This window comes from Sphingobium sp. (genome assembly GCA_035196065.1).
GTDB classification, from domain to species: Bacteria; Pseudomonadota; Alphaproteobacteria; order Sphingomonadales; family Sphingomonadaceae; genus Sphingorhabdus_B; species Sphingorhabdus_B rara.
In genome coordinates, this window is sequence record CP136575.1 from 1,700,332 (window position 1) to 1,931,017 (window position 230,686).

The following is a 230,686-nucleotide window of genomic DNA, read 5'->3' on the forward strand; positions in this document are numbered from 1 at the left end:
AGACGAACTCTGGCCGGAACGCAGCCGCGATACGGTTGTGAAAACGCCGCAGCAAGCCATCGTCCTTGCCTCGATCGTTGAGAAGGAAACGTCGAAGAAATCCGAGCTGCGCATGGTCGCCGGCGTTTATTCAAATCGGCTGCGTACAGGAATGATGCTGCAGGCTGATCCGACGATCATCTATCCGATCACCAAAGGCAAGCCGCTGGGCCGGCGCATTCGCCAGTCGGAAATTTCCGCGGTCAATGATTACAACACCTATTCGATGGTTGGTCTGCCCAAGGGTCCGATTGCCAACCCGTCCCGTGCGGCGATCGAGGCGGTGCTGAACCCCGAAAAGACCGATTATCTGTTCTTCGTCGCCGATGGCAAAGGCGGGCATATCTTCGCCGAGACGCTCCAAGAGCATAATGCCAATGTCGAAAAATGGTATGCGATCCGCCGCGAACGGGGCGAGATGTAAACCTCCCTCCCGCTGAGGGGAGGGAGGCAACATTCGTTAGGGCTCGACGATGTTGAATGCGCCGGCAATGGGATCAAGCGATGCCTGCAACGCTTCGACTGCTGCCTTGTCGCCCTCCACCTTCAGTCCGGCCATTTCCAACTGGGCAATCGGCATTTTCAGGAAGAGCATAGCGAGGAAAAGCTGGCGGGGTCCTGTAACAGTTGCCTGCGGTTGATCGTGTAGCGCTCCCGTTTCGCTTATCATCACCGCATTGCCGACACTGACCTTCACCATTTCCTTGCGATCACTGATCGCGAAATTAATGGCCAGTTTGCGATCGCCGATTGTCGCAGGGTTCAGGCGCGTCGCGATTGATTCCATCAGGAGACCTGTCGGGATGGCTGCGATCATGTCCGGGCTTTGAATCGTTGCGCTCGCCTGCACACCCTGGCGCAGGTCACGCGCGGCGGACAGGAACTGGTTTCGCCAGATCGCGCTTTCCGCCTGATAGCCCTGCTGTTCATAGCTGTCGGCAAGCAGCGCGCGGCCTTCGGAATGTTTGGGGTCTGCGAAGATCAACTGGTTCAGAAGGTCTGATGACCAGCGATAATCGCCGGATGCCATTGCCCGTTTCGCAGCCGCCACCACTTTCTTGGCACCGCCCATGTCTGCGACAAAACGCTTCGCCCGCTCGGTTGGTGGGTGTGGGTGGAGATTTGCGGGAATGGCATCATACCAGCCCAGATAGCGCTGATAGACCGCCTTCGAATTATGGCTGTAAGTGCCGTAATAGCCCTTGTTGTACCATTGGTCGGAAATCGCTGGCGGGGCTTTGATCGCTTCGGCAATTTCCGCCTGCGTCATTCCTGTGTTCATCATCCGCACCGTCTGATCATGAAGATAGCGGTAATTGTCGCGATGCCCTTCAAGCCAACTGCGCACCTCGCCCGAACCGAAACGTGGCCAGCAATGGCTGGAAACCACCGCGTCACTTCGATCGGCATAAAGGTTGACCGCCTCGTTCAGATATTGCGTCCATTTGAGGGCATCGCGCACCTTGGCGCCGCGAGGCGTCAGGATATTATGCAAAGAGCAGGTTGCGAGCTCCGCAGAAACAAAGGTCTTAGCCGGCTGGATATAGACGTTCATTTCCGACGGCGCTTCGGTTTCGGGCACCATCTGGAATTCCAGCGTAACGCCATCGATCAGCCGTGTTTCGCCGGTTTTCCGAATGATATCGGTTGGCGCGATCAGCGTGATGGCTCCACCTGCAATTGCCCTGCCGATGCCGCTTCCCATCTGCCCTTGCGGACCCGGAACCAAGCTGCTGCCAAACTGGTATGCAGCACGGCGGCCCATGGCAGGTCCGGCAACGACGCTTTCCGATGTTGCCTCCTCGACCAGATGTTCGGGCGCTACTATGGCGACTTTGCCCGCCTTCACATCGGCCTCGTCAATCACACCGCGCACGCCGCCATAATGGTCACCATGGCTGTGGCTATAAATCACTGCGGATACCGGGCGTGCGCCCAGCTTCTCATTTGCCAGTTGCAATGCGGCGGTGGCAGCTTCCTTGGTCGTTAGCGGATCAATCAGGATCCAGCCGGTTGTTCCGGCGATGATTGTCATGTTCGAGATATCGAATCCGCGCACCTGCCATACGCCATCTGTAACCTTGTACAGCCCATGCTTGCGCAACAGCTTCGTGTGTCGCCACAGGCTAGGGTTGACTGTCGGGGGCGCTGCGCCCTGCATCCAGTCATAGGCGGCAAGATTCCAAATTGGTTTCCCATCCGTTGCACGGATCACCGGATCGGCCAAGGTGGCGATAAAGCCGCGATCGGCGAAATCGGCATCTCGGCCATCTTCGGCGGGCAATTGCGCTGCAATGGCCTTTTGCGCCTCGACGGTGGCATTGCTGGCAGGCTTGGGCTCCAACGCACCCGGCGCAGCAGCCGCGAGGGGGCTGGCGCTGGCAAGCAGGATAAGTGGCAATAACTTCATTTTCTCTCTCCCTTAATCGCTTAGTTAAACGAGAGGCGGTGGGAGAGGCAAGTGTCGAGCGATCATTTCGTTCAATCAACGGGCTCTGCCATTGCTGCTTTGTGCCCTGTCGGTTAGCGTTGGCTGATGAACGCTTCGGCTCCGGTAATAGTGACTGCGCTTATGGGCAAATCCGACCAAATATGGGCCGATGGGTTGCGCACCGCGCATTTCCCGCCCGAACGAAACCATCTGGCAGCACATATCACGCTGTTCCACCATTTGCCGCCGACGCATTTGCCTGAGATTAAGTCCCGGATTGCGGCTGTTGCCCGCGAATGGGCCGCGCCGCCTGCATGGCTAAGCGACGTAATGATGCTGGGGCGTGGCGTGGCCTTTCGCGTCGACAGCCCGGGCCTGTTGGCGATGCGCGATGAATTAGCCGATGGTTTTGCTGGCCTGTTGACGCCGCAGGATCAGGCACGACCACGGCTGCATATCACGGTCCAGAACAAGGTCGAGCCGCCGGTCGCAAAGGCGCTCCATGCCGAATTGTCTATCATGTTCCAGCCGCGCCCGCTTCGCATAACCGGGCTTTCCGCCCACTTCTATCGCGGCGGGCCTTGGGAGGCGATACAGTCTTGGACGTTCAGCGGGCGCCGCAAGGATTGATGAAGCGCCCGCTTGATAGTCAAATCAGGTGTGGGTCTGGAGTGCTTTATCACCGATAGTGCGGGACATGACAAAACGCAGCGCGATCAGCCCGGCAAACCAGAGCGCATCATTGATGGCAACGCCGGTGACGATTTCGGTCGAGAAATTCTCCGCGCCGCCGCCAAATTGCGCATAACCGCGCAGCATCAGTTGATAGACCACAAAGGCAGAGATGAGCGCCGTCACGCCGCCAAGAACAGCGTTATCGCCCATTTTTGCGGCAGTGAAACGCGCCGCGCCAAAGCTGGCAATTGTGGCAGCCAGAATCGCGATACCATGGCCCACCGCCTGCGCGTCCCATGGGAATGACAGGAGAAGAAAGCCGACCGCTTGGTTAGCCGCCCATACAGCGGCGACCAAGGCAAGGCCGTTGCGAGGGCGCATGGTCAGGGCGGCGAGCGTTGCGAAGGCCGCAAAGGGGAAGATGCACGCCAATGCAAGGCTGCCGAGCACGGTCGCGCCCGCGAGTGTTGCAGGCCATGCTGCGGTTGTGGGGTTCATGCTGCGTATCATCTTCATTCCCTTCCTTGATCCATTTAACGGTAACGGGCTTTGCCTGCCCGTCAATTCCCTAAAAGCCGGTCGTAATGCCGATAAACGCGGCGCGCCCGTAATTGCCATAGCCAGCCACGGTTTCGTAACGCACATCACCCGCATTTTCGACGCGGCCGTAAAGTGCAACCTTGTCTGACAATTGATAGGACGCGCGCAGGTTGAGCAGCGCATAGCCATCCATGCGCACCGCCCCGCCAAAACCATCGACGCTATCGCTGGCGAGCCTGATATCAGCGCCGAGTTTCAGTCTGTCGATCGGCCTCCAGTCTGCCATCAGGTTTAGGCTATGGGCCGGAATTCGGATGCGGCGGATGTAAGCACCACCATCATCCTGCCGTCCCTTGCTGTTGGTATAGCTGTAATTGACCATGATTGTCAGCCGGTCATCGGGATGCAGTTCGACAAAGGTCTCTACGCCGCTTGCCCGGCTGCCGAGGATGTTGCCGTAACGATAGAGCAGCAGATCAAAATCGATCATGTTGCGCGTGCGCCGCCGATAGGCCGTCGCGCCAAAGCGCAGCTTGTCGCCGATTAATGACTGCTCGATCCCCAGTTCGTGACTTTCCGCCTGTTCGGGTTGCAGCCCGGGATCGCCAAAGAAACTGAACAACTGGAACAGGGTAGGGGCCTTGAAACCCTCACCATATGCGGCGCGGATGATCGTGTCCGGGGCTGGACGCATAACGGCATTGGCGCTGAACGTCGCTTTGCTGCCATAATTTTTATGCCGGTCGATGCGCGCGCCTGCCGTCAGTGTCAGTGCGGGAACGAGATCTACAACCGCCTGCGCATATGCTCCGCTATAATGCGTCCGGGCCGGCGAAAAGCCGTCGGTGAAGCGGCTTCGTTCATGTTCAGCACCGAATATGGCGCGAAAGCTGCTGCTAACACGCCAGTCGCCTTGATATTCAATCCGCTCGCTACGTCCGCGGGCGAGAAAGTCTGCGGCAACGGCACCGGGGGCGGAGAAATTGGCGCGGTTGATATCGTTGAGTGTCAGCGACAGACGGCTGGCAAGCCTGCCGATGGCGGCATGAAGGCCGGCATAGCCTGTCGTCTGCCCGGTCGTTGAATATTCCGCTGTATCCGTCAGCATATAGGATGGAGCCGGGAAGCCATCGAGTTCGGCCCGGCTGTCGGCATGGTAGCCGCGCAGATCGAGGCGGATCGCTTCGGACAGGTCGACTTCAATGCGGCCATTCGCGCCATATTGACGGAAGCCGTCGCGCTCGTTGCCCGATGCCGCCGCTGAGATGCCATCATCGCGAAACCAGCCGCCGCCGAGACTATAGCGTATGGGGCCGCTGCGCCCGCTCAGATTACCCGCCAATGTGCCACGATCATTGCCGCCATATTCGGCGCGTAGATTGGCCGCGATGTTTTCGGTCGGACGCCGCGTAACGATGTTGACCACACCGCCTATCGCTTGGCTACCCCAAGGAACCGAATTGGGACCACGCAGCACTTCGACCTGTTCGATATTACCGATCAACAGATTGCCGAAATCAAATCCGCCGCCGGGCGATGCAGGGTCGTTGATCCGCACGCCGTCGACCAGCGCCAGCGTCTGCTCTCCCTCCGCTCCGCGAATGCGGACTGCGGAAAAGCCGCCAATAGGGCCGGTGTTGGAAATGGTGACGCCGGGGGTGCGTACTAACAGTTCGGCAATTGTTGCCGGCTGCAACCGGGCAATTGCATCACTATCGAACAGCGCGATGGCAAGGCCGCTTTCGTCAGATTGCTGGACGGCACCCGTTCCGGTTACGACAATGACGGGCTGGTCTTGATCATCGCTTGCGGCGCAATCGACGGGTGAGGGGCAAGGCTTGGCTTCGCCTTGCGCCCATGCCGGCACGGAAAGCAGCGCAAACGGCGCTGCCAATCGGTAAATATGTTGCATAACCTTTCCTTCAATCGCGACGTTCATCCAGATGCCGTCACGCGAAGGAAATCCCGAATGGGATCCTATCGTTCGCCCGTGTCTTCCCGCACGCGCAAAGGAACAGCCGCTACAGGCAGGTCTCCTGGCTCCCGGGTCATCGCCTTTGCCCGCCTTCCCGAAAAAAGGTTTATCCCCCTTTCAGTGGCATATGGAGCATTGGCTCACCGGTCACAGTTGCGGGAACAGCGCTGGATTTGAACCGGCTTCCCTTTTCACCCCGGCTTCCCGGGGCACCTGTAACGCTGCTTGGGTAGGAGCGAAGCTGCGAACGGTCAATCCCCGCCTGCATTCGCAAGGGCGTGCGCTTAACGCTCGACGCCTTTCACCTTCCCCCATTGGCGGGCAACCGTATATCCAAGATAACCGGTCCCGAAGAGGGCGTAGAGCGGTTCGGGTAGTCCGCCCAGATAGGCATTCATGCCCGCAGCGATATCAAGCGCAGCCTGCGGACGCACCGCCGCGATCAGCCCCATGGGAATTGCCCAGAGAATGATAACATACATCACGTAAAGGAAGGATGGCCTAGCGCGGCTCGTCCAAGGGTCGGATGACTGCGCTTCGGCGAGCACAGCCGATAACTGCGTACGCAACGTTTCCATTTCCTGGCTGCCCTGTAATTTGAGCAGTTCCAGCTTTGCCGCATCGCGGGCTTTCGGATCGGGGATTAATTTGTCGATTAGCGCCCCAATCGGGCCGACCAGGGTTTCGATAATAGCCATTATAAGGGTGCACTTTCAGATTGAGGGGGTGTGTGCATCGGGACGGTCAGTGCAGCGGGGATTTCCGATGCGGTTCGAAAGCCAGCCATAAAGAAAGGCCTCTTGTGAGGGGCGCGCTTCGGCCAATATGATATAGTGCGCGCCTTGCAGCGCTTCGATGGCCTTCAAAAGGACGGTTTCAGCGCCGCCGCCACGTTTCATAAGAAATGCATCCAGTGCCGCCAGCGTTGCCGGTCCTATGCGCCGGTCGACTGCCAGATCGGCATAATCGCGGGTTTCGCGGTTCAACGCATTGAGTGCGCGTTGCAGAAATGCGGTTGCCGTGCCCGTCCCCATATTGACGCCGGTGTCGAAAAGTTCGGCCGCCAGTGCCGGCGCACGCGCGGCAACGGCGTCAAACTTAGGGTTTTCCCAATATAGCTTTTTGTAGATTGCCGCGGCATCACTGCGCGGCAGGGTGCGCATATCATCCATATAGCCCTGCCGCCGGGCAACGGCTTCGGTAATGCCCCATCGCGTGGCTCCGCCGCGATCGGCCGGATGGTTTGAAAAGCCGCCTTCACGTGCGATCACTTCATCTATCAGTTGGTCGATGTTGGGCTTCATGCCGATTCCTCCATGTCTGGACGAATCAATTAACCTATGTGGTTATATGTAGGAAAGTTTTATATCCATTTTGTGTGTTGGCGAGCCCCAGCATTTGGTCATGCTGTCGAAGCTCAAAAGTTGGCAGCTATTGTTGCCAAATGAGAGTAATCAGAATGAGAGTAATCATATAGATATGCTATGAGATTCGTGCGCGGGCAGCAAGCGCCACGCGGGCCGCGTCACAATAGGCTTGAGCAGCGGTCAGGCATTCAGCGAGGTTCATGCCCTTTCAAACACGGCTGCGATACCTTGACCGCCTCCGATGCACATGGTTTCGAGACCATAGCGTATGTCGCGGCGTTGCATCTCGCGGGTGAGGTTGGCAAGAATGCGGCCGCCGGTTGCGCCGATGGGATGGCCGAGCGAGATGCCCGAGCCGTTGACGTTGAGCATGGCGTGCCGGCTGTCATCATCCGACCAACCCCAGCCCTTGAGGCAGGCAAGCACCTGCGGTGCAAAGGCTTCGTTCAATTCAACAAGACCGATATCGTTCCATGACAGGCCGTTGCGCGCAAACAGCCGCTCGGTGGCTGGAACAGGGCCATAGCCCATGCGGCTGGGATCACAGCCGGCGGCTGCCCAGCTGTGGAAAAAGGCGATGGGTTCAAGGCCCAGTTCTTCCAACTTGTCTTCCGCCACAACCAGACAGGCGGCAGCGGCATCATTCTGCTGGCTGGCATTGCCTGCGGTTACAACCCCGCCTTCGAGCGCCTTGAGCGCGCCGAGCGTATCCATGCTGGCATCGGCGCGATAACCTTCATCATGCGCGAAGACGACTGGATCACCTCTCTTCTGCGGGATCTCGACCGGCACCAGTTCATCATCGAACAGACCATTGGCCCAAGCGGCGGCCGCGCGCTGATGGCTGCGCGCAGCATAAGCGTCGCAGGCCTCACGGCTGATATTCCAGTCCTTGGCGAGATTCTCTGCCGTCTCGATCATGCCGCTGATCACACCATAGCGCTCCACAGGCTGGCTCATCACCCGGCCGCGGGTCAGGCGATCATGCAGCGTCAGATTGCCGGCGCGCACACCCTTGCGGATATCGGTGCTATAATGTTCAACGTTCGACATGCTCTCGCAGCCACCTGCGACCACCACATCCGATACCCCGGTCTGCACCATCATCGCGGCATTGACGATCGCCTGCAGGCCCGATCCGCAGCGCCGGTCAAGCTGATAGCCGGGAACCGCTTCGGGCAAGCCTGCCAGCAGCCATGACCAATGGGCAATACACGGTGCCTCGCCATTGCCATAGCCTTGGGCAAAGACCACATCGTCAACCCGCGTCGGATCGATTTTTGTGCGCTCCATCAGCGCCTTGAGGATCACAGCTCCCAACTGACCTGCGGTCATGCCGGAAAGGGAACCCCCGAATTTGCCGACAGCGGTGCGGATGGGCGCGACAATGGCGGCGCGTCTAAGTGTCATGATGCTGCTCCTATGGTTCCAGAATCGATAAGGCGCGCGATTGCGCCCGAAGAAAGGCCTAGACGTTCGGCCAATATCTGTTCGCTATGTTCGCCATTGCGCGGCGCGGCTTGTGGTGTGCCGCGCGGCTGCTGCGGGATCGTGCCAAAAGGGCCGGCTGCCGGATAAGCAAAGCCCGAAGGGTTGGCATCGAAGGGTGTGAACATCGGATTGTTGCCAACCAGCCTTGGATCATTGGCCGCATCGAGCATAGTACGATAGGCCGAATGCACGATCCCTGCTGCATCAAGTGCGGCGGCAAGGTCTGCATGGTCACGCGCGCCGATCGCTGCCTCGAACAATGGAAACAGCGCATCGCGATGCTCGAACCGCAGCCCGTCATCCTTGGCAAAGCTGACACCGCGCGCGGTCTCGATGGCCGCAACCGCAGCCTCTATGCCCAGCGCGGCCAAGAGTTGCGCCCATTGCCGGTGGGTCACCACCACGATCATCGTGCGCACGCCGTCGCGCGTCACAAAATCGCGGCCGAACAGTCCATATACGGCATTGCCCAAACGAGGGCGGTTCGCGCCGCTATGCAGCACCTCGGCAACGCCGCCCAGATTGGCGACCGTGCCGATAGCCACATCGGACAACGGAATGCGAACCTCGCACCCCTCGCCGCTGGTATCGCGCTGCCGGATCGCCGCCAGCATCGCAAAGGCGGCATAAGCTCCAGTCAGCAAATCCCAAGCAGGCAGCACATGGTTGACAGGCTCAGGTCCCGCCCCAGTCATCATCGGATAACCGACCGCATTGTTGACGGTATAGTCAAGCGCAGGCGAACCATCGGCCCAGCCCATCACCCGCACCGTGACAAGATCAGTCCGCCCCTCTGCCAGCTTTGCGTGGCTCAAAAAACCCTCTGCCGGGAAATTGGTAACAAACTGGCCTGTGACCCGCACCAGTTCAGCCAACAACTCGCGCCCTTCACCCGAACCAAGATCCAATGCGACCGACTTTTTGGCGCGGTTCAAGTTTTCCCAATAGAGCGAGTCATTCGCCTGCGTGACCGGCCAGCGGCGAAAATCCGGACCGCCCCCAATCTGGTCCACACGAATAACCTCCGCCCCCATCTGCGCCAGATACAGACCCGCAGAAGGAGACGCAACAAAGCTCGACGCTTCAATAACAGACAGGCCGGAAAGAAGGTTGTACATGGGTCAGGCCTGCGCTGCCCATTCACGCAACATGTGCTTGGCGATCTGGAGTTGCAAAATCTGGGTCGTGCCCTCGTAAATCCGATAGACACGCGCATCGCGGAAGAAGCGCTCTGCATCATATTCCGCAAGATAACCCGCGCCGCCATAAATCTGGACAACCCGGTCAACCACACGTCCACACATTTCTGTGGCGAACACTTTTGCGGCAGCAGCTTTGCGCAGGATGTTTTCGCCGGCATCGGCTCGGCGCGCGGCATCATCCAACATGCATTCAGCAGCGTAGATTTCGATCTCGCTGTCGGCCAGCATTTGCTGGATCAACTGGAAATTGGCGATTGGTTCACCAAAAGCCTTGCGTTCATTGGCATAACGCAGTGCGCTATCCAGCGCACGACGCGCATAACCCGCCGCTGCCGCCCCTACCGAAAGGCGGCCATTATCGAGGCTCTGCATCGCGAACGCAAATCCACGGCCTTCTTCACCGCCCAATATCGCGTAGGCCGGCAGCTTGACGTCTTCCATAATGATATCGGCAATATGGCTGCCCGCCTGGCCCATCTTCTTATCTGATTTGCCAACCGTCACGCCAGGCGTATCCATCGGAACAATGAATGCGGAAACATGCGCATTTTTCGGAAGCGCTTCCTTGCTCGTCCGGGCCATTATCAACGCCACCTTGGCGAAGGGCGCATTGGTGATGTAACGCTTGGATCCATTTAAAACCCAGCCATTGCCCGATTTGACTGCACTGGTCTGCATCGCTGCGCTGTCTGATCCGCTACCGGGTTCCGTAAGGCCGAAAGAAGCGACTTCGCCTGCCGCAAGCCTGGGCAACCATTCAGCCTTTTGCGCCTCGGTGCCGCCATTTTTGAATGCCGAGCAGATCATGCCAATGTTAATTGATGTGATCGAACGATAACAAGGCATCGCGTAGCTCAACTCACGGATCGTGCGAATATATTGCTGAATATTCATGTCGGCACCGCCAAATTCCTCTGGCATGGTAAGGCCGAACAGGCCCATATCCCGCATCTCTGCCATGATGGCATCGGGGATCACGTCGGTCTCCAGAATTTGCTTCTCGGCTGGAATCAACCGTTCACGAACATAACGCTGCAGTTGGTCAATGAACTGCTCGAAAATATCATTATCCATCATGTTTCCTCTCGCTCCGGTTCAGCAAATTTCCGCTTCAGAGGCGGCGTTTTGTGATCTGGATCATCGTTGAATTTCAAAAAATCCATTCGTCAAAATGGTAACTTGGCGCACAACATGCAGACGTTGTTTCGCTTAATAAAAGGCGGGTTTCATGACCCTGTCTGAAACTTTTCAGATGGGGTCATAAGGGAAAACATGTGCCGAAACTTCATCCGCGCAGGCGAAGCTGGGTTTGAAGGCGGGGATCAACTCGTCGGCGATGCTTTCCGGCGTCCAACCCTCCAATTTGGTCATCGAACGGATCGGCCGGGGCTTGTTGTAGAGCACAATTTCATTCTTGCGGACCGAGAAGATCTGGTTCGAAACTTCCTTGGACGCATCGCTTGCCAGATAGACAACCAGCGGCGCAATTTTGTCCGCGCTCATCGTCTTCAACCGTTCGACACGAGCCTTCTGTTCAGGCGTTTCAGAAGGGATTGATGCAGTCATGCGGCTCCACGCAAAGGGCGCAATGCAATTCGACCTCACGCCGGCGCGTGCCATGTCGAGAGCGATCGATTGTGAAAGACCGACAATGCCCAGCTTCGCCGCCGAGTAATTGGCCTGCCCGATATTACCGATAAGCCCGCTGGTAGAGGTGAAGTGGATGAAGCTACCCGATTGCTGCTCCCGGAAATAGGGTGTTGCCGCCTTCGAGACATTGAAGCTGCCATTTAGGTGCACGTCGATTACCGCACGCCAATCCTCATGGCTCATCTTGTGCCAGATGGTGTCGCGCAATATGCCCGCATTGTTGACGACAGCGTCAATCCGGCCAAAGCGCTGGACGGCATCCTCAATGATCGAGGCCGCGCCTGCCGGGTCAGCAACACTTGCCAAATTGGCGTGCGCGTTGCCGCCCGCTGCGATGATGTCATTTGCGGTTTCTTGTGCCGGGCCTTCATCCCCACCTTCACCGCCGCCGCCGACACCGGGATCGTTGACCACCACGGCGGCGCCATGCTTGGCACAAAGCAATGCAATCTCGCGTCCAACGCCACGTCCCGCGCCAGTTACCGCAACAACTTTCCCTTCAAGCATCCCCATTGCTTATCCCTTCAATACGCTCATCAAGTTTGTTCCCGGTTCGCTCGGGCTGGCAGCAACCCGGATTCCGGCGGCTTCCATCGCTGCGATCTTGGATTCAGCGTCGCCCTTGCCACCAGACACGATCGCGCCGGCATGGCCCATACGACGGCCCGGAGGCGCAGTCCGTCCGGCAATGAAGCCGGCCATCGGCCTTTTACGGCCGCGCTTGGCTTCGTCAATCAGGAACTGGACAGCCTGTTCTTCGGCATCGCAGCCGATTTCACCAACCATGATGATGCTCTCGGTGGCATCGTCCGCCAGGAAGAGTTCGAGGACGTCGATGAAGTTGGTGCCATTGACCGGATCGCCACCAATGCCGACAGCCGTGGTTTGGCCAAGGCCTTCATTGGTCGTCTGGAACACAGCTTCATAAGTCAGCGTGCCCGAACGCGATACGACGCCGACCGAACCTTTGGAAAAGATTTCCCCGGCATGATGCCGATCTTGCATTCACCCGGCGTCAGCACGCCCGGGCAGGTCGGGCCGATAAGGCGCGATTTCGAACCCGAAAGCGCGCGCTTCACGCGCACCGGAATGCCTTTGGTGATGCAGACAAACAATGGAACTTCGGCATCAATCGCTTATACAGCGCCCAAGAAAATTTCGATAAGCTATTGGGAAAATTGGTCGGGACGAGAGGATTCGAACCTCCGACCCCCACACCCCCAGTGTGATGCGCTACCAGGCTGCGCTACGTCCCGACCGCCAAAGCTTGCGCTGCAAGCGATGGAAGCGCGCCTATATGGGGCGGCTGGCGCAAAAGCAAGGGGCCTTGTGCGCTGCAATTACGCTTTGACGTTGCGCGCACTTAGCCTTGGTGGTAACCGCGCGCCTTGGATTTCCGGGGTGGGCTTCTTATCTGCCCAACCAGTTAAGTTTATCGGGGAAAAGCAATAATGACATCGTCCATGATTTTTGCGACAGCCGCCAGCGCAGGCACAGGCTCGACTGGGGCAGCCTTTTTTGTTCAGATTTTGCCGCTGCTGCTGATTTTCGTCGTCTTCTATTTTCTGCTTATTCGTCCGCAGCAAAAGCGCGCGAAAGAACATGCAGCTAAGATCGAAGCTGTTGGCAAGAACGACGAAGTGGTGACGGGCGGCGGCCTCATGGGCAAAGTGACCAAGGTCGCCGATGATCATGTTGAAATCGAAATCGCCCCCAATGTTCGCGTTAAGGCCGTAAAATCGACCATCGCTGACGTAAAAAGCCGCAATACGAAACCCGCCAACGACTGAGCCTGATCGGCCCGGGCTTTCCTCATAGGGGACGATAATGCTCGATTTTACGCCATGGCGGATCTGGATGCTGCGGGCGCTTATTGTGCTTAGCCTCTTGGCTGCGCTGCCCAGTTTTCTGCCCAAGGTCTGGTTCGACCAAATTCCGGAAGGCGTGCCGGCGCCCAAAATCAGCCTCGGCCTCGACCTTGCAGGTGGCAGCCATATCCTGCTTGAGGCGGATGTGGCCCAGTTGGAAAGGGATCGGCTGGAATCGCTGGAAGATAGCGTGCGTACCGCGATGCGCCGGGCTGAACCGCGCATCGCCATTGATAATGTTACGCGGACAGGCGGCAAATTGAGCTTTGCTGTCACCGATCCGGCCCAGATCGACGCCGCACGTGAAGCGCTTTTGCCGGTGACGGCGAACAATACGGGCGGGCGCGACTGGTCTATCGAAGTAACAGACGGAAACCGCATCACGCTTGCTCCCAACAGCGGGACGGAAAGCACTGTCCTTGATCAGGCGATGCAATCGGCAAAAGATGTCATCGATCGACGCATCAACGCGCTCGGTACGCTGGAGCCGACGATCATCCGCCAGGGACCTGACCGTATCGTTGTGCAGGTGCCCGGATTGCAGGACCCGCAGGCGCTCAAAGAATTGATCGGCAAGACAGCGAAGCTTGAATTCAAGTTGGTTGATGAAAATGCCGATCCCGAACAGACCGCCCAGGGCAAGGCCCGTGTCGGCAGTCAGGTTCTGCCTTATCCTAATAACCCGACGGGTGTTCCTTTTATCGCGGTGCGCCGTTTGGGCGGGATTGCGGGGGACCAGTTGACCGGCGCGCAGCAAAGCTTTGATCCGCAAGACAACCAGCCCGTCGTGAACATCCAGTTCAACGGCGAAGGTGGTCAACGTTTCGCCCGCATGACGCAGCAGAATACCGGAAAGCTGTTTGCCATCATCCTTGACGGTCAAGTGATCTCTGCCCCGCAGATTAACGAACCTATATTGGGCGGCGCTTCGCAGATTTCCGGCAGCTTCACCGTCGAATCCGCCAGCCAGCTTGCCATCTCGCTCAATTCGGGCGCGCTGCCAGTTGATCTGAAGGTGGTCGAGGAACGCTCTGTTGGCCCCGACCTTGGTGCCGACTCAATCCGCAGCGGCGTCCTCGCGGCGTTGATTGGTACGACAGGTGTGCTGATGTGGATGATCCTGTCTTACGGCCGCTTCGGCATCTATGCTAGCTATGCACTGGTCATCAACGTCGCCATGATCCTTGCGGTGATGGCTTTGTTCAACGCGACGCTGACCTTGCCAGGGATAGCGGGCTTCGTTCTCACCATTGGCGCTGCGGTTGATGCCAACGTGCTGATCAATGAACGTATCCGTGAAGAGCGGCGAAAGGGCAGGCGGGTCGTACAGGCGCTCGAAAATGGCTATAAGGAAGCCAGTCGTGCGATTTTTGACGCGAATATCACCAACGTTATCGCTGCCGTTCTGCTGTTCATTTTCGGTTCGGGCCCCATTCGCGGCTTTGCTGTGGTATTGATGATCGGCATCGTTACCTCGGTCTTCACCGCAGTCACGCTGACCCGGATGTGGGTGTCAGGCTGGGTGCGCAAGAACCGTCCGCAAGACATCAACATTTGAGACGAGGGAAAGACATGAAACTTCTGAAACTCGTTCCTGACGATACCAATATTGGCTTCCTCAAATGGCGGAATATCGCCTTTGCGATTTCAATTTTCTTCATGGTTGCGTCGATCATATTGGTTGCTACACGCGGGCTGAATTTTGGCGTTGACTTCATCGGCGGCCAGATGATCCGCACCACCTTTGTCGGCGAAACGACGGCACCGGTGGAAGAACTTCGCGAAAGCGTGGGCTCGCTAGGCTATGGCGATCCTACAATCCAGCGGTTCGGAGCTGAAAACCAGGTTTCGATCCGCATGAAGCTGCCTGATGGAGCAGATCAGAAGCCCGAACTCGCGAATGAGATGGCAGACAAGATTGTTGCCAAAATCAAAGAGCAGCATCCCAATGTTCGGATCGACGGCGTTGATTCGGTCTCGGGGAAAGTATCGAGCGAGCTATTCGAAAAGGGATTGTTTGCGCTGATTGCCGCGGCGCTGGGGGTTGCAACCTATATTTGGTTTCGGTTCGAATGGCAGTTCGGCGTAGGCGCGATCTGGGCCTTGGTGCATGATACCACGCTGACATTCGGGCTGTTCGCGCTCACACAGATGGAATTTGACCTCAATACCATCGCGGCATTGCTGACCATTATTGGCTATTCATTGAACGATACCATCGTGATCTATGATCGGATTCGCGAAAATCTGATGAAATTTCGTAAGATGGCGATGCCCGCGCTTCTCGACCTCTCAGTCAACGAGACGCTGTCGCGCACGGTAATGACCAGCTTGACCATCCTGACACCGCTGGTGATATTGGTTGTCTTTGGACCCGATGTGATATTCGGCTTCAGCGTCGCCATGGCCTTTGGCATCTTCGTTGGCAGCTACTCGTCAATCTATCAGGCTTCGCCATTCCTCGTGTGGTTTGGCGTTACGCCAGACAGCTTCGTGCCGGAAGAGAAAGTTGCCGATGCGAAGGTCGAACGGATCACCGAAGGGCCGCTGAGCTAATTCTGTTTAACGAGGTGCCGCTGCCGTTCAGGCGGCGGCGCCCATTTTTTGCCAATGCGCGACCAGCGCCGCCCCATTGGTTTCCCAGCTATATTCTGCAACGCAAGCCGCCACCGCTTTGCGGGCTGGCGGATCGGCGAGCAGCGCCTTTATGGCGCGCGCAATGGCATCGACGCTGCGGTCAACGATCTGGCCTGCTGCCGGATGGTTTAGCACTTCGCGCGCTCCGCCGCAGTCTGTAATGACCAATGGTGTTCCGCAGGCGAGAGCCTCGATCCACGCATTGGCAAGGCCTTCGCTCGACGAGGGCAGCACGGCAAGATCGGCGGCCTGTACGATGCGGGCGATATCGGCATGGGGCTGCGAACCAAAGAAATGGACACGATCTGCGACCCCCATTTGGCCCGCTCGCTCGCCGAGCATGGCGCGATCCTCGCCATCGCCGATCAACACCAGTCGCGCGGCCGGAATTTGGGCCAAGGCCTCAATCGCAAAGACCTGCCCCTTGCGCGGGATAAGTGCGCCGACAGAAACAAGCAGCGGTTCTTCCGTGCACAGCTCAGTCATTTGCCGAAGTTCCGTCCGGGATTGAGCCGGGACATGAAAAAGACTGCGATCAATTCCGGTCCGGTGCACGGTAATTTTGCCCGGATCTGCGCCGAGTTGGATTAGATCGTCGGCCATGGCTTGCGAAACTGCAAGCAAGCCAGCAGCAGCGCCGATTGTTGCCCGTAAATGCGGCGCACAGCCATCTATGGTGGACCAATGGTGGATATCTGCCCCACGCGCCTTGACCGAGAAGGGCAGGCCGAGTTCTGCCGCTATCGCCATCGCAGCGGGGCCATCGGGCCAGAAAAACTGGGCGTCGATAAGATCGAATGGCTTTTGCGCATGCAGGTGCCGGACGAGCGGTAACATGCTGCGCACGATGGAGGTAGGATTACGCGCAGGCAGAATGCCGGGAAAAAGGGTGAAGCGCGGACGCAATATCCTTTTGCCGCGCCATTCATCCTCGGTCGGCAAATTGCCTTTCTGGCGATAGCTGGGCAATATCTTGGCCATTGGCCAGGGCGGCAATCCGTTGGGGCTCATACGCACGATTTCCGCGCCACCAACTGCCTCTGCCGCATCAAGCGACAATTCTACAAAGCGACCGAAATTGGGTGAAGCAGCGCTTGGATAAAGGGTCGATAGGGAAAGAACGCGCAAGGCCATCGCGCGACCTACAGGCTTCTTATCAGCTTTGTGGCGCGGCCAATCCAGACAGGGTCGGTGATCACCTGCTGTCGCGCGCCTGCCGCTAGCGGGAGCAGATGCAGTTTACCGTCGTTGCGCCCGATAAGACGCCCGAAAAGAAAACGACCCGCCGGGCGCGGCAGCAGCACATCGCAATTCAGCGCCTCTGTAAAACGTTCGGGCGGCAGTTTTTCGCACCAGATTTCGTCACCACGCCGGTAATCCCCGATGCTGTCATTGACGCGCATGCCGACCATTTCGCCCAGAAGTCGTGGCGCAATCATCCCGTCTGGCTTTGAAGGGGCGTGCGTTCCGTCAATGCCCAAATGAGCGGCGACCGACAATTCTTGCTGATCCGGCAATTGCACAAGTTCGCTGCTGTCTACACCCAGCGCATCGGCAATGCGGTTCAACCAATCTAGCGACAGTGTACGCGTGCCGGTTTCAAGTCTGCCAATGGTCTGGGCCGTGGTTGGCGGATTGCAGCGTTCAGCGACGTCAAGCAATGTGAGGCCCTTGGCGCGACGGACATCACGGATACGGTGCAGCATAAGAAAGGCCTTGGATAACCAAATAGGTTTTCACTGTCCTACATTATTCTCCAAATGGCAAGAGGGCTTGTCAACGATTCGAAGGAGCTCTTATGCCGCGCCGTGCAAATGTCAGCGGGTCCACCGCTTTCCGTGATCCCCGTATTTTGGTCGAACGGGCACTTCCCGACCCGGCGGATGACGCATCGCGCCGCAAGCCGAGGCGGACGGTAACGATCAACCTGTCCGAGTCACCGCTCTCATGGCTGCATGCGCATGGCAACCTGTCCGACCGGCAATTGCTGGCAGGTGAAAAACTGCGCAGTGACTATGAAAATGCCAGTCTTGGACCGCGCACAACGATGGTTTGGGATTCCACTCCAGTATCGCGCGGTAAGCGGGGCGTGCCGTCGCCATTCACGCCCACCGAACGTTCGCTGCACGCAAAGCAGCGTTTCGATGGTGCCTTGTCGGCACTAGGTAGAGACCTTGCCGATATTGCATGGCGGGTTATCTGCGCGGGAGAGAGTGTTCCTGTCGCCGAGAGGGCTCTGGGTTGGCCATTGCGTTCGGGAAAACTTGTGCTGAGGATCGCACTCGACCGTCTAGCCGAATATTACCGGCTGCCGGGCTAAAGATCTTATCCTGCCAGCCCCTCAACCATTTCCGCCAGCATCAGCCATCGTTCTTCGGCGGCGTCCTTTTCGCCGCGCAATGCATCGATGTTAGACGTCAGTTCCGAAAAGCGGCTTGGATTGCGGGTGTAAAGGCTGGCGTCCGCCAATTCCGCCTCTGCCTTGGCGATGGCTGCATCGATTTCTTCTATCCGCTTGGGGAGCAAGTCATAATCGCGCTGGTCTTTGTAAGACAGCTTGGCGGATTTGGTGGGCGGCGGGGGAGGCGGTGCGGCCGTCGGCTTGTCAGCCTTTTTGCGGCTTTCGGGTTTGTCGCGGCGGTCGCGCTTTGCTTCCCAGTCGGCATAGCCGCCAGCAATGATGTCGACCTTGCCCGAACCGTCGAGGCCCAGCGTCAGTGTCACGGTGCGATCCAGAAAGTCGCGGTCATGGCTGACGATCAGGACGGTGCCATCATAGTCGGCGATTACTTCCTGCAGCAGGTCTAGCGTTTCGAGATCGAGATCGTTGGTCGGCTCGTCGAGTACGAGAAGGTTCGCCTCGCGAGCGAATTCGCGGGCCAGCAACAGGCGGCTGCGTTCACCGCCGGAAAGCGTGCCGATCCGCGCTTCGACAAGGCCGGGGTCGAACAAAAACTCTTTCAGATATCCCTGAATATGCTTTTTATGGCCGCGCACCGTGATCCAGTCGCTGCCATCGGCTAGCACGTCGCGCACCCGTTTTTCAGGAGATAGCAGCTTACGCTGCTGGTCGATAACAATGCCGCTCAGCGTCTTCGAAAGCGTGATCTTGCCTTCGTCAGGTTCCAATTCGCCGGTCAGCATGCGAATGAGCGTCGTCTTGCCGGCGCCATTTGCCCCGACAATACCGATGCGGTCGCCGCGCTGGATACGCAAGGTGAAGTCGCGGATGATCCGCCGGTCGCCAAAATTCTTGCCTACGCCTTCAGCCCCAATCACGGTCTTGGTCTTGGCCTCGTCGGTGGCTGCAGCAAGCTTGGCTGTCCCTTGCGGCCCAAGCATTGCCGCACGCTGCGCGCGCATTTCCCACAATTTGGCCAAGCGGCCCTGGTTGCGCTTGCGCCGCGCGGTCACACCCCGTTCCAGCCAATGCGCCTCGATTTTTAGCTTTGCATCCAGCTTCTCGGCCGCACGTGCCTCTTCCGCGTACACTGCCTCCATCCAGGCTTCATAGCCGCCAAAGCCGATTTCGTTACGGCGCAGATTGCCGCGATCAAGCCAGATGGTCTGTCGCGTCAGCCGGGTCAGGAAGGTTCGGTCGTGGCTGATCACGACAAAAGCGCCCTTATAACGGGTCAACCAGTCCTCAAGCCATTCGATTGCCCCAAGATCGAGGTGGTTGGTGGGCTCGTCGAGCAAAAGCAAATCGGGTTCGCTTGCCAGCGCCCGGCAGATGGCAGCGCGGCGGCGTTCACCGCCAGACGCGGTTTTTGCTTCGCGATCAAGATCGATGCCAAGCTGGTCGGCTATGGCGCGCACTTCATGCTCGGGCGGGGCACGATCGCCGGCCACGCAGAAATCGACCAGCCGTTCAAAGGCGCTGAAATCCGGATCCTGTTCCAGAACGACAATGTTTGTTCCAGGAACAACTGTCCGCTTGCCCTTATCAGCGTCAATCGACCCGGCGATTAGCCTCAACAATGTTGTCTTGCCGGCACCATTGCGGCCAATCAGCGCTAGCCGGTCGCGCGGACCGATATGGACGTCGATGTCGGTAAACAGCCAGCCTGCACCCTGTTGCAGTGAAAGGCCTTCATAAGAGAGGATGGGTGGGGCGGACATGCCCGGCGGCGGATAGGGGGAAGGGGACAGTGCGGCAACCCCATTTCGGCTATTCGGTCATTCGCGGCAGAGACATTCCGACGGGCAAGATGGTTGACGCGGTTTCCCCGCTGCAGCAAGGCCGGCGCATGCGCACTGTCTTTCTCAACGGCACCTATCTTCCCGAAAACGAAGCAAAGGTCTCGATTTTCGACCGCGGTTTTCTATTTGCCGATGCGGTTTATGAAGTGATTTCGGTGATCGACGGCAGGCTGATTGATTTTGATGGCCATGTCCAACGGCTGCACCGCTCAATGGCCGAACTCAATATGATGCAGCCGCCGACGTATCAGGCCTTGCTGGAAATGTGCCGTGAACTGGTGCTTCGCAACGGCCTCGTTGAAGGCATGGTCTATTTTGAGGTAACTCGGGGCAATCCGGGCGATCGGGACTTCCTGTTTCCTTCCGCAGATTTGGCCCCGACTGTCGTTGGCTTCACCCAAAATGCTGCGCTGGTCGATCGGGTGCAGGCCGAAAGCGGGATTTCGGTGCTGACCTTCCCTGATCGGCGTTGGCAGATGGCGCATGTGAAGACTACGCAGTTGCTCTTCGCTTCGCTGATGAAGGCAGAGGCGAAGGCGCAGGGAGCGGACGATGCCTGGCTGGTGCGCGATGGATTTATCAGCGAAGGCACCTCGCAAAACGCCCATATCGTGACCCGTGACGGCGTGCTCATCACCCGGCCGCTCGATAACAACATTCTTCATGGGATCACGCAGGCCTCGGTGCTGGAACTCGCCCGGCAGGGCCCCGTGCAAATAGAGACTCGCCTGTTCACGGTCCAAGAAGCCAAAATGGCAGCGGAGGCATTGGTAACCTCAGCTTCCTCCTTTGTGCTGCCGGTCACCCGTATAGACGGCGTTCAGATTGGGGATGGCAAATGTGGCCCGATCACACGGCGGTTGCGTGAAATTTACATCGAATTTGCCCGCAGCGCCGCGATCTGATCGCAGCAAAGGAGCAGATATGCGCAAATTGATCACCGCCGCCATTCTGGCAGGCAGCACGCTTGCCGCAGGACAAGCCATGGCAACCGAGGTCATGCTGACAGCGACAAGCCCTGTGATCGACCTTTCGGTCACCGAATATATCGATGCAGTTCCCGACGTGGCCAGTTTTTCAACTGGCGTGCAGACAATTGCACCTACTGCGAATGAGGCGGTCCGGCTGAATAATGTTCAGATGGCGGCAGTCATATCGCGGCTGAAGGCGCTCGGCATTGCCGACCGGGATATCCAGACGACACAGCTCTCGCTTAACCAGCAATTTGATTATGAGGAAGGGCGCCAGATGTTCCGTGGCTTTGTCGCCAGCAATATGGTCACCGCAAAGCTGCGTGAACTGAAGAAAATGCCGGCTTTTCTTGATGCATTGGCAAGCGATGGTGCAACCAACTTCAACGGTCCGATCTTCACGGTTGACGATGACAGCAAGCTCGAACAGGCCGCAAGCGACAAGGTATGGGATAGCGCCATGGCGTGGGCCAATGCGATTGCTCGAAAGGCAGGTTATGCCAGTGTACGTGTTTTGCGCGTGCAAGAGCAGTCTAACGATTTTGGCGGCACTCCCATGCCGATGGCGGAGATGCGTTCCGCCGATGCGTCGTCCAAATCCAGCCCGATATCGCCTGGTTTGGTGCGGATCGCTTCCACGATGAATTTCACCTTCGAAATGGTGAAGTGAGTGTCGAACGGTGCGTCAATGCTTACCAAAGCATTGACGCACCGTTCAGACTTGGTTCAATGCAAGCAGACTAACTGGATGCCATGCAAAAGATCGTTCTCTCTCTCATTGCTATCGCGTTCGTCACTTCTGGGGCGACGGCCCCTGCGCATGCCCGAAAAGGCGATGATCAGGGCAAGGCGCGCGAACAGATGCATTCGGGGAAGGTGCTTTCATTGCGTGAAATCGAAGGACGGATCGTCCCGCGGATGCGTGGGATGGAATATCTGGGCCCCGAATATGATGGCAATGCACAGGTCTACCGGCTGAAATTCATCGATGGCGGACGCGTCATCTTTGTGGATGTCGACGCGCGCTCCGGGAGCATATTGCGTCAGCGCTGACAGCGCTTATTCGCCTTTGCTTTGCGCCGCCGGTCCAATCTGTTATCTCGACAAAATCAATAACCGAACAAGGGAGCAAGGAAGCGATATGCGCATCCTGATCGTGGAAGATGAGCCGACTTTGGGCCAGCAGCTCAAATCAACGCTGGAAGGTGCAGGCTATGCCGTCGACCTTTCCAATGATGGCGAGGATGGCCATTTTTTGGGTTCGACCGAGAATTACGATGCTGTCGTGCTTGACCTTGGATTGCCAACAATCGACGGCTTGACGATTCTTGATCGCTGGCGTCGCGAAGGCAAGAAATTCCCGGTCCTTGTCCTCACCGCGCGCGATAGCTGGTCTGATAAGGTTGCAGGCCTTGATGCTGGCGCTGACGATTATCTGGCGAAGCCGTTCCAGACTGAGGAACTGATTGCGCGCTTGCGTGCGTTGATCCGTCGCGCTTCAGGCAATGCCTCGTCGGAACTGACCGCGGGCGAGGTGCGCCTCGATACCCGTTCGGGCCGGGTGACGCTGAACGGCGAACCGGTGAAGCTAACGGCGCAGGAATATAAGCTGCTATCCTATCTGATGCACCACAAGGGTAAGGTCGTCAGTCGCACCGAATTGATCGAGCATATTTACGATCAGGATTTCGACCGCGATTCCAACACTATCGAAGTGTTCGTCACGCGTATCCGCAAGAAACTGGGCCAGGATGTGATTTCGACCATTCGCGGTCTTGGTTACAGCCTGGAAGAACCGCGCGGATAAACGATGGCAGAGGGCGATCGCACATTGATATCGTCTTCGGGGTTAAACAAGCCGCGCATCGGCACCGGATCACTCAGCCGCCGCATGATCATCATAGCGGCGGCATGGATTTCGCTGCTTTTGCTCGCGGGAGGTATCGCGCTCGACAGGGTGCTCACCAACGCTGTTTCTGACAATTTCGATGACCAGATGGAATATGTGCTGACGGCGATGATCGCGTCGTCAGAAATAGGCCCTGATGGCGAGATACGTTTGAACCGCCCTTTGGGTGACCAGCGTTTTCTGGAACCCAATAGCGGACTGTATTATCAGATCAGTGGCCAAGGCAAAGAACCTTGGCCATCCCGTTCGCTATGGGATCGTACGCTGAAGGTCGATTACAGCCATGACGATACCGAGCCGCATTTTCGCAACAGCGATGAATTTCAGGGCGAACCGCTGCGTATCTTAGAGCGTGTGATCGTATTGCCCGACAGCGATACGCGCTGGATCTTCATGGTCGCGGCCAGCCGTGAAAGTCTGGACGCCCAAATCACTGAATTGCGCACTGTGCTGGCGACTGCCTTTGCCGTGCTGGCCTTTGGCCTTATCATCCTCGCCGCTTTGCAGACTTTTTACGGGCTATGGCCCTTGCGTGATGTGCGGCGCGAAATTGCCGCGATGCGCAGCGGCCGGCAGCATAGACTGCACGATGCCTTGCCGGATGAAGTTATGCCAATGGTCAATGAACTCAATGCATTGCTTGATCATAATGAGAAACAGGCTGAAGAAGCTCGGCGCCATGCGGGCAATCTGGCGCATGCGTTGAAGACTCCATTGACGGTGATCATGAACAGCGCGACCGCGCAGGCCCCCGATCTTGCGGAAACGGTGATCCGCGAAGCGACGACGATGCGTCGGCAGGTGGATCACCATCTTGCCCGTGCCCGGGCGGTGGGCCGGCGCGGGCACAGCCATAGCCGTGCTGAGGTCTGGCAAAGCCTGGAATCGGTCGAGCGTGCGGTGGGCCGGCTTTACCGTCATGTCCGGCTTGATATGGCGGGCAGCAAGGATCTGGCGGTGCGTGTCGAACGGCAGGATCTGGATGAAATGCTCGGCAACCTTGTCGAAAACGCAGCCAAATATGGCGGCGGCAGTGTGTTCGTGACGGTCGAGGATGCGGGTGATATGGCGCGCATCCTGATTGAGGATGATGGTCGCGGCATTCCCGAGGTTGAACGCGCGCGGATTTTCGATCGTGGTGTGCGGCTGGATACCAGCAAGCCGGGTACCGGGCTTGGTATGGCGATCGTACGAGATGTCGCCGAAATCTATAATGGTTCGATCGAGTTGGACGAAAGTGAAGATATGGGCGGGCTGCTGGTGCGGCTGGAATTGCCCAAGGCGGCCAGTTGAGCGGTTCAGTGAAAGTCCCGCGATTTGGGCAGAATACGGACATTGCGAGGATGACTGCGGGTCTGCACCGGTGTGCGCGGCTCTTGCTGGCGTGTGACTTCATCGGCGCGTGACAATTGCGGCCGGGCACGATGGCTTTCCGACAATCTGTCTAGCCAGCCGGTATAGTCGATGATCCGCGCGGCCATCAGGTGGACGACGCCTTCCTTGCTGCGCTGGATTTCACCGTCGATCCGCATCAGCCGCGATGCCATGACTGCGCGGCGTTGTTTCTCCATGTCGCGCGCCCAGAGGAGAGCGTTGACCACGCCGGTTTCATCTTCGATCGTGATGAACACGGCATTGCCCTTGCCGGGGCGTTGGCGGATCAGGACTATGCCGGCACAGGCCACCCGCCGTCCGTCAGGTGCTGCATTGGTGTCGGCACAGCTCAGCACCCCTTCGCGCGTAAAGGCATCGCGCAGGAACTGCATCGGATGGGCCTTCAGCGACAGGCGCAGCATCTGGTAATCGGCAACCATTTCCTCAGAAAGCGGCATGGCGGGAAGTTGTGCATCAGGCTCTGCTCCCAGTTCGGTAGTCTCGGCAAAGGCGAAAAGCGGCAGTTGGCCGGCCGGGGTGCGCCGCGCTTCCCACAGCGCATCGCGGCGCCCCTTGCCAAGCGAGCCCACGGCATCGGCATCGGCCAGTTTGCGCAGTGCGGCAGGCGGTAGCGCGGCACGACGGGCCAGATCCTCAATTGAGGTGAAGGGCCCCGCAGTACGCGCAGTTTCGATCGCTTCACCCCATGCCTGCCGGAAGCCGTCAATCTGGCGAAGACCAAGGCGTAGGGAGAGCCGGCCTGCCGGCATTGCCTCTACCCCATTGTCCCAGCCACTCGCATTCACATCGACCCCGCATATCTCGACACCATGTTCCTGCGCGTCGCGCACCAGCTGCGCGGGTGCGTAGAAGCCCATAGGCTGCGAATTTAACAACGCGCAGGTGAACACTGCCGGATGATGGCATTTGAGCCAGCTCGATACATAGGCAAGCCAGCCAAAGGCCTGGGCATGGCTTTCGGGAAAGCCATATTCGCCAAAGCCCCTGATCTGGCCAAAACAGCGTTCGGCAAAGTCGCGGCTATAACCACGCGTAACCATGCCATTGATCAGCATTTCTTCGTACCGGTGCATCGTGCCGACATTGCGAAAAGTTGCCATTGCCCGCCTGAGGCCATCGGCCTGCGCCGGGGTGAAATTGGCAGCGACAATGGCAAGCTTCATCGCCTGTTCCTGGAACAGCGGCACACCCAGTGTCTTTTCGAGCACGTCGCGCAGTTCATTCGGGTTATGCGGTGCCGCGGGGGACGGATATTCGACCGCTTCCTCACCATTGCGGCGGCGCAGATAGGGATGCACCATCCCGCCCTGGATCGGCCCCGGCCGCACGATCGCCACCTGAATCACCAGATCGTAAAGGCATTTGGGCTTCATCCGCGGCAGCATGTTGATCTGCGCGCGGCTTTCGACTTGGAATGTCCCGATGCTGTCGCCCCGGCGCAGCATGGCGTAAACCTTCGGACATTCGGTGGGAATGGTGGAAAGGCTGAGGAGATTGCCCTCCCGCTTACGGGCAGCCGAATGCGTGCCGGAGTCACAGCGGTTAGGGGAGGGTCTGTTCATCATTTTCAAGTCAGGCCTTCCCCCGGCCTCTCCCGCACGCGGGAGTGGAGGGCCTTCATTCAAAATATCAAAGGCCTTTCTGATGCAGGTCAGCATCCCGAGCGCAAGTATATCAACCTTCATCAGGCCGAGTGCATCGATATCGTCCTTGTCCCATTCGATGAAGGTACGGTCGGGCATTGCCGCATTGTGGATCGGGACCAGTTCATCAAGCCGCCGCTCGGTCAACACGAAACCACCGACATGCTGTGACAGATGACGCGGAAATTCGAGAAGCTGGTCAACAAGCGTCTTCAATCGCACCATTTCCGGATTGGTAGGGTCGAACCCGGCTTCGCTAACCCGCGCCTCGGGTACATCACCGCCCCAACTGCCCCAGATGGTACTGGAGAGGCGGGCGGTCACATCCTCGGTCAGCCCCAATGCCTTGCCAACCTCGCGGATCGTGCTGCGCGGGCGGTAATGGATCACCGTTGCGGCGATCCCCGCCCGGTCGCGGCCATAGCGGCGGTAGATATATTGCATCACCTCTTCGCGCCGCTCATGTTCGAAATCGACATCGATATCGGGAGGCTCATTGCGCTCTTCAGAGAGGAAGCGGCTGAATAGCAGCTTGTTTGCCACCGGATCGACCGGCGTGATACCAAGAAGATAACAGACCACCGAATTGGCCGCACTGCCGCGCCCTTGGCATAGGATCGGCGGATCAAGCCCGCGCGCAAAGCGCACAATGTCGTGTACGGTGAGGAAATAATAAGCGTAATTCTTGGCGCGGATCAGGCGGAACTCGTCTTCGATCGTTGTGCGCCAGATATCGGGCAGGCCTTGGGGGAAACGCTGACTGGCGGCCTCCATCACCATATGTTCCAGCCAGTCCTGTGGTTCCCAGCCCGACGGCACCGGCTCATGCGGATATTCATATTTAAGATCGTCTAGGGTGAAGCTGATGCGCGAGAGCACATCCTGCGTTGCCGCGATCGCATCCGGATAATGGCGGAACAGCCGCGCCATTTCGGCAGGCGGTTTCAAATGCCGTTCGGCATTGGCAAGAAGGCGCCGACCCGCGCTGTAGATCGTTGTGCCTTCGCGAATGCAGGTGACAATGTCGTGGAGCGCGCGCGCTTCGGGCCTTGCATAAAGCACATCATTGGTAGCGATAAGGGGGATCTGGGTAGCGTGGCTCAACCCAGAGAGTTGGGCAGTCTTGCGGGCATCTACGCCACCCCTGGGCATGGTCGCACCCAGCCAGAGGCGATCCGGGAAAGCCGCCTTGAGACGGCCAAGCCATTCCTGCTCCCCGCCTAGTGCGATCAGCAACAACTCTTCGCCATATTCCAGCAGATCCTCGAAATGGAGGATGCAGTCGCCCTTCACTGCGCGGCGGTTGCCCAAGGTGAGCAGCCGGGTCAGCCGTCCCCAGCCGTTTCGGGTCATGGGATAAGCGACGATATCCGGCGTATCATCTGCAAAGACCAGCCGCGCGCCGACCACCAGCCGGAAATCCGGAAACTGGGCGCGCACCTCCCGCCAGGCGATATGGGCGCGGACGACGCCCGCGACGCTGTTGCGATCGGCGATGCCGATGCCCTGCATCCCCAGCAGGGCTGCGCGCCACACCATGTCTGCCGGATGCGAGGCACCATGCAGAAAGCTGTAATTGGTTGCAGCGACCAATTCGGCAAAATCTGCGCTCATGCGAACAGGCCGTGCAGATACCATTTTGGCTGTGCCTTTTCTTCATACAGCCCGTGGCGGAAAATCCAGTAGCGCCGCCCGCGAACATCCTCGACGCGGTAATAGTCGCGGGTCAAATCCCCCTCCTGTTTGCGGGGGGGATTGGGGGAGGGCCTGTCTTTAGTTTCGGGCCCTCCGCCTGCCTCTCCCGCAAGCGGTAGGGAGGAGGCAGGTCGCTTCCACCATTCACTTGCGATCCGTTCCGGTCCTTCAAAAAGCCGAACCTCATGTAATTTGCGTTTCCAGCGAAAACGGTGCGGCGGGCCGTCTGGCACTTCGGCAATCACCTCCACCGCTTGTGGCGGATCGAAGAGAAAGAGCGGACGCAGCGGCGGCTCTCCCACAGACGGGGAAGGCCAGGGGGCAGGAGTGCGCGCCTCGACCGCAGGCAAAGCAAGCTGCGCCTGTTCGGGAATATGGCTGTCACGCGGAACAAGCCGACGCACCGCGCCGGGATCAAGCCGGGTGCTCAGCCGGTCTATCAGTTCGGAAAGCGCGCCTGTTGTCTGTTCCTCCCCGTCAAAACCTTGCTGTACCGGGGAAAGCGGGTCGCTTTGCACTACATGCAGTTCGATCCGGTCATAACCAAAGCCCGGATCAAGCGGATCGGACAGGGCGGCAATGCGTTCGTCAAACAGCCGGAGCAGCGGCGCGGGATCGCGTGTGGGTGCGCCTGTCGCAATTTCGAGTTTTCGTTTCTTGCCGTCACTGCGATCGAAAACCAGAACGAAACGGCGTCCGCCTAGGCCCCGCTTTTCCATGGCTGCTCCGGCCTCGGCGATCAATTCGGCGAAGGCCGCTGCGACCGCACGTTCATGCGCCACAGGCTCTGCAAAGCGCCGCTCGAAACGCAAGGGTCTTTCTTGCTGCAAAGGGGTGCCGGGCCGCTCTTCCTCGCCCAGAAGCCATTCGATCGCATGCACCGCCTCAATTCCGAAGCGCGCGGCGATCGTGGCCCGTGGTCTGCCGGCAACCTCACCCACGGTCTTGAGGCCCGCGCGCAGCAGTGCCAGCGTCGCTCCATCACCAAGCCCTAGCGCCACCACCGGCAGAGCACGGATCGCCTTGGCCTCGTCACTGACCGGCAAAGGTGCATGGCGGGCAAGCGCAAGCGCCGCCTCTGCCGTTGCCGCACAGGCCATGCGCAGGGTCATGCCGCGGGCGTCCATATGCGTTGCAACCGCGTCGCACAGCGCCGCTTCGCCGCCGAACAGATGCTCGCACCCCTTGATGTCGATGCAGATGGCGTCGGGTGCGTGCGGCACCACATGCGGGGAAAAGGCGATGCACGAATGGGCCAGCAGGTCGAGCCAGTCCCGATCCGCTGCATCGTCTGCCTCAACCGCAATCAGATCGGGAATGCGGGCCCGCGCATCGGCAAGCGCCATGCCGGGGGTAAGACCCAGATCCTGTCCGCGTGCATCTACTGCCGCCAGACGCAGCGCGTTCTTCGCCTTGGCGACAAAGACGACAGGCGGCGTTTGGGCGGAGTCAGGCTGCGCGTTGGCCGAAGCGAGCAGGGTTGGTTCCTGCTGCCGCAGACGGTCTGCGGACAGGTGCGGAAACCAGAGTGCCAGCTGTCGCCGCGTCGATGAAAATGCCCCGGTCACGGTCCCACTCCAATTGCCAGCGCATGCCCGAAGGGCCTGATCGCTGGCGCAATAATTCAAGGTCAAAAACAGGTGCGCCCGGGGCCTGTGCAGGCAGGGCGCGCGAAGGTGCTGCGGCCACCCGCCAGCGGGTTTCGGCCGCGCTGGGGTTTGCCCCTCCATCGCCGCGCAGCAAGAACAGCGCGATCCCGGATTTTTCGGCGGCCAGTGAAAGGCGGCGGCTGGCGGTCAGATCAAGTTCGGGCAGATTGCCGACGGTCTCGGCGATCAGCGCGCCTATGCTGCCGCTGCGCAGGGCATCGACGGTGGCGCGTAGCAACTGCTTTGCATCACGGGTGAGGACGAACAGGCAATTGTTGGGGGTGCCGCCCAGATCGCGCCAGCCTTCACCCTGGATCATTCCGGCGGCCCGTGCGGCCTTTGCCGTTCTCAGCCAGAGCAATGGCCGGGGCGAATCCTGTGCCTCTCCAATGGCCATTGCGCCTGCAACTATGGCGGCAAAGCCGGCTGCGCCTGCCAGATCATCTGCCTCAGCCGCATGGATTTCATGCACCTGGCCATAAGCAATCCCGCCCGCAAGCGCGGCATCAACCGACGGAACCCCAGTTGCATGGCGGCGCAAGGGGGAAGGGGGGCTTAGTCCGAGGGAATGGATTGCCAGCATGGGTTCGAATCACACAATTGTTCACTATATGTTCCATTATGTGCGAAATCGGGAACGGGTCAAGCATTGGCCGCTCGACCCGTGCGTCAAATGGGGATGGTGTTAGCTGCGCCGGATTTCTGGCAACAACAGGTGCAACCAAGCAAGCGCCAGCAGGTAGGAGACTGCGGCGAACAGGAACAAGGGGGTAAAGCCCAGTCCTGCAGCCAAAACGGCGCCCGTCACCAGTTGGATCAGCGCTCCGCCCATATTGCCCATGAATGCACCGAACGCCGTCACACGGCCGACCTTGGCCCGCGGCACGACATCGGTGATGGTTGAGAAAATCGAGAGCGAAAAGCCCTGATGCCCGGCCATGACGACGCCCATCATGATCGCAACTGGCCAGAAGGAATCGAGGCTGAGCACGAAGGGCAGCGGCGTCACGATCAGTGCGGATACCAGCATCACTGTCTTACGCACGCGGTTGACGCTCCAGCCTTTTTCCAGAAGGCGGGTGGATATCCAACCGGCAAAGAGCGCACCGCCGCCCGATCCCAGAAAAGCGATTGCGAGAGGGACAGCCAGCTCCTCGGTCGAAAGGCCGAAAGTTTTGCGATAGAAATCGGGCAACCAGAAACCCATCAACCACCAGGTTGCATCAGAAATCGCCTTGGCAATCACAATCGCCCAGGTACGTTTTTCCATCAGGATCGGGCCGTAAGGGGCGCTATCATCCGAAAAATCACGATTTGCGTCTTCTGCGCCGTCGTCAAAACGGATGCCGCGCGCAAACCAAAGCCAGAGCCCGAGTATGGCAAAGCCGGCCACCCCGCCAAAAACCAGCGCTCCGCGCCAGCCCATATAGGCGGCGAGAACGGGAATGAAAAACGGCATGGCGATCGTGCCAAGCCCGGCAATCGCCGTTCCCACACCAAAGGCAAAGCTGCGCTTGTCAGGAGGAAAGAGCGTCGCCACGGTCTTAATCGTCAGAGGGGTCTGCACTGCTTCGGTTGCGCCGAGGCCGATGCGTGCACCCACCACCTGCCAAGCGGCAATCGCCCAGCCATGTGCGATGGCTGCAAGACTCCAGGTCGACACGCCGGCGATCATTGACCGCCAGACACCCAGTTTATCAACCAGCCAACCGGTAAACAGAAAGGAGAAAGCCGCCGCCATTTGTGTGACGAACGCCAGATTGGCAAAGTCGCTATCGCTCCAGCCAAGGTCAGCCGACATATCGGGTTTGAGGATGGCGATAATCGGCCGGTCCATCGCGTTGAAGATGCCCGCGACGCAGAGCAATCCGAACAATGTCCAGCGCAATTGCGGTGTAATGACCTTCATGGCCCTGTCTCCTCCTCCCGGCAAAAAAATGGGGTCGGGAAGCATGCTCCCCGACCCCGCAGACTTATTCCGATTGCATCAGAAATTCACGCGGAACGATGCACCCATATAGCGGTCGGCATCGCGCGGAATGTGCAGGCGCTGACCGGCGCTGGTGTTCAGCAGAACATAGCTTTCATCCGAGATGTTGCGGATGAAGAATGTCGCACGGTAATTGTCGTCGGCATCCGAGAAGCCGATGCTTGCATTCCACATGCCATAGCTGTCGATCGGACCGCCCAAGCCGAGATCGGAGAACTGATCATCGGTGTAGCTGTAATTGGTCCGCAGATAGATTTTGGCATCAGCGCTGAACAGGTTGAAGCGGCCTTCATATTCCGCCCCGACATTCCAGCTCCACTCTGGCGCGAGCGGCAACTTTGTGCCGTTGCGCGCGTCGGGCGCGTTGGTCAGCGGGTTGGGGTTGAAGCGCTTCACCTTTGCGTCGGCATAAGCAAGGTTGCCGAAAAGGTTCAGGCCCTCTGCAGCATTGACGATCGCATCAAGTTCAAAGCCCTTGGTCCGCACCGTGCCTGCATTGGTCAGGTTGGTGATCGTCGTGCCGTTCAGGAGAACGAAGTTGTTCGCTTGGAAACCGTCATAGGTTGCCTGGAACAATGCTGCGTTCAGCTGGATACGCTTATCAGCAAACTGGCTCTTGAAACCCAGTTCGAAGGCGTCCGAGGTTTCTTCATCGATCGGTGTCGCGTTGGTTGGCGCTGTGTGGTTGAAGAAGATATTGAACGCCGGGCCCTTATAACCGCGTGTATAGCTGCCATAGAACATCAGGTCGTCGCTCGGCTTCACGGTGAGTACGCTCTTGCCCGAGAAGTTGTTGTTCGATGAACCGCCGGTCGACAGCACCGTGCCATTGCCCGGAGGGGTTGCGGTCAGCAGGCCGCCGGCCGGGTTGGCGTTGACGCCCGTACCGCCCAGCGCGCTTGCGGGAAGCGGAAGGCCGGTGGTGCGATTGATCGCAGGGAAGCGGCGATGCGCATAGTCGATCGAGTCATGCGTGTAACGCAGGCCGACGGTGAGGCCGACCCAGTCAGTGAAATCATAGGTTGCCTGGCCGAATACTGCATAGTTTTCGATATCGACAAGGCTGTTCGACGTCGCGCGCGGGAACAGGGTGTTAACGGTATCGTTGAGGTTGCAGGGCTGGGCGCCTGTGCGTGTATCGACCGGCAGGGTCGATGTGGTGCAACGGATCGACTGACGCGTGAAATCCTGGGTGTTTTCTGATTTCCAATAGAAACCGCCCACCTGATATTTGAATGCCTTGTCCTGGGGCGAGGCGAGGCGGATTTCCAGCGACTGCTGATCGGTCTCTACAAAGCCGGTGTCGTGCAGTTCAGGCGTGCCGACGATTGCGCGCGGCAGAAAGTCGCCTTCACGCAGTTCGGTGTTGTTCCAGCTGCGATAGCCATAAATCGCGCTCAGCGTATGGTCACTGAACACATCGAAATCACTGTTGACGGTGATGCCCCATTGACGGTCAAGCGACTGGGTGACGAGGTTGTGGTTTACATAACGCTGGTCCTCGCCAAGCGCGACGCCGTTGGGCAGATTCAGTTCGGCATCAAGTACGGCACCGCGTGACACGCCGGTGACTTCACCGCAGCAATCATCATCGGCTTCATAATAGTCGGCAATGATCTTGATGCGCGCAGGGCCATTGTCATAATCGAGAAGACCGCGGAAACCGACACGCTTGTAACCGTTGATTTTCTCATCGCGGGTCAGGTTCGGTAAAACATTGGTGATGTTGCCGGCATAGCTGCCGAAGAAGCCGTTGACGCGGAAATTCAGGTTTTCGGCAACAGGACCGGTCACGGTGCCGCGTACGCGTACTTCATTGCCTTCTGCAAATTCCACTGCGGCCGATCCGCCGAACGTATCTTCGCCGCCCTTCGACACGATGTTGATCAGGCCCGCCGACGCGTTTTTCCCGAACAATGTGCCCTGCGGACCGCGGAGAACTTCGAGGCGCTCGATCTCGACGAGGTCAGCAAAGGCCTGGCCCGACCGGCTCAGGACAACGCCGTCAACGACGGTCGATACGCTGGGCTCAGCTGCAATCGAGAAGGAGATGGTGCCGACGCCGCGCAGAACGACGGCGGAGTTTGCGTTGGTGGTGCCCTTGCGGAAGGTCACTGAGGGAACCAGCTGGCCCAGATCTTCAAGGCTGTTGGTGCCGCTGTCAGTCAGCGCGTCACCCGAAACTGCGGTGATCGCGATAGGAACGTCTTGGACGTTTTCTTCAACCTTTTGCGCGGTGACGACGATCTCTTCGACCTGCGCCATTGCGGGCGTTGCCACGCCGGCAAGTATAGCAGCACCGATGAAGGTGAGCGCACTCGTTGATTTCAAGTAAGATTTCATAACTTCCTCCTGAACAATTATCTTCTTTTAAGGGCTCAAAAACCCAATTCACTCATTTCAACCACACGCTTTTCGCGCGCACTTATCTCTGCGGCCATGCCAATGGCGACGGCGCGCAGTCCATCCTCTGCGGTGACTTCTACTTGTCCTTCACCACGCACGGCAGCCAAGAATTTCTGGTGCTCATAATAGGTGGAGCCATGGTGGCTACCTGCCTTGAGTGCGGTTTCGTCCACAGCGACATGGCTGCGCTCGACAGCCTTGGGCTGCATGAACCCGGTACGTGGGCTGAAAACAAGGCTGCCTTCGGGGATCAGGCAGTCGAGACGCGCCTTGTCGCCAACTGCGGTGATTTCTTCCTGATTTTCGGCGCCATCAGCAAACATCGACAGATCGAGCATTGCGCGAACACCATTGGCGAAATCGACGGTCGTATAGCTGTTGTCGATAATGTCAGGCGTGCGCCCACCATAATTTTCGTCGATATGGTTCACGTCCATCGCGCCTGAACAATAAACGCGCACCGGTTCGCTCTGCACGATCAGTCGCATCAGGTCGAAGAAATGGCAGCATTTCTCCACCATCGTGCCGCCAGTGTTTTCGGCAAAACGGTTCCAGTCGCCAACCTTGGGCAGGAAGGGGAAGCGATGTTCACGGATTGAGAGCATCCGCAAATTGCCAATGCGGCCGCCATGCACCTGCGCGATGAATTCCGCTGCGGGGGGCATGTAGCGATATTCCATCGCCGTCCAGAATATGCCGGAGCTTTGCGCCGCACGCTCGACGATCCAGCGCGCATCTTCAATCTTGGTGGCCAGAGGTTTTTCGCACAAAATGTGGAGGCCGGCATCGAAAAGCGGCTCCAGCACGGAGCGGTGGGTGTAATTGGGGCTGGCAACGATCACTGCGTCGCACAGGCCGGATGCCGCGAGTTCGGCCGCGCTGGAAAAGGCCTGAACGCCCTCTGCCGTTGCGCCAAGGGCGTTTTTTGCCCAGCCGAGAGAGTTTTCCGTGGGATCTGCCAGTGCCGTAACAACCGCGCCTGATGTAACGGCGAGGTTCCGGATATGCTCCACGCCCATCATGCCGGTTCCCACCAGTCCGTAACGAACCACCTCGGTCAAAATGCCTCCAACGTCTTCTGATAATTTTCTGACAGCCCTGTCACAAAATATGCAATGCTTGGCAAGAGGGGGAATAGAAGGCTTGCGGTTTTTGGTCTGACTGTTACCCAAATGCCATGCGCGTCACGATCAAGGATGTATCCCGCATGGCGGGCGTTTCGATCAAGACGGTCTCGCGCGTCCTGAATAAAGAGCGTTATGTCCGCGAAGATACGCGGCTCAAAGTTGAGGCAGCGGTGGCTGCGCTGAATTTCAGCCCCAGCCTTGCCGCGCGCACATTGGCCGGATTCCGATCGTTCCAGATTGCGCTAATCTACGACAATCACAGTCCTTATTATATTCATGCCGTGCAGGAAGGTGTCTGGGCGCGCTGCCGGGAACAGGGCGTGCGGATGCTGGCGCAACCGGTGGATGTCGATTCCCCTGGATTGGCACAGGAAATTGGCGGTCTGATCGATGAAACCCACGTCGATGGCGTCATTCTTTCATCGCCTGTTACCGATGCGGCTGCTGCGTTGGAAGAGCTGGAACGGCGCGGCATCAGTTTTGTTCGCATTTCGCCCGGGACCAACCATGCACTGACCAGTTCGGTCTTTATGGACGACGCGCAGGCGGCCGATGACATGACCACATTCCTGATCAATCAGGGGCACCGGCGGATCGGCTTTGTCATGGGTCACCCCAACCATATGGCAAGCGACCAGCGCCATTTCGGATATCGCCGCGCACTGGACAGGGCAGGGATTTCCTACGAGCCTTCAATTGTCCGTCCGGGCACATTCGATTTTGAAAGCGGTATGACGGCGGCAGAGATATTGCTCGGCCTGCCCAAGCGGCCGACTGCGATCTTTGCGAGTAATGACGATATGGCCGCCGGCGTGCTGTCCTTCGCGCATAGGATCGGCGTCGACGTGCCGGGTGAATTGTCGGTTGCCGGTTTTGACGATACGCCACTTGCCCAACTGGTCTGGCCGCCGCTTACGACCATAAGGCAGCCAGTGCGTGAGCTGGCCTATGCTGCGACCGAACGTCTTTTTTCTGTCGAAAAAGGCGTATTCCACCAGCGATTGCAGCATGATCTTGTGGAACGCGGATCAACCGCCCCCGTCGCCAAAAACTAACAATGCAGCCTTGACGCGACTCCGCTTTAACGTCCAATAAGACATCGTTGTCATAAGGGGAGCCCAGTTTACCGATGAACGCCAATCTGACATTGCCGAACCCGCCGCGCAGCCGGATGCTGGGCAAGAGCGGGATAGAGGTGTCCAGCCTCGCCTGGGGCATGTGGCGCTTCGCAGGCCGCGACATTGCCGAGGCCGAACAACTGGTCAACGCGGCGTTTGAAAGCGGCATCACCTTTTTCGATACGGCCGATATCTATGGTTTTGTGTCGCCCGGTGTCGGCTTTGGCGATGCTGAAGAATTGCTTGGTCAGGTTTTCGATCGCAATCCGGGAATGCGCGACCAGATGGTGCTGGCAACCAAGGGCGGGATCATGCCGCCGATACCCTACGATAGCAGCGCCACCTATCTCTCCTCGGCTATTGATGCGAGCCTGAAACGACTGAAGACTGATCGGGTCGATCTGTGGCAAATCCACCGTCCCGACGTGCTTACCCACCCGCAGGAAATTGCGCGCACAATCGAAAATGCCATGAAGTCGGGCAAGGTCCGCGCTTTTGGCGTTTCCAACTACACCCAGGCGCAGATTGCAGCATTGGCGCAGTTCGTTGATGCACCGATCGTATCGACCCAGCCTGAAATCTCCCCGGTGCGGATCGATTGCATTGAAAATGGTGAGCTTGATCAGGCAATTGCCATGGATATGGCGGTACTCGCCTGGTCGCCGCTTGGTGGCGGAAGGATTGCCGACCCGCAAAATGATCGCGAGCGTGCAGTTGCAGCTGCGCTGTCAGGCGTGGCGGCGGCGCATGGTGTTTCGCGCACCGCCGCTGCCTATAGCTGGATCATGGCGCATCCCGCGCGTCCGATCCCCATTGTAGGTTCGCAAAACCCCGCGCGCATCACCGAGGCGGCCGATGCCTACAAAATCCAATGGACCCGCGCCGATTGGTATGCGGTGCTGGTCGCTGCTCGGGGAGTGCCTCTGCCATGACCAACCAAAAGCCGGATGGGCAGCTTGAGATCAGCTGGTTTTCAGCGCTTTGTGATGATGATTACGAATTTCTGGGTCGCCCGGATCCGGCGCTTGCGTCCAGCTGGGAACATTGCCGCAATATCGTATTGCGCGCCGAAGAAGGCGGGTTCGACAATATCCTGCTGCCCTCCGGCTATGCGCTTGGCCTTGATACCACGGCGTTTGCCAGTGCGATCGCAACGCTGACCAAGCGTATCAAATTGCTGATGGCGGTGCGCATCGGCGAATGTTGGCCGCCGCAGCTTGCCCGCCAGATTGCAACTTTGGACCAGATCGCCGGTGGCCGTCTGAACATCAACATCATCTCGTCCGACATGCCCGGCGAGAAGATGGACAGCGAGCCGCGTTATCGCCGTACGGTTGAGGCGATGAAGATTCTGAAGACGCTGCTTAATGGCCAACATCTGTCGCATCAGGGCGAACATTATCAGTTCGATCTCGATCCGCCGCGGATGAAGACGGTTAGCGGCAAATGCCCTCCGCTCTATTTCGGGGGGCTTTCGCCGGCAGCTCGCGAAGCTGCGGCCGAGGGGTGCGATGTCTATCTAATGTGGCCGGAAACGCTGCAAAGTGCAAAGGAACTGATTGCAGACATGGATCAGCGCGCCGCGAAATTCGGTCGCACGCTGAAATATGGTTTTCGTGTCCATGTTGTGGTGCGTGAGACAGAGGCCGAGGCCCGGGCCGCGGCGGATCGGCTGCTGTCCAAGCTGGATGCTGACACCGGCAATGCGATCCGTAACAAGTCGCTCGATGCCCAGACTTTCGGTGTCGCTCGACAGGCAGAGTTGCGCGAACAGTCGGCCGCCAATGAAGGCTATATAGAAGATAATCTCTGGACCGGGATCGGACGCGCCCGTTCCGGCTGTGGTGCGGCGATTGTCGGCGATCCCGATCAGGTGCTTGCTAAGATCAAGGCCTATCAGGCGTTGGGGATTGAGGCTTTCATTCTTTCGGGCTATCCGCATATGACCGAATGCGATCTATTCGCGCGCTATGTATTACCGCAACTCAATCATGGTCCATTGACGCTGGACTGAGAAAAACCGCCCTTAAAGGCTGGTCGGACACCGGCTCGCCCAAATATCGAGTGATGGATGAACGACCCGAAAATCCCTGCCGATCAGGCCGTGCAGCAGCAGTTTCGTGCAGCGATGCGCCGGCTGGCTGCATCGGTGTCGATCGTCGTTGCGCAAGGCGATGATGGTCCGGTCGGCATGGCGGCGACGTCGATCACGTCGCTGACGGTTGATCCTCCCGCAATCCTTGTGTGCGTTAATCGCGCGACCAGCCTGCACGCGCTGCTGGAGCCAGCGGCGCCACTTGCCATCAGCCTGTTATCGCGGGATCAAAAGGACGTGTCGGCTGCATTTGGCGGCGCATTGCGGGGCACGGAACGATTTGGTGTTGGCATCTGGAACGCCGGTGCGAATGGCTTGCCGCAACTGGAAGGCGCCCAGGCCAATCTTGAATGCGTGATCGACGCGATGCTTGCTTATGCAACGCACAGCATAGTGATCGCACGGGTGTTGCAGGTGCGTACCAGCAAGGATGTTGACCCACTCATCTATCAGGATGGCGGTTACCTCTAAACGAATGCAATCCTTGCCCTGAAGTCAGTCGCAAAACCGTTGCAATATCGTCCGGCGCGCGCGCGGCCCGCTTCCGGTTTCACTTCTTCGCCATAAGCCGTTCTGCGATTGCTTGATAAGCAGGAAGCGAGATGTCGTCGAAGCGGAGATTTGACGCTTGCGGGTTCGACGCAAAGCGGGCGATGACCATCTCTGCCTTGGGATCAATATAGATCACCTGTCCATGGACGCCGCGTGCGGCGTAAGCACCATGTTCATTGTGCGACACCCACCATTGGCTCTTATAGCTCCACCCAGATAATGTCGTGTAGCCCGCCTTAGCGAAATCTTCCTTGCTCGCTCCTGCTCGCACTTTGGCGACAACCGATGACGGGATAATCTGCTGCCCGTTGAAACGACCCTTGAGGCGCATCGCCTCACCAAAGCGTGCCATGTCGCGCACCGTCAGGTTCAGGCCACCAGCCGTGAAAGGCGATCCCGCTGCGTCAACAGTGATTTGCGCATCATGCTCCATGCCCATTTTAGACCAGATACGTTCGCTGAGTACCTCTTGCGGACGCTTCCCGGTAACGCGGGCGATCATCCAGCCGAGCACTTCTGTGTTGACCGACTTATAGGTAAAGCCATCGCCATGTGCGCCCATTTTGGGAACGGTTGGCAGATAGTCATAAGCGGCACGGGGCCCGGCATAGCCTGGTGGTGCGGGTGCGAAGCCTACCGCAAGCGAGAATTTTGCAATGTCGGCATTGGGATCGGTATAATCTTCGGAATAGGCAAGGCCTGTGGTCATATCGAGCACTTGCCGCACCGTTGCATCGCCAAAACCGCTAGTGGCGAGTTCGGGAATGTACCGGGAGACCAGCGCATTTTCATCCAGCTTGCCCTCCGCGATCAACATTTCGGCAAGCGTTCCAAAATAGGATTTGGTCACCGAAAAGGCGATGTGTGGCTGGTCGGGCCCCATCGTGCCGTTATACCGCTCATATACAATCCAGCCCTTATGCAGGATGACGACTGCATCGCCGTAAACGGCCTCAAATGCCTGTGCCCAGGTCATCGCTTCACTGCGACCCAGCGGCATGAATGTCACAGTATCCAGATCGTCGCGTAAAGCTTTTGGTAGCGCAGAGACAGGCCCTTGCCCGCGCTTGATGGTGGCGGTTGGCATCAGTTCCTGAATATGCGCAAAGGACCAGCGGATCTGCGGGAATTGGTAATGGCTGCCATCGCGGAACAGTACCCGCTTTTCAGGTGGCGGCGGGCTCCCCTGCATCCAGCCCATTTTTACAGGATCGGTGTCGGCCGGGCTGGCGGGTGCCTGCTGCGCTATTGCACCGACGCTGGCCGAGAGCAGAAACAAACCAATTACAGACTTGAACATTGAGGTCCTCATTTTTTCGAGCCGGTTAGTGGCTCTATGGGGTAGGGGCATTATTGGATGTTGCCAATGCTTAGCCTTTCGACTGGTTTGCCATTAATGCACAGGTGCCTTGCGTAACCCAGAGGTCGTCCCGTGGCCAAGAAAGGTTCAATCACGAAAAGGCAGATGCAATTCGACACGAAGCCCGCCCAGCGGCGACGTTTCCAGCCCCACCGAGCCCCGATAATGCAGCAGCAGGTCCTTGACGATTGCAAGCCCCAGCCCGGTACCGAATTCAGACCGATCTAGTCTCTCTCCAACCTTGAACACAGCTTCGCGCTGAATTTCTGTTATGCCGGGTCCATCGTCATCGATCAGCAAAACAGCCGCACCTTTATCAAGGTGCCAGGTGACTTCGACCCTTGTTGTCGCCCATTTGCATGCATTGTCGATCAGGTTCGAAAGGATCTCGGCCAGATCCACTTCGTCCATCGACACGTCGATTTTGGGGCCATAAGTTACCATCAATTCAAGTCCGCGATCCCGATATAGTCGGCGCATCGCATTGATGATCGGTTCAAGAACCTTGTCCAGAGCAGAGCGATGGCCGGGAAGGTTTGCTTGCGCGGCCATGCGGGCACGGCTGGTGTAATAGTCGATATAGCGCTGCATCTGCTCGCAGCTCTGCAGGAGCACGGCGGCGCTTTCGTGTCCACCCTTATCGGCCAGCAGTTGCGCCTCGTCAGCGATGATGGCGAGCGGGGTTCGCAATCCATGTGCCAGATTTCCGGCTTGAACCCGCGCCGATTGCAACATGTCCCAATTGGAGGTCAGCAACTGGTTCAGGTCCGACACCAGCGGCATTATCTCGCTGGGATAGTTGCCCATCATGCGGCGCTCGCGCCCGTTGCGAATGGCGGAAATCGCTGCCTGCATCTTGTGCAGCGGCCGCATACTGTAATTGATCTGGATTGCACCGATCAGGATCATCACGATCGCGAAAGCGCCGAGCGAGTAAATGAGCGGCCAGTCGATTTCGGCAAGCACTTCGTCGATAAGCCGCTGGTCGGTGGCGACGTACAGCTTGAGCGGGGGGCCGCCGTCTGTCATCGGTTTGGTCATCGCATATTCGAGTGTGCTTCCTGTTGGACCAAGAATGAATTGCCATAGCGGCTGCGGGCCTTTGGCAAGGCCGACCGGAAGGTTATTTCCATCGAGCGATGGCGATCGGATCGTTGTATAACCGGCGCGTTCCACCTCCCAGTAAAAGCCGGAACCGGGCGGAATGAAGCGCTCGTCGGAGAGGCGGCGCAGCAGATAAGGCTGTCCCTTTGCATCCACCGCCGACAGATCCGCCAGTTCCTGAATATGGATTTCCATCTCTTCATGGAAACGATCAACCACATAGGACTGGATCACCCGCGCCACGACCAGACCGGTCAGAATTGTGCCGATGATGACCGACACCATCATCGCCATGATGAAGCGCGTGCGCAGGCTGCCGAAATCAGGCCTCATCGTTCAAACCGGTAACCCAGTCCGCGAATGGTGGCGATCGCCGTTTTGCCGACCTTCTTGCGCAGCCGCCCGATATGCACCTCGACCGTGTTGAGATCGCGTTCTTCGGCCATCGGATACAGATGATCGAGTATCTCTCCCTGCGACAATATGTGCCCCGGCTTCAGAAGGAAGAGGTGAAGCAAGCGATATTCGATCTGTGTCAGTTCGATTTGCGATTTGTTACGCCAGACCATCCGTGCGCCAGGATCCATCATAATCTCGCCAGCTTCCAGCTTGGCATGGGTTTGGCCCGCGGCTCGCCTGACCAGCGCATTGAGCCTGGCGAGCAATTCCTCTCCGCGTACGGGCTTGACGACATAATCGTCAGCACCCGCGTTGAGGCCCTCCACTTTTTCCTGCCAACTGCCCCGCGCCGAGAGAATGATGATCGGCGTGTCAAAACCCTTTTGCCGCCAGCGGCGTACAAGGTCAAAGCCATCCATCCCGGGCAGGCCTATATCTACCACAAGTGCCGACCAATTTTCAGGATCGGGAAGATCAAGCGCACTTTCCGCACTCGCTACACTTTCAGCCACAAACCCGCTCGTTTCCAGCCGGTCGCATAGCCTGCGGGCAAGTTCATCTTCGTCTTCAACAACCAAAATACGCATTCAATTCCCTCGCGGTATCGCGGTTTCTATGCGTCAAATACAACCAAAGCCATACGCATTTAGGTGCCGTTACGGTTTCAATTTCGGGGAACTTGTCAGGTTGGTGACAGCTTTCGCTTCTAACGGGTCCGCAGCATTTAGAGATGAATCGGCTGTCCGCTAAAACGGCACTCGACATCAAGCGCTAAGCGCCTTGATTTCCGCGCAACCTGACGCGAAGCTGACATGAAGATAAAATTAGGCTGAATATTATATTCATGGCCGACTTTTATTTCACTATATTACATTCAAATTGGCATAATACATTTAACCGTGAATCGATTGCGCTGATTCGCGGAATCATTATTCATTTTTGAAAAAAACTTATCCGCATTCGGATGCCGCTCCATCGCATATCATGGCCAGATTTCTGCGTACGCCCTGAAATGCTTCCGGCTGTTAACCATCTATATCTCTAGATATATGCAATAAATATATCCAAAAATTGGCTTTTTCACTTTCGTGGTTAACGAAGTTTACGGACCTGTGATCGCTTCACTAAAAAGTAATCGATTGGGATGGGTCTCGATAACGCATAATAAACGCGCTGAAACTCCCCCATCAGAATTATTTATTTGATCGCGGAAAGCCATGTGTTTCCCGCGGCGCTGTCTGGCGAGCATCTTCGGGCTTGGGTTGGCAATGCCGTGACTGGTGAAGCGCAAAAAATGAGGTAGAGAAAATGACAACCAATATTTGGGGTTCGGACGCCCAGTCACCGCTTATTATTGCTTCCGGGCTTCCCCCTGCTGGGCAAGCCTTGTTTGATGCGGCTGACAGTGGCGGCGCGGAAGTGGGTGTTATTTCCTATAAGAACGGGCAGGCATCCGTTTCGTTCTTTGACCATATGGGCGTGCCAACAGCAGCCCGTCCTTCCGCCGTTCTGGCAACGGGCGGCGCTGCGCTTTCCGAAGTCGCAATCACGGCCACGGGTATTCTCGGTTATGGTGCGGGCTGGATCGAAGCTGACACCAATGTGATCAAGGCGCAGTATTTTGGTGCCGTTGGCGCTTATGGTGCGCCGGTCACCTTGGGCACAGGCCATGGACTCGACATGGCCGGCTATTCGCGCAGGGACGCAGCGGGCAAGAAGCCTGCGGTGGACGGGTTCGTCGCATCTTGGATTGGCACCGACGGTAATGTCTATTTCCAGCGCGCAGGGGTCCATCTGAACAATGCTGCCGATTCGATTGGCAGTGTCAGTGCCGCCGGCCTCGATGGGATCCCCGGCAGTCGCCCGGTCGGGGCGACATCTAGCGCGAACACCGATAATGACGCTGCCATCAAGGTTACCACCAGCGGTCAAGCGTCCGAGGCGTCGGTTGCGGTTACCCATAGCGGCGAAGTCATCCTTGCCTGGACTGAACATGGCGCGACCGGTGACACCCTCAGCTTCAAGGTTTTGAACGCGGACGGGACCGAGAATTTCGCGGCGACGCTGCCGACAGCCCTGCCTGCTGGTGCCCATGTCGACACGGCGTGGCTCGCGGGTGGTGGTTTTGCCATTTCCTGGAATACGGCGGATGCGATTCAGAGCATCATTTTCAATACAGCTGGCGGAGTAGTCCCCGGCTTCGGCGCGGTGTTCACTTCGACAGGAACGAACACGCTGCACAGCTTCGCGCCCGGCAGCTTTACCGGCGATTTTTCATTGGGCACGATGCTCGACACAATCGGTGGCTTTACCCTGGCCTACACCGAAGGCAGCGTGTTGAAGGAGCAAAGCTTCAACAGCCTTGGCGGCGTGCTTGATCCGGCGCAGTCGCAGCCAATCACGATTGGTACCGTTGATCCTTTGACCTCGCTGGCCTCTGCCAGCCTGGTTGGAGAGCGGGTCATGGTGCTTTCCGAACGGATTGACGGCACTGTCACGGCAACCGTCGTTGATCCGCGTGCCCAACCAATTGGTACAGCAATTGTGCTGAACGGGGTTGGTTTGGTCATCAATGGTATCGACACGCCCACCAGAGCCATCCCCGACGTATTGGTCGGCACCATCGGCAATGATACCATCAATGGCGGCGCTGGCGATGACATCATGTCAGGCGCACTCGGACATGATCGGATTTTTGCTGGCGTTGGCAATGACACCATTGATGGCGGCGGCGGCGTCGATACGCTCGTCCTGTCTGGGCGGCAGTCTGACTATACCATCGTCAATCTCGGCGGAACATTGTTCCAGATTACCGACAATCGGACGATTGCGACCAACGACGGCGCTGATATCGTCCGCAATGTGGAGGTGTTCGAATTTGCCGGGCCGACCGTCTTTGATCCCAGGGTGACGGTGGCTGCCGCGACGCTTGGTTCGCTGACACGCAATGTCGATCCCACGGCATGGGGCCTGAGCAACGAAGATGTCGACTCGCTGCCGTCACCCGTCCGTACGCCGGATGTTGATGGTTTCATCGTCAATGACGGAGCGGGCCGGGCAGGGGTGCAATCCGCGCCGGTCGTATCGGACAGCATCGGCGAATTCGTCTCCATCCTGTGGGAAGACCATACGGGCGGTGGCTCGCGGATTCGTGGTAACTTTTACAGCGTCGAAGGCACTCCGGACATAGAAACCCCGCTGCCAGACACCTTTACCATCGGTGATGGCCAAGGTTACGAATTCAACGCCCGTGTTGCGTCTGGCGCGGCCAACTCCGGCTGGGGTGTAGTCTATTCGGAAAAGATCGATGCGACCACAGAAACGCTAAAGACCAACTTCTTCGGCCTGAACCTGACCGGGACAGAGCAGCTGGTTGATGCCAGCGGTCTGCACCAGCATTCTGCATCCATTTTCGGATCCTATCTCGACCATCGACTAAACCCTGTAACGGGCCAGATTGATGGGCCGGCGGTCATTCTGCCGGCTGGCATGAACGACGGTTATAACGTGATTTACGTTGAAGGTGGTCAAGTCGGCGATAGCTACGGCGCGATCCGTCTACAACGTTTTGAAGTCAATCTGGATGCCTTGGGCCAACCCGGTGCGCCGCGCGCGGCCGGTCTCGACGGTCTGGCAGGCGTCGGCAGCGATGCCGCGGTGACGCTGTCGGCGTCCGGGCGTGATCCTTCGATCACAGGTCTGCACACGTTTGAGACCATCGCAGTTTGGATCGAGAAGGATGCCAATGGCGTCGAGCATGTCGTCGGGACAGCGCTGGACGACCTTGCCCAACCGATCGGTATCGATCTGACCAACATTTCCGGCACCGATGTCATTGCGGCAGGATCCAAGGTGATTATCGCACAGGCTGAAGCCGTAAACGCGGCCATAGTTTGGGTTGCCGATGTCGGCACCAATGGCAATCATGTCTATGAACTGCATGCGACCATGCTGTCTTCGCCAGGTACAGGCATTGACGGTCAGGGTTTTGCACTGGTGCAGCCCGCCGCTCCGTTTAACCTGATGACCCTGCCTGCGGGCGTTGACCTTGCCTCGATCAAGGTTTCGGGCATCAGCGGCGAAGGCAGTGCGGACATCATCGTGCAATGGGATGGGGTGACTGCAGGGGACACCAATGTCTATGCGCGCCACTTTGGCACCATTTTGGATCCGGCGACCGGGGCCGCTTTGGCCATGACACCTGTTGGTAATACCATTCAGGTCAATGCGAACAGCCAGGGTGACCAATCGCACAATGGTGTGGCTGGCCTTTTGGGGGATCGCTTCATCTCGGTCTGGCAAGACAGCAATGCGGCCGTGACTGGCGGCAATGGTACAGACATTGTCGCCCAGATTTTCGACACCCGCGCCCCGGGTCAGCATATTGTCGGCGACTTTGTGACACCCACGGGCAGGGTTGCAGCGCGGCCTGACATTCTTGTCGGCACCAATGGCAATGACTTCATCCTGGGCGACATCAGTGATAGCGACGGTGCCGCTGACTGGATCTTTGCCGGCATGGGCGATGACATCATGCAGGGTGGACCCAGTGATCGAGCCGTCGCGGTTCGCAGCGAGATTCTCGACGGCGGCCTTGGGACAGATACGGCGGTCTATACCGGCAACTTTGCAGATTATGAGATCACTGCGATCTTCGACAATGATCGAGGTCCGGGTTTCCAGATTACCGACCTGCGGCCGACACAGGATGCCAACAACAACCCGTTGCAGAATGACGGGATCGACTTTGTTTACAGGGTTGAACGGCTGGCATTCGCGGATCAGGTAATCGATGTTGCTGCTGACATCTACAACCCGCCAATGCCCGCTCCTCTGGCAGGGTGGGATGGAACCCCCAATGCCTGGTCGCTGACCGACACCTCGCAATATAAGCTGCAGACGCTGGCGACCGGGGTTGCAGCGCAGAGCCAGGTTGCAGTGACCAACCTGCAGGACGATACGGCTTTGGTCTGGATTGAAGGTACTGCCGGTGCAGGCAGCCATTCAGTAATAGCCGAACGGCGTCTGGTGACTGGGGAGATCGATCCGCTCTGGCAGGGGCCGGGTGCAGCGGCAGCCGGTCCGATCGAAATGACCGATGGGACCTTCGCGGCCAACACTGTCGGCAATCCTGTAGTGGCCAGTGCCGGCCTGCTCGGCGTGCTGGCTGCTTGGGAATCGACCAACGTAGATGGCCAGTCGAGCATCCACATGCGCCTTGGCAGCACCGCCAGTGCCACGCCGTTCAATACGGGCGCTGGTTTCCCGGCTTATGGCTTTACCGGTGGCGAACTGGTCGTGCCCGGCTCCGCCGGTGGCCGCTCACCCTCTGTGATGGGCTATGAAATCGTCAATACGGCAAACGAAACCGTGGAACTGGGTTTCCACGTCGCCTTTGTCGATGACGCCGGCCAAGTGCGTTTGGCGCGCTATGAAATTCCGGTGTTCGAAGTAGATCCGCTGACCGGTGCCGTTGGCAACCCGGCACTTCCGGCCAATTTCGGCATTAGCGGCCAGACGCAGCCGATCCTGATTGGCGCAGATGGTCTTCGCAATCACGATCCGGTCACTGGCGCATTGATCGATGATCCGGATGGTGCGATTTCGCTTGGGGCGGGCGGAGCGCCCTCGCTGACCTCGTTGCACAATGGCGAACTGGTGGTGGGCTATACCGACGCCGCGGGTCACTATACCGTTACGCGTTTCGATGTGACGCATACGGCCGACAGCCGCGATGAGACGATGTTTGTCGCGGACAAGATCACTTACGCCGCAGCGCAGACCGATACTTTGGGAACAAATGTTCTCTCTGGTCAGGTTGTCAGCCAGTTGAATGGCAGCTTTGGTGCCTTCTGGACGGAAAACGACGGCATTGGCGGCGTAGTCCTTAAAGGCAATGTGTACAATGCAGGCGGGACGACATGGCACCAGAGCGGGACGCTTGACCTGCAAACGGGTCTGCCGGCTGGCGTTGACGTCACGGTCGTATCCTCCGGCATTAATCCGAACGGCGTCGAGGACGGCTTTGTCGCGCTTTGGCAGACGGGCGGTCATATCTCTGGCCAGCGCTTCGACATGGCCGGCGCGAAGGTTGGACTGGTCTTCCAGGTCGATGATCCGAACGGTGTGGCGCATGGCGGCCTTTCGGCTGCAGGTGTCGACAATGGTCTGATCATCATCGGTCATGAACTCGCGGCCAACAATGGCGATGTGGGATATAGCTATCTCGATACGCGCCAGCCTGGTGCAGAAGTCCTTGGGACGACGACCAGAGCCGGTGTTGCCGGGAGCATTGCGGTCGGCACCGTTGGTGACGACGCGATGGATGGCCGTGCCGCTGATGATCAGCTCTTCGGCGGGCTGGGCAATGACGTTATCACTCTGGGCGGCGGTTCCGACCTTGGTGACGGCGGCGAAGGCAACGACATCATTCTCGGCGGGGCTGGTCAGGACCAGATCTTGGGCGGTAGCGGTAACGACCTGTTGATGGTCGGCACCAGCGGTCCGGCTGATGTCCGCAAGGACGCAGCATTGGTGGCCGGCTTGACCGCCTCGCTGTCCGCAACCGCCCAGAATGTCGCGATTATTGCCAGCAATAATGGTGCAGATATCGTGTCGGGCGGCCTTGGTGTGGATACCCTATCGTTCCGCTCGGAAGCGAGCCCGGTGCGTGTGGATCTCAACACTGGTCTGGTTTACCGGGCCGGTACCGGTGCGAACACCGTCAACTTCACCGATAATGGCACCACGGCCAGCTACAATCTGACCGCTGCCATTGGTGAACTTGTGTTGGATGCGGCTGGCTTGCCGATCTTCCAGTTCACCCGTGACATCGAGCGGGTTGAAGGCGGGCGCGGGGCGGACGTTCTGCTCGGCGCTGCGAGCAATGACGTGATATACAGCGGCGGCGGCAACGACTTTATCGACGGTCGCGCTGGAACGCAGGACATCGGCGTGTTTGCCGGTGCTGCGTCTGGCTACACCGTGGCACGCACCCCGACCGGAATTTCGGTGACCCATACCATCCCGGCCACGGCGACCAGCCTGGCAAGGACCGAGACGGCAATCCTGAACAATGTCGAATTCGTGCAGTTCGGTGATCGCCGTATTGCCGCCGCCGATGTGCAACCGGGGGCAGCTGTCTCCGCTGCATCACTGACTAACCGCAACCCGGGGCCGGCGCTCACCAACGATACCGCGACCTTGGCCGAAGACACTTCGGTAAAGATCAACGTGACCGCAAACGATGTGGCCAACGAATTTGCGTCGCAGCCTGTCTTCATCACGGCGATCAATGGTCAAGCGGTCACCGCTGGCGGGCCGGCGATCACGGTGGCGAATGGCAGTGTGTCTCTGGGCCTTGACGGCCAGCTGAACTTCACGCCGGTTGAGAACTATTTCGGCACGACAAGCTTCACTTACACCGCACAGGATGGCGGCGGGATCGCCAAAACGGCTACGGTGCAGTTGAACATCACGCCGGTAGCCGATACGCCGACCGCCGTTGCTGATGCCTATGAAGTGGTTCTCGGTTCGACCACGCAGCTGAATGTGCTTGCCAACGACATCAACCCGGATGCTCCGCTGTCGGCACTCAGCATCGGCACGCTCAACACCACAGGCCTCGTTGGCACTGCGACCAGCACTGGCAATGCCATCACCTTTACGGGCAATACGGCGGGAACGACCACGCTGACCTATACCGCCAACAACGGTCTGGAGAGCACGCCTGTTACCGTGACAATCAAGGTCCTGGTTCAGAATAATACTCCGACGCTGACCGGTGATCTGAACGCAACGGTTGTCGAAGGCGCGCGTGTTGCTCTGACGGCTGCTGATATCGGCTATACCGATCTCGACGCCGCGGATGTCCTGACCTTCACGGCATCTGGTGCGGTCAATGGTGCGGTGCAAGTCAATGGCGTGGACGCGACCAGTTTCACCATGGCCGACGTGACGGCCGGTCGGGTGTCGTTCCTGCACAATGGTGCGGAAACGCCAACGGCCAGCTTCTCGATGGTCGTGACGGATGGAAAGATCGTGACCGCCCCTGTAACGGTTCAGCTTGCGGTGACTGCGGTCAACGACGCTCCGATCCTGACCGGTGCGGTTGCAAATGCAACCTATGTCGAAAATGCGGCTGCGCTTACCATTGCCCCGGCACTTACTTTGACGGATGCGGATAGCACCAGAATGACCGGCGCCACGGTGACGATCTCGGGTGGTCGTGCGGAAGATGTCCTGACCTTTACACCGCGTGCCGGCATCACCGGCAGCTACGCTGCAGGCACCCTGACGCTGAGCGGTTTGGCAACCGTTGCCGCTTATCAGGCTATCCTGCGCTCTGTCGCTTACAGCAACAGCTCGGATCTCCCCGATATAGCGCCTCGCACCGTAACGTTCACTGTCAATGACGGTGGCGCAGTCAATGCGACGGCCACGGCGTCGACTACAATCGCGGTTCAGTCGGTCAACGATCTGGCAACCGGAACGATTGCGATTGCCTCGGCTGCAGAGGCAGGGGCGGGCGTGATCCTGACCGCCGCCGGTAACTTGCTGGATGCCGACCTCGTCAATCCTGTGGTGGTGCCAACATACGCGTGGCAATCAAGCACGACCTTGACCGGTATCTACACCAACCTGGTCGCCAGTGGGACGTCTGTCCTGACGGCGAACACGGCGACTGTGACGCCCGCTGCGGTGACCTTCTATCAAGTCCGTGGAACCTATACCGATCCCTTTGGGGCCAATGTGGTTACCTCGACGGATCGTGCCGTGGTCGGTACTGCAGCTGCGAACGCGATGTCTACGGCAGGTGTAAAATTCCTCTCAGCATTGGGTGGCAATGATACAATCACCTATGCAGCGACATCGTTGCCCGATCTCATCATTGATGGCGGGGCAGGGACAGATACGGTGAGTATTGCCGCAGCTATCTCGAGTTTCGGACCTGTTTCGGACTCCGCTTTGGTAGGGGTTGAAACTGTAAGCGCCGCAGCACTGCTGACCGCGATTTCGATGGATCTGTCCGTCCAGACGGAAGCCCTCACGATCACTGGTGGCGCTGGTAACGATACGATCCGGGGTGGAACCGGAGCGGATGTGATCAATGGCGGTAACGGCAATGATCTGATCTTTGCTCTCATCGGCAACGATACCGTGAACGGCGGAGCTGGTACTGATACCCTCGACTATTCGGCCAGCACGGGAACGTTGACCGTCAATTTAGCAGCGGCGACAGCGCAGGTCACCGGTTCGCTGACCGGCACCGACACTGTCACTGCAGTTGAAAACATCATTGCGAATGCTGCGGACAACAGCATCACGGGCAGCGCTGCAGCCAACCTTCTGGATGGAAATGCAGGTAATGACACCATCCGTGGTGGAGCCGGAAATGATGCGATACTGGGTGGCCTTGGCAATGACACGCTATATGGCAATGCTGGGATCGACAGGCTTGCTGGTGGTGCCGGTGCGGATCGCTTTGTCTTCGATGCGGCGACGGCGGGTAGCGCGGACACCATCACCGATTTCGAAATCGGCGCGGTGGGTGGCCGGATCGACAAGATCGGGATCTCTGCGGCCGCTTTCGGTATCGGGGCTGCTGCTGCTGCAAGCGGAGGTTGGCTATCGCTGACGGGAGCCTTCACTACGACAACCCAGCGGATCGCCTACAACGCCAACACTGGATCGCTCGATTATGACAGCAATGGTAGCGCTGGCGGCGGCACCCGCTTCCAGATCGGCGTTATCGACATCAATAACGACGCTGCACTGCATCCGACACTGGCTCTTGATCACTTCATTCTGATGTAAGGGACAGGTCTCAATTAAGCGCCTGCGCGGGCAAATGCTCGCGCAGGCTCGCGCTCGATCCGCAACTTGCAGCGACAGTCGGTCACCAACCTTACATCCGTCCAAGGGGCGACGCCCGGCGTCGGGAACCCGTTTTCATATCAGGATGCACGGCAATATATGATGACGTCCCCGCGCCGCTTGACCTTGCAGCTTCGCAAGGACTTTTGAGCGGTGCATTGCGCGTTTCAACGGGGTTGATGCCAACCTTCGACGTCATTCATAGCAGCGTGAAACAAGCGCATGCGCATGTAACGCCAAAATGACAGATCAAGTTTTACCGAAGGTGCGTTAACGGACCATAGAGCCAGCGCCTAGGTCATTGTCGGTCAGTCCGTTACCAGAACATAGCCTTCATTCGGCAGGGCCTCAATCCGGCTCCCGACGACGAGTTTGCGTCGCAGCTTTGACATACTAACCCGCAGATTCATGACAGAGATCGGGTCTTCATCAATTCCAGCAACGCGTTGAAGCCGCTGAAAGGATACGCACCATCCTGGCCTGTCCAGCAAACATTCAATCAAGCGCCTTTCACGCCCGGTCAGTACGCTTGCATCGCAGACTTTGCTCAACATGTCGGCGCGCTGATACTGTTCACGCTCCGCACTAGTCCTAACGCAACGTTGCCGCCAAATTGCACGAAATCTGGCAATTCCCTCCAACGGATGAACCTTGCCGATATCAAGAACCTCATCGAAACCAGCCCGCAGCATTGCCGCCCGAGTTTGCGGTGTGGACCCGGTAACAATAGCCACAACGACCCGATTCCGAAGCAACGGCTCAAATTCCCTGTACAGCGCGGACATGCGCCGGCCATCGTGACCTCCCAATATCAGGAATTCGGAGTTGGCATCGAACAAGACTGAATTTGCAGCAATCGTGGAGCCATATTCTTGGATATCGACCGCTTCGAACACGTCGCTTAACCACGCATGCCGACGCTTAGCATCGCGCTTGCCAATGGAAACGAGGCGTGCCGGGATCTCACCGGCCCCAATAAACTGTCGATTGGCGACACTGGCTATCTCAACGGTCATTGTTTGATATACTCCCCAACATGCAACGGAGCTGCGGGCGAGGATATAAAGGTCGACTAAAATAAATGAATTAGTACAAAAGTTTGGCGGCATAGCCGAAAATGCTATGCCGGTCCGTAATCCGCTTACTGCATCCACGCGACGATCAGATTGATCATTTGCCGCACCGACCAGCGTCCGCGATCTATGCGCCTCAAATATTGATCAGTCTTTTCAAATGTTTGCGTCTGAAATACCATATACACTGCGCGCTCATGCATATGGGCTACATATATAAACCAATGATTTATATATTTATTCTGGAAATTTGACACTGTCATATGTGCGGTACGTTATTGTAGCCGCATCTGGGCTCGCACCGATGACATTGAATTTTGCAAAACAAGACAAAAGTTCAGAAAGTTCAGCCGGGTGCGCATCGCAGCCCAATCGGCTTCCGACCCAAACTTCCGGACTGCCCCTCCAGACTTGTCTTTCCGAGGCCGGGGTTCGGATTGTCGGCATCCGGGACAAAGAGTATGATTTGCGGGCGTCGTGGCTGCGCAGCTGGTTGCCGCACGCCCCCATGCATCAATTTGATCATAACGACAGTAAACCGCTTTCGCAGGCAATCAACTCTTTCGAGGTTCTCATCCTCCACGGCAAAGATGTTGAGCGGATGGGTCACATTATAAAGGACTGGCGCCGGCTCCTGCCAAGCAAGCTAATCGTCGCCGTACTAACTACGATGAATAGCGATAAGCAGAATGAGCTGCTTTACAGCGGCGCGGACGCAGTGCTCGATATAGATATGTCGGATTTTGTGGCTGTTGTTTGGCTGCAATCCTTACTCTCGCGCTTATCGGAGCGGCGAGAAGCCAATTTACGGCCATCTTTGGATGTTGACGTCGAACTATCGGACCTAAACGTTACGCCAATGGAGCGGATGATCCTGACATCGCTCTTGAACAAGGAAGGTACCGTCGTGGGTCATGCGGATATCTTGCATGCAATTGGCCGCGATAAATCCAAAAAAAGTCTGCACATTTTAAGCGCAGCTGTTTGTAATCTACGCAAGAAGCACTCGACCCAATTTAAAATATTTAACGTAAAAGGCTCGGGCTACGGAGCATTAAGAAGAAATTCTGATATAATGCGATATAGGCAATCATAGCGCTGTCGAATTATTCTATTTCAGTAACTCACGCACTTTCGCATGCAGCTCATTCGGTCGATAGGGCTTTTTAATGAAAGCCATGTCGTTCGGAAGCAGGGACATGTTGTCACTATAGCCGGAAGTGAGCAGCAGCGCGGTCAGCGGAAATTTTTCTTTTATCCAACGCGCAAGATCGACGCCGGTTTCTTCCGTACCCATGGCGATGTCGCAGATAACAAGCTTGTACCCTGCATCTTCAAGATACTCCTTCGCTTCGCTGATGCTTGCGGCACATATGACATGATGACCGTCGTCGACCAGCATCTCGCTGATTGATTCAGCGATCAAAGGTTCATCGTCGACGACAAGTATCGTTCCTGCATGAAGTATCGCTCCGGTCTGGCGCATAGCGCCCTTCTCCAACTCGGCGGAAAGCCCGGCGGGAAGCTCGGTAGGTGGAACGGTGTGCGGAAAGGTCATGCGGGCGATCAGTCCGCCACCAATTCGGTTAGAAAAGGACAAATCCCCGCCCGATTGCCTTACAAATCCCGCGGTAATGGCAAGGCCAAGGCCGCGGCCATTGGATTTCGTCGTAAAATAGGGGTCATTTGCGTGGCGTAGGACATGATCTGTCATACCCATTCCCGTATCCTCAATGCTGATCGACACACTACTATTGGGCGTGTCCGCCGTTTCAACGCCTGCCAACATGGGCAGGACGCGCGTTTTAATCATAATCTCACCGCCTTCATCCATGGCTTCCCGGCTGTTGGTGATGAGATTGATGATCGCCTGGCTCAGGCCAGACTTATCGACGTACAAAGGGCATGGCAGACTGGTGCAATCATAAATGACTTGGATATTTGGTCCAGCAAGAGTTGATATCAGCGGCCTCGTTTCGTTCAAAATTTCATTTAAATCTGCATAAACGGGATCTATTATCTTATTAGATGTCATCGCAAGTAAAGTATTAATGATATCCGACCCGCGATCAACTGCATAATGTATTGATTGAGTCTTTTTGATTACAAAATCATTATTATTATCACGCGCAATCCCATGTGCTGCTAGATCGATTATTGCTAACAGATTATTGAAATTATGCGCGAGATCTGCAGCAATCGCTCTGATATTTTCCGCGGCCTGCATGCGCGCCAGTTCAAAATCTCTGTTCTTACGTTCCGTAATTTCCTGCCCTACGCCGATATAGGCTATGAACTTTCCTTCCTCATCACGAAACGGATATCCCCGGTGGAAAATCCAAACGACGGTCTCATCTTCGAGCACGATACGATATTCCAATGCGAATGGAATTTCGGCCGCACGAGACTTGCGAAACTCCTCATACACTCGCGCCCGTTCATCCGGATGAATAATTTTTGTCCATTCCTCCACATTTCGAGGCATAACGGTTTTGAATTTACGAAAATATTCCACGCTGGCGGGACTAGTATAAGTAGTCTTACCGTCAGAAAGGCGGTTTACCCAAAAAAATGCATTGATAACGTTAAGAATTCTTTCAAACATTTCGAGGTTATGGGCCCTCAAAACGGGACGATTTTTGAGGTCGCCGATCTCAGTAAGGTTTATTTCATAACCACTTGATTTACTGTCATTCAAAACAGACAATTGGATATTGGCGCGCACCCATTTTGATCGGTCCGTCGCCTTTGCGATCTTAAAATCCAGCGTTAGCGGGTCCGTGGCAGTGGAGGCCTGATCGGACGACAAAGCGTCGCACCAGGTCGCCTCAGTCTCGGCGAATTCAAGGAAGGATCGGCCGATCAAATCCTCTTCAGCGCGACCCAGCAAACGGCAAAATGCCGGACTGACTGCTTCAATTTCGGATTGTGCACCAAGCCGGGCCACTGCAGCGACGCTGGAGTTTAAATAATCGTACACGACAACCGCATTCTGAAATTGAGATATTTCATCTTAAATCAACTGCAAAATTACATTTTTCATATTGCATCGGCATGATTAAGCAAATTTGCCAAACTGGCGGCAGAGTTTATCTTAAGTTTATTAAAAATCCGGCTTCTATGTATTTTTATAGTATTTTCGCTTCGTCCCATTTCACCGGCAATTAATTTCGTGGGATATCCCTTTGAAATTATCCGGGCGACGTAAAGCTCGGTAGGCGTCAGGCCTGCGATTGCCGCCTTCACCATTTTGGCGCTCTCGCTGTGGCAAAAATATTTGCGCGATTGGGCTATGCCGCGGTTTATCGCGCGTCGAAGCGCCATCTCCGAAATCGGCTTTTGCAGGAAGTCGATCGCACCTGCCTTCATCCCCTGCACGACGGTGCCAATGTCACTGGTTCCGGAAATGAAGATTACAGGCAGTTTGATGCTCGCGCTCGTCAGCCATTCCTGGATGGCCAAGCCGTCGAGCCCCGGCAATTTGATATCAAGAAGAATGCATCCACTCTGGAACCTCTGCGCCTTTTCCTGCAGTTCAGTTGCGGATCCACAGGCCAGAGCCTGATAGCCCAGCGATGCAACCAGATCGGTCAGATGTGTTCGCAAGTCCGGTTCATCATCCACAATCAGGACAGCTTCTGATGCCGTTGCGCAGATCGGCGTCATCGGAAATGCCGAGTCTGCCGTCTGGTTCAAATCCTCGGATTGGCATGGCCGCAAATAGCCACGCTGACCGCAGCGGGTCGTATCTAGTAACGACCAACGAATCGAATCCGGTATGCGTTCGATTTGCGGCCGGGGAGGCAGTTCATCGCGATTTTTTTTCAAAAGCGGCTCCCTTGCATCCAAATAATGTCAAAAATAAAACAAATATCTCAACATGAGTTCATTGTTTTTATTTTGAAAAAGAATGAACTGAAATTTTATTTACCTATTGAACAGAATATTTTTTCATTTTCCGCAGGGAGGGTAAACTTGGCGTTCTCCTATGTCTTTTTTTTGAAACATACCATAGATCGATAGTTTATAAAAATAGCCTTTTATTTTTCAAAATGGCTATAATTACTTTCGATTTGAATTTATTTGGGCTTCGGCGCCACTGCGCTATAGTGATGGCGCGCGGGTTGCCCGGGTGCCGGCCGGCCGATCGGCATGTGGGATAACCCCAAGCCGCACGGCTTCGTCGAAGCCTTAGCGCCGCCCATTGAATACCATAAACCGATAAGAAATATGGTGAGCCGTGCTGGATTCGAACCAGCGACCTACTGATTAAAAGTCAGTTGCTCTACCGACTGAGCTAACGGCCCATCACTGCGCGGATCGTTCCGCGCGGTTTGGAGCGCTCCCCCTAATGTGCTGCTTGACGGCGGTCAAGCGGCTTGGGACGGGTAAGGCGATGAAAAAGTTGCCGCAGTGTCAGCCCGGTCACTGGATCGCGCCAAGTGGGGGCAATTTCTGCCGCCGGTCCCAGTGCGAAGGTGCGATAGCGCAACGCGGGGTGCGGTATGGCAAGGGCAGGCGAATCCGATACCCACATGCCTTCGGACCATGCAAGGATATCGAGATCAAGGGTGCGCGCCCGCCAGCGTGCGCCGCGTCGGTCACGCCCGAAATGCTGTTCGACCGCATGCAGCCTGTCGAGCATGTCGGACGGAGAAAGCGGCGATGAGACGAGTATTGCGGCATTGGCGTAACGCCTTGCGGAAGGTCCCAAAGGTGCACTGGTGATGACGCGGGAGTCGGCAAATACGTCAATTTCAGGCATTTCCAGCGCCTCGATCGCGGCGGCAACGATGCGTCGGGGATCACCGGCAAGCGGGTAGCGCTGGTTGGATCCAATACCAATCAGATAGAGTGACGGTTTCAAATATCCTCCACCAGCCGCCCGTAAAGCTGCGGCCTGCGATCACGGAAAAAGCCCATAGAGGCACGGTGCAACCGGGCCTGGTCGAGATCAAAACTGGCGACCAACAGCCCGGTTTCGCTGTCATCAAGATCGCAGACAATATCGCCCCATTCATTGGCGATGAAGCTGGTGCCATAGAATTTCTGTGCAGAGCCGCCATGATCAGCCTCTGCGCCGACGCGGTTGGCGGCAATCACCGGCATGCAATTCGAAACTGCATGGCCAACCATTGCACGCCGCCACATATGCCTTGTATCCAGCGTAGCGTCTTGCGGCTCTGCTCCGATTGCGGTGGGATAAAGGAGCATTTCTGCACCCATCAGGGCCATTGAACGCGCACATTCGGGATACCATTGATCCCAGCAGATGCCGACACCGATGCGAGTGCCAAAAACGTCCCACACTTTGAACCCCTTGTTGCCGGGGCGGAAATAATATTTTTCCTGATAGCCTGGACCGTCGGGAATATGGCTTTTGCGATAGGTGCCCAGAATGTCGCCATTGGCGTCGATCATCGCGATGGTGTTGTAGAAATGCGAACCATCCCGTTCGAAAAAACTGGTGGGGATGGCGACACCCAACTTTTTCGCCAATTTCGCCATTGCCTGAACCGAAGGATGCTCAAGCGTTGGGCGAGCGAGCGCAAAATGGGCTTCTTCCTGTGTTTTGCAGAAATAAGGGCCAGAGAATAATTCGGGCGGCAGGATGATCTGCGCGCCTTCATGTGCCGCCTGTTCAACCAGGCCGGCGACAGCATCAATGTTTTCAGCCTCGCTGGCCATAAGGGGCAGCTGCAATGCCGCGACGGAGATAGAACGGGTCATGGCCTGCCTATAGCCGCACGTCCGAACGCGCGGCAATGCTGATTGTCAATAAAGGGGGCGGCAGAGCTGACAAGGCCAGCCCTGCCATTTTAGATCAAAGCCGCTTTTTGAACAGCAGGGTCATCCGGTCGGTTTCGCCAATCGCCTCATATTTTGCGCGATCGACATCCTTTTTGGCAAGCACCGGGGGCAAGGTCCACACGCCATCTGGCCAGTCGGCACTGTCCTTTGGGTTGGCGTTCACTTCGCTTTTGCCGACCAGTTCAAAGCCGTTGATTTCCATCATCTTGATGACATCGGCTTCGCGCATATAGCCTTTGCCGCCATCGGTGTAGCTATATGGTGCATCGGCCTTTGCGCGGTGCTGTTCGATGCCAACAAGGCCGTCGTCCCTCAGCAGTTCGCGCATCGCCTTCAGTTCGGAATCAGCAATGTTCCAGCGGTTGATATTGTGCATCATCCGCATGATCAGGATGCGGTCGAATGTGCCTTTCTGGCCTTCGGGAATATCACCCAGTGTGAAAGCGGAATAATCGGTCGCCGGGCGTCCGGTTACCTTCGCAACATCGGCGGCATAGCTGGCCGCGCCTGCCTTAATGCCTTCCTGCCGCTTGGGATCCGCAAAGCCTGCCGGATTGAAATAGAGGCCGACCAGCTTGCCGGGGCCATCGACATAACGACCGAGCAGGCGCGATACCCATTCGCCGCCAGGTGCATATTCGCCGATCTTGTGATCGGGATGAACACGGAAGAATTCGAGTGTTTCGGCAGGGTGGCGATATTTGTCACGCTTTGCGTCTTCGGCACGCGAAGGGTCTGCCAAGATCTGGCCGAGGCGTTGTTGGTGCGCCTTGTGCATTTGCGCATGGGCGGCGGAGTCCTTGCCTTTGGCATTGCCATGATCATGGGCGTAGACGCCGCTACCAAGCAATGTTGCCGCCGCAGCGGCAAGCCATATCGTCTTTTTCATCGGGAAGGTCCTCTCGTTTCAACAGGGAAGCCGCAATATGGGCTGCCTATGGCAGATTGCCAATAGGGTCAGGCTGGCAGTTGCTGGCTTGAACAGTGGAAACTGCCGCCGCCGGTCAACACGGCATCTGCACGCACGCCAACGATCTTTCGTCCGGGGAAAAGTGGTTCGAGTGCGGCCAACGCGTCTTCATCATGGCGGCTGCCATAAATTGGAACGACGACAGCACTGTTGCCGATGTAAAAGTTCATATAGCTGGCCGGGACCGCTTCGCCATCTTGCTCGAACCTGCCGACTGAGGGCAGGGGTGTCACGCGGCAGCCAAAGGCTTCGGCCCGCGCCCGCGCATCGACGAAGACTTCGGCGTTCGGATCATTACTATCGCGCGCCTCGGGGATCACCAGATGGTTGGGGCCGACGAAGCGGGCAAGATTATCGATATGGCCATCGGTGTGATCATTGGCGAGGCCATCACCGAGCCACAGCAAGCGTTCAATGCCGAGGTCGCGGGCAAGCCGTTCTTCGATAGCTTTTTGATCGAGCGCGGGGTTGCGATTGGGGTTCAACAGGCAATCCGCGGTGGTCACCGCAAGGCCTGCGCCATCGACGTCAATCGATCCGCCTTCCAATATCCAGTCGCAGGTGCTGATTGTCAGGCCAGCCGCGCGCGCCAGTTCGGCGCCGATGGTCTGATCGCCTTCATAACGGAAACGGTTGCCCCAGCCGTTGAAACCGAAATTGCGGGCGATCCGGTCTGCACCCGAGCCAACAATGATGCAGCCTGTATCGCGCAGCCAGACATCACCGATCAGTCTGTCTTCTATGACGACACCATCGTCGACCAGTGCGCGGGCGATGCCCGTTGCCGTCGCGCCCTTGGCAATCAGGTGCACGCGTTCCCCGCTGCCGCCATCATGCACCGCATTGGCAAAGGCCGCGATTTGCTTTTGGGCTGCTGCCAAAGGCTCGCCCCAGGCATCGGGATCAGACGGGAAGCCGATCCAGACGCCTTCGTGCGGAGCCCATTCAGCGAGCATGCGAATGGTCATGGAATACTACTTTCCTGCCCGGCTCTTGTCGCGAATGGCACGGAACTCGTCACCCTCAACCCAATTGGGCCAGGCGTCGGTCATCGCCAGCATCCGGCCGACGCGGTAATAAAGCCGTAAATCGGCCATTACGCCCGACCAGTCCCAATTTTCGTCAAACTCGTCGGCCGGGCCGTGGTAGCGATTGGCTTCATAATCCTTCGCTGCGGCTTCCCCTGCGGCGCGACCGCCCTTCACCAAATCGTCGCCGCCTTCGAAATAGACCATGGGTACGCCCAGCTTGGCGAAACTGAAATGGTCGGAGCGGTAATAGAAACCCTTTTCCGGCGTTGGTTCGCGATCTGGCGTGCGGCCTTCGATCTTGGCGGCGGCATTCAAATAATCGTCAAGTTGCGACTTGCCCATGCCGATGACCGTCAGGTTCTTTGCCGGCCCGGTCATCGAAAAGGCATCCATATTCACGCCGCCAACCGTCCGCGCGAGCGGGTAGATCGGGTTTTCGGCATAATATTTTGAACCCAACAGCCCTGATTCCTCGGCGGTTACGGCTAGGAAGATCACGCTGCGGTCGGGGGCGCCGCCTTTCTGGAAGGCCTCGGCCAGCGCGACCAGCGCGGCGGTGCCAGTGGCATTATCGACTGCACCGTTGCAGATTTCGTCGCCATCCTTGGGTGTACAGCGGCCCAGATGGTCCCAATGCGCGCTGTAGAGGACATATTCGTCAGGCCGCTTTGCGCCCTTCAATATGCCGACGATGTTGCGGCTGTTCTTTTTGGAGATGCTATTCTCAAAACTCATGCCAGCTTTCAGGCCCAACGGAACGGCTTTGAAGCCTTTTTGCTTGGCCGCTGCCATGGCTTTTTCCAGATCCTGTCCACCTGCGGCCATGATCTGCGCAGCGATATCCTTTTGAACCCAGCCATTGGCTTCGGTCTGGCTTGCGCCGCCATCCTTTGACTGGGCAAGGAATTGCGGGCCGGTCCAGCTGGAATTGACGACATTCCAACCATAAGCGGCAGGTGCGGTATCATGAACGATTAACGCCGCCGCTGCTCCCTGACGGGCGGCTTCCTCGAACTTGTAGGTCCACCGGCCATAATAGGTCATCGCCTTGCCGCCAAAGGGGCCTTCAAGGCCTGTGCTTTCGAAATCAGGGTCATTGACGAGGATGAGGACGGTTTTCCCCTTCACGTCGACACCGGCATAATCGTTCCAGCCTTTTTCAGGGGCGTTTATGCCATAGCCGACAAAGACGACATCGCTGTCCTTGATGTCAATGCGCGGCTGTTCGCGGTAGCTGCCGGCGACAAACTGATCGCCATAGGTAAAGCTCAGCGTCTTGCCATTCTTGCCGCTGACCGTCAGCGGAGAGAAGTTGGCGCCAGCAATCTCGACAAGCGGGACATCCTGCGTCCAGCCGCCATCCTTGCTGCTCGACGGGTTGCCCGGCGAAAGCCCCGCCGCCTTGAACTTCTCGATCATCAGCGCGACCGTCTTGTCTTCGCCGGCGGTTCCGGGAGCCCGACCTTCAAAGGCATCGGACGACAGCGTGCGGGTGATATCCTTCATTGTCGCTTCGGACATTTCGGGCACCGAAACTTGCGGAAGGCCGGCAGCGGATGGGCCATCGACTGGCTTGCAGCCCGAAAGGGCCAGGGCAGAAACCAGGGTAAGCGTCAACAGGCGCATCATCTTCTCCAATTCTTAGTTGCCGGGCTTCTGCCAGAGCGGGCAGGGAGGCTCAAATGAAATCTGTGGGTGGGGAGTCTCCCTCCGCGGTTGCGGTCCGGCAACGGTTCTTGGTCGCCTGTTACATATGGAAATCATTGTTGCTTGCCGCGCCGATTCCGTCAGTCTGAAGACAGTCATGAAGGGACGTCGAATGATGAAAATTTCTTTGGCAATCACACTGTGCCTATTGTCGTGTGGCGCGATGGCGCAAGCAGACGATATGGCAAAGGCATTTGGTAAGCGTGAGGGCATTGAAGACATTTCGCTTTCGCCCAATGGCAACAAAATAGCTTATATTGAACCCGCGAGTGGCCAAGGCAACCGGCTCTATACTGTGGATCTTTCCGGTGATGGTACGCCAGTTGCAGTCCTTGCGGCCAGCGGCGACCCCGAACGGCTTAACAATTGCGAATGGGTGTCCGACGTCAGGCTGGTTTGCTTGATTTATGCGGTTTCGGAAGTGGCAGGAGAGCGTTTTGGGGCAAGTCGGCTGATAGCCGTCAATGCCGATGGTTCGGAACTCAAGATGTTGAGCAAGCGACAAGGCCAGAATGCGGAACGATTCTCCTATTTTGGCGGAGCTCTGATCGACTTGCTTCCGGGCGACGATGGGGCGGTGTTGATGGGGCGCGAGTATGTTCCTGAATCGGCCACTGGAACCATGATTTCGAAGGACGAAGATGGTTATGGCGTTGACCGGATCGACACCTTGCGCCTGTCGAGCAAAAGAGTGGTCAAACCCAGCCGTTTGGCAATGGATTACATTAGCGACGGACTGGGAAACGTCCGCATCATGTCAACGATGATTCAAGATGGCGGCTATGACAGCGGTCGCCGCCGCTTTCAGTATCGTGCCGCAGACGGCAGCGATTGGCAGCCGCTTGGTGAATATGATTATAACGATGATAGCGGTTTCCTTCCGGTCGCTGTCGATCCTGCAGAGAATGTCGCATATGGTTTTGAAAAGACCGGTGGTCGGCAGGCACTTTACAAGATGAAATTGGACGCTGGTCTTGCAAAAACGCTGGTTAATGCGCGCGACGATGTGGATGTAGATGGCCTGATCATGCTCGGAAGGCGCAAGCAAATCGTGGGGTTCAGCTTTGCAACTGACCGCCGTATGGCCGTTTATTTCGATCCTGTGCTGACGAAGATTGGCAGGTCCTTGACGAAGGCATTGCCGGGGGCTGCACAGGTGAGCTTTGCTGGCGCGAGCGCCGATGGCAGCAAAATGGTCGTGGGCACCTGGAGCGACACCAACCCTGGCGTCTATTATCACTTCAACCGGACAACGAACGAAATCAGGCCGCTTGTGTCTGCAAGACCAGATCTGGAAAAATATGCGTTGGCCGATGTGAAGTCCGTGACGGTTACTGCCGCCGACGGGACGTTAATTCCCGCCTATCTGACGGTACCGGCAAACGCTCTCGGGAAAAAATTGCCTGCCATTGTCATGCCGCATGGCGGCCCCAGTTCCCGCGATGAATGGGGTTTTGACTGGCTTGCACAGTTTTTCGTGCAAAAGGGTTTTGCAGTGCTGCAGCCCAATTACCGCGGTTCGAGCGGTTATGGCGACCAATGGTATCAGGACAATGGATTTCAGAGTTGGCGGACAGCTATCGGTGACGTGAACGACAGCGGCCGATGGTTGGTGGAGCAGGGGATAGCGGATCCCAGCAAGCTGGCAATTGTCGGCTGGTCCTATGGGGGCTATGCCGCCTTGCAGTCCGCCGTGTTGGATCCCGACCTTTTCAAGGCCATAGTCGCAATCGCGCCCGTGACCGATTTGGGCAAGTTGAAGGACGAAAATCTGGGCTATTCCAACTACCGGGTTGTGCGTGACTTTATTGGCAGTGGTCCGCATATCTCGGAAGGCTCACCGGCGCGGAATGCGAACAAGTTCAAGGCTCCGGTGGTGCTCTTCCATGGCGACCTCGATCTGAATGTTGCGGTGTTTCAGTCGCGATACATGGCCGAGCAGTTGAAGGCCGAGGGAAAACCCGTCGAATTGACAATTTATCCAAAGCTCGACCATGGGTTGCATGACAGCGCGGCAAGGGCGGACATGCTGACGAAAAGTGCAGCCTTTTTGTCGGCCGCTTTAGGGCTGTAAGGAACCAACAAAAAAGGCGGCCAGTGGCCGCCTTTTCGTAACTTTGATCAAACCGATCAGCGCGAATAGAATTCGACGACCAGATTGGGTTCCATCTTTACCGGATAGGGCACTTCGTCGAGCGTCGGAACGCGCGTGAAGGTGATCTTGTCGTTGCCATCGGGGCTGACATAATCGGGAATGTCACGTTCGGCGAGGCCCTGGGCTTCGATAACGAGAGCCATTTCCTTCGCCTTGTTACCAAGACTGATCACATCGCCGGCATCGATCTGGCGGCTTGCAATGTTGCACTTCACGCCATTGACGCGGATGTGGCCGTGGCTCACGATCTGGCGCGCAGCGAAGATCGTCGGAGCAAATTTTGCACGATATACGATCATGTCGAGGCGGCGTTCCAGCAGACCGATTAGGTTCTGGCTGGTGTCACCCTTCATGCGGTTTGCTTCCTGATAGGCGCGCTTGAACTGCTTTTCAGTGATGTCGCCATAATAGCCCTTCAGCTTCTGCTTTGCGCGCAGCTGCAGGCCATAGTCGGAAATCTTGCCCTTGCGGCGCTGACCATGCTGGCCCGGGCCATATTCGCGGCGGTTCACCGGTGATTTAGGGCGGCCCCAGATATTTTCACCAAGGCGACGGTCGATTTTATACTTCGAATTCTGACGCTTCGACATGAGGGTCAAAGTCCTTTCAATTGCGTTACATTCATGTTCCCGGAACCGCGCGATACCCGGATATGGGCACCGGACACCTGCTTCACCGGAAGTGCAGGGTCAATTGCGAAGGTCGCGCCATTAACGGCGTTGCCCCGAAAGTCAAGCGATTGCTATCGCGGTGTAGCGGTCAGCCGTTGGCCGGTGCACGTGTGGTCCGCTGGATTTCGCCAACATCCTGCCGGGCCTGCGCCTCGGCAGCATCCCATTCTGCCTTAGTGCGGCAGATTTTCTTCGCACGGACCAAAGATCCGATCTGCTTTTCGCGTTTGCAGATCTTTTTGTCGGCATCGGCAGATGCAGCAGCGCCATCTACAGCTGCTGGGGCAGCCTGCATAAGCAACAAGGCGCTCGCCAAGGACAATATCATTTAAATCTCCGTCATTCTCAAATTTACTGGATCGGTATCCGATCGATGCCTCTTCTGATAGCCTGTTTCGACGAACAGCAACAGGATAGAGGCCTCCAAGGCTCGACAGTCAGCTGCTGAGGGCCTAAGGACGCGGCCCATGACAGCACAATCCGTCCCTGAAATGGCCAAAGATCCTGCCCACTGCATGACCATGGCGGAAGTACGCGCCGGCGTTGATCAACTTGATGCAGAAATCGTTGCGTTGCTTGCCCGTCGCTTCGCTTATATGAGTGCTGCAGCTCGTATAAAAGATGATCGCAACAGCGTGCGGGACGAGGTTCGCAAGGCCCAGGTGATTGCTAATGCGCGCCGCGCCGCGCTCGACCTTCGTATCCCGCAGGACGTTATTGCTGCAATGTGGGAAACGCTGGTCGAAGGTTCGATTGCGTATGAATATGATCGCTGGGATGCCCTGCGCGGTTGATTGAACCGCAGATCGGCCGGCCTCAGGGTTGGCCCATACCGCCTACATTTTCCATATCCGCGCGACTGGTTTGCGAACGCACACCGATTTCCTGACCGTCTTCCGGCGTGTTCCATTCTTCTTCGGTCTTACAGATGCGCTTGGAAATGCGCGTCCCGGTCCTCCGCGGGTCATTCTTGCAGATCTTTTTCGCTTTGGCTTTCGCTTGAGGCGCTGCCGCCATGGTGGGCGCTGCCTCTGCAGCATCGGCCGCAGGCGCAGCGGCAGGGGTCAGCAGCAACAGGGCGATAGTTTCAATCACGGGCATTCGGAATTCTCCAAGAGGAAAGAGGCGGGATAGGAGGAAATGGGATGCGAGCAAGTCTGAATCGTAAAGCGCTTACGGCCTACGGCGATCCTCTAGGCATGTCAGAACCCCGCGCAAGGTGCGAACTTCAAGGCTGTTCCAGGCGGGCTTTGTCAAAAGGTTGCGCAAAGTGCGCTGCGTTACCTGCGTGCGTTCAGGCGGGAAGAAAAACTCGCGTTCTTCCAGCAGACCAAAAAGGTGGCCGATCATTCCGTCAAGTTCGACCTGAGGGGCAGGGGGATCAAGATCGACCTTGGGCGGGCTCGCTAGATTCTGGTGTTTTGACCATTCATAGGCGCAAAGGATTACTGCCTGGGCGAGGTTGAGCGACCCGAATTCCGGATTGATTGGAACGGTTATGATCGAGCGGGCAACCGCAACATCGTCGGTTTCCAGCCCCGACCGTTCGGCCCCGAAAAGAATAGCGCTATGCCCCGGTGCGACAACGATCTCGTTGGCCGCTTCCTCCGGCGTCAAAACAGGCTTTGTTACCCCGCGCTTGCGCACCGTGGTTGCATAAATGTTCGCAACATCGGCGGTCGCATCGGCGAGTGTTTCAAAGACTTCAGCCTTTTCAAGCACGATATCCGCGCCTGCCGCCGCCGGACCGGAATCTGGGTTGGGCCACCCGTCGCGTGGTGCCACAAGGCGTAACTCGGTCAGCCCGAAATTGAGCATGGCGCGGGCAGCCTTGCCGATATTCTCGCCCAGTTGCGGGCGGACGAGAATGATAATGGGCGGCTGCGTCATTTCTTCGCGGCTTCGGCTACGGCACCTGCAAATTCCTCGAAATCCCGAGCTTCGGCGAATTCCTTATAGACGCTGGCAAAGCGGATATAGGCAACAGTATCAAGCGCCTTGAGACCTTCCATCACGAACTGCCCGATGCGCGCGGATTCGATTTCACTATCGCCCAACGTTTCCAACTGGCGCTGGATGCCTGATACCAGCTTGTCGATCCGGACGGTATCAACCGGACGTTTGCGACATGCGATCGACACCGACCGCTCAAGCTTTTCACGGTCGAACGGTTCGCGTCGACCTTCGCTTTTCAATACGGTCAACTCGCGAAGCTGGATGCGTTCAAACGTTGTGAACCTTGCTCCACAGCCCTCGCACTGGCGACGACGACGGATCGATGCCCCGTCTTCGGTTGGCCGGCTGTCTTTGACTTGGCTGTCGTCATGTCCGCAAAAAGGGCAGCGCATTATCTCTCTTTTTCTTGGTTCTTTTTCTTGTTCATATGCCGATATGCGACAATTCCGGCGCCGATTGCCGCGCCGGTGACGATCCCTATCGGGGCGATAAGCGCGGCGGCAGCACCCAAGGCAGCACCACCGGCAACCTTTTTCGCACTGTCTGCATCGGCAAGGTGCTTGCCCTTGTGATAGGCGTCTTTCGTCGCCCCCCACAATTCCTCTGCGGCTTCACCGACATAATGTTTGGCTTGGTTGGGGATGCTTTCCTCAGCCAACCTTTCCGGTGTTTTTGCACCGCACCCGGGACAAAATTTCATGCCGTCGCTAATCTCGGCGGCGCACTCGTTACAGGTTTGGGACATCATATCCTCCCTTCATCTGTGTATTAGATGAGTAAGTCACCAACCCGTTTCAAGTGCGATCTTAGCTTAGCCCGGATAAATCGGAAAGCGCGCGCAAAGCGCTTCGGCTTCTTCCTTGACGCGTGCTTCGATTTGGCCGTCGCCGGCTTCGCCATTTTTGCGCAGTCCTTCGACGACGTCGGCGATCATGCGGCCAACTTCGCGGAATTCGGCTGGGCCGAAACCGCGGGTCGTACCCGCAGGGGTGCCAAGCCGCAGACCCGACGTAACAAAGGGCTTTTCAGGATCATAGGGGATCGCATTTTTGTTGCAGGTGATCGACGCACGGTCGAGCGCATGTTCAGCATGCTTGCCCTTGGCTTCCTTTGGACGGAGATCGACGAGCATCGAGTGGTTGTCGGTGCCGCCCGAGACAATATCGAGTCCCTGTTCCTGAAGCGAAGCCGCGAGCGCGCGGGCGTTTTCGACGACGCTGGCGGCATAGCTTTTGAACTCCGGGCGCATCGCTTCTGCAAAGCAGACCGCCTTGGCTGCAATAACATGCATCATCGGGCCTCCTTGCAGGCCGGGGAAGATTGCCGAGTTGAACTTCTTCGCCAGCGCCTCGTCGTTCGACAGGATGATACCCGAACGAGGGCCGCGAAGTGATTTGTGCGTCGTTGATGTCACGACATGTGCATGCGGGATCGGCGATGCATGCGCGCCGCCTGCCACCAAGCCGGAAATATGGGACATGTCGACCAGCAGATAGGCGCCAATTTCATCGGCGATCTGGCGGAAGGCAGCCCAGTCCCAGGTGCGCGAGTAAGCAGTGCCGCCTGCGATGATCAGCTTCGGCTTGTGCTCACGCGCTGTTTTGGCGACTTCGTCAAGATCGATCTGATGGGTATCGCGCCGCACGCCATAGGCCACTGGATTGAACCACTTGCCGCTCATGTTCACGGGCGAACCGTGCGTAAGGTGCCCGCCTGCAGCAAGGTCAAGGCCCATGAAGGTGTCGCCCGGTTGCAGCAGCGCAAGGAACACTGCCTGATTCATCTGGCTTCCCGAATTGGGCTGCACATTGGCGAATTCGCACCCGAACAACTGCTTGGCCCGTTCGATCGCGATCGTCTCTATCTCATCGACATATTCGCAACCGCCATAATAGCGCTTGCCGGGATAGCCTTCGGCATATTTGTTGGTCAGGATTGATCCTGTCGCCTCCAGCACCGCTTTTGAGGTGATGTTCTCCGATGCGATCAGTTCAATCTTGTCTTGCTGACGCCCAAGCTCCTTTGCAATCCAACCGGCAATTTCCGGGTCACGCTGGCTAAGGCTCTCGGTGAAAAAACCGTTGGTCTGGACGTCATTGGCAGCAGCGCTGGTCATGCGGATTCCTTGGGCATGGGAGGGTTGGAAAGCTTTCCGACGCGGCGGGCATGGCGATCGCCGCCGAAATCGGTTGAAAGAAAGGCGTCAAGGCAGGCCTTGGCCATGTCTATGCCGGTAAGGCGGGCGCCCATAGCGATCACGTTCGCGTCATTGTGTTCGCGCGCCAATTTGGCCGAGAGCGGTTCGGAAACCAGCGCTGCGCGGCAGGCTGGATTGCGGTTTACCGCGATGGAAATGCCAATGCCTGATCCGCACAGAGCAACGCCGCGGTCAGCTGCGCCAATGGCAATCGCGTCTGCGAGTTTATAGCCATAATCGGGGTAATCGACCGAACTTTCATCGGCCGGGCCAAGGTCGGAGACGTCATGCCCTGACGCTTCAAGATACGCCACCAGCGCCGCTTTCAGTGCGACAGCCGCATGATCGGAAGCAATGGCAATGCGCATCTCGCCGGCCCTTATAATGTCTTGTGACTCGGAATGGCCGCGCTTTAGGATAGGTCGGCCCAAAAGGCCATTGCAAATCTGGGTGATTTCGCGGCTTGACCGCAGCCTTCCACAGCTTTTATCGCAAGTAGTATGACCAGTGCATTTCTATCTGTTGCAATGCTTGGGGGCTTCGCCCTGATCTGGGGTGCTTGGCGTCTTTGGCAGCGCGAAGGGCTGGGCCAGAAAGTATGGCTGATGATTGCGGCCGCGCTGGTCCTGTTTGCGAATGTCGCGATCTGGATCGTGCCTGACGAGGCCGGGCAAACACTTGTGAATAGCAAGAATGGTTAAGGGCTGTCCACATAGGGACAGCCGCTTTACAGGATCACTTGATGGGGCAGGCCGGATCAAGCCGCATATCGAGATAATTGTCCACCGACGCCATCAGCAGGTCCATTTCATTTTCGTAGAAATGGTTGGCACGCGGAATTTCATCATGGTGGATGGTGATGTGCTTTTGCGTGCGTAGCTTGTCGACCAACTTCTGGACCGAGTTGGGCGAAACCACCTCGTCTTGCGTGCCATGGATGATGATCCCGGACGAGGGGCAGGGTGCAAGGAAGCTGAAATCATACATATTGGCGGGCGGTGACACCGAGATGAAACCACGCACTTCCGGGCGGCGCATCAAAAGCTGCATGCCGATCCACGCACCAAAGCTGAAGCCTGCAATCCAGGTCGAGCTGGCTTCGGGATGGAAGGCCTGCACCCAATCCAGCGCAGCTGCAGCGTCAGACAATTCGCCAATGCCATTGTCAAATTCACCTTCGCTGCGGCCAACACCGCGGAAATTGAAGCGGATCGTTGCAAAGCCACGCGCGACAAATGTTTTATACATCGCCTGCGTAATCCGGTCGTTCATCGTGCCGCCGGCCTGCGGATGCGGATGCAAAATCATGGCCACTGGAGCCCGTGGGCGCGGCGGCGGAGAGAAACGGGCTTCGATACGGCCTTCTGGGCCGGGAATTGCAATGGCGGGCATAAGATGTTTCTAAACAGAGGAATCATAAGGCAGCCTCACCCTTCGGGCTAGGCAGCGGTCGACCTGCTATATAGAAGCGAATGCGATTTTCGCAACTGCCATGGGTGTCAACGCGCGTTATGGGGCCTGACCGTATCTATCTCGATCATGCAGCGACCACTCCGCTGGTCCCCGCAGCGCGTGATGCAATGGCTGGCGCGCTGGAGATGTGGGCCAACCCGTCGAGTCCGCATAGCGAAGGCCGGGCAGCGCGCGCGGCGCTTGAACAGGCGCGTGCGCGTGTCGCGACGGCACTGGATTGGGATGGCGAGATATTGTTCACCAGCGGCGCGAGCGAGGCGATCGCGCTTGCGCTCAAGGGATTTGATGCCGTTGCAAGCGCGGTCGAACATGATGCCGTGCTGGCCGCTGTCGGCGATGGGCCGCATATCGGGGTCGATGCCGATGGAATGGTGCAGTTAGATACCATCGCAAAGGGCCGACGCTACGCCATTCAACAGGTCAATAATGAAACCGGTATGATCCAGCCACTGGCCGAATTGGGTAAGATCATTCGCGAAGGCGGCGGGCTGTTGGTCGCCGATTGCTCGCAGGGTGCAGGGAAACTGCCGCTGCCCGATGCTGACCTGATCATCTTGTCGGCGCACAAGCTTGGCGGACCGCCGGGGCTGGGGGCGTTGCTGCTCCGTGATCTTTCCCTTCTGCATCCGAGTGGCGGCCAGGAAAAAGGTTATCGGCGCGGAACGGAAAATCTGCCTGCGATTCTAGGACTTGCGGCAGCGCTTGAGGCTGGCTTTGGCTGGATGGATGCAGTGCAACAATTGCGTGCGAAACTTGATGCGGCAATTCTGGCCGCAGGTGGGCAGGTTGTCGCTGCGACTGCGCCGCGGCTCGGCACGATCGGCAGCTACCGGATGCCGGGGATTTCGGCATCGAGCCAGCTCATCTCTTTTGATCTTGCCGGCATAGCTGTTTCGGCAGGCAGCGCCTGTTCGTCGGGAACGCTCAAGACGAGCCATGTGCTTGGCGCGATGGGCTGGGATGCAAAGGCGGCAAGTGAGGTGGTACGCGTCAGTTTCGGTCCGCAGACGTCGGAAGCTGATATTGATCGTTTTGTGGCCGCATGGGTCACAATCCGAAATCGGGCACTCACAGCATGATCTATCTCGACTATCAGGCGACCACACAAATGGCGCCAGAAGTTTTTGCGGCGATGGAACCCTGGCTGAAAGAGAATTTTTGGAACCCGCACAGCGCGCATGCCGGAGGGCGAAAGGCTGCTGCAGCGGTTGAGGCGGCGCGGACGCAAGTGGCGGCGTTACTTCCAAAAGGTGGCAAGCTAATCTTCACTAGCGGCGCGACCGAAGCGATTAATCTTGCGATCAAGGGCAGCGGGCTTCCTGTGTCGGCCTATGCAACCGAACATGCGGCAGTGCTCGACTGTGTTGCGCTGTCAGGGGGCGACATTGATCCCGTAAGAAATGATGGCATGTACATGGCTACGCCGGTGCACAATCGCGGTCTGGCGGTGGCGATGCTTGTCAACAATGAGATCGGCACCATCCAGCCCATCGCTGAAATCGCGTCAACAGTGCATGCGGATGGCGGCCTGCTATTATGTGATGCCGTGCAGGGCTTTGGCCGGATGCAAATTCCCGATGGGGCAGACATGATCGCGATTTCTGCCCACAAGATCCACGGTCCAAAAGGCATTGGCGCGCTTTGGGTGCGTGACGGGGTAAGGCTTGAACCACTGATCCATGGCGGCGGGCAAGAACAGGGGCTGAGATCGGGCACCTTGTCGCCTGCGCTCTGTATCGGCTTTGGTGCAGCGGCAATGCTCGCTAAAGAGCGGATGGATGAAGACTGGGCGCATGTCGAAGGACTTTGGGGCCGGGCGTGCGAACTGTTCGCCAAATGGACGGTCAATGGCTCAACTACGCAGCGCTATAAGGGCAATCTCAACATCCGCCGCGACGGTCTTGATGTCGGCCGGTTGATGAGTGAATGCCGCGAAGTGCTGTTTTCCGCCGGCAGCGCCTGCGCCAGCGGATCGGGCCGACCCAGTCATGTGCTCCGTGCGATCGGGTTGTCCGATGCACAGGCGAAATCCTCTATTCGGCTCGGCTGGGGTCGCTATACAAGCATCGAAGAGATTGAACGCGCGGCTGAAATGATCAACGTCGCAGCGGAAAGGCAATTGGCGTGAAAGTGCATTTCATCAGTCCGGATGGCGAGACGACCCAGACGGTCGACGCCAAGCCCGGCGACAATCTGCTCGAATTGGCACAAAATGCTGGCCAGCCTCTCGAAGGGACATGTGAGGGGCATATGGCTTGTTCAACCTGCCATGTGATCATCGATAAGGTGTGGTTCGACAAGCTGTCCCCCGCGAGCGACGATGAGGAGGATATGCTCGATCTTGCCAGTGGTGCGCGCCGGACAAGCCGGCTGTCCTGCCAGATCGACCTGAGCGAAGATTTGGACGGCCTTACGGTGCATATCCCGGCGGAGAGCCGGAATATGCAAGGCGTCTGATCCTGCCGGCAGGAGCAAGGACGAGGGAATATCTCGTACCTTCACTTCCCATTCAGCAAAAATCGCCTATATAGGATTTTGCCGGGTTCGCCCGGCTATGGCGATAAACTGCCTTGTGTAATAGATGCAGCGGACCCGGGGGCGGTACCCGGCGGCTCCACCACTTTCCTCGTGAAATCGGGGAAAATGACGGGGCCGAACTAGGATCGACGTGTGTTGAAAAACAATGTTTTCGCTCGGGCTGAGTAACCCGTTCAAGGCTCAAAACTCATAAGTGCCAACGATAACGAAGCACTTGCTCTCGCAGCATAATTTCGGGCCTCACGGTCTAGAATTATTCTAAAAGAACGCGGCCGAACCGGCCGGGCAACAGAAAGGTTACAGCGGCTTGGGGGGTGCCGGGCAACAGAAACCCCCTACCTTTCCGAACATTGTCACAGAATAGCTGAAACCGGTTTTCCGGTTGCCCAACGCGTCAGGCGACGGCTTTCCGGAAACGAGAATCGGGGGGCTATTCCTGCCCAAACATTTGCTGCAATTCGACAGCCTGCAACATCTTTGCAGAGGCGAGGAACACCGCGCCACAGGTCAGTGCCAAGAAAAGCCAGCCGATCTTTCCGGGATATTGCACCATATATTCCTGCCCCCGCTTTACCGCACCCAGTGCGAGCGGGTAGGTGATGAGGAAGACCTCCACTTTGGTCTTGATCTGGAAAAGGCGTGCGACTTTTTTCATAAGTTAACACGGGTATAGGCAAAGCCCATGCCAGTTCAGCAAAGCCGCGCACTTCGATGGTTAACGCCATCGCGGTTTGTAAAATCTTTCGACAGTCAGGCGAGTTCGGAAAGATCGCACGCGCTCAGCAAGGCCGTCCGGGCAGCCTGGACCTGTTCGACCATTTCCGGTCTGCCAAGATCAGAGGGCGCTATCGCCTCAGGCCAGTGGCTTGCTACCACATCTGCGATCCGGTCCAGCTTCGCTTCGTTGGCAATGAAGCGCGGGTCGACCGTCGCGGGATCGGCGACAACGCGCAGTCGCAGGCAGGCTGGCCCGCCGCCATTGGCCATTGACTGACGCACGTCTACCGGGATGAGCCGTCGTATCGGGCCATTGCCGGCGACATGCTCCTCCAGCCAACCCCAGACGCGGGGATTGGATTGCGCCTCGGTTGGCAGAATCAATGCCATTTCGCCAGACGGCAGCGTCACCAGTTGGGCGTTGAACAAATAGCTTTGCACAGCATCGGCAAGGCTGATTCTATCGGCCGGTACGATGACAATCTCTATCTCGGGCATTTTATCCCGAATGACCCTATAAGCGGCTTCTGGCTCTTCAAACGCCTGTTCATGGGTGAAGAGAATACGTTCATTCGCCACTGCAACGACATCATTGTGGAAGGCCCCGGCGGCAATCGCGATTTCGGATTGCTGGATGAAGAGGGTGCGCTCCGGATCAAGACGGTGCGCCCGCGCAACGGCTTTCGACGCCTCGAGATGCTGGCGCGCGGGGAAGGGGCCACCCGATTTCCCATAGACAAAGATTTCCAGCCCTGCCTCGCCATGCGACGGGCAGAGCCGCATAAAATTGGCAGCGCCTTCATCGCCATAAGGCGAAGGTACCGGCGCGTGCACGGCAAAATGCCGCTCATCGGCGAAGGCAAGCCGGAGTTGCGCCAGCGTCCCCGCCCATTCATGGCTGCGATGCGCCATGGTTAGGAGGTTTGCGGCTGACAGATGGCATTTGCCATCGGCGGTATCGGGTGCAGGTGAAACCGTCGCCGCATTGGCCGCCCACATTGCGGACGCTGAAAAGGCGGTGGCGCGGATATGCGGTTCGGCATTCGTCATATCGGTCGAAAGCCCCGACAGCCATTGACGGTTCGGTCGGTCGAGCGGCATGAAATAGCCCTGTGCGAGGCCAAGTCGCAGATTGGCCCGCATTTTCTCAATGCCTTGCAAGGCAGCGGCGCGCGGCTGCGAAATGGCGCCGGCATTACTGGCTGAGGCGATGTTGCCCGGGCTCAATCCCGCATAATTGTGGGACGGACCAATGATGCCATCGAAATTGATCTCGACAAGGCTCATGGCGTTACCAGCGCGGAACCTGGGTGATTGTGTCGCCGACCGACAGGCCGAGCACCGCTGCGCTCACCTCATCGATTGCGACGCCGCCGTCGCGCGCCTCGGTCCAGCTATAGGCAGCGCGAAACTTGGCAAGTTCGCCAACCGCTACCAGCATCTTGTCCCCATCAATATGCTCGCCCAGCTTCTCGCTGATCTCGGTTACCACCACATCCTTTGCTTCACGCACGCTTCGGATCTGGTCGGTGCGCACTGTCATGGTTGGGCCGCCATCGAAAATGTCGACATATTTTTCCCAAGAAAAGCCTTCCTCCTCCAGCATCCGCATGGCGGCACGGCCCGAAGGATGCGGGACGCCGATCACGGCTTTCGCGCTTTCGGGCAGCATCGCGATATAGACCGGGTGCTTGGGCATCAGGTCGGCGATGAACTGGTTGCCATGCTTGGCATTGAATTCATCGGCATCCTGAAAGTTCATCCCGAAGAAACGTCCGGCGACGCCGTCCCAGAAAGGGGAGCCACCAGCCTCGTCGATGACGCCGCGCAGTTCGGCGAGCGTGCGGTCGGCAAAACGGGCGCGGTGATTGCGGATGAACAGATAACGACTGCGCGCGATCAGCATGCCTAGTCCGCCGGAGCGCTCGCCTGGATGCAGGAAGAGGCCGCCCACTTCGGTTGCGCCTTCCAAATCGGTGGAAAGGTTCAGAATGTCGGCTCGAAACGTCCTTTCGAGTTCCACACTGTGCTGCGTCAACGCCCCGATGCGATAGCTGTAAAAGGGCCAAGTCTGTCCCACGGCAGAGAATATCTGGCAGGTGCCGCGCACTTCGCGCGTTTCCCGGTTTTCGAGAATGAACACGAAAAGGTCATCGCCAATCCCGTCTCCGGTGCGCGCAAAACCTTCGGCCGAACGTTCAAGCTTCGCCGTCAGCGCCTTGCGGTCGGGCGGCAGGTTGGTGAACCCCCCGCCGGTGCGCTTGGCCATTTCGTACATGGGTTGCAGATCCGACAATATTGCCGGACGGATAAGAAAACTCATAACCCCCCTTTTTCAGCGATCCGCAAAAAGGTCAGCGCGGAAAGTCGCGCCCGTTCGACCAGGCTTTCGGTAATCAAATATTCGTCGCTGCTGTGAATGCTGCCACCGCGCACGCCCATGGTGTCGACCACGGGGATACCACATGCGGCTATATTGTTGCCGTCGCACACTCCGCCGGTCGATTTCCAGCCTATGGTCAGCCCCAGATCCTCACCACATGCCTTGACCAGGCCGAAAAGCTGTTCGGCCTCGGGAGTCAATGGCTTGGGTGGGCGGTTGAAGCCGCCATGCAGGTGGATGGCGACGTCATGTTCGACTTCAATTGCGGTGATCAGCGCTCTGATTTCTGCCAATGCAAACTGTTCGAGTTCCGGGCTGTGTGGACGAAGATTGACACGCAGCACGGCGTTTTCGGGAACGACATTATTGGGGCTGCCGCCGTCGATCCGCGCCGGATTGACGGTCAGCCCTTCGCGGGTCAGCGCTTTCAGCCGCAGGGCGAGGTCCGCTGCGGCTAGCAAGGCATTACGCCCGTCATGCGGGTTGCGCCCGGCATGGGCGCTTCGGCCCTTTACGATGATTGAGAAATTGCCGCTGCCCGGCCGAGCCCCAGCCAATGTGCCATCAGGCAAGGCCGAGGGTTCATAAGTGAATGCCGCAAGCTTGCCCTTTGCCAGCCGACGGATCAAATCAGCAGACGAGGCAGATCCAGTTTCCTCATCGCTGTTGATTATGACCTGATAACCGACGGACGCGAATTCAGGCGCGGTTTCGGCTGCCGACAGTGCGGCCAGCATTACCGCAATACCACCCTTCATGTCGGCAACGCCGGGACCGTTGAGTACCCCTTCATCCAGCCAGCTAAGCTGTTGAAAGCTATGGTCCTCGGCAAAAACTGTGTCCATGTGACCGGTGAGCAATAGCTGTATCGGCGCTTCAGGGCGAACGGTTGCTACCAGATGCCGGCCATGTTCGACGTCGACGATGTGGCCATCGGGTAAGACGCGCTCGACAGGTGCCGGATCGAAAAGTTGTACATCGCCATGCAGCGAGGAAAAAGCGTCGGTCAGCAGGCTGGCTGTGGTCGCCAGTCCGCGCAAATTGCCGGTACCGCTGTTGATTTCCGACCAGATCTGTACCTGGGTCAGCATGCGATCAGGGTCGGGTCTTTCAAGCGCAGCCTGTTGCGATGCGGAAAGCGGTTTCATCTGATATCTTTAGCGAGATTTGGCTGGCAAAGCCACCCTCAACACTTGCCAATCGATCACCGCTGGGCGTCGTTCTCGTTTATCCTAGCGTTTTTGCGATGCTGATCCATTCATCAAGCGCAAGCGTTTCGGGGCGCCGGTCTTCGGCAATCCCGACGGTCCGCAGTGCATCAAGCGCGCCCGACACCCCTTTCAGGCTTTGGCGCAGCATCTTGCGGCGCTGGCCAAAGGCTGCAGCCGTCAATGCCTCAAGCGTTGCCATGCGCACGCCGTCTGCTTGCGCATCGGGAACAATATGGACAACGGCCGACATGACCTTGGGGGGAGGTGTAAAGGCGCTGCGATGAACGGGCATCGCGATCCTGGCGACGCTGCGCCACTGGGCGAGGATCGCAAGACGGCCATAGGCATCGCTGCCTGCGGTTGCGACAATGCGGTCGGCCACTTCGCGCTGAAACATGAGCGTCAGCGATTTCCACGCAGGTGGCCATTGTTCCTTGCCGAGCCAGCCAACCGCGAGCGCAGTGCCGACATTATAGGGCAGGTTAGATGCGATATGGAAAGGCGCACCGATTTCCTGCGCTGGGTCGATCTTCATCGCATCGCCCTCGATCACCCGCAACTGGCCGGGAAAAGCCGATGACAGTTCCTCAAGCGCCGGCAGGCACCGCCGGTCACGCTCGACCGCGGTAACGATCGCGCCAGCTCGGAGCAGAGCGCGTGTCAGTCCGCCGGGTCCCGGACCTACTTCGTAAACCTGCTCGCCTTTGAGTGATCCGGGAATGGCGGCAATCCGGTCGAGCAATTGTTCGTCGAACAGGAAATTCTGGCCCAATGCCTTGCTGGCCGAAAGCCCGTGTTTCGCGATAACCTCGCGCAGGGGCGGCAGTGCAGGGGCGCTCATGCCGGGCAGGTGGCGGCAAATGCCATGCGATGCGCGGCGGCCTCACCTGCCATACGGATCGCGGCGATCATTGAATCGGGGCGTGCCTGCCCCTTACCCGCAATGGCAAAGGCGGTGCCATGATCGGGTGATGTGCGGATGATGGGAAGGCCAAGCGTGATGTTGACGGCTTCGTGGAAATAGAGCGTCTTCAACGGGATCAATGCCTGATCATGATAGGCGCAAAGCGCGGCATCATATTGGCCGCGCGCCTCTGCATGGAACATGGTGTCAGCAGGCAGCGGGCCGACCACGTCAAAACCTTCTTCGGCGATGGAGGCAATGGCCGGCTCAAAGATATCAATTTCTTCGCGGCCCAGATTGCCCATTTCACCAGCATGCGGGTTGAACCCGGCAACGGCGAGGCGCGGATTGGCAATGCCGAAATCGCGTTTCAGGCCCTTGGCTGTGGCGCGGATACGGCGTCGGATTAGGCGCATGTCAAGCTGACCGGCCACATCGACCAGCGGTATATGTGTGGTCATGGGAACGACACGCAGGTCTGGCCCGGCAAGCATCATCACGGCGTTGCGCCGTTCGACACCGCAACGTTCGGCGACAAATTCGGTTTGTCCGGGATAATCAAAGCCGATCGCATAGAGCTGGGCCTTCGATACAGGCCCGGTGACTACAGCCGCAACGGTTCCCGAACGCGCAAAACCTGTTGCCGTTTCCAGTGCCTGCAACGCACAATGAGCACCGTCAAGATCAGGGGAACCAGGGGTGATTGTTGCACAGCTATGGACGTGGAACACGGGCAGCGCCGTGCCGAAATGCTCGATTGCCTGATCGGGATTGTCAATCCGCGCCAAGGGCACATCCCAATGGTGGGGTATGCTGGCCAGATCGCCAATCGCGAAAAACGGCGGGAGTTTTTCACGTTTCCGCGCTTCCCACGCCTTGGCAATGATTTCGGGTCCGATCCCCGCAGGATCACCGATCGAAATGGCCAGCGGAAGATCGGTCAGGTTCGATGCCATCAATTATATTCGATGATCGCATCACGGCGAAGATCGCGCAGGTAAAGGCGTGCACGCTTGTTGATGCGTTCGTCCTCAAGTCGCGACATGACCTCGTCGAACGATTCCTGGCTGGTAATCTCGGGCGCATCGCGGCCGCACAGAACGAACACGCGCACGCCGTCTTCAAGCGATCCATAAGGCGGGGTCGATTGGCCGATTTGCAGATCGAGCATGATCTGTTGCAGCGGCCCTGGCAGGTCGCGCACCTTGATGCCGTCGCGATTGACGACATCCGCGTTCAGCGTGCGGGCGATATCATCGGCAGTTCCGCAGCCACGGATTTTTTGGGTTTCCTCGTTGAAGCGCTTCACGATCGGGCCGGCTTGCGCCTCGCTCGTGCCTGCCGGGAAGTTGATCGCGATCTGCTTTAGACTGAGCGTCGCATCGCGCGGATCGCTGGTCGCGACTTGACGCTTGTCGATCATCAGCAAGAGCGAGATACCGCCGGGAGCAGGGACGGCAACAATTTCATTGCTCGACATTTGGCCCGCAGCGGTTGCCAGCGATGACGGCAGCTGTTCAAGCCGCACCCAGCCCAGATCGCCGCCGACGGCTGCCGTCGACGCTTCAGAGAATTGGCGTGCATAGGCCACGAAGGAGCCGCCCTTTTGGATTTCCTCAAGGATCTTGCGGGCGTTGGCAAACACCTGTTCCTGATTTTCAGGCGTGGACGAAAGATAGATTTCACCGAGACGATATTCGGTAGTGCCCTTGGTCGTGTTTATCCGCTCAATGATTGCATTCACTTCATCGTCGGAGACGTTGATGAATGGGCGAACATTGCGACCAAGCAGGCGGTTCCAAGCCAATTCTGCCTTGATCTGTCGTTTCAGCGTCGCGATCGACGAGCCGCGCGACGAAAGATATTTTTCGGTTTCCGCAACCGGGCGACGGAAATTCTGTTCGGCGACACGATTGAAATACTGATCAACCTCATTCTCGCTGACCTCGATTTCGTTCGCAGTCGCTTCCTGGATCTGCAGCGCTTCGTCGATCAGGTTGGAGAGGATCTGAACGCGGAAACGCGCGACTTCCTCGGGCGGTAACTCGCCGTCATTGGCCATCAGGATCAGCGCCAGTCGCTGATCGACATCGGTACCCGTAATGATTTCGCCATTCACAACGGCTGTCGCGCGGCGGACATTGGGATCATTCGGTTTTGCCAGCAATTGACCGCCGCCGGGAATGTCCAGCGACGCGGAGGGAAGTGATTCGTCTGCAACCGACTGGCTGCTTGCCGGCGATAGCGCCAGCACGGCTGAGGCCGAGGTAAGCAATGCGAGACGCGTAAATATGTTCATTTTCAACTTCCACGATGGCGTGCACAGGCCACGCCGATTAGGGGGGCGTGGCTGAACGCTAGCTGAAAAGCCGGTCGCCCCCTTCCGATCTTTCCTTAGACGCCCAGATTCCGAAATGCCAGTCGGAACAAGAAGGTATTGCCCCGCCGTGCGTCACCCGTTGGCTGGTAATCGCGCCGCCAAGTAACCGCCAGTGACAGGCAGTCATCGTCATAGGCAACGCCAAGCCGATGGCGGATTGGATCAAAGCCATCGGATAATGCCAGCACATCTTCTTTCTGGTCAGTAAGATCGATGATCGTCGAGCCGAAAAGCGACCAATAGCGGGCGAGACGCAGACGCCCTGCCAGCCTGACTTCCTCACGATCGGAAAGATCCTCCAACGCGGGGCCGATATTGCGGTTCAGCCTCAGATAGCCAACCTGCACATAGGTGCCGCGGGTGCCGATAGTCGCGTCCAGCTCATTGCGGCGGATCGCGAAATTATCTTTGTCCAACCGGAAGCGATGGGTCAGCTTGACGATGTCGCGGAACCGGATTTCGCTGCGCCCGACAATATCCGATATCTTGTCGGTCAGGCCGGTTCCGTCGGGAAAGATAGTCGGCTGATCAGACAGCCTGTAACTTTGTCCCATGGTGAAATCGAAAGCGACCGCCTTGCCGCGCACAGACCAGTCAAAACCATAGGTAATGCGGGCATTATCCTCGATCCGATCATAGCCGGGGAAGCGATTAAGCGCGAAGAGGTTGCTGTCTTCAAGATCGACTGCGCGCGCATCCTCATTCGGCATGTCGAGGTTCGAGGAGGTGTAAGCCGCGACCAACTGTACGCGTGGCGTCAAGATCTGCGTGCCGCCAAAGGCGTTGCCCGCGAAGGGCCAGCGCATGTCGACCGCCGCAGCCGCACTGCCGCGCGCCTGCCAACCTTTTTCGCCACGATAGATCGGCGTGATCGTGCTCAGATTTTCGTCGCTATGATAAACGTCGCCGCGGCTGAGCAGCGTGAAATTCACTTCCTGGCCCAGCCCGGTCAGACGCCGCAAATCCCAACGGGCTGCGCCAAAGGCGCGCTGCGTATCCTGACCTTCTGTGCGGCCGATGAGCAGGCTGTTCGCCTGCACCTGCACCCGCCCGCCCAGAACCGGGTCTGTCAATCGCAGCCGATAATCAATTTCGGGCAGGGCGATGGGCTGCAAGCCTTGCTGGTCGCCCGATCGCAGCGTCTGGACAGCCCAGCCGTTGAACGCGAAATAGCTGTTCGCGTCGATCCGTTCGAGGTTGATATTGCTGCGTAGCCGGTCATCGCGGCTGATGTCATAGCGGCGCAGGAAGGTGCGATCGCTTGCTAGGCGAATCGATGCCGATGTTGACCAAGCCGGATTGAGCTGGAACTTTCCGACACCATCGAAATAACCGCGGAAAACATCTTTTCCGACCGCCGGCCCGCCCGCCGTCGACACCCGGTTGCTGTAGGTTGCATATCCTGTCAGCTGAAAGACGCCCTTGTCTTCCAATGCCCGATATCGAACTTGGCCCATGGGCGCGACATCGCTGAACACATGCCCTGAAACCAGCAGATCGCGATTTTCGGACAGACGCCAGTAATAGCCCTGTTCAACCTCGATGCCGTTATTGCGCGAAAAACGCAGATTGGGGACAAGAAAGCCACTGCCCGCATCGGTTTCTGCAGGGTGCGAAAGACCGGGCAGCGGAATGACCGGCAGACCGAACAGTTCGATACGTGCGCCGACATAGCGGACCCGCTTTTTGGCGGGATCGTAAACGACTTTGACCGCCCGAACCTGCCAGCTCGGCTCCTTCGGGCAGCCTTCGGGCGTTTCGACCGCGCAGGGCGTATAGGCCGCACCTTCAAGCGTAAGCTTACCATCGGCGAGGCGACGACCGGTGTTTGCAGCCAGCCTGCTGCCATCATTCATCACAAGCAGCAGATTCTGGATGATGCCGTCACGCAGACTGTCGGTGACTTCTATCGAATCGCCATAGGCAACATCGCCCTTGGGGCCAACGGACCGGATATTCCCCGATGCCGTCACCTTGCCGCTGCGCCTGTCCCAGACGATCGTGTCGGCGCGTAAGGTGTAACCTTCGCGTCTTGCAACGACATTGCCGCTGGCGGTCACGGTGTCGGTTGCGGTTTCATACTCCAGCTTCTCGGCGGAAAATGCGATTTCTTCTGCCGATTTAACGGAGACGTCAGCGGCATTTTGCGCCCAGGCATTTCCGCCAGGAACGAGCGCAAGGGCCAGTGCTGCGCACAGGGTGAAAGCCGGCTTCGAAAGATGAGGGGGATGGAATGCCATGATTATGGCTCGCTCCTTTATCGCCCCGTTTCGCGGCGGTCCAGTGCTGCTGACCGTCCGGATTAGTCATTGGACGATAAGAGAGGTGAACCGCAACCATCTTTTGCTTTAATCACGCCCGAATGTTTGCTTATAGCGAGCACCAGAATTTATGCGGCCCAGTGTCGCGCTTCCATTTCCTATTTTCTTGCTGAAAGGCAGTTTCCATGCAGGTTCATTTTGCCGCAGAGCGCCCCGCCGATACCGATGTGCTCGCTTTCATCGTCCAAAAAAGCGCATGGGACGGTTTTGCCCTTCCGCTCGATAATCCGGCGGCCGCCCGCGAAACTGCCAAACTTGCGCGTTTCGAGGCCAATAGCGGGCAGAGCTTCCTTTTCTTCTCGCAAGAAGGCGGGCGGACCGTGCGCATCATTTTGGTCGCTGTCGCCGATGGTGATGCGGCAGACTATATCCGCGCCGGCGGCGAAATCCTTGCCAAGGTACAAACCTGCGGCGCAAAGACCATTGCGGTGCATGCCACCAATCTTGATGCAAAGGCAGCGGCGGAGGTTGCCTATGGTGCTGTGCTGCGCAACTGGCGCATGGACAAATACCGGACCAAGTTGCCCGAAACGGCAAAGCCGACAATCACCGATATCACTTTGTTTGGCGCCCCGGCCGGTGCGGAGGCGGCATGGCAAACGCATAGCGCGATCGCCAATGGTGTTGCCCTTACCAAGGAACTGGTGAGCGAGCCTGCCAATGTGATCTATCCTGAAAGCTTTGTGGAGCGCTGCCGGCATCTGGCCGAACTGGGCGTTGAGATAACCGTGCTTGACGACCAGGACATGGCAAAGCTGGGAATGGGCGCGCTGTTGGGCGTTGCGCAGGGTTCGGTCCGCCCCGCTCGCCTGATCGCGATGCGCTGGGATGGAACGGGCGGCGCGCAAGAAAAGCCGGTCGTTTTCGTCGGTAAGGGCGTGACGTTCGATACGGGCGGCATTTCGATCAAGCCTGCTGCGGGCATGGAAGACATGAAGTGGGATATGGGCGGTGCCGGTGCCGTCGCAGGGACGATGAAGGCGCTCGCCGGTCGCAAGGCCAAGGCGCATGTCGTCGGCATTTGCGGCCTTGTGGAAAATATGCCCGATGGCAATGCCCAGCGCCCAGGCGACGTCGTCACAACGATGGCCGGCCAGACGGTTGAAGTGATCAACACTGACGCTGAAGGGCGCCTTGTCCTGTGCGATGCGCTGCATTGGGCCCAGGAAACCTATAATCCCGATACGATCATCGACCTCGCAACTCTGACCGGCGCGATCATCATTTCGCTCGGCAAGGAACATGCCGGGCTGTTTTCGAACAGCGACGAACTTTCGGATAAACTCATCGCGGCGGGCAAGGCCAGTGGTGACAAATTGTGGCGGATGCCGGTCGGCCCCGCTTATGACAAGCTGATCGACAGCCCGATTGCCGATATCAAAAATGTCGGTCCACGCGATGCGGGTTCAATCACCGCTGCGCAATTCCTGCTGCGTTTCATCAAGGATGGCGTCAAATGGGCGCATCTCGACATTGCTGGCACTGTCTGGGGTGACAAGGACGGGCCGACCTGGGCGAAGGGCGCAACCGGCTATGGCGTGAAGCTGCTCGATCGCTTTGTCGCCGACAATTACGAGCAATAAGTTTGAATAGCCCCTCTCGCCTGCGGGAGGGGGTATAGGCCATGCAAGTCGACTTCTATCAATTGACCCGTGATCCTGCCGAGCAGGTCATCCCCGCCATTGCGCAGAAAATTGTTGGCGATGGCGGACGGTTGCTGGTGATCGTTGGAGACGAGGTGCAAGCTGGTCACTTGTCTGAAGCTTTGTGGGCGCTGAAACCGGAAACTTTCCTAGCGCACGGTTTTGCAGGGTCAGAAGGGGATGCGAACCAACCCATCCTCCTTTCGCTGGACACTGACCCTTCCAATGGCGCGCGCATGGTCGCGATCGCGGACGGTGAATGGCGCGATGCCGCGCTGCAATTCGATCGCGCATTCTATCTTTTTCCGCCGGGAAAGACCGATAACGCGCGGGCCGCATGGCGCGCATTGGCCGGTAATGCCGATGTCGAGTGCCGTTATTGGAAGCAGGATGGCGGCAAATGGCGGCAGGGTCCTTAGGCAGGCTGCCTTGATACTTGCCATTGTGACGAAGCGCCGCTAGACGCGCGCCCAATCATTTTCCCCAACAAATGGAGTTCTCCCATGGCGGTTACCCGCACCTTTTCGATCATCAAGCCCGACGCCACCCGTCGCAACCTGACCGGCGCAGTCACCAAGATGCTTGAAGAAGCCGGCCTGCGCGTCGTTGCTTCTAAGCGCATCCACATGAGCCGCGAACAGGCCGAAGGCTTTTACGGGGTCCATAAGGAACGCCCCTTCTTTGGCGAACTCTGCGATTTCATGATGAGCGAACCGGTTGTCGTTCAGGTGCTCGAAGGTGAAGACGCTGTCGCGCGCAACCGCGAAGTCATGGGTGCAACCAACCCTGCCGATGCCGCTGAGGGCACGATCCGCAAGACCCATGCCCTGTCTATCGGTGAAAACACCGTCCATGGTTCGGACAGCGACGAGAATGCCGCGATCGAAATCGCCTTCTTCTTCAAGCCTGAAGAAATCGTCGGCTGATCCGGCGATCAGGCCAATTCAAAGGGGCTGTCCGGGCGATCGGGCGGCCCTTTTTGTTGCACCCGCCGCGCCACGCGCTATGCCGACGGGGCAAAGGAGACACGCATGTTGGGAATGGGTGAGGGCGAAGACTGCCCCTTTCAGTTCAATTTCGATTCCGCGACCTTTAAGGTCGGCGATACCGTCAGCTATCGCGTTACAGGCAGCCTTGCCGACTTCCCCTTTGTTGGCACTCTGCTTGAAGTGCATGATGACCATGTGATCATCTCACCGGGTGAAAGCGAACCCAATGCGCGTTACAAAGGAACCCGGGAGAGCCGCCCGTTGGTTGATGAAAGCGAGATTTAGAGGCAGGCCGCTATATTTCTAAGCGGTGTAGGCGTCGTGTCGGCTTAGCGCGCGATGTAGGCTGCCAGCGTGCGGGAATAAAGCTGGTGCTCGGCAATCAACACGCGTGCTGCTAGTTTGTCTGCAGTATCACCTTGCAGGATCGCAACCTGTGTCTGGCCAAGTATTGGGCCATCATCAAGTTCGGCGGTGACGAGATGAACGCTGCAACCGCCATGGCTATCGCCTGCCTCAATGGCCCGTTCATGGGTGTGAAGGCCCTTATATTTGGGCAGCAGGCTGGGGTGAATGTTGAGCATCCGGCCTTCCCATTTGCTGACAAAGCTAGCTGAAAGGATGCGCATATATCCGGCGAGAGCAACATAGTCTGCTTTTGCCGCGACCAGCGCTTCGTGCATGATCGCGTCATGCTCCTCGCGCATCAGGCCTTTATGCGGATGGGCAAAGGTAGCGATCCCCTCTGCTTCAGCCAGCTTCAAACCGGCTGCATCAGGGTTGTTGCTGGCAACCAATATAATTTCATACGGGCAGTCTGCAGCTTTCGCGGCATAAAGCAGCGCCGCCATGTTGGTTCCGGTCCCCGAAATCAGCACGGCGATGCGGGCCTTAGCCATGATGTGTCGCGCTCCACTCTGCCTTGGCGCTCCAGGTTTCAACGGAACCTGTAACCGTGCAGCCCTTTTCGCCGCTAGCGATATGGCCAATGCGATAGACGGTCTCGCCAGCTGCTTCGAGTTCTGCGGTTGCAGACGTAACGTCGGCTTCGGCAACGACAATGGCCATGCCGATCCCGCAGTTGAAGGTGCGCGCCATTTCTTCTGGCTCGATATTGCCCTGCGCTTGAAGGAAGGCCATCAGCCGCGGCTGGACCCAAGCGTCGGCATCGACATGCGCGTGCAGCCCTGAAGGAAGAATGCGCGGGATGTTTTCCAAGAGGCCGCCGCCGGTGATATGCGCCATGGCGTGCACCTTGCCACTGCGGACAAGCGGGAGGAGCGATTTCACATAGATGCGCGTAGGTGCCATCAATGCGTCGATCAACAGTGTTTCGATGTCAAACAGGGCAGGGCGATCAAGCTTCCAGCCCTTGTCTGCCGCCAGCCTTCGCACAAGCGAAAATCCGTTGGAGTGCACACCGGATGAGGCGAGGCCAAGAATGACATCGCCCTCGGCAACCTTGTCGGCTGTCAGCACCTGATCACGTTCAACCGCGCCGACGCAGAAACCCGCAAGGTCATAGTCGCCGTCTGAATACATGCCCGGCATTTCCGCTGTCTCGCCGCCGATCAGGGCGCAGCCGGCCTGCTTGCACCCTTCGGCGATGCTGGCGACGACGGCAGTTGCGACATCGTTATCGAGCTTTCCGGTCGCATAATAATCCAGGAAGAATAGCGGCTCTGCCCCCTGTACGATCAGGTCATTGGCACACATGGCCACCAGATCGATTCCCACGCCATCATGCTTGCCGCTTTCGATCGCAAGTTTCAGCTTGGTACCGACACCGTCATTGGCGGCAACCAGCAGCGGATCGTTGAAACCGGCTGCCTTCAGGTCGAAAAAGCCGCCAAAGCCGCCAAGGTCGGCATCTGCTCCTGGACGGCGGGTGGCCTTGGCAAGCGGCGCGATTGCCCGCACCAGGGCGTTTCCGGTTTCGATCGAGACGCCCGCTTTGGCGTAAGTGTAAGACTCATTGTCGCTCATTTTACCGCCGCTAGCGACTTCCCCCTTGGATTTCCAATCATAAGTCGCCAAAAGGGCCCCCGATGAGGGTCCGCCTGTCCAAATCCTTTTGGAAATATGCGCTTGCACTGCCGCTGCTGGCAGGCGGAGGCGTGCTGGTACATGCCCAGATTGAAGGTCCAAAGCGCGGAATTCCGCCGATTGCGAGCAGCGGCGACTTTGAAGTCACTGGCGTGATTGTGAATGCAACCGGCAAAAATGCCGATGAGGCGCGTCGCGCCGGATGGGAAGAGGCGCAGCGCAAGGCATGGACCATGTTATGGGCCCAGACTCATGGCACCGCCGGCGCAACGCTTGCGGACACGACCCTCGACGGAATCGTATCGGCCATCATCGTTGAAGAAGAACAGATCGGTCCGAGACGTTATATCGCGCGGCTGGGGGTTTCGTTCGACCGCGCGCGTGCAGGCCAGTTGCTGGGCGTGCAGGGCGTCGGCCGCAAATCTGCGCCATTGCTCGTCATTCCGGTGATGATCAGCAACGGATCGCCCTATGTGTTTGAACGGCAAACGCCTTGGCAGGCCGCTTGGGCCAAGTTCCGTACTGTTGATAGCGCGATCGATTATGTCCGTCCCTTTGGCGGTGGTGCCGAATCGCTGCTGCTCAATGCCGGTCAGCTTGACCGCCGCAGCCGCAGCTGGTGGCGGGTCATCCTTGATCAATTTGGCGCAGCCGATGTAATCTACCCGATTGTCAGGCTGGAACGGCAATATCCGGGCGGGCCGATCATTGGTAAATTTGCCGCGCGCTATGGCCCTGAAAACCGGTTCCTTGGCAGCTTTACCTTGCGTGCCCAGAATGCGGCTGGCATTCCCGCGATGATGGCACAGGGCGTGCAGAAAATGGATGCCTTGCTGCAGGATAGTTTCCGCAGCGGCCGGTTGCGTACTGAAGCCTCGCTTCTGCTCGAAGACACGATCGACGAGGAAGATTTGGAGGAACTGGAACAAGCCACTGACGAAGCATCGCTAGAGGCGAGGGATCCTTTGGCAGCAGCCGTGGATTCGCTTTCGGATGAAGCGCGCACGGAACAGGCAAACCGCCCTGCTGCCGCGTCGACAGTGAACCAGCAAGTGACGGTGACGGTTCAAGTGAACACGCCTAACCCCGAGGCGGTTGATCGCGCCGAGGCCGCGCTGCGCGGCATTCCTGGGGTGCGGTCGGTGGTGACGACGAGCCTTGCCCTTGGCGGAACGTCGGTGCTCCGCGTGACATATCAGGGCGATCCTGAGGTGCTGAGCGCAGCGCTGCGCGCGCGTGGTTTCCGCTAGATCTGTGCCGGCGCCACAGGGCGGGTTATATTGATGCAGCAGATTGCCCTTCCATTTGATGAGCTTGATCCCGGCCGCACTGACGACTGCCTGATCATCACGGCGGCCAATGCCATCGCCTTTGCGGCCTTGGGCAATCATTCAGCTTGGCCCGGGCATTGCGCCATCCTTGTTGGCCCGAAACGATCGGGGAAAAGCCTGATGGGACGCTATTTCGCGGCGCAAGGCGGGCAGGCGATTGACGATGCTGAAACATTGGGTGAGGTGGATCTGTTCCACCGCTGGAATGCGGCGAAAAATGCGGGGCAGGGGCTGTTACTGCTTTCGGGTAAGCTGCCGGGGGACTGGCTTGTGGAACTACCCGATTTGCGTTCGCGCTTGGGGGCTGCGCAATTGCTCGAAATAGGAGAGCCGGATGACGAGTTGGCCGAACAGTTGCTCCTGAAATATCTTCGCGATCGCGGCACCTCAATCGGGCCAGAGGCGCTTGCCTTTGTCTTGCGGCGTATCGAGCGCAGCTATGCGGCGGTTGAGGATTTCGCGAAACGTGCAAACGCGCTGGCACTTGCCGAAGGTTCGGCAATCACCCTGCCGCTGGTGCGCCGTCTCGTCTGAACATCAACCGCAATTGATGCGGACGATTTTTCGCTGGCTGTCGTAGAAGATGTTCAGTCGCCCAGCATTATAATCCATCGTGATCGGCCCGCCTTCGGGTGCGGTGCGCAGAACTTCGGCCCCTGCTTCGCGGCGCATCGTTTCGCCGAGTGCGGCATCTAAGGTCTTGCCCAGATTGCGCTGCACCGGGCCGGCGTCACATGGTCCGGAAATAGGTGGGCCGGCTTCAATTTGAGGGGGCTGCGGCTCCCGTGATGCCGGGATACAGGCCGACAGCCCGGTTGCAAGCATTGCAACCGGCAGGGCACGCCATTTGTTCATGCTTATTCCTCCGCTGTACGCGTCATCTTCAGCTTGCCGTTGACTACGGCGAAGGCAAGTCTCCCCTCGACAAGGTCAAGCGCGTCGCGGCCGAATTGTTCAAAACGCCATCCGGACAGAAGTTCCAGACCTTCACGGTCGCCGGCGGCAAGCCGTTCCAATTCGTCGCTGCGCGTGATCAGACGCGATGCGACATTGATCTCGCGTGAACGGATCTTAAGCAGCAGCTTGAGAAGATCGGCGACAAGTGCACCTTCCTTGCCGCCGCCGGGGCCATTGCTGCCCCGGTCCGGCATCTCGGATTTCGGCAGCGGCGGCGCATCGGCAATTGTCGCCATTAACCGGGCGCCAATTTCATTGTCGCGCCATGCGGGCGAAAGTCCGCGTACCTTGGGCAGTTCGGCCTGCGCCTTTGGCGGGTGTGAGGCGATGTCGGCCATCGTCTCATCCTTCATGATCCGGCCCCGCGGGATGTTCTTGCGCTGCGCTTCGCGTTCCCGCCAGGCACCCAGCGCTTTCAAGCGGCCAAGCACGTCGGCCTTGCGCGACTGCAATTTGATCCGTCGCCATGCCGTTTCAGGATCGTTGCGATAGTTATCGGGATCGGCGAGTCGCTCCATTTCATCGTTTAGCCATTCGCCCCTGCCGGTTTTGACCAGTTTCTCCAGCATCATCGGGAAAAGCGTGGCAAGGTGCGTCACATCGCCAACGGCATAATCGATCTGTCTTTTGTCGAGCGGCCGGCGTGACCAATCTGTGAAGCGAGCGCCCTTGTCGAGTTGGATACCCAGCCATAAATCTACAAGGTTCGAATAACCGATCTGCTCCCCTTGGCCCAAAGCCATCGCTGCAATCTGGGTATCGAACAGCGGGTGGGGCGTCCGTCCGCTTAAATTAAAGAATATCTCGATGTCTTGACCGCCGGCATGAAAGACTTTCAGAACATCTTCATTGTTGGTGATCAGTTCCAGCATCGGGGTCAGATCGAGGCCTTCGGCCTTCGGGTCGATTGCGGCCGCCTCATTTTCGTCGGCTAGCTGAACGAGGCAAAGTTCGGGATAATAGGTATTTTCCCGCATGAACTCGGTGTCGACAGCGACGAACCGCGACCGAGAAAGACGGGCGCAAAATTCGGCAAGTCGTGCGCTGTCCGTGATGAGTGGAAGAATCTGCATGCCGCGCGCTCCTAGCACCGGTCATTCCGCTCCGCCAGACCCCTGCGTTACATTCCCATAAGGTGTGCATGCAAGGGCAGCATAAACTGAACCAAATACTCGCGTTTCAATGGAAAAGGCGGGGTAATCGCTCCCCTTTTTCTTGACAAACAGCCCCTTCGTCGCGCTTAGGCGGCTGCATGCATCCTTATCGTTCACATAACTGCGCCCAGTTGCGCGCTGCCGATGTCGGCACCACCATCCGCCTTTCTGGCTGGGTTCACCGCAAGCGCGACCATGGCGGCGTGCTGTTCGTCGACCTTCGCGACCATTATGGTATGACGCAGATCGTCGCTGACAGCGACAGTCCGGCGCTGGAAATCCTTGAAGGACTGCGCGTGGAAAGTGTTGTGACCATCGAAGGCGAGGTGAAGGCCCGCAGTGCTTCGACTGTCAATGCCAACCTTCCCACCGGTGAGATCGAGGTGTTTGCGCGTGGTGCAACCGTGCTTAGCCGCGCGGATGAACTGCCGCTTCCAGTGGCTGGAGAGCAGGAATATCCCGAGGAAATCCGCCTCAAATATCGCTTCCTCGATTTGCGCCGTGAAACGCTGCACGCCAACATTATGACGCGCACCGCGATCATCCGCGAAACGCGCCGTCGCATGGAAGATATTGGCTTCACCGAATTTTCGACCCCGATCCTGACGGCGTCGTCGCCCGAAGGTGCGCGCGACTTTCTGGTGCCAAGCCGCATTCACACCGGCAAATTCTTTGCGCTGCCGCAGGCACCTCAGCAGTATAAACAGCTGCTGATGGTCGCTGGCTTCGACCGTTATTTCCAGATCGCCCCCTGCTTCCGCGACGAAGATCCGCGCGCCGACCGTCTGCCGGGCGAATTTTATCAGCTCGACCTTGAAATGAGCTTCGTCACCCAGGAAGAGGTTTGGGAAACGATGGAACCGGTCATGGCCGGTATCTTCGAAACATTCGCGAATGGCAAAACGGTTACGCCCGCAGGTGAATTCCCGCGCATTCCTTATGCCAAGGCGATGCTCGATTATGGTACCGACAAGCCCGACTTGCGCAATCCGCTGATCATCCATGATGTCAGCGAACATTTCCGCAAATCCGGTTTTGGTTTGTTCGAACGCATTGTCGAAGGTGGCGGCGTGGTCCGCGCGATCCCGGCCCCGGCAACTGCCGAAAAGAGCCGCAAATTTTTCGACGACATGAATGACTGGGCGCGTAGCGAAGGGCATGCGGGTCTTGGCTATGTCACGCGGAAGGGCGGCGAGTTTGGCGGTCCGATCGCCAAAAATCATGGAGAGGAAGGCATGCAGGCGCTTTATGCGGCGCTTGGCCTTGGGCCCGACGATGGTTGCTTCTTCGCTGCCGGCAAGGAAGAACAGGCCGCAAAACTCGCTGGTGCCGCACGCACGCGCGTCGGCGACCAGCTCGACCTGATCGAAAAGGATGCCTTCCGTTTCTGCTGGATCATCGACTTTCCCTTCTACGAATGGGACGAGGACGAGAAGAAGGTCGACTTCGCGCACAACCCGTTTTCAATGCCGCAGGGCGGGCTTGATGCGCTCAACAATCAGGATCCGCTCACGATCAAAGCCTATCAATATGACATGGTCTGCAACGGCTATGAGCTCGCATCGGGTTCGATCCGGAACCAGCATCCCGATTTGATGGTCAAGGCGTTTGAACTGGTCGGCCTCTCAAAGGCCGATGTAGAAGAACGTTTCGGCGGCATGTACCGTGCCTTCCAATATGGCGCGCCGCCGCATGGCGGTATGGCGGCAGGTGTGGATCGCATGGTGATGTTGCTGTGCGGTGTGCAGAACCTTCGTGAAATCACGCTATTCCCGATGAACCAGCGTGCTGAAGACCTGCTGATGGGTGCGCCATCGCCGGCGACCATGAAGCAGCTTCGCGAACTTGATCTGCGCATTGTGGAGCAGCCAAAGGCTTGACCGGGCCGACCGAGCATCGCTTCGCTGCCGCGAACGGGGAATTATGCTGGTTCGAATGGGGCTATCCCGCTGACCACCGGCCAACCCTGTTGTTACTCCACGCAACGGGCTTCCATGCTCGCTGCTGGGGTGCAACCATTGCCGCGTTGCCGACCGATTGGCATATCATAGCGCTCGACCTGCGGGGCCATGGCCGCAGCTATCGCCCGGCCTCGCTGTCGGACTGGCTGGTAACAGCCGACGATGTTGTCGATTTTGTGCAAGCTAACTGCGCTTCGCCGGTTTTCGCAGTCGGTCACAGCATGGGTGGCTATGTCGCCGCCCGAACTGCGGCGCTTGTCCCAGAAAATATTGCCGGATTGCTGCTAGTCGATCCGGTAATGATGCCCCGCGAATTTTATGGTGACGTACCGCAAAATCTCGATGGAGAGCTTGCCGACCATCCCGTCGCGCGTCGCCGCGCCCGCTGGGAGAGCGCAGATCAGATGAACGCGCATTTTTTTGCACGCTCACCTTACGCACAGTGGCGCCCTGATGTGCTCTCCGATTATTGCCGTTTCGGTCTGGTTCCTGCGCACGATGGTGACGATTGGGAACTGGCCTGTCCGCCTGCGTTGGAAGCATCGGCCTATATGGGTTCATGGCGCAACAACCCCTATGACTGGATTGGCGGCATCGCCTGTCCGACCACTATCCTGCGTGCGCGCAATGCCGAACGCCAAGGTCCGATGGATTTTTCGATTAGCCCGACCGCGCCCGATCTTGCCGCAGCGATTGCCGGTGCAAACGATCTGCACTGGCCTGAAATTTCTCATTTCATCCCAATGGAAGTGCCTGACCGGTTGGCTGCGCTGATCGCCAGCCTCGCTCAGCCGGGATAGCGGATCTCGACGATTTCCCATTCCTTTGCCCCGGCAGGCAGCTGAACCGTGCGCAGATCGCCGACAGAGGCGCCGCGCAAAACGCGAGCAAGCGGCGAATTCCAGCCGATCAGGCCCTGACCAGCGTCCGCCTCATCATCACCCACCAGTGTCACGCTGCGCTGATTGTCATCTTCATCAGCGATGGTAACGGTTGCGCCGAAAAACACGCGATTACGGTCAGGCTGCTGGGTGGGGTCAATCACCTTGGCCGCTTTCATCTTGCGGGAAAGCCGGCCGAGTTCCCGGTCGATGGCGCGCAATTTCTGTCGACCGTAAATATAGTCGCCATTTTCGCTGCGGTCGCCATTGCCCGCGGCCCAGCTGACAATCTCGACCACCGCCGGACGTTCGACGGCGAACAGCCGCTCATATTCGGCATGCAGCGCGGCAAAGCCCGCGGGCGTGATGGGATTGGTGCGTTCGGTCATGCGCTGGCCGCGTATCAGGTTGCGGGGCGCCGTCCCAGATAATTACTAAGCGGGGTTGCCGTGCGATAGCGCGCCTTGTCCGGATTGAGATGTTCATACATTACCGCATTCTCCAAAACGCGCTGGACATAGTTGCGCGTTTCGAAAATCGGGATCTGCTCGATCCAGTCGAGGATGTCGATATTGCCGGTTCGCGGATCGCCATTGCGGGCCAGCCATTTGTTCACATTGCCCGGCCCAGCGTTATAGGCTGCGACGGCGAGCGGATAACTGCCCTCATAATAGCGCAGCATCCGCTGAAAGTAAGTCGAACCCAGCTGGATGTTATAGGTGATGTCGCTGTTTAGCGCTTCGGGCCGATAGGCTAGGGCAATTTTGCCCGACGTTTCACGTGCGGTGCCGGGCATCAACTGCATTAGGCCGCGCGCGCCGGCATGGCTGACCGCGTTGCGGTCAAACTGGCTTTCCTGCCGCGCGATGGCGTGGATGAAGGTCCAATTGTCTGAATGATCCGGTGGTACATCAACCATGGGATAGCCCAGGCGGATCAATCCGCTATGCCCCTCAATCCGCGCGCTGCGTGCTGCAATCACGGCAAGGTCCGGGCGACCGATCATATTGGACCAGGCAAAAAGCTGCTGGAAATCGCCTTCGCTGCGCGCAGAATTGGAAAGTGCGCGCATGAAACTGTTTGAATCGCGCCATCCGGGGAAAGATGAGGACATGCGAGCCGCGATATAGGTCGTTGGCACGGCATTGGCGGCAAGTTGTGGCAATGCGGGTGCGGCAGGAACTGGCGGCAGGGGTTTGTCCAATGCTTCCAGGGCGAGTTGCCCATGGAAGAAATCGTAAAAACGGGCAGCATCGTTCCAATATTGCTGCGCCATTGCCATGTTGCCGGCCTTTTTGGAGGCGCGGCCCGCCCAATACATGCCCTTTGCGCGGGTCTGCGGGCTGCGGGCGCCGGCGGTATAAGCCTTGAACATTGAAACCGCATCATTGGGGCGGTTCAGCTTGTAATAAGCCAGTTCGCCGGCCAGCCATGCGACGCTGGTATAAGTGTCGCGGGTTGCAAGATCGAGACGGGTGATATCCGTGCCTGCAGGAAAGACGTCGCTCAATTTCGACGCAATCCGATAGGCAAGTTCGGGCTGACCTTCGGCTTCTGCCGCCTCGGCATTGGTCAAAAGCATACGCAGCCAATCGCGCGCGACATGCGGTGGTGCCGACAGCGGCGGTCGGCTGGCGAGCAATTCGCGCGCTGCGAGCGGATTGCCGCCGGCCCGCAGCGCGGCAACGCGCTCCATCACTAGCCCGGCATCGGTCAGCGCGACATTGCCAGCGGCAGCAAATTTGTCTGCTGCGTCGGGCGCCTTGAGCTCAAAGGCAAGCTGTACCTCGAGCACCGAACGGCGCTCTGTCGATATATAAGGCATCCAGCGCTGTGCTGCGCGGATGGCATTCGACCAGAGCAACCGGCTCACCCTTGCATCATGATCAGCGGGCGTCAATCGGCCAGCCATAAGCTGAAAAATGCGGTTTTCATCTTCATCGGTCAGCGTGCCTTCGCGCCATGCACGGCGGCCCCAATTTTCTGCACGCGCCCGATCACCGGTGGCGGCTAGGGCGATCGCATATTTCGCACGCCCGCCATTGGTCACAGGTTCAAGCCGGTCGAAATAGGCGACGGCCTGGTTTGGGGAATAGCTTTGCAGGTTGATTGCCTGCTCGGCATTTTTGCGCATTTCGTCAGTGTTCGGCCAGTCGGGATAGGCCATCAGGAAGGATGCATAGTCAGAGAAGCTGTAATTGCCTGACTGACTGAGCATTCGCCAGCGCTGCAATGCCGCCGAAACGGTACCGCCACTCGGGTCGGCATTGGCCAAGGCGCTTTGTTCGCCCGCCTCTCCGGTGCCCGCGCGCCAGATTATCTCCTGTTTTTCAGGGGTGGTCGAAGAGGCAGTAGCTGGAATTGCCAACAACGAAGCGGAAATCAGGTGCTTTACCATGCGCGACATATTAAGGGCTCACTCCTTGTCGGTAGATGAACCAAACACCCCCGTTGGCTCTATCGACATATGTGTGACCATTTATTGAGGCGATTTCCATGTTTTCGGGCTCGATTCCGGCTCTGGTGACTCCTTTTTGCGACGGAGCGTTTTCCGAGTCGCATTTTCGCGCGTTGGTCGATTGGCAAATTGCCGAAGGATCAAGCGCGCTCGTGCCATGTGGCACGACCGGTGAAGCACCGACGCTGTCATATGACGAGCATTATCGCGTCATCGCGCTGTGCATCGAACAGGCTGCGGGCAGGGTGCCGGTGATCGCCGGATGCGGATCGAACGATACAGCAACGGCGGTTCGGCATATGGCGTTTGCCAAGGCAGAGGGTGCGGCCGCAGCCTTGGTGGTGGCACCCTATTACAACCGGCCAAGCCAGGAAGGCATCTACGCCCACTTTGCCCATTTGGCAGAGAAAAGCGACCTGCCGATCATCGTCTATAATGTTCCGGCGCGCACGGTGACCGACATTCAGCCGGCAACGCTGGCTAGGCTGTCGGAAATCCCTTCGATTGTGGGGGTGAAGGACGCTAGCGGGCAGGTTGCGCGGGTGGGCGAGCATCGCCTGGGCTGTGGTGCCGATTTCAACCAGTTGTGCGGAAATGATGATATGGCGCTGGCATTCAACGCGGCCGGCGGATCGGGATGTATTTCCGTGACTGCCAATGTGGCCCCCCGGTTGTGCGCCGAATTCCAGGCGGCAACATTGGCTGGGGATCTCGGCAAAGCGCGTGAATTGAACGAGCGGTTGCTCCCGTTGCACGGTGCGCTGTTTACCGATGCCTCGCCTGGACCTGTAAAATATGCAATGTCACGCGTCATTAACGGCTTCCCCGAGGAGGTTCGTTTGCCGCTGGTTCGTGCCTCGGCCGCCAGCCGAAGTGCGGTGGATGCCGCGCTGGAGATTGCAGGATTGATTTGATGGCCCGCCCGAAGCCGGAAGCATTCAACAAGGTCAAAACCGTCGCCGAGAACCGGCGCGCGCGCTATGATTATCATATTGAGGACAAGTATGAAGCGGGGATTGCGCTGACCGGAACCGAGGTCAAATCCTTGCGCTTTGGCGAAGGGTCGATTGCCGAAAGCTATGCCGAGGTAAAGGACGGGATGGAAATATGGCTGATCAATGCCAATATCCCCGAGTTCAGCCATGGAAACCGTTTCAACCACGAACCCAAGCGCCCACGTAAATTGCTCCTTAATGCTCGCGAGATATCAAAGCTGCATGGAGCGGTGGCGCGTCAAGGGATGACGCTTGTGCCGCTGTCGATTTATTTCAATGCGCGCGGCCGGGCGAAGGTCGAGCTTGCCCTCGCAAAAGGCAAGAAAGCCCCCGATAAGCGGGCAACCGAGAAGGAACGCGATTGGAAGCGCGAGCAGGGACGATTGATGAGGGAACGCGGATGAGCAAGTTCGCGCGTTGGGTTCATGAACAGGCCCCCACTCGAGACAGTTTCGAGCGGAGCCGTTTCCTGCGTCCCTTTGCCCATCGGGTTTTCCATCCGGCGCTATGGCGCTTTACCCGCCGTTCGGTGCCGCGTGGCGTTGCCTTGGGACTACTCGTCGGCATTTTTCTCCTGATTCCGGGGGTACAAATCGCCGGCGTCGCATTGCTGGCACTGCCGTGCCGGGCGAATATCCCCATCGGTGCGGCGATGACTTTCCTGTCAATGCCTGCGACGACGCCATTCATTCTGGCAGCGTCGGTTTATGTTGGTGAATCGGTGCTCCGCCTCAGTGGTGGATCAGAACGGATCTACGAATTGATCCAAACGGGTGCATCGCTTTCCCAATGGCTCGATTTCATCTGGACCGAGGCGCCCATGGCGATGGTGCAGGGGCTTGCGGGGCTGGCGATTATCTCAATCATTGCCGCAGCGATCGGCTATGTGATTGCCGCTGGGGTGTGGCGCTTGCGGATTACCCGCAAATGGCGTCGCCGGTCGAAATCACATGCAATTGGTGGATAAGGGCTGATCCGCCGCAGCGGAGGCACTACAATCTCCCCATCAGGGATTCGCGCGCTTTGCGATCCATATTCTGGGGAGAATATTCATGACGTTCCGTAAATTGGCGCTGGCAGTTGCAGGCGTTTCGCTGGCTGCGCTGGCCGCAGCCGCGCCCGCATGGGCTGAAGACAAGCCTGCAGCAGAGCAGAAGGCCGGGCCGCAGCTCGGCTCGTTCGGTTTTGACGCCGCCGGAATGGACAAAACGGTCGAACCGGGCGACGATTTTTATGCCTTTGCCAATGGCGAATGGGCAAAGCGCACCGAAATCCCTGCCGACAAATCCAATTATGGCATGTTCACCGCGCTTGACGACCTGTCAAAGGATCGCGTGGCCGAACTGCTCAAGGCCGAGTCCGCTAAAACCGGCAACAAGGCCGGCGATGTTTATGCGAGCTATATGGACGAGGCTCGCGTCGAAAAATTGGGGCTGAAACCGATCACGCCATGGTTAAAGCGTGTGCGCGCGGTGAAGAGTCATGCCGATTTTGCGAAACTGATGCCGGTTGCTGCACGCAATGGCGTGGGGGCGCTGTTTGGTGGCTATGTCGGGCAGGACGACAAAAATCCTGACGTTTACATCTTCCAGATTTTTCAAGGTGGCACCGGGCTGCCGGATCGCGATATGTATCTGGTCGGCAACGCGAAATTTGAAGCGATCCGCACTGCCTATCGCAAATTCCTTGCCGATATGCTGACCCATGCCGGTGAAAAGGATGCTGCTGCGCGCGCAGACGCGATTTTCACAATGGAGAAAAAAATCGCGGAAGTTCAATGGACTCGCGAAGATAGTTCCGACGCGACCAAAACCTATAACAAGATGAGCATTGCGCAGTTGGACGCGATCACACCCGGCCTGAAAATGTCGCCGATCCTGAAGGCATTGAGCCCGAAGATTGACGAGGTGATCGTCGGCCAACCGAGCGCGATCACTGCGACCGCAAAGATTTTCAGCAGCACCGATGTCGGCGTCTTCAAGGATCAGATGATTGTCGGCAGCCTTGCCGGCTATGCCGATGTTCTGCCCAATGCAGTGGCCGACACCGCTTTTGCCTTTTACGGCACCACTCTTTCGGGGACCCCCAAGCGTCAGGAACGCTGGAAACGCGCTGTCGATTTCACGCAAGGTGCGGTTGGTGAGGAAGTCGGCCGTTTATACGCCGCCCGCTTTTTTCCGCCTGAAACCAAAGCCGCGATGAACCAGTTGGTTGAAAATGTGAAAGCGGCACTGGGGCGACGAATCGAAAAGCTGGAATGGATGCAGCCCGAAACGAAAATGCGGGCAAAAGCCAAGCTTGCCAATTTCACCACGAAAATTGGCTATCCTGACAAGTGGAAGGATTATTCCGACCTGAAAATTGTTCGCGGTGACCTGTTCGGAAACCAGTTGCGCGCGAACAACTGGTCGTTTGCTGACAATATTAGCCGCCTCGGCGGTCCAATCCGTCGCTGGGAATGGGGCATGCTGCCGCAGACGGTGAATGCCTATGCCAATTTCGGCATGAACGAGATCGTATTTCCAGCCGCAATCCTGCAGCCGCCCTTTTTCGATCCCAAGGCCGACGCCGCCGTCAATTATGGCGGTATCGGCGCGGTGATCGGGCATGAGATCAGTCATCATTTTGACGATCAGGGGGCAAAGTATGACGAAAACGGACGCCTGGCGGACTGGTGGACAGAAAGCGACGTCGCCGCGTTCAAAAAGGCGAGTGAGGCGCTGGTTAAACAATATGACGGCTATGAAGTATTGCCCGGCGCCTTTGTGAAAGGTGAATTCACGCTTGGCGAAAATATTGGCGATCTGGCTGGCCTGACCATCGCCTATGATGCCTATCACGCATCGCTGGGTGGCAATGAGGCGCCGGTGATCGACGGTTTTACCGGTGACCAGCGCTTTTTCCTTGGCTGGGCACAGGTTTGGAGGCGTAATTATCGCGAAGCAAATTTGCGTAACCGTCTGATTACCGATCCGCACAGCCCCTCGATTCAGCGTGCTTGGGTGATGCGCAACCTTGACAAATGGTATGAGGCGTTCCAGCCCAAAGAGGACGACAAGATGTACCTCAAGCCTGAGGATCGCGTCTGCATCTGGTAATATTTAGGGACAAGCTTTGGCTGGCAGCCTTTCATCCTCGATCACCGCAATTTTCGGCCAAGAGGATGGCAAGGTTGCTGGTGAAAAGCGGCTGGCCGCGCTTGGCATAGGCGCGGCACTGGCCGTGTCATTGCTGCTTGTCCGGTTGGCGAGCAACGATTGGCAGGTCGTCGGTATTGCCGCGGCAACGTTCACCCTTTTGGGCGCCATCCTTTTTCTGACGCGCACACGTGGCGAAGGCACGCCGATTGCAGGCGATCGCTTGCCGCCCGACTGGTCGGTAACATTCGCGGCGATTGAATATGACAAGGCAGCCGTCGCGATTTGCGACCGGGCAGGGCGGTTACTGTGCGCCAACAGTCGGTTTGAGCTGTGGTTTGAAGGGCTTCGTGCGCCCCCCGATCTCGGACTTAATTCCGCTGCTCAGGCGCAGTTGATGGATGCCGGGCGCTGCGCATGGCGCGATGGTTCCGCTTCGATCGGCAGCCTTTTTAAACGCGATTCCGAATACCATGTCGAAGTACGCAGGGCGGGCGCGGGCGATGAATATCTTGTCTGGCGATTTAGCCCGGCCGAAGCGGTGACTGCCGAATCGCAAGCGAGCAGTTTTGTCGGCGGGCGCGTTGGCCGCGCATTGGCGCAGGCTGGAATCATGGCCGTGCTGGTTGGTCCCGAGGGCCGCATTCGTGCCTGTAATCCCGCCTTTGCCATGCGCGCTGGGGGTAGCGAAACGGCCAATATTGCGAACCGGGAATGTGCGGCCTTCCTGACGGTGGATGAAAAGGGATCCGTGCATTTCAGCCGTGAAGGCAAATTTGCACCACCTGTTCGGTTGTTGCATGTACCTTTGTCCGAAAATGCGAGCGATGGCCCCGCACTGCTGCTGGTCCTCGATGGCGATGTGCATCCGGGTGGTACGAACAGCCAGCCGCATGTCCAGCAGCTCCTGTCCAACTTGCCCCTGGGCCTTGCGCTAGTCGATAGGGACGGGCGTTTCCTTTTTGCCAATGATGCCTTTGCCCGTGTTGCTGGAATAGAGCCTGATCGATTGCCGCCTTATCCCGGCGATTTGGTGATTGCCGAGGACAAATCGGCGGTTGCCGATACGATCCGGCGTTATACCCGCGGGCAATCCATGTCTGGTGACATCGCCGTCAGGCTGAAAGGCGATCCCGACGAGGCGGTTGCGTTGTCGATTGCGGGCGTCCGCGGGCTGGGCGATGCGGCGGTTCTGCTGGGCCTGAAGGACAATAGCGAGGAAACGAAGCTTAAAAGGCAGGTCGCCCAAGCTACCAAAATGCAGGCGATCGGTCAGCTTGCCGGCGGCGTGGCGCATGATTTCAACAATATCCTGACCGCGATCCTCGGATATTGCGATCTGATGCTGCTGCGCCATCCTCCCGGCGACAGCGATTATGATGATATCCAGCAGATCAAGAACAACTCGAACCGTGCGGCGAGCCTGACACGGCAATTGCTCGCCTTTTCACGGCAGCAAACATTGCGCCCGCAAGTGCTGCAACTGCCCGATGTAGTCGCCGAGGTATCCCATCTATTGAAGCGCCTATTGGGCGAAGGCATCAAGTTGGAGGTCGAGCACGGACGGGGCATTGGGCCTGTCCGTGCGGACCCAGGCCAGCTTGAACAGGTGATCATCAACCTTGGCGTCAACGCCCGCGATGCCATGCAGGCTGCGGGCAAAGGGGGCAGTGTGCTGCGCATCGAAACGCGCGCGGTTCTGCCCGCAGAGGTGCGCGCGATGCGCAGTGAGATATTGCCGATCGGCGAATATGCTCTGCTGTCGGTGCAAGACAGCGGCGTGGGCATCCCTCGTGAAAATCTGGCGAAGATATTCGAACCCTTCTTCACGACCAAGGAAGTGGGCAAGGGCACCGGGTTGGGCCTTTCAACCGTTTACGGCATCGTCAAACAATCTGGCGGCTTTATCTTTGCCGATTCCGAAGTGGGAACGGGAACCCGCTTCGACGTCTATCTGCCCACAACTGCTGCAGCGGCGCCCGCGCCCGCCCCGGCTGCCAATCGCGATGATGGGGCAGGCGAGGAGTTGTGGGGCAATGCATCGCTGTTGCTCGTCGAGGATGAGGATATGGTGCGCGCAGTGGCTGAACGTGCGCTGGTACGGCACGGCTATAGTGTTGAAACGGCGCGTGACGGGGAAGAGGCGCTCGAACTGTTTGCGGCCGGTAAACGCTATGACCTTGTAGTGTCTGACGTTGTCATGCCCAACATGGATGGGCCCAGCATGGCGCGGCAATTGCGCGCGGAATATGGGGTGATGAAGATCCTCTTCATGTCGGGCTATGCGGAGGAACAGCTGCGCCAGTCGATCAATCTCGACAATGTGCATTTCCTGCCCAAGCCATTTTCGGTACAGCAGATCGCTGCCGCAGTGCGCGATGCGCTGATAAAATGAAGTCACTGTAATTAAAGGTTTAAATTTTATTGTTCCACTCTTGTTCTAAAAGAACAAAGGCGATACATATGATCATGTTCTGATAATGTTCTGGTGGTGGACAATCGGAAACATGGCACGCTGACTAAGGAGTGGAACAATGGCGGCAAGTCTCAAGGTCATTAATGGGGATCAGGCAAAGAATATGAACAACGCAGAACGTGAACGCGCGCTCGAAGCAGCGCTGGCGCAGATTGACCGTGCATTTGGCAAGGGGTCGGCGATGAAGCTGGGCAGCCGAGAGGCGGTTCAGATGGAAGCAATTTCGACGGGGTCGTTGGGTCTTGATATCGCGCTTGGTATTGGCGGCCTTCCCAAGGGACGTGTTGTCGAAATTTTTGGCCCGGAAAGCTCGGGCAAGACGACATTGACGCTGCATGCCATTGCCGAAGCGCAAAAGGCAGGCGGTACGGCGGCCTTTATCGATGCCGAACATGCGCTCGATCCGGTTTATGCTAAGAAGCTGGGTGTCGACATCGATAATCTGATCGTCTCACAGCCTGATACAGGCGAACAAGCGCTGGAGATCGCTGACACACTGGTGCGTTCTAACGCGGTCGACATTCTTGTGATCGACTCGGTCGCTGCACTGGTGCCGCGCGCGGAAATCGAAGGCGAAATGGGCGACAGCCATGTCGGCCTGCAAGCCCGCCTGATGAGCCAGGCGTTGCGCAAGATTACCGGATCGATCAGCCGTTCGAATTGCCTTGTTATCTTCATCAACCAGATCCGCATGAAGATCGGCGTGATGTACGGTTCGCCTGAAACCACGACCGGTGGCAATGCGCTCAAATTCTATGCCTCGGTACGTCTCGACATTCGCCGCACCGGCCAGATCAAGGATCGTGAGGATATTGTCGGCAATGCAACCCGCGTGAAGGTGGTGAAGAACAAGGTCGCACCGCCGTTCAAGCAGGTCGAATTCGATATCATGTATGGCGAGGGCATTTCGAAGACCGGCGAGCTTCTTGATATCGGCGTCAAGGCAGGCCTTGTCGAAAAATCCGGCGCTTGGTTCAGCTATGACTCGATTCGGATTGGTCAGGGCCGTGAGAATGCCAAGACCTGGCTGCGCGAAAACCCCGATCATGCTGCCCGGTTGGAAGCCGCAATCCGCGGTAAAACTGCCGAGGTGGCCGAAGAAATGATGGTGGGATCGGATGCAGGCGACGATGCCGACGACGCCGAAGGTTAAATACCCCTAGGCTCTCTCCCAAGGAGCCGCTTGCGCGCCGCGCCTGATCGGCGCGCCGGCCCGCCCTGGACCACCCCGGGGCGGGCCATTTTATTGCGCCTCTGCACTTACCCAGCGTCGGCACGTGACTGTGATTGACATTGGCGGAGGCTTTCGCCCTAGTGGCTCAATGCGCCCTGCAATCCACCTTATCGGCCTTCCCACTGACGTTAACAGTTCGTTCGAGCGCGGAGCCGCTAAGGGTCCGGACGCAATCCGCGCGGCTTTAGCGAGCGACAGAGGTAATAGCGCGAGTGAGAGCGGGCTTGAACTTGGCACCGATATAGACCTTGTCGATTGTGGTGATCTGCCGCTGACTGACCATGATGTCGAAATTGACGATCGTACAATTGCCGCGGCAGTTGCGCACGCGCCGCTACCTATCCTGTTGGGCGGCGATCATGCGATAACCTATCCGGTCGTGGCGGCGCTAGCGGCCCGCCATGGCCCGCTCAATATCCTGCATTTTGATGCCCATCCGGATCTTTATGCTGATTTTGAGGGCAATCCGCGCAGCCACGCCTCACCTTTCGCCCGCATTTTCGAAGGTGGGTATGCGAAACGACTTGTGCAGGTCGGCATTCGCACGCTCAACCGCCATTGTCGCGAACAAGCTGACAAATATGGTGTCGAAATCCTGCCAATGGCTGATTTTCACGCGTCACACGTACCGGTACTTGATGGCCCACTCTATATCAGCGTCGACCTTGACGGGATCGACCCCTCCGAGGCCCCTGGTGTCGCGCATCCCGAACCCGGCGGGCTGCGGCTGCGCGAAGTGCTGACGGCGATCCACCGGCAGACCGCGCCGATCGTCGGCGCAGACATTGTCGAACTCAATCCCGCCCGCGACATTGGCGATATCACCGCCATCCTAGCGGCAAAACTTGTCCGCGAACTTGCGGCCCGCATCACGCTCAATCACGAAGGAGAGTCCCGTTGACCTTGAAAGTTCATCATCTCAATAACAGCCGGTCGCAACGCATCCTCTGGTTGCTCGAGGAACTGGCTGTTCCTTATGAAATCGTCCACCATCAACGTGATGCTGTCACCAACCTTGCTCCGCCCGGCCTGCAGGCAATCCATCCGCTGGGTAAATCGCCGCTGATTGAGGACGATGGCAACATCATCTACGAATCGGGGGCGATCGTAGAATATTTGTGCGAACGGCATGGCGGGGGCCATTTCGTGCCGGCGCGTGGCAGCGACGACCATATCCGTTATCTGGAATATCTGCACTTTGCCGAAGGGTCTGTGATGACGCCGATCCTGCTTAACCTCTATGTCGGCCGGCTGGGTGAGGCGGGCGCGCCGCTGCATCCGCGCATCGACGAACAGCTTGAAAGCCATTTTGGCTTCATGGAAGACCGGCTGCTGCCGTCAGGCTGGTTTGTCGGGGAAACGCTGACCGGCGCGGATTTCATGATGAGTTTTCCGGCCGAAGCCGCCGTCAAAAGCGGCCGCGCAGCCGATAAGCCGAAACTGACCGCTTATGTCGAGCGCATCCACGCCCGCCCGCAATGGCAGGCGGCACTTGCGAAGGGCGGGCCATATGCTTTTGCCTGACCGAAGTGGCTGCGATCGTTCAGTCTAAACAATATATCCCGCTTGCAGCCCGCTTTGCCGTGTCCTAAGTCGCGCGGGCTATGAGTTCGACCAATGATATCCGCCGCTCGTTCCTCGATTATTTCGCAGGACAAGACCATGATGTGGTGCCTTCGGCGCCGCTGGTGCCCTATAACGACCCGACATTGATGTTCACCAATGCCGGGATGGTGCCGTTCAAGAATGTCTTCACAGGCCTTGAAAGCCGCGCCAAGCCGCGTGCCGCTTCAAGCCAGAAATGCGTGCGCGCAGGCGGTAAGCATAATGATCTCGACAATGTGGGCTACACGGCGCGGCATCACACTTTCTTTGAAATGCTCGGGAATTTTTCCTTCGGCGATTATTTCAAGGAAGCGGCGATCACCCATGCCTGGACGCTGCTGACGAAGGAATGGGGCCTTGATCCCGATCGGTTGACGACGACCGTTTATCATACCGACGACGAAGCCTTCGCCTTGTGGAAGAAGATTGCCGGGCTGCCCGATCATCGCATCATCCGCATCCCGACATCCGATAACTTCTGGTCGATGGGCGATACCGGGCCGTGCGGGCCTTGCAGCGAGATTTTCTACGACCATGGCGATCATATCGCCGGCGGCCCTCCGGGCAGCCCTGATGAGGATGGCGACCGTTTTGTCGAGGTGTGGAACCTCGTCTTTATGCAGTTCGAACGGCAGGATGATGGCACTGACGTGCCGCTTCCAAAACCGAGCATCGATACCGGCATGGGGCTCGAGCGTATCTCTGCAGTGATGCAGGGTGTGCCTGACAATTATGATACCGATACCTTCAAAGCCTTGATCGCGGCGTCGGAAGAATTGACGTCGACCAAGGCGCAAGGCGCGCAAATGGCCAGCCATCGCGTGATTGCCGACCATCTGCGTTCAACCAGCTTCTTGCTTGCCGATGGTGTGATGCCGTCGAACGAAGGCCGCGGCTACGTGCTGCGCCGGATTATGCGCCGTGCGATGCGTCATGCGCATCTTCTGGGCGCGAAAGAGCCGTTGATGCACCGTCTGGTCGGCAGCCTTGCGGCCGAGATGGGCGCTGCCTATCCCGAATTGCTGCGCGCGCAGCCGTTGATCGAAGCGACGCTGAAACAGGAAGAAACGCAGTTCCGCCGGACGCTCGACAAGGGGTTGAAGCTGCTCGACGAGGCGACCGGCGGAATGAAGCCGGGCGATGTGCTGCCCGGCGAAACCGCGTTCAAGCTGTATGACACTTATGGCTTCCCTTATGACCTGACCGAGGACGCTTTGCGCGCGCAGGGTTTCGGGATCGACCGCAGCGGTTTCGATGCCGAAATGGACCAGCAAAAGGAACGCGCCCGCGCCGCCTGGAAGGGCAGCGGTGCGAAGGCTTCGGATGAAGTGTGGTTCGACATTGCCGAACGCGTCGGTTCAACCGAGTTTACCGGCTACACCGCCAGTGAGGGCGAAGGCCAGGTTGTGGCATTGGTTAAGGACGGCGGAGAAGTTGACTCGGCGAAGGCCGGCGACAGCGTGACCTTGATCACCAACCAGACGCCTTTTTACGGCGAAAGCGGCGGCCAGATGGGCGATGCCGGCAGCATTACCAGCCTTGCCGGGTTCAAGGCAGTGGTTGCCGATACGTCCAAACCGCTTGGCAGGCTGCACGCGCATCAATTGATGGTCGAGACCGGCGAGGTGAAGGTGGGCGACGTCGTCCAACTGAAGATTGATACGGTCCGCCGTGATCAACTTCGGTCCAACCATAGCGCAACGCATTTGCTGCACGCTGCGCTGCGCAACCGCCTTGGTGGCCATGTGACGCAGAAGGGCAGTCTTGTCGCACCCGATCGCCTGCGCTTCGACTTTTCGCACAATCAGGCGGTAACCCCGCAGGACATCTCGGCTATCGAAGCCGAGGTCAACGCCCAGATTCGTGTCAACAAGGCGGTCAGCACCCGTTTGATGGCTCCGGATGAAGCCGTTGCAGCTGGCGCATTGGCACTGTTTGGCGAAAAATATGGCGATGAAGTCCGCGTCCTCAGTATGGGAGACGCCGATGGCAGCAATTATTCGGTTGAGCTTTGCGGTGGCACCCATGTCAATGCATTGGGCGATATTGCGATCTTTTCTATCGTGTCCGAAGGCGCTGTCGCCAGCGGTATTCGCCGTATCGAGGCACTGACCGGAGAGGCAGCGCGGCTGCATCTTGCGGCGCGCGAAGGCCAGATCAAGGAACTGGCATCGCTGTTCAAGGTTGCACCCGAAGAAGTCGGTGCCCGTGTCGAAACATTGATCGCCGAAAGGCGTGCACTCGAAAAAGAACTGTCAGAGACCAAGACCAAGCTTGCCCTTTCCGGCGGCGGTGGTCCCAAGGCAGAGGCTGAGACGATCGGTGACGCGCGCTTCATGGGGCAGGTGATCGCTGGAATCGAGCCCAAGGCGCTGCGCGGTCTTGCCGATGACCAGATGAAGGCGTTGGGTGGCGGCGTGGTTGCCATCATTGCCGCCAATGAAAATGCCAACACCGTGGTGGTTGCTGTTTCCCCTGAACTGCATGGCCGTTTCGACGCGCCCGCGCTGGTTCGTGCTGCGACGGCTGCAATGGGCGGGCAGGGTGGCGGAGGCCGGCCTGAAATGGCGCAGGGCGGAGGCCCTGCCGGATCGGATCAGGCGCAGGCGGCGATTGATGCAATCAAGGCTGTGCTTGCGGGTTAACCCGGGAGCGCAGCTTTAACCGCGGCGCTTCATCTAATTCCCCAGCTTCCTTGATGGCACGGCGAAATTCGTCGCGCTTTTCATGGATTGATTTGATTACTGGCCCCATCGCAATGCCGAGGTCAACCAGCACGGCTTCCGATAGCTGCAATGAGCTTTCCAAGGTTTCTGGCACGGCATCGCTTACCCCCGCCAGATACAATTCGGCGGCATGATCTGCGTCACGCGCGCGCGCGATAATGGTCAAGTCGGGATAGTCTGCCCGGGCGCGTTTCACCGTCTTGGCGGCCAGCACCGGATCGTTCATCGTTAGCACCAGCGCCTTGGCGCTATCCAGATTCAGCCGGTGGAGCGTTTGCGGTTTGCCAACGTCGCCAAAAGCCGTCCGATAGCCATCCCGGCGTGCCGCAAGGACCGAATCGACGTTATTCTCCACCGCCAGATAAGGCTCGCCATGCACTTTCAGCATGTCTGCCACCAATTGGCCGACGCGGCCGAAACCGATGATCACGGTGCGCTGCTCGTTTGAATCGTCGATCACATCATCCAGCACAATGCCTGATGTGCGGATTTCGATCCGGCGGGAGATATCATTTCCGATGCGCGCCAGAATCGGCGTGATCAGAAGACCGATCGCGGTTGCCACTTGCCAGAATTTGGCGGTTTCGGGATCAATGATCGCGGCAGCGCTGGCGGCGCCCAGAACAATCAAGGTTGTTTCCGAAGGGCTCGACATCAACAGCCCCGTTTCCGCCGCGACGCCGGCCCGTGCACCTGCGAGCTTTAACAATCCACCGACGACAATGGCGTTGATCGCGATGGCCATGATGATCGCGGCTGCCAGTTCGTGCCAATATTCGACGATAAATCCGATATCGATCTGCATCCCGATGCTGATCAGGAATACGCCGAGGGCAAGGCCCTTGAACGGCTGCACAACGGTTTCAACTTCACCTCGATAATCGGTTTCAGCAATCAGCAGGCCCGCAATCAAGGCGCCTACAATCGGCGACAGGCCGACTGCGGCTGTGGCGAGACTGGAAACGAGCACGACGAGCAGCGTCGCTGCAATAAACAGTTCCGGGCTTTTTGTTCGTGCAGCCTGCCCGAAGAGTGGCGGCAGTAGGAAGCGACCTGCAACGAGCATCGCGATGATGACGGCAAGACCCTGCCAGACCAGCGTGAACAGCCCGTCCCAACCTCCACCGCTGGCCGCCTGCGGGCCAAGGACGCCGAGGACGAATATAATGGGGACGATCGCTAGGTCTTCGAACAACAGCATCGCGAAAGCCGGTTTGCCAACGGAGGAAGTCGTTCCGGCAATGGGGAGAACAAGCGCGGTTGAAGAAAGCGAGAGTGCAAGGCCAAGGCCTGCAGCCTCAGTCGGGCTATAGCCAAAAGCAAACAATGCACCGCCGATAAGAAGCGCGCCGCCAAACAATTCGGCTGCACCCAGCCCGAAGACCTGCTTGCGCATACGCCACAGACGGCGAAAGGAAAGTTCGAGCCCGATACCGAAGAGAAGCAGGATAATCCCGAACTCACCTACTCGGTCGACACCTTCCGTATCGTAGATGGTGATCCATTTTAGCCAAGGGTAATCGCCGGTAAGGAAGCCAAGCCCCATGGGGCCGACGAGCACGCCCACAAGCAGAAAGCCGATGATGGGCGTGATGCGCAACCGGGCAAAGGCGGGGATGACGATCCCCGCTGCGCCGAGGATGATCAGCGCATTTTGCAGCCCGTCTGTGTTGAGTTCGGCGGCCATGCCCTCTTATTAGAGAGAAGGGGCCGCCGATGTCAGCAGCTTATTTCCAGCTACCCATTTTTTGTTCGAGGTTGACGCGAACCTGTTCGAAGAACTGCTCGGTGGTCATCCACGCCTGATCGGGGCCGATCAGGATGGCAAGGTCCTTGGTCATCGCGCCGCTTTCAACGGTCTCGATGCAGACCTGCTCCAGCGTTTCGGCGAAGCGGGTTACATCGGGGGTTTCGTCGAACTTGCCGCGATATTTCAGGCCACCGGTCCAAGCGAAGATTGACGCGATCGGATTAGTCGAGGTTGCCTTGCCCTGCTGATGCTGGCGGTAATGGCGGGTTACCGTGCCATGCGCGGCTTCGGCTTCCACTGTCTTGCCGTCGGGCGTCATCAGGATGGAGGTCATCAGGCCGAGCGAGCCAAAGCCTTGTGCGACCTGATCCGACTGGACGTCGCCGTCATAATTCTTGCAAGCCCAGACGAACTTGCCGCTCCATTTCAGGGCCGATGCCACCATGTCATCGATCAGGCGGTGTTCGTAAACAATGCCGGCCGCACCGAACTTTTCCTTAAAGCCTTCGGTCTCGAATACCTCTTGGAACAGATCCTTGAAGCGGCCGTCATAGGCCTTGAGGATGGTGTTCTTGGTCGACAAATATACCGGCCAACCAAGGCCAAGGCCGTAGTTGAACGAGGCGCGCGCGAAATCGCGGATCGAATCGTCAAGATTATACATCGCCATGGCGACGCCCGAGCTGGGGAATTTGAAGACTTCGAGGTCGATATTCTTGCCATCGTCACCATCAAAGACGAGGCGCAGCGTGCCGGGGCCGGGGATCAGCGTATCGGTTGCGCGATACTGGTCACCAAAGGCATGGCGGCCGACAACAATGGGGTCGGTCCAACCCGGGATCAGCCGGGGCACATTTTCGATCACGATGGGCTCGCGGAACACAACGCCACCCAGAATGTTGCGAATCGTCCCATTGGGCGATTTCCACATCTTTTTCAGGTTGAATTCTTTGACGCGGTCTTCATCGGGGGTGATTGTCGCGCACTTTACGCCAACGCCATATTCCCGGATCGCATTGGCACTATCGACGGTGATCTTGTCGTCGGTCGCATCGCGCGCTTCGATGCCAAGATCGTAATATTTCAGGTCAATATCGAGATAGGGCAAAATCAGGCGTTCGCGGATCCATTGCCAGATGATCCGGGTCATTTCGTCGCCATCAAGTTCGACGACGGGGTTCTTCACCTTGATTTTTGCCATGATGCTGCTGCTTTCCTTGGGGATGTCGTTTTTGTTTACGGCTGCGCCATAGCAAAGTTTGAACGGCAATCAACTGCCTGACCGGCCAGACAGGTATAGCAGCAAACGGTTGTATAGTGCGGTCGCACCGCCTAAATGCAACTCAATGTCAAAACAAGAACTCACCAACCGGGGTGCCGGGGTCGCAAAATGGTCCTTCCCGCCAGTCCATCCGGAAGGCCGGAAATTCGGCCTAATCGCAGCGGCAATCACCGCAATCTTTGCCTTCATGGCTTGGGAAACGCTGGCCTGGCCGATGGCAGGTGTCACGATCTGGACGCTTGCCTTTTTCCGTGATCCCGCACGCGCAACACCGATTGATGATCGATTCATCGTGTCACCAGCGGATGGCCTTGTCACTCTGATCGAGAAAGTCCCGCCACCGCCCGAATTGTCGGGGCCTGCTGGTTTGGGTGATGAGCCCATGATCCGCGTGTCGATTTTCATGAGCGTCTTTGACGTGCACATCAACCGTGCGCCGATCCGTGGCACGATCAAGCGGGTGGCCTATATTGCGGGTAAGTTCCTCAACGCCGATCTGGACAAGGCCAGCGAAGAGAATGAACGCCAGCATTTTCTTGTCGAACGCCCTGACGGCGTCCGTATCGGCTTTACCCAGATTGCAGGGCTTGTGGCCCGTCGAATCGTCGCTTTCGTAAAAGAAGGCGATATTGTTGCCGCAGGGCAACGCGTCGGCCTGATCCGCTTTGGCAGCCGCGTCGATGTCTATCTGCCGCATGGCACCGCGCCGCGCATCATCAAGGGGCAACGTTGCGTTGCAGGCGAAACGATCCTTGCCGATATCGGTGTCGATCAGGATCTGCGTGCGATCGCCCATTGATGTGCGACCATTGACAAGCGCGGTCCTGCGGCCGAAACCGCACCTATGAGTGATATTCAGAACCGGCCCGGCATTTCGTTGCGCGCGCTTGCTCCTAACGCCGTCACGGCCATGGCATTATGCACTGGCCTGTCGGGTGTCTGGTTTGCCTTGCAGCAAAGGTGGGATGCCGCGCTGCTGGCGATTGTGGTTGCCGGCGTGCTTGATGCTATGGACGGCCGAATTGCGCGGATGCTCAAAGGCGAAAGCCGTTTTGGCGCTGAGCTGGATTCGCTTTCTGACGTGATTGCCTTTGGCGCTACCCCTGCGCTGATCGTCTACAGCTGGGCGTTGCAGCATATGCCGCGTTTCGGCTGGACTATCTGCGTTTTCTTTGTCCTTTGCGCCGCGTTGCGGCTGGCACGGTTCAACGCGCACATCGACGCAGATGAACAGCCGCATAAATCCGCCGGGTTCAACACGGGCGTGCCGTCACCTGCCGGCGCCGGCCTGATGTTATTGCCGTTGACAATATGGCTCGAAACCGGGGCGGACTGGGCACGCGACTATCGCCTGATCGGCCCTTGGGTGCTGTTGATTTCGTTCCTGATGATTTCCAACGTGGCTACCTTCAGCTGGTCCTCGATCCGTATTCGCCGTGCCTTCCGCTTCATGGCACTGGCCGGGGTCGGATTATACGCTGCCGCGCTGATTGCAGCACCCTGGGTTGCGCTGATTGTGGCCAGCCTTGTCTATGCATTGCTGATCCCGTTGAGCATCGTCAGCTATGCAAAGGTCAAACGGGCGAGGCGCGCGCAAAGCGCTTGACGCTCTGGCCACTTTGGCTAAGTTCCATTTTTGTTCTTGCAGCTGGAGCTTGAATTGGACCCGTTGATTATCGTTTTCGTTGTTATCCTTGCGCTGCTGGCAGGGCTCGGTCTGGGTTGGCTGATGGGCGGGAAGGCCGCGCGCGCGGGCGGCGAAACGACGCTGCAACTGCGCGCCATGCTTGATGAAGTCGTGGCGGAACGCGATCGCGCGAAAGACCGTCTGGCACGGATCGAAACCTCTTTGGAAGAGCGTGAGCGCAGTTTCGATGAGCAGCTGCGCGCATTGGGTGAAGCGAAGGATCTGCTCGCTGCGCAATTTGGCGAGATTGGCCAGAAATTGCTCGGCGAGGCGCAGCAGGCCTTTTTGCAGCGCGCAGATGAGCGGTTTCACCAGGCGGGTGAAAAAAATGAAGAACGGCTGAAACAATTGCTGGCCCCGGTGGGGGAGCGGTTGAAAGCCTATGAGGATCAGGTCGGCCGGATCGAAAAGGACCGGACCGAAGCCTATGGTGCGTTGACCGGTCTGATCGATCAGATGCGCGCCGGGCAGGAAAGGGTGCAGAGCGAGGCAGCGCGCCTCGTCAATTCGCTGCGCAATGCGCCCAAGGCACGCGGCCGTTGGGGCGAACAACAGTTGAAAAATGTTCTGGAAAGCTGCGGGCTTGCCGAACATGTAGATTATGTCACTGAAGCCAGCGTCACAGTTGAGGATGGACGGCTGCGCCCCGATGCGATCATCCGCATCCCCGGCGGGCGGAGCCTCGTCATTGATGCCAAGGTCTCGCTGAACGATTATCAGGACGGGTTTAACGCCGATGATGACGATGCCCGTCAGATCGCGATGACGCGCCATACCGCATCGATGAAGGCGCATATCGATGGCCTTTCGCGAAAGGCCTATTGGGATCAGTTCGACGATGCGCCGGACTATGTAATCATGTTCGTGCCGGGCGAGCATTTCCTGGCTGCCGCACTGGAACATGAACCGGCCCTATGGGACGTCGCCTTTGAAAAGCGGGTGCTGCTGGCGACGCCGACCAACCTTGTGGCGATTGCCCGCACGGTCGCCAGTGTCTGGCGGCAGGAAGGGCTGGCGCGCGAGGCGAAACAGATCGGCGCGCTGGGCAAGGAAATGTATGATCGCATCGCGGTGGCGGCGGGGCACTTGAAATCGGTGGGGTCGGGGCTTTCCTCTGCGGTGAACAATTACAACAAGTTCGTAGGCAGTTTCGAACGCAATGTGATGTCGACAGGGCGCAAATTTGCCGAGTTGAATATCGAGACCGGCAAACGCGACCTTGAGGATGTGCCCTTGGTAGAGGCGTTGCCCCGCTATGGAAGCGCTGGCGAAGCAGCGGTGGGCGAGGAGATGCCCCAGCTGCCGAACGAGGCAGCCAGCGCCTGATTAGCGCAGACGGAACTGGTTCAGAACTTCATAAGCCATCACCGCTGTCGCCACTGCGGCGTTCAAACTGTCCGCCTTGCCGCGCATCGGCATTTTCACCAGTAGGTCGCATTCGGCTTCATAGGTTTCGGGCAATCCTTGCGCCTCATTGCCGGTGAGGATGAAGCAGGGACGCTGATAATCGGGGGCTTGATAATCGACGTCTGTTTGCAGGCTAGTGCCGACAAGCTGTCCGGGCCCAGTGCGTAGCCATGTGATAAATTCATCCCAGCGGCACTGCACGATTTTCTGCGTGAAAATTGCGCCCATGCTTGCCCGCACAGCCTCGACTGAAAAGGGATCGGTACAGTCGTCGATCAGGATCAGCCCACCTGCGCCCACGGCATCGCCTGTACGCAGCATCGTGCCCAAATTCCCGGGATCGCGCATCGCCTGCGCAACCAGCCAGATGTCGGCACTTTTTCGGTCGAGCGTTTCGAGCGTGGTCGAAAATTCCTTATAGACCCCCAAGATTGTCTGCGGATTTTCTTTGCCCGAAAGCTTGCCCAATATGTCGGCCGAAGTTTCGATTACATCGCCGCCCGCAGCGAGCACTTCGCCTTCCAACGCAATTTCAAGTGCATGGGCATCACGCCCGGCAGCGCGGAATAGCATATCCGGCAGAAATCCTGCTTCGCGCGCCTCTGTCAGGATGCGTAGCCCCTCTGCCAGAAAAAGGCCCTCGCGCCTGCGATGCTTTTTGTCACGCAGCGAACGTATCCGCTTGACCAGCGGATTGGAAAAGCCGGTAATTTCCTTACGCATCAGTCTTCGCCGAAACCATCGGTCACAAGGCCGGCCAGTTTTTCGAGCGCCATTTCCGCCTCTTCGCCTTCGACATGGATGGTGATGGTGCTGCCCTTGGCCGCACCGAGCATCATCAATCCCATGATCGACGTACCGGCGACAGATTGCCCGTCTTTTTCAACATCGACCTTAAGTCCATCGGGCAAGCGGCTGACGAAAGTGACAAATTTGGCGCTGGCGCGCGCGTGTAGCCCCTTTTGATTGACGATGGTCAGGCTCCGGCTGACCCCGCTCACCGTGATGCCTCCAGCACTTCGGATGCGACGCTGATATATTTGCGCCCAGCATCGCGTGCGGCCAAAACCGCTTCGGATACGGCCATATTCTTGCGCGCGCTTTCCAGCCGGATCAGCATCGGCAAATTCACCCCTGCGATCACCTCAACCTTGCCAACATCCAGCAGCGAGATTGCCAGATTGGACGGGGTGCCACCGAACAGGTCGGAGAGGATGATCACGCCATCACCGCTGTCGACGTCGCGTATCGCCTGCGAAATTTCCTTGCGACGTGTTTCCATATCGTCGCGCGGACCAATGCAGATCGTTGCAATCTGCTTTTGCGGGCCCACGACATGCTCCATAGCGACAACAAATTCGCTCGCCAGAGTGCCGTGGGTAACCAAAACGAGTCCGATCATGGGATATCCGGTTCCAATCCTGTCGCTGCCTGCTTGCAGCTTCAGTCGTTATACATGGGGCGCGCCTGATTACCTTGCCATTCGAGCGCGTCAACCGGCCTTGTGTGCAGGTTGCGATGATTTACGCTTGGCGCATAGCCTTCTTCACGCAGCAATGCCGAAAATTTCTCGGTTACAAAGACCGACCGGTGGCGGCCGCCGGTGCAGCCAAAGCCTATGGTGACATAAGCCTTGCCCTGCGCTTCATAGAGCGGGAGGAGATAGAGCAGTAAATTGGAAATCCGCTCGATCGCCCCGTCGAAGGCGGGGTCGGCTGCAACATATTCCCCCACGGCGGTGTCCAGCCCCGTTAGCGGGCGCAGATCGGCGATCCAGTGCGGATTTTGCAAGAAGCGCAGGTCGAAGATCAGGTCGGCGTTGGGCGGCACGCCGCGCGAAAAACCAAAGCTGACAAGCGAGATGGTCATCCGGCCATCGGGCAGGCGAAAACGGTTGCGGATTTCGGCTTGCAGGTCACTGGCCGACATGCGGCTGGTATCAATCACAAGATCCGACCAGTCGCGCAGAGGAAGCATCAGCGTGCGTTCTTGTGCGATGCCGTCAATTGCCGGGCGATCCTGTGCCAACGGGTGACGTCGGCGCGTTTCAGCATAGCGGCGCTCGATTTCGGCACCGGCGCAATCCACGAACAGCGTCATAATTTCAAGATCGGGACGTTTTTGCAGTTCCTTGATTTCTGCAATCAGTTTGGCTGGTTCAAAACCGCGCGTCCTGCTGTCAAATCCAAGCGCCAATGGCATGTCGGCTTCGGATTGCGCATCGGCAGGCGGCAGGTCGAGCAGCGGCCGGGCGAGGCGGACAGGGAAATTGTCCACCGCTTCCCAGCCAAGATCCTCTAATGTCTTGAGCACCGTCGACTTGCCGGCCCCGGACAGTCCCGTGACCAGCAAAATGCGCTTTGTTCCGCCTTGCATTATTTTACACCTTGTTGCGAACCAGTTTGATTCCATCGCACCGGTTGTCGTCCCGCGTCAACCACATGCCGCAACAGATACTCCGCCTTGATAGGTGCAGAGGCCTCAAATGGACTGAGGGAAAATGCCGGAACGGTCCATTCGCCGATGTGCATCACGCCATTTTCCTCGGGCAGCCTTTCGGGCGCTGCGCCGAGCAGCAATGCCAGACGAAGCGGTGCTGAGGCGATATGGGCTTGCGTGACAATGCCGATACCGCGCACTTCGATCTTGCCTGCAATTGCGGTTGCAACGTGAATATGCGGCGCGCCATCAACCTCTTCGACATGGCAATAATCATCGCTGATCAAAATGGCCCCGCGATCAATTAAGCGGAGTGCAAGATCGGATTTGCCGCTGCCTGACGCACCTAATAACAGAACGGCCTGACCATTTATCGCAATTGCGGTGGCGTGGATCGCGGGTGCGGTCGCCACCACCGTTATTCCTGCTGTGCCGGCCGGCCGGCGACGGGCAGGCTGATGTGGAAACATGCACCCTGCAGGCCGTCGTCGCGATCATCGACCGAGATGCTGCCATGATGGCCTTCGATAATTGTGCGGGCGATGGCAAGGCCAAGGCCGCTATGCTGCCCGAATCCTTCGCTTTCGGGTCGTGCGCTGTGAAAACGGCGGAACACAGTTTCGCGTTCGTGCCGGGGAATACCCGGCCCCAGATCGCTGATTCGCACGATGACTTCTTCGTCGCTGCGGGTCGCAGAAATTTCTACAATCCCGTCCGGCGGCGAGAAGGATACGGCATTATCGAGAAGGTTGGTCAAAACCCGTTCGATCCGAATGTCTTCGCCCAAAAAGACGGCGACACCCTTGCGCGGCCGGGCAAATGCGATGCGGACGCCGCCATCGGTGCCGCGGCTTTCGCGGGCAACCAAAAGCTGTTCGATCATGTCGCCCAGATCGATTTCCTCAAATTTGGCTTTGGCAAGCTGTGCATCGATGCGGCTCGCATCAGAAATGTCGCTGATCAGCCGGTCCATACGCTGCACATCGGCGTGGGCGACTTTCATCAATTGCGCCCGCAGATCAGGGCGATCGACATTGTCGATGCCATCAAGCGCCGAACGCAGCGAGGCGAGGGGGTTCTTAATCTCATGCGCAACATCGGCGGCAAAGGCCTCGGTTGCATCGATCCTCTGGCGCAGCGCGCTACTCATGTCGGAAAGCGCCCTTGCCAGCATGCCGATCTCGTCGCGCCGTGTCGGCATGCGCGGAATGGTTACATCGGGCGATCGGCCGAGGCGGACGCGAACGGCAGCCCGTGCCAGATATTGCAGCGGCTTTACAATTGTGCGCGCCAGAAACAGCGACAACAGCACCGAAATCGCCAGAACCGCGAGCATGAACATGCCTATTGAAAACCGTTCAGCGCGGATTAGCGAGCGGATGTCCCGCGGATTGGCCGTGGTCATGATTATCTGGCCGGTTGCCGGAAGGGGCGCTGCGGCGGTGATGACATGGCTCAGGTCGGTGGCGAAGCGCACCTGTGATACCGAAGGACGACCGCTAATTGCCGCCAGCTCAGGCCATTTTCCTGCTATATCGCGTGCAGGTTCGCGATAATATTGCAAGTCGGGCGCGCCAACAACGAAATCGAACGCTCGGTCTATCCATCGCGCCGCCGTCTTGCGCCAGGGCTCCTTTGCCGGATCGTTCAGCCGATAAGTCGGACCTATGGATGCAAAGCTGTCATAGCTTTTTCCACCGTCGGCGTTGTAAATCCGTATGCGCATTTTGCCGGTGCGCGCGCTTTGTGCGATCAACGCTTGGGCCTCGCTGCCGTCGACCAACGGGAGGCTGGCAGCAAGCAAACGTACTTGCGCCTCGGCCGCAAGCTGCCGTTCGGCGACCAGCCTGGTCCGATAGCTGTCCAGAAAGAACAGTCCGGTCGCCATCAAAACCAGTGCGAACAGGTTGACTGCCAAGATGCGGGCGGTGAGGGTCAGGCCCCGGCTCCAGCCCAGATTGAAACGATCGACGTCAGCTTTCGGCAAAGCGGTACCCAGCGCCATAGAGAGTGTCGATTGCGGAAAATTCGGGGTCGACCTCACGGAACTTGCGCCGCAGGCGTTTGATGTGGCTGTCGATTGTACGGTCATCGACATAGACATCATCTTGATAGGCGATGTCCATCAACTGGCTGCGCGTGCGGACTACCCCCGGCCGGGTCGCTAGAGCCTCAAGTATCAGGAATTCAGTAACGGTCAGCGTGATGGCGCGACCCTTCCAGTTCACATGGTGACGGGCAGGGTCCATCTGCAGTGCGCCGCGCACCATGGGTTCAGGTTCATCCTGCGCTTCTTCCTCGCTTGGTCCGGCGCGAACCGCTGTCCGGCGCAATATCGCCTTTACCCGCGCGATCAGCAAGCGCTGCGAAAATGGCTTGGTGATGTAATCGTCCGCGCCCATGGCCAGGCCCAGCGCTTCATCCAGTTCTTCATCCTTTGATGTCAGGAAGATCACCGGCATGTCGGATTTTTCACGCAGACGGCGGAGCAATTCCAGCCCGTCCATACGCGGCATCTTGATGTCAAAAATGCCAAGATCGGCGGGGTTTTCAATCAGCGCCTTCAACGCCGCCTCGCCATCGGGGTAGAGCCGTGTGACAAAGCCTTCGCCCTGCATCGCGATCGATACAGAGGTCAGGATGTTGCGGTCATCATCGACCAAGGCAATATTGGCGGCCATGTGCAGTCTTATAGGTTCGCATCGCGGCGGCATCAATCGAAAGGGGAAGCGCAGGCACATCGCGTTACATTTTTTCTTTACTCCATATGGCTTGCAGCGATTTGACGCGTGGGGCAGGGTAAGTTACGGGGCCTATAACAGTTAGGCATACCTATGCACAAACAGCATGAAGGAATAAGAACGTGTCCGTAACGCCCAAATTTACACTTGAAAATCAAGGTATTAAAACGAGCGCCAGCATCGACTGGAATCTCGGCACGGCACATCTTGTCGAATCGGCCCTTGCCAATGGCGAAGGCATGCTGGCGAAAGACGGCCCGCTGGTGGTTGCGACGGGCAAGCATACTGGTCGTTCGGCGAAGGACAAATATATCGTTCGCGACGCTGAAACCGAACAGACCATCCATTGGGGCAAGACCAATGTTGCGATGGACCCGGCGCATTTTGCTGCGCTGAAGGAAGATTTCTTGGCCGCACTGGCCGAAAAGAAGCAGCTTTATGTTGCCGATCTGTTTGGCGGTTCTCAGCCGGAATATCGCGTCAATGTGCGTGTGATCAACGAGTTTGCCTGGCACAATCTGTTTATCCGCACGCTGCTGGTGCGTCCCGACCAGTCGGAACTGGCCGATTTGGTTCCCGAATATACCATTATCGACCTGCCCAGCTTCCGCGCTGATCCGGCGCGCCATGGCTGCCGCAGCGAAACGGTGATCGCCGTCAACTTCAGCGAGAAGCTGATCCTGATCGGCGGCACCGCATATGCGGGTGAAATGAAGAAGTCGGTGTTCGGCATCCTCAACTATCTGCTTCCCGAAAAGGGTGTGATGCCGATGCACTGTTCGGCCAATATTGGCGCCAATGGCGACACCGCGATCTTCTTCGGTCTTTCGGGTACCGGTAAAACGACGCTGTCTGCAGATGCCAGCCGTACGCTGATTGGCGATGACGAACATGGCTGGTCGGACACGGCGGTCTTTAACTTTGAAGGCGGCTGCTATGCAAAGATGATCCGCCTTTCGCCCGAAGCAGAGCCTGAAATCTACGCAACGACAAAGCGTTTCGGCACTGTCCTTGAAAATGTGGTGATCGATGCCGAAACCCGCGAACTGGATTTTGATGACAATAGCCTCGCTGAAAACAGCCGCGGTTCTTATCCCATCGATTTCATCCCCAACGCTTCGAAAGACAATCTGGGGCCGGTTCCCAAGAACCTAATCTTCCTGACCGCGGATGCCTATGGCGTGCTACCCCCGATCGCGCGGTTGTCGCCTGATCAGGCGATGTACCACTTCCTGTCGGGCTATACTGCACGCGTTGCCGGCACCGAAATCGGCGTGACCGAACCTGAAGCGACCTTCAGCACTTGTTTCGGCGCACCTTTCATGCCGCGCCACCCCTCGGTCTATGGYAACCTCTTGAAGGAGCGCATTGCCARGGGCGGCGTGAAATGCTGGTTGGTCAACACCGGCTGGACGGGCGGTATGGCGACACARCCGGGAATCAGCCGCATGCCGATTAAGGCGACYCGCGCGCTGCTCAACGCTGCGCTCGATGGAAGCCTGAATGATGCCGAGTTCCGCAAGGATCCGAATTTCGGCTTTGAATTCCCAGTCGCYGTTGCTGGYGTSGATTCAAAKATTCTCGACCCGCGTGAGGCTTGGGAAGACAAGGCACTTTATGATGCGACCGCCCAAAAGCTGGTCCAGCAGTTCATCGACAATTTCGCCCAGTTCGAACAGCATGTCGATGCCGGCGTGATCGAGGCCGCCCCCAAGGCAGCCTGATCAAAGCAGAAATTGTGAAAAAGGGGTGCCAGCGATGGCGCCCCTTTTTTGTTTTGGTTGGGCAGGCTGGCGCGCTTGGCGGCTGTCGATCAGGTTAGCACTTCAACCAGAAGCACGGCACCTTCGGCACCGGTAACGCGGACATGCGCCCCCACGGGGGCATCATCGCCGCGCGCGTTCCATTCGCTATCACCAACACGCACGCGGCCCCGGCCATTTTCGATCGCCTGCACGACGGTGACGATCTCTCCTGCCAATCGTGCGCCGCGATCGTTCAACTTGGGATCGTCGGAAACGATCGGATTATCTTTCAGAAAGCGTTTGCCGGCGTAGACGGCGAAGATCGAAGCGATTGCGAACAGGCCTACCTGCATCGGGATTGAAACCGGAAGCAGGAAAGCAAGTGTACCCACGCCGGCCGCAGCCAGCGCGAGCCAGATCAGAAAAAATCCGGGGGCGAGCATTTCTGCCGCGCCAAGTATGGCTGCCAGCGTCAGCCAAAACCAGTGTGCGGAAATCGAACCCAGCGATTCAGGCATGTCACTTGTCCTTCTTTTCGAGCGCGTCTTTCGCAAGCTCGCTGATACCGCCCAGCGTGCCGACCAATTGCGTCACTTCGACAGGGAAGAGGATCGTCTTGCTATTGGGCGAAGTGGCAAACAGGCTGATGGCGTCGGTATATTTCTGCGCGATGAAGTAATTCAGCGCCTGCGTACCCGAACTGGCAATCGCCTCGGACACCATTGTGGTCGCTTTGGCTTCGGCTTCGGCCTCGCGCTCACGGGCTTCTGCATCGCGGAAAGCGGCTTCGCGTCGGCCTTCTGCCTGCAAGATCTGGCCTTGCTTTTCGCCTTCTGCACGCAGGATTTCTGCGGCGCGCAGGCCTTCGGCTTCAAGAATTTGGGCGCGCTTTTCGCGTTCCGCCTTCATCTGGCGGGCCATGGCGTTGGAAATATCGGCGGGCGGGCGGATATCCTTGATTTCAACACGGGTGATTTTGACCCCCCAAGGCGAGGTCGCATGATCAACGACCGACAATAGCCGCCCGTTAATCTCGTCACGCTTGGAGAGGGTTTCGTCAAGATCCATGCTGCCCATCACCGTGCGCAGGTTGGTTGTCGTGATCTGCATGATCGCGACATACAGATCGGAGACTTCATAAGCCGCCTTTGCTGCATCGAGGCACTGGAAAAACACCACGGCGTCGACGCCCACCATGGCGTTATCCTTGGTGATGATTTCCTGACCCGGAATGTCGAGCACCTGCTCCATCATGTTCACTTTGCGACCGACGCGGTCGAAAAAGGGAATGATGATCGTCAGGCCTGGCTGGGCTGCGTGGGTGAAACGGCCAAAGCGTTCGATGGTGTAGACAAAACCTTGGCGCACCACGGTTACACCCATCATCAGGAAGATGATCACCAATAGCGGCAGCGCAAATAGAAAAAATTCCATGCTATCCTCCTGTTTTTCCTCTGGACCGGATTGTGGGAAATTCGCATGGCAGGCACAAGTAAATTCGGACGGAGCGACGCCAGCGATGAACCTTGTAGAACGGCTGAAACGAGTGCGAACGGCGCTGTATGTGCCTGCAATCAATTCACGTGCATTGGAAAAGGCACGCGCATTGCCCGTCGACATGCTGATCATCGACCTTGAAGATGCCGTTCCTGCGGACCGCAAGGCAGAAGCGCGCTCAGCCGCACTGGCAGAGGTTGCAGCGGGATTTCCGGGAAAACTTGTTGCAATCCGGCTGAACGGCATTGGCAGTTTGGATCTTGAGGCTGATCTTGACGCATGTGTGCGTTCGCAGGCCGACGCATTTGTGCTGCCCAAGGTTGAAGGCACAGGCGGCCTTGATCCCATCCTTGCGCGGCTGCCCAGTCCGCTGTTGGCGATGATCGAAGGGCCCCTCGGGCTTTACAATGCCCGTGAGATTGCGGCGCATCACGGTGTTGTCGGGCTGATCGCCGGCGTGAACGACATTTGTGCGGACATCGGCATCAAGCCAGGGTCGCAGCGGCAGGGGCTTGAACTTGTGCTGCAAACCATCGTGATGGCAGCGGCCTCGGCCGGGAAACCCGCTTTTGACGGCGTGTGCAATCGGCTGGACGATATGGACGGTTATGAAGCCGAATGCGCACAGGGGCGTTGCTATGGCTTTGTCGGAAAGACCCTGATCCACCCGAACCAGATTGCCCTAGCCAATGCGGTTTTTGGCCCCAGTGCGCAGGAACTCGCCGAAGCTGAAGCGTTGATCGCGGCCGCAACCGGCGGGGCTCACCGCCACGAGGGTAAGATGATCGAATCCATGCATGTCGAAGAAGCGCGCCGGACGATAGAACGTGCTCGACATGGGACGGGCAGTTAGGGTAACCGCGGGCATGCGCGTTTTACATGCCCTTTTCGTCACCCTGGCCGTTCCGGCCGCCCTTTCCACCGCAGCAGCACGCCCCGTCACCGAGAGCGATCTGCGCAAGCATATCGAAATCCTCGCGTCTGACGATTTCGAAGGGCGTGCGCCTGGTACCGAAGGTGAACGCAAGACGCTGGATTATCTGCGTAACGCTTGGTCAAAAGCAGGGGTCAAACCAGGCGCTGCCGATGGCAGCTGGCTGCAACCGATTGAATTTGTGAAACGCGGACCCAAGACCGCCGACGTCCAGTTTTATTCCCGTGGCGAAAAGATCCGCGTTGTTGGTGACGAACTGCTGCTGATCGGACGCGAAAGTGAATATCAGCGGGAAAAGCTGCCGGCTGTGTTTGTCGGTCATGGCGTGAACGCCGCCGGAGAGGTGAATGCCGATGTCTCCGGCAAGTTGGTTTTCGTTCTTTCGGATAGTGCAGAATTCCTTCCCCGCGAATTGCGCCAGATGCGGGCGCGCCGTGAAAAACTGCTCAAAGCTGGTGCAGAAGGCGTGATCGCAATTTCGGGCGAGCAGTTCAACTATCCCGCTTATCGCCGCGCGCTGATGTCACGCCCCATTGTCTGGGCCGAAAAGGATCTTGCATCTGGCGTTGAGGGTGTTGCCAGCCCGCAATATATGGTCGCGCTGGTAACGGCTGCCGGTGGTGATTGGGACAAGATGCGCGCAGCCGCGCAGGCCGCCGACTATGGCGGACAGACGCTGCAATTGTCTGCTGACCTCAGCGTGACGAGTGATGTGCGCCGCTTTACCAGTTCGAATATCATCGGAAAACTGCCGGGGCGCAAACCGTCGACCGGTGCGATCGTGTTCATGGGCCATTGGGATCATCTCGGAATTTGCCGTCCGGAAGGCGAACCTGACCGCATCTGCAACGGTGCGGTGGATAATGCGAGTGGCATGGCCGTGATCACGGAAGTGGCGCGCCGGCTGGCGCGGCAGCGGCATGACCGGGACATTTACTTYATCGGCACTACCGCAGAGGAGAGCGGCCTATGGGGCGCCTATGCCTTTGCTGCAAATCCGGTGGTGCCGCTTGACCAGATCAAGGCGGTTTTCAACATYGATACCATTGCGATTGCGCCTCGCGGGTCCAAGGTAGCCATCATCGGCCGGGGTAAGACGTCGTTCGATCCTGACATCGAACGTGTAGCCCAAAAGCTTGGCCGGAAAATCGAACCATCGACCGATGCCAACTCCTTCCTGCAGCGGCAGGACGGTTGGGCATTGATGCAAAAGGGCGTGGCYTCCTTCATGGTCGGCGGTTCTTTTGCCGATCTSGGGAAACTCGATGCCTTTYTGAAAGGCCCCTATCACGGSCCTGAAGATGAGGTGACGGCAGACCTGCAATTGGGYGGAGCGGCCGAGGATTCAGACCTTCACGTTGCACTCGGCCAATATTTTGCAAATGCCCGCAAATTCCCTCCGAAAAAGCCCGAGAAGGGGACTGGCGGATAATCGCCTCACTGTTTACATGGGCCGCCACGACTCGACCCATAGACTAAAGCGAAGTGGCGCCATGAAATCCGATAAAATCCGCCTTGGACTGACCTTTGACGACGTGCTGCTGCAGCCGTGCGAATCGGATATTCTGCCAAGTCAGGCGAACACGCAGACGCGGATCACCAGCGGYATCACGCTCAATATYCCGATTATGTCGTCGGCTATGGACACYGTTACCGAAGCGCGCATGGCGATCGTCATGGCSCAGCTAGGCGGTATTGGCGTGCTCCACCGCAACCTTTCGATCGAAGAACAGGTGGCCGCTGTCCGTCAGGTGAAGCGCTATGAATCGGGCATGGTCGTCAATCCGATCACGATTGCGCCCACAGCAACGCTTGCCGAGGCRCAGGCGTTGATGACCGAAAATCGCATTTCGGGAATTCCCGTAGTRGAGGCGAGTGGCAAGCTTGTCGGCATCYTGACCAATCGCGATGTGCGCTTTGCYGAAAACCCGCTGCAGCCGGTCGCCGAACTGATGACGCACGATAATCTTGCGACYGTAAAAGCCGGCGTCAGTCAGGAAGAGGCGCAGCGCCATTTGCACCAGCGCCGGATTGAAAAGCTRCTGGTCGTCGACGACTCYTATCATTGCGTCGGCCTGATTACCGTGAAGGACATTGAAAAGGCGGTTACCTATCCGTCGGCGACAAAGGATGGTTCAGGCCGTCTGCGSGTGGCGGCGGCTTCGACTGTTGGCGAAAAAGGAATTGAGCGCACCCGCGCGCTGGTCGATGCGGAATGCGACCTGATTGTCGTTGATACAGCGCACGGCCATAGCAAGATGGTGTCAGCGGCAGTGGCCGAAATCAAGCGCATGTCGAGCAAGGTGCAGGTCATCGCGGGTAATGTCGCGACCGCAGAAGCGACCCGCGCGCTGATTGACGCAGGCGCTGATGGCGTCAAGGTTGGCATCGGCCCGGGGTCAATTTGCACAACGCGGGTTGTCGCCGGTGTCGGCGTTCCGCAATTGACGGCGATCATGGATGCTGCCGAGGAAGCCGCAAARTCCGGSATTCCRGTGATTGCCGATGGCGGTCTGCGTACATCGGGCGATGTTGCCAAGGCACTTGCGGCAGGGGCCGCCGGCGTGATGGTAGGATCGCTTTTGGCCGGCACCGAAGAAGCRCCTGGTGAAACSTTYCTYTATCAAGGCCGCGCCTATAAAAGCTATCGCGGCATGGGTTCGGTTGGCGCAATGGCGCGCGGATCKGCCGACCGCTATTTCCAGCARGATATCAAGGACCAGCTGAAGYTGGTGCCCGAAGGCATTGAAGGCCAGGTTCCCTTCAAGGGTGCAGCGGCGGACGTGATTCACCAGCTCGTCGGCGGCGTTAAGGCTGCYATGGGCTATACCGGTTCGGCGACGATTGCCGATCTGCAGGAACGCGCCCGTTTTGTGCAGATCACCAATGCCGGCTTGCGCGAAAGCCATGTCCATGATGTCACCATCACGCGTGAAGCGCCCAATTATCCAACCCGCTGATATTCCGGTTTTTGCCTGCAGARGCAGAATAARGCCATGATCCCTTCGGCACGTGTGCAATCGGCAATCGATTTGCTCGATGCAATCATCGTGGCRACACGCGACAAGGGSGCATCGGCTGACCGTGTCGCAGCTGCCTTTTTTGCYGCGCGYCGYTATGCGGGATCGAAAGACAGGCGCGCTATTCGCGACCTTGCCTGGCGTGCAATCCGTACCTTTGGGGAGCGGCCCGAAAGCGGGCGCGCCGCCATGGTTGCACTGGCTGCGCGTGATGAAGACCTTGCCGTCCTTTTCGATGGCAGCAGCTATGGCCCCGCGCTGCTAAACCCMGATGAAGCGCGCGCAGTGGAAGGCGTACTGCCCGGCTGGCTGACGCCGCTATTCTCGCCGTTACTGGCTGAAGCCGAATGGCCCGCKTTGCTTGAACGCGCCCCACTGGATTTGCGCGTTAACAGCCTTGCGGCAAAACGCGCTGATGTTGCAGCGCAATGGCCTGWAGCCGAAATCCTCGKGCAAAGCCGTGATGGGCTCCGCCTGCCGACGGGCTTTGCGATCGAAACCAGTGCCGCCTATGGAGACGGCCATGTCGAAGTGCAGGATCTGGGCAGCCAGTTGATTGCCGAAGCCTGCGGTGCGCGCCCTGGTWTSACKGTGGTCGATCTATGCGCAGGGGCAGGTGGCAAGACGTTGGCGCTGGCTGCACATATGACAGGGCAGGGGCGCTTGATCGCAGCYGACACCAGCCGCGATCGGTTGGCGCAACTTCCRCCGCGTGCTGCGCGGGCRGGCGCGGGCTTTATCGAGACCCGCCTTTTGAACCCGCATCGCGAAATGGCTGCGCTGGAYGACCTTTCTTCCGCCTGTGATGTTGTGCTGGTCGATGCGCCTTGCTCTGGCACCGGTACATGGAGACGCAATCCCGAAACCCGCTGGCGGCTTGATCAGCGCGATTTGCAGCGGTTGGTATCCGAACAGGCGCGGCTGATGGATCTGGCCGCCGATCTGGTCGCGCCTGGCGGCTGCCTTGTTTATGCGGTCTGTTCGCTGCTGGCCTGTGAGGGCACGGCGCAGGCGGCAGCCTTTCTTGAACGCAATGGCGGGTTCAAGGCTGAACGGCCGTCGTTTGACGCAGGACGCGTTGATGGTGCSGGCCTCTTGCTAAGCCCGGCGCATGACGGTAGCGATGGCTTCTACATGGTGTGTTTGCGCAGGCTGTGATAGCGGGGCCYTAAGTGAATAATTTCTGGAACATTGTCATGCGCTTTTCGCCGCCAGTCATTGCCCTTTCCGCTGTCTTTCTSGTCGTTTCAAGCGCGAGCWTAGGTAAGCGCGCCGATCAGGATATMGACCCGCARTCGGCGGCRTTGGTGGCTGAGGGAATGGTSGCGAAAAAAGCRGGGCAATTTGATGAGGCGCAAGGCTGGTTCGAAACGGCGCTCGCKGTCGATCCGCGYAACCGGGCTGCCTTTGTTGGCCTTGCCGAAGTATCGGCGGAACGCGGCMTGAAAGGCAAGGCCATCGGCTTTTACAAAAGCGCGCTCGATATCGAACCCAATGATTTRTCCGTTCTGGCTGCCCAAGGTGAGTTGATGGCGGAAAAAGGTGCGGTCGATGCCGCGAAGAAGAACCTCGCCCGGCTGAACATATTGTGCCGYTCAAAATGCAGCGAAACCGAGCAACTCTCGGACGCGATCGMAAGGGCCGGGCAGAAACAGGCTTTGCAGGCCAGCGCGGTTGAAATCAAACCTGTTGTTGAAAAAGCGAACTGATCGCGMTTTAGATCAGCGGTCCGAATTCGCTGACCAGTCCTTCATAGATCCGCCGTTTAAACGGCACAATCAGCCTTGGTAGTTCGGCAGGCTCCGCCCATTTCCATTGCGAAAATTCGSGATGATGYCCATCGATGCGGACATCGGCRTCGTCGCCTTTGAAGCGCATGAGAAACCACCATTGCCTTTGYCCGCGCCAGCGTCCGCCCCAGATATTGCCCTGAAGTTCGGGCGGCAGATCGTAGAAATATTCTTCCTTGCTGCGCGCGATCAGATCGACATGGTCGGGCAATAGGCCSGTTTCCTCGCCCAGTTCGCGAAAGGCGGCGACCTCTGGATCTTCGCCCGGGTCGATCCCGCCTTGCGGCATTTGCCAGGCRTCGCCCGGATTGTCGATGCGCTGGCCRACAAACACCAGCCCGTCACGGTTGGCGAGCATGATGCCCGCACAGGGRCGATAGGGRAGGGTATCGCTTTCGCTCATGCTTCTGCCATTGCYTCTGCGATCATGGCCTTCAGTGCGGCCAGATTTCCGGCGACATCGGCCTGCGACGARGGGATGGCTTTGCGCAGCGTGATATGGCCGTGAATGTTGCCRTCTGCRCTGCGATACTCGGCCCGCACGCCGGCGGCCTTTAGCGCTTCATAATAGGCAATACCCTGATCGCTTAACGGATCGAGACTGGCTGTCGTGACGAGGCTGGGGGGCATGCCATGCTGCGAGAATTTGATTGGCGCGCCCCGATAGTCGTCGGCGTCGGCCTGATAGGCTGCGTGGAAATAGGCCATGGAATCGGCGGTCAAAAGGAAACCTTCGGCAAAATCGCGCATGCTCTGCCAATCGTCGCTGTCGCTGACAACGGGATAGATCGGGTGTTGCGCAATCACCGGAACAGCCGCTGGATTGTCGCGCAGCGCCATGGTGGTGACGATGGTAAGGTTGCCGCCGGCACTGTCGCCTGAYGTGACCAATCCGGTGACCTGAAGGCCSAGTTCGGCGGGGCTGCCTGCAATCCARCGCGTTGCTGCCTCGCAATCGATCGCTGCTGCCGGAAARCGATGTTCGGGTGCGAGGCGATAATCGATCGAAATGACCGGCATGTCGAGTTGGCGCGCGGCTTCTGCGCAATAAGGGCCGTAAACATCGAGATCGCCGATCACAAAGCCGCCGCCATGATAGAAGACCATGACTGGGCCTGCACTGCGGTTTTCCTGCGCATCATATAGCCGTGCCGGGATCATGCCTTCAGGGCCGGGGATGGATAGGTCGCGCACGACCGCGATTTCGCCCAAGGGTTCTTCGGCAAGCGAGCCCATGGCCGTCATCATCATCCGCGCATCCTGCGCAGAAAGTTCATGCATTTTCGGGCCGGTTTGGGCGTTCAGAAAATCGAGAAAGGCCCGCACATCGGGCCGCACAAAATGTCCGCTCATTGTCACTCTCCCATCATCYMTTTTGCYAMAGGCATAACGGGAAGSCAGCGGGGCGTCCATGGCAAAGCCAGCCTGTTGTGATGCACAGATTTCCTATTTGGATTTGGCCCAATTGCGCGCATAAGGGCAGCTTAACAGACCAATTAAACCTGCGGGACTAGATTAATGGCCACTGCCGCGCGCAGCATCGACAATGATACCCAAGCCGAAGCCATCCATAACGAAGCCGTGGTCGTGCGATTCGCCGGCGACAGCGGTGACGGGATGCAGTTGACCGGCGGGCAATTCACCCTCTCGTCGGCGCTTGCCGGCAATGATTTTGCGACTTTCCCGGATTTTCCAGCTGAAATTCGTGCGCCACAGGGCACGCTTTTCGGTGTCTCGGCCTTCCAGATCAATTTCGGTTCGACAGAGATTACCACGGCGGGCGATGCGCCCGATGTGCTGGTGGCGATGAACCCGGCTGCGCTGAAGACCAATGTGAAGGATCTGAAGCCCGGCGGCCTGATCATCGCCGACAGCGGCGAATTCAACGCGCGCAACCTTGCCAAGGCGCAATATGAGGTCAACCCGCTGGAGGATGACAGTCTCGGCAAATGGCARCTGGTCCATTTCAATATCAGCCAGTTGACCATGGATGCCGTGAAGCCGTTTGGGCTTGGCAACAAGGAAGCGCTGCGCTGCAAGAACATGTGGACGCTCGGCCTCGCGCTATGGATGTTTGACCGCGACCGCGCGCCGATCGAACAATGGCTGCGCGATAAATTTGCCAAAAACCCGATCCTTGCRGATGCCAATATCGCCGCGCTTAATGCGGGCCATGCCTATGGCGAAACCGCAGAGATTGGACAGCCKGGCACGGTCGCCATTCCGCGACAGCATGTTGATGCAGCCCCCGCCGAAGCYGGCCTTTACCGAACAATCAATGGCGCCGACGCCGCCGCGCTTGGCCTGATTGCCGGTTGTCAGCTTGCCGGTGTGAAGATGTTCTTCGGYGGCTATCCGATCACGCCCGCCAGTTCGATCTTGCATGCGCTTGCTCGCTACAAGGAATATGGCGTCACGACCTTTCAGGCGGAAGAYGAGATTGCYGCCATCGCATCGGCAATCGGTGCAAGCTATGCGGGCCAATTGGGCGTGACCAGCTCGTCGGGCCCCGGCATCGCGCTCAAGACCGAGGCCATCGGCCTTGCGGTGATGACCGAGCTTCCGCTCATCATCATCAATTCACAGCGTGGCGGACCTTCGACCGGCYTGCCKACCAAGACGGAGCAGTCGGACCTGTATCAGGCGGTCTATGGCCGTAACGGCGATGCCCCGCTGCCGGTGATCGCGGCGCGCAGCCCYGGCGATGTGTTTGATTGTGCKATTGAGGCGGTGCGCATCGCGACCCAATTCATGACGCCGGTAATGCTTTTGACTGACGGCTATATTGCCAATGCGGCGGAGCCTTGGAAAGTGCCCGATATKGCGGATTATAAGCCGTTCCCGGTGACCTTCCGYACTGAGGCGCAGGAMGGCGGTTTYAAACCCTATGGYCGCGATGAAAAGCTGGCGCGCCCTTGGGTCAAGCCCGGTACGCCCGGTCTGATGCACCGCATCGGCGGGATCGAAAAAGAAGTCGATACCGGCCACCTCAATTATTCGCCTGCCAACCACCAAGCGATGACCGACATCCGCAAGGGCAAGGTCGACGGCATTGCTGCGCACATTCCCGATCAGGATGTCTGYCTTGGTACCGAAGGCGGCAAGTTGGCGGTTGTCGGCTGGGGTTCGACTTTCGGTCCGATCCACCAGGCCGTCCGCAAGGCCCGCGCCAAGGGACTGGATGTCAGCCACATCCATGTTCGCAATATCTGGCCGATGCCCAGCAATTTGGGCSATCTGCTTCGCAAATATGATCGTGTGCTGGTGCCAGAAATGAATACCGGCCAGTTCAAAACAGTGCTGCGCGATCAATATCTGATCGATGCCAAGCCGTTGAACAAGGTGAGCGGACAACCCTTCCGCATTGCCGAAATTGAAGCYGCCATTGAAGAGACACTCGCATGAACGACATGACCCCCATCCAGAAATCGAGCCCCAAGGATTGGGAGACCGATCAGGAAGTCCGCTGGTGCCCGGGATGCGGTGACTATGCGATCCTGAAGGCGGTGCAACGCACCATGCCCGAAATYGGTGCYACACCGGAAAACACGGTKTTCATCTCGGGTATCGGCTGCTCCAGCCGCTTTCCTTATTATATGGAAACCTATGGCTTCCACACCATCCACGGCCGTGCGCCGGCGGTGGCAACGGGCGTAAAGCTCGCCAATCCCGAACTGGATGTGTGGATCATCACCGGTGATGGCGACGCACTGTCGATTGGCGGCAACCACACGATGCACCTGCTGCGCCGCAATCTCGATTGCCAGATYCTGTTGTTCAACAACGAGATTTACGGTCTGACCAAGGGGCAATATTCGCCYACCAGCCGTGAAGGCACGACCAGCCCGTCGACGCCCTTTGGTTCGGTGGACCGKCCGGCRACGCCCTGCGCCTTTGCGCTGGGATCWGGCGCCCGCTTCGTGGCGCGCGGCTTTGATGTATCAAAGCATCTGCCCGACGTGCTGAAGGCYGCCCATGCGCATCGCGGYGCCGCCTTTGTCGAAATTTTCCAGAATTGCATCGTTTACAATAAGGATGTGTTTGAAGATTTCGCCNGCGCCCAAAGGGGCCGAGGCGCGTCAGCTCTGGCTCGAAGATGGAAAGCCGATGCTGTTTGCCGGCGGTACCAAGGGCATYGCGCTCGATCATGCAACACTCAGCCTCAAGGTTGTCGATGTTGCCGATGGCGACTGGCAGGCGGTCGGCGTGATCGTGCACAATGTGAAGAACCGGGCAGTTGCCCATATGCTGGTCGAAATGCCTTTTGGCGAATTTCCGATGGCGCTTGGTGTACTTTATGACGATCCGCGTCCGACTTTCGATGCTGCCGTGACAGAGCAGAACGCCAAATTGTCTGAGGGCAAAACYCCGAATCTGCAAAAGCTGATCAGCAAGGGGCAGACCTGGACGGTCGAGTGATATTGGCTCGCACGAAGACATGATGGCACCAAGTGCGAGCCTAAACATTGGATAATCTTACGCACAGCCTGGCAGGCGCAGTGCTTGGGCAAATGGGGYTCAAGCGYAAGACSGGTCTTGCCATGCCGACCCTCATCATCGCCGCCAACATCCCCGATATCGATGCGGTGGCGACTTTGCTGGGCGGCGTCCAGCATCTGGGCATCCGCCGCGGGATCACGCATGGGCCGATCGCGCTGCTGCTGCTACCTATTYTGCTATGGKYGATCATGYTGGGCTATGATCGTTGGCGGCCCAAGACCGATCGACCACCGGTGCACAAAGGCTGGCTTCTCGCGCTCGCCTTCATTGGCACGGCCAGCCATCCTGCGCTCGACTGGCTCAACAATTACGGTATCCGTCTGCTCGAACCCTTTTCGGGACGTTGGGCTTATGGTGATACCATCTTCATCATCGAYGTCTGGATCTGGGCTGCGCTGATCGGAAGCGTCTGGCTTTCGCGGCGGCGCGAGAAGCGYGGGCAGGGCGATTGGCAGCGACCGGCCTGGATCGGCTTTGYMGCRATCTGCGSCTATATCTTCACCAATGGYCTGATCACCGGCCGCGCCGARGCGCTCACCGGGCAGCATGTAGAGTCCGAACTGCAGGTCACGCCCGATCTTGTCGTCGCCAATCCGGTGCCGCTGCAATTCTGGAAGCGCGAGATGCAGTGGCGCAATGCACAGATCTATGGCGAAGGGGAGTTCAGCTTGCCGGGCCATATTCGYCTTATYGGACCTCCGCGCAAGCATGGCATGGATGATCCCCATGTGGCTGAGGCGGCGCGGCAAAGCGCCGATGGACGCGCTTTCCTTGTCTGGTCACGCATGCCAGTGGCGGCGCAAGCGGGCSAGGGTTCCAAAGCCCGCACTATATTATTCGATCAGCGCTTTGCCCATCCGATGGCCCGTGACCGTTTCATGGTCGAACTGCCGGGTCCGTCTTTGCATTCGAACAATACTGGAAAGCCGTAACGGGTTACGCCCGTATCCCATTTTTCAGATGATCGGGGTAGTGCGCCCCCATGACAACAATCATTTGGTTCCGGAGAGACCTGCGGCTGGAAGATCAAGCCGCAGTGCTCGCAGCGGTGCGCCGTGGGCGTCCTGTGGTTCCGGTCTATATCCTTGACGATGATACGCCCCGGCATCGCCGGATGGGCGSCGCTTCCCGCTGGTGGCTGCATMATAGCCTTGTCTCGCTCGACCAGTCGCTACGAAAGCTGGGATCACAGCTGATTCTGCGTCGCGGCCCTGCCGCACAAGTTCTTGCTAGGCTGGCACGCGAATGCAAGGCKTCGGCGATCCACTGCCTTCGCCACCACGAACCTTGGTGGCGCAATGCCGAACGGAGCCTGCAGGAATTRCTGCCGGTCGGTACCTCGCTAATCCGCCATGACGGGCTGTATCTTCTTCCCCCCGGCAGTGTTACCACAGGTAGCGGGACACCATTTCGCATCTACACGCCTTTTTGGCGCGCGATGGCACAGGCAATGCCGCCCGCATCGCCGCGTGCAGCGCCCCACCATTTGCCTGCACCAGAAAGCTGGCCSGAAAGCGAGAATCTGGAAGATTGGGGCCTGCTGCCACATTCGCCAGATTGGTCGACCGGAATGGCAGGTTTCTGGACGCCGGGCGAAGATGGCGCGCACGACCGGCTTGATGAATTCCTGCACAGAGCGCGCGGCTATGGCGATACGCGAAACTTGCCRGCGCAGCCGGGNTACCAGTTTCCTGTCACCGCATCTGCATTTCGGCGAAATATCGCCCGCGATGGTTTGGCACGCGACCATGAATGCGGGTGGCAGYGTCGAAACCTTCCTTAAGGAACTGGTKTGGCGCGATTATGCTGCCAATGTCATCCTGCAATTCCCCGATTATGGATCKGCAAATGCGCGCGAAGCCTTTGATCGTTTCCCGTGGCGTGATCCCGTTGAGCGCGACGTCAATCAGGACCTGATGGCTTGGGGCAAGGGTCTCACYGGTTATCCGATTGTCGATGCCGGCATGCGTGAGCTTTGGGCAACGGGCTGGATGCACAATCGGGTGCGGATGATCGCTGCGTCTTTCCTGGTGAAGCATCTGCTGATCGACTGGCGCGTGGGTGAACAGTGGTTCTGGGACACGCTGGTCGATGCCGATTATGCCTCCAACGCGGTCAACTGGCAGTGGACGGCGGGGACCGGCGTCGACAGCAATATGTTCGTGCGCATCATGGCACCGNTAACCCAGTCGGAAAAGTTCGATTCGGCTGACTATATTCGCAAATGGNTGCCTGAACTGGCGCATCTTTCAAAGATGCACATTCACGATCCCGAAGAATAKRGCATGCGTCCCGCCGCTNATCCKTCGAAGATCATNCGGCCACCGTGAAGCGCGTGAACGGGCTCTGGCSGCCTATGCAACGATCAAGAGCGCAGGTTCAATCGATGAYGAGGCGATGGCCCGTTTCGAAGCCGCTGCGTAGCAGTTCGGCGATTTGGTCTGCGACAACCGACGGTAACTTCAACGTTGCCGGATCTTCGCCGGGATAGGCYTTTGCCCGCATCGCGNGNTGCGTGTGCGGCCGGGGTCGACAATGGCAATGCGCAGCGAAGACAGGTTGCGAACCTCTTCGGCATAGCTGAGCGCCAAATTCTNCCAGCGCSGCTTTTGACGCGCCATAGGCACCCCAATAGSSACGGGGGCGTGCCCCGACACTGCTGGTYAGCACGATCATCCGCCCAATCTCGCTGGCGNCKCAGCAGATCATCAAAAGATGAGATCAACGCCTGTTGCGCAAGCACGTTCAGCGTCAGCACCCGATTGAATTCGGCGGNNCATCRATCATCGGCACCGGCGTCAGCGTACCTAGCMTCGCTGCGTTCATYACGAGGGYGTCAAGCCGACCCCAACGTTCGCGCACGGCTGCAGCCAGCCGGTCAATGCTGCCCGCCTCTGCAAGATCGAGCGGCGCAATYGTCGCATTGCCGCCCGCTTCGAATATMCGCTGTTCGACCGTTTCGAGATCTTTAGCCGTGCGCGCAGTCAGRATGACATGTGCGCCGTCGGCCGCCNAGCCGTTCGGCAATTGCGGCACCGATACCCCGACTTGCGCCKGTRACCAGCGCAATCCTGCCCTGCATTTCACTCATGATATCAGCCTACCGCCTGCAATTTAAGCTGGTCGCGCGCCGACGCTTCATCATGGTCGGTCAAGCGCGTGGGATATTCGCCGGTAAAACAGGCGTCACAATAGCTCGGGCAAGCCGGATCGCGGCTAGCCTCGCCCAGCGCCMGATACAGGCCCTCGATCGTCAGGAATGCAAGGCTGTCGGCATGGATATAGTCGCGCATTTCGGCAACGCTCATCCGGCTGGCGATCAGTTTTTCGCGTTCCGGCGTGTCGACGCCGTAGAAACAGCTGTTGGTGGTCGGCGGGCTTGCGATGCGCATATGCACTTCGCGCGCACCRGCTTCACGCATCATCTGCACGATCTTCAGGCTGGTGGTGCCGCGCACGATTGAATCGTCGATCAGGACGATCCGCTTGCCCGCGACGAGATTGCGATTGGCATTATGCTTCAATTTGACGCCCAGATGGCGCACGCCGTCACCCGGCTGGATGAAGGTGCGACCAACATAATGCGAACGGATGATGCCCAATTCAAAGGGGATGCCMGATGCTTCGGCATAGCCGATCGCCGCCGGTGTTCCGCTGTCGGGAACGGGTATGACATAATCGGCATCGATGCCGTTTTCACGCGCCAGTTCGGCACCGATTGCCTTGCGCACGGCATAGACGCTGTTGCCGTCGACGATCGAATCCGGNTCGTGAAAAATAGACATGTTCAAAGATGCAGGGGCGNSCRCCGACYGAYTGGAAYGGTTTGTGCGATCCAATGCCGCCATCGCGTACAACCACGATTTCACCCGGCTCGACACTGCGGATGAATTCCGCGCCAACAATATCGAGCGCGACGGTTTCCGACGCGAAAATGATCGATTCGCCAAGGCGGCCCATAACCAGCGGCNGAATGCCGAGCGGATCACGGCAGGCGATAAGGCCTTCGGTGGTCAGGCAGATGAGCGAANTAGGCGCCTTCGACCTGCTTCANGCGCRTCGATCAAGCGATCGAGCANCCCGCGCNTGGGKGGATGTSKCGACCAAATGGATGATAACTTCGGTATCCGATGTGGACTGGAAGATCGAACCACGCCGYACCAGTTCACGTCGCAGGTTCGTCGCGTTCGAGATATTGCCATTATGCGCCACGGCAAAACCACCCGTGGCGAGATCTGCATAAAGTGNCTGGACATTGCGCAGCGTTGTCTCGCCCGTGGTCGAATAGCGSACGTGGCCTGCGGCGATATTTCCGGGCAAACTGCGAATKACATCTTCGCGGTCAAAATTGCCGGCAACATGGCCCATCGCACGGTGCGTATGGAAATCGCGACCATCGAAGCTGGTGATACCCGCAGCTTCCTGCCCGCGATGCTGGAGTGCATGGAGGCCAAGCGCGACCATGGCAGCCGCGCCGNTCGGCGTCGTGCACACCGAAAATGCCGCATTCCTCGCGCAGTTTATCGTCATCAAATGGATTAGTGGTGAGCATGTCCGAACGAATCCGTTCCGCCAAAAGTTGGGCAGCCTATAAGCCTGCCTTCCACCAATGTCTTCCCCTTGTAACACCGATGTTTNGAATTTCTGCACAGATTGCCAGCCGTGCGGTGCTCGGCTAGATATTGCGCTATGACGGATCCTCGCGAAAACGGGNCTGCAGCTCGACCCGAAATTTGATGCAAACGGACTGCTGACCGCAGTGGTGGTAGATGSSCAGGATGGTGCTGTGCTGATGSTCGGGCATATGAACCGCGAGGCGTTGGCCCTCACCCAACAGAACGGAAANGGTTACCTTTTTCNTCGCGCAGCCGCCNAGCGNTCTCTGGACCAAGGNCGAAAGTAGCGGCCATTTCCTGCACTTGGTCGAAATGCGTATCGATTNGCGATCAGGATGCGCTGTTGGTGATCGCAAGGNNCCGGATGGCCCGACTTGCCATACGGGTGTTCNGCAGTTGTTTTTNACCGCCGCGTCGAGGGTGACCAGCTGGTGCGTCTATGAAGCGCCACTGGGCGTTCGCTGCGCTGCTGCTGGCCGGATGTGGGNCAGGGTGAAAATGNNCGTCGAACGGCGAAGGCGGTGGTGCGGGCGCWGCGCTTGACCAACTGGCGATCAGCAAGGGATTGCTWCCCGATCCGCGCAACCGGTCTCTTGCCGGACGTTTTGAAACGTCGAGCGAACTGGGTACTGACAAATTTTGCGCGGTCGCCGAGAATGATGATGGCTACCGCATGGGTTTCCTTGCGGTGTTCGGCCCTGAAAGCAAATGCGAAGGGCAGGGCAGTGCTAAACTTGAGGGCGACAGTGTCGTTATCAACCTGACCGGCAAGGAAAGTTGCAGCTTTACTGCCAGTTATGACGGCATCGTGTTGCGCTTTCCCGGATCGGTGCCGGAAGGCTGCACCGCCTATTGCTCCCGTAACGCAAGCATGAGCGGTACGCGCTATTATTTTGTCGACCCGGGCGATGAAGCGGCCAAGCGCACGCTCGGCCGCGACATCGAAAAGCTATGCGATTGAGGCAGCAGGTCTTGGCTTAGTTCGCAATGACCAGGCAGGCTTGCCCGGCGGCAGCGGCCTTTACTTTGGCGCACATATCGGCAGCCGAACTGCGGCTGGCAAAGGGGCCGGCCTGCAGGCGTGTCACGGCACCCGCGCTATTCAGATAGGGTGTCAGCGCAGATAGTCCGCCAACACGGCCCTCCAGCCTATCCCAAAGGCGCGTGGCGTTGGCTTCATTGCCGAACGCGCCAAGCTGGATACGCCAGCCACCTTTGACAGGCGCAGTGGCCGCAATTTTTGTCGGCTTTGAAGGCGCGGCGGGTTTGACTACCGGCGCGGCGCGGGCCGGCTCAGGCGCGCCGTCGATCGGCGGGATCGCCCCCGGAAAGCCCGGCGCGGCAGCGGCCGTCGCCGGCGCTGCTTGTGATGGAGGAACCGGCACGGGCTTCACCGCGGCCGGCGGAGCTTTGGTATCAATGGGAAAGCCTGCAACCTGAGCGGAGCGGGCCTGCGCCGATGACTGTTCCAGCACGCCTGCAAGCGCTACGCCTTGCTGGCGCTGTTCCAGCGGGATATATTTGTCCATCTCGGCCAGACTGCGCGATGCAGGTGCAAGGCCAGCGGACGAAGCGCGGGTCATCAGCGCATAGGCCCGGACCCAGTCTTTCTGGATTTGCGTTCCGTTGAACAATTCGGTTGCCAGCAAATATTGTCCGCGCGGTTCACCCCGTTCGGCCGAGGCTTGCAGATAAGGCAGCGCTTCGGGGACCTTGCCCTGATAATGCAGCAAATGCCCGATATTGTCTGCGGCCTGCAAATGGCCCTGTTGTGCCGCCTTGCGATACCATTCGAGCGCCATGTTCAGATCCTGTTTGACGCCGCGCCCCAGCTTATAGGCCTGACCCATGTTGAACTGCGCGTCGGGGTCGCCCTTGATTGCGGGATCATTCCATTGCTGGACTGCGCCGGCAAAATCCCCATTGGTCCAGGCGTCGACGCCTGCTTTGACGTCTGCAAACGCAGGCTGGCCGGTAAGGGCGATCGCTGCTGCGATGGGAAGGGCAGTAAAGGCATAGCGGCGCATCATGGTCTCCAATTCGATTGGACAGAGCGATAAAGCGCCAAAACTGAGATTTGGTAAACGCCCGGAACCGCTCGTTTAACTATCGCTGCCAATCTGAACATAATTTGCCGTGATGCGCAATGCTGCGGTCGCAAACGCATAAACGGCAAAAGAGGCCCCCACGTTAACCGATTTTTAGCCCTGTTCTGCCAGATCATCTCCAAACAGCTTGCAAAAGGGGAATAATGTGAGGGTTCTCGCATTGGCATCACAAAAAGGCGGATCAGGCAAAACCACATTGTCTGGCCATCTTGCCGTCCAGGCTCAGCTTGCAGGGGCGGGTCCGGTCGTCCTGATCGACATTGACCCGCAGGGCTCGCTTGCCGATTGGTGGAACGAACGTGAAGCTGACCTTCCGGCTTTTGCTCAGACAACTGTAGCGCGCCTTGCATCCGACCTCGCCGTGCTGCGCCAACAGGGCTTCAAGCTTGCGGTCATCGATACGCCGCCTGCCATCACCATGGCGATCCAGAGTGTTATCTCGGTTGCCGAACTGATCGTCGTGCCGACACGCCCCAGCCCGCATGATCTGCGCGCCGTCGGCGCTACGGTCGACCTTTGCGAACGGGCCGGCAAGCCGCTGATCTTTGTCGTCAATGCAGCTACACCGAAGGCCAAAATTACGTCAGAGGCCGCAGTCGCGCTTTCCCAGCATGGCACTGTTGCCCCGATAACCTTGCATCACCGCACGGATTTTGCCGCCTCAATGATCGATGGCCGCACGGTGATGGAAGTTGACCCTCAAGGGCGTTCGGCTGAGGAAGTCCGTCAGCTCTGGTCTTATATTTCCGACCGTCTTGAAAAGAATTTCCGTCGCACGGTGTTCAGCGCACCTGCGGCCGTAAATTCGCAAATGCCCCAGGCACGACCCATGGGCGGTTTCGGTCGCCGGGTCATCGGTTGAGCGGGGGATGATCATGAGCGAACCCAAACCGATAGCATCACTTTCATCCGGCCTGCTTGCCCGCAAGGGTGCAGCACGCCCGGCCATGCGCCGCCAGCTGGTGCAAGGTGCAACTGCCGCAGTGGCTGTTGTCCATGATGACCTTGGCTGGAATGACATGGGCTATGATGTCGATCCCGATCCCTCGGCGCCGATGGATTATGACCATGACGCAGGATATAATCCGCTTGCCAATGCTGTTCCGGAGGTAAAGCCCGAGGTAAAGCAACAGCAGGATCGCATCGCCGAACAGTTACAGGTGCAGGCTGATGAAATGGCTGCGTCCGAACTTTACGAAACATCGGCCGAGGTGGTTTCGATCGTTCCGCCGCATGCAGCAGGGCCGGTTGTTGAAACACAACGTCCGCGCGCCGCACCGGGCAGCAAGGGCAAATCGGCATTTACCTTGCGACTTGACGCTGATCGCCATCTGAAATTGCGGCTCGCATGCGCAATCAGTAACCGGTCGGCGCAGCAGCTTGTCACAGCAGCGCTGGACGCATTCATTGAGGGCGTCCCTGAAATCAGCAATCTTGCCGCGCAAGTTCCGTCGAAAAAACAGGCCTGATCGCCTGACCGTCACCTTTGGGGTAAAGTCATGAAGAACAAGACAATCGTAAAACTGGCATTGTCGACCGCGATGGTCGGTTTCACTGCCTTGGGCGGTGCTAGCGTCGTGGCTTCGAATACGACCACTGAAATTGCCGCGCCGGCGCAATCGAAAAAAGCGCATGGCTGGGCAAAGAAGGCTGAAAGGCTGTTTGCCAAGGGTCGGACCGACAAGGCTTTGGGCTATGCCGAGGCTGCGGTTGGCGCCGATCTGACCAATGTCGAATATCGCAACCTGCTGGCCCGCATCTATATGGCGCAAGGCCGCTTTAATTCAGCCGAGCGCACCTTTGCAGATGTGATGGAATTGGGCCAGGTCGACGCGCGCACCGTTGTCGGTGTTGCTTTGTCGCGTATCGCGCAGGGCAAAGCCGATTCGGCGATTGCGCTTGTGGATGCCCATCGTTCGCTGCTTCCGGCTAGCGATTATGGCCTTGCACTTGCTCTTGCTGGCGACAGCAAACGATCGGTTGATGTCCTTGTTGAAGCTATTCGCGGTGACAATGCCTCGGCACGCACACGGCAGAATCTGGCGCTCGCTTATGCGCTTGACGGCCGTTGGCGCGAAGCCCGCATCATGGCGGTGCAGGATATGCCGCAGGATCGCGTCGATACGCGCATTGCCGAATGGGCCCAATATGCCCGGCCGGGTGCCTATCAGACACGCATTGCTGGCCTTTTGAAAGTCACGCCACGTGAAGACGCCGGCCAGCCTGTGCGCCTTGCATTGGGCGGCGCTATATCAGCACCCGCAATGGCCTCGGTCGAGGAAGCCGCGCCTGTCGCCATTGCAATGGAAGCAGCTGCACCTGTCGGCGAACTGCCGGCAATCGGCGCTGCGCCGGACGTGGAGGGCTATGCCGAAACCAATGTCCGCGTTGCCGAAGTGGCACCGGTCGCTGCGGTTGAAGCGCCGTTGATCCGCGCGCCGGAAGCGCCCGTCAAATCGGCAGAAGCCGCACCTGCTGCCAAGCCGGTGAAGCTCGCTCTGGCCGATGTTCCGGCCCCGCAAGCGAGGTCATCAAGCAAATTTCTGGTCCAGCTTGGGGCATTTTCCTCAACGGCCAACGCAACCCGTGCCTGGAGCCAGCTTAATCGCAAGCATCGCATCCTGAACGGTTTCGACTCTGCAAGTTCAACGGTGACGATCAAGGGCAGGACGCTGACGCGGCTCGCCGCATCCGGGTTTGGCAATTATGAAACCGCCGCTGCTGCGTGCCGCCAGATCAAGATGTCGGGCGGCGAATGTATCGTGCGTTCGACTGATGGCTCCTCGCCGGTGCGGATGGCCGCAAAAAAGCCGGTTCGCAAAGCGGTGCGTATCGCGGCCCGCTGATTTTCAACAAATAGCAATTCCTTGAAGGGCGGCGGATCAGATGATCTTGCCGCCCTTCATGATTTTGCGCACCCGGCCTTGAACGGGCAGCTTGTCGAACGGTGTGTTGCCGGCAAGCGCGGTCATCCGGTTGCTATCCACCTGCCATGGGGCGTCTGGGTCGATGAATATCAGGTCTGCCTCACGCCCCGTTTCAACCGAACCGGCATTCACTTTCAGGATGCGCGCGGGGTTTGTCGATAGCAGTTCAAACAGGCGGCCAAGCGATACATGCCCGTCGCGCACAAGGTTCAGTGTTAGCGCCAGCAATGTCTCCGCACCCGCCATGCCGGGGGCCGCATCGGCAAAGGGCAGTCGTTTGTCTTCGGGACCACGTGGGTCGTGTCCAGACGCGATCACGTCGATCGTTCCGTCCGCCACGGCTGCAATGCAGGCAAGGCGATCATCCTCACACCGCAGTGGTGGCGAAAGCCGGGCAAAGGTGCGGAAACCGGATAGCGCTGTGTCGGACAGAAAAAGATGGGCAGGGGTTATCCCGCAACTGATCCGAAGGCCCTTGTCCTTGGCTCGGCGGATGAGGTCGAGGCCGGCAGCTGTCGTCACCTGACGGAAATGGACATGCGCCCCGCTTTCGGCTGCGAGCGAAAGATCGCGCTGGATGGACAGCGCTTCGGCGACTGGCGGCGCACTCGGCAGGCCAAGCAGCGTCGCGTTTAGCCCGGTGGTCGCAACGGCGTGCCCGGTAACGCCGCCATCCTCGCTATGCACGAACAGCGGCAGATCGAGCATCTCGCAGTAGCGCAGCAGCCGCAACATGACGCCTGAATCGGCGATCCAGCGCCTTCCGGTGGCAACGCCCAGTGCGCCTGCTTCCTTCATCAACGCGATTTCGGCGATGTGCTGGCCGTCCATTTCCTTGGTGGCCGCTGCCAGAGGGTGAACCCAGAAATCGGGTTTGCCCTTGCGCCCTGCAAAGCGGATCGTTGCTGGATCGTCATGCGCAGGGGATTGGTCAGGCATCAACGCGGCGCGGGTAATTCCGCCAAAGCGGAACGCCGGCTTGTCGGTGGCGAATACGCCAAGGTCGATAATGCCGGGGGCAACAATCAATCCATCTGCATCGACCCGCTCGCCCAGTGGGTCGGCCTTGCCGACATAGGCGATGCGTTCACCGCTGACATGCAAATGCGTGATTTCGCCCTCGCTTTTGCCGGGAAGGATAACCCGCCCGCCGAGGATGTTGATGCCGCTCATGCGCCTGTCTCCTTGGCCCAGCCCTCAACGCCGCGTGCGCGCCGCGTTAAAATGTCGAGGCAGGCCATGCGCACCGCGACGCCCATTTCCACCTGCTCGGTAATGGCTGATCGTTCCAGATCGTCGGCGATATGGCTGGCGATTTCGACGCCGCGGTTCATCGGGCCGGGGTGCATCACCAGTGCATCGGGTTTCGCGAGCGCCAGTCGGCGCGAATCGAGCCCGTAAAGATGGAAATATTCCCGCGGCGAAGGGATGAAATCGCCCTGCATCCGTTCATTCTGCAGCCGCAACATCATCACCACGTCGCTGTCGGGAAGGGCGTCGTCGAAACGGTTGAATGCCTCTACGCCGAAACTCGCAATGCCCTCTGGCATCAAGGCTGGTGGAGCGACGACGCGCACCCGGGCGCCGAGGGTTGTCAGGCTGATCATGTTCGAACGCGCGACGCGGCTGTGCAATATGTCACCGCAAATGGTCACCGTCATGCCATCAATCCGCCCTTTGCGGCGGCGGATGGTGAGCGCATCGAGCAGCGCCTGTGTGGGATGTTCATGCGTGCCATCACCTGCATTGAGCACCGGGCAATCGACCTTTTGCGATATCAGATCGACCGCACCGGAACTGCCATGGCGGATTACGATCGCATCTGCGCGCATCGCATTCAGCGTCATGGCCGTATCGATCAGCGTCTCGCCCTTTTTCGTGCTCGATTGCGCCGCGTGCATGTTGACGACGTCTGCACCCAGCCTTTTTCCTGCGATCTCGAACGAAAGAAGGGTGCGTGTGCTATTCTCGAAAAAGGCGTTGATGATCGTCAATCCGCGCAGCCGGTCATCGCGCTTGGCGGCACCGGAACGGTTGAGGGCGACCCACTGTTCGGCCTCTGCGAGGACGAATTCGATCTCCCACGGCTGGAGCCCGGCAATGCCGAGCAGGTGCCGGTGCGGGAAGGCGGCGGAACCGGCTGGAAAGCGGCCCGATGAAGCGTTGGATGGCGATGTCATTAAAGCCAGTGCCTTAGGCGCGTTGGTTCGCATACTCAAGCGTTACGATTCACATTGTCACCCCCGACGAGATAGGGGGGCACGGTCTGATCATTCAATTTAAACTTAACATCGATCCATGGATTACCGCTTTCGCGGGAATGACATGACCGCTCAGCTGGAGGTAAGTGCGTCGATTGCACCTTGCAGGATATGCGCAGCTGCCGCGCTGTCGATACGCTCGGCCCGCTTGGCTCGGCTCAGATCTGCTTCGATCATCGCCCGCTCGGCCGCTGCGGTGGACCAGCGTTCGTCCCACAGGAGGATAGGCAGGCCCAGATCGATGATGTTGCGGGCAAAAGCGCGGCTTGATTGGCTACGCGGGCTTTCGCTGCCGTCCATGTTCAGCGGCAGGCCGATGATGATGCCGGCGGTCGCGCGTTTCGCAATCGCCGCCTGCAAGGCGGTTTTGTCCTTGGCAAATTTGCTGCGCAGGATCAGGTCGGCGGGCGAAGCAAAGCTCCACCCGGCATCGCAAAAAGCGGTGCCAATCGTCTTGCTGCCAACATCCAGTCCGATCAACACGCCGCCATCTGGCAGGGCGTCACGAAATTCCGGGGCGCTGGTGGTAATCACCGCGCCAAGAATTTTTCGATCCTCCACAAGGCATCGGCGCGGATATTGGCCCAGAATAAGGGGATGTCATAAACATGGTAATTATTGCCCGGCAGCACATAGGGGCCAAGTTCGGGCGGATCGCCGATCAGCAGAAAGCCGCGTTGATCACAGCGTGCAGGAACTGCGCCGGGGATCAGTTCGCCTGCCTTCATTTCGGCATCAGGTTTGAGCGTACCTAGATTGGCCACCATTTCGGCCGCCGGAGCTGCCCCGCCGTTAAGGGGGTTGGTGCACAGCATCGCGCTGTTCGCGCGGGAATTGCCGTCAAAGCCGGTGGTTCCATCATAAACCTGCAGGATGCGCTCATATTCGGCCGGTTCGGCAAAGCTCTGCCAGCTCATGATGCAGCCGGTCTGGTCGGGGGATGTGCACGCGGGAAGACCCATGGCCGCAAGGTCGGTGTCGATCGATATCGGCCAGCCAACCGCATAAACGGCAACAATACGCTTTGCGATCGGCTTGCCCGCAACCCTGTCTTTCAGCAAATGGGTCAAGTGCAGGGCGCCCTGGCTATGGCCGGCAAGGATGATCGGCCGATCTTTCTGTACCTTGGCGACAAAATCGTCAAAGGCGAGCAGCACATCGCGATAGGCCGCATTCAGCGCCATCTGGCCTTCGGGCTTGTCGGTCAAAAATGCGCCGATTGCCGCCTGACGGTAACGCGGTGCCCAGATTTCGCCAGCCGCTGCAAAGGGCGAGGCAAGACCCTGAAGGAAAAGCCGCGCCCGATCCTGCGATGTCTTATCATCCAGCGGGGCGTTCCAATGCGTCTTTTCCATATAGGAGGTCGGGTGGATGAAGAATATCGCTGCCGGGCCGGGAATGTCGATAGCGGGGCTGCCCTTTGGCTGCCAGCGCGTCACATTTTGGGCATCACTGCGTCCGCGCGCGAACCACATGGCTGGATCGTCGTAAATGGTCGTCGCCAGCGCCTTTTGTTCCTCAAACTTTGTCGTTGGTACAAAGGCGAGCTGGGTCAATTCCCGTTCATAAATGCGAATGACAAAGCCGCCGGCAATGACCAGCATGATGATCGCAGCGACGAGATAGAGGAATTTGCGGGCCACTTTGTTCGTTCCAAAAATAGTGTTTGATCCTTGCAGAGAGAAGGTCGCTGCGCCGATCAACCGTTCAAATAGTCTTCCTGACGAAAATAGCACCGCAAATTTGAACCTTGGCTGAAAACCCGCTGCTTTGGCGGTTGATGCTGCGCATGCACAATGCTAGCGGCCAAGCCATGTCAGTCGATAAAGATACAGTGAACAAGATCGCGCGGCTCAGCCGTATCGCGATCAGCGATGAAGAGGCCGACAAGATGGTCGGGGAGCTGAATGGCATCCTCGCCTGGGTCGAGCAATTGGGTGAGGTCGACGTCACCGGCGTCGAGCCGATGACGGCGGTGATTGCCAACCATTTGAGGTTGCGTGACGATGTCGTCACCGATGGCGATGTGCGCGAAAAGGTGCTCGCCAATGCGCCCGCGCGTGAGGGCATTTTCTTTGGCGTGCCGAAGGTGATCGAATAATGACCGACCTTACAAAACTCGGCGTTGCCGCCATCCGTTCTGGCGTTGCCAGCGGTGACTTTACTGCCGTTGAAGTCGCGGAAGCTTTTAACGCCAATGTCGCGGCTGCCAAAGTGCTCAACGCATTCATCGTCGAAACCCCTGAAAAGGCGGTTGAAGCTGCAAAGACCGTAGATGCCGACCGCGCTGCCGGAAAGCCACTGGGCAAGATGGCCGGTGTGCCGATTGGCATGAAGGATTTGTTCGCGACCGAAGGCGTGCAAACGACTGCGGCGAGCCATATTCTTGAGGGCTTTGTGCCCACCTATGAATCGACCGTTTCGGCCAATTTGTGGAAGGCCGGCGCCGGGATGCTCGGCAAGCTGAACCTTGATCAGTTCGCCATGGGTTCATCGAACGAGACCAGCTATTTCGGCAATGTGATTTCGCCCTGGCGGCGCAATGACGGCAGCAATGCCGCGCTCGCCCCGGGTGGGTCGTCGGGCGGATCTTCGACGGCAATTGCAGCGCGGCTTTGCCCTGCGGCAACCGGAACCGATACTGGCGGTTCCATCCGCCAGCCTGCAGCCTTTGTGGGTATTTCGGGCATCAAGCCGACCTATGGCCGTTGCAGCCGCTGGGGCATTGTCGCCTTTGCCAGCTCGCTCGATCAGGCAGGGCCGATGGCGCGGGACGTGCGCGACTGCGCGATCATGCTGGAGGCGATGGCCGGGTTTGATCCGAAGGATTCGACCTCGCTTGATCTGGCTGTTCCTGAATGGGAAGCTGGCCTATCCGGCGACCTGCGCGGCAAGAAGGTCGGCATTCCCAAGGAATATCGCCTTGATGGTATTGACGAAGATATCGCCAACATGTGGGACAATGGCATTGCCTGGCTGAAGGATGCCGGCGCAGAGATTGTCGAAATCAGCCTGCCACACACCAAATATGCGCTGCCGGCCTATTATATCATCGCGCCAGCAGAGGCATCATCAAACCTCGCCCGTTATGATGGCGTCCGCTATGGCTTGCGCGATCTGCCCGATGGCGCTGGCCTGCAAGACATGTATGCCGCGACCCGTGCCGCCGGTTTTGGTGCAGAGGTGCGCCGCCGCATCATGATCGGCACTTATGTACTCTCGGCCGGCTTCTACGATGCCTATTACACACAGGCGCAGAAGGTGCGGGCGTTGATTGCCCGCGATTTCGATAATGCCTGGAAGCAGTGCGACCTGATCCTCGCTCCGACTGCGCCGAGCGCGGCTTTCGGTCTGGGCGAAAAGACCAGCGATCCGCTGTCCATGTACCTGAATGACGTCTTCGCTGTGCCGGCCTCTTTGGCTGGATTGCCCGCCATGTCTGTCCCCGGTGGCATCGACAAGCAGGGTCTGCCGCTGGGCCTACAGATCGTGGGCAAGGCGTTGGACGAGCAGGGCGTGTTGAACGCGGGTCTGGCAATTGAGGAACGTGCCGGCTTCACGGCGGAAGCGGAGAAGTGGTGGTAATATGAGCGAATACCGCATCCAGGGTGTAACCGGTGAGTGGGAGGTCGTGATCGGCCTCGAGGTCCATGCGCAGGTCACGTCGAAAGCCAAGCTCTTTTCGGGCGCGTCTGCCGCTTATGGCGGGGAACCGAACAGCCATGTGAGCCTCGTCGATGCCGCAATGCCGGGCATGTTGCCCGTGCCGAACCGCGAGTGCATCCGCCAAGCGGTGCGCACCGGCATGGCGATCAATGCTCAGATTAACCGCTATTCCCGTTTCGACCGGAAGAATTATTTTTACGCCGATCTGCCGCAGGGTTACCAGATTTCGCAGCTGTACCACCCGATCGTGGGCGAGGGCGAAATCGAGGTGACGCTGGACGAGAAAGATCCGGATAGCCCGCGCAAGATCATCGGTATAGAGCGCATCCATGTCGAGCAGGATGCAGGAAAGCTGATGCACGATCAGCATCCGACCATGTCTTATGTCGATCTCAATCGTTCAGGCGTAGCGCTGATGGAAATCGTCTCGCGCCCTGACATGCGTTCTCCTGCAGAAGCAGGGGCTTATGTAAAAAAGCTAAGATCAATCCTCCGCTATGTCGGCTCTTGTGACGGCAATATGGAGGAAGGCTCAATGCGCGCCGACGTCAATGTGTCGGTTCGCAAGCCGGGTGCCGAATATGGCACGCGCACCGAGACCAAGAATGTGAACTCGATCCGTTTCGTGATGCAGGCGATTGAGGTTGAAGCGCGGCGTCAGGTCGATCTGATCGAAGATGGCGGCACGGTGGTGCAGGAAACCCGGCTGTTCGATCCCAATAAGATGGAAACGCGGTCGATGCGCAGCAAGGAAGATGCGCATGATTATCGCTATTTCCCCGATCCGGACCTGCTGCCGCTTGAACTGGATGATGCGTTCCTTGACGAATGCAAGGCTTCGCTCCCCGAATTGCCCGACGCCAAGCGCGCGCGTTACGAGAATGCGCTTGGCTTGACAGCCTATAACGCGGCCGTGCTGACTGCGGAGGCAGAGACCGCTTTCTGGTTCGAGGAACTTTTGGCCCATGGCGTCGATCCCAAACAAGGGTCGAACTGGCTGCTTTCCGAACTGTTCGGCGCGCTGAACAAATTGGGCAAGACGCTGGACGAAAGCCCTGTTAGCCCGGCACAGGCCGCAGAACTGCTGAAACTGGTCGCTGATGGCACGATTTCGGGCAGCATCGCCAAACAGGTGTTCGAGATCATGCTCGAAACCGGGCAGGGTGCTGCGGTGATCGTCGAGGAAAAGGGCCTGAAGCAGACGAGCGACACCGGCGCGATTGAGGCGGTGATCGCCGAAATCCTTGCGAACAATCCCGGTCAACTTGAACAATATCGTGGCGGCAAGGAGGCCCTTTTTGGCTTTTTCGTCGGCCAGACGATGAAGGCGATGCAGGGCAAGGCGAACCCGCAGGTGGTGAATGACCTGCTGAAAAAGGCGCTGGCCGGTTAACGCCGGTCATAGCGCTGCGAACAGAGCGGTTTTACACAATAGCCCCTTGCCTTGGCGCAGCATTGCGGCAAGATAATCGTTAGAGCGGCCTTCTGCCGACCGGAGTATCTATGCTGTCACTGCGAGCCTTGTGCGCAAGCCTGTTGGCTGTTGCCCTTGCGCCTTCGGTTGCCGCGCAGACTCCGCCTGTCACCGAAAAGCATGTCGTTAGAGAAGGCTTTCGCTTTCCCGCCGATCGCGCGCCGCGCGTCTTGCTTTTCCGGCCGGAAATCCGGGTAGGGGAGCAGACCACGGCCGGTCTGTTCCAGCCAAATGCCGAATGGAATGAAAGCGCGCGGGCGGCACTGTCCGATGCGTTGCAAAAGGCCGCCGTGCAACGCGGGATAGATCTGGTGATCATGGCCGAGCCGCAGGCCGAACAGGCCGCGCTCTATTCTGAATATCGCGCATTGTTCCGCTCGGTCGTCAGTGCGGCAGTGCGTCACAAGATGTTCGGCCAGGATCCCTTGCCGACGAAGGCAGACCGTTTTGACTGGAGCCTTGGCACAGGATTGGCGCAGTTTTCGCCTGATGCCCGGCCCGAATATGGCCTGTTCCTGTTCAGCCATGATGGTTTTGAATCGCCAGGGCGAAAGGCGGCGCAACTTGTCGCTTCATTGATGGGCGCAAAGGATCCGCCGGGCTCCCATTTGGGTTATGCTGCGCTGGTCGACCTTGCGACCGGCGATTTCCTTTGGCTCAACGTCGATCTGAAGGCGACCGGCGATGTCCGTACCCCTGAAGGTGCCGTAGCGCGCATGGAGCAGTTGTTGGTCGGGCTGCCGGTGCGCGCCGGCGAAGAGGTGCGCCCATGATCCGCCGCCTTGCCGTCATTTCGGCAGCTTTGCTGGCCGCGGCTACGCCCGCTGCCGCTTACACCAATACGGATGCAGCGCTGCTGCCTTCCTCTGTCGGTTACCAGCCCAAAGACGCCCTTGAAAAAGGGCTGTGGCTGGAAATGAACGAACAGGAACGGCTGATGCGCGGGTCAAAGTTCCTGATCACCGAACCCGGGATCAATGCCTATTTGCGGTCCGTATTATGCCGCGCTGTCGGCAAGGACAAATGTGGGTCAGTGCGGATCTACCTGTTGCGCACGCCGCAATTCAATGCGGCGATGGCACCCAATGGTATGCTGATCGTTTGGAGCGGTCTGTTGCTGCGCGTTCGTAACGAGGCGGAACTGGCGACCGTGCTGGCGCATGAATTCGCTCATTTTGAAAAACAGCACTCGCTGCAATCCTTTCGCGACATCAGGGCAAAAACCGATGCGATGACCTGGCTGGGCTTTGTTCCCGGCGGAACGCTGGCCCAGATAGGGCTGATCGGGTCGGTGTTCCGGTTCAACCGTGAGATGGAGAAGCAGGCGGATATGGCCGCGCTCGATTATCTGGGCGCGAGTGGATATGACGCCATGGCGGCGGCGCAGATCTGGGAACAGCTGCGCGGCGAAAGCGAAGCAGCAGCAAAGCCTTCCAAGTCGGGCGCGGTGAAAGAGGAGGATAATGATTTCTTCTCGTCGCACCCAAATACTAAAGAGCGGATGGAATATCTGCAGGCGGCGGCCGCCAAAAAACCGTCCAATGGTGAAAGCGGTGCTGAACGGTTTCATGCTATGATCAGCCCGTGGTGGCCCAGCCTGATCGAGGATCAGGTGAAGCTGAGCGAGTTTGCCGCGACAGAATATCTCCTCGGCAGTCTCGCGCGCGATGGCTGGACGGCAGGCCTGCTCTATGCGCGTGGTGAGCTTTATCGCGCACGCGGCAAAAAGGGCGATTTTGAAAGCGCCGAATCCTATTATCGTGAAGCCATCGACAAGGATGAAGCCCTATCTGAAAGCTGGCGCGGTCTTGGTCTTGCATTGCTCCGTCAAGGCAAGGCGGAGGAGGGGCGCAAGGCGTTGCGCAAATATCTGGCGCATACACACGGCGCAGGCGACAGGGCGATGATCGGCATGATGGCGCAGGAGCCTTTGAAATGAATCTGGCGCGACTGGGCATATTGATGATTGCGCTGACGACGGCGGCCATCCCGATACGCGCCGAATGGAAGGCGCTGCCTGCCAATGAGGACGTCCAGATCGCCAATAAGCTCATGGTGGCGACACCGGCCGATGGCTGGAACCGTTCAACCGCCCGGCCATCTGCGCGCAGCGAAAGATGGACACGGGACGGGTTGGCCCTGAATGAGCTTACCTTCTTTGCGGGTGTGATGGATGGCGAAACCCTGTATTTCTCGCCCTTTGGAACGGCCAAGGAACTGCCCAAATTCCGTTCCGCGATGCTGCCCACCGACATTGTGGAATTATTCGAATCATCGAACCGCATCGTTCTGGATTCCTCGGTGTTCAACATCACCAACGTCGAACCGGCAAAACTGGGCAAATATCCCGCCGTGCGCTTCAGCTATAGCTATGCCGCGCAGGATGAAGGTTTGACGCGCAAGGGCGAGGGCGTGGCTGCAACCATCAATGGCAGGCTGTATCTCGTCAATTTCATCGCGCCGGCCATCCATTATTTTGATCGCGACATTGGCGAGGTGCGCCAGCTTGTCGCCGCGATGGAGCTTCGCCCTCCGAAACTTCCCTCGGCCAGATAAGGGCCCGTCGATCATGGCGTGAACCCCGCCATTTTCCGCACTTGCCCTTGGCCCTCTTTGCCGTTAGAGGCACCCGACCGCACGGCCGGTAAGGGTGTGACGGAGCGGGCGTGGCGGAATTGGTAGACGCGCTGGTTTTAGGTACCAGTATCGAAAGATGTGGGGGTTCGAGTCCCTTCGCCCGCACCACTTCCGCGAAATGCCCGGCCCCATACCGAGGTCGTCCAAAGATTTTTTGCAGCGCCAGCCGGCGCAGATTTTGAGGATTAGAGTTTCTACCATGCAAGCCCAGGAAACACAGAATGAAGGCCTGAAGCGGGCCTATCGCATGACGGTTACCGTTGCCGATATCGAAGCGCGGATCGACGCCGAAGTGAAGAAGATCGCACCGCAGGTGCGCATGCCCGGCTTCCGTCCCGGCAAGGTGCCGGCGAACCTGGTCAAGAAGATGCACAAGGATTCGCTGCTTCAGGAAGCGCTGAACAGCTCTATCCAGGAAGGCGTTCAGAAAACCATCACCGATAACAAGCTGCGCCCTGCAACCCAGCCGCATGTGCATCTCGACAATGATTATGCACCGGGCAAGGATGCGGTCGTGGACTTTCATTTCGAAGTGCTGCCCGCCATTCCCGAAGTTGCGATTGACGGACTTGAACTGGAACGCCTGACGGTTGAGGCCGAAGGTGCCGAAGTCGATGCGGCGATTGCCCGCCTTGCAGAAGGCCACAAGAATTTCGAAACCGCCGCCAAAACCTACAAGGCTGCGAAGGGCGACGTTGTTGTCATCGATTTCGAAGGTAAGGTTGATGGCGTGCCGTTCGAAGGCGGCAAGGGTGAAGGCATGTCGGTCGAGCTTGGCTCGGGTCAGCTCATCCCCGGTTTTGAAGACCAGCTGGAAGGCGTCAAGGCCAATGACAGCAAGGTCATCAACGTCACTTTCCCCGAAGATTATGGCGCCAAGGAACTTGCCGGCAAGGCAGCGACCTTTGACATCGTCGTCGGCGAAGTGAAAAAGCCGACTGAGAGCAAGGCTGATGACAGCCTGGCCCAGGCATTCGGCCTTGACGGCATCGACAAGCTCAAGGAGCTTATGAAGGCGCAGGTCGAGCAGGAACTGAACGGCCTGACCCGCACCTATATGAAGCGCCAGCTGCTCGACCAGCTTGCCGCTGCTCATGATTTCGAAGTTCCGCCCTCAATGGTCGAGGCTGAATTCGACCAGATCTGGGCTCAGCTTGAGCAGGAAGCTACACGTGAGGAAGATCCTGAAGCGGCCCGCAAGGAAATGGAAGCCGAACGCGAGGATTATCGCGACATCGCGGTCCGCCGCGTGCGTTTGGGGCTTCTGCTCTCCGAAATCGGCCAAGCCAATGGCGTCGAAGTCAGCGGTCAGGAAATGAACATGCTGGTGACCCAGGCTGCCCAGCAATACCGCCAAGAAGACCGTCAGCGTTTCGTGCAATATTTGCAGGAAAACCCGATGGCCGCAGCCCAGCTGCGCGCGCCTTTGTTCGAGGACAAGGTTGTCGACTTCCTGTTCGATAAAGCGAAGGTCAGCGAAAAGACCGTGACCCGCGCCGATCTGGAAGCAGCGATCGAAGCAGAGCCCGATGCCAAGCCGGCAAAGAAGGCCCCTGCGAAGAAGGCTGCCGCCAAGAAGGAAGCTGCTGAAGAAAAGCCCGCTAAAAAGGCGAAGGAAGCTGCCAAGGACGAAGACGAAAAGCCTGCGAAAAAGGCTCCTGCCAAGAAGGCCGCTGCCAAGAAATAATCCGCCGCTAACGGTGAATCAAAAAAGGGCCCGGTGAAAACCGGGCCCTTTTTCTTTGCCTTGCGTCGGTTCAGACCTTTTCCTTTGGAGCCATAATCAACCCTTTCGGGCTGACCGGAAAATGTCTGTTGGCGCAGGCTGAAAATTTTCCGGCCGCGCCCGGTTAAAGGGGCGCGGCCGGCGATATTTGCTTAGAAACGGTCGGCGTGCATCACCTTTGCCCATGCAGCGGTGAAGGCGTCGACAAAGGCCTTGCCGGCATCGGCAGTGGCATAGGCTTCTGCCAGAGCGCGCAGCTGCGAGTTCGAACCGAAGATCAGGTCGACGCGGGTACCGCTCAAGGTTTCCGCGCCGGTCTTGCGATCGCGCGCGGTGAAGCTGCCGTCGGCATTTTCGGTCCACTGCGCCTCGTAGCTCGACTTCAGCAGGTTGACGAAGAAGTCGTTGCTGAGCACGCCGACACGGTCGGTGAACACGCCATGCTTCGATCCGCCATGGTTTGCACCCAAGACGCGCAGGCCGCCGACCAAGACGGTCATTTCCGGTGCGGTGAGGCCAAGCAGCTGGGCCTTGTCGACCAGCAGCTCTTCAAGCGACTGGCGGGTGGTTCCGCTTGCATAGTTGCGGAAACCGTCGATCTTCGGCTCCAGAACGGCAAAGCTGTGCGCATCGGTCATCTCTTCCGAAGCATCGCCACGGCCCGAGGTGAACGGAACGGTTACTTCAAAGCCTGCATTTTTGGCAGCCTGTTCAATTGCGGCATTACCGCCCAGAACGATCAGGTCGGCCATGCTGACGGGCTTTCCGAAAGCAACGCGGACGGCTTCGAGCGCGCTCAGCACCTTGCCGAGCTCTTCAGGCTCGTTCACTGCCCAATCCTTTTGCGGCGCAAGGCGGATGCGGGCGCCATTGGCACCGCCGCGCTTGTCCGAACCGCGGAAGGTCGAGGCCGAGGCCCAAGCCGTCTTCACCAGCTGGCTGATCGAAAGACCGCTTGCCAGAACCTTTGCCTTCAGATCAGCAATATCTGCATCGCTGAGCGTCGGGCCCGCCGGAACCGGATCCATCCAGATGCGCGGTTCAGCCGGAGCGTCCTTGCCGACATAACGGGCAATCGGGCCCATGTCGCGGTGGGTCAGCTTCAGCCACGCTTCGGCAAATGCCTTTTCCAGCTGATCCGGGTTTTCATAGAAGCGGCGCGAAATCGGACCGTAGATCGGGTCGAAACGCAATGCGAGGTCAGCCGTGGTCATCATTGGCGCATGGCGCTTGTTCGGATCCTGAGCATCGGGAACAGTGCCCTGGGCTTCAGGGTTCTTCGGTGTCCACTGCTTCGCACCGGCGGGGCTTTCCGTCAGTTCCCACTCATATTCGAACAGGTTCTTCAGATAGTTGTTGTCCCACTGGGTCGGGGTTTCGGTCCATGCACCCTCGATGCCGCTGGTGATGGTTTCATTACCCTTGCCCGAGCCGAACGTGCTGAGCCAGCCTTGGCCCTGCGCCGTGATGTCCGCACCTTCGGGTTCACGACCGACGTGCGAATCGGGACCAGCGCCATGCGCCTTGCCGAAGGCGTGACCGCCAGCGACCAGAGCGACGGTTTCTTCGTCATTCATCGCCATGCGGGCAAATGTTTCACGAATGTCGCGGCCCGATGCCACCGGATCGGGGTCGCCATTGGGGCCCTGCGGGTTGACATAGATCAGACCCATCTGGACTGCGCCCAGCGGATCGGCCAGTTCACGGTCGCCGCTATAACGCTGGTCGCCAAGCCATTCGGCTTCCGGACCCCAGTCGATATCCTGTTCGGGTTCCCAAACATCGTCGCGGCCGCCGCCGAAGCCGGCAGTCTTGAAGCCCATCGATTCCAGTGCGCAGTTGCCTGCAAGGATCATGAGGTCGGCCCAGCTGAGCGAACGGCCATATTTCTGCTTGATCGGCCATAGGAGGAGGCGGGCCTTGTCGAGGTTGCCGTTATCGGGCCAACTGTTGAGCGGGGCAAAGCGCTGCGTGCCGCTGCCTGCGCCGCCACGGCCGTCATAAATGCGATAAGTGCCGGCGCTGTGCCATGCCATACGGATGAACAGCGGGCCATAATGGCCATAATCCGCGGGCCACCAATCCTGCGACTCGGTCATCAGGGCATAGATGTCAGACTTCACGGCATCGAGGTCGAGTTTTGCAAAGGCTTCCGCATAGTTGAAATCTTCGCCGATCGGATTTCCTGCCGGGGGGTTCTGATGCAAAACCGCGAGGTTGAGCATGTTGGGCCACCAAAGCTGGTTGTTCATACCCCATACGATCGCGTCACGGCTCACTTTCGTGTGCACGGGACATTTGCTTTCTGCGTTCATAAAACCTCCGTTTTTCATTCAATGGGAATAACTGATGGTGCCGCTATCGGACAAAAGCCTCAATCGGTCCAATCAATGATTATCTACACACTGATCGATTTTATCGCTGGTCAGTGTGTTGTTAATGACGTTTGGGTTAGTCGCATTGACGACGCTCATCCATCCTTACCGCAAGGAGATAGGGGCCTTTGCCCTTTCATCAAGACCGAGAAAATACTGTGTCAGCGGCAAAGTCGGCGTTCAGCTTTGGTCCACTGCACGAATGCTTAACCCTTTTGCGCTTGAAAATGGGTGCGTCCGCGCCGATGTAGGGTGCAGCACGTTTTTTGCTTTTTGTTTTTGAGGATTTCATGCGCGATAATTTTTACGATCCCGTTCAGGCTCTTGTCCCCGTCGTCATCGAACAGTCGAACCGGGGTGAGCGCAGCTGGGACATTTTTTCGCGCCTTTTGCGGGAGCGGATCATCTTCGTAACCGGCGAAGTCGAAGATGGCATGGCCTCAATCATCACCGCCCAGTTGCTCTTCCTTGAATCGGACAATCCGAAAAAGGATATTTGGATGTACATCAACTCGCCCGGCGGCGTTGTGACCGCGGGCATGGCTATCCATGACACGATGCAATATATCCGGCCGCGCGTTGGCACGGTCTGCATCGGTCAGGCGGCGTCGATGGGCAGCTTCCTTCTGGCAGCAGGCGAACCGGGCATGCGCATCGCGCTTACCAACAGCCGGATCATGGTGCACCAGCCTTCGGGCGGCGCGCGCGGGATGGCATCGGATATCCAGATTCAGGCTAATGAGATCCTTCGTATCCGCAAGCGGATGAATGATCTTTATGCAAAATACACGGGCAAGTCTTTGAAAGAAATTGAAAAGGCGATGGATCGCGACACATTCCTCGAGGCAGAAGAGGCGAGGGCCTTCGGCCTGGTGGATGAAGTGTATCACAAGCGTCCGGCTGCCAATGAAGGCAGCGAAAGCTGAGTATCGAAGCAAAAATAAACCGAAAATCCACCGCATATTGCAAGCGGAATGACGGATGTTTCGGCTATTGCGAAATTGTGACGTGGCGGTAGGATGGCCGATACAGGTGCATCCCTGATCTTCTGCGCACGGGAAACAGGTAGGTTATGACGAAATTGAGCGGCTCCGACACCAAGAGCACCCTTTACTGCTCCTTCTGCGGCAAGTCACAGCATGAAGTGCGCAAACTGATCGCGGGACCGACCGTGTTCATTTGCGACGAATGCGTCGATCTGTGCAACGACATCATCCGTGAGGAAACCAAGGGTGCGTTGACCGGCAGGAAGGATGGCGAAGTCCCGACACCGCAGGAAATCTGCGAAGTCTTGGACGATTATGTCATCGGTCAGCCGCGCGCCAAGCGCGTGTTGTCGGTTGCGGTGCATAACCATTACAAGCGCCTGAACCATGCCCAGAAAAGCAATGATGTCGAACTTGCAAAGTCGAACATCCTGCTCATCGGCCCCACGGGTTGCGGCAAGACGCTGCTCGCCCAGACACTGGCGAAAACCTTCGATGTTCCCTTCACCATGGCCGATGCAACGACATTGACCGAGGCCGGCTATGTCGGTGAAGATGTCGAGAATATCATTCTCAAGCTGCTCCAGGCGTCCGACTATAATGTTGAGCGCGCACAGCGCGGCATCGTCTATATCGACGAAATCGACAAGATCAGCCGTAAGGCAGAAAACCCCTCGATTACGCGCGACGTATCGGGTGAGGGCGTCCAGCAGGCGCTGCTGAAACTGATGGAAGGCACCACTGCCAGCGTGCCGCCGCAGGGCGGGCGCAAACATCCGCAGCAGGAATTTCTGCAGGTCGATACGACCAACATATTGTTCATCTGTGGCGGCGCTTTCGCCGGCCTCGAAAAGATCATTTCCAACCGGCTTGAAGGCAAGTCGATCGGTTTTGGCGCGCATGTTGCCGATCCCGATGAACGCCGCACTGGCGAAGTTTTGAAACAGATCGAGCCCGAGGATCTGCTGAAATACGGCCTGATCCCGGAATTTGTCGGTCGTCTGCCGGTCACGGCGACGCTGGAAGACCTTGATGTGCCTGCGCTGGTCAAGATCCTTGCCGAGCCGAAGAATGCCCTCGTCAAACAATATCGCAAGCTGTTCGAAATGGAGAGTGTCGGCCTGACCTTCACCGACGACGCGCTTGAGGCTGTCGCGAAGAAGGCGATTGAGCGTAAGACGGGCGCGCGCGGCCTGCGTTCTATCCTTGAAGCGATCCTGCTCGATACGATGTTCGAACTGCCGTCGATGCACGGCGTTAGCGAGATTGTCGTTGACAAGGATGTCGTGGAAGGTCGCAAGGAACCTGTGCGGGTGTTTTCCGAGCAGGCGAAGGAAGACGCGGCGTAATTTTTTCGTCGCCTGTTGCAAGGATGCAACAGCAGCTTTTGTTGGTTAACAAATAGATGAAAAACAAGCGCTTACTGAGCGCTATGTTGACCCCTGCGTCGCCATTTCGGCATGTTTCATGCTGCATGGCAGCAATTGTCACCAAGCTGACTTAATCAGCGGCCAATGCAGCCATAAGCCTGGCTTTGCCGAATCGGCATTTCAAGCTAACGGCGCGTCATTGGGGCGGCTGCCCCATGAAACATAGGGGTTTTCCAATGCAGATTCGTGGTTTTCTGGTCGCCAGCGTTTCGCTCGCTGCGCTTGCTATCCCGGCTTCCGCTTTCGCCCAGTCAACGGGTTCGATCGAAGTCGAAGAAGAAGAAATTGTCGTAACCGCCGCGCGTTCGACGCAGGGCGTCGATGGCGTTGTCGTTCCTGACGCTACCAAGCCGCGCGCGGTTCTCACTGAAGAGTTCATCGCGAAGCAGGCTTCGGGCCAGTCGATCCTGAACACCATCAACCAGGTGCCGGGCGTCAACTTCACCAACTCGGACGCTTATGGCTCGTCGGGCGGTAACCTTCGTATCCGTGGTTTTGACGGCAACCGTATCAGCCTTACCTTTGACGGTTTCCCGCTGAACGACACCGGCAACTATGCGATCTTCTCGAACCAGCAGCTTGATCCCGAGCTGATCTCGACCGTTAACGTCAACCTCGGCACCACCGACGTTGACTCACCGACTGCTTCGGCCGCTGGTGGTACCGTGAACTATCTGACGCGTATTCCTTCGAGCGAATTTGGCGGCCTTGGCGTTGTGACGCTGGGCGGTGCAAATTTCTCGCGCATTTTCGCCAAGGTCGAAACGGGTGAATTCACCAGCTTCGGCACCAAGGCGTTCCTCGCTGCATCGCGCACCCGTTATGACAAGTTCCGCGGTCCGGGCGAAATCTACAAGCGTCAGATCAATGCCGGTATCTACCAACCGATCGGTGACAATGGTGACTTCATCTATCTGAAGGGTCACTTCAACAAGAACCGCAACAACTTCTACCGCAACGTTTCGCTGGCCGACCTTCGCTCGATCACCGGCCGTTCGTTGATGGCAAGCGTCGGCGCCTTCACCAAGGCGCAGGAAGAAACCATCACCAACTTCGAAAACCTCGACGTCTGCACCCGCGCGCCCGCGGGCGCTGGTACTGCGCAGAATGATGGCGGCACCGTTGCCGGCGCCGGCGCGATCTTCGGATCGACCAACAACAACCCGCTGAACCCGGGATCGTGCACCAACTTCTATGGCCTGCGCATCAACCCGTCGGATACCGGTAACGTGCGCATCAACTCCAAGTTCACGATCAGCGATGCGCTGACCCTGACGATGGACGGTTCGTACCAATATGTCCTCGCCAATGGCGGTGGCACCAGCACGATCGCTGAAAACGCAGCCAGCGTGCGCGGCGCTTCTGGTCTAGCTGGCAAGGATCTGAACGGCGACGGCGATATCCTTGATACGCTTCGTTTCTACACGCCGAACACGACCAACACCAACCGCTTCACGCTGATGACCTCGCTGATCTGGCAGGTTGCCGAAGACCATCGTCTGCGCGTTGCCTACACCTTTGACCGCGGTCGTCACCGCCAGACCGGTGAGTGGGGCTATCTCGACGGTCGTGGTTTCCCCGAAAACGTTTTCGGTGGCCGCAATGGTCGTCCGGTGCTTTCGGCTGACAATGTTCCGCTGCGTCAGCGCGACCGCCTGTCGATCGCTCTGCTCAACCAGCTCTCGGCTCAATATGTCGGTAACTTCCTTGACGACGCACTGCGCGTTGAATTGGGCCTTCGTATGCCGTTCTTCCAGCGTGACCTGAACAACTATTGCTACACCCAGACGGGCGGCAGCGGCTTTGCCACCTGCACCTCGCAGGTTGTCGGCAATGTTGCGGTTCCCAATACCAATGGCGCGATCTTCACCGTCGCTCCGACCGCCGTTGGACCTTACGCGTCGAATGCTGTTTGGGCACCGTTTGAAGAGACCTATAAATTCTCGCCGGTTCTGCCGAGCGCGGGTTTTGTCTATAAGTTCAACCCTGATCTCGCGCTGTTCGGCAGCTACGCCAAGGGCTTCTCGGCTCCGCGTACTGACAACCTGTACCGCTCGCCGATCGTGAACGTCGATCCTGAAACGACCGACACCTTCGATATCGGTCTGCGTTACACCACCAACCGCGTGCAGGCCCAGGCTACTGTCTGGAACACCAACTTCAAGAACCGCATCGTGACCTCGTTCGACCAGGCCCAGGGCATTTCGGTTGACCGTAACATCGGTAAGGTTCGTGGCCGCGGTGTTGACGTAGGCGTTGCAGTCCGTCCGCTCGACTTCTTCACCTTCCAGGGCAATGTGTCGTACAATGACTCGACCCTGCGTGATGATATCGCCGTGTCGAGCACCGTCACGCTGCCGACAAAGGGCAAGCGCATCGTCGAAACGCCGAAGTGGACCGTGGGCTATCGCGCACAGGTTGAATTCGAGCCCGTTTCGGTTGGTCTGCAGGTTAAATATGTCAGCGATCGTTTCGCGACCGACCTGAACGACATCAAGTCGCAGGGTTATACCACGGCTGATCTGGATGCCCGTTTCGACCTTGAGCGTTTCGGCATCGAAAACAGCTGGTTCCAGATCAACGTGTCGAACATCTTCGACCGTTTCTACCTTGCCAACATCGGCACCCAGATTGCAGGTACGAACAACAACGGTCTGGTGCTCGTCCCCGGTCTGGCTGCCAATGCCTCGATCCCGGGTGGTTCGTCGCCGAACTGGAGCATCGGCGCGCCGCGTACCTTCTCAGCAACGCTGCGCTTCGGCTTCTAAGCCGGACACCGTCCAAAAAGTTCAGGCGCGGGAGGGAAACCTTCCGCGCCTTTTCTTTTGCCCCGATGCCGTGATCTTATTTGTAGATGCAGCTGTCTAGGCCGTCGCGCTTTACGATATTGATCCGTGCGGCGATCCGGTTGCCATAGCGTTTGGTAAAGCCGCTCGCGCCGTTGACCGCGCGCTTTTTGGGGAGGGGCAGGGCGGCAGCAATCCGTGCGGCCTCGATACGGGTAAGGTTCTTGGCGCTTTTGCGGAAATAACGCTGTGCGCCGGATTCTGCGCCATAAGTGCCAATCCCCGTCTCTGCGACGTTAAGATAGACTTCCATAATCCGCCGCTTGCCCCAGATGGTTTCGATCAGGAAGGTGAAATAGACTTCCGGAACCTTGCGGACATAGCGGGTCCAGCCGCTACCCTGCCAAAGGAAAACATTCTTCGCGGTCTGCTGGCTGATCGTTGATCCGCCGCGCAGGCGGCCGCCGCGTTGGTTGCGTTGCAGCGCCTTTTCAATCGCTTCGGTATCAAAGCCGCTATGCGTGCAGAATTTCCCGTCTTCGGCCGCGATCACTGCGCGCACCAGATTAGGCGAGATATTGTCGAGCGGTTCCCAATCACGCGTTGCGCCCTCGCTGTCGAACAACATCGTCGCTGTCGTCGGCACCGGCACGAAACGGTAGATCAGGACAAGCGCGAAAGTGATCGCGAGATACCAGAGCAGGCATCGCCAGATAAAGTGGAAGAAACGGGCGGCGGACGAACGCTGAACTTTGGCCATGCGCCGGAAGCTAGCGTGCGCTTAGCCGCCCGTCATCAATTTTTACAATCACTTCAGGCGGTAGCGAGCAAGCGCTTTTCGCCGGCAATGCGCAGCATTGCCTTTTGCAGCTTTTCAAAGGCGCGCACCTCGATCTGGCGCACACGTTCGCGGCTGACATTATATTCCTGGCTCAATTCCTCAAGCGTTCGCGGTTCGTCGATCAAACGGCGTTCGGTCAGGATATGGCGCTCACGCTCATTCAGGCTACCCATGGCTTCCATCAGCAGGCGGTGGCGAACATCGCTTTCCTGCGCGTCAGCAACCCGTTCATCCTGCAACGGTTCATGATCGACCAGCCAATCCTGCCATTGGCCATCACCATCTTCGCGCATCGAAACATTGAGCGAGGTGTCCCCGCCCATCGCCATGCGGCGGTTCATTTCGATCACTTCGGTTTCAGACACGCCAAGGTCGGTCGAAATCTTCGCGACATCTTCGGGCTTCAGATCGCCATCCTCAAACGCCTGCATGTTGTTTTTCATACGGCGGAGGTTGAAGAACAGTTTCTTCTGGGCGGCGGTGGTGCCGATCTTGACCAAGCTCCAGCTGCGCAGGATGAATTCCTGCATCGACGCCTTGATCCACCACATGGCGTAGGTAGCGAGGCGGAAGCCGCGATCGGGATCGAATTTCTTGACACCCTGCATCAGGCCGACATTGCCTTCGGAAATCAGTTCCGAAACCGGCAGGCCATAGCCGCGATAACCCATCGCAATCTTCGCCACGAGGCGCAGGTGCGATGATACCAGCTGCGCTGCAGCGGCAGGGTCTTCATGCTGTTGGTAGCGCTTGGCGAGCATATATTCCTGCTCGGGGCTAAGCACCGGATATTTCTTTATTTCCGCCAAATAGCGATTGAGGCTGACGTCTCCCCCCAAGGCAGGGATTGTTGCCGGAACATTTTTTGTCTCTGACATTTTTTCCTCTTTTCTGTCCGACCCGGGCCTCATCAAGCACCCGGATCCAAACTCTACGGTGAATTCATAGACTCAATGACATTAGCAGTTCCTGAATATCGCCAGGCAAACTGCTTTCGAAATCCAGCTTTTCACCGGTAATGGGATGAATAAAGCCCAAGGATACCGCGTGCAAGGCCTGTCTGACGAAATAAGACTGATTTGGTCCGAATTTAAAGGCTTTTTGTCGATTGTTATAAGTGGCGTCGCCGATCAGCGGATGGCCGATATGCGCCATATGGACGCGGACCTGGTGGGTGCGCCCGGTTTCAAGGCGGCATTCCACCAATGCGCAATTTTTGAATTGCTCCAATGTCCTGAAATGGGTGACGGCATGCTTTCCACGTCCATCGGGGAGCACTGCCATTTTCTTACGATCATGCTGGGATCGCCCGATCTGTGTCGCAATCTTGCCGGCGGGCGGCGCGGGCTTTCCCTGTACAACCGCGAGGTAGCGCCTTTCGATATCATGCGCGGCAAACAGCTTGGCGAGGCCTTCATGCGCCTTGTCGGTTTTGGCAACCACCAACAGCCCCGATGTATCACGATCGATCCGGTGGACAATCCCGGGGCGTTCGACGCCGCCAATGCCCGATAGCCGGCCCTTGCAATGATGCAGCAGCGCGTTGACCAATGTGCCGTCGGCATGGCCAGCAGCGGGGTGGACGACCAAGCCTGCGGGTTTGTTGACGATGATCAGATGCGCGTCTTCAAAGACGATATCCAGTGCAATATCTTGCGCCTGCGCCTTGTCAGGCCGCGGCGCGGGAACATTGAGGCGAAAGGCGCGCCCTTCGAATTTTTTGCTGGCGGCATCATGCACCGGCTGTCCGTCGATCAACAGGGCGTTGTCGACAAGCAGTGCCTGAATGCGGGCGCGCGACAGATCGGGCAGGGCTTCTGACAGGGCGCGATCAAGTCTGCCCGGCCCCAAAATGCCTTCATGCACGATTGTCTGCCCCTCCATATCCGGCAAATGGGGCGTAGAACCCCGCTTATCAAGGCAGACTTTATGTTCGGATGACCCATTTCGGCGAAAAGGATCGTAACGAGGGTTGAACAGCCGCTTTTCTCAGTCCATTGCGGCGATCGTTGATAGCGAAAGGGAATTGGGCTTACATGTCCGACAATGATATCGATTTGGCCGCGTTGCTTTGCTCCAGGCTGTGCCATGATCTGTTGAGCCCGGTCGGCGCAATGAATAACGGGCTGGAACTGCTCGCCGACGAACATGATCCCCAGATGCGCCAGCGCTGCATGGATCTGCTCGCCGAAAGCGCGAAGTCGGCTGCCGACAAGCTGAAATTCTTCCGGCTGGCCTTTGGCGCTGCGGGTGGCTTTGGCAGCGAAGTTGACCCGGCAGAGGCGCTTGCAGTCATTGAGCCGCTGGTGACCAGCGATGGCCGTACCCGGCTGGAATGGTCGGTTCCGTCGGCGATGATGCCGAAACGCGCGGTCAAGATTTTGCTCAACCTGGTGCTGATCGCAAAGGACGCACTGGTACGTGGCGGGGTTCTGCATGTTGGCGCCGAAGGCAATGGCGGCCAGCATGAAATCGTTATCCGCGCCGAAGGCCCCAAGATCATCATGGACGAATCGGTGCGCGATGCACTGACGGGCAAACTTGTCGCCAGCCAGATTGATTCGCGCACCGCTGCGGCATGGATGGTCTATGGCCTGTGCAGCCCCAATGGCGGTCTGGTGCAAATAGCCGGCCCTGAAGCCGAACAGATGATTGTTGGTGCATTGGTGCGTTGACGCCGCGCACTGGTTGCGCTGCTGCCTTTGTCCCGGATCATCGCCGACAGGCAATCTGTCGATTTAAGGTGGGCAACATCTTCACTTACCCCCAGAATTTCACCTGCAATCGGGAAATTTTGTTGCGCAGCACGGATTAGCGTCTAGTTTCTCCCCAGCCATAAATATGGGGAGAATCTTATGATATTCGGGCGCGTAAAGCCGCTTGACGCGATTTTGGCGACAGCCGAGAAGAAATCGCTCACGCGCACGCTCGGGGCGTTGCAGCTTACGATGCTGGGCATCGGGGCGATCATCGGCACCGGCATTTTCGTTTTGACTGCAGAGGCTGCCAACAAGGCCGGCCCTGCGATGATGATCAGCTTTGTGATTGCAGCAGTTGTCTGTGCGCTTGCTGCCCTCTGCTATTCTGAACTGGCGTCGATGGTGCCGGTTTCGGGATCTGCCTACACCTACAGCTATGCGACATTCGGGGAGATTATCGCCTGGATTGTCGGCTGGGCGCTTGTGCTGGAATATGCCATCGCCGCAGCGGCAGTGTCTGTCGGCTGGTCTGGCTATATGGTCGGGCTGGGGAAGGAATTGTTCGGGATAGCGGTTCCCAACGCGCTCGTCGCCGGGCCTTTTGATCCCAACCCCGGCATTATCAACGTCCCGGCGTTGCTGATTGCGCTGGTGTGTATGGCGCTTTTGATCATCGGAACCAAGGAAAGCGCACGGTTTAATGCGGTGCTTGTTGCGATTAAGGTGTCGGCGCTTCTGCTTTTCATCGCGCTCGCTATCCCGGCAATCAATTCTGCCAATTTCGAGCCCTTTAGTCCCAACGGCTTTTTTGCACGGGAAATCGTGAATCCGATGTCCAATGAGATGATGACCGTCGGCGTTTCGGCGGCAGCGGCCTCGATTTTCTTTGCCTATGTCGGCTTTGATGCTGTCTCGACAGCTGCTGAGGAAACGATCAACCCGCAACGCAACATCCCGATCGGCCTTATTGGTTCGCTCGCGGTTTGCACGATTATCTATCTGTTGGTTGCAGCAGGGGCGATCGGCGCTGTTGGCGCCCAGCCTTTTGGCGAATTGTCGCAATCGAAAGAGGCTCTGGCCTTTGTTCTGCGTGAAATTGGCCATGGTTGGGCCGGTGATCTGGTGGCGGTTGCTGCTGCGGTTGCACTGCCGTCGGTTATCCTGATGATGATGTTCGGTCAGACCCGCATCTTCTTCGTGATGGCCCGCGACGGTCTGCTGCCGGAAGTGTTCTCGAAGCTGCACCCGAAATATGGCACGCCGCATGTCGTGACAATGTGCACGGGTGTGTTCGTGGCTCTGTTCGCTGCACTGTTCCCAGTGGGCAAGCTGGCCGACATCTCTAATTCGGGTACGCTGTTCGCCTTCTTTACCGTTGCGGTTGGCGTGATGATCCTCCGTCGTACCGATCCTGACCGCCATCGTCCGTTCCGCACGCCGCTTTTCTGGCTGGTATGCCCTCTGGCGGCAGCAGGGTGTGTCTTCCTGTTCTTCCAGCTCTCCGGCTATACCGAACTGATGTTCCTTGGTTGGACGTTGATCGGGTTGGTGGTGTACTTCCTCTACAGCCGTTCGCGCAGCCATCTTGGCCGTGGCAGCGTCGAGGTGCATGAACTGGACAGCGATGTCCCGCCGACCTCGGTGCCGCCGATCAACTGATCGGACGGATAGAGTTAAAGGGAAGGGGGGCTTTGGCCCCCCTTTTTGTTTTTAAGGCAGCGGCAGATGTTTCGTCGTACCCGGGCGGGTGAATAATTGTCCGCGTTCCCCAAAGGCGACCAGTGCCAGCGCGGCCAAGCCGCAAAGCAGAAAGCCTGACGCCATCGGTACGACGCTTCCGGTGAATTGCTGACCGATCCATGCGCCGATCAACGCTGACATTATCGTGCGCACAAAGCTTTGAAACGAGGATGCAGAGCCCGCCACCGCGCCAAAGGGCTGCATTGCGATCGACGAGAAATTCGATCCGACAAATCCGATCATCGCCATGTTCAGCGTGATCAGGATGAGGAAGAGTGGCAGTGACTGCGGGGCAAGCCAAGCGGCGAGCAGTTGCAGCAGGCCGAGCAGAATGAAGCCCACCAGTGCGCTTTGCGATAGGCGGCGTGCGCCAAAACGTTCGACAATGCGGGCATTGGTGAAATTGGCGCAAGCAATGCCGATGGCGACAATGGCAAAGCCGAAGGGGAAGAATTCGGGAACGCCAAAGCCTTTGTCGAAAATCTGTTGTGAACTATTGAGATAGCCGAACAGCGCGCCATGCGCGATGCCGCCGGCGATCAGATAGCTGTTGGCAGTGCGGTGGGTGACGACCATGCGCCAGGCACGGGTCAGCGCGCCGAACTGAATGGGCGTCGCCGCGTCAGGGTGCAGCGTTTCGGGCAGGCGCAGTCCGACCCAGATGAGCATCGCGATTGCAAGGAAGGCCATCATGTCGAAAATCGAACGCCAGCCTGCAAAAACCAATATGGCAGAGCCGACCAGCGGTGCGATGATCGGTACCGCCATGAAGATAAGGAAGATTGTCGACATCCGCTTGGCCATCGCATCACCTTCAAACTGGTCGCGGATGATCGATGTGACAAGGACACTAAGCGCAGCACCGCAAAGCCCTTGCGCAATTCGGGTAGCCATTAGCATGTCGAAACTGGTCGCAAATCTGCACGCAAAGGCGGAGAGGATATAGCCGACAATCGCCCCGATCAGGATTGGTCGTCGTCCGAAACGGTCAGAAAGAGGGCCATGAAACAACGAGCCGATGCCATTGGCCAGTAGATAGATGCCGATGACATATTGCACGTCATTGGGGTCTGAAAGGCCAAGGCCGTTCACCATGCGCGGAAATGCAGGGAGCATGGCGTCGATGGCGAGCGCGTTGAGCGCAATGATTGCCGCCATCATGACGGTAAGCTCGCTATTTCCGATTTTGGGTTTTTGCTTGGGAGAGTGCATGGTCCGCCTTATGCGGCGCAGGTCCGCCTTATGCCAGCGCGAAATCCCTTATCGACCGGCCTCGGCAATGTTAGGGCGGGTGCCAAGGCCCATGAACGAAGCTGACCATCCCGCGCCGCGAAAGATCATCCATGTCGACATGGATGCCTTTTACGCGTCGGTTGAACAGCGCGACAATCCCGATCTGCGCGGCAAACCGGTTGCCGTGGGCGGGTCCTCAGGCCGCGGTGTTGTAGCAGCAGCCAGTTATGAAGCCCGTACCTATGGCGTGCGGTCGGCTATGCCTTCCGTCAGCGCGCTGCGCAGGTGCCCTGACCTCATTTTCGCAAAGCCCCGTTTCGATGTCTATCGCGCCATTTCGCGCCAGATTCGGGATATTTTTGCCCGCCATACAGATTTGATCGAGCCGCTGTCGTTGGATGAGGTCTATTTGGATGTCACGCAAGACAAGCAAGGCATTGGTTCGGCGGTGAAGATTGCCCGCATGATAAGGGCGACCATATTTGAGGAAACCGGTCTGACCGCCAGCGCCGGAGTGAGCTATAACAAGTTCATCGCCAAGCTGGCGAGCGACCAGAACAAGCCGGACGGGATGTGCGTGATCCTGCCTGATGAAGGGGCAGCCTTTGTTGGCGCCCTGCCGGTACGCCGCTTCCATGGGGTTGGACCGCGGACAGCCGAGAAGATGGAGCGGCTCGGCATTCGCACCGGTGCTGACCTTGCCGCGATGAGCGAGGAATGGCTGGCGCGCAATTTCGGCAGTTCGGCGGGCTATCTCTACAAGGCCGCACGCGGGATTGACGACCGGCCTGTTAACCCGTCGCGGTTGCGCAAATCGGTCGGCGGTGAGCTGACCTATGCGCAGGACAAGCAAAGCAATGCTGAACTGCGATCCGCATTGGATGACATTATCGATATCGTCTGGCGCCGGGTCGAGGCAGCACAGGTTTCAGGGCGAACAGTGGTGTTGAAAGCCCGCTATGCCGATTTCCGCACACTGACCCGCAGCAGGAGCCTGACGCGCAATATTGCCGACCGTCAGGAATTTGCATCGCTCGGCCACGCCTTGCTTGATCAGATCCTTCCCGTGCCGATGGGAGTAAGGCTGCTAGGCCTGACATTGTCCGGCATTGATCGTTCCCCGCTTAATGCTCATTCGGGCGCACATGCAGCACCTTTCGTCGGCGTTCAGCAAACGCTGCCGCTGGGGTTTGTTGAATAGTGAACAAATGGGCCATATATTCACAAAAATGCTTTAACCGGGCAACACAGGGAAGGTGTCATGGCTCGTCCGCATACGGATATTGAGGCTGGCCGGCAGCAATTGCTGGATGTTGTAGAGGATATTGTTCGCCAAAGAGGCGGCGTAGATCTGTCGATGACCGATCTGGCCGTTGCGGCCGGTATGTCACCGGCCAATCTGTACCGATTCTTTGAAAGCAAGGAAGCCTTGCTGGAGGCAGCGGCAGGGCGTTGGTTCGCACCGAATATTGCAATCATGGAAGAGGTTGTCGCGTCTGATCTGCCGGTGCGCGACAAGATGTACCAATTTTTTGCCCGCCGTTTTGTTCAGATGCGCGATCAGTATCGCGAAGATCCCGATTATTTCCAAAGCAATCTCGAACTGGGCAATCGCTATTTCGAAGTTGTGCGCGGTTATGTCGATCTGGGTGATCATTATCTGGCGCAACTTGTGGCAGAGGCAATGGCCGAGGGTTATTTCCCGGACCTGTCGATCGACCATACGGTGTCGCTGATCAATCAGATGGTGCATTGTTATTGCAATCCCGACGCGCTGCTCCATCTCGAACCGAGACTGTCGGAGCACAAATTGGCGCGGATCGTTGATACAATCTTCATCGGTCTGGGCCGATCCTTTGAAGCCAGCAGCGGCCCAGGCACGCCCCATATCAAGATTGTTTCCTGAAGCCCCAGCAAACAGGGTTGCGCTTGCGCGCAAGCTCTGGCAGAGGCGCGCACCTGAAATGGACGGCGGGCGATTAGCTCAGCGGTAGAGCACACCCTTCACACGGGTGGGGTCACAAGTTCAATCCTTGTATCGCCCACCATTTCAGCAGCCTCTCCAACATTTCGGCTCGCATCCCGCATCCGTCGCGCTAAACAGGGCGCATTCGGTGGAGGATGTGATTCATGAAAAAACTGGCGTTTCTTTTGGTCGGCACGGCGATGGCTGTATCGGCTGCGCAGGCTGAGGATGTGGTTGCGATCGAGGCTGGCCAGTTGCTCGACAAGCCGGGCAATGCGCCGCGCGGGGCATCGACGATCATCGTGCGCGATGGCAAGGTTTCAGAAATCCGCGCAGGCCATGGCAATGCACCTGCAGGTGCGCGGCTGGTCGACTTGCGCGACAAATTTGTTCTGCCGGGGCTGATCGACAGCCATGTTCATCTTGATAGCGATGCCGGCGGCAATGCGGCGCTGGTAGAAGCGGTGACGAGCAGCGATGCCGCGACCGCTTACCGTGCAGCGGGCAATGCCAGAAAGACGCTGATGGCGGGCTTCACCACGGTGCGTAATCTGGGCGATGGCACCGGCGCGACGCTGGCGCTGCGCGATGCCATTGCAGCAGGCGATCTGCCCGGGCCGCGTATCATCGACGCCGGGCGCTCAATTTCCACCACCAGCGGCCATATGGATGGCACGCTGAGCATGAGCGAGGATCTGCACGCCAGCATCGATCAGGATAATCTGTGCGACGGCGTCGAAAGCTGCCGTCAGGCCATCCGCAAGCAGATCCGCCGCGGAGTAGATGTGATCAAGATTGCGACGACCGGCGGGGTCAACAGCCGGATCGGCGCGGGGCTGGGCCGCCAGATTTTTGACGATGAGGTCAAGGCGCTCGTTGATACCGCGCATCTATATGGCAAGAAGGTTGCCGTGCATGCCCATGGCACCGATGGCGTCAACGCTGCGCTTGCAGCAGGGGCCAATTCGATCGAACATGGAACGACGCTGGATGATGCCAGCCTGAAGCTGTTCAAGCAGGCCGGGGCCTATTATGTGCCGACGCTCTCGACGGTGAACGGTTATCTTGAACGGCTTGCGGCCAACCCCAATGCCTATCCGCCCGATGTTCTTGCCAAGGTCAAATGGCGGATCGAAGTGACGGGCAAAAGCCTTGAAAAGGCCTATCCTGCAGGCGTGAAGATCGCCTTTGGCACTGATGCCGGCGTGTCAAAGCATGGCCGCAATGCCGACGAGTTTGAACTGATGGTTAAGCATGGCATGTCGCCCGCCGCTGCCATTGAAGCGGCCACGGTGAATGCGTCACAGTTGCTGGGTGTTGATGCCGAAGTCGGCACGCTGGAGCCCGGCAAGGCCGCCGATATCATTGCCGTTGCAGGTGATCCGACCCGCGATGTGACCGTGCTGAAATCGGTGCGTTTCGTGATGAAAAATGGCGTCATCCATAAGGATGAACGCTAGACCGGGGCGTCAGCCGACGCCGCAGGAGGTGCAGTCGGTATCCTTTGGCAGGCTGATCGTCCGCATGGCGGGCTTCAGCCCGTCAAAGATATGCAGCTTGCCCTTGGCATCATCGCCAAAGCCGGTGAGCAGGCGGATCGCCTCCATTGCGGCAAAACTGCCCATCAGGCCGCACATCGCGCCGAGCACGCCTTGCGTCGCGCAATCGTCGCAATCATCGGGATCATGCGCGTCGCCGACAAAACAGCGATAGCAGGGCGCATCGGCTTCCCATCCGCTGAAGGTGCCAATTTGCCCGTGAAAGCGGCCTATTGCTGCGCTAACTAGCGGAACACGTGCAGCCAGGCACAGGTCATTGACGATCAACCGCGTGCCAAAGGTGTCGCTGCCATCGATCACAATATCGACCCCGTTCAGGAAATCGGATGAAGTATCGGCACTAATACGCTGATTAAGAGCATGGAATTTTATATCGGGGTTCAATCGTGCAACAGCGGCCTGTGCCGCATCAACCTTTGCCATGCCGATTTGGGCGTCGTCATATAATATCTGGCGTTGGAGGTTGGATAGAGAGACAACATCGTCATCCACGACGCTGATTGTGCCAACGCCCGCCGCCGCGAGATATTGGATGGCAGGGCAACCGATGCCGCCCGCGCCGACAAGCAGCACATGGCTGCCCAGCAGCCTTGCCTGGCCCGCGCCGCCAATATCATGGAGCACGATATGGCGGGCGTAGCGATCCAGTTGGTCGTCGCTGAGCGTCATACCCCTGTTGAGCCAAAACCGCCCGCGCCGCGCGCCGTATCGTCGAGTGCGTCAACCTCGACAATCGCTGCCTGCGGGGCTGCGGCTACGACCAACTGGGCGATGCGGTCTCCCCGTTCGAACTGGACATCTTCATCGCCCAAATTCGCAAGAATCACCTTCACTTCGCCGCGATAATCGCAATCGATCGTTCCGGGCGTGTTGAGGCAGGTAATGCCATGCTTCAGCGCAAGGCCGGAACGCGGACGAACCTGTATTTCAAAGCCATGCGGTATCCCGAAGGCAAAGCCTGTAGGCACTGCGGCGCGCTTACCGGGTTTCAAGGTAACAGCCTCGGCTGCGCAAATGTCCATACCGGCCGCACCTTCGCTGGCGTACACAGGCAGGGGCAGGCCAGCACCATTGTTCAGCCGCTTGATCCTGATTTCAACCTTGTCCGAGGGCATGGGCGATCTTCTCCATCAATTTGCGGGCAATGGCGTCCTTGGGGGCATCGCCCCAACTTTCGACGCCGTCGCGGGTCACGATATGCACGGCATTGTTGGCGCCGCCCATGACATCGCCCGACACATCATTGGCAACGATCCAGTCGCAGCCTTTTTTGCCAAGCTTTGCCTGCGCATGCTCGACGACCTTTTCGGTCTCTGCGGCGAAACCGATAAGCAAACCGGGCCGCTGCGCATGTTGGCCCAATGTAGCAAGAATGTCGGGATTTTCGGTAAGGGCGAGGGGAGGGACGCCCTGACCGTCTTTCTTGATCTTTTGATCAGGCACATCGGCGGCCCGCCAATCGGCGACTGCCGCAACCATGATCGCAACATCGGCGGGAAGTGAATTTTCTACCGCGGCCAGCATTTCGCGCGCGCTTTCCACATCAATGCGTATCACGCCCGGGGGCGTTTCAAGCTGCACCGGCCCTGCAACCAGCGTCACTGTCGCGCCCAGTTCGGCGGCGGCCTGTGCAATCGCAAAACCCTGTTTGCCAGAGGAGCGGTTGGCGATGTAGCGCACCGGATCGATCGCCTCATGCGTCGGCCCTGCCGTCACGAGCACATGCCGGCCATAAAGCGGGCGGTGGCTGATGTCGGCAAAATCGGGCTGTGCAGAAAGCGAGGCTGAAGCAGATTTGGTTGTCGGCGCCCGGCCTGCCGTCAGCGTTGAGTCAAAGTCATGGCGGAGCATCGCGCAAATATGCTCTGCAATGGCAGGCGGTTCTGGAAGCCGTCCGGGACCATATTCCCCGCAGGCCATGGCGCCTTCATCAGGGGGCATGATCGTCACGCCATCCTTTTGCAATTGCGCCAGATTGCGCTGCGTGGCCGGGTGGTTCCACATGCGAACATTCATCGCCGGAACTGCCAGAACCGGCTTGTCGGTTGCCAGCAAGACGGTCGTCGCCAGATCATCGGCAATGCCCGATGCCATCTTGGCCAAGATATTTGCGGTGGCGGGACAGATAACGACCAGATCGGCCTGACGGCTGAGCTGGATATGGCCGATTTCGCGTTCGTCTTTCAGGTCGAACATATCGCCATAGACCTGATCTTCGGTCATCACGCCCATGGACAGCGGCGTCACAAATTCGTTCGCGCTTTTCGTCATAACCGCGCGCACGGCAAGACCTTGCCGTTTGAGCAGGCGGACAAGTTCCAGCGACTTGTAAGCGGCTATCCCGCCCGCGACGATAAGAAGGATGCGCTTCTGGGCCATCCCTTTATCCTAGCGCCCACATGGCCGCTGCGCCAGCGGCCGCTGCAATCAGGGCGGTCAACGCAAGGCGCCAGCCATTGGCGTCGCTTCGCCGTCTGTCCCAGATCAGTTCAATTTCGGGCAGCGGCGGCGGCGGCGGAGCACCGCCCTTACGGGGCAATTGATCGTCGAGGCGCTTGATAAGGTCAGGGATAAGCGCGAGCGTTTTAAATCGATCGCGCAGGCCATCGGCAATCGCAGCTTCGGGGCCAAGTTCGCCGCGGATCCAATCGCCGACATAGGGTGCGGCCACATCCCACATGTTGATCGCCGGGTTCAGGCTGGTTGCGACGCCTTCGACCATCACCATGGTCTTTTGCAGCAGCAAGAGGTGCGGCTGGGTCTGCATGTCGAAATCGCGGGTGATCGCAAACAGGCTGTCGAGCATCTGCCCGACCGAAAGCTCGCTGACGGGCTTGCCGCGCGTTGGTTCACCCACGGCGCGCAGTGCGGTCGCGAATTCGTCGACATTGTGATAGTCGGGCACATAGCGTGCCTCGAAATGGATTTCGGCGACACGGCGATAATTGCCGGTTGTCAGGCCATAGAGGATTTCGGCAAGCCACAGCCGCGCCTGCCGGTCGATCCGTCCCATGATACCGAAATCGATCGCGACGATACTGCCGTCAGGGCGGACGAACAAATTCCCCTGATGCATGTCGGCATGGAAAAAGCCTTCGGAAATCGCCTGACGCAGGAAGGTGAGCACAAGCCGCTCGGCTATTTTGGCCCGATCATGCCCTGCGGCCTCGATCGCGGCGACATCGGAAATCTTGATCCCGTCAACCCATTCGAGTGTCATCACCCGGCCGGAGGAGCGGTCCCAGTCGATTGCGGGGATATAATAGCCCTCGACTGCCGTCATCGCCTCCTTGAGTTCGGACGCGGAGGCGGCCTCACGCCGCAGGTCCAACTCGCGCAAGGACCAGCGCTTGAAATTGGCGATCACCAGTTGCGGTCGCAGCCGGGCCGCTTCACCGCCCATGGCTTCAAGATGGGCCGCCGCCCATTCATAGGTTTCAATGTCGCGGGCAAACTGTTCGCGAATGCCGGGGCGCAAGACTTTTACGGCGACTTCGCGGCCGTCGCTGGTGCGCGCACGATGCACCTGGGCAATCGATGCGGCACCGACCGGATCCGGATCGATATGCTCGAACAGTTCGGCAGCCGGCCTGTTCAGGCTCTGGTCGATTTCCTCGTAAATACGGTCATATTTTTCGGGCGGCAGCGAATCCTGCAGCGTCAGCAGATTACGTACAGCATCCTCGCCGACAAGATCGGGGCGGGTGGCCAATGTCTGCCCCAGTTTAATCGCAGCAGGCCCGATTTCGCGAAAGGCACCCGCATAATCCGGAACGCGCGGTTGGATCGTGCCGATGCGGGCAATGCGGCACAGACGCTTGACCTGGGGTGGGGTGTTGCGATCATTCTCTATGCCGCGCAGCGCGCCATGGCGTGCGAGAATGCGGCCCCATTTTAACAGGCGAAGGATGTGCGTGGTCGGGCGGGTCATGTGCGGTGGATCACACCTTCCATCCGCTATGGATGGCAACCAGCCCGCCGAGGATCGGTTCGACCTTGGTCTGCACGAAACCGGCCTCTCCGATCATGCGCTGGAAAGTCGGCATGTCGGGGAATTTGCGGATCGATTCGGCCAGGTAACGATAGCTTTCTTCGTCACCGGCGATCATCTTGCCCATCTTGGGAAGCAAGTGGTGCGAATAGACGTCATAGACCTTTGACAGCCCAGGCCATTCGACGGTCGAAAATTCCAGGCAGAAAAAACGTCCGCCAAAACGCAGCACGCGGTGCGCTTCGCGCAGGGCGGCAGGAATGTCGGTGACGTTCCGGATCCCGAACGCAATTGTATAGGCATCAAAATGGCGATCGGGAAAGGTCAGTGTCTCGGCATTTTGTTCGCTCCAGACGAGCGTATCAATGCCGCGTTCAACTGCGCGTTCCATGCCGACAGAGAGCATGTCCGGGTTGATGTCAGACACGGTGACATTTGCGCCGGCCGCTTCAAGGCGAAAGGCAATGTCGCCGGTGCCGCCCGCCATGTCGAGAATGTCCTCGCCCGGCCGGGGTTTGACGCGGCGGACAAATTGGTCCTTCCACAGCCGGTGCATCCCGCCCGACATGGCATCGTTCATAATGTCATATTTGCTGGCGACGCTTGAAAATACACCACGTACCCGGCGGGTCTTTTCCTCGCGCGTGACCTGTTCGTAACCGAAAGAGACAGTTTCATCCATATCTGAGGCCTCTAGCCAAGTGTCGATGCCCCCGCTAGCGGATTCGCCATGCCAGAGCTTCCCGAAGTCGAAACCACTGTTGCCGGACTGCGTGCCGTGCTCGACGGCGAAATCATTGTCCGTGCCGAAGCGCGTCGGCCGGACTTGCGCTGGCCGATTCCGGTTGATCTGCGTCAGCGACTGACCGGGGCCCGGGTGACCGGGCTGGGGCGGCGCGCGAAATATGGGCTGGTGCATACCGATCGCGATGATGTGCTGATCTTTCACCTCGGCATGTCCGGGCGCTGGCGGATCGACCCGGCCGAAATAGAAAAGCATGACCATTTCATCCTGGAAACCGGATCGGGCAGGGTGCTTGCCTTAAACGATCACCGCCGTTTCGGTTCGCTCGACATTGTTCGCGCAGATGAACTTGCCGGTTTCCGGCATTTCAAGGCGATGGGGCCAGAGCCGCTCGCCAAGGATTTTGATGCCAAAGTGCTGCATGCGGCGTTGAATGGACGCAACGCGCCTATCAAGGCGATGCTGCTCAACCAGTCGATCGTCGCGGGGCTTGGCAATATCTATGTGTGCGAGGCACTGCACATGGCGGGCATATTGCCCACAATGCCTGCCGGGAAGATCAGCCGCCCCCGTCTCGAAAAGCTGGTTATTGCAATCAAGAATGTCCTTGCTGCCGCCATCGAGGCTGGCGGATCGACTTTGCGCGATTTTGCTGCGCCCGATGGCGAGCTTGGTTATTTTGCCAAGGATTGGCTGGTTTATGGTCGCGAAGGGCAAACATGCCATTGCGGCACCACCATCGAACGGCGTGTGGATTCCGGGCGTTCGACCTTTTTCTGCCGCAAATGCCAGCGTTAGGGCCAGTATTCGCGGTTGACGAATCTGGAAAGCCTAGTTAAGGGCGGCGCTTCACCGGACAAGGTACTTATTCCTCTGCCCGTAACTATCTGATTTTTCGAGGACTGAAATGGCAAATACGCCGCAAGCACGTAAGCGTATCCGTCGCAATGCGCGTCGCAACGAAATCAACGGCAACCGCGTTGGTCGTATCCGTACCTTTGTAAAGAAGGTCGAAGCCGCGCTCGCCGCTGGCGACAAGAGCGCAGCTGCTGATGCTTTGAAGGCCGCCCAGCCTGAACTGGCGCGCGGTGTTGCCAAGGGCGTGCTGCACAAGAATATGGCGTCGCGCAAGTTCAGCCGCCTCACCAAGCGCGTAGCCGCGCTCGCCTGATTCGCCGAATCGGCCGGTGTTGTCCGGCCGTTCGAACGCTGATTTTGATTAAGGCCTGCCACTTGTGTGGCGGGCCTTTTTCTTATGCGTTTTCGGTGCACTGCAGCGAAGCCAGCTTTCTCCGCGATTCGGCGGAGGCGACTTGTAAAATCGTCAAAAAAATCGATATAAAACAATAGCATAAAAAATAGTCACGGAATTTCAGCGTATGGCCGGAGTCAATGCGAAATATTTCACTTTTTTTGCAGCAGGCCTCTTGAACGATTCGGTCTGGCATGGTTGAAAGAACCTTCCAGCAGCGTGCGACCACCATCGCGCCTGTCTCACTCAGTGATAGCACAATGGTCGCTTCTGCTTTGCGTCGCAGAAGGCAATAATCTTGTGCGCTCTGAAGGGGCAAGGTGCGGCAAATATAAAAGGCGTGCGCAGTTGGTTGGGGTGAAAGGGGTGGCCAGTGACGCTGAATGTTGTGCGCTCGGAGCAAGTAGGTACAGGGGGCTCCGTGTTTGAATCCGATTGGCAAAATGTTGCTTCGCGCTTGCGTCGCGATCTTGGTGCCCAAGTCTATGGACAGTGGATCCGGTCGATTGCGCTCGGCGATTTTTGCGAGCTGACGGGTACGCTTGAACTTCTTACGCCTTCCGATTTTTCGGCAAGCTGGGTGTCGGATCATTATGCCGATCGCATTCGCCTTGCCTGGACCAGCGTGAACCCGCAGGTTCGCCAGCTGAAAATCCGCACCAAGCCGGGCGCTGCCCGTGTTGAAATGCTGCAACCGGCCAATATTGTCGAACGCCCCGCCGCCGCCCCAATGGGCGAGGGGCTGCCAGCGCGCAGCCAGCTTGATCCGCGGATGACGTTTGCGAATTTCGTGAAAGGCCAGACCAACGCCCTCGCATTGAGCGCGGCGGAACGTGTTGCTGCGGCGGAACGCCCGCTGTTCAACCCGCTTTATCTGCAGGCGGCAACCGGGCAGGGCAAGACCCACCTGATGCACGCGATCGGCCACGCTTATGCCGAAATCAACCCCGCCGCGCAGGTAATCTACATGTCGGCGGAAAAGTTCATGATGGAGTTTGTCTCCGCCATGCGCCGCAAGGAAGTGATGGAGTTCAAGGCTCGTCTGCGCGCGGTCGATGTTCTCCTGATCGATGATATCCAGTTCATCATCGGCAAGGTTTCGACGCAGGAGGAATTCCTCCACACCGTCGATGCGATCATCGGTGCGGGCAAGCGCCTTGTCGTTGCCGCCGATCGGGCACCGCAGGCGTTGGACGGCGTTGATCAGCGTATCCTTTCACGCCTTTCGATGGGCCTGGTTGCCGATATCCAGCCGGCAGACCTCGAACTGCGTCGCTTGATTCTGAACCAGCGACTGGCAGCCATGCCCGACACGCAGGTGGGCGAGGATGTGATCGAATTCCTTGCGCGCACGATCAGCCGCAATGTCCGCGAACTGGAAGGTGGCTTGAACAAGCTGATCGCCTATTCGCAGCTGACCGGCAAACCGATCACGCGCACCTTGGCGGAAGAGCAGCTCAAGGATATTTTGAGCGCTTGCCGCCGCCGCATCACGATTGACGAGATCCAGCGTGCCGTGTGCGAATATTATCGCATCGACCGTAGCGAAATGTCGTCGAAACGCCGCGCCCGTGCCGTTGTACGCCCGCGTCAGGTTGCGATGTATCTGGCGAAGGTGATGACACCGCGCAGCTATCCTGAAATCGGGCGTAAATTTGGCGGTCGTGACCATTCGACGGTGATCCATGCCGTGCGTCTGGTCGAAGATCTCCGCCGGATGGACAATGACATGGACAATGACGTCCGGGCATTGCTCCGCCAACTGGAAGCCTGATTAGTCAAGACCTTTAGCCGGTTGCCGCTTTTCTTGCGCACCGGCTGACGGTATTCCTTCCGGTAACGAGAATCGGGAGTCGGCAACCCTTGGCACAATATTGCATCCAGTGCGGAGAGACGCTCGGCGCGCAGGCTCGCTTTTGCGGGGCTTGCGGTGCGTCTGCTGATAATGGGGCCAACGATATGGCGGACGGTACTGCCAAGCACAAATCGCGCCCCAACAAGGTGCTGATCGCTAGTGCTGTTGTGATAGTTGCGCTGGCAATCATCTATTATGCACTCTTCCTGCACGATGATCTGTCTCGAGGCAGCCTGGAAGACCGGGTGAGCGGAGGGCAGCCTGCAGTCGAGCAGGCCGCGCCGCAAATCTATTATACGACAGCTGATGCCAATATCCGCGACCGGGCGACAACGCAGGGCAGCAGCATCCTCGGCAAATTGCCGCGAGGTAGCACCGCCGGTGGTAAGGTGATTGCGGGTGAAGATGGCACCAGCCAGTGGCTCGAACTGGAAGATGGAAAGGGTTTTGTCGCCTTCGCAAATTTGAGCGAGTTTGAGCCGCCACAGATCGTCAAGCCGCTCGATGACAAGGTCTGGATATCCGACCGCGCAATTGAGATCTGGGCACAGCCCGATATCACATCGACATTGCTCGATCGGGTTGGTCCCGGCACGCCGCTGACGCTTGCTGGCATCACACCTGGAGACTTTATCGAGGTGAAGTTGGCACAAGGCGGCGTCGGCTATATTGCCGATGGCGAACGGATAGCGCGTTTGGCCAATGGCAAACCCATCAGCATTGCCTTCAACCCCAATAGTTGCAGCTTTGGCAGGGAAATTGATGCCATGTTTGAATCGATCGGCGCCCGGTTGCAGGCCCAGTATAAGGCGATCGAAAACAAAGATTATCCCGATGAAGCGGCGCGCGAAAAGGCATTAAGCGCGATTGACGGGCGTAGCGCCTATCAACGCGTTAAGCTCAGCTTTGAAGGGCTGACGATTACGGCAATCGCCCAGCATTATGAATCGCAGTCAATCTATTTTGCCGAACCTGCCGCCCAAGTGATTTCGGTGTTCCGGTCCAAGGGCCTTAGCATTGATCGCAGCGGTGCGTTCAAAAGCCAGGATCTCTACGCTGGCATTGGTGCAGCGTCAGGAGAAGGTGCCCGTTACGGCAAGTCAGACCTCAGCTGCGGCGTTTAACTGATCCTCTGCCATGGGTGGCAGGCGGGGCAGATTTGTCGATCAAGCCGCGATAATGTTATTTGCGGGTGCGCGGGGCTTCTTCGGGGGCAACCGAGATGCGCACGGTTTCGCCGCTATTACCCGGGAAACCGGTGAACATCGCTGTCACCAGATTTGGAACCAGATAAGGCAGCCGGTTTGAGCGTGATTTGGCCTCTGCCTTGCCTTCGAACAGCCGCTCTCCGCTTTCGCTCTTCTCAATCTTCAGATCGATGCCGCTCGAATAGACGGTGTAGCTGCGCACATCATAGCCACGCCCAAAGCCTGAGCCGTAAAGGAACGGATCGTTCCAGCCATAGACATATTGGAAGCCGCGGCGGGTGCGCACGATATAGGGCCGGTAATAGCCGGGGCCAAAGCCATAGCGGCCATGGCCCCAAAAAGGATCGTAAAAGGGATCGTCATAGACGACGGTCCGTTTCTTGCCCTCATCCACGCCATAATCAAGCGTGACGGTCAGGTCCGATGTCGCCCCTGGCGCTGCCGGAGCATAGCCAATCCGCGCCATTTCTGCTGAAACAAGTGCGGCATATTGGCCAAATTCAATGCCGCCCTGCTTTTCGGGATCGGCGGCCTTGACGGTAAAGGTCTGGCCCTGGGGAACGGGAAGCTTTTGGAAACGCGATACGTCAGCCTTGAACGGCGTGGCGCAGCCGGCAAGCGCAAAAAGCGTAATGGGCGCCAATGCCTGTGCGGCCTTGCGGAAAGAAATGTCCGAAATCTTCATCGTCTTTATCCCATGCAGGGCATAGCCAGAATATTCACTGTCGCTTAGCCCGACTTCGCTGAACAGAGTTTGAATATCGCGGGCATTACCGGCTTTGGCAAGCGCGGCTTAATGGGGTCAGCGCAATAGGCCGAGAGCGCGATAAGCAGCGTCGAGCGTCGGGGCAGCCAGAGCACGCGCTTTTTCCGCGCCGCCACGAAGTGCTGCGTCGATTGCGACATGGTCGTGGCGAAGCGCGTTGAACCGTTCGGCAATGGGGCTAAGCTTTGCCACCAGTAATTCCCCCAGCGCGGGTTTGAACGCGCCAAAGCCCTGGCCGCCATATTGGGCGAGCACGGTGTCGATACTGCTGCCTTCCAGCGCTGCAAAAATGCCGACAAGATTTTCGGCTTCGGGGCGGCCGGCAAGGCCCGCTTTTTCGCTGGGCAAGGGCTCTGGATCGGTCTTTGCCTTGCGCACTTTCTGCATGATCGTGTCGGCATCGTCGGCAAGGTTGATGCGGCTCATGTCTGACGGGTCAGATTTGCTCATTTTCGCGCTGCCATCCCGCAGGCCCATAATGCGGGCGGCCTCGGGCGGAATGATCGGCTCGGGCAGGGCAAAAATTTCTTCCCCATTGCCGAAATCATTGTTGAATTTCTGGGCAATGTCGCGGGCCAGCTCCAGATGCTGCTTCTGGTCTTCGCCAACGGGGACATGTGTTGCCTGATAGAGCAGCACGTCCGCGGCCTGCAGCACCGGGTAGGTAAACAGCGCGACCGACGACCCCTCGCGATTCTTGCCGGCCTTGTCTTTCCACTGCGTCATGCGGTTCAGCCAGCCCATGCGAGCGGTTCCGTTCAGCAGCCATTGCAACTGGGCATGTTCAGGAACCTGCGTCTGGTTGAACAGAATCGCCTTGTCGCTGTCGATGCCGCAGGCGATCAGCGCGGCGGCCATTTCGCGGGTGTTGGCAGTCAGTTCAGCCGGATCGTGCGGCAAGGAAATGGCATGCAAATCGGCCAGGAAGAACAGACACTGGCCGCCCTCACTCGCCATGGCATCCTGCATCTTCACCCAGTTACGGATGGCACCGAGATAATTGCCGAGGTGAAGATTGCCGGTGGGCTGGATGCCGGAGACGACACGCATGTCTGTTCGATTCATTCGGTTGGGGCTGGATCGCCGTCAGCAGCAGGGCGACGACGGACCAGCGATTTGAGTTCGGCTGGCCGATACGCGCCGAACAGGAATATGGCTAGAGCATAAACGCCCCCACCAGCCGCGCACAGCGCGCTTAGAACGGCCACGCGCCGCCACAGGCCATCGCCCAGCAATCCTTCGGTCAGCTCGTTGCCAAACCATAAAGCGACGCCCATCGCTGCTGCCGCAGCGACAATCCGCCATGCCTTCGCCCGAAGGCGGGTGTCAGCCGCGATATGACCGCGTCGGCGCAGCACGATCCAGAGCAGCAGCACATTGACCCAGGCGGACAGTGCGGTCGCGATTCCGACGCCGACATGTTGCAGCGGCCAGATCAGCACGAGATTGCCGACAAGATTGACCAGCATCGACCAGAGCGCAAGCCGCAACGGCGTTTTCGTGTCATTGCGCGCATAGAAGCCGGGCGTCAGCACCTTGATCAACACATAGGCCGGAACGCCTAGCGAAAAGGCCGCCAGCACGGCTGCTGTGCCTGCCGTATCGCGGCGGGTGAATTCGCCATGTTCGAAGACGCCATGGATGATCGGACCGGCCGCAACGATCAGTGCGACGGCAGCGGGCAGGGCAAACAACAACGCCAGTTCGATCGCCCGGTTCTGTGTGTCAGAGGCTGCCTGACGGTCGCTGCCTGCAATCTGGCGTGAAAGCGCGGGAAGAATTGCTGTGCCGATTGCAATGCCAATCAGGCCCAGCGGCAACTGGTTCAACCGGTCTGCATAATAGATCCACGACACCGATCCTTCGGGCAGGAAGCGCGCGGCCAGTGAGGTCGAAACGAGCAGGTTGAACTGTATCGCGCCTTGGCCAATCGCGGCAGGTGCGATTAGCGCGAGCATCATCTTTACGTCGGGTGACAGGCGCGGGAAGGAGAGTTTAAGGCTGACACCCGCCTTGCGGCAGGCCCAGATCAGCCAGAGTAATTGCAATACGCCGGATATGGTAACCGCGATCGCCTGCGTGACCGCGGTGTCCAATGCAGTGTCGCCGCGGAAAAACAGCAAGGCGACGATCATGCAGATATTGAGCAAGATGGGTGCTGCAGCATTGACCCAAAAACGGTTGAGCGAGTTCAATATGCCGCCCAGCAAGGACACGAGCGAGATCAGCCCCAGATAGGGAAAGGTGATGATTGTCAAATGGCGGGCGAGCTCGAACTTTTCCTGCCCGCCATCAGGAAAGCCGCCGGTCATCGCCCAGACGACGGGGCCTGCAGCCAGCATCATCACGACCGTGAAGACAATAAGAAACGGGAAGAGGACCGACAGTACCTGGCTGGCAAATGCGCGCGCGAGCATCAGGCCGCGCCCTTCACTTTGGGCATCGCCCTCGGCAAGTTTGCGGTTGAACATTGGCACAAAGACTGCCGCGAAGGCGCCTTCGGCAAATAATGCCCTGAACAGGTTTGGAAGCCGCCATGCGATCAGGAAGGCGTCCGATGCAAGACCCGCGCCTACATAACGCGCCATCAGCATGTCGCGCACAAGGCCCAAGACGCGGCTGACCAGCGTCAGCCCGCCAATCGTCATCGTGTTGCGGACGAGCCCCATCTCGTTCCGCCCGGCGGCCTTACCGTCAGGCTTCGCCGGCGGGCTGCGCCTCGGCGGTTGCCTGCGCCTGGGCGAGCTGCTGCATATAGAGGCCGTTAAAGTCGATCGGCTCGAGAACCAGCGGCGGATAGCCGGCATCGCGAACGGCATCGGCGACAACGCGGCGCGCGAACGGGAACATCAGGCGCGGCGCTTCGCCGAAGAGGAACTGGTGCGCATGCTGCGGTTCGACATTTCGCAGCCCGAAAAGTGTCGCATATTCCAGCTCTACGTTGAAATGCACGCCCTGTTCGGCTTCTGCCTTGACGCCCAGCTTCAGCAGGACTTCGTTGACTTCATCGCTGACCGAATGGACTTCGATATTGACCTGCACATCGATCTGCGGGCTGCCTTCCCAGCTATAGCTGTGTGGCGCATTCGGATTTTCGACCGAAAGATCCTTGATATACTGGCTCAACATGCCGACCGCGGGCGCGGTATCCTCGCCATTCGCCTTCAGATTATCCGAAACGATATTGCCCTGTAGTTCGGCCATTTTTGTGTGCTTTCCCTCAAATTGCCCGGCCGCAAATGTCGCCGGAAGTTGGCAGCGCGCCTAGCAGTGGGCAGGCCAAAGGGCAATGCTTTAGTCTCTTGTTCCAAGGGAAACGAAGCCACCATTCGTTCAGTATTGCAAAATTGCAGAGGCGCCCTTTGAAACTGTCCGTGCAAATACCTATCTTGACGCCGTTGGGGCGGGGTTTCATGCCCTTTAACCAGAGAGTCCGGATATCGGTGATTTTGACGCTGATATTTTCGGGCAGTTTGTGATAAGGCACGGATTATGGTGACTGTTGAAATCGTATTGCTTGCCATGGTTGCCGCTTTTCTCGGCCTCCGGCTCTATTCCGTGCTTGGTAAACGCACCGGGCATGAGCAGGAGCCTCTGGCACGTCCGGCAGGTGAGGAGCGCCAGCCGGCTGCCATCCGCACGTCCTCCACACCGGGTGAAAAGCCCGCGGCTTCGGTCACGTTTGACAGTCCGATGTTTGAACCTGCCGCACAAAGCGGCCTGCGTGCCATCGCCAATGCCGATCGCACCTTTGATGCGGGTCTTTTCGTTGAAGGCGCCAAATCTGCTTATGGGATGATTTTGGAAGCCTATTGGAAGGGCGAAAAAGATCAGCTGCGCTATCTGTGCGACGACGATGTCTATGAAAGTTTTGCCGAAGCCATTGATGGCCGCGTCGCCCGGGGCGAAGTGCTGGAAAACCGGCTTGTCCGCATTGACGAAGCGCGCATCGTGGATGCGAGCTATGATCATCCGATGGCGCGGATCAGCGTCCGTTTCGACGCTGACATTGCGGCGCTCGTAAAGGATGCCGATGGCAACGTCATTGGCGGATCGTTGACCGATGCGGTTGAAACGCATGACGTCTGGACTTTCTATCGCGACGTCAAATCTGGCGATCGCAACTGGAAACTTGACGAAACCGACGAGGTCTGATTCACGCGGGGTATGAAGAAACCCGCTTTCGCCTTCGCACTTTCATCTTTGCTCCTCTCCGCCTGTGCTGGCGGGATCATTCCCAATGGCGGCGCCGCCACTGCGGCGAGCAAGCCTGTTCCACAGCGCGTTGGAGATGTCGCAGCCCGTCCAATCCCGGCAACACCGGTTCCACCGATGGCTGCTGCTGCTGTGAGCGGAGAGGTGCTCTCTGCCGCGAGCGCGGGTGTGCTGCGCGGTCCTGCGATCGGCAGCCTGCCCGTCGATGCACGCAAGGCCGATCTTGCGCTCGCTTCGTTCCGTACATCCTGCCCCGGCCTTTTGCGCCGTAACGATGCATCGGGCCTGACCCAGCCTGCGGATTGGCAAGCCGCCTGCGATGCGGCGAAAAGTTGGGACGGCGATGCCATCTCCTTCTTCGCAACGCATATGGAGGCAGTGCAGGTGGGCGAAGGCAAAGCCTTTGTCACCGGCTATTTCGAGCCCGAAATCGCCGGATCGCGGACGCGCCAGCCCGGTTTTGATGTGCCTGTTTACCGCCGGCCACCCGATTTGATTGATGTCGACCTCGGTCAGTTTTCCGACGACCTGAAGGGTAAGTCGGTGCGCGGCAAGGTAGAGGGCGCAAAGCTCATCCCTTATGACGAGCGTGCTGCAATCGTCGATGGATCGCTTGCCGGGCGGGGACTCGAAATCGCCTTTGCGGCCGATCCGGTCGAATTCTTCTTCCTTCAAATTCAAGGTTCGGGTCGATTGCGGCTGCCCGACGGCAATGTGATGCGCATCGGTTATGAAAGCCAGAATGGCCGGGGTTATACCGGGATCGGCAAGCTGATGAAGGATCGCGGCCTGATCACCGATGGCTCAATGCAGGGCATTGTCCGCTACCTGCGCGAAAACCCCGAAGAGGGGAAGAAGATCATGAACGAGAATAAAAGCTTCATCTTCTTCCGCGAATTGACCGGTGCCGGGCCGCTTGGCGCGATGGGTTTCCCAGTGGTTGGTGAGGCAAGTGTTGCCGTCGACCCGCGCTTTGTGCCGTTGGGCGCACCAGTTTGGCTCTCGCTCGACCGCGCCGAACCCAATGGCGTCTGGGTCGCGCAGGACACCGGCGGCGCGATTAAGGGCGCGAACCGTTTCGACAGCTTCTGGGGTGCAGGTGATCGCGCGCGCGCCATTGCCGGCGGCATGGCCGCACGCGGCAGCGCATTGATCTTCCTGCCCAAGCCATCGGTCGCCCGGCTGATTCCGGGGACATGAGCCAGCGTCGCCTCCATCCGGAGGAACGCGTTTTGTGGCAAAGGGTGATTGACACCGTAAAGCCGCTCCATCCGTTGAAGGTGGCTTTGCACGCAACGCCGGTTGTTGAGCCTGCTGCCCCGGCAAAGACGGCGGCAGCAAAAAGCCCGGCTCCATCGCTTGGAGCGGCGGGTCAACGCAGGGCCGAGGCGAAAAAAACGCCACTACCGCCGCCGATTGTGGAAGGCAGCCTGGATTCGCATTGGGACCGCCGTTTCCAAAAAGGCGCAATCATTCCCGATATCAGCATCGACCTTCATGGTCATGGCCTGGCAGGCGCACATGCCCGGCTTGATCATATGCTCGACCAGGCGATCCGCCAGAATCTGCGCGTCCTGCTGCTGGTGACCGGCAAGCCACGCGGCCATGATCGCGCCAGCGGGCAGGGCAGGGGCGCGATCGCATCCGTGGTGCGCGATTGGCTCGCCTCTTCGCGTCATGCCGCGCATATTGCGTCGGTGCGTCAGGCACATCCGCGCCATGGGGGCGAGGGCGCCTTATATATTGTGCTGAAGCGCTAAGCCCCCTGCCGCAGGCGGGAGGGATTTTACGCCGCCAATAATCGCAGCGTTACCCGGCGGTAAATCTCTGCCAGCGCATCAAGGTCGGCAATCGCCACGGCTTCGTCCAGCTTGTGCATCGTTGCATTGCACAGCCCGAATTCGACCACGGGGCAAAGCTTTGAAAGAAAGCGCGCATCCGATGTGCCGCCGGTGGTCGATGCCTCGGGCGCAATGCCGGTGACCTCCTCGACAATGGCCGCCATCGCCGCGCTCAGTTCGCCCGGCGGCGTCAGAAATGCTTCCCCCGAAATCATTGCGGTCAAAGTGCCGCTGCCCGGTTCGACAATCGCGCGGATCATCTCCACCAGGCTTTCGCCGCTATGCAGATCATTGAAGCGGATAGATAGCCGCGCCAATGCTTTGGCAGGGATCACATTGGTCGCCGGGTTGCCCGTGTGCAATTCGGTAATCTCGATATTGCTTGGCTGAAAAAACTCTGTGCCTTGGTCGAGTTCGATTGCTTTGATCTGCGAAAGGATCGCGATCAGTCTGGGGATCGGATTGTCGGCAAGATGCGGATAGGCCACATGGCCCTGCGTCCCTTCAACGGTGATCCACATATTCACCGACCCGCGCCGGCCGACCTTCATCATGTCACCCAAGCGGTTGACGCTGGTCGGCTCCCCTACAAGGCACAGCTCGGGAAGGGTGCCGCGTGCCTTCATATGATCTATCAATGCGCGGGTGCCATGGATGGCCGGGCCTTCCTCATCACCGGTAATGATCAGGCTGATCGTCCCAGCATTTTCGGGAATTTTTTCGACTGCAGCGACAAATGCCGCGATGCTGCCCTTCATATCCACCGCGCCGCGCCCATAGAGCAGATCGCCCCGGATTTCAGGCGCAAAGGGTTCGCTCGTCCAGCCGGCGCCAGGCGGAACGACGTCGACATGGCCGGCAAAGGCAAAATGCCGCCCACCTTTTCCACGGATTGCAAACAGGTTTTCCACAGGCCCGCCATGGGCCGGATCGGCATCATCCGCGCCTGAAACAAAGCGCTCGACGGCAAAGCCCATGGGAGCGAGCATCGCCTCCAGCGTATCGAATACCGCGCCGTGGGCGGGCGTGACGCTTTCGCATGCAATCAGGCGTTGGGCGTAAGTGAGAGCCAAACTCTCGGTCATAATTTCTGTTATCCCCACTTGATCGACAAGCCATGGTCAAGCGCCGATGTTCAAACCAGCAGTTAAGCCCATGGATTCCCGCTTTCGCGGGAATGACAAGCTGGGTAGGATTTGTCCAACATTAAGGAAGCCAAGCCATGCCCAAGATCGATATCGAAACGATCCCCCAATCAAACGCCACAGGTTATCCGCCGCCCTTTGACGATGCGGTCAAGGGGCGGTGGTGGCGTCGGCTTGCGCCTGTTGCAGGGTTGACGGCGATGGGTGCCAGCCATGTCGTGCTGAAGCCCGGCGGCTGGTCGTCACAGCGTCACTGGCATGAAGGCGAGGACGAACTGCTGGTGATGTTGTCGGGAGAGGCTGTGCTGATCGAGGATAGTGGTGAGACCATCCTACACCCGGGCGACGTAGCCGCGTGGCCGATGGGCGTCGCCAATGGCCACCATCTCGTCAACCGCAGCGATGCCGATTGCAGCTTCATTGCGATCGCCGCGGGTGATCGCAGCCTAGGCGGCGCCTATTCGGATATCGACATGACCTTTGCCGGAGAAGGCTATTACCACAAGGATGGCACGCCTTATGAAGCTAAGCGGCTGAAATAGGGTTTCCCCTCCGGTAAGCGGGAGGGAGATATTCACTTGGCTGGTGCTGCCTCAAATCTTTCTATCACCCACTGCTCGTCCCGCGCGGCGGCGTACCATTGCTGCGTCCAAGGGTGGGCGAGTATTGCCTCGACATAAGCGGCGGCAAAGCCGGGCAGAGTGAAGCCATAGGTGACAAAGCGGGTTACGACCGGGGCGTACATGATATCTGCAGCGCTATAGGTTCCAAACAGATAGGGCCCGTCATCGCCAAAACGTGCGCGTGCCTCTGCCCAAAGGCTGAGGATACGCAGCGCATCGTTGCGCGTTTCCTCGCTGATTTTCACATCTTCATAGGTCTTGCGCAGGTTCATCGAACATTCGCGACGCAGCGGCAGAAAGCCTGAATGCATTTCCGACGACATTGCCCGGGCCATGCCGCGCGCGACGTCATCCTTGGGCCAGAAACGGTCGCGGCCGACCTTATCAGCAAGATATTCCAGGATCGCCATACTGTCCCAAATCACGGCATCGCCATCCCACAGGATCGGTACCTTCCCGGATGAAGGCGCCAGATCTTCCTCGCGCTTCCGTTCGTCCCAGCTTTCATCGTAAAGCGGAACGGTGAGTTCTTCGAAATGGAGGCCGGACTGCTTGCAGGCAAGCCAGCCGCGCATCGACCAGCTGGAATAGGCCTTGTTGCCGATGATTAGTTTGAGGGTCATGCCGCTTTAATGGCGGGTGAAGCGGTCGGTGTCGAGAGCAGACGTCGGCCCTGATCAAGTCGGGGACGACATGATTGGCAAACTGTCTAACTGACAACTGCCTCGAGCACTGCATCGCGAAGCGCTTCGATCCCGCCCTTTTTCTCGGCCGATGTTGCGTTGATCAGCGGAAAAGCGGCGCTGTGCTTGCGCAATTCGGCAAGCGTTGCCTCTTCGACGGCGGCAAGTTCGCTGGCCTTGATCTTGTCGGTCTTGGTAAGGACAACGCGATAGCTGACGGCCGCGCCATCGAGCATTTTCATGATTTCGCGATCGACTTCCTTTACGCCATGGCGGCTGTCGATGAGGAGAAAGGTGCGTTTCAGCACCTGCCTTCCGCGCAGATAGTCATTCACCAGATAGCGCCATTTCTGCACGGTCTTGATCGGTGCCTTGGCATAGCCATAGCCGGGCATATCGCAGATGCGGAACAGCGGCGGCTCGCCTACATCGAAAAAATTCAGTTCCTGTGTGCGCCCCGGCGTGTTCGATGCGCGGGCTAGGCCGTTGCGGTTGACCAACGCGTTGATCAAGCTCGACTTGCCAACATTCGACCGGCCGGCAAAGGCGATTTCCGGCACATCTGCATCGGGCAGGAATTCAAGACCCGGGGCCGATTTCAGGAAGTTGACCGGGCCTGAGAAGATTTTCGTATCCATAATGATCTCCGTCACGCCGGTGAATGCCGCTGCCGCCCCGGTCTTGACCGGGGCGACGCGGCGCTCAGGCTTTCGCCTTTTTCTTTTCGGCTTCTTCCTTCGCCATCTGTTCCTTCAGGATCGGGTGGCGCGAATAGAGCCATTTCTGCTGGGCGATCGAAATGAGGTTCGAAACGACCCAGTAGAGTTGCAGGCCCGCTGCGAAGGGTGCCATGATGAACATCAGGAACCAGGGCATGATCGCAAAGACCTGTTTTTGGACTTCGTCCATCGGCTGCGGGTTCAGGCGCTGCATCAGCCACATGGTGATGCCCAGCAGGATCGGCAGCACGCCGATTGCGATGAAGGCCGGTGGCGTGAAGGGCAAAAGGCCGAACAGGTTGATTGGGGTCAACGGGTCGGGTGCCGAAAGGTCCTTCAGCCAAAGGATGAACGGCTGGTGGCGCATTTCCACCGACAACATCAGGATTTTGTACAGCGCGAAAAAGATCGGAATCTGCAACAAGATGGGCAGACAGCCGGCAAGCGGATTGATCTTTTCTTCCTGATACAGCTTCATCAACTCCTGCTGCATCTTCGGCTTGTCGTCCTTATAGCGCTCCTGAAGCTCTTTCATCTTCGGCTGCACGGCGCGCATGCCTGCCATTGAGGCAAATTGCTTTTGCGCAACGGGGTACATGAACAGGCGGACGATAATCGTCAGGCCGATGATCGCGACGCCGAAATTGCCGACCAGATCGAAAAGCCAGATCAGCAGTTTTTGGAAGGGAATGGCGATGAACCAGAACCAGCCCCAATCGATCGAATAATCCAGATAGGGAATGCCGAGCGTGTCGGTGTAATTGCGCAGTTCTTCAAATTCCTTCGCACCGGCAAAGAGACGCGATGTCTGGCTGACGGTCTGGCCGGCATCGACTGCGGTCAGTTGCGCGTTGCGCACATTGGCCCAGTTGAAGCCGCCTTCCGACCGAAACTCGGCCTTTACCGGCACCTTCTGGTCAGGGATCAGCGCGGCGAGCCAATATTTGTCAGTCAGGCCGTTCCAGCCGCCGGTGGTCGCAAAATCCACCTTGCCGCCGGGCGCTTCGGCAACCTGGTCATAACCCCATTCATAATTGGGCTGGCCGTTGAACACGCCCATCGGGCCGATATGGATCTGGGTGAAGATCGAACCGCCCTTGGTCGCATCGGCGGGGGCACCTTTGCGGGTGATCAGGCCGAACGGTGCGACATTGGCGGTCGGCAGGCCAGCGGCGTTGGTAAAGCTCTGCTCGGCGCTGATCAGATAATGTTCGTCGATCGACAATTTGATGTCGAACCGCTGCCCTTCGGGATTGGTCCATGTCAAGGTGACGGGCGTTTCCGGCGTCAGCGTCTTAGCGCTGGGCGTCCAGACTGTCTTGTCAGTTGGCAGAGTCGCGCCGGTGCCGGTCCAACCAAAACGGGCGAAATAGGCACTGGCCGTGCCCGAGGGAGCGAAAAGACGAACGGCCGGCGAATTTTTCGACAGTTCCTGACGGTGCGCGGTGAGAACGATATCGTCAATCCGCGCGCCTTCAAGGTTGATCGAACCTTTCAGCTTCGGTGTTTCGACCAGAACGCGCGGGTTAGCCGCCAGAGCTGATGCGAGTGTTACGGTTTTTGCAGGTGCGGCCGGGGTTGCAATATCGGCGCTTGGAGTCGTGGGCGTGCCATCGGCGGCAGGCGTTGCTGCGCTGGTGGTGCCGCTTGCGCTCGCCGTTGCGGTTTTCTCCGCAGGCGGGGTCGGGAAGAAATAGCCTGCGATATAGGGCCAGCCGAAAAGGATAAGTCCTGTCAGCACTACCGCCAGGATGATGTTACGCCGGTCTTCCACTCAAAAATTCCCCGTCAATTCAAGTCTTGGAAATAGGTCAAGGTACTGGATCATATCCGTGCCCGCCCCAAGGATGGCAGCGCAATAGCCGTTTCATCGCCAGCCAGCCACCCTTAATCGCGCCATGTTTCTGCAACGCCTCGATCGCGTAGGCCGAACAGCTTGGCGCATAGCGGCAAGTGGGCGGCAGGATACGCGAAGGCCCGATTTGCCACCCTCGAGCAACCAGAATCAGCAGGCGGGCGATCATTGCGCCACCTTTTTCAGCGCCTTTGTCATCTCTTCGCGCAATTGACCGAAATCCCGCTCAATCCCGCCATCGCGGCCGATCAGGATATGGTCGGCGCCGGATTTGCCAAGTTCGGGGAGCAATTCGCGCGCCAGCTCGCGAAAGCGCCGGCGCATCCGGTTGCGGATCACCGCATTTCCGACCTTCTTGGTAATGGTGATGCCCAGCCGCTTTGCCGGGTCGGCATCGCCCCTGTCGTGGACCAGCAAAACAAAACCGGGAGTTGCATAGCGCTTCCCCCGGTTGGCGGCCAGAAAGTCCGGCCTTTTCTTGATGACCAGATAGCCGCGCATGGTGCGGCAACCGGGATCGTGTCGAATCAGGCCGACAGCTTTTTGCGGCCGCGGGCGCGGCGCGCATTCAGGATCGCACGGCCGCTTGCCGTCGACATACGCAGACGGAAACCGTGGCGACGGGCGCGGACGAGATTGCTCGGTTGAAAGGTGCGCTTCATGTGCGTGATCCTTGGAATTTTCGTTGTTCAAAATGAAAACAGCCGCCGAATCTTGCGGCGACCGCCTTTGTTGAGCGCGCCTTTATGGACAGGGCTGTCAAAAGTCAACATCGACTAGAGCAGTCGAAGGCGCTTTTTCATGCGCCCGAACCAGATTGCAAGGTCGCGCTTCACCGGCGGAAAGGGCGGCCTTTTGCGAAACCGCTTGCGCCGCAAAAGCCAGTTCAACCATTCGCCATATTCGGGGTGGCGTTTGCCGTGCCGTGCATATTGCTTCTTCGCCCATAGCGAATTTTTGAGGATCAGCACCGATCCCAGAAAGAAACAGGCAAAGCCTGCAGGCCCGGGCAGCGGGCTGACGATTGGGGCGAGCAAGAGCAGCATCCAGCCGAGCACGATCATCACCCACTGGAATGGGCGCATTTCGCTCAGCTTTTTAGGCGTCTGCCTGAATTTGCCGTTCATGTTTGCCCATGTGGGCAATGATTGTGGCGAAACAAGGAATATGCGCGCGGCAGCAATATAAACAGGTGCGGACGCGCCTGCTCGACCTTTAGGGTCAACCTTAAGACACCATGTCGAGGACGGGCGTAAATCCGCCAAAGATCATCCGCTTGCCATCGAACGGGACGGGATTTTTTTCCGGGTCCATGCGCGGGTCGGCATTGGTCGGGTCCATCATTTGCGCATAGGCCTTGTCCCGCGTCGCCTTGTCGGGCCATTCGATCCAGCTAAAGATAACATCCTCATCCGGTTCGGCCTTTACGGCCATGCGGAAATCGGTGAGCTTGCCTTCGGGGACGTCATCGGCCCAGCATTCGATCACCCGCAACGCTCCCATTTCGATGAACATTCCATCGGACCGGCTGGCATGGTCGATGAAATCCTGTTTTTTGGCCTTGGGGCAGGCGATCACGAAACCGTCGATATATGTCATGTCAGTCCTCCTTCGCCCCGTGCAGCGAAGGATATCAAACTTTGTCCTGCCGCCCAAAGGTCTTTGTGGCGAAAATTTCGATTAGTTCAGTGGCACAAAGCGGGCCAGATCGTGCGGGCCGAGATAGAGTGCATCGTCATGCGCGGCGCTGTTGGTCAGCGCGTAAAAGGCGCGGGCTTTGGCATCGCTCATCCCTATTTCGCGGTAGAAAGCGATATATTCGAGATGCACGGGATCATCGGCGGCAAAGTCTTCGGCCTCATAGCCATCCTCGTCGCGCCAGCTATGCACGGCAAATTCGGCGCTGGGCGCGGCGCTGCGCCGAACGCCGGCAAGGAACAACTCCACACCGCCAGAACGCACCGATCCGCCGGCAGGGACGTGCATGGTGACGCCCTGACGCCGTACCATCCGCGCCAGCGCAAGATTGGCGCTATCGTCACCCGTGCCCGGGCATTCGACCATGTCGATCTGGCGCAATGTGGGAAAGGCACGAAGCAAGGCCGAAAATTGGGCCGGCGTATCGCTTTCGATGCTGCCGATCAGTTCCGCCCGGTCGGCGGAGATCATATGGAACGGGCCGAAACTTGCCAGTGGACTGCGGCTCGGCGCTATTTCGCCAACGACGGGTGCAATTGACCGCTCAGCCACCGAAGCGTCGGCATCTTCTGACGTGATTGCGACATCATAAATCTCAACCGCTGTTTCCAGCGTTGCAGCATGGCAGGGCACCACTGAAAGGATCAGGGCAAGCAAGCCGGCAAGGCCGATTGGAAAGGGCTGTTGATACGCCATGGCCGGATGATCATGGCCGCAGGCAGGTTGCAAAACCCTCTGCACCAACGGTTAAGGCGGGCTTAGCGATGATTTGCCATCAAGCGCTTTCATGCTATCAAGCGCCCAGCGCGTGGTGGCCAAAATGGCGCAAGTTCAAACCCTTTGTCCGGGATTGCTTGGCCATGGTCGCAACCGTTTCCACCGTCGCTTATCTGGGCCTTGATGCCCGCGCCGTAGAGGTTCAGTGTCAGGTGGCGCCCGGCATGGTGGCCTTTACCGTTGTTGGCCTGCCCGACAAGGCCGTCGCAGAAAGCCGCGAACGGGTGCGTTCGGCCATTGCCGCGTTGGGCCTGTCGCTGCCGCCCAAACGGATCACCGTAAACTTGTCGCCGGCTGACTTGCCCAAGGAAGGATCGCATTACGATCTGCCAATCGCGCTGGCGTTGCTTTCGGCCATGGGGCTGATCGATGGGGAGGCTTTATCGCATTATGTCGTGGTTGGCGAACTTGGCCTTGATGGGCGGGTTGCCGCATCGCCCGGTGTGCTGCTCGCCGCGCTCAATGCGTCATCGCGGCAGATGGGTTTGATCTGCCCCGCCGTGCAGGGTGCCGAGGCCGCCTGGGCAGGGCAGATAGAGGTGGTCGCCGCGCCCGATCTCCTGTCTCTGCTCAACCATCTGAAAGGGCAGGGGCTGTTGCGTCCGCCCGAACCGGGCCATGCTCAAGCGCCTTTACGTGGCCCCGATCTGAAGCAGGTAAAAGGGCAGGAAACGGCGAAGCGTGCGCTCGAAATCGCAGCGGCAGGGGGGCATAATCTGCTCATGATCGGCCCGCCCGGTGCCGGGAAATCGTTGCTTGCTTCTTGCTTGCCGGGAATATTGCCCGAATTGACCCCGGCAGAGGCGCTGGAGGTTTCGATGATTGCGTCGGTCGCGGGCATGCTTGAAGGCGGGCGCATTTCCCGTAATCGGCCTTTTCGCGCTCCGCATCACAGTGCATCCATGCCAGCGCTGGTCGGCGGCGGGCTGAAGGTGCGGCCGGGTGAAGTCAGCCTTGCCCATCTGGGTATATTATTCTTGGATGAATTACCCGAATTTCAGAGAGTTGTACTCGATAGTTTACGCCAACCCTTGGAGACGGGTGAGGTTAGTGTGGCCCGCGCGAACAGCCATGTGACCTTTCCAGCCCGGGTGCAGCTGGTGGCGGCGATGAACCCTTGTCGCTGCGGCCATCTGGGCGATGCCGCGCTTGCTTGCAGCCGGGCACCACGCTGCGCCGCCGATTACCAATCCAAGGTTTCAGGCCCACTGCTCGACCGGATTGACCTGCATGTTGAGGTAGAGGCTGTCAGTGCGGCTGATCTGGTTCTGCCATCCCCCGCCGAAGGATCCGACCAGGTTTCTGCCCGCGTGCTCACCGCGCGGCAAGTGCAGACCGAAAGACTGGCCGGTTCTGGCTGTCGCACCAATGCCGAACTGAACGGAGAGTTGCTGGATGCCCATGCCACGCCTGATGAACCGGGGCAGCGATTATTGGCACAGGCGAGCGAGGCGATGCGGCTGTCTGCCCGAGGCTATACCCGCATTTTGCGCGTCGCGCGCACCATCGCCGACCTTGCCGGCTGCGCGACAACCGGACGGATCCACATCGCCGAGGCGCTATCCTATCGCAGGCAACCGCCGAGGAACTAACCAGATAATCCCCCTCCCGCGTGCGGGAGGGGTTAGGGGAGGGCCAATCGTTATGAAACGCCCTGAATTTCGGAAGCGCGACATAGATCGGTCACGGGAATTGCGGCTCGGCGCATCGCCAGCCGAACGAAAACTCTGGCGCGCAGTTTCCGGAGCTAAGCTATCAGGTCATCGCTTTACCCGGCAGTTTCAGATTGGACCCTATTTCTGCGATCTCGTTAGCCGTTCAGCTAGGTTGGTTGTCGAGATTGATGGTTTTTCTCACGATATCCGGCACAATTACGATGCGAAACGGGATCAGTTTTTGAAAACACAAGGCTATCGCGTTTTGCGATTTACAAATGACGATGTGACGCAAAATCTAGAGGGCGTAGTTGAGACCATCATGCTCGCTCTCGGGCCCTCCCCTAGCCCCTCCCGCAAGCGGGAGGGGGACTGAATACGTTACTTAAACATCAACGTCCCGCAAGCGGGAGGGGGACTGAATACGCTTCTTAAATATCCCCCTCCCGCGTGCGGGAGGGGTTAGGGGAGGGCTGGTTTACACTATGGCGTTAGCATCCGCCGGGCCGTAAGCACTTTAACCGGTTTCGCAATCATCTGTCCGCGCATCGCGCCTTCGCCAAGCGTTGGGGAGATGGGGGAATCAAAAATCTGCTTTACGATATCCATGCCTGCGGTAACCCTGCCGAACGCCGTATAGCCGGCCCGGGCTTCGGGATCGGTCGATTTCGGATCGGCATCAAGGCTGGGCATGTCCGACAAGAGGATCGAGAAATCGCCACGCGCGGTCCCGGGTGCCCAGCGCGCCATCGAAATGCTGCCGGCCCTATGCAATATCCCGGTTTGATCGGTTGTCTCATGCGCGATTGGCGGCAGATCCCGCCTCGGATCGCCGCGCGTTCCCGCCTGGATCAGCCCATTGGGCTGTTCGCCCCATGCCAATTTCATCGCACGGTAGAATGTGATGCCATCGAAGCGGCGCTGGTCGACATAACGCACGAAATTGCGCGTCGCGATCGGGGCCCGCTTCGCGTCGAGTTCAAGCTCTATCGGGCCCAATTCGGTCGCCAGCACGATCTTCACCAGATCAGGCAAAGGCGCAGGCGGTACGGCTGGCTTTTTCGGCGGAGTAGCGGCGGTGAGCAAGAAGATCAGCGGCAGCGCCGCAAGGACGAATCGGCGGTTCATGGCTTCAATCTGCCTCCAAAACTGTGCCTGGCAAAGCGGTGACATATTTGCGTGCAATTTCGAAATCATGGCCCGCACGCAGGAAGGCCGCGAATTGTTTGCGTTTCAGTTCGTCCGTTGCAGCTTCGGTCGCATAAGGGCCAATGCGCTTGCGTTCGGCAAAACGGTCTGCCGATTGCCATTTTTGCGCATCGGTTTCGCTGCGGGCGTCTTCGGCGTCGTTTTCGGCTATCCCCTTGGCGCGCAGATCTTCATGCACCCGGCGTGCGCCAAGGCCGCGGGCCGCCATGGTGCGGGCGCGGGCGGCGGCAAAAGCGGCGTCGTCGATATAGCCAAGTCTTGCAAAATCGTCGATCAGCGCATCGATATTGACTGCCTCTTCGCTGTCCCAGCCGCGCTCGTGCAGCTTGCGGCCAAGATAATCGGACAGCTTCTTGCGACTGGTTGCATATCGGCCAACATAGCGCAGCGCGAGATCGCGCAGCTTCAGCGGATTCAGGGGCTTGCGCACCTTATTGGGTCTGCGTTCTTCGGCCACGCCGCATTGTTGCCACAGTCGGGTCGAATTTTGAACTCCAAAGAGCGGGTAAAAGAAGGTCAAATCGGGGTCGCAATAATAAGGGAACGCTCATGACCGGTCTAACACCTACGCCCTCCTGCGATACGCTGGAGCGCCGGTTTTCAGACTTTGAGACATTGGGAGATGCGCTGGACTATGCAGCGCAGGGCCAAAGAGGCCTGAACTTTCATGACATGCGCGGTCAACTTGCGCGTTCCTATCCGTTCAGCGAGATGCGCAAGGATGCGCTTGATGCAGCTTACCGGCTGATCAGCCATGGTGTTAAAAAGGAAGACCGGATCGCGGTGATCGCCGAAACCGGGCCTGAATTTGCCGCACTTTTCTTCGGTTGCGTCTATGCTGGGGCCTGGCCGGTGCCGCTGCCTTTGCCAACCAGTTTTGGCGGCAAGGAAAGCTATATCGACCAGATCATGGTGCAGTTGAAAAGCTGCGATCCGTCGATCCTCTTTTTCCCGCCCGAACTGGCCGAAATGGCTGGCGAAGCAGCCAAGCGCTGCAACGTCGAAGGGATTGATTGGGCGGAATTCAATGATCGTATTGCGTTGAAGACCGATTTGCCGCCCGCGAAGACTGACGAAATTTGCTATCTGCAATATTCCAGCGGTTCGACGCGTTTCCCGCACGGTGTTGCCGTGTCGCACCATGCGCTGCTCAACAATCTTTCGGCGCATAGCCATGGCATGCAATTGCAGGCGATGGATCGCTGCGTATCCTGGTTGCCCTGGTATCATGACATGGGGCTGGTGGGGTGCTTCCTCTCAGTCGTCGCCAATCAGGTGTCGACCGATTATATGAAGACCGAAGATTTCGCCCGCCGTCCGCTCGCATGGCTCGATATGGTCAGCCGCGCCGATGGCACGGTAATCAGCTATTCGCCGACTTTCGGTTATGACATTTGCGCGCGCCGCATTTCCAGCCAGAGCCAGGTTTCAGAACGCTTCAAGCTCGACCATTGGCGGCTTGCGGGCAATGGGGCGGACATGATCCGTCCCGATGTGATGCAGGCCTTTGTCGATGCATTTGGCGATGCTGGCTTCAAGGCCAGTTCCTTCCTGCCCAGCTATGGCCTTGCCGAGGCGACACTTGCTGTCTCGATCATGCCGCCGGGTGAAGGGATACAGGTCGAACTGGTCGAGGAAAGCGAATTGACCGGCGTTCCCGGGTCCAATGATCGCCCGACGCGCTATCGTGCGATCGTCAATTGCGGCAAGGCTGCAAAGGATATGAAGATCGAGGTGCGTGATGCCGACGGCAATATTCTGCCCGACCGCGTGATCGGAAAGGTGTGGTGCACAGGGCCGTCCTTGATGGTTGGTTATTTCCGTGATCCGGAATCGACCGAGGCATGCATGCAGGATGGCTGGCTCGATACTGGTGATATGGGTTATCTTTCAAACGGTTATATCTATATTGTTGGCCGTGCCAAGGATATGATCATCATCAATGGCAAGAATTATTGGCCGCAGGATATCGAATGGGCGGTCGAACAATTGCCGGGTTTCAAGGCCGGAGATATCGCGGCTTTCGCTGTCACCAATGGTGGTGAGGAAACCCCGGCTGTGCTCGTGCAGTGCCGTACGTCCGATGAGAGTGAGCGCGCGAAGTTGCGCGAGCAGATCAAGGACAAGGTCCGTTCGGTGACGGGGATGAATTGCTTGGTTGAATTGGTGCCGCCTCGCACCTTGCCGCGGACCAGTTCGGGCAAGTTGAGCCGCGCAAAAGCTCGCAATCTGTATCTGTCGGGCGAGATTCAGCCTTATGCGATTGCTGCCTGAATAGATCTTAAGTTGGTTTCTGAACGGGGCGCTTACGATTAAGTAAGTTTCGGCAGTTATGCCGCACCTGTGAGCAAGCAAGAATCATCGGGCGACCTGCCAAGGGACATTTCGGCAAAGGCATTGCTGGGCTTTGACGCGCCCAGCGGTATCGAAACCGCGCAACTTTTCGAAATCCAGGCGCGCAGCCTGCGCGACCGCAGCGGTGCGCAGCTTGCAGCGACGGTGATATCCGGCGCGCTGATCGTGGCGATTGCGTTCGACACAGCCCCCTATTGGGCCTTGGCAGCGTGGGTCGCGGCACTCATCGGCTGCAGCATCCTCATTCTCTCGCGCCGTTCGCCATTGGGTTATTTTGAATCCGGACAGGCGCGTCAGCGCGATTTCCTGCTGATCGGCCGCCATTCGGCAATTGGCGGCGCGGTGTGGGGCGCGGCACTTCCTTTCCTTGGTAGTTTTGGCGCCATGCCCCAATGGCTGGGGATATGGTCAGTCAACCTCGCCATGATGGTGTTCGCCTCGCTTTTACTTCCCAGCCTTCCCATTGCCGGGACGGCCTTTGTCGCCGCCGCAACCATGGGCGGTGTGGCTGGCTGGCTGGTCAATGGTGAAATCTACCTCGCGCTGGCCAGCGCTGCGCTCGGCGGCTTGATGGCTGTGGGCGTTTTGCGCAGCGCAAAGGCGCAGGTGCTTTACGAATTGGCGAGCAATGTGCTCCACGAAAAATCCGAAACTGTCAGCCTGTTGCTGCGCGAATTTGAAGATAGCGGCGCAGACTGGTTGTGGCAGACCGATACCAGCCGCTGCGTCAGCCATGCCAGCCCGCGCTTCGCCTTTGCGCTGGAGGCAGAGCCCAAGGCGATTGAAGGCCAGCCCTTGCTGAAACTGATCGCCGGTGACGCTTGGGATACCGGCCGCTATCCCGAAGCACTGCATGATTTGGCTGATCGGTTGAAGCGCCGTGAGGCCTTTTCCAACCTGATCGTCCCTGTCACCATCAATGGCGTGCGCCGCTGGTGGGAATTGTCCGCATCTCCCCGCCATGCCGAAAATGGCAGTTTTCTAGGCTTTCGCGGTGTCGGATCGGACGTGACGGAACAGCGCGAATCGGCAGAGAAAATCTCGCACCTTGCGCGTTTCGATACGCTGACGGGGTTGCCCAATCGTCTGCAACTTACCGAGGCATTGGGACAGGTGCTTGCCGACGCGGATCAATGGCGCCGTCGCTGCGGCTTCATGATGATCGACCTCGACCGGTTTAAGGCGGTCAATGATACGCTTGGCCATCCGGTCGGCGACCGGCTGCTCGCACAGGTGGCAAAGCGGCTGAAGATGATCATGTCGGCGAACGAATTGTGCGGCCGTCTGGGCGGAGACGAGTTTGCGGTTGTGCTGAAGGATGCATCGGACTCAACTTATGTCGCAAGAGTCGCCAAAAAGATCATCGAAACGCTGTCCAAACCCTATGAGGTCGATCAAAACACGCTGTATATCGGTGCGAGTGTCGGCAGTGCGGTAGGCCCGGTAGACGGGCGCACAGTTGAATTGCTGATGCGCAGCGCCGACCTTGCCCTTTACCGTTCAAAGGATGATGGCGGTAACACGCATCATAGTTATCAGCACAAACTGCATGCCAGCGCGGAAGAGCGCCGCGTGCTGGAATTTGAACTGCGCAATGCGCTGGAACGCAACCAGTTCCACCTTGAATATCAGCCGGTGGTTGAGGCTGACGACGGCCATGGCATTACCGGTTTTGAAGCTTTGTTGCGTTGGAATAACCCCAAATTCGGCAATGTTTCGCCGGCGAAATTTGTTCCTGTTGCAGAAGAAGCCCGGCTGATCGTGCCGATTGGCGCATGGGTGCTGCGCCAGGCCTGTTCGGATGCGATGCAATGGCCTGAAACGATCAAGGTCGCGGTAAACGTATCGGTCGACCAGCTAACCAGCCCGGCCTTCGTCGAAACAGTGGTCCAAGTGTTGCACGATACCGGCCTTCCTGCGTGGCGGCTGGAAATCGAAGTCACCGAGAGCATTTTTGTTCGCGACGGCGGGCTCGCGGTGCAGGTTCTGGATCGTCTTCGCAAACTGGGTATCAAATTGTCGCTCGACGATTTCGGCACCGGCTATTCCTCGCTCGGCTATCTCAGCAATATCCGTTTTGACACGATCAAGGTCGACCGCAGCTTTGTGACAGGTGCGGCCAAGGCCAAGCCGGAATGTATCGCGATCATCCGTGCTGTGGTCGCCATGGCCGACGCGCTGGACATTGCGACGACTGCAGAGGGCGTCGAGAATGAACAGGAATTGCAGATGATCCAGCAATTTGGCTGCGACAAAATCCAAGGCTATTATTTCGGCCGGCCGATGGTGTTTTTGGATGCTTGCGCGCTGTTCGGATTACCAACCCGCCGTGAGGTCGGTTAATCGCGAATGCCACGATCGCATGAGTAGCGTTTCGGGTTCATGGCTGCATGACGAATATCGCTTTGCCGCACACCGCGCGCGTCTGGACCGCATGATGAATGCGTTTCGCGCAACTATTCATCGGGCAGACAGGTTTTGATCAACAGGCTCTTGGTGACACCCCGTCAGCAGGAGAATATATATGCGTTGCAGCACAAACGGAACGGGATTGCTGGCAATGGCTGCGGTCGCAACCGCGCTTGCCTTTCCCGTCAGCCTTTCAGCCCAGTCGCAAAATCCCGACCCCATCATCGTCGATGGTGCCGTCCAGTCCCAGCCTGCAGCGCTGGTGAAGGGACCGGAAATCAAGGGCGTGATTACTGCGCGTAGCAATGATCGGTTGCAGATCACGACGGCCGATGGCCAAAGCACAATTGTCACTTTTGATGCCAATACGCGCATTCGCACCAGCGGCGGCCTTTTCGGTGGCCGAGGCAAGCTGGCGCAGGATTCGCTGCTCAACGGTTTGCCGGTTACGGTGAAGACCTGGCAGTCGGGCAACGGGCTGATCGCCAACCAGATCAGTTTCCGCAATGGCGACCTGAAAACCGCAACGATGATCCGCAACGGCACTGCGCAGCAATTTGCCGAACAGACAGCGGCGACCGAGGCGCTGCGCGGACGCATGGGCGATATCGACAAATATAATATCAAAGGCACGACCAACGTCTATTTCGATACCGGCCAAGCGGTGCTCTCATCCCAAGCCAAGGCAGAGCTATGCTCTGCGGCAAGCCAGGCCGAGGCAACCGACAATGCGCTGTTGCTGGTGGTCGGCTATACGGACTCGGTCGGCAGCGAGGAATATAACCAGACACTCAGCGAGAAACGAGCGGCCCGTGTTATCAATCATCTGCAGCAGCAGTGTCGCTGGAAGCCCTATCGGATGCTGACCCCGACAGGCATGGCCGAATCCGATCCATTGGCGAGCAATGACACCGAAGAAGGCAAGGCGCAGAACCGCCGGGTTTCCGTCAATGTGCTGGTCAGCAAAAGCGTCGACGGAATCTGATATGCATGCGGGGTGAGGGGGGCGCCCCTGTCACCCCGCCGCAGAATTTGCGGAAAGCCAGGCGCGAACGTCCGAAGCACTTTGTTCGGCGGTCTCTTCCATCGGAAGGTGGCCAATCCCTTTATAGATGTGCGTTTGATTGTTCGGGTAAATGCGCCCGAACCATTGGGCGGCACTCACCGGAATCAGCTTGTCTTCGTCACCCCACAGGATGAGCGCCGGAATGGCCCTTGTGGCCGCACCGATATCCTTTTCGGCAATCGGCGTACGCGGGGTGCCGAAACGTTTCAGCGTGGCTTCACGATTGCCCGGATGGCGGAGCAATTCCCAATATTCATCAATCTCTGCGGGCGTAACCACCGCCTTGTTGCTGACGCTGCCATCAAGGCTGCGCTCGATCAGGCTGCGCGGAGTGAGGATTGTGGCCAATTGGTTGACGCCGGGCATCGCCGCAAGGCGGAAGCCGATGGGAAGTTGGCGCGGCTTGGCATCGGGTGCGCCCGATGGATCAACCAGGATCAGGCCGGCAAGCTTTTCGGGATGGGCCACCGCATAGGCATGGCTGATTCCGCCACCCATGCTGTTACCGCCCAAGTAGAAACGGGTCAGGCCGCGATTGCGCGCGACACGGTCTACGGCATCGACATAGGCGGCCACGCTATAGTCGCCCTTGGGGTGCGGACCGGTAAGGCCATGCCCCCATTGATCGAAACGGATGATCCGATAATCCTTGCCCAGCCGGTCGACCCATTGCTGCCATGTATGGAGCGAGGCGTTGGAGCCGTGCAAAAGGATGATCGCGGGCGCATCTTTTGGCCCTTCGTCGCGTAGGTGAACGGTGAGGCCGTCGCCCAGATCGACAAATTCGGATTCGGCATTTGCATATTTTGTGCGCAGATCCTTTACGGGAACATCAGCGGCATAGCCCCAGAATATGATCCCCCCGATTGCGACGATCAGGAAAAAGGCGAGGCCTTTCAAGAATCTGCGCATAATGTTTTTCCCCCTTTTGCGGCCAGCCGTAAAGCGATGCCTTTGTTGCGGCCGATGGTAATGCAGAACGGACGTCAACGCCATGTTCTGTGTCGGCAGTTACAAAATCTCATGCACCTTGTCTTGAGGGCGGCAGAGGCGGACACCTTTGTCGGTTTCGACAAAGGGGCGCTCGACAAGGATGGGCTGCTTCGCCATTTCATCAAGGATGCGCTCGCCATCAGCGCCGTCGATCAGGCCCAACTCCTCAGCAGGCGAGCCCCGGGTGCGCAGCGCCTCACGCGGGGATAAGCCGGCATCGCGGAACAACTGCTCCAGCTTTTCCCGAGTGAACGGTGTCTTCTTATATTCGATAACGGTCAGGTTGATGTCCGGCGTTTCCTGAAGAATGGCCATCGTCTTGCGCGATGTACCGCAATCGGGATTGTGCCAGATGGTTGCTTTCACGACGAATTCCTTTTTACTTTCCCTTTCCCCCGCGCAAGCAAGAGGGGGCATGTGCGTCGTTGATATTGGCATTTCAAAAAAGTTCAACCAGATGTCCTTTTTGCATTTGCAACTGATAACGATTCTCAATAGGGAGGCTTTGGGGATTTGAGAATCTTTCTCAATAAGGGCTGTAGAAGAGACGATGACGATGTTGCGAGTTTCGGGCATTTCCGCCCTTGCGCTTTGCGCCGCATTGGCGGTCCCGGCCCAGGCCTATGAATATGGTGGTGAGTTGGGCGACCAGTGTGAAGACTGTCGCGCGATCATCGTTACTGGTGCATCTACGGGCTATGTCGCGCAGGATATCGTCACCGCCACCAAGACCGACACCCCGTTGATCGACGTGCCGCAGACGATTCATGTCGTCACCCGCGAACAGTTGGACGATCAGGCGCATTACAGTCTTGGAGAAGTGCTCCGCTATGTCCCGGGAACCACGGTGGGGCAGGGTGAAGGCAATCGCGACCAGATCACGCTGCGCGGCCAGAATACCACCGCTGATTTCTTCCTCGATGGCGTGCGCGACGATGTGCAATATTATCGAGGGCTATATAATGTCGAGCGTGTCGAGATATTGAAAGGCCCTTATGCGCTGATCTTCGGGCGCGGTGGCGGTGGCGGCATTATCAATCGCGTGCAGAAAACGCCGGTTGCCGATGAAAGCTTTGGCAGCGCGCGCAGCAGCCTCAACAGCTTTGGCGGCTGGGATGTGTCCGCCGATATCAATGCCCCATTGGGCAGCCGGGCGGCCATAAGGTTGAACGCGACCTATGAGGCGATGGAAAGCGACCGCCGCTTTGTCGATGGGCGCCGCTATGCCTGGAACCCCTATCTTGCCGTGGATCTTGGCAATGATTGGAAGTTGGGGCTGTCCTACGAATATGTGAATGATGAGCGCGTGCCCGACCGCGGCGTGCCATCAGTCGCAGTCTCAGGCAAGGCAAACGCCCCGTTGCGCGGCTATGACCGGCTGTTTTTCGGTGTCCCCGGCATCAACCGTTCCACTCTGGAGGCGCATGTCGCCAAGGCACGGCTCGACGGGAAATTGGCCGATAATCTCAGCTTCACCGGCACATTGCTCTATGGCGATTATGACAAATTCTATGTCAATGTTTACGCCAATGGCCCCGTTAACTTGGCCAATAACAGCGTGCAGCTTGATGCCTATTCGGACCCGACCAAGCGCGAAAATCTGATCGGTCAGGCAAATCTGATCTGGGAGGTCGCGACCGGCGCGGTTGAACATAAGCTGTTGTTCGGCATTGAATATGGTGATCAGCAGACGCGCAACAATCGCCGCCTGCCGGCCTTCATTCCGGGCCGGACGTTCAGCCTTGCTAACCCGGTTTACCCCGCGGTTGCGATGACTACACTGTCGCGCGATACCGTGTCGCAGGTGCAATTTGTCTCGGCTTACATGCAGGACCAGATCAGCATCGGCGATCATTTCGATGTGGTGGCGGGCTTGCGCTTTGACCATTTCGAAATTGATGGCGTCGATTTCATTCCTGCGGTCGACCGGCCCTTTGCGCGCAGCGATGACAAGATCAGTCCGCGCCTTGGCTTGATCTGGAAACCGCAGGAAAATGCGTCCGTTTATGCCAGCTTTAGCCGGTCTTTCCTGCCACGGTCTGGCGACCAGTTCATCTCGCTATCGACGACGACGCAAAATCTAGCGCCCGAAAAATTCACCAATTATGAAATCGGCGCCAAATGGGATATCCGCCCCGATCTTAATGTCACGGCGGCGCTGTTTCAGTTGGATCGCAGCAATGCGACCACGCCCGATCCGGCCAACCCGCTGACGACGATCAATATCGGCGAAACGCGGATAAAGGGGCTGGAACTGGCTGTTACCGGTAAGCTGTTGCCCGGCTGGCAGATGAGCGCCGGCTACACCCTGCAAGACGCCAAATTGCGCGGAAATGATTTCGTCGCGCTTGGCCAGGTGCCAAAGCACCAGCTATCGCTGTGGAACCGTTATGACGTCAATGATGCCGTCGGTATCGGCCTTGGCATTATCCACCAGTCGAGCCAGTTCGCCGCAATCCGCACCAGCGCGACGACAACCCGGCTTCCCGCCTTCACTCGCGTCGATGCGGCCTTGTTTTATGACATTAGCGAGAATGTGCAGTTGCAGGCCAATGTCGAAAATCTTTTCGACACGGACTATTTCGCCGATGCGCATAATAACAATAACATCACACCGGGCGCACCGATCAATGGCCGGGTAACGGTAAGGGTCAAGTTCTGATTTCGGCGCTCTCCCTCGCGCTTGAGGGAGGGGAGCGACTATTCCAAACCCGCCACCGCCTCGTCATGGGCCTTGCCGTTCTGGACATAATGGGCGACGCCCATGCGCATGCCGACCAACGCAGGTTCGGGCAATTCGCGCACCAACTTCGCCGGGCGACCGACCCATAATTCTTTGGGCCCGATCGTCTTGCCTTCGGGCAGCAGCGCGCCCGCGCCCAGCATGCCGTCTTCTTCCACCGTGCAGCCGTTCATGACAATCGCGCCAAGGCCGATGAAACCGCGATTGCCGATCGTGCAGCCATGGATCATTGCCATATGGCCGATCAGCACATCGTCGCCGATGATCGTGGGATAGCCATCAGGTGCCCCGGGCATCGGGCTGTCACAATGGACGATGCTGCCGTCCTGAATATTGGTACGGGCGCCGATGACGATGCGGTTGGAATCGCCGCGCAGCACGCAATTATACCAGATGCTCGCCTCCGGTCCGATGGTGACATCGCCGATGATCCGGCATCCCGGCGCGATGAAGGCGCTGTCGTCAATCTCCGGGGTTTTGCCCTTGAACGGTATGATGGTGACGTCAGGGCGGTGTTTCGGGGTGGTGTGGTTCATCGCAATATCTTCCAGAATGACAGATAGGGCAGGACAGAGGCATAATCATCGGTCCAGCGATTGTCCGACCGTGGCGGTTCAAGCCTGATCCAGCGATCGGGATAATAATAGGCAGGGCGTTTGTCATAAACCCGACCGGTCAATTGCGCGAGACGGGCAGGGTCGGGGCTCATCGCGACCCATTGTGACGCGCGCATCCCCTTGTTGGTCAGCATTTCGGGTGGGCTGTCAAACCGCAGCGCCGCCGTCCATCCGCCTGCCTTGGCTTCTGCCGCGATCACCGGATCCAGATCGAAATAACGGTTCGAGATGTGGACGAGCAATATGCCATCGGGCTTCAGTGCGCGGCGATAGACGGCAAACGCCTCTTTGGTCAGCAGATGCAGCGGGATCGAATCCGATGAAAAGGCATCGATTGCCAGCAGGTCGAACTTGCCCTTCGGCTGTTCTGCCAAAGTGAGACGGGCATCGCCTATATGCATGCCCGCATCGGGAGCGCATTTTTCAAGGAAACTGAAAATCCGCCGCTCGCGTGCAATTTCAACAACCAGCGGGTCAATTTCGAAGAAATCCCAAACCTGTCCGGGTTTTTTGTAGCAGGCGAGCGTGCCGGTACCGAGGCCGACCATGCCCACCTTTGCACCGGGGCCGAACAGTTCCTCAGCGCGGCGCGATGCAATGCCTATGCCCGAATTGGCGCCATAATAGCTGATCGGCAAGGTCGGTTCATTCAGCAACTGCATGCCATGCATCGTGGTGCCATGGCTGAGCCAGCGGACCTGGGCCGTATTATCCTGGCTGATGGTATAGGTGCCGAAATAGCTGCGCATCCGTGCGCCGCTGGCGCTCAGCTCGATATTGCTCCAGCCGCCATTGGCGATCATCCCGGCTGCAACAACGACCATCAGCGCCAGCCTGCGCCCGGTGACAAAGGTGCCGATGATGAGGATTATCGCGACCAATGCGGTTTTCATCCGGCTGCCTTCGCTGCCAAATGTCATGCCGACATAGGCGGCAAGCCCAAGGGCGCCCAATGCGAGGATCATCGCCGCAAATGTCCAGCCGCGCTTTCCGAATGTATCTTCCTCGCCAAGGTCGAACAGCCGGAATTGCGGCAGCAGCGCGGCGGCAGCGACCAGCAATATCGGATGTTCCCAAGTCCAGTTGAACAGCAATGGCGCGACGATCGCGCAGAAAAAGCCGCCAATCACCCCGCCCACCGACATCATCAGGTAAAATTCGGTCAATTGGGCCGGATCGGGGCGGGTGCGATACATTTCCGAATGAAGCGCAACGGCGATCACGAAAAGCAGCGCGATGCTGACCCCGGCGCCAACATAGGCGGCCTTGCCCCATATCACGAAGATCATTGCCCCGCCGATCAGCAGCACGGTCGGCGCAATGCGGGAAATGATATCGGCAAGTAGTCGGTTGTCGGCAAAGGCGACCGAAAAGCTCAACAGATAGAGGCCAAGCGGGATCACCCAGATCAGCGGCATCGCCATCAGGTCGGTCGTCATGTGCGACGTGGTGGAGAGCATCAGGCCCGAAGGCACGGCGGCGAGGGCGATCCAGTAAAGCCGCTGCCGCCATGCAATCGGGGGCAGGGCGGCGATTGCGCCTTGGGCATCGGTCGAAGATTTTACGTCGGCGCCATGATCGCCGCTGCGCCAGATTGCCCGCGCGCAAACCAGAACGAGCAGGAACAGCAACAGGTAAAGACCGCTCCACAGCCAGGTCTGGCCGGCAATGGGCATCGCTGGTTCGACTAATATCGGATAGGCGATCAGCCCGCCGAAACTGCCAAGGTTCGATGCTGCGTAAAGGGCATAAGGTTCTCCTTTATTGCCCGCGAGGCCGAACCAGCGCTGCATCAGCGGTGCTTGAGCCGCCACGGCAAAGAAGAGCGGCCCAATGGAGGCGAAAAGCAGCCATGGTACCCAGAATATCGGCGAGCCATCTGCGGGAATGGCAAAGCTTGCCAGTCCGATGGGCAGCCAGAGCGCCGCCACCAACAACACGCCAATATGCACCATCGCCTGGCGCTGCGGCGTTGTGCGGGACAACCGGTGGGCATAGGCATAGCCTGCGAGCAGCAGGGCCTGATAAACCAGCATCGCGCTGTTCCAAACTGCCGGTGCCCCGCCCAGCTTGGGCAGCGCCATGCGCGCGATCATCGGTTGCACCAGGAAGAGCAGGAAACTGCCCGTCAAAATCGTGATGACGAACAGTGCGCGACCGCCGATGCGATCCTTCGCCTGTGTTACCCCTGTTGTCGATTCTGCATCCATGCTGTGCGATCAATGCGATAGGTGACATGCCTTAGCAATGGGCTATCTGCCGGAACGTCGGGATGATCGAAATCGAGACGCGGGTCATGCGCCATGCCGACCCGTTCCATCACCGCGCGACTGCGGTGGTTGTCGGTGTTGGTGATCGCCCAAACCGCGTCATCCGCCAGATGCTCGAACGCCCATTGCACCGATGCCAGCGCCGCCTCTGTCACATAGCCCTTGCCCCAGGCCGCAGGCGTCATCCGCCAGCCTGCCTCTGGCATTTCATGGATCGAGGTGCCGGGCCGGCCCCGGATGATCCCGCACCAACCGATCAATTGCGCGTCCTCTTTGCGCTCCATCGCCCAGAAACAATGGCCCTGATCCGCCTGCATCCGATGCATCCGCCGTACCAAATCGGCGACCTCATCACGGCGCATCAACGGGCCAAGCGTTTCCATAACCACCGGATCGGAACAGATGGCGTGAAAGGGATCAATATCCTCCTCGCGCCAGTCGCGAAGGATGATGCGAGGGGTTTCAATGCGGAATAAGGTCATGCGCGCGCTCGTGGCCTATTTTTTTCTATGCGGATAGGCCTTCGTTTCGTCAAAGTTTGTCATTTTGATAAATGCCGAAATGAGCTTGCGTTTGCACTCAATATCCTTCATTTCGACTTTTAACGAAATGAAGGGGGCGAAATGCAGGCCTATAATGCTGTCGAAGCGCTGGGCGCGCTTGCGCAGGAACATCGGCTGGCGCTGTTCCGGTTGCTGGTGCAGGCCGGAGAAGGCGGAATGGCGGCAGGCGCGATTGCCGATGCATTGGCAATTCCCAATTCATCACTGTCTTTCCATCTAGCCCAGCTGAATCGTGCTGGTTTAATCCTGCAGGAACGCCAGCACCGATCACTGATATATCGCGCCAATTATCCGGCAATGAATGCGTTGGTCGCCTATCTTTTGGAAAATTGTTGTGAAGGCGCAGACTGTTCGATCGCGATCCCGTGCGCGCCCCTGCAAAGCGAGGGGAAAGCAGCATGAAGCGGCTGCATAGCCCGCCGCGCCCTGAATGGTGGATAATTGCACAGAAAGGGAATGGGTGATGATCAACATCTTGGTATTGTGCACAGGCAATTCGGCGCGAAGCATTTTGGGTGAGGCCATGATCAACCAATTGGGTGCGCCGCAAATCCGTGCGTTCAGCGCGGGGAGCAAACCCAAAGGCGAACCGCATCCCGGTGCGTTACGGCTCTTGGCCGCCAAATCTATCGATACCGCTGATTTCCGATCCAAAAGCTGGGATGAATTCGCCATTCCCGGTTCTCCGATGATCGACATTGCATTGACGGTGTGCGGAAACGCTGCCGGAGAAATCTGCCCGCTTTTCACTGGAGCCCCCATTCGTGCGCATTGGGGTTTGCCTGATCCTGCCGATGTAGGCGGCAGTGTCGCCGAAGTTGACGCGGCCTTTGCCGAAACCTGGCGCTTTCTGGAAATGCGTGTGAAAGCCATGATTGGATTGCCACTCGAGCAAATGGAGCCGCGCGATATTCAAATGAAATTGAACGCAATCGGGAAAATGGAAGGAGCGGCATGATCAACCGGGCTGTATGCGCCGAGGCGGTCGGCAGTTTCTTTTTGTTCGCGACTGTGATCGGTTCCGGAATCATGGCAGCCAATCTGTCGCAGGGGAATTTGGCCATTGCCCTGTTGGGAAACACTATGGCGACCGCCGCCATACTTTTCGTGTTGATTGCGATTCTCGGCCCGGTGTCAGGCGCGCATTTCAATCCGGCGGTCAGTCTGGTTGCTGCTTGGCGGGGTGAACTGTCTGTCCGACTGCTATTTGCCTATATCGGCGCGCAGCTGCTATTTGGCATCATGGGGGTTTGGGCCGCGCATCTTATGTTCGAAATGCCGGTGCTGCAGCTTTCGACCACAGCGCGAACCGGTCTGGGGCAGTGGCTGGCAGAGGCGATTGCGACGTTCGGCCTGATATTGACAATATTGGGTACGGTTCGTCACCGGGCCGAATGGGTGCCGGCCAGTGTGGCCTTATACATTACCGCTGCCTATTGGTTCACCTCCTCCACCAGTTTTGCCAACCCGGCGATTACCATCGCGCGCAGCTTGACCGATAGTTTTTCAGGAATTGCGCCTTTTGACGTACCGATGTTCCTATTGGCACAGCTGGTCGGTGCCGCCTGCGCAGCGGCTGTAGCGCGTTTCCTGTTCGACAAGGTGTAACGGACCGGCGCGCGAAACGCGCACCCTTCGCTTGGTAAACCTACCCGTTCAACAAACGTGCCGCATGGGCCGCATGATAGGTGAGGATGCCGGAACAGCCCGCGCGCTTAAAGGCGGTGAGGGTTTCCAGCACGAGCGCGTCGCGATCGCCAGCACCGGCCGCAGCAGCAGCTTCAATCATCGCATATTCGCCCGACACCTGATAGGCGAAGACCGGCACCTCGAAGCTGCTTTTGACGCGGGCAATGATGTCGAGATAGGGCATGCCCGGCTTCACCATCACGCTGTCCGCACCCTCGGCGATGTCCATGGCAACCTCGCGTAGCGCTTCGTCGCTGTTGGCCGGGTCCATCTGATAGCCCTTTTTGTCGCCTTTCAGCAGACCGCGTGATCCGACCGCGTCACGGAACGGCCCGTAAAAGGCGCTCGCATATTTGGCGGCATAGCTCATGATCTGGACGTTCACATGCCCGTCCATCTCCAGCGCGCGGCGGATTGCGCCGATGCGCCCGTCCATCATGTCGCTCGGCGCGATGATATCTGCGCCGGCACGCGCCTGATTGACTGCCTGGTCGACCAGTACAGCGACAGTATCGTCATTAAGGACGTAACCGGCTTCGTCGACCAGTCCGTCCTGCCCATGGGCGGTATAGGGGTCGAGCGCGACATCGGTGAGGATGCCGATGGCATCGCCATGCGCCTGTTTGATCGCACGGATCGCGCGGCACATCAGATTGTCGGGGTTGAGCGCCTCTGCGCCATCGTCGCTGCGCCGCTCTGCCTGCGTATTGGGGAAGAGCGCGATGCAGGGAATGCCCAGATCGATGGCTTCGCGCGCGCGCACGACGATCTGGTCCACCGACCAGCGTGATACGCCGGGCAGGGCAGCAATCGGTTCCTCCACCGCACTGCCTTCGGTGATGAACAGCGGCCAGATCAGATCGGCAGGGGTCAGCACGGTTTCGCGCACCAGCGCGCGGCTCCAGGCGGTGGCGCGGCTGCGGCGCAGGCGGGTGTTGGGATAGCTGGGCGTTGTCATGATCGCGGGCTTAGCGGACGATGCCGCGCTTCTCAACCATCCATGCCCTAGGCCAGCGGCTAAAGCGGTTTGTTGCCGACCTTGATCTTCGCGGCTGAAATACGGTCAATCTCGCGCTTCGGTTCTTCAACGGCGCGTGCAGCAACCGGCATGGGGGCAAGCGCGGCGCCAGGGCGGACCGCCTTCAACCGGGCAAGTTCGCGACGGAACCGCGCAAGATCGGCACCAGAAAGCTGGGCGCGCTGGGTGAAGGTGATCGACAGCGGGTTGATCGCCCGGCCATTGCGATAAAGTTCATAATGCAGGTGCGGGCCGGTCGACAGGCCGGTGGAGCCGACATAGCCGATGATCTGCCCCTGGCGCACGCGTTGGCCCGGCCGGGCGACAATGCGGCTCATATGGCCATAGCCGGTGGCGATGCCGCCGCCATGATTGAGTTGCACGAAATTGCCATAGCCGCCCTTGCGCCCGGCATAGGCGACCATGCCGTCGGTCGCGGCAAAGATTGGCGCGCCATGCGGGGCCTTGAAATCGAGGCCGGCATGCATCCGCTTATAGCCCAAAATCGGGTGGCGCCGCATGCCAAAGCCCGAACTGACCGGGCCGTTGACCGGCCGGCTCAATTGGCCACGCGATTCACCGACGCCCGATGCTTCGAACCATTGGCGGCTGTTGCCCATCTGCCAGCGCAGCATCTGGATCCGCGGCTTTCCGCCCCGTTCGATCCCGGCATAGAGAAGGTCGCCCACCCGCGTTTCTCCGGTCGCCGCGCGCTTGAAATCGACGACAAGGTCATATTCGTCGCTGGCACCGATGTTCGACAGCGCGGTGCGCCCAGATATCACCTTCAGAAATTCCTGCACCGCCTCTGCCGGGGCACCTGCAGCACGGGCTGATCGGTACAGGCTGGGGCCAACCGTGCCGCGCACGCGCAGCGGCGTGGTGTCGACCGCAATCGCTTGCCGCTCGATCCGCAATGGCCCACCCTCGGCGCGCGCCAAGGAAAGGCTCAGGTCAAAGCGCGCCCGGAATTCCAGGCTTTCCAGCGGCCGTGCCGCATTATTCGATGCCCGCCGGCCCAGCACGATCGAAATCGGCGTTCCGGGTTCTATCTGCGAAAGGTCGGTCGCCCCGCTGACCAGCGCCAGCGCGCGTGATGCATCTTCGCTGCCCACGCCGGCGCGTTGCAGCACACGGGCGAAACTATCCCCCCGGCCCAGCGTCGCGGTCAATTCTATCCGCGGCCGTTCGGGGCTGGCGGCAAGTGCGCGCACGGCATCGGTTGCCGCCATGCGCCGCCCGGTATCGCTGCCATAAGCGAGCGGCGTGATCATCTGCGCGCGCGCTTCTTCCATCTGGGCAGATGTCGGCATTGCCGGTTGCGCGCCATAAATCGGGCCAAAGTCGGGCAGCAGCGACAGCGTGCCAATCGTCATCAGCGTCAGCGTCGCCAGCCCGCGAAACCAGCGGGGGGAACCGATATCCTCACCCAGATCGGGCACCCAATCCATTTTGGAAAGCCGGTCGCGCCACTGCGCCACTTGCGCATCGGCGCTGGGCAGGCCGGCGGCAGACATGGCCTGACGTTCGACAAACAGTTCCTCACTGCCGACGCCCGCCATCACATAAGCGCTGTCTTTTTTGCCGAACACTACGACCCTGTATCCCCCGTTTACGGCCGGGCTTTTTGACCTTTGTCGATTGTAATCAGAAATGGTTAAAGTCAAATTGAGAAAGACTCATCACGGCTCCATCTGCGCCGCACCGTGCAAATATGCCGATGGCGGGCGATGCACGGCCCGGCCAGGCGCATCTGGGCCGCCAATAATCACTGTCCTACATCCCCGCCGATGCGATATCTGGCCTGCCTTTTCACCCGCCAAGGAGAAGGCGCATGGCCCAAGACATTATCGCTGCAGGCGCGGATCCGGCCCCACGGCAAGACCCGCTGGATCTTGATGGCATCCTTCCGCCCGAATTGTCCTTCACCCCCGTCACCACCAAAAGCGGACGGCAGAAATTCCTGCCTGAATTGCAGCGCAAATTCATCCAGGCGCTGTCGATCACTGGCAGCGTCACCCTTTCGGCGCGCGCGGTCGGCATGTCGATCGGTCAAGTCTATGGCGTTAAAAATGGCCCGCGCGCCGAAAGCTTTGGCACGGCATGGGAAAAGGCGATCCAGATTGGCGGCTATCGCGCCCGCGATACGATTGTCGATCATGCGATCAACGGCACGCCCGAATATTTTTACAAGGATGGGCAACTGGTTGGCGAACGCCGCCATTTCAATCTGCGCGCGATGCAATGGGTCGTCACCCATGTCTTGCCGCATTTGGGGGAGGGGGCAGGCGGCCTTTCCGCGCAAGGCGTTATGCCCGCCAGCCTTAAGAAATTGAAAGAGGCATGGCGCGCCGAATGCCGAAAGGAGTGGGAGGAAGAGGCCGCCGCACAAGAGGCGGAACTGCTCGCCCGATATCAGGCCGAACAGGAAAGCGTATCGGCAACACAGGCCCGTTTCCTGAAGAAATATCAGGGCAAGGTGCGTGAGGAATATTATTTCCGCGCCGAAGGAAACAGCATCGCCGCCGATTTCGCACTGCGCCAGCTCGCCTTGTTAGAGGTGGTGATGGATGTCGGCGGGATCAGCCATGATCTGATCCGCGATCATTTCCACAACGCCCCTTATGGCGGCCCATGGAGCACAAGGATCAGCCGTGCGCTGGAAGATGCCCGGCATGAAGCATGGGCCAAGGCGGTGGAGGAAGAGGCGCGCCACCGTGCGCGCGATGCGCAAGACGCGCTGCCCGCACGCCCCGCGCCGGATGCACAGCACGACCCCGGCAGCGCAGCGCCTGTGCCAGCAGATTCCTATGCCCGCCCGCGCATGCCCTTTTATTTGAATGAAGAGGATATGGTGAAAGACGAAGTCGCCCGCACGCGGCTGAACTGGCTATCCGGCGATCACAGACAACGCGCCGCCGCAGAGGCGGAGTGGCGAGCAAACCGGCGGATCGAGAGTGAGGAGCCGGGGGAAGGGGATACGTTTTTGCCTTAGGGGTGAACCCGCCCCCCTCCCGCTTGCGGGAGGGGATGGGGGAGGGCAACTACCTAAGCTTCGCCAAAACAATCCCATCCGCCTTGGCGCGATCTTTGACCGACTCCTCGCTGCGGGTCAGCGCCTTGGCGATGGCCTTGAGCGCCATGCCTTTTTTCGCCAGCGTGTGGAGCTTGTCGATCTCCGCTGCGGTCCATGGTTGCTTGTGCCGCTCGAAGATCGTCTTGCCCATTACTCTTCACCCATCCGCAGCGCAGCGATGAAGGCTTCTTGTGGGATGGAGACGGAACCATATTCGCGCATCCGGGCCTTGCCCTTTTTCTGCTTTTCCAGCAGCTTTTTCTTGCGGCTGATGTCGCCGCCATAGCATTTTGCGGTCACATCCTTGCGCAGTGCGGCGATGGTTTCGCGCGCGATGATCTTGCCGCCAATCGCGGCCTGGATCGGGATTTTAAACAAATGGCGGGGGATCAGGTCTTTCAACCGTTCGCACATGCCGCGGCCGCGCGCTTCGGCGGTGCTGCGGTGCACGATCATGCTCAGCGCGTCGACAGGATCGCCATTCACCATGACGCTCATCTTCACCAAATCGCCCTCGCGATGGCCGATCTGATGATAGTCGAACGACGCGTAACCCCTTGAAATACTTTTCAAACGATCATAAAAATCGAAGACGACTTCGTTCAATGGCAATTCATAGCGGAGCATTGCGCGACCGCCAACATAGCTCAGATCCTTCTGGATGCCGCGGCGATCCTGGCACAATTTCAATATGCCTCCCAGATATTCATCAGGGCAGTAAATTGTCGCATCAATCCAGGGTTCCTGAATCTCCTCAATCCGGTTCACATCCGGCATATCCGCCGGATTGTGCAGTTCCATTTCGCGCGCATCTTCGGTTTTCGAACGGCCGAGTTTCAACTTATAAACCACCGATGGCGCAGTGGTGATCAGATCAAGATCATATTCGCGGCTAAGCCGTTCCTGAATGATTTCAAGGTGGAGCAGGCCCAGAAAACCGCAGCGAAAGCCAAAGCCCAAGGCCGCGCTGGTTTCCATTTCGAAACTGAACGATGCGTCATTCAACCGCAATTTGCTGATGCTTTCGCGCAGCTTTTCAAAGTCCGCAGCATCGGTGGGAAACAGTCCGCAAAACACGACTGGCTGCACTTCCTTAAAGCCCGGCAATGCTTCGGCTGCCGGCCGCTTGGCATCGGTGATGGTATCGCCGACACGGGTCTGCGCGACTTCCTTGATCTGCGCGGTGATGAAGCCGACTTCGCCCGGCCCGAGTTCGGGAAGCGTATCGATTTTCGGCCGGAATGCGCCAACGCGATCGATCAGGTGGAGCGTGCCCGCCTGCATGAACTTTATCTGCTGGCCCTTTTTGATCACGCCATCAATCACGCGGATCAGGATGACGACGCCCAGATAAGGATCATACCAGCTGTCGACCAGCATCGCCTTTAACGGGGCGTCGCGATTGCCCTTGGGCGGCGGAATGCGGGTGACGATCGCTTCCAGGATTTCGTCAATGCCGATCCCCGATTTGGCGGATGCCAGCACGGCATCGTCAGCAGGAAGGCCGATGATTTCCTCAATCTCTGCCTTTACCTTTTCGGGTTCGGCCGCGGGCAGATCGATCTTGTTGATGACGGGCACGATCTCATGATCATGTTCAATCGACTGGTAGACATTGGCGAGGGTCTGCGCCTCTACGCCTTGCGCTGCATCAACGACGAGCAATGCGCCTTCACAAGCGGCAAGGCTGCGCGAAACTTCATAGGCAAAATCGACATGGCCCGGCGTGTCCATCAAGTTGAGGATATAGGGCTTGCCGTCTTTTGCGGTATAATCAAGCCGCACCGTCTGCGCTTTGATGGTGATCCCGCGTTCTTTCTCGATCTCCATATTATCGAGGACCTGCGCGGACATTTCGCGATCGGACAGGCCACCTGTGCGTTGAATCAAACGGTCGGCCAGCGTCGACTTTCCATGGTCGATATGCGCGATAATTGAGAAATTGCGGATCTGCGAAAGTTCGGTCATGCGCGGCCCCTAGCAGTGGGCGGCAATTGCTTCAAGCGCGGCCCGAAACCGCATGTCTCCTTCGCCTTGGATGAGCGCAAATGCGACCTTGCGATCGATTAGCTCGGCTTTGCATAGCTCGAAAAAGTGACGCCTTTCCTCGCGCTTTGCATAAACGCGCAGACCATCATCGACAAAGGGCAAGTCGATGTCGAGCAGCAGGTAAAGATCGGCATAGCCTTCAAACGTCTCGAACCATGGATCGCTCCGCCCGAACATCATTTGCGCCCAGACCTCGGTAATAAGCGGATCGGTGTCGAACAGAACAAGGGGTGCCCCCAATTCGCTCGCCCGAATGGCCGCTCCCCGGTTCATCGCATGTTGCGCCTCTGCAATATGGACAAGTTCGGCCATGCCGATGTCGGTGCCGTGCGCCTCGCAATAGGCGCGGCCATATTCGGGGACCACCTCGCAGCCGAAATGCGCGGCTAGGCGGGTGCCAAGGGTCGACTTGCCCGTGCTTTCCGGACCGTGCAGGCAGATGCGTTTCATGCCGTCGCTTTCCGGGCGCGCTGCCATTCGACTAGCCCGGCAATCGCGAGCGCGAGGAAAATCACATAAAGTCCGGCAGTCAGATAAATGCCTTTGGCAATGTAGAGCGGGATCGACACCAGATTTACCGCTATCCACCACCACCAATTTTCAAGATAGCGGCGTGTCATCAATATCTGCCCCGCGACCGAAAGCATCGCGACCGATGCATCCCAATAGGGCACGGTGGCATCGGTCATCCGGGACATGAATGTGCCCCATAGTGCGATCGCCATGGCGGAACCACATAGCCATGCATAAAGGCCGACTTTGCCAAGGCGTTCGACGACGACTTCGCCGGCGTTTGCACGGTTGCGGTTCCATGCCCACCAGCCATAGATATTGACGGCAAAGAAGAAGATTTGCAGTCCGGCATCGCTGTAGAGTTTCAAATCGCGAAAAATGAAAAAATAGAGGGTCACCATCGCCAGCGCGAAGGGATAGTTCCACACAGACCGGCGGATGATCAGCACGATGTTCGCAATGCCCAGCAGCACCGCAGCGATTTCAACTAGGGTCATTTCTGCAGCCAGTCGGTCATGATCCGGTTCACCTTGTCGGGCGCGTCCTGCTGCACCCAATGCGAAATTCCTGGCAATCTGTGTAGTGTGAGATGGGGTATCCACTGTTCCATGCCGTCCAGAAGGTGGATATCGAGCGCAAGATCATTCTCCCCCCAGATGACCAGCGTCGGCACCCAAACCGAAGCATCGCCCAGATCTCTATCGTCAGCATAGCGCATCAACGCGCGGTAATAGTTGAGCATGGCCTGCATTGCGCCCGGCAGTTGTGCGGCCTTTGCATAGACATCGAGATCGGATTTGGCGAAGCAATCCTTGTGCGCGGCACTTTCGAAAAAGGCGCGTCTCACGGCCTTGGCATCATTGGCCAGGAGCATTTTTTCGGGAACGAAAGGCAACTGGAAAAAGAAGATGTACCAGCTTTTCCGCAATTGCCGCCAACGCTTCAATTCGCGCTCTGCACATTTAGGGTGCGGCACATTCATGATGACGAGGCGGTCGATCGGGCGAATCTGACGGATTGCAAACATCCATGCAATCACTGCACCCCAATCATGGGCAACGATCATGATCTCTTCCGCCGGATACTCGGCCTTGGCTGCATCGATTAGTGTGCCGACATCTTCCAGCAGATTATGCAATCGATAAGCGGCAATGCCATCCGGCCTGTCGCTCATGCCATAGCCCCGTAAATTGGGTGCCCAGACGCGCCAGCCCTGTTCTGCCAGCAGCGGCATCTGGTGTCGCCACGAAAAATTCAGTTCCGGAAATCCATGCAGCAGGATGGCGAGTTTTGGAGATCGGGCCGTGCCCGCCTCTGCCAGTTCGAAGCGGAGGCCATTGGCCTCTATAAAGCGCTGTTGGATGCCTGACGCAGGATCTGGCGACCAAGAAAAAGACTTGTCTCGAGAAGGAACTGGCATGGATGCGGTTTATCGGGCGGATTGCGCAGCGTCCAGAGCAAGTGGTGCCATTGCCGATTCCTGCAAATCACGATGATTGACGTGCCTTGCCCTGCTGTGCATTCTGCTGAGGAGAGGTAGAGGAGAGGCGCTCATGACTGAAAAGAAAAGCAAAGAGAAATCTGCGGGTAAGCGCAAATCAGGCGCCACCTCATTTCCTGCATCCGCTTTCGATGCTGCCAATGATGCGACCATGGCGCTGGGTCCGCTAGCAGGTTTAGCGCGGGAGGATTTCGCCGGCGCCGTCGGCGTCATGCTGCGTCAGACAGCCGCTAATCCAAGCAGTGCGTTCAAGGCGGTTACCGGATTTACCGACGACGCCGTGAAGATAATGACCGGAAAATCGGATCTGGCACCCGATCCGAAAGACAAGCGTTTCATGGATCCGGCATGGACCTTCAATCCCTTTTTCAAAGCGGGCGCGCAATATTATCTAGCAGTGCAAAAGGGGATCAAAGGTTGGATTGATGAGCTTGACCTTGATGCGCTGGAGCGGGATCGCGCCAATTTTGTCAGCCAGATGGTGATCGATGCACTGTCGCCAACCAACACGTTAATCGGAAATCCGACGGCCCAAAAACGGCTGGTAGATTCGGGTGGCCTAAGCCTCATCAAAGGTTTGCAGAACGCCTATAATGATCTGGTCCATAACGATGGCATGGTCAGCCAGGTCAACAAGAAACCATTCAAGCTGGGCGAAAACATCGCCACGACGCCGGGCAAGGTGGTTTATCGCGATGAGCGGTTCGAGCTGATCCAATATGCTCCCGCAACCGACGAAGTATATGCCATTCCGCAACTCACCATCCCGCCGCAGATCAACAAGATGTACATCAACGATCTGTCGCCCGAAAAGTCGATTATCAAATGGCAAATTGCCCACGGCTTTCAGACGTTCGTGATCAGTTGGCGCAACCCGCAGGAAGAACAGGGCATCTGGGGCATGGCGGAATATGTCGATTCCTGCCGCAAGGCTATTGACGTTGTATGCGAAATCACGGGCAGCAAAAAGATCAACGTATCCGGCGGCTGTTCGGGTGGCCAGACAATGTCGGTGTTGTGTTCGAAACTGGCGGCCGAAGGCGATGATCGGATCAATGCGATTACGATGATGGTCTGTGTACTGGAACCAAAGCCCGGCGATACAGAGGCAAGTTCGATGGTCAGCCAGAATGGCATTACGCTGGCGAAGCAACGCGCCGCAAAGAAAGGCGTGATTGAGGGTAACAGTTTAGCGCGCGGCTTTGCATGGCTGCGCCCGAATGACCTGATCTGGAACTATGTGATCAACAATTATCTGCTCGGTGATGACCCGCCAGCCTTCGACATCCTCTTCTGGAATGCGGATGCGACCAATTTGTCGTCAAGCCTGCTTGGAGATTTCCTAGAACTGTTCGAAGCCAACGCTTATGCACAGCCGGGCACATTCGAAATTGCCGAACACACGCTTGATCTTACAAAAGTGAAGGGTGACCTTTTCGTTCTTGGCGGAACCACCGATCACATCACGCCTTGGCAGGCCTGCTATCGTTCGACACAATTATTTGGATCGAAAAATGTCGAGTTTGTTCTGAGCCAGGCAGGCCATATGCAGGCAATTTTGAACCCCCCGGGAAATCCCAAGGCCAAATATTGGCGCAACAGTAAGGGCAGGCCGCCTGCCGATGTAAAGGCTTGGATGAAGGGGGCAGAGGAAAATGCAGGCAGTTGGTGGCCATTCTGGACCGAATGGCTGGGCGAACGGTCAGGCAAGAAACTGAAAGCACCCGAAAGCTGCGGCAGTAAGGCGCATCCTCCCATGGAACCAGCCCCTGGTCTTTACGTTCTGGATTGACGCTTGCGTAACGCTTGCTGCTTGCTATGCTGCAGCGCAACAAAATCGGCGGACGGCCTGATGTCCGGACGAGCAGGGGAACTTAGATGAGCAAGCGAGGCGCGCCGCGTTTCAGCATGGAACAGGTTGATGGTCGCAGTTTGCGTGTCGCACACTGGCAGGCAGAGGATAAAGGCGACAAGCTGCCTTTGCTGTTTTTCAACGGCATCGGCGCCAATATCGAAGCGATGGCGCCGCTCGCCGAAATGTTGCCCGATCGGGATTTTCTGACCTTTGACATGCCGGGCGTCGGCGGTTCACCAGAGCCGTTCATTCCTTACAATGCCTGGATGATGGGACGGATTTCGGAACAGCTTCTCGACCGTTATGACATGAATCAGGTCGATGTCATGGGAGTCAGCTGGGGTGGCGCGATGGCGCAGCAATTCACCCTGCAGAACGGACCTAGGGTACGCCGGCTTATCCTTGCCGCGACCACAGCCGGGATGCTGATGGTACCCGGCAACCCTAAGGCGCTGGCGAAAATGGCTGACCCTCGGCGCTATATGGATCCCGACTTCATGCGAAAGCATTTCAATACCTTGTACGGTGGAAGTGATGATGGTTCCGAAGGCCATATCGGGCGGATCAAACCACCGTCAAAGACAGGGTATTTTTATCAGTTGATGGCGATGATGGGCTGGACCAGTGCACCCTTTCTTCCCTTCATGAAGCATGAAACGCTGATCATGATGGGCGGTGACGACCAGATTGTACCTTTGGCCAATGGCCGTTTCCTGCAGATGCTCATCCCGAACAGCGAATTGTTCGTGATTGAGGATGGCGGTCACCTGTTCATGCTCAGCCATGTCGAGGAGAGCATCGCTGCGATCCGTGCTTTTCTCGACAAACCCAAATATGAACGCAAGGCCGCTTAAAGCGGGTTAGACCCGTGCGGCGGTTTCTTTGCAGGTTTTGATTTCTGCGGGCGTAGGGGCGGCGCTATCACGCTCGAACCGGGCAAAATAGGCGCCGACTTCGGGCCGCTCTTCAAATTCCATTAGTCGGTAACCCACTGCGGCAAATTCGCAGAAAAGCAGCTTTGGCGGCATGCCATGCTGGCTGGTCGGCCTGTTGCGATCGACGACAATAATCTGCCCCCGGGGTTTTAACGCATCACGCATCCGCCAGGTGAACGCATAGGGCTCGGTCACTTCATGGTACATATGGACAAGGAAGATGCGGTCAAAACTGCCCTTGGGCAGGCGCGGATCATCGATCCCACCTTCCTTGATTGCGACGTTGTCCAGCCGGTCTCTGGCGATGCGTTCGCCTAGACGCTCCAGCGCGCCACGGTTGATGTCCTGTGCAAGGACACGCCCCTTCGCGCCAACCCGGCTGGCGAGACGTACCGTGTAATAGCCTTCACCCGCCCCGATGTCCGCCACCGTCATACCAGGCGAAATTGCTGCCCAGTCCATCAGCTTGGTGGCTTCGCCTGCTTCATCGCGTGCTGCCTCGGTTGAAAACTGTGTATCGCCTGACGCTGCAACTGCACGATCGGGACGGGGAAATGCCTGAGCGGTTTCGGGCCGGTCGCTGGTGGATCCGGTCGGCTTGCACCCTGTGCCCAACAGGATCAATGCAGCGAGTATCGCAAGGGAAAGGACATTTTTGCACTCGGCCGCCGTCATGGTTCTTGCATTAGGCGTTATTTGCAGCAGCGAAAAGTGCTTTCGACCTGAAATCAGCCAATTGCATTTGCGTCTACCCCGCTTATGCTTCGTATCTGGAGAGTGCCGGTTACTGGCCGGAGCAAGTCGAGGAGGTAGCGCTTGCGTCATATAGCGATTATCGGTTCGGGTCCGGCAGGATATTACACTGCCGAAGCAGCGCAGAAACAATTTGGCGACGAGGTCAGGATCGACGTGATCGATCGGCTACCGGTGCCCTATGGCCTGATCCGCTTTGGCGTTGCTCCGGATCATCAATCGATCAAGGCTGTTTCCAAGCGCTATGAAGGCGTTGCCCTGTCTGACAATGTCCGTTTTGTCGGTAATGTCATGGTCGGTCAGGATATTGCAGTTGATGAATTGCTGGGGATATATGACGCAGTAATCCTTGCCACTGGTGCGCCGGACGACAGGCAGCTTGGCATAGCAGGGCAGGATTTACCGGGTGTTTTCGGCAGCGCGGCCTTTGTCGGCTGGTATAATGGCCATCCCGACTTTGCCGATTTGGAGCCGCCGCTGGATGGCCGGCATGTCGTGATCATCGGCAACGGTAATGTTGCGTTGGATGTTGCACGAATTCTTTCCAAAACACGCAGCGAACTTGGGGGTTCAGATATTGTCAGCCACGCGCTCGACATGCTCGAAACAGCCAAGACCGAAACGGTGACGATATTGGGCCGTCGCGGGCCGCACCAGATAGCCATGACGCCAAAAGAATTGGGCGAACTTGGCCACCTAAGCCGGGCCGCGCCTTTCGTCGATCCGACCGACCTGCCCGATATCGGTGCCGACATCCTTCTTGAGCCTGGCATGCGTAAATCAGTGACGCATCTGCGTGAGTTTGCCGCCATCCCGCCACGATTTCTGGACGAAAAGCCGATATCAATTGAATTTGATTTTTTCGCGGCTCCGGTCGCGATCGAAGGTGAAGGCAAGGTCGAACGGATTATCATCGAACGAACCGCGCTCGACAATGATTTACGAAGCATAGGCACGGGTGAGACCTATGAAGTAGACTGCTCAATGGTGATAGCATGTATCGGCTATCAGACGCCCTCTATTGACGGCGTTCCTTATGAACATGGCCGTGGTCGCTTCGCCAATGTCGACGGGCGCATCCTGCCGGGGTTATATTGTGTGGGCTGGGCCCGACGAGGCCCTTCAGGCACAATCGGCACTAACCGGCCAGATGGCTATATGGTGATCGAACAGGTCGCCGCTGATATCAAGGATGGCAGCGGCAAGGCCGGTCGCTCGGCGCTGGATGCCCTGCTGGAAAAGCGCGGCGTGCAGATTGTCAAATTTTCAGACTGGAAGAAGATTGAGGAAGCGGAGGTTGGCCGGGCACGCGAAGGTGCCCCGCGAGAAAAATTCGTACGCATAGAGGATATGATCCGCGCCGCGAACTAGGATTGTTCCGCGCTAGATCGCCAGCGAAATGGCGTGGATTACTAGGCCTGCGACACCGCCTACCAGCGTACCGTTGATGCGGATGAACTGCAGGTCGCTTCCTACGGCATTTTCGACGCGATCGGTGATGGTCTGCGCATCCCAGCCGCCAATTGTTTCCGAAACCAGGCTGACGATATTGTCGCCATAATTTTCTGTCGTGCCGACAATGGCGCGTCTTGCGAACTGGTTGATCTGGCGTTTGAGACGTGCATCTTCCTGCAACGTACCACCCAATTTGGTCAGTGCTTCGCCAAAACTGCCGGCAAGCGCTGCATCCGGATTACGCGCAGCTTTTAGCAAAGCATCGCGTCCTTGGCCCCATAGTCCGTCGATCCATTTTGCGAATGCCGGATTGCGCAGCAGTTCTTGCTTCCACAAATTGACCTTTGCCTGCAATTCGGGGTCGTGCCGGAGATTGTGAGACAGTTTTTCAAGTCCTTCCTCTCCCTTTTCACGCAAGGGGTGATCGGGATCTTCCGCCATGTCACCAAGCAGCTTTTCAAGGCCGGTGACAATGGCATTGGCAAGGCGATCATCAAGGCCCGTCCAGCGCATGATCGTTCCCGCGCGCTCTTCGACCATGGCACGGATGACATGCTCATTGGCTTCCAGCGTTTTGGCGGCCCAAGCGATAATCCCATCCAGTACCGGGAGGTGCCGTCGCTCCTTGATCATGGCGGCGAGCAATTGGCCGAGCAGCGGCGCAATATCCAGTTTCTCAAGCTGAGTGCGAACCGCGCTTTTAGCGATACCGCCAAGGCGTTCGTCGTCCAGAGATTCGACAATGTCACCCAACAAGCGCGACGCTCCCATGCGCATCCGGCCTTCGCCCGAACCCGGCGTTGCAAGGAAGCGGCCCATTGCGCCGGACACATCCATATTGCGTATACGTCGCGCCACAATGCGCGTGGTTAGGAAATTGGTGCGCAAGAAATTGGCTAGTGTCCGACCAAGCCGTTCTTTGTTGTTGGGAATGATCGCTGTATGCGGGATGGGAATGCCTAAAGGATGCCGGAAGAGCGCTGTAACGGCAAACCAATCCGCCAGTCCTCCGACCATGCCAGCCTCGGCAAAGGCAACAAGAAACCCCCAACCGGGGTGAACATTGCGCTCAAGATGCAAGCCTGCGACGAACAAAAAGGCCATCAGTATCAGTAATGCGGTTGCGATCCGCCGCATTTTCAAAAGCTCTGCGTCACGCCATAGATAGCGATCCCGTTCGGACTGTCCGAGCTGGCTGACCGGCTTCACAACATCACCCGCTGCGAGGTGCCAAAATGGCCATTGCTATTCGGCAGGTTGCAATCCGCCGGGCAGGGCGGCTGGTCCGGAAGGAGGGTGGGCGGAACCTATCGAATCATTGCGGCGATTGTCTTCGTCGTCATCGCCCGGTTGGAAAGTAAGAAGGTTGCGGCGCAGCCAGGGGCCAACCCGCTTTTCAACGCCATCGGCAAGGCTGAAGCCAGCGGGAACGATCAAGAGTGTTAGAAGCGTGGACAAGGTTAGACCGCCGATCACCACGGTGCCCATCGGCGCACGCCATGCGCCATCGCCCGAAAGCGATATTGCAGTCGGAATCATACCGGCAGTCATCGCGACAGTGGTCATCACGATGGGCTGCGCACGCTTATGCCCCGCCTCCATGATGGCCTGATATTTTGGAATGCCGCGCTCCATTTCCTCAATGGCAAAGTCGATGAGAAGGATTGAGTTCTTGGCGACGATACCGAACAGCATCAATATCCCGATATAGACGGGCATCGATTGCGACTGTCCTGCAAGAGCCAATGCGATCAGCCCGCCCAGAGGTGCAAGTGCAAGCGAACTCATGTTCACCAGCGGTGACATGAAGCGCTTGTAAAGTAGTACAAGGACCGAAAACACCAGCAGAATGCCTGAAACCAGTGCGATCGAGAAGTTTGCGATCATTTCCTGCTGCCATTCGTCCTCACCAAAAGGATCATTCGACACGCCAGTGGGCAGGTTCTGCATGATCGGCAGCTTGTTAATCGCTTCCTGCGCGGTGCTTTTGACAACGCCCGGGGGCAAGTCGGCGCCCACGAAAATACGGCGGTTCTGCTTGTAGCGCTGGATCGAGGTAGGGCCTGCGCCAAAGCTGATGTCGGCAACGCGTTCGAGCGGCACCGAGCCGCCATTGGCGGTCGGAACAGGGAGATTGCGAATGGTCGAGAGGTCACGACGCGAAGCTTCGGGCAGCATCACCCGAATGGGAACCTGCCGGTCAGTTAGCGAGAATTTTGCACTGTTCTGATCGATATCGCCCTGCGTTGCGATCCGAATTGTCTGGCTCAAAGAAGCAGTCGTTACACCCAGCGAAGCCGCGAGTTCAGTGCGCGGACGGATGATGATTTCCGGGCGCTTCAAGTCGGCCGCGATGCGCGGTGCAACCACCACATCGAGTGTTTTCATCTGTTCGACCAGCGTGTTTGCTGTCGCCTCCAGCAGCTCAGAATTTGAACCCGAAAGCATGATGTTGATGGGTCTGCCGGTTCCGCCTCCGGGGCCGCCACCCATGCTCGCGAAGGATACCCGTGCATCGGCGATTTTTTGGAGGGCAGGCGTTAGTTCACGTTCGAATTCCATGCTCGAACGTTCACGATCTTTCTTGAGCGTGATGAAGATACGCGCGTTGCCCTCGTTGATGCGGGCAAGTGCAGTTTCGACTTCTGGTTCGCGGCGAATGACATCGGAAACCTCATCTGCCACAGCCTCGGTCTGACGCAATGTCGTTCCGGGCACCATTTCGATGCGGACTTGGCTGAAATCGGAATTTGTGTTCGGGAAAAATTGCATGGGGATCACTGCGAACATGACGCCGGTGAGGGCGAGCGCAACAACCCCAATGCCAACCATCCACATGCGATGATCAAGAAAGACGCTTACAAAGTTACGCCGCATGCTCCGCCGCGTGCCTTGTGCACGATAGGCCTTCGCCTTGCGCTTATCGAGTGTCCAGCCCAGAATCTTCATGTAAATGTCCATGAGACGGCCTGCGCCATGCTCTTCCTCGCCATGCGCCTTCAGGAAATAGGCTGCGACCATTGGTGTGATCATGCGCGCGACGGCAAGGCTCATCAGCACCGAGACAACAACGGTCAAACCGAAGTTCTTGAAGAACTGGCCGGAAATGCCGGGCATCAGGCCAACAGGCAGGAACACAGCGACAATAGAAAATGTCGTTGCGACAACTGCGAGCCCGATTTCATCTGCTGCATCAATTGACGCCTGGTAGGCTGACTTGCCCATGCGCATATGCCGCACGATATTCTCAATCTCAACAATCGCATCATCGACAAGGACACCTGCGACCAACCCGAGCGCAAGTAGTGAAATGGAGTTGAGGGTAAAGCCTAGCAGATCCATGAACCAGAAGGTCGGGATTGCGCTGAGCGGGATAGCGATCGCCGAAATGATCGTTGCGCGCCAGTCTCGCAGGAACAGGAAGACCACAACAATTGCCAGCAGCGCGCCTTCAATCATCGCAGCCATCGAACTGCGATACTGACCCTTGGTATAATCAACGCTGGTGAATAGGCGGGTGACCTTGATCCCCGGATTTTCCTTTTCAATCTGCTGCAGCCGTTCCCAAGCGCCATCATAGACCGACACATCGGACTCGCCGCGTGCACGCGTGATCCCGAAAGTAACGACCTGCTTGCCATTAGCCTTGCCTAAAGACCGTTGCTCACCATAGGAATCGCTGACATCCGCAACATCCGAAAGCTTTACAGATTTGCCGCCACCAAGGGATATCCGGGTTTGCGAAAGATCATAAGCGGTTGCGGCGTTCCCCAAAATGCGAACAGATTGGCGCGATCCAGCGATTTCAGCGCGTCCACCGGTGGCATTCAGATTGACCTGACGGAGGACGTTGTTGATCTGCGCCGCGGTGACGCCCATCGACTGCATCTTCGGAAGATTGATCGTTACGCGAATTTCACGGTCAACGCCGCCGGCGCGGGAAACTTCCGCCATGCCTTTAACGCCAAGCAAGCGCTTTGTGATTGTATCGTCGACAAACCAGCTCAATTGCTCGATCGTCATGTCATCCGCGGCAACCGCAAAATAGGCAATCGGATCAGACGACGTCTGCGCCTTGAATACCTGCGGTTCGAGAATTCCGTCCGGCAGTTCGCCGCGGACCTGATCGATCGCGTTTTTGACGTCATTGACCGCTTGGTTGATATCTTCGCCGATCTTGAACTCGATGACGGTATCGTTGCTGCCTTCACGCGCAGTCGAACTGATTGACTGCACTCCGCTGATCGTTCGGACCGCGGATTCTACGCGTTGCGTAATCTGTGTTTCAATTTCGGTCGGTGCAGCCCCA

The 230,686-nt window shown here is 58.2% G+C and carries 201 protein-coding genes, 4 tRNA genes, 1 other RNA gene, 7 pseudogenes and 1 riboswitch (2 of these 214 running past the window's edge); of the genes and pseudogenes, 97 read left to right on the forward strand and 116 right to left on the reverse strand.

The features are described 5' to 3' along the window. On the forward strand, positions 1 to 463 hold the 3' portion of the coding sequence (gene mltG / locus RSE16_08195; protein ID WRH74715.1) for an endolytic transglycosylase MltG. It extends 509 nt beyond the left edge of the window; 463 of the gene's 972 nt are visible here — the last part of the coding sequence; the start codon falls outside the window, past its left edge; its stop codon occupies positions 461 to 463. A gap of 36 nt (positions 464 to 499) precedes the next feature. Here mltG and RSE16_08200 read toward each other — a convergent pair whose 3' ends face one another. Next, on the reverse strand, positions 500 to 2,449 hold the full coding sequence (locus RSE16_08200; GenBank protein ID WRH74716.1) for an alkyl sulfatase dimerization domain-containing protein: 1,950 nt from the start codon (positions 2,447 to 2,449) through the stop codon (positions 500 to 502). A 126-nt stretch (positions 2,450 to 2,575) separates the two neighbouring features. Between RSE16_08200 and RSE16_08205 the strand changes: the two genes are divergently transcribed. Further along, positions 2,576 to 3,100, forward strand: a complete 525-nt coding sequence (locus tag RSE16_08205) for a 2'-5' RNA ligase family protein (GenBank protein ID WRH74717.1) — start codon at positions 2,576 to 2,578, stop codon at positions 3,098 to 3,100. 24 nt (positions 3,101 to 3,124) lie between these two features. Here RSE16_08205 and RSE16_08210 read toward each other — a convergent pair whose 3' ends face one another. From RSE16_08210 to RSE16_08255, 10 genes and pseudogenes are all read right to left on the reverse strand, one after another. Then, positions 3,125 to 3,661 carry a hypothetical protein gene (locus RSE16_08210; protein WRH74718.1) on the reverse strand — a complete coding sequence of 179 codons (537 nt, stop codon included), beginning with the start codon at positions 3,659 to 3,661 and terminating at the stop codon, positions 3,125 to 3,127. Between the two features lie 52 nt (positions 3,662 to 3,713). After that, on the reverse strand, positions 3,714 to 5,597 hold the full coding sequence (locus RSE16_08215) for a TonB-dependent receptor (GenBank protein ID WRH74719.1): 1,884 nt from the start codon (positions 5,595 to 5,597) through the stop codon (positions 3,714 to 3,716). Between the two features lie 96 nt (positions 5,598 to 5,693). Then, a riboswitch (cobalamin riboswitch) is annotated at positions 5,694 to 5,892 on the reverse strand. A gap of 52 nt (positions 5,893 to 5,944) precedes the next feature. After that, positions 5,945 to 6,358 carry a holin family protein gene (locus tag RSE16_08220; protein ID WRH74720.1) on the reverse strand — a complete coding sequence of 138 codons (414 nt, stop codon included), beginning with the start codon at positions 6,356 to 6,358 and terminating at the stop codon, positions 5,945 to 5,947. A gap of 15 nt (positions 6,359 to 6,373) precedes the next feature. Continuing rightward, on the reverse strand, positions 6,374 to 6,964 hold the full coding sequence (locus RSE16_08225) for a glycosyl hydrolase 108 family protein (GenBank protein ID WRH74721.1): 591 nt from the start codon (positions 6,962 to 6,964) through the stop codon (positions 6,374 to 6,376). A 261-nt stretch (positions 6,965 to 7,225) separates the two neighbouring features. Continuing rightward, positions 7,226 to 8,437 (reverse strand): acetyl-CoA C-acetyltransferase, encoded by a 1,212-nt coding sequence (locus RSE16_08230; protein ID WRH74722.1) that lies wholly within the window; start codon positions 8,435 to 8,437, stop codon positions 7,226 to 7,228. Next, positions 8,434 to 9,636 carry a CoA transferase gene (locus RSE16_08235; protein WRH74723.1) on the reverse strand — a complete coding sequence of 401 codons (1,203 nt, stop codon included), beginning with the start codon at positions 9,634 to 9,636 and terminating at the stop codon, positions 8,434 to 8,436. The genes RSE16_08230 and RSE16_08235 overlap by 4 nt, the downstream gene beginning before the upstream one ends. A 3-nt stretch (positions 9,637 to 9,639) precedes the next feature. Beyond that, positions 9,640 to 10,794: an acyl-CoA dehydrogenase family protein gene (locus RSE16_08240; protein ID WRH77324.1), complete on the reverse strand. Its 1,155-nt coding sequence runs from the start codon at positions 10,792 to 10,794 to the stop codon at positions 9,640 to 9,642. 174 nt (positions 10,795 to 10,968) lie between these two features. Further along, positions 10,969 to 11,877, reverse strand: a complete 909-nt coding sequence (locus RSE16_08245; GenBank protein WRH77325.1) for an SDR family NAD(P)-dependent oxidoreductase — start codon at positions 11,875 to 11,877, stop codon at positions 10,969 to 10,971. 9 nt (positions 11,878 to 11,886) lie between these two features. Next, a pseudogene (locus RSE16_08250) lies at positions 11,887 to 12,512 on the reverse strand (succinate--CoA ligase subunit alpha). Between the two features lie 37 nt (positions 12,513 to 12,549). Beyond that, a tRNA-Pro gene (locus RSE16_08255) sits at positions 12,550 to 12,626 on the reverse strand. Between the two features lie 195 nt (positions 12,627 to 12,821). On the opposite strand from RSE16_08255, the gene yajC reads away from it, so the two are divergent. From yajC to secF, 3 genes are read left to right on the forward strand one after another with little or no spacing between them, the layout of a single operon-like run. Then, a complete protein-coding gene (gene yajC, locus RSE16_08260) occupies positions 12,822 to 13,160 on the forward strand; it encodes a preprotein translocase subunit YajC (protein WRH74724.1) in 339 nt (112 codons plus the stop codon). Positions 13,161 to 13,197: 37 nt separating this feature from the next. Next, positions 13,198 to 14,796, forward strand: a complete 1,599-nt coding sequence (secD, locus tag RSE16_08265; GenBank protein WRH74725.1) for a protein translocase subunit SecD — start codon at positions 13,198 to 13,200, stop codon at positions 14,794 to 14,796. 14 nt (positions 14,797 to 14,810) lie between these two features. Continuing rightward, positions 14,811 to 15,794, forward strand: coding sequence for a protein translocase subunit SecF (gene secF / locus RSE16_08270; protein WRH74726.1), 984 nt, complete (start codon positions 14,811 to 14,813; stop codon positions 15,792 to 15,794). 27 nt (positions 15,795 to 15,821) lie between these two features. On the opposite strand, the gene RSE16_08275 is transcribed toward secF, so the two are convergent. Then, the gene (locus RSE16_08275; GenBank protein WRH74727.1) at positions 15,822 to 17,009 is read right to left on the reverse strand and encodes a glycosyltransferase; all 1,188 of its coding nucleotides are present in this window, start codon (positions 17,007 to 17,009) and stop codon (positions 15,822 to 15,824) included. An 8-nt stretch (positions 17,010 to 17,017) separates the two neighbouring features. Continuing rightward, complete coding sequence (locus tag RSE16_08280) at positions 17,018 to 17,581, reverse strand: helix-turn-helix transcriptional regulator (protein WRH74728.1); 564 nt, start codon at positions 17,579 to 17,581, stop codon at positions 17,018 to 17,020. 92 nt (positions 17,582 to 17,673) lie between these two features. Between RSE16_08280 and RSE16_08285 the strand changes: the two genes are divergently transcribed. Continuing rightward, complete coding sequence (locus tag RSE16_08285; GenBank protein ID WRH74729.1) at positions 17,674 to 18,195, forward strand: DUF6456 domain-containing protein; 522 nt, start codon at positions 17,674 to 17,676, stop codon at positions 18,193 to 18,195. A 5-nt stretch (positions 18,196 to 18,200) separates the two neighbouring features. Here the strand turns inward: RSE16_08285 and RSE16_08290 are convergent, their stop codons facing one another. Beyond that, on the reverse strand, positions 18,201 to 19,997 hold the full coding sequence (locus RSE16_08290; GenBank protein WRH74730.1) for an ATP-binding cassette domain-containing protein: 1,797 nt from the start codon (positions 19,995 to 19,997) through the stop codon (positions 18,201 to 18,203). A gap of 29 nt (positions 19,998 to 20,026) precedes the next feature. On the opposite strand from RSE16_08290, the gene RSE16_08295 reads away from it, so the two are divergent. From RSE16_08295 to RSE16_08315, 5 genes are all read left to right on the forward strand, one after another. Continuing rightward, positions 20,027 to 20,983, forward strand: a complete 957-nt coding sequence (locus RSE16_08295; protein ID WRH74731.1) for a D-amino-acid transaminase — start codon at positions 20,027 to 20,029, stop codon at positions 20,981 to 20,983. Positions 20,984 to 21,002: 19 nt separating this feature from the next. After that, positions 21,003 to 21,719, forward strand: a complete 717-nt coding sequence (locus RSE16_08300) for an SIMPL domain-containing protein (GenBank protein ID WRH74732.1) — start codon at positions 21,003 to 21,005, stop codon at positions 21,717 to 21,719. Positions 21,720 to 21,802: 83 nt separating this feature from the next. Further along, complete coding sequence (locus RSE16_08305; GenBank protein ID WRH74733.1) at positions 21,803 to 22,102, forward strand: PepSY domain-containing protein; 300 nt, start codon at positions 21,803 to 21,805, stop codon at positions 22,100 to 22,102. Positions 22,103 to 22,190: 88 nt separating this feature from the next. Further along, entirely contained in the window at positions 22,191 to 22,856 is a 666-nt protein-coding gene (locus RSE16_08310) for a response regulator transcription factor (GenBank protein WRH74734.1), read from the forward strand. A gap of 84 nt (positions 22,857 to 22,940) precedes the next feature. Beyond that, positions 22,941 to 24,251 carry an ATP-binding protein gene (locus RSE16_08315; GenBank protein ID WRH77326.1) on the forward strand — a complete coding sequence of 437 codons (1,311 nt, stop codon included), beginning with the start codon at positions 22,941 to 22,943 and terminating at the stop codon, positions 24,249 to 24,251. Between the two features lie 5 nt (positions 24,252 to 24,256). Here RSE16_08315 and RSE16_08320 read toward each other — a convergent pair whose 3' ends face one another. The 6 genes from RSE16_08320 to RSE16_08345 form a co-directional block, all read right to left on the reverse strand. Next, on the reverse strand, positions 24,257 to 27,610 hold the full coding sequence (locus tag RSE16_08320; protein ID WRH74735.1) for an error-prone DNA polymerase: 3,354 nt from the start codon (positions 27,608 to 27,610) through the stop codon (positions 24,257 to 24,259). Beyond that, a complete protein-coding gene (locus RSE16_08325; protein ID WRH74736.1) occupies positions 27,607 to 29,259 on the reverse strand; it encodes a DNA polymerase Y family protein in 1,653 nt (550 codons plus the stop codon). The genes RSE16_08320 and RSE16_08325 overlap by 4 nt, the downstream gene beginning before the upstream one ends. Further along, positions 29,141 to 29,881 (reverse strand): hypothetical protein, encoded by a 741-nt coding sequence (locus tag RSE16_08330; GenBank protein ID WRH74737.1) that lies wholly within the window; start codon positions 29,879 to 29,881, stop codon positions 29,141 to 29,143. The genes RSE16_08325 and RSE16_08330 overlap by 119 nt, the downstream gene beginning before the upstream one ends. A 144-nt stretch (positions 29,882 to 30,025) precedes the next feature. Next, positions 30,026 to 31,249 (reverse strand): MFS transporter, encoded by a 1,224-nt coding sequence (locus RSE16_08335; GenBank protein ID WRH74738.1) that lies wholly within the window; start codon positions 31,247 to 31,249, stop codon positions 30,026 to 30,028. Between the two features lie 78 nt (positions 31,250 to 31,327). Beyond that, positions 31,328 to 33,595, reverse strand: a complete 2,268-nt coding sequence (locus RSE16_08340) for a TonB-dependent receptor (GenBank protein WRH77327.1) — start codon at positions 33,593 to 33,595, stop codon at positions 31,328 to 31,330. A 113-nt stretch (positions 33,596 to 33,708) separates the two neighbouring features. Further along, positions 33,709 to 34,800 (reverse strand): Gfo/Idh/MocA family oxidoreductase, encoded by a 1,092-nt coding sequence (locus RSE16_08345; protein ID WRH77328.1) that lies wholly within the window; start codon positions 34,798 to 34,800, stop codon positions 33,709 to 33,711. 113 nt (positions 34,801 to 34,913) lie between these two features. Between RSE16_08345 and RSE16_08350 the strand changes: the two genes are divergently transcribed. The 4 genes from RSE16_08350 to RSE16_08365 all read left to right on the forward strand — a co-directional run bounded on the left by RSE16_08350 (position 34,914) and on the right by RSE16_08365 (position 38,547). Then, entirely contained in the window at positions 34,914 to 35,918 is a 1,005-nt protein-coding gene (locus RSE16_08350; GenBank protein ID WRH74739.1) for a LacI family DNA-binding transcriptional regulator, read from the forward strand. 74 nt (positions 35,919 to 35,992) lie between these two features. Beyond that, complete coding sequence (locus RSE16_08355; GenBank protein WRH74740.1) at positions 35,993 to 36,913, forward strand: aldo/keto reductase; 921 nt, start codon at positions 35,993 to 35,995, stop codon at positions 36,911 to 36,913. After that, entirely contained in the window at positions 36,910 to 37,995 is a 1,086-nt protein-coding gene (locus RSE16_08360; GenBank protein WRH74741.1) for an LLM class flavin-dependent oxidoreductase, read from the forward strand. Before RSE16_08355 ends, RSE16_08360 begins: the two co-directional genes overlap by 4 nt. Positions 37,996 to 38,052: 57 nt before the next feature. Continuing rightward, positions 38,053 to 38,547, forward strand: coding sequence for a flavin reductase family protein (locus RSE16_08365; protein ID WRH74742.1), 495 nt, complete (start codon positions 38,053 to 38,055; stop codon positions 38,545 to 38,547). A 79-nt stretch (positions 38,548 to 38,626) separates the two neighbouring features. Here the strand turns inward: RSE16_08365 and RSE16_08370 are convergent, their stop codons facing one another. The 3 genes from RSE16_08370 to RSE16_08380 all read right to left on the reverse strand — a co-directional run bounded on the left by RSE16_08370 (position 38,627) and on the right by RSE16_08380 (position 42,078). After that, on the reverse strand, positions 38,627 to 39,928 hold the full coding sequence (locus RSE16_08370) for a serine hydrolase (protein WRH74743.1): 1,302 nt from the start codon (positions 39,926 to 39,928) through the stop codon (positions 38,627 to 38,629). Positions 39,929 to 40,075: 147 nt separating this feature from the next. Then, positions 40,076 to 41,425, reverse strand: a complete 1,350-nt coding sequence (locus RSE16_08375) for a HAMP domain-containing sensor histidine kinase (GenBank protein ID WRH74744.1) — start codon at positions 41,423 to 41,425, stop codon at positions 40,076 to 40,078. Continuing rightward, positions 41,422 to 42,078, reverse strand: coding sequence for a response regulator transcription factor (locus RSE16_08380; protein ID WRH74745.1), 657 nt, complete (start codon positions 42,076 to 42,078; stop codon positions 41,422 to 41,424). Before RSE16_08380 ends, RSE16_08375 begins: the two co-directional genes overlap by 4 nt. A 721-nt stretch (positions 42,079 to 42,799) precedes the next feature. Between RSE16_08380 and RSE16_08385 the strand changes: the two genes are divergently transcribed. Further along, entirely contained in the window at positions 42,800 to 51,307 is an 8,508-nt protein-coding gene (locus RSE16_08385) for a cadherin-like domain-containing protein (GenBank protein WRH74746.1), read from the forward strand. Positions 51,308 to 51,675: 368 nt separating this feature from the next. Here RSE16_08385 and RSE16_08390 read toward each other — a convergent pair whose 3' ends face one another. Then, positions 51,676 to 52,383, reverse strand: a complete 708-nt coding sequence (locus tag RSE16_08390) for a winged helix-turn-helix domain-containing protein (GenBank protein ID WRH74747.1) — start codon at positions 52,381 to 52,383, stop codon at positions 51,676 to 51,678. 361 nt (positions 52,384 to 52,744) lie between these two features. Between RSE16_08390 and RSE16_08395 the strand changes: the two genes are divergently transcribed. Further along, positions 52,745 to 53,536 carry a winged helix-turn-helix domain-containing protein gene (locus RSE16_08395; GenBank protein WRH74748.1) on the forward strand — a complete coding sequence of 264 codons (792 nt, stop codon included), beginning with the start codon at positions 52,745 to 52,747 and terminating at the stop codon, positions 53,534 to 53,536. A 15-nt stretch (positions 53,537 to 53,551) separates the two neighbouring features. On the opposite strand, the gene RSE16_08400 is transcribed toward RSE16_08395, so the two are convergent. The 8 genes from RSE16_08400 to RSE16_08435 form a co-directional block, all read right to left on the reverse strand. Then, the gene (locus RSE16_08400) at positions 53,552 to 55,420 is read right to left on the reverse strand and encodes a PAS domain-containing protein (GenBank protein WRH74749.1); all 1,869 of its coding nucleotides are present in this window, start codon (positions 55,418 to 55,420) and stop codon (positions 53,552 to 53,554) included. A gap of 59 nt (positions 55,421 to 55,479) precedes the next feature. Continuing rightward, complete coding sequence (locus tag RSE16_08405; GenBank protein ID WRH74750.1) at positions 55,480 to 56,268, reverse strand: response regulator; 789 nt, start codon at positions 56,266 to 56,268, stop codon at positions 55,480 to 55,482. Positions 56,269 to 56,671: 403 nt separating this feature from the next. Next, positions 56,672 to 56,747: transfer RNA gene (locus RSE16_08410), tRNA-Lys, on the reverse strand. 41 nt (positions 56,748 to 56,788) lie between these two features. Beyond that, the gene (folK, locus tag RSE16_08415) at positions 56,789 to 57,307 is read right to left on the reverse strand and encodes a 2-amino-4-hydroxy-6-hydroxymethyldihydropteridine diphosphokinase (GenBank protein ID WRH74751.1); all 519 of its coding nucleotides are present in this window, start codon (positions 57,305 to 57,307) and stop codon (positions 56,789 to 56,791) included. Continuing rightward, positions 57,304 to 58,170: an N-carbamoylputrescine amidase gene (gene aguB, locus RSE16_08420; GenBank protein ID WRH74752.1), complete on the reverse strand. Its 867-nt coding sequence runs from the start codon at positions 58,168 to 58,170 to the stop codon at positions 57,304 to 57,306. The genes folK and aguB overlap by 4 nt, the downstream gene beginning before the upstream one ends. 94 nt (positions 58,171 to 58,264) lie before the next feature. Continuing rightward, positions 58,265 to 59,140, reverse strand: coding sequence for a methyltransferase (locus RSE16_08425; GenBank protein ID WRH74753.1), 876 nt, complete (start codon positions 59,138 to 59,140; stop codon positions 58,265 to 58,267). Between the two features lie 68 nt (positions 59,141 to 59,208). Beyond that, positions 59,209 to 60,189, reverse strand: a complete 981-nt coding sequence (locus RSE16_08430) for an agmatine deiminase family protein (GenBank protein ID WRH74754.1) — start codon at positions 60,187 to 60,189, stop codon at positions 59,209 to 59,211. 6 nt (positions 60,190 to 60,195) lie between these two features. Beyond that, entirely contained in the window at positions 60,196 to 61,878 is a 1,683-nt protein-coding gene (locus tag RSE16_08435) for a M28 family metallopeptidase (GenBank protein WRH77329.1), read from the reverse strand. Between the two features lie 193 nt (positions 61,879 to 62,071). Between RSE16_08435 and RSE16_08440 the strand changes: the two genes are divergently transcribed. Continuing rightward, positions 62,072 to 64,033 (forward strand): S9 family peptidase, encoded by a 1,962-nt coding sequence (locus tag RSE16_08440; protein ID WRH74755.1) that lies wholly within the window; start codon positions 62,072 to 62,074, stop codon positions 64,031 to 64,033. Positions 64,034 to 64,089: 56 nt separating this feature from the next. On the opposite strand, the gene rpsD is transcribed toward RSE16_08440, so the two are convergent. Further along, on the reverse strand, positions 64,090 to 64,704 hold the full coding sequence (gene rpsD / locus RSE16_08445) for a 30S ribosomal protein S4 (protein WRH74756.1): 615 nt from the start codon (positions 64,702 to 64,704) through the stop codon (positions 64,090 to 64,092). 169 nt (positions 64,705 to 64,873) lie between these two features. Beyond that, positions 64,874 to 65,113, reverse strand: a complete 240-nt coding sequence (locus RSE16_08450) for a hypothetical protein (GenBank protein WRH74757.1) — start codon at positions 65,111 to 65,113, stop codon at positions 64,874 to 64,876. A 139-nt stretch (positions 65,114 to 65,252) separates the two neighbouring features. Here RSE16_08450 and RSE16_08455 point away from each other — a divergent pair, with 139 nt between their 5' ends. Continuing rightward, the gene (locus tag RSE16_08455; GenBank protein WRH74758.1) at positions 65,253 to 65,579 is read left to right on the forward strand and encodes a chorismate mutase; all 327 of its coding nucleotides are present in this window, start codon (positions 65,253 to 65,255) and stop codon (positions 65,577 to 65,579) included. A 22-nt stretch (positions 65,580 to 65,601) separates the two neighbouring features. Here the strand turns inward: RSE16_08455 and RSE16_08460 are convergent, their stop codons facing one another. The 6 genes from RSE16_08460 to rpiB form a co-directional block, all read right to left on the reverse strand. After that, on the reverse strand, positions 65,602 to 65,886 hold the full coding sequence (locus RSE16_08460) for a hypothetical protein (GenBank protein WRH74759.1): 285 nt from the start codon (positions 65,884 to 65,886) through the stop codon (positions 65,602 to 65,604). A gap of 72 nt (positions 65,887 to 65,958) precedes the next feature. Further along, positions 65,959 to 66,675, reverse strand: coding sequence for an RNA methyltransferase (locus RSE16_08465; protein WRH74760.1), 717 nt, complete (start codon positions 66,673 to 66,675; stop codon positions 65,959 to 65,961). Further along, the gene (gene nrdR / locus RSE16_08470) at positions 66,672 to 67,133 is read right to left on the reverse strand and encodes a transcriptional regulator NrdR (GenBank protein WRH74761.1); all 462 of its coding nucleotides are present in this window, start codon (positions 67,131 to 67,133) and stop codon (positions 66,672 to 66,674) included. The genes RSE16_08465 and nrdR overlap by 4 nt, the downstream gene beginning before the upstream one ends. Further along, positions 67,133 to 67,441 (reverse strand): hypothetical protein, encoded by a 309-nt coding sequence (locus tag RSE16_08475; GenBank protein WRH74762.1) that lies wholly within the window; start codon positions 67,439 to 67,441, stop codon positions 67,133 to 67,135. The genes nrdR and RSE16_08475 overlap by 1 nt, the downstream gene beginning before the upstream one ends. A 111-nt stretch (positions 67,442 to 67,552) precedes the next feature. After that, positions 67,553 to 68,857: a serine hydroxymethyltransferase gene (gene glyA, locus RSE16_08480; protein ID WRH74763.1), complete on the reverse strand. Its 1,305-nt coding sequence runs from the start codon at positions 68,855 to 68,857 to the stop codon at positions 67,553 to 67,555. Then, positions 68,854 to 69,306 carry a ribose 5-phosphate isomerase B gene (rpiB, locus tag RSE16_08485; GenBank protein ID WRH74764.1) on the reverse strand — a complete coding sequence of 151 codons (453 nt, stop codon included), beginning with the start codon at positions 69,304 to 69,306 and terminating at the stop codon, positions 68,854 to 68,856. The genes glyA and rpiB overlap by 4 nt, the downstream gene beginning before the upstream one ends. Positions 69,307 to 69,438: 132 nt before the next feature. On the opposite strand from rpiB, the gene RSE16_08490 reads away from it, so the two are divergent. Continuing rightward, positions 69,439 to 69,639 (forward strand): hypothetical protein, encoded by a 201-nt coding sequence (locus RSE16_08490; protein ID WRH74765.1) that lies wholly within the window; start codon positions 69,439 to 69,441, stop codon positions 69,637 to 69,639. Positions 69,640 to 69,673: 34 nt separating this feature from the next. On the opposite strand, the gene RSE16_08495 is transcribed toward RSE16_08490, so the two are convergent. After that, the gene (locus RSE16_08495) at positions 69,674 to 70,330 is read right to left on the reverse strand and encodes an alpha/beta hydrolase (GenBank protein ID WRH74766.1); all 657 of its coding nucleotides are present in this window, start codon (positions 70,328 to 70,330) and stop codon (positions 69,674 to 69,676) included. A 119-nt stretch (positions 70,331 to 70,449) separates the two neighbouring features. Between RSE16_08495 and RSE16_08500 the strand changes: the two genes are divergently transcribed. The 4 genes from RSE16_08500 to ssrA all read left to right on the forward strand — a co-directional run bounded on the left by RSE16_08500 (position 70,450) and on the right by ssrA (position 73,289). Continuing rightward, entirely contained in the window at positions 70,450 to 71,490 is a 1,041-nt protein-coding gene (locus RSE16_08500; protein ID WRH77330.1) for an aminotransferase class V-fold PLP-dependent enzyme, read from the forward strand. Continuing rightward, positions 71,487 to 72,539, forward strand: a complete 1,053-nt coding sequence (locus RSE16_08505; protein WRH74767.1) for a cysteine desulfurase family protein — start codon at positions 71,487 to 71,489, stop codon at positions 72,537 to 72,539. Before RSE16_08500 ends, RSE16_08505 begins: the two co-directional genes overlap by 4 nt. Beyond that, positions 72,536 to 72,868, forward strand: coding sequence for a 2Fe-2S iron-sulfur cluster-binding protein (locus RSE16_08510; GenBank protein ID WRH74768.1), 333 nt, complete (start codon positions 72,536 to 72,538; stop codon positions 72,866 to 72,868). The genes RSE16_08505 and RSE16_08510 overlap by 4 nt, the downstream gene beginning before the upstream one ends. Positions 72,869 to 72,909: 41 nt before the next feature. Beyond that, positions 72,910 to 73,289, forward strand: a transfer-messenger RNA (tmRNA) gene (gene ssrA / locus RSE16_08515). Positions 73,290 to 73,379: 90 nt separating this feature from the next. Here ssrA and RSE16_08520 read toward each other — a convergent pair. The 8 genes from RSE16_08520 to lptD all read right to left on the reverse strand — a co-directional run bounded on the left by RSE16_08520 (position 73,380) and on the right by lptD (position 82,784). Beyond that, a complete protein-coding gene (locus tag RSE16_08520; protein ID WRH74769.1) occupies positions 73,380 to 73,604 on the reverse strand; it encodes a hypothetical protein in 225 nt (74 codons plus the stop codon). Between the two features lie 95 nt (positions 73,605 to 73,699). Next, positions 73,700 to 74,953, reverse strand: coding sequence for an N-succinylarginine dihydrolase (locus tag RSE16_08525; protein ID WRH74770.1), 1,254 nt, complete (start codon positions 74,951 to 74,953; stop codon positions 73,700 to 73,702). A gap of 4 nt (positions 74,954 to 74,957) precedes the next feature. Continuing rightward, the gene (locus tag RSE16_08530; protein WRH74771.1) at positions 74,958 to 75,989 is read right to left on the reverse strand and encodes an arginine N-succinyltransferase; all 1,032 of its coding nucleotides are present in this window, start codon (positions 75,987 to 75,989) and stop codon (positions 74,958 to 74,960) included. Continuing rightward, a complete protein-coding gene (locus RSE16_08535; protein ID WRH74772.1) occupies positions 75,986 to 77,197 on the reverse strand; it encodes a hydrolase in 1,212 nt (403 codons plus the stop codon). The genes RSE16_08530 and RSE16_08535 overlap by 4 nt, the downstream gene beginning before the upstream one ends. Before the next feature lie 79 nt (positions 77,198 to 77,276). Then, entirely contained in the window at positions 77,277 to 78,101 is an 825-nt protein-coding gene (gene rsmA / locus RSE16_08540) for a 16S rRNA (adenine(1518)-N(6)/adenine(1519)-N(6))-dimethyltransferase RsmA (GenBank protein WRH74773.1), read from the reverse strand. Further along, positions 78,098 to 79,120 carry a 4-hydroxythreonine-4-phosphate dehydrogenase PdxA gene (pdxA, locus tag RSE16_08545; protein WRH74774.1) on the reverse strand — a complete coding sequence of 341 codons (1,023 nt, stop codon included), beginning with the start codon at positions 79,118 to 79,120 and terminating at the stop codon, positions 78,098 to 78,100. Before pdxA ends, rsmA begins: the two co-directional genes overlap by 4 nt. Further along, positions 79,120 to 80,463, reverse strand: coding sequence for a peptidylprolyl isomerase (locus RSE16_08550; GenBank protein WRH74775.1), 1,344 nt, complete (start codon positions 80,461 to 80,463; stop codon positions 79,120 to 79,122). The genes pdxA and RSE16_08550 overlap by 1 nt, the downstream gene beginning before the upstream one ends. A gap of 95 nt (positions 80,464 to 80,558) precedes the next feature. After that, positions 80,559 to 82,784, reverse strand: a complete 2,226-nt coding sequence (lptD, locus tag RSE16_08555; protein ID WRH74776.1) for an LPS assembly protein LptD — start codon at positions 82,782 to 82,784, stop codon at positions 80,559 to 80,561. Positions 82,785 to 82,990: 206 nt separating this feature from the next. Here lptD and RSE16_08560 point away from each other — a divergent pair, with 206 nt between their 5' ends. The 4 genes from RSE16_08560 (at position 82,991) to RSE16_08575 (ending at position 85,782) form a co-directional block, all read left to right on the forward strand. Further along, entirely contained in the window at positions 82,991 to 84,448 is a 1,458-nt protein-coding gene (locus tag RSE16_08560) for a leucyl aminopeptidase (GenBank protein WRH74777.1), read from the forward strand. A 41-nt stretch (positions 84,449 to 84,489) separates the two neighbouring features. Next, entirely contained in the window at positions 84,490 to 84,927 is a 438-nt protein-coding gene (locus tag RSE16_08565; protein WRH74778.1) for a DNA polymerase III subunit chi, read from the forward strand. An 84-nt stretch (positions 84,928 to 85,011) separates the two neighbouring features. Further along, positions 85,012 to 85,434: a nucleoside-diphosphate kinase gene (ndk, locus tag RSE16_08570; protein ID WRH74779.1), complete on the forward strand. Its 423-nt coding sequence runs from the start codon at positions 85,012 to 85,014 to the stop codon at positions 85,432 to 85,434. 105 nt (positions 85,435 to 85,539) lie between these two features. Beyond that, positions 85,540 to 85,782, forward strand: coding sequence for a hypothetical protein (locus tag RSE16_08575; protein ID WRH74780.1), 243 nt, complete (start codon positions 85,540 to 85,542; stop codon positions 85,780 to 85,782). Positions 85,783 to 85,835: 53 nt separating this feature from the next. On the opposite strand, the pseudogene purN reads toward RSE16_08575, so the two are convergent. Then, positions 85,836 to 86,396, reverse strand: a pseudogene (gene purN, locus RSE16_08580) (phosphoribosylglycinamide formyltransferase). Next, the gene (gene purM / locus RSE16_08585; protein WRH74781.1) at positions 86,389 to 87,483 is read right to left on the reverse strand and encodes a phosphoribosylformylglycinamidine cyclo-ligase; all 1,095 of its coding nucleotides are present in this window, start codon (positions 87,481 to 87,483) and stop codon (positions 86,389 to 86,391) included. The pseudogene purN and the gene purM overlap by 8 nt, the downstream one beginning before the upstream one ends. 62 nt (positions 87,484 to 87,545) lie before the next feature. Between purM and RSE16_08590 the strand changes: the two genes are divergently transcribed. Then, a complete protein-coding gene (locus RSE16_08590) occupies positions 87,546 to 88,793 on the forward strand; it encodes a heavy-metal-associated domain-containing protein (GenBank protein ID WRH74782.1) in 1,248 nt (415 codons plus the stop codon). Between the two features lie 33 nt (positions 88,794 to 88,826). Continuing rightward, positions 88,827 to 89,408 carry a DnaA/Hda family protein gene (locus RSE16_08595; protein WRH74783.1) on the forward strand — a complete coding sequence of 194 codons (582 nt, stop codon included), beginning with the start codon at positions 88,827 to 88,829 and terminating at the stop codon, positions 89,406 to 89,408. Between the two features lie 3 nt (positions 89,409 to 89,411). On the opposite strand, the gene RSE16_08600 is transcribed toward RSE16_08595, so the two are convergent. Together RSE16_08600 and rnd are read right to left on the reverse strand one after the other, a co-directional pair. Further along, a complete protein-coding gene (locus RSE16_08600) occupies positions 89,412 to 89,729 on the reverse strand; it encodes an I78 family peptidase inhibitor (GenBank protein WRH74784.1) in 318 nt (105 codons plus the stop codon). Positions 89,730 to 89,731: 2 nt separating this feature from the next. Beyond that, a complete protein-coding gene (rnd, locus tag RSE16_08605) occupies positions 89,732 to 90,904 on the reverse strand; it encodes a ribonuclease D (protein ID WRH74785.1) in 1,173 nt (390 codons plus the stop codon). A gap of 179 nt (positions 90,905 to 91,083) precedes the next feature. On the opposite strand from rnd, the gene aspS reads away from it, so the two are divergent. Together aspS and RSE16_08615 are read left to right on the forward strand one after the other, a co-directional pair. After that, positions 91,084 to 92,865, forward strand: coding sequence for an aspartate--tRNA ligase (gene aspS / locus RSE16_08610; GenBank protein ID WRH74786.1), 1,782 nt, complete (start codon positions 91,084 to 91,086; stop codon positions 92,863 to 92,865). Beyond that, on the forward strand, positions 92,862 to 93,746 hold the full coding sequence (locus RSE16_08615; GenBank protein ID WRH74787.1) for an alpha/beta hydrolase: 885 nt from the start codon (positions 92,862 to 92,864) through the stop codon (positions 93,744 to 93,746). Before aspS ends, RSE16_08615 begins: the two co-directional genes overlap by 4 nt. Here RSE16_08615 and RSE16_08620 read toward each other — a convergent pair. Together RSE16_08620 and RSE16_08625 are read right to left on the reverse strand one after the other, a co-directional pair. Next, a complete protein-coding gene (locus tag RSE16_08620; GenBank protein ID WRH74788.1) occupies positions 93,734 to 94,216 on the reverse strand; it encodes a GreA/GreB family elongation factor in 483 nt (160 codons plus the stop codon). The two genes, RSE16_08615 and RSE16_08620, sit on opposite strands and share 13 nt — an antisense overlap. Positions 94,217 to 94,230: 14 nt before the next feature. Continuing rightward, positions 94,231 to 96,234, reverse strand: a complete 2,004-nt coding sequence (locus RSE16_08625) for a lytic transglycosylase domain-containing protein (GenBank protein WRH74789.1) — start codon at positions 96,232 to 96,234, stop codon at positions 94,231 to 94,233. 89 nt (positions 96,235 to 96,323) lie between these two features. Between RSE16_08625 and dapA the strand changes: the two genes are divergently transcribed. The 9 genes from dapA to alaS all read left to right on the forward strand — a co-directional run bounded on the left by dapA (position 96,324) and on the right by alaS (position 108,377). Next, the gene (dapA, locus tag RSE16_08630) at positions 96,324 to 97,199 is read left to right on the forward strand and encodes a 4-hydroxy-tetrahydrodipicolinate synthase (protein WRH74790.1); all 876 of its coding nucleotides are present in this window, start codon (positions 96,324 to 96,326) and stop codon (positions 97,197 to 97,199) included. Further along, complete coding sequence (gene smpB / locus RSE16_08635; protein ID WRH74791.1) at positions 97,199 to 97,684, forward strand: SsrA-binding protein SmpB; 486 nt, start codon at positions 97,199 to 97,201, stop codon at positions 97,682 to 97,684. The genes dapA and smpB overlap by 1 nt, the downstream gene beginning before the upstream one ends. After that, on the forward strand, positions 97,681 to 98,247 hold the full coding sequence (locus RSE16_08640; GenBank protein ID WRH74792.1) for a DUF2062 domain-containing protein: 567 nt from the start codon (positions 97,681 to 97,683) through the stop codon (positions 98,245 to 98,247). The genes smpB and RSE16_08640 overlap by 4 nt, the downstream gene beginning before the upstream one ends. 85 nt (positions 98,248 to 98,332) lie before the next feature. Beyond that, positions 98,333 to 100,378, forward strand: a complete 2,046-nt coding sequence (locus RSE16_08645; GenBank protein ID WRH74793.1) for a M13 family metallopeptidase — start codon at positions 98,333 to 98,335, stop codon at positions 100,376 to 100,378. Between the two features lie 16 nt (positions 100,379 to 100,394). Next, entirely contained in the window at positions 100,395 to 102,812 is a 2,418-nt protein-coding gene (locus RSE16_08650) for a response regulator (protein ID WRH74794.1), read from the forward strand. A gap of 139 nt (positions 102,813 to 102,951) precedes the next feature. After that, the gene (gene recA, locus RSE16_08655; GenBank protein WRH74795.1) at positions 102,952 to 104,046 is read left to right on the forward strand and encodes a recombinase RecA; all 1,095 of its coding nucleotides are present in this window, start codon (positions 102,952 to 102,954) and stop codon (positions 104,044 to 104,046) included. Positions 104,047 to 104,170: 124 nt separating this feature from the next. Next, positions 104,171 to 105,028, forward strand: coding sequence for an agmatinase (gene speB, locus RSE16_08660; protein ID WRH74796.1), 858 nt, complete (start codon positions 104,171 to 104,173; stop codon positions 105,026 to 105,028). Beyond that, a complete protein-coding gene (locus RSE16_08665; GenBank protein ID WRH74797.1) occupies positions 105,025 to 105,651 on the forward strand; it encodes a glutathione S-transferase in 627 nt (208 codons plus the stop codon). Before speB ends, RSE16_08665 begins: the two co-directional genes overlap by 4 nt. An 80-nt stretch (positions 105,652 to 105,731) precedes the next feature. Then, positions 105,732 to 108,377 carry an alanine--tRNA ligase gene (alaS, locus tag RSE16_08670; GenBank protein ID WRH74798.1) on the forward strand — a complete coding sequence of 882 codons (2,646 nt, stop codon included), beginning with the start codon at positions 105,732 to 105,734 and terminating at the stop codon, positions 108,375 to 108,377. Here alaS and RSE16_08675 read toward each other — a convergent pair. After that, positions 108,355 to 110,145, reverse strand: coding sequence for a cation:proton antiporter (locus RSE16_08675; GenBank protein WRH74799.1), 1,791 nt, complete (start codon positions 110,143 to 110,145; stop codon positions 108,355 to 108,357). The two genes, alaS and RSE16_08675, sit on opposite strands and share 23 nt — an antisense overlap. 40 nt (positions 110,146 to 110,185) lie before the next feature. Further along, positions 110,186 to 111,409 carry an NADP-dependent isocitrate dehydrogenase gene (locus tag RSE16_08680; protein ID WRH74800.1) on the reverse strand — a complete coding sequence of 408 codons (1,224 nt, stop codon included), beginning with the start codon at positions 111,407 to 111,409 and terminating at the stop codon, positions 110,186 to 110,188. Between the two features lie 145 nt (positions 111,410 to 111,554). On the opposite strand from RSE16_08680, the gene RSE16_08685 reads away from it, so the two are divergent. The 3 genes from RSE16_08685 to rmuC are packed head-to-tail and all read left to right on the forward strand — an operon-like array spanning position 111,555 to position 114,503. Beyond that, on the forward strand, positions 111,555 to 112,289 hold the full coding sequence (locus tag RSE16_08685; GenBank protein WRH74801.1) for a phosphatidylserine decarboxylase: 735 nt from the start codon (positions 111,555 to 111,557) through the stop codon (positions 112,287 to 112,289). A gap of 45 nt (positions 112,290 to 112,334) precedes the next feature. Then, positions 112,335 to 113,096, forward strand: a complete 762-nt coding sequence (locus RSE16_08690; GenBank protein ID WRH74802.1) for a phosphatidylcholine/phosphatidylserine synthase — start codon at positions 112,335 to 112,337, stop codon at positions 113,094 to 113,096. Positions 113,097 to 113,150: 54 nt separating this feature from the next. Further along, positions 113,151 to 114,503 carry a DNA recombination protein RmuC gene (gene rmuC, locus RSE16_08695; GenBank protein WRH74803.1) on the forward strand — a complete coding sequence of 451 codons (1,353 nt, stop codon included), beginning with the start codon at positions 113,151 to 113,153 and terminating at the stop codon, positions 114,501 to 114,503. Here the strand turns inward: rmuC and RSE16_08700 are convergent, their stop codons facing one another. The 7 genes from RSE16_08700 to RSE16_08730 are packed head-to-tail and all read right to left on the reverse strand — an operon-like array spanning position 114,504 to position 119,704. Further along, complete coding sequence (locus tag RSE16_08700; GenBank protein ID WRH74804.1) at positions 114,504 to 115,307, reverse strand: RNA methyltransferase; 804 nt, start codon at positions 115,305 to 115,307, stop codon at positions 114,504 to 114,506. Beyond that, positions 115,307 to 115,585, reverse strand: a complete 279-nt coding sequence (locus RSE16_08705; protein WRH74805.1) for an HPr family phosphocarrier protein — start codon at positions 115,583 to 115,585, stop codon at positions 115,307 to 115,309. The genes RSE16_08700 and RSE16_08705 overlap by 1 nt, the downstream gene beginning before the upstream one ends. After that, positions 115,582 to 115,986, reverse strand: coding sequence for a PTS sugar transporter subunit IIA (locus tag RSE16_08710; GenBank protein ID WRH74806.1), 405 nt, complete (start codon positions 115,984 to 115,986; stop codon positions 115,582 to 115,584). The genes RSE16_08705 and RSE16_08710 overlap by 4 nt, the downstream gene beginning before the upstream one ends. Before the next feature lie 41 nt (positions 115,987 to 116,027). After that, the gene (gene rapZ, locus RSE16_08715) at positions 116,028 to 116,960 is read right to left on the reverse strand and encodes an RNase adapter RapZ (GenBank protein WRH74807.1); all 933 of its coding nucleotides are present in this window, start codon (positions 116,958 to 116,960) and stop codon (positions 116,028 to 116,030) included. Then, a complete protein-coding gene (locus RSE16_08720; GenBank protein ID WRH74808.1) occupies positions 116,960 to 117,436 on the reverse strand; it encodes an HPr kinase/phosphatase C-terminal domain-containing protein in 477 nt (158 codons plus the stop codon). The genes rapZ and RSE16_08720 overlap by 1 nt, the downstream gene beginning before the upstream one ends. A gap of 5 nt (positions 117,437 to 117,441) precedes the next feature. Continuing rightward, complete coding sequence (locus RSE16_08725) at positions 117,442 to 119,028, reverse strand: ATP-binding protein (GenBank protein WRH74809.1); 1,587 nt, start codon at positions 119,026 to 119,028, stop codon at positions 117,442 to 117,444. Then, positions 118,997 to 119,704: a response regulator transcription factor gene (locus RSE16_08730; protein ID WRH74810.1), complete on the reverse strand. Its 708-nt coding sequence runs from the start codon at positions 119,702 to 119,704 to the stop codon at positions 118,997 to 118,999. Before RSE16_08730 ends, RSE16_08725 begins: the two co-directional genes overlap by 32 nt. Positions 119,705 to 119,886: 182 nt before the next feature. On the opposite strand from RSE16_08730, the gene RSE16_08735 reads away from it, so the two are divergent. Continuing rightward, positions 119,887 to 121,488: a phosphoenolpyruvate carboxykinase gene (locus RSE16_08735; GenBank protein WRH74811.1), complete on the forward strand. Its 1,602-nt coding sequence runs from the start codon at positions 119,887 to 119,889 to the stop codon at positions 121,486 to 121,488. Positions 121,489 to 121,577: 89 nt separating this feature from the next. Here the strand turns inward: RSE16_08735 and RSE16_08740 are convergent, their stop codons facing one another. Both RSE16_08740 and RSE16_08745 read right to left on the reverse strand, forming a co-directional pair. Further along, the gene (locus RSE16_08740; GenBank protein ID WRH74812.1) at positions 121,578 to 122,027 is read right to left on the reverse strand and encodes an NfeD family protein; all 450 of its coding nucleotides are present in this window, start codon (positions 122,025 to 122,027) and stop codon (positions 121,578 to 121,580) included. A 1-nt stretch (position 122,028) separates the two neighbouring features. Beyond that, a complete protein-coding gene (locus RSE16_08745) occupies positions 122,029 to 122,943 on the reverse strand; it encodes an SPFH domain-containing protein (GenBank protein WRH74813.1) in 915 nt (304 codons plus the stop codon). 85 nt (positions 122,944 to 123,028) lie between these two features. Between RSE16_08745 and RSE16_08750 the strand changes: the two genes are divergently transcribed. The 5 genes from RSE16_08750 (at position 123,029) to RSE16_08770 (ending at position 128,669) form a co-directional block, all read left to right on the forward strand. After that, on the forward strand, positions 123,029 to 123,859 hold the full coding sequence (locus tag RSE16_08750; protein WRH74814.1) for a CoA ester lyase: 831 nt from the start codon (positions 123,029 to 123,031) through the stop codon (positions 123,857 to 123,859). A gap of 13 nt (positions 123,860 to 123,872) precedes the next feature. Next, positions 123,873 to 125,372, forward strand: coding sequence for a M28 family peptidase (locus RSE16_08755; protein ID WRH74815.1), 1,500 nt, complete (start codon positions 123,873 to 123,875; stop codon positions 125,370 to 125,372). A 61-nt stretch (positions 125,373 to 125,433) separates the two neighbouring features. After that, on the forward strand, positions 125,434 to 126,900 hold the full coding sequence (gene guaB / locus RSE16_08760; GenBank protein ID WRH74816.1) for an IMP dehydrogenase: 1,467 nt from the start codon (positions 125,434 to 125,436) through the stop codon (positions 126,898 to 126,900). Positions 126,901 to 126,936: 36 nt separating this feature from the next. Continuing rightward, a complete protein-coding gene (locus RSE16_08765; protein ID WRH74817.1) occupies positions 126,937 to 128,118 on the forward strand; it encodes an RsmB/NOP family class I SAM-dependent RNA methyltransferase in 1,182 nt (393 codons plus the stop codon). A gap of 161 nt (positions 128,119 to 128,279) precedes the next feature. Next, positions 128,280 to 128,669 (forward strand): hypothetical protein, encoded by a 390-nt coding sequence (locus RSE16_08770; GenBank protein ID WRH74818.1) that lies wholly within the window; start codon positions 128,280 to 128,282, stop codon positions 128,667 to 128,669. A 7-nt stretch (positions 128,670 to 128,676) separates the two neighbouring features. Here the strand turns inward: RSE16_08770 and RSE16_08775 are convergent, their stop codons facing one another. After that, the gene (locus RSE16_08775; protein WRH74819.1) at positions 128,677 to 129,153 is read right to left on the reverse strand and encodes an RNA pyrophosphohydrolase; all 477 of its coding nucleotides are present in this window, start codon (positions 129,151 to 129,153) and stop codon (positions 128,677 to 128,679) included. Then, positions 129,150 to 130,103 carry an alpha/beta hydrolase gene (locus RSE16_08780; protein WRH74820.1) on the reverse strand — a complete coding sequence of 318 codons (954 nt, stop codon included), beginning with the start codon at positions 130,101 to 130,103 and terminating at the stop codon, positions 129,150 to 129,152. Before RSE16_08780 ends, RSE16_08775 begins: the two co-directional genes overlap by 4 nt. Before the next feature lie 165 nt (positions 130,104 to 130,268). On the opposite strand from RSE16_08780, the gene RSE16_08785 reads away from it, so the two are divergent. From RSE16_08785 to RSE16_08800, 4 genes and pseudogenes are all read left to right on the forward strand, one after another. Then, on the forward strand, positions 130,269 to 132,155 hold the full coding sequence (locus tag RSE16_08785) for a 2-oxoacid:acceptor oxidoreductase subunit alpha (GenBank protein ID WRH74821.1): 1,887 nt from the start codon (positions 130,269 to 130,271) through the stop codon (positions 132,153 to 132,155). Further along, positions 132,152 to 133,169: pseudogene (locus RSE16_08790) on the forward strand (2-oxoacid:ferredoxin oxidoreductase subunit beta). Before RSE16_08785 ends, RSE16_08790 begins: the two are co-directional and overlap by 4 nt. A gap of 47 nt (positions 133,170 to 133,216) precedes the next feature. After that, positions 133,217 to 134,182, forward strand: a complete 966-nt coding sequence (locus RSE16_08795; protein ID WRH74822.1) for a metal-dependent hydrolase — start codon at positions 133,217 to 133,219, stop codon at positions 134,180 to 134,182. A 50-nt stretch (positions 134,183 to 134,232) separates the two neighbouring features. Next, positions 134,233 to 135,674 (forward strand): annotated as a pseudogene (locus tag RSE16_08800) (deoxyribodipyrimidine photo-lyase). Here the strand turns inward: RSE16_08800 and RSE16_08805 are convergent. Continuing rightward, a pseudogene (locus tag RSE16_08805) lies at positions 135,630 to 136,341 on the reverse strand (SDR family NAD(P)-dependent oxidoreductase). The pseudogenes RSE16_08800 and RSE16_08805 sit on opposite strands and share 45 nt — an antisense overlap. A 4-nt stretch (positions 136,342 to 136,345) precedes the next feature. Next, positions 136,346 to 137,802 (reverse strand): annotated as a pseudogene (gene purF, locus RSE16_08810) (amidophosphoribosyltransferase). A 346-nt stretch (positions 137,803 to 138,148) separates the two neighbouring features. Between purF and RSE16_08815 the strand changes: the two are divergent. Together RSE16_08815 and RSE16_08820 are read left to right on the forward strand one after the other, a co-directional pair. After that, positions 138,149 to 138,409: pseudogene (locus RSE16_08815) on the forward strand (hypothetical protein). A gap of 22 nt (positions 138,410 to 138,431) precedes the next feature. Beyond that, a complete protein-coding gene (locus tag RSE16_08820) occupies positions 138,432 to 138,827 on the forward strand; it encodes a hypothetical protein (protein WRH74823.1) in 396 nt (131 codons plus the stop codon). Between the two features lie 16 nt (positions 138,828 to 138,843). Here the strand turns inward: RSE16_08820 and RSE16_08825 are convergent, their stop codons facing one another. After that, positions 138,844 to 139,896 (reverse strand): SPOR domain-containing protein, encoded by a 1,053-nt coding sequence (locus tag RSE16_08825; GenBank protein WRH74824.1) that lies wholly within the window; start codon positions 139,894 to 139,896, stop codon positions 138,844 to 138,846. A gap of 223 nt (positions 139,897 to 140,119) precedes the next feature. Between RSE16_08825 and RSE16_08830 the strand changes: the two genes are divergently transcribed. The 3 genes from RSE16_08830 to RSE16_08840 are packed head-to-tail and all read left to right on the forward strand — an operon-like array spanning position 140,120 to position 142,820. Beyond that, positions 140,120 to 140,836 (forward strand): ParA family protein, encoded by a 717-nt coding sequence (locus RSE16_08830; GenBank protein ID WRH74825.1) that lies wholly within the window; start codon positions 140,120 to 140,122, stop codon positions 140,834 to 140,836. A 13-nt stretch (positions 140,837 to 140,849) separates the two neighbouring features. Continuing rightward, positions 140,850 to 141,443, forward strand: coding sequence for a hypothetical protein (locus RSE16_08835; protein WRH74826.1), 594 nt, complete (start codon positions 140,850 to 140,852; stop codon positions 141,441 to 141,443). A 30-nt stretch (positions 141,444 to 141,473) separates the two neighbouring features. Next, positions 141,474 to 142,820 carry an SPOR domain-containing protein gene (locus RSE16_08840; protein ID WRH74827.1) on the forward strand — a complete coding sequence of 449 codons (1,347 nt, stop codon included), beginning with the start codon at positions 141,474 to 141,476 and terminating at the stop codon, positions 142,818 to 142,820. A 36-nt stretch (positions 142,821 to 142,856) separates the two neighbouring features. On the opposite strand, the gene RSE16_08845 is transcribed toward RSE16_08840, so the two are convergent. The 4 genes from RSE16_08845 to RSE16_08860 all read right to left on the reverse strand — a co-directional run bounded on the left by RSE16_08845 (position 142,857) and on the right by RSE16_08860 (position 146,805). Further along, positions 142,857 to 144,074, reverse strand: coding sequence for a dihydroorotase (locus RSE16_08845; GenBank protein ID WRH74828.1), 1,218 nt, complete (start codon positions 144,072 to 144,074; stop codon positions 142,857 to 142,859). Further along, the gene (locus RSE16_08850) at positions 144,071 to 145,081 is read right to left on the reverse strand and encodes an aspartate carbamoyltransferase catalytic subunit (protein WRH74829.1); all 1,011 of its coding nucleotides are present in this window, start codon (positions 145,079 to 145,081) and stop codon (positions 144,071 to 144,073) included. Before RSE16_08850 ends, RSE16_08845 begins: the two co-directional genes overlap by 4 nt. Positions 145,082 to 145,234: 153 nt before the next feature. Continuing rightward, complete coding sequence (gene ruvX / locus RSE16_08855) at positions 145,235 to 145,696, reverse strand: Holliday junction resolvase RuvX (GenBank protein ID WRH77331.1); 462 nt, start codon at positions 145,694 to 145,696, stop codon at positions 145,235 to 145,237. Beyond that, positions 145,693 to 146,805 carry a DUF3089 domain-containing protein gene (locus RSE16_08860; GenBank protein ID WRH74830.1) on the reverse strand — a complete coding sequence of 371 codons (1,113 nt, stop codon included), beginning with the start codon at positions 146,803 to 146,805 and terminating at the stop codon, positions 145,693 to 145,695. Before RSE16_08860 ends, ruvX begins: the two co-directional genes overlap by 4 nt. Positions 146,806 to 146,975: 170 nt before the next feature. Between RSE16_08860 and gatC the strand changes: the two genes are divergently transcribed. The 8 genes from gatC to tig all read left to right on the forward strand — a co-directional run bounded on the left by gatC (position 146,976) and on the right by tig (position 154,626). After that, on the forward strand, positions 146,976 to 147,263 hold the full coding sequence (gene gatC, locus RSE16_08865; GenBank protein WRH74831.1) for an Asp-tRNA(Asn)/Glu-tRNA(Gln) amidotransferase subunit GatC: 288 nt from the start codon (positions 146,976 to 146,978) through the stop codon (positions 147,261 to 147,263). Next, on the forward strand, positions 147,263 to 148,747 hold the full coding sequence (gatA, locus tag RSE16_08870) for an Asp-tRNA(Asn)/Glu-tRNA(Gln) amidotransferase subunit GatA (protein ID WRH74832.1): 1,485 nt from the start codon (positions 147,263 to 147,265) through the stop codon (positions 148,745 to 148,747). Before gatC ends, gatA begins: the two co-directional genes overlap by 1 nt. A 1-nt stretch (position 148,748) precedes the next feature. Then, on the forward strand, positions 148,749 to 150,221 hold the full coding sequence (gene gatB, locus RSE16_08875; GenBank protein WRH74833.1) for an Asp-tRNA(Asn)/Glu-tRNA(Gln) amidotransferase subunit GatB: 1,473 nt from the start codon (positions 148,749 to 148,751) through the stop codon (positions 150,219 to 150,221). A gap of 110 nt (positions 150,222 to 150,331) precedes the next feature. Continuing rightward, positions 150,332 to 151,075, forward strand: a complete 744-nt coding sequence (locus RSE16_08880) for a hypothetical protein (protein ID WRH74834.1) — start codon at positions 150,332 to 150,334, stop codon at positions 151,073 to 151,075. After that, a complete protein-coding gene (locus tag RSE16_08885; GenBank protein ID WRH74835.1) occupies positions 151,072 to 152,241 on the forward strand; it encodes a M48 family metallopeptidase in 1,170 nt (389 codons plus the stop codon). Before RSE16_08880 ends, RSE16_08885 begins: the two co-directional genes overlap by 4 nt. Beyond that, positions 152,238 to 152,858 (forward strand): hypothetical protein, encoded by a 621-nt coding sequence (locus RSE16_08890; GenBank protein ID WRH74836.1) that lies wholly within the window; start codon positions 152,238 to 152,240, stop codon positions 152,856 to 152,858. Before RSE16_08885 ends, RSE16_08890 begins: the two co-directional genes overlap by 4 nt. 104 nt (positions 152,859 to 152,962) lie before the next feature. Next, a tRNA-Leu gene (locus RSE16_08895) sits at positions 152,963 to 153,047 on the forward strand. Between the two features lie 91 nt (positions 153,048 to 153,138). Beyond that, the gene (gene tig / locus RSE16_08900) at positions 153,139 to 154,626 is read left to right on the forward strand and encodes a trigger factor (GenBank protein WRH74837.1); all 1,488 of its coding nucleotides are present in this window, start codon (positions 153,139 to 153,141) and stop codon (positions 154,624 to 154,626) included. A gap of 191 nt (positions 154,627 to 154,817) precedes the next feature. Here tig and katG read toward each other — a convergent pair whose 3' ends face one another. Further along, positions 154,818 to 156,980, reverse strand: coding sequence for a catalase/peroxidase HPI (katG, locus tag RSE16_08905; GenBank protein WRH74838.1), 2,163 nt, complete (start codon positions 156,978 to 156,980; stop codon positions 154,818 to 154,820). A gap of 350 nt (positions 156,981 to 157,330) precedes the next feature. Between katG and RSE16_08910 the strand changes: the two genes are divergently transcribed. From RSE16_08910 to RSE16_08920, 3 genes are all read left to right on the forward strand, one after another. Further along, on the forward strand, positions 157,331 to 157,966 hold the full coding sequence (locus RSE16_08910) for an ATP-dependent Clp protease proteolytic subunit (protein WRH74839.1): 636 nt from the start codon (positions 157,331 to 157,333) through the stop codon (positions 157,964 to 157,966). 146 nt (positions 157,967 to 158,112) lie between these two features. Further along, positions 158,113 to 159,375, forward strand: a complete 1,263-nt coding sequence (clpX, locus tag RSE16_08915) for an ATP-dependent Clp protease ATP-binding subunit ClpX (GenBank protein ID WRH74840.1) — start codon at positions 158,113 to 158,115, stop codon at positions 159,373 to 159,375. Between the two features lie 257 nt (positions 159,376 to 159,632). Then, a complete protein-coding gene (locus tag RSE16_08920; protein ID WRH74841.1) occupies positions 159,633 to 162,224 on the forward strand; it encodes a TonB-dependent receptor in 2,592 nt (863 codons plus the stop codon). 76 nt (positions 162,225 to 162,300) lie between these two features. Here RSE16_08920 and mtgA read toward each other — a convergent pair whose 3' ends face one another. From mtgA to RSE16_08935, 3 genes are all read right to left on the reverse strand, one after another. Further along, positions 162,301 to 163,002: a monofunctional biosynthetic peptidoglycan transglycosylase gene (mtgA, locus tag RSE16_08925; protein WRH74842.1), complete on the reverse strand. Its 702-nt coding sequence runs from the start codon at positions 163,000 to 163,002 to the stop codon at positions 162,301 to 162,303. Between the two features lie 53 nt (positions 163,003 to 163,055). Next, on the reverse strand, positions 163,056 to 163,961 hold the full coding sequence (gene rpoH / locus RSE16_08930; protein WRH74843.1) for an RNA polymerase sigma factor RpoH: 906 nt from the start codon (positions 163,959 to 163,961) through the stop codon (positions 163,056 to 163,058). A gap of 64 nt (positions 163,962 to 164,025) precedes the next feature. Next, positions 164,026 to 164,967 carry an RluA family pseudouridine synthase gene (locus RSE16_08935; protein ID WRH74844.1) on the reverse strand — a complete coding sequence of 314 codons (942 nt, stop codon included), beginning with the start codon at positions 164,965 to 164,967 and terminating at the stop codon, positions 164,026 to 164,028. A 152-nt stretch (positions 164,968 to 165,119) separates the two neighbouring features. Between RSE16_08935 and RSE16_08940 the strand changes: the two genes are divergently transcribed. Together RSE16_08940 and RSE16_08945 are read left to right on the forward strand one after the other, a co-directional pair. Further along, positions 165,120 to 165,758: a histidine phosphotransferase family protein gene (locus RSE16_08940; GenBank protein ID WRH74845.1), complete on the forward strand. Its 639-nt coding sequence runs from the start codon at positions 165,120 to 165,122 to the stop codon at positions 165,756 to 165,758. A 180-nt stretch (positions 165,759 to 165,938) separates the two neighbouring features. Next, a complete protein-coding gene (locus RSE16_08945) occupies positions 165,939 to 167,441 on the forward strand; it encodes an amino acid permease (GenBank protein WRH74846.1) in 1,503 nt (500 codons plus the stop codon). Between the two features lie 51 nt (positions 167,442 to 167,492). Here RSE16_08945 and RSE16_08950 read toward each other — a convergent pair whose 3' ends face one another. Next, the gene (locus tag RSE16_08950) at positions 167,493 to 168,734 is read right to left on the reverse strand and encodes a multidrug effflux MFS transporter (protein WRH74847.1); all 1,242 of its coding nucleotides are present in this window, start codon (positions 168,732 to 168,734) and stop codon (positions 167,493 to 167,495) included. A gap of 91 nt (positions 168,735 to 168,825) precedes the next feature. Between RSE16_08950 and dinB the strand changes: the two genes are divergently transcribed. The 4 genes from dinB (at position 168,826) to RSE16_08970 (ending at position 172,181) form a co-directional block, all read left to right on the forward strand. After that, positions 168,826 to 169,956 (forward strand): DNA polymerase IV, encoded by a 1,131-nt coding sequence (dinB, locus tag RSE16_08955; protein WRH74848.1) that lies wholly within the window; start codon positions 168,826 to 168,828, stop codon positions 169,954 to 169,956. 60 nt (positions 169,957 to 170,016) lie between these two features. Further along, positions 170,017 to 170,661 carry a TetR/AcrR family transcriptional regulator gene (locus RSE16_08960; protein ID WRH74849.1) on the forward strand — a complete coding sequence of 215 codons (645 nt, stop codon included), beginning with the start codon at positions 170,017 to 170,019 and terminating at the stop codon, positions 170,659 to 170,661. A gap of 67 nt (positions 170,662 to 170,728) precedes the next feature. After that, a tRNA-Val gene (locus RSE16_08965) sits at positions 170,729 to 170,803 on the forward strand. Between the two features lie 82 nt (positions 170,804 to 170,885). Further along, a complete protein-coding gene (locus RSE16_08970) occupies positions 170,886 to 172,181 on the forward strand; it encodes an amidohydrolase family protein (GenBank protein WRH74850.1) in 1,296 nt (431 codons plus the stop codon). A 9-nt stretch (positions 172,182 to 172,190) separates the two neighbouring features. On the opposite strand, the gene RSE16_08975 is transcribed toward RSE16_08970, so the two are convergent. Genes RSE16_08975 through RSE16_08995 form a run of 5 tightly spaced genes read right to left on the reverse strand, consistent with a single transcriptional unit; the run spans position 172,191 to position 176,953 of the window. Then, positions 172,191 to 172,949, reverse strand: coding sequence for a HesA/MoeB/ThiF family protein (locus tag RSE16_08975; protein ID WRH74851.1), 759 nt, complete (start codon positions 172,947 to 172,949; stop codon positions 172,191 to 172,193). After that, on the reverse strand, positions 172,946 to 173,395 hold the full coding sequence (gene dut / locus RSE16_08980) for a dUTP diphosphatase (GenBank protein ID WRH74852.1): 450 nt from the start codon (positions 173,393 to 173,395) through the stop codon (positions 172,946 to 172,948). The genes RSE16_08975 and dut overlap by 4 nt, the downstream gene beginning before the upstream one ends. Then, positions 173,376 to 174,659, reverse strand: a complete 1,284-nt coding sequence (locus RSE16_08985; protein ID WRH74853.1) for a bifunctional phosphopantothenoylcysteine decarboxylase/phosphopantothenate synthase — start codon at positions 174,657 to 174,659, stop codon at positions 173,376 to 173,378. Before RSE16_08985 ends, dut begins: the two co-directional genes overlap by 20 nt. A 4-nt stretch (positions 174,660 to 174,663) precedes the next feature. Beyond that, positions 174,664 to 176,211 carry a 2-polyprenylphenol 6-hydroxylase gene (gene ubiB / locus RSE16_08990; GenBank protein WRH74854.1) on the reverse strand — a complete coding sequence of 516 codons (1,548 nt, stop codon included), beginning with the start codon at positions 176,209 to 176,211 and terminating at the stop codon, positions 174,664 to 174,666. Between the two features lie 10 nt (positions 176,212 to 176,221). Beyond that, entirely contained in the window at positions 176,222 to 176,953 is a 732-nt protein-coding gene (locus RSE16_08995) for a class I SAM-dependent methyltransferase (GenBank protein WRH74855.1), read from the reverse strand. Positions 176,954 to 177,001: 48 nt separating this feature from the next. On the opposite strand from RSE16_08995, the gene mutM reads away from it, so the two are divergent. The 4 genes from mutM (at position 177,002) to RSE16_09015 (ending at position 181,247) form a co-directional block, all read left to right on the forward strand. Further along, a complete protein-coding gene (mutM, locus tag RSE16_09000; GenBank protein WRH74856.1) occupies positions 177,002 to 177,814 on the forward strand; it encodes a bifunctional DNA-formamidopyrimidine glycosylase/DNA-(apurinic or apyrimidinic site) lyase in 813 nt (270 codons plus the stop codon). A 109-nt stretch (positions 177,815 to 177,923) separates the two neighbouring features. After that, positions 177,924 to 178,187, forward strand: a complete 264-nt coding sequence (gene rpsT, locus RSE16_09005; GenBank protein ID WRH74857.1) for a 30S ribosomal protein S20 — start codon at positions 177,924 to 177,926, stop codon at positions 178,185 to 178,187. A gap of 502 nt (positions 178,188 to 178,689) precedes the next feature. Next, entirely contained in the window at positions 178,690 to 180,042 is a 1,353-nt protein-coding gene (dnaA, locus tag RSE16_09010; GenBank protein WRH74858.1) for a chromosomal replication initiator protein DnaA, read from the forward strand. Positions 180,043 to 180,227: 185 nt separating this feature from the next. Beyond that, on the forward strand, positions 180,228 to 181,247 hold the full coding sequence (locus RSE16_09015) for an SH3 domain-containing protein (protein WRH74859.1): 1,020 nt from the start codon (positions 180,228 to 180,230) through the stop codon (positions 181,245 to 181,247). Positions 181,248 to 181,305: 58 nt separating this feature from the next. On the opposite strand, the gene RSE16_09020 is transcribed toward RSE16_09015, so the two are convergent. The 4 genes from RSE16_09020 to secB all read right to left on the reverse strand — a co-directional run bounded on the left by RSE16_09020 (position 181,306) and on the right by secB (position 185,301). Further along, on the reverse strand, positions 181,306 to 182,016 hold the full coding sequence (locus RSE16_09020; protein WRH74860.1) for a DUF4136 domain-containing protein: 711 nt from the start codon (positions 182,014 to 182,016) through the stop codon (positions 181,306 to 181,308). Between the two features lie 117 nt (positions 182,017 to 182,133). Beyond that, entirely contained in the window at positions 182,134 to 183,147 is a 1,014-nt protein-coding gene (gene trpS / locus RSE16_09025) for a tryptophan--tRNA ligase (GenBank protein ID WRH74861.1), read from the reverse strand. A gap of 11 nt (positions 183,148 to 183,158) precedes the next feature. Further along, positions 183,159 to 184,766 carry a murein biosynthesis integral membrane protein MurJ gene (murJ, locus tag RSE16_09030; GenBank protein ID WRH74862.1) on the reverse strand — a complete coding sequence of 536 codons (1,608 nt, stop codon included), beginning with the start codon at positions 184,764 to 184,766 and terminating at the stop codon, positions 183,159 to 183,161. A gap of 25 nt (positions 184,767 to 184,791) precedes the next feature. Further along, complete coding sequence (secB, locus tag RSE16_09035) at positions 184,792 to 185,301, reverse strand: protein-export chaperone SecB (GenBank protein ID WRH74863.1); 510 nt, start codon at positions 185,299 to 185,301, stop codon at positions 184,792 to 184,794. A gap of 288 nt (positions 185,302 to 185,589) precedes the next feature. Between secB and RSE16_09040 the strand changes: the two genes are divergently transcribed. From RSE16_09040 to RSE16_09050, 3 genes are read left to right on the forward strand one after another with little or no spacing between them, the layout of a single operon-like run. Continuing rightward, on the forward strand, positions 185,590 to 186,252 hold the full coding sequence (locus tag RSE16_09040; GenBank protein ID WRH74864.1) for a Tim44/TimA family putative adaptor protein: 663 nt from the start codon (positions 185,590 to 185,592) through the stop codon (positions 186,250 to 186,252). Positions 186,253 to 186,264: 12 nt separating this feature from the next. Next, the gene (locus RSE16_09045) at positions 186,265 to 187,512 is read left to right on the forward strand and encodes a murein transglycosylase A (GenBank protein ID WRH74865.1); all 1,248 of its coding nucleotides are present in this window, start codon (positions 186,265 to 186,267) and stop codon (positions 187,510 to 187,512) included. Beyond that, positions 187,509 to 188,072, forward strand: coding sequence for a Smr/MutS family protein (locus RSE16_09050; protein WRH74866.1), 564 nt, complete (start codon positions 187,509 to 187,511; stop codon positions 188,070 to 188,072). Before RSE16_09045 ends, RSE16_09050 begins: the two co-directional genes overlap by 4 nt. A 26-nt stretch (positions 188,073 to 188,098) precedes the next feature. Here RSE16_09050 and dapE read toward each other — a convergent pair whose 3' ends face one another. Beyond that, entirely contained in the window at positions 188,099 to 189,238 is a 1,140-nt protein-coding gene (gene dapE / locus RSE16_09055; protein WRH74867.1) for a succinyl-diaminopimelate desuccinylase, read from the reverse strand. A gap of 137 nt (positions 189,239 to 189,375) precedes the next feature. On the opposite strand from dapE, the gene RSE16_09060 reads away from it, so the two are divergent. Continuing rightward, positions 189,376 to 189,840 carry a cupin domain-containing protein gene (locus tag RSE16_09060; protein ID WRH74868.1) on the forward strand — a complete coding sequence of 155 codons (465 nt, stop codon included), beginning with the start codon at positions 189,376 to 189,378 and terminating at the stop codon, positions 189,838 to 189,840. A 32-nt stretch (positions 189,841 to 189,872) separates the two neighbouring features. Here RSE16_09060 and RSE16_09065 read toward each other — a convergent pair whose 3' ends face one another. From RSE16_09065 to RSE16_09105, 9 genes are all read right to left on the reverse strand, one after another. Further along, complete coding sequence (locus RSE16_09065; GenBank protein ID WRH74869.1) at positions 189,873 to 190,544, reverse strand: glutathione S-transferase family protein; 672 nt, start codon at positions 190,542 to 190,544, stop codon at positions 189,873 to 189,875. An 86-nt stretch (positions 190,545 to 190,630) separates the two neighbouring features. Further along, complete coding sequence (gene yihA, locus RSE16_09070; protein ID WRH74870.1) at positions 190,631 to 191,242, reverse strand: ribosome biogenesis GTP-binding protein YihA/YsxC; 612 nt, start codon at positions 191,240 to 191,242, stop codon at positions 190,631 to 190,633. A 64-nt stretch (positions 191,243 to 191,306) separates the two neighbouring features. Next, positions 191,307 to 193,097: a membrane protein insertase YidC gene (gene yidC / locus RSE16_09075; protein WRH74871.1), complete on the reverse strand. Its 1,791-nt coding sequence runs from the start codon at positions 193,095 to 193,097 to the stop codon at positions 191,307 to 191,309. A 37-nt stretch (positions 193,098 to 193,134) separates the two neighbouring features. Continuing rightward, positions 193,135 to 193,347, reverse strand: a complete 213-nt coding sequence (gene yidD / locus RSE16_09080; GenBank protein WRH74872.1) for a membrane protein insertion efficiency factor YidD — start codon at positions 193,345 to 193,347, stop codon at positions 193,135 to 193,137. Then, complete coding sequence (gene rnpA, locus RSE16_09085; GenBank protein ID WRH74873.1) at positions 193,344 to 193,679, reverse strand: ribonuclease P protein component; 336 nt, start codon at positions 193,677 to 193,679, stop codon at positions 193,344 to 193,346. Before rnpA ends, yidD begins: the two co-directional genes overlap by 4 nt. A 26-nt stretch (positions 193,680 to 193,705) precedes the next feature. Further along, positions 193,706 to 193,840 carry a 50S ribosomal protein L34 gene (rpmH, locus tag RSE16_09090; GenBank protein ID WRH74874.1) on the reverse strand — a complete coding sequence of 45 codons (135 nt, stop codon included), beginning with the start codon at positions 193,838 to 193,840 and terminating at the stop codon, positions 193,706 to 193,708. Positions 193,841 to 193,954: 114 nt separating this feature from the next. After that, complete coding sequence (locus RSE16_09095; protein ID WRH74875.1) at positions 193,955 to 194,305, reverse strand: hypothetical protein; 351 nt, start codon at positions 194,303 to 194,305, stop codon at positions 193,955 to 193,957. Positions 194,306 to 194,405: 100 nt separating this feature from the next. After that, complete coding sequence (locus tag RSE16_09100) at positions 194,406 to 194,777, reverse strand: DUF1428 domain-containing protein (GenBank protein ID WRH74876.1); 372 nt, start codon at positions 194,775 to 194,777, stop codon at positions 194,406 to 194,408. A gap of 81 nt (positions 194,778 to 194,858) precedes the next feature. Further along, the gene (locus RSE16_09105; protein WRH74877.1) at positions 194,859 to 195,572 is read right to left on the reverse strand and encodes a hypothetical protein; all 714 of its coding nucleotides are present in this window, start codon (positions 195,570 to 195,572) and stop codon (positions 194,859 to 194,861) included. A 164-nt stretch (positions 195,573 to 195,736) separates the two neighbouring features. Here RSE16_09105 and RSE16_09110 point away from each other — a divergent pair, with 164 nt between their 5' ends. Together RSE16_09110 and RSE16_09115 are read left to right on the forward strand one after the other, a co-directional pair. After that, positions 195,737 to 197,245 (forward strand): YifB family Mg chelatase-like AAA ATPase, encoded by a 1,509-nt coding sequence (locus RSE16_09110; GenBank protein ID WRH74878.1) that lies wholly within the window; start codon positions 195,737 to 195,739, stop codon positions 197,243 to 197,245. 52 nt (positions 197,246 to 197,297) lie between these two features. Next, positions 197,298 to 197,684, forward strand: a complete 387-nt coding sequence (locus tag RSE16_09115) for a DUF559 domain-containing protein (protein ID WRH74879.1) — start codon at positions 197,298 to 197,300, stop codon at positions 197,682 to 197,684. A gap of 107 nt (positions 197,685 to 197,791) precedes the next feature. On the opposite strand, the gene RSE16_09120 is transcribed toward RSE16_09115, so the two are convergent. Continuing rightward, positions 197,792 to 198,436 (reverse strand): peptidylprolyl isomerase, encoded by a 645-nt coding sequence (locus RSE16_09120; protein WRH74880.1) that lies wholly within the window; start codon positions 198,434 to 198,436, stop codon positions 197,792 to 197,794. 4 nt (positions 198,437 to 198,440) lie between these two features. After that, positions 198,441 to 198,947: a regulatory protein RecX gene (locus tag RSE16_09125; protein ID WRH74881.1), complete on the reverse strand. Its 507-nt coding sequence runs from the start codon at positions 198,945 to 198,947 to the stop codon at positions 198,441 to 198,443. 119 nt (positions 198,948 to 199,066) lie between these two features. Here RSE16_09125 and RSE16_09130 point away from each other — a divergent pair, with 119 nt between their 5' ends. The 3 genes from RSE16_09130 (at position 199,067) to RSE16_09140 (ending at position 204,266) form a co-directional block, all read left to right on the forward strand. Further along, positions 199,067 to 200,791: a fatty acyl-AMP ligase gene (locus RSE16_09130; protein WRH74882.1), complete on the forward strand. Its 1,725-nt coding sequence runs from the start codon at positions 199,067 to 199,069 to the stop codon at positions 200,789 to 200,791. A 69-nt stretch (positions 200,792 to 200,860) separates the two neighbouring features. Beyond that, positions 200,861 to 203,215 (forward strand): EAL domain-containing protein, encoded by a 2,355-nt coding sequence (locus RSE16_09135; protein ID WRH74883.1) that lies wholly within the window; start codon positions 200,861 to 200,863, stop codon positions 203,213 to 203,215. Positions 203,216 to 203,396: 181 nt separating this feature from the next. Further along, entirely contained in the window at positions 203,397 to 204,266 is an 870-nt protein-coding gene (locus RSE16_09140; protein ID WRH74884.1) for an OmpA family protein, read from the forward strand. A 30-nt stretch (positions 204,267 to 204,296) separates the two neighbouring features. On the opposite strand, the gene RSE16_09145 is transcribed toward RSE16_09140, so the two are convergent. Together RSE16_09145 and RSE16_09150 are read right to left on the reverse strand one after the other, a co-directional pair. Then, on the reverse strand, positions 204,297 to 205,259 hold the full coding sequence (locus RSE16_09145) for an alpha/beta hydrolase (protein WRH74885.1): 963 nt from the start codon (positions 205,257 to 205,259) through the stop codon (positions 204,297 to 204,299). A gap of 99 nt (positions 205,260 to 205,358) precedes the next feature. Next, on the reverse strand, positions 205,359 to 205,706 hold the full coding sequence (locus RSE16_09150) for an arsenate reductase family protein (protein WRH77332.1): 348 nt from the start codon (positions 205,704 to 205,706) through the stop codon (positions 205,359 to 205,361). Between the two features lie 184 nt (positions 205,707 to 205,890). Between RSE16_09150 and RSE16_09155 the strand changes: the two genes are divergently transcribed. Then, positions 205,891 to 208,002: a TonB-dependent siderophore receptor gene (locus RSE16_09155; GenBank protein ID WRH74886.1), complete on the forward strand. Its 2,112-nt coding sequence runs from the start codon at positions 205,891 to 205,893 to the stop codon at positions 208,000 to 208,002. A gap of 38 nt (positions 208,003 to 208,040) precedes the next feature. Here the strand turns inward: RSE16_09155 and RSE16_09160 are convergent, their stop codons facing one another. From RSE16_09160 to RSE16_09170, 3 genes are read right to left on the reverse strand one after another with little or no spacing between them, the layout of a single operon-like run. Beyond that, positions 208,041 to 208,619, reverse strand: coding sequence for a gamma carbonic anhydrase family protein (locus tag RSE16_09160; protein ID WRH74887.1), 579 nt, complete (start codon positions 208,617 to 208,619; stop codon positions 208,041 to 208,043). After that, entirely contained in the window at positions 208,616 to 210,910 is a 2,295-nt protein-coding gene (locus tag RSE16_09165; protein WRH74888.1) for a fused MFS/spermidine synthase, read from the reverse strand. The genes RSE16_09160 and RSE16_09165 overlap by 4 nt, the downstream gene beginning before the upstream one ends. Next, complete coding sequence (locus RSE16_09170; protein ID WRH74889.1) at positions 210,883 to 211,452, reverse strand: GNAT family N-acetyltransferase; 570 nt, start codon at positions 211,450 to 211,452, stop codon at positions 210,883 to 210,885. The genes RSE16_09165 and RSE16_09170 overlap by 28 nt, the downstream gene beginning before the upstream one ends. 141 nt (positions 211,453 to 211,593) lie before the next feature. Here RSE16_09170 and RSE16_09175 point away from each other — a divergent pair, with 141 nt between their 5' ends. The 3 genes from RSE16_09175 (at position 211,594) to RSE16_09185 (ending at position 213,141) form a co-directional block, all read left to right on the forward strand. After that, on the forward strand, positions 211,594 to 211,935 hold the full coding sequence (locus tag RSE16_09175) for a metalloregulator ArsR/SmtB family transcription factor (GenBank protein ID WRH74890.1): 342 nt from the start codon (positions 211,594 to 211,596) through the stop codon (positions 211,933 to 211,935). A 61-nt stretch (positions 211,936 to 211,996) separates the two neighbouring features. Beyond that, complete coding sequence (locus RSE16_09180) at positions 211,997 to 212,491, forward strand: arsenate reductase ArsC (protein ID WRH74891.1); 495 nt, start codon at positions 211,997 to 211,999, stop codon at positions 212,489 to 212,491. Next, entirely contained in the window at positions 212,488 to 213,141 is a 654-nt protein-coding gene (locus RSE16_09185) for an MIP/aquaporin family protein (GenBank protein ID WRH74892.1), read from the forward strand. The genes RSE16_09180 and RSE16_09185 overlap by 4 nt, the downstream gene beginning before the upstream one ends. A 40-nt stretch (positions 213,142 to 213,181) precedes the next feature. On the opposite strand, the gene hemB is transcribed toward RSE16_09185, so the two are convergent. Further along, positions 213,182 to 214,180 (reverse strand): porphobilinogen synthase, encoded by a 999-nt coding sequence (gene hemB, locus RSE16_09190; protein WRH74893.1) that lies wholly within the window; start codon positions 214,178 to 214,180, stop codon positions 213,182 to 213,184. Positions 214,181 to 214,239: 59 nt separating this feature from the next. Further along, the gene (locus tag RSE16_09195; GenBank protein ID WRH74894.1) at positions 214,240 to 215,832 is read right to left on the reverse strand and encodes a M23 family metallopeptidase; all 1,593 of its coding nucleotides are present in this window, start codon (positions 215,830 to 215,832) and stop codon (positions 214,240 to 214,242) included. A gap of 242 nt (positions 215,833 to 216,074) precedes the next feature. Here RSE16_09195 and RSE16_09200 point away from each other — a divergent pair, with 242 nt between their 5' ends. Further along, positions 216,075 to 217,235, forward strand: a complete 1,161-nt coding sequence (locus tag RSE16_09200; GenBank protein WRH74895.1) for a hypothetical protein — start codon at positions 216,075 to 216,077, stop codon at positions 217,233 to 217,235. Positions 217,236 to 217,284: 49 nt separating this feature from the next. On the opposite strand, the gene RSE16_09205 is transcribed toward RSE16_09200, so the two are convergent. Genes RSE16_09205 through RSE16_09225 form a run of 5 tightly spaced genes read right to left on the reverse strand, consistent with a single transcriptional unit; the run spans position 217,285 to position 221,298 of the window. Then, positions 217,285 to 217,467, reverse strand: a complete 183-nt coding sequence (locus RSE16_09205; protein WRH74896.1) for a hypothetical protein — start codon at positions 217,465 to 217,467, stop codon at positions 217,285 to 217,287. Further along, positions 217,467 to 219,284, reverse strand: a complete 1,818-nt coding sequence (lepA, locus tag RSE16_09210) for a translation elongation factor 4 (protein WRH74897.1) — start codon at positions 219,282 to 219,284, stop codon at positions 217,467 to 217,469. The genes RSE16_09205 and lepA overlap by 1 nt, the downstream gene beginning before the upstream one ends. 9 nt (positions 219,285 to 219,293) lie before the next feature. Further along, positions 219,294 to 219,815 (reverse strand): AAA family ATPase, encoded by a 522-nt coding sequence (locus RSE16_09215; GenBank protein ID WRH74898.1) that lies wholly within the window; start codon positions 219,813 to 219,815, stop codon positions 219,294 to 219,296. Further along, entirely contained in the window at positions 219,812 to 220,375 is a 564-nt protein-coding gene (gene pnuC / locus RSE16_09220) for a nicotinamide riboside transporter PnuC (protein ID WRH74899.1), read from the reverse strand. Before pnuC ends, RSE16_09215 begins: the two co-directional genes overlap by 4 nt. After that, positions 220,372 to 221,298: an alpha/beta fold hydrolase gene (locus tag RSE16_09225; GenBank protein WRH74900.1), complete on the reverse strand. Its 927-nt coding sequence runs from the start codon at positions 221,296 to 221,298 to the stop codon at positions 220,372 to 220,374. Before RSE16_09225 ends, pnuC begins: the two co-directional genes overlap by 4 nt. Positions 221,299 to 221,431: 133 nt before the next feature. On the opposite strand from RSE16_09225, the gene RSE16_09230 reads away from it, so the two are divergent. Beyond that, on the forward strand, positions 221,432 to 223,171 hold the full coding sequence (locus RSE16_09230) for an alpha/beta fold hydrolase (protein WRH74901.1): 1,740 nt from the start codon (positions 221,432 to 221,434) through the stop codon (positions 223,169 to 223,171). An 86-nt stretch (positions 223,172 to 223,257) separates the two neighbouring features. After that, entirely contained in the window at positions 223,258 to 224,088 is an 831-nt protein-coding gene (locus RSE16_09235; GenBank protein ID WRH74902.1) for an alpha/beta fold hydrolase, read from the forward strand. A gap of 6 nt (positions 224,089 to 224,094) precedes the next feature. Here the strand turns inward: RSE16_09235 and RSE16_09240 are convergent, their stop codons facing one another. Beyond that, entirely contained in the window at positions 224,095 to 224,844 is a 750-nt protein-coding gene (locus RSE16_09240; GenBank protein WRH74903.1) for a class I SAM-dependent methyltransferase, read from the reverse strand. 141 nt (positions 224,845 to 224,985) lie between these two features. Here RSE16_09240 and RSE16_09245 point away from each other — a divergent pair, with 141 nt between their 5' ends. After that, entirely contained in the window at positions 224,986 to 226,293 is a 1,308-nt protein-coding gene (locus RSE16_09245; GenBank protein WRH74904.1) for an FAD-dependent oxidoreductase, read from the forward strand. A 12-nt stretch (positions 226,294 to 226,305) separates the two neighbouring features. Here the strand turns inward: RSE16_09245 and RSE16_09250 are convergent, their stop codons facing one another. Continuing rightward, positions 226,306 to 227,514 carry a DUF445 domain-containing protein gene (locus RSE16_09250; protein WRH77333.1) on the reverse strand — a complete coding sequence of 403 codons (1,209 nt, stop codon included), beginning with the start codon at positions 227,512 to 227,514 and terminating at the stop codon, positions 226,306 to 226,308. Between the two features lie 108 nt (positions 227,515 to 227,622). Then, a protein-coding gene (locus RSE16_09255; protein WRH74905.1) for an efflux RND transporter permease subunit crosses the window boundary here: on the reverse strand, positions 227,623 to 230,686 show its 3' portion. The gene runs 158 nt beyond the window's last position; the window shows 3,064 of its 3,222 coding nt (coding positions 159-3,222); its start codon lies beyond the right edge, outside the window — the gene reads right to left on this strand; its stop codon occupies positions 227,623 to 227,625.

Coding starts and splice junctions, on each gene's coding strand:
- rpiB (WRH74764.1), bottom strand. CDS start 69,306: ATGCGCATTGCCATTGCTTCCGATCATGCGGCTGTCGCACTGAAAGCG.
- RSE16_09115 (WRH74879.1), top strand. CDS start 197,298: ATGAAACGCCCTGAATTTCGGAAGCGCGACATAGATCGGTCACGGGAA.
- RSE16_08450 (WRH74757.1), bottom strand. CDS start 65,113: ATGATATTGTCCTTGGCGAGCGCCTTGTTGCTTATGCAGGCTGCCCCA.
- RSE16_09040 (WRH74864.1), top strand. CDS start 185,590: ATGGTGACTGTTGAAATCGTATTGCTTGCCATGGTTGCCGCTTTTCTC.
- RSE16_09170 (WRH74889.1), bottom strand. CDS start 211,452: ATGACCTTATTCCGCATTGAAACCCCTCGCATCATCCTTCGCGACTGG.
- RSE16_08730 (WRH74810.1), bottom strand. CDS start 119,704: ATGGCCGCCAATATTGCCTTGGTCGATGATGACCGCAACATCCTGACC.
- ndk (WRH74779.1), top strand. CDS start 85,012: ATGGCGGTTACCCGCACCTTTTCGATCATCAAGCCCGACGCCACCCGT.
- RSE16_08210 (WRH74718.1), bottom strand. CDS start 3,661: ATGAAGATGATACGCAGCATGAACCCCACAACCGCAGCATGGCCTGCA.
- RSE16_08520 (WRH74769.1), bottom strand. CDS start 73,604: ATGAAAAAAGTCGCACGCCTTTTCCAGATCAAGACCAAAGTGGAGGTC.
- RSE16_08625 (WRH74789.1), bottom strand. CDS start 96,234: ATGTCGCGCATGGTAAAGCACCTGATTTCCGCTTCGTTGTTGGCAATT.
- RSE16_09105 (WRH74877.1), bottom strand. CDS start 195,572: ATGGCGTATCAACAGCCCTTTCCAATCGGCCTTGCCGGCTTGCTTGCC.
- RSE16_08600 (WRH74784.1), bottom strand. CDS start 89,729: ATGAACAAATGGCGTGCCCTGCCGGTTGCAATGCTTGCAACCGGGCTG.
- RSE16_08880 (WRH74834.1), top strand. CDS start 150,332: ATGCTGTCACTGCGAGCCTTGTGCGCAAGCCTGTTGGCTGTTGCCCTT.
- RSE16_08455 (WRH74758.1), top strand. CDS start 65,253: ATGACAGCACAATCCGTCCCTGAAATGGCCAAAGATCCTGCCCACTGC.
- rpsD (WRH74756.1), bottom strand. CDS start 64,704: ATGTCGAAGCGTCAGAATTCGAAGTATAAAATCGACCGTCGCCTTGGT.
- RSE16_09240 (WRH74903.1), bottom strand. CDS start 224,844: ATGACGGCGGCCGAGTGCAAAAATGTCCTTTCCCTTGCGATACTCGCT.
- tig (WRH74837.1), top strand. CDS start 153,139: ATGCAAGCCCAGGAAACACAGAATGAAGGCCTGAAGCGGGCCTATCGC.
- RSE16_08220 (WRH74720.1), bottom strand. CDS start 6,358: ATGGCTATTATCGAAACCCTGGTCGGCCCGATTGGGGCGCTAATCGAC.
- RSE16_08940 (WRH74845.1), top strand. CDS start 165,120: ATGTCCGACAATGATATCGATTTGGCCGCGTTGCTTTGCTCCAGGCTG.
- RSE16_08680 (WRH74800.1), bottom strand. CDS start 111,409: ATGGCAAAAATCAAGGTGAAGAACCCCGTCGTCGAACTTGATGGCGAC.
- RSE16_08560 (WRH74777.1), top strand. CDS start 82,991: ATGCAGGTTCATTTTGCCGCAGAGCGCCCCGCCGATACCGATGTGCTC.
- RSE16_08320 (WRH74735.1), bottom strand. CDS start 27,610: ATGAGCGCAGATTTTGCCGAATTGGTCGCTGCAACCAATTACAGCTTT.
- rnd (WRH74785.1), bottom strand. CDS start 90,904: ATGCAGATTCTTCCACTCATCACGGACAGCGCACGACTTGCCGAATTT.
- ubiB (WRH74854.1), bottom strand. CDS start 176,211: ATGACCCGCCCGACCACGCACATCCTTCGCCTGTTAAAATGGGGCCGC.
- dapE (WRH74867.1), bottom strand. CDS start 189,238: ATGACCGAGAGTTTGGCTCTCACTTACGCCCAACGCCTGATTGCATGC.
- RSE16_08945 (WRH74846.1), top strand. CDS start 165,939: ATGATATTCGGGCGCGTAAAGCCGCTTGACGCGATTTTGGCGACAGCC.
- yidD (WRH74872.1), bottom strand. CDS start 193,347: ATGATCGCCCGCCTGCTGATTCTGGTTGCTCGAGGGTGGCAAATCGGG.
- clpX (WRH74840.1), top strand. CDS start 158,113: ATGACGAAATTGAGCGGCTCCGACACCAAGAGCACCCTTTACTGCTCC.
- rnpA (WRH74873.1), bottom strand. CDS start 193,679: ATGCGCGGCTATCTGGTCATCAAGAAAAGGCCGGACTTTCTGGCCGCC.
- trpS (WRH74861.1), bottom strand. CDS start 183,147: ATGCGTGTCGTCTCCGGCATCCAGCCCACCGGCAATCTTCACCTCGGC.
- RSE16_08950 (WRH74847.1), bottom strand. CDS start 168,734: ATGCACTCTCCCAAGCAAAAACCCAAAATCGGAAATAGCGAGCTTACC.
- RSE16_08465 (WRH74760.1), bottom strand. CDS start 66,675: ATGACGCAGCCGCCCATTATCATTCTCGTCCGCCCGCAACTGGGCGAG.
- RSE16_08725 (WRH74809.1), bottom strand. CDS start 119,028: ATGGCGCTGGGTACCGCTTTGCCGAAAGCTGACGTCGATCGTTTCAAT.
- RSE16_08535 (WRH74772.1), bottom strand. CDS start 77,197: ATGAAACCGCTTTCCGCATCGCAACAGGCTGCGCTTGAAAGACCCGAC.
- recA (WRH74795.1), top strand. CDS start 102,952: ATGGCGGCAAGTCTCAAGGTCATTAATGGGGATCAGGCAAAGAATATG.
- dinB (WRH74848.1), top strand. CDS start 168,826: ATGAACGAAGCTGACCATCCCGCGCCGCGAAAGATCATCCATGTCGAC.
- RSE16_09180 (WRH74891.1), top strand. CDS start 211,997: ATGATCAACATCTTGGTATTGTGCACAGGCAATTCGGCGCGAAGCATT.
- RSE16_08675 (WRH74799.1), bottom strand. CDS start 110,145: ATGGCCGCCGAACTCAACACAGACGGGCTGCAAAATGCGCTGATCATC.
- RSE16_09065 (WRH74869.1), bottom strand. CDS start 190,544: ATGACCCTCAAACTAATCATCGGCAACAAGGCCTATTCCAGCTGGTCG.
- RSE16_08840 (WRH74827.1), top strand. CDS start 141,474: ATGAAGAACAAGACAATCGTAAAACTGGCATTGTCGACCGCGATGGTC.
- RSE16_08700 (WRH74804.1), bottom strand. CDS start 115,307: ATGCGTAAGGAAATTACCGGCTTTTCCAATCCGCTGGTCAAGCGGATA.
- secB (WRH74863.1), bottom strand. CDS start 185,301: ATGGCCGAACTACAGGGCAATATCGTTTCGGATAATCTGAAGGCGAAT.
- rpsT (WRH74857.1), top strand. CDS start 177,924: ATGGCAAATACGCCGCAAGCACGTAAGCGTATCCGTCGCAATGCGCGT.
- RSE16_09225 (WRH74900.1), bottom strand. CDS start 221,298: ATGCCAGTTCCTTCTCGAGACAAGTCTTTTTCTTGGTCGCCAGATCCT.
- RSE16_08380 (WRH74745.1), bottom strand. CDS start 42,078: ATGCGTATTTTGGTTGTTGAAGACGAAGATGAACTTGCCCGCAGGCTA.
- RSE16_08275 (WRH74727.1), bottom strand. CDS start 17,009: ATGGCCTTGCGCGTTCTTTCCCTATCGACCCTTTATCCAAGCGCTGCT.
- RSE16_08890 (WRH74836.1), top strand. CDS start 152,238: ATGAATCTGGCGCGACTGGGCATATTGATGATTGCGCTGACGACGGCG.
- RSE16_08440 (WRH74755.1), top strand. CDS start 62,072: ATGATGAAAATTTCTTTGGCAATCACACTGTGCCTATTGTCGTGTGGC.
- RSE16_08590 (WRH74782.1), top strand. CDS start 87,546: ATGAGGGTCCGCCTGTCCAAATCCTTTTGGAAATATGCGCTTGCACTG.
- purM (WRH74781.1), bottom strand. CDS start 87,483: ATGAGCGACAATGAGTCTTACACTTACGCCAAAGCGGGCGTCTCGATC.
- RSE16_08640 (WRH74792.1), top strand. CDS start 97,681: ATGAGCAAGTTCGCGCGTTGGGTTCATGAACAGGCCCCCACTCGAGAC.
- RSE16_09095 (WRH74875.1), bottom strand. CDS start 194,305: ATGAACGGCAAATTCAGGCAGACGCCTAAAAAGCTGAGCGAAATGCGC.
- RSE16_08505 (WRH74767.1), top strand. CDS start 71,487: ATGATCTATCTCGACTATCAGGCGACCACACAAATGGCGCCAGAAGTT.
- RSE16_09205 (WRH74896.1), bottom strand. CDS start 217,467: ATGGGCAAGACGATCTTCGAGCGGCACAAGCAACCATGGACCGCAGCG.
- RSE16_09230 (WRH74901.1), top strand. CDS start 221,432: ATGACTGAAAAGAAAAGCAAAGAGAAATCTGCGGGTAAGCGCAAATCA.
- RSE16_08230 (WRH74722.1), bottom strand. CDS start 8,437: ATGACACTTAGACGCGCCGCCATTGTCGCGCCCATCCGCACCGCTGTC.
- RSE16_08750 (WRH74814.1), top strand. CDS start 123,029: ATGAACCTTGTAGAACGGCTGAAACGAGTGCGAACGGCGCTGTATGTG.
- RSE16_09145 (WRH74885.1), bottom strand. CDS start 205,259: ATGCGCAGATTCTTGAAAGGCCTCGCCTTTTTCCTGATCGTCGCAATC.
- RSE16_08355 (WRH74740.1), top strand. CDS start 35,993: ATGAACGCCAATCTGACATTGCCGAACCCGCCGCGCAGCCGGATGCTG.
- RSE16_09060 (WRH74868.1), top strand. CDS start 189,376: ATGCCCAAGATCGATATCGAAACGATCCCCCAATCAAACGCCACAGGT.
- RSE16_08385 (WRH74746.1), top strand. CDS start 42,800: ATGACAACCAATATTTGGGGTTCGGACGCCCAGTCACCGCTTATTATT.
- RSE16_09200 (WRH74895.1), top strand. CDS start 216,075: ATGGCCCAAGACATTATCGCTGCAGGCGCGGATCCGGCCCCACGGCAA.
- RSE16_08550 (WRH74775.1), bottom strand. CDS start 80,463: ATGAACATATTTACGCGTCTCGCATTGCTTACCTCGGCCTCAGCCGTG.
- RSE16_08225 (WRH74721.1), bottom strand. CDS start 6,964: ATGAAGCCCAACATCGACCAACTGATAGATGAAGTGATCGCACGTGAA.
- RSE16_08280 (WRH74728.1), bottom strand. CDS start 17,581: ATGCTGCACCGTATCCGTGATGTCCGTCGCGCCAAGGGCCTCACATTG.
- RSE16_08475 (WRH74762.1), bottom strand. CDS start 67,441: ATGAAATTTTGTCCCGGGTGCGGTGCAAAAACACCGGAAAGGTTGGCT.
- RSE16_08425 (WRH74753.1), bottom strand. CDS start 59,140: ATGAAAAAGACGATATGGCTTGCCGCTGCGGCGGCAACATTGCTTGGT.
- RSE16_09020 (WRH74860.1), bottom strand. CDS start 182,016: ATGAAGATTTCGGACATTTCTTTCCGCAAGGCCGCACAGGCATTGGCG.
- RSE16_09235 (WRH74902.1), top strand. CDS start 223,258: ATGAGCAAGCGAGGCGCGCCGCGTTTCAGCATGGAACAGGTTGATGGT.
- secD (WRH74725.1), top strand. CDS start 13,198: ATGCTCGATTTTACGCCATGGCGGATCTGGATGCTGCGGGCGCTTATT.
- RSE16_09155 (WRH74886.1), top strand. CDS start 205,891: ATGACGATGTTGCGAGTTTCGGGCATTTCCGCCCTTGCGCTTTGCGCC.
- RSE16_08920 (WRH74841.1), top strand. CDS start 159,633: ATGCAGATTCGTGGTTTTCTGGTCGCCAGCGTTTCGCTCGCTGCGCTT.
- RSE16_09160 (WRH74887.1), bottom strand. CDS start 208,619: ATGAACCACACCACCCCGAAACACCGCCCTGACGTCACCATCATACCG.
- dut (WRH74852.1), bottom strand. CDS start 173,395: ATGCCCTCGGACAAGGTTGAAATCAGGATCAAGCGGCTGAACAATGGT.
- RSE16_08435 (WRH77329.1), bottom strand. CDS start 61,878: ATGCGCCTGTTGACGCTTACCCTGGTTTCTGCCCTGGCCCTTTCGGGC.
- gatA (WRH74832.1), top strand. CDS start 147,263: ATGACCGACCTTACAAAACTCGGCGTTGCCGCCATCCGTTCTGGCGTT.
- aspS (WRH74786.1), top strand. CDS start 91,084: ATGCATCCTTATCGTTCACATAACTGCGCCCAGTTGCGCGCTGCCGAT.
- RSE16_08245 (WRH77325.1), bottom strand. CDS start 11,877: ATGCTTGAAGGGAAAGTTGTTGCGGTAACTGGCGCGGGACGTGGCGTT.
- RSE16_09050 (WRH74866.1), top strand. CDS start 187,509: ATGAGCCAGCGTCGCCTCCATCCGGAGGAACGCGTTTTGTGGCAAAGG.
- smpB (WRH74791.1), top strand. CDS start 97,199: ATGGCCCGCCCGAAGCCGGAAGCATTCAACAAGGTCAAAACCGTCGCC.
- RSE16_08845 (WRH74828.1), bottom strand. CDS start 144,074: ATGAGCGGCATCAACATCCTCGGCGGGCGGGTTATCCTTCCCGGCAAA.
- aguB (WRH74752.1), bottom strand. CDS start 58,170: ATGACCCGTTCTATCTCCGTCGCGGCATTGCAGCTGCCCCTTATGGCC.
- RSE16_08390 (WRH74747.1), bottom strand. CDS start 52,383: ATGACCGTTGAGATAGCCAGTGTCGCCAATCGACAGTTTATTGGGGCC.
- RSE16_08850 (WRH74829.1), bottom strand. CDS start 145,081: ATGACATCGCCATCCAACGCTTCATCGGGCCGCTTTCCAGCCGGTTCC.
- RSE16_08310 (WRH74734.1), top strand. CDS start 22,191: ATGCGCATCCTGATCGTGGAAGATGAGCCGACTTTGGGCCAGCAGCTC.
- RSE16_09110 (WRH74878.1), top strand. CDS start 195,737: ATGGTCGCAACCGTTTCCACCGTCGCTTATCTGGGCCTTGATGCCCGC.
- RSE16_09185 (WRH74892.1), top strand. CDS start 212,488: ATGATCAACCGGGCTGTATGCGCCGAGGCGGTCGGCAGTTTCTTTTTG.
- RSE16_08290 (WRH74730.1), bottom strand. CDS start 19,997: ATGTCCGCCCCACCCATCCTCTCTTATGAAGGCCTTTCACTGCAACAG.
- RSE16_08985 (WRH74853.1), bottom strand. CDS start 174,659: ATGGCCCAGAAGCGCATCCTTCTTATCGTCGCGGGCGGGATAGCCGCT.
- RSE16_08285 (WRH74729.1), top strand. CDS start 17,674: ATGCCGCGCCGTGCAAATGTCAGCGGGTCCACCGCTTTCCGTGATCCC.
- RSE16_08205 (WRH74717.1), top strand. CDS start 2,576: ATGAACGCTTCGGCTCCGGTAATAGTGACTGCGCTTATGGGCAAATCC.
- murJ (WRH74862.1), bottom strand. CDS start 184,766: ATGGGGCTCGTCCGCAACACGATGACGATTGGCGGGCTGACGCTGGTC.
- RSE16_08575 (WRH74780.1), top strand. CDS start 85,540: ATGTTGGGAATGGGTGAGGGCGAAGACTGCCCCTTTCAGTTCAATTTC.
- secF (WRH74726.1), top strand. CDS start 14,811: ATGAAACTTCTGAAACTCGTTCCTGACGATACCAATATTGGCTTCCTC.
- RSE16_09130 (WRH74882.1), top strand. CDS start 199,067: ATGACCGGTCTAACACCTACGCCCTCCTGCGATACGCTGGAGCGCCGG.
- RSE16_08300 (WRH74732.1), top strand. CDS start 21,003: ATGCGCAAATTGATCACCGCCGCCATTCTGGCAGGCAGCACGCTTGCC.
- RSE16_08710 (WRH74806.1), bottom strand. CDS start 115,986: ATGATCGGACTCGTTTTGGTTACCCACGGCACTCTGGCGAGCGAATTT.
- RSE16_08960 (WRH74849.1), top strand. CDS start 170,017: ATGGCTCGTCCGCATACGGATATTGAGGCTGGCCGGCAGCAATTGCTG.
- RSE16_08825 (WRH74824.1), bottom strand. CDS start 139,896: ATGATGCGCCGCTATGCCTTTACTGCCCTTCCCATCGCAGCAGCGATC.
- RSE16_09100 (WRH74876.1), bottom strand. CDS start 194,777: ATGACATATATCGACGGTTTCGTGATCGCCTGCCCCAAGGCCAAAAAA.
- dapA (WRH74790.1), top strand. CDS start 96,324: ATGTTTTCGGGCTCGATTCCGGCTCTGGTGACTCCTTTTTGCGACGGA.
- RSE16_08240 (WRH77324.1), bottom strand. CDS start 10,794: ATGGATAATGATATTTTCGAGCAGTTCATTGACCAACTGCAGCGTTAT.
- RSE16_09140 (WRH74884.1), top strand. CDS start 203,397: ATGCGTTGCAGCACAAACGGAACGGGATTGCTGGCAATGGCTGCGGTC.
- katG (WRH74838.1), bottom strand. CDS start 156,980: ATGAACGCAGAAAGCAAATGTCCCGTGCACACGAAAGTGAGCCGTGAC.
- RSE16_08645 (WRH74793.1), top strand. CDS start 98,333: ATGACGTTCCGTAAATTGGCGCTGGCAGTTGCAGGCGTTTCGCTGGCT.
- RSE16_08370 (WRH74743.1), bottom strand. CDS start 39,928: ATGTTCAAGTCTGTAATTGGTTTGTTTCTGCTCTCGGCCAGCGTCGGT.
- RSE16_09165 (WRH74888.1), bottom strand. CDS start 210,910: ATGGATGCAGAATCGACAACAGGGGTAACACAGGCGAAGGATCGCATC.
- RSE16_08935 (WRH74844.1), bottom strand. CDS start 164,967: ATGGAGGGGCAGACAATCGTGCATGAAGGCATTTTGGGGCCGGGCAGA.
- RSE16_08995 (WRH74855.1), bottom strand. CDS start 176,953: ATGGATGAAACTGTCTCTTTCGGTTACGAACAGGTCACGCGCGAGGAA.
- RSE16_09015 (WRH74859.1), top strand. CDS start 180,228: ATGGCGGACGGTACTGCCAAGCACAAATCGCGCCCCAACAAGGTGCTG.
- RSE16_09045 (WRH74865.1), top strand. CDS start 186,265: ATGAAGAAACCCGCTTTCGCCTTCGCACTTTCATCTTTGCTCCTCTCC.
- RSE16_08490 (WRH74765.1), top strand. CDS start 69,439: ATGACCAGTGCATTTCTATCTGTTGCAATGCTTGGGGGCTTCGCCCTG.
- RSE16_08315 (WRH77326.1), top strand. CDS start 22,941: ATGATCATCATAGCGGCGGCATGGATTTCGCTGCTTTTGCTCGCGGGA.
- RSE16_08690 (WRH74802.1), top strand. CDS start 112,335: ATGAGTGATATTCAGAACCGGCCCGGCATTTCGTTGCGCGCGCTTGCT.
- RSE16_08375 (WRH74744.1), bottom strand. CDS start 41,425: ATGAGGCCTGATTTCGGCAGCCTGCGCACGCGCTTCATCATGGCGATG.
- gatC (WRH74831.1), top strand. CDS start 146,976: ATGTCAGTCGATAAAGATACAGTGAACAAGATCGCGCGGCTCAGCCGT.
- pdxA (WRH74774.1), bottom strand. CDS start 79,120: ATGGCATCGAACCTGACCGATCTTCCGCTGGCCATTTCGATCGGTGAT.
- mutM (WRH74856.1), top strand. CDS start 177,002: ATGCCAGAGCTTCCCGAAGTCGAAACCACTGTTGCCGGACTGCGTGCC.
- lepA (WRH74897.1), bottom strand. CDS start 219,284: ATGACCGAACTTTCGCAGATCCGCAATTTCTCAATTATCGCGCATATC.
- RSE16_08595 (WRH74783.1), top strand. CDS start 88,827: ATGCAGCAGATTGCCCTTCCATTTGATGAGCTTGATCCCGGCCGCACT.
- RSE16_08745 (WRH74813.1), bottom strand. CDS start 122,943: ATGGAATTTTTTCTATTTGCGCTGCCGCTATTGGTGATCATCTTCCTG.
- RSE16_09250 (WRH77333.1), bottom strand. CDS start 227,514: ATGCGGCGGATCGCAACCGCATTACTGATACTGATGGCCTTTTTGTTC.
- RSE16_08215 (WRH74719.1), bottom strand. CDS start 5,597: ATGCAACATATTTACCGATTGGCAGCGCCGTTTGCGCTGCTTTCCGTG.
- RSE16_08910 (WRH74839.1), top strand. CDS start 157,331: ATGCGCGATAATTTTTACGATCCCGTTCAGGCTCTTGTCCCCGTCGTC.
- RSE16_08970 (WRH74850.1), top strand. CDS start 170,886: ATGAAAAAACTGGCGTTTCTTTTGGTCGGCACGGCGATGGCTGTATCG.
- mtgA (WRH74842.1), bottom strand. CDS start 163,002: ATGGCCAAAGTTCAGCGTTCGTCCGCCGCCCGTTTCTTCCACTTTATC.
- alaS (WRH74798.1), top strand. CDS start 105,732: ATGAGTTCGACCAATGATATCCGCCGCTCGTTCCTCGATTATTTCGCA.
- gatB (WRH74833.1), top strand. CDS start 148,749: ATGAGCGAATACCGCATCCAGGGTGTAACCGGTGAGTGGGAGGTCGTG.
- RSE16_08200 (WRH74716.1), bottom strand. CDS start 2,449: ATGAAGTTATTGCCACTTATCCTGCTTGCCAGCGCCAGCCCCCTCGCG.
- RSE16_08395 (WRH74748.1), top strand. CDS start 52,745: ATGACATTGAATTTTGCAAAACAAGACAAAAGTTCAGAAAGTTCAGCC.
- RSE16_08340 (WRH77327.1), bottom strand. CDS start 33,595: ATGGCGCAGGTCGAAGAGATCGTCGTCACCGCGCAAAAGGTTGAAGAA.
- RSE16_09175 (WRH74890.1), top strand. CDS start 211,594: ATGCAGGCCTATAATGCTGTCGAAGCGCTGGGCGCGCTTGCGCAGGAA.
- RSE16_08235 (WRH74723.1), bottom strand. CDS start 9,636: ATGTACAACCTTCTTTCCGGCCTGTCTGTTATTGAAGCGTCGAGCTTT.
- RSE16_08460 (WRH74759.1), bottom strand. CDS start 65,886: ATGCCCGTGATTGAAACTATCGCCCTGTTGCTGCTGACCCCTGCCGCT.
- hemB (WRH74893.1), bottom strand. CDS start 214,180: ATGACAACGCCCAGCTATCCCAACACCCGCCTGCGCCGCAGCCGCGCC.
- RSE16_08620 (WRH74788.1), bottom strand. CDS start 94,216: ATGACCGAACGCACCAATCCCATCACGCCCGCGGGCTTTGCCGCGCTG.
- RSE16_08835 (WRH74826.1), top strand. CDS start 140,850: ATGAGCGAACCCAAACCGATAGCATCACTTTCATCCGGCCTGCTTGCC.
- nrdR (WRH74761.1), bottom strand. CDS start 67,133: ATGCGCTGCCCTTTTTGCGGACATGACGACAGCCAAGTCAAAGACAGC.
- rpoH (WRH74843.1), bottom strand. CDS start 163,961: ATGTCAGAGACAAAAAATGTTCCGGCAACAATCCCTGCCTTGGGGGGA.
- lptD (WRH74776.1), bottom strand. CDS start 82,784: ATGGCATTCCATCCCCCTCATCTTTCGAAGCCGGCTTTCACCCTGTGC.
- RSE16_09120 (WRH74880.1), bottom strand. CDS start 198,436: ATGAACCGCCGATTCGTCCTTGCGGCGCTGCCGCTGATCTTCTTGCTC.
- yajC (WRH74724.1), top strand. CDS start 12,822: ATGACATCGTCCATGATTTTTGCGACAGCCGCCAGCGCAGGCACAGGC.
- RSE16_08360 (WRH74741.1), top strand. CDS start 36,910: ATGACCAACCAAAAGCCGGATGGGCAGCTTGAGATCAGCTGGTTTTCA.
- RSE16_08350 (WRH74739.1), top strand. CDS start 34,914: ATGCGCGTCACGATCAAGGATGTATCCCGCATGGCGGGCGTTTCGATC.
- RSE16_08975 (WRH74851.1), bottom strand. CDS start 172,949: ATGACGCTCAGCGACGACCAACTGGATCGCTACGCCCGCCATATCGTG.
- yihA (WRH74870.1), bottom strand. CDS start 191,242: ATGGATACGAAAATCTTCTCAGGCCCGGTCAACTTCCTGAAATCGGCC.
- RSE16_08530 (WRH74771.1), bottom strand. CDS start 75,989: ATGAGTTTTCTTATCCGTCCGGCAATATTGTCGGATCTGCAACCCATG.
- pnuC (WRH74899.1), bottom strand. CDS start 220,375: ATGACCCTAGTTGAAATCGCTGCGGTGCTGCTGGGCATTGCGAACATC.
- rpmH (WRH74874.1), bottom strand. CDS start 193,840: ATGAAGCGCACCTTTCAACCGAGCAATCTCGTCCGCGCCCGTCGCCAC.
- RSE16_08495 (WRH74766.1), bottom strand. CDS start 70,330: ATGCCCGCCATTGCAATTCCCGGCCCAGAAGGCCGTATCGAAGCCCGT.
- rsmA (WRH74773.1), bottom strand. CDS start 78,101: ATGAGCGCCCCTGCACTGCCGCCCCTGCGCGAGGTTATCGCGAAACAC.
- RSE16_08365 (WRH74742.1), top strand. CDS start 38,053: ATGAACGACCCGAAAATCCCTGCCGATCAGGCCGTGCAGCAGCAGTTT.
- RSE16_08500 (WRH77330.1), top strand. CDS start 70,450: ATGGGGCCTGACCGTATCTATCTCGATCATGCAGCGACCACTCCGCTG.
- RSE16_08525 (WRH74770.1), bottom strand. CDS start 74,953: ATGAGCCTTGTCGAGATCAATTTCGATGGCATCATTGGTCCGTCCCAC.
- RSE16_08430 (WRH74754.1), bottom strand. CDS start 60,189: ATGACCATTCGCATGCTCGCTGAATGGGCTCCGCACGAAGGCGTCTGG.
- RSE16_09215 (WRH74898.1), bottom strand. CDS start 219,815: ATGAAACGCATCTGCCTGCACGGTCCGGAAAGCACGGGCAAGTCGACC.
- RSE16_08740 (WRH74812.1), bottom strand. CDS start 122,027: ATGCCTGAATCGCTGGGTTCGATTTCCGCACACTGGTTTTGGCTGACG.
- RSE16_08685 (WRH74801.1), top strand. CDS start 111,555: ATGTCAAAACAAGAACTCACCAACCGGGGTGCCGGGGTCGCAAAATGG.
- RSE16_08305 (WRH74733.1), top strand. CDS start 21,803: ATGCAAAAGATCGTTCTCTCTCTCATTGCTATCGCGTTCGTCACTTCT.
- glyA (WRH74763.1), bottom strand. CDS start 68,857: ATGACCAGCGCTGCTGCCAATGACGTCCAGACCAACGGTTTTTTCACC.
- RSE16_08565 (WRH74778.1), top strand. CDS start 84,490: ATGCAAGTCGACTTCTATCAATTGACCCGTGATCCTGCCGAGCAGGTC.
- RSE16_08335 (WRH74738.1), bottom strand. CDS start 31,249: ATGAAGGTCATTACACCGCAATTGCGCTGGACATTGTTCGGATTGCTC.
- RSE16_08885 (WRH74835.1), top strand. CDS start 151,072: ATGATCCGCCGCCTTGCCGTCATTTCGGCAGCTTTGCTGGCCGCGGCT.
- rapZ (WRH74807.1), bottom strand. CDS start 116,960: ATGCAAGGCGGAACAAAGCGCATTTTGCTGGTCACGGGACTGTCCGGG.